This is a genomic window from Mucilaginibacter terrenus (assembly GCF_003432065.1).
Lineage (GTDB): Bacteria > Bacteroidota > Bacteroidia > Sphingobacteriales > Sphingobacteriaceae > Mucilaginibacter > Mucilaginibacter terrenus.
The window spans coordinates 57672-288357 of the sequence record NZ_QWDE01000003.1 but is presented as its reverse complement, the minus strand read 5'-3'; the positions used below and the strand labels follow the sequence as shown (position 1 = coordinate 288357).

The window sequence follows — 230686 nt, the reverse complement described above, 5'->3', positions numbered from 1 at the left end:
TATCAGGCATGTTGGAAGGAGGAAAGTAAGGAGAGATAATAAGAACGCGTTTCAATCAGTTGAGAATAGCAGCCCGTTGATGTGCCGGGCCAGTTTATGAGATGGTTTTTCTATCACCAGATAAAAAAGGTATGCGGCAACTATTGTTAGTACCACAAAGAGGATATAAGTAGCATTATCTATTATCAACCATCGTTTTAGTAACAAGAAAACCAGCGGGTGACACAAGTATAATGAGTATGAGAATTTCCCCATCCGCTCAAGAGAAGAATAAGGTGAGTGATTTTTGTAGTAAGATATTTCTGCTTCTATCCACTTGTACAGTAATAGTGCAAACAGATTCATGGAGATGATATAACTTAAATGCGCATGGAACTTAGCCACGCTGCAAAGGCAACTAACAAAGAAAACAAGAGTACGATAACCTTGCAGTCGCGAGAATTTAATTTCTTTTGCCTGATCTATATTCTCGGCTATCAACACCCCCAGCAGCCAGCAAGGCAAGCCCACTATCCAGGTAAAATAGTTTCCAAATTGCCAGTAGTAGCCATGATAACCGATACCTGTTTGCCTTACCAATGCGAAAATATCATGCTTAGCAGCTACCAGGATGAACACTGCTGCAACCAGCCAAGAAAGGATGAACTTGTTTTTCCAACTTAAGTTAATGCTCAGCAAGGCAGGGTAGATTGCATAGTAAATTAACTCACAATACAAACTCCACGTTACTGTCTTTTCCGGATGATTGAAAGCTGATCCTGCTATACAAATCAATGCTAAGGGAATAATAATTCTAACAAAACGCCGAATCCAGAAGCGACCTACATGAGCTATCCCGCCTTTGCAAGGATAATGTATAACAAAGCCCGAAATAATAAAGAAAGCTATTACCGCAGATGTGCCATCAAAGGCGTTTGCAAGAAAGGCGCCAGCCAGTTTAACAGGAAGTATAGCAGAATTCTTAAGACTTTCGGCCCATACATTATCAAAATGCGATAGCATTACAATAAAGGCCAGCACAAAGCGGATGCTGTCTACTCCGTAAAACCAATTAGTGGAGCGTTTACCTGCTAACGTCATTGAAGTTGCTTATAGTTGTTTCCACTACCTTCAAAAACTTTTTACTTTCTGTTTCCCAGTTGTAGCGGTCGGCAGCAAGGTTGGCAGAGGTAGCTTTATGAAGTTGAAGACGGCCGCTATCTTCATAATAGCGGCTTAGTATCTCCGCAAGAGATTTATAATCTCCCTTGGGGTAAACCTCGCCCAGATCAGGATTAGCTTGCATGAAGGCACGCTGCGCTTTTGTGTCACTTGCAATCACAGCGAGGCCTGCCTGCATATAAGTGAAAAGCTTGTTGCTTAATGCAATATCGTTATTAATGGTAAACGCGGGCTCTAACGCCAATCCTACATCAAACTGCTGTGAAAATTCAGTAAGTTTATCGGCTTCCATTGTTGAATGGAACTGAACGTTGATGCCGCTATCTTTAATTAAGCTTACAAATTGTTCGCTGCTGGCCGGCACATCTCCTAATAGATGTAATTCGAAGTGCTCGTTGGGCAGTGTTTTTAGTGCGTCTACAACATCATTTATTCCGCGATTATTACCAATCGTCTGTGAGAACCAGAATAGCTTTATAACACCGGATTGTTCAGGTTTAGTAATTGGATTACTCGTTTTTGGAAATACATTCAATACAATTACCGGATCCAGGTTTGGATATATTTTTTGATAAGCTTCTGCTATTTGCGGGCTGCTGGCCGTAACATAATTTACCTGTGGTAAATACCTGTCCTCAATTGAGCTTTTTAAGATTACATCTTTATCAGCAACATTGTTGCTTGTTTCATGCCGGTGAAAATCCTCGGCATCAAAGCCGCAGGGCTTGGTACGACGCTTTGCAGCTTCAACAGCTGCCGGCAACGCACCCAGGTTATGTGCTATATAAAGGTCTGCATTGTGTTTTTTAGCTTCCTCAATAAGCGCTTTAGAACTGCGGGCGATAACATATTTGGAGATGATTTTATAACCGCTTTTCTCAGCGATAAGCCTGGACGCTTTAAACAACATACGGCTTTTTAGAAAAGCTAATGGTTTGTCAACAGGATCACCGCCAACCCTTATGGCCATCCATTTTTTTTGCGTCAGCAGTTTGGTGTCGAGTTCTGTACCCCAGTTATTCCAATACGCATAAAGCACGGTAACATGGTATCCTGCATCGGTAAGGGCGTCAGCCTCTTTAACCAACCTGGGATTTAGAGAAGGTTGCCCTGATGTGATCAACAATACTTTCTTAGCCATTAACAAGTGAAAGATATTCGGAGGCTATCACTTTAACATCAAATCTGCTCTCCGCATTTTGGCGGCACCTTAACCGATCTATTTTCGCCAGTTCTGATGTCTTTTTTACCATTCCCGCTTTATCCTGTACAACAAAGCCGTTAACACCTTCCTGAACTACTTCCGGCACGGAACCGCGCTTAAAAGCAATCACAGGCGTGCCGCAGGCCATCGCTTCTATCATTACCAGGCCAAATGGTTCATCCCATTCTATAGGGAACAAAAGGGCCTTTGATTGTCGCAGGTAATTGTTCTTTTGTAGATCATTTAGTGGGCCAACATACCGTATTTGTTCACCGTCGATCTGTGGTTCTATCAGGGTTTTAAAGTACGCCAGGTTATCAGAGGTGTGTGACACGTTACCCGCAAGGATAAGGTTGTTGCCTGTTGCCTTTGCTACTTCAATAGCTGTGTGTACTCCCTTAATCTTGTCCAGCCTGCCCAGGAACATCAACGGCATATTAAAATTAAGCACATCATTTACCTCGTAGCGACTAAAGTCTATCGCATTGTAAACGGTGTTCCAGCTGCCGGCCACGTTACCGGTAGATACACAATAGTTACTGCAGGCGGTAAATAACAGATTACGGTTCGGCAGAGTTGTAAACAACTTAATCCCCTTTCGTGATACCGGCCGCCCGTAGGTCATTAGCTTTTTTAAATTGCCGTTGAGGATCGGCAACAGATAGATCAGCCTGCCAAAATTATGTACCAGATCGAAGCTTTTTTTGTTGTGATGCAGGTACTTCCAAACAGAAACGATTTCCTTGTTCTTTGTCGCATTCGAACGTTCCAGGTCATTGGTGCCAAAGGTGATTGTTGTTCCGTTGCAGTAAGAGTCTGGCCCCGCTAATAAGGTCACCTCATGCCCCAGACGGTGATACTCTTCAGCAAAAAGGTATACCAGTCGTTCGTGTCCGCCGTATAGCATTGGCGGTACAGGTATGCCCGGATCCATTATCAACAGGATTTTCATCTAGCATTCAGTTCTTTGTAAACATCCTCAGCTATCTGCAAATACTTTTTCGCGCATATCTCTAACGTTAAATTCTCCAGCACGTAATTTCTTGGCGAAAATCTATCTATGTTTTGTAGAAAGGTATTCAGCGAAGCTTCAAAGTCATTCATGTCCGTGAATCTCTCACCGCACCGTTCATCCCAATAAGGGACGGAACTTACAGGCTGATACTTCACCCTTTCGGGGTAGTATTCCGGGTCTTGCCAGTAGCCACCTCTGTCCCAGGCAAGAATAGGTGTATTTGTTGCCAATATTTGCTGGTAAGCCAATCCTTGCGTTTCGTGCTCGCATAAAAACAATACTGCTTTTGCCCGTGAGAGTTTGTCCCGTAACTCGTCGTGTGTATAGTTCCCGTATTTAATGTACTCGGTTATGAGGCCTTTGTTAGAAAGCGTTTGTTTCAAAGGTTCAATAAGTTCCTGTTCAAGCCTTTCCCGTTCCCATCTTACCTTATCATATATCAGGAAGTCAGTAGTTTTTTCGCCTGGTATTGTGGTCCAAATGTCTGTGTCTATTCCTGTTGGCCAAGCCAGTACTTTATCGCCGTAGTAAGGCGCGCACATTTCCCGCATCCACTCCCCGGGTACCAAAAATCGTTTAACGTTGGGGAACTCTGTAAAAAGGTTTGGCCTGTCAATAGGATGGGAGTAGATGCCTGCTCCTAAAATTACCGGGTTATTCCATTGTCGTTCAAATAACAAGTGTGGCTTGCCTATAATGCAGGCAATCTCCTCCGGATGTTTTTTAAGATACCTGTAATCATTAAACCGATAGGGTACGTTCATCTTGTCCAATCCCCGCATGAGGTTGAGCGCTACGGTCATCACCCCGCCGGGTCGTTGTTTTCCTCTGACTACCCTGCGAATAAATCGCCTCGGATACCGGTCAAACCTGATCCACCTGTCCGGGTCAGGTTCTGCATAAAAAATATTTAACGGCTTATCTGGCATTTAATAAGCGCCGTATGGTAAGTAACCGTTCTGTTGCTGCAAAGCCCATTAACTTGTACATGCGCGCTATACCTCTGTTCTCTCCAGGAATAAAAGCCGGACTTAATTGATATAGCCAATTATAAACCTCACGGCCTGTGTTAATATCTGTTTTAGCAATCCAATGCGCCAGGTGCCAAAGTTTGTTGCTGGCTGCACTCTTGTAACGCTGCGTGAGCCTGCCTTCCTGCTCCAGCTTTTCAAAGCATTTTTTATAGATATTCAGTTGGGCCAAATGGCTGGCGGCTTCTGTCAACCCCGAAGCATTTTGAAGCCTTTGCCGGCCGTGTGCCCGGTGAGCAAAGGTGCTTTGCTGTACGTACCCAATTTTGGGCAACTTTAGGGCAACTTCTATGATGAATTGCCGATCATCTAGCGCTGCAAATTCCTGCCGGTGGGGTATGTCTTCTATAAAGCTCTTCCTGAAAAGATAAGCACTGTAGTGCGAGGAGTCGCACTCGCCAAGTTGTTGCGCCAAAAAGTCGTCGCAAACAGTCCATTGTATTTCTTTTATTAACTGTTCGTCTTCTGTAAATACCTGATAACCCGCACAGGTTACATCAAGTTCGCCCCGCTCTGCAGCTTCAAACAGCGCCTTTGTAGAGCCGGACAGCAGCCAGTCGTCTGAGTCCAAAAAGCGAACGTATTTCCCTGTTGCAAGAGCAAACCCTTTATTAACAGCCCAGTCCTTACCCTGGTTATCCTGGCGAAGCAATGTAAGGTCCTGTTGCTGCTGTAACCACTCCCAAGTACCATCGGTACTGCCGTCGTCTATTACGATCACCTCTGTTGTTGGGCCTTGCTCGCGACAACTACTTATTGCTTTTGGCAGACTCCAAAGGCGATTATAGGTAGGTATTATAATGCTTACGTCGACCATTACTCAATTATCCTTTCAGACGGGGGAACTTGACGTGTCCCCGCTATAGTACGATAAAGCGGCCGCAGGATATTTTTTAAAGTACTCTTTAGTAAAGCTGGTGCGGTAACTTTTAAAAAGGTAAGTGACCTGGCTTTGGCTATACTATAGTTGTTGCTAAACATATATTCCAGTTGCGTTGCTTCTTTAAGGTAAGGCAACGTTTGATTGTGATGGCCAAGAAAATGAACGATAAGTGGGCGGGCAATGGTTAACGGCCAGTTAGGTTGGTAGTTTACGTGGCCGGGTGTATTGAACAAAACCGCTTTGCCAGTTAAAACATCGGACTTTATACCTGATTGATAATTTACAAATTCTGCTAATACAGTTCCATCTTCAACAACGGGCCGTTGCTGATGCAGCTCCATAGCAAGGGCCATCAGCACCTCGTCATTAGGACGGTTACGGAGTCGTTTAAACCCTATAGCATCATACTGCGGCTCCAGCTCGCGTGCAGTTTGATAAACTTTACCTGCCGTTTCGCCCTCCTCCAGGTAGTATACGCCTCCATTAAATTTCGGCAACTGCCCGATGCTAAATCTTTTGCAAACCGCAGCAATGTCACCAAACCATTCGCCGTCTTGTATAGGCGTCCCAATTACAGAAACATGGCGCTCCTTAAACCGCTCAAATACAGGCAACAAGCTGCCATATACGAGGCAATCGCTATCTATGAACAACGTGCGCCCCATCGGTGCTATTTTATCCAGATGCAGCTTAGGAGAAAATCCTTTACCAAGCTCATCAGAAGCTATCTGTATAATATTCACGTAACTTTTTACGTCCGGCGGCAGATCATCTGTCATGTCGGTAACAAGGTAAAACGTTATACCACTATCCTTATTCCACCAACGGAACGACCTTGCGAGGTTTACAGCCAGATTTATATACAGCTGTTTCCCGGTAGCTAGGGTAAGTACATTAAGCGGCTGTTGTGGCAAGAACTTTTTTTCTTTTAGTAAAAGGCGTTTCTATGTATTTGAAACTTAACCAACAAATAGCAGGTATAGCGACTATCCCGGCTGATAGTACAGGTAATTGCAGCGGCTCTGGTACAAAGCGGTGCGTTAAATAATTTTTTAATATGATTAATGGTTGATGAAGCAGGTAAAGTGAATAGCTTGACAAGCCTATAGCACTAAAAATCCGCACTGGTAAACTGGAATGCGAACGAATCCACTGCTCGTTGGATATAACCCATAAGAACGGCAATGTCCATATAAGAATGTTCAATTGATCGAACACAATGGGCAAGTTGTCTGGAATGATCCGTATTGCTGCAAAAGCCACTATCACCAGTAAATTAAAGGCTAAAAACCAAGGTTTTTGCAGGTGCAAACATAAGGGTTGATCGTTATCTGCAAGGTACGCACCCCAACACCAGGCAAACCAAAGGTTGGTAATCAAAAAGCGCGTCGGGAAAGTAAGACCATCGTGATATGAACAGATTAATATACTTGTTACGCTTACTATAAAGGTAAATATTAAAGCCTTTGTAAGCGAACCCTTTTGCCTAACCGCATAAAACAATGGATAAATTAAGTAGAAAGCGATTTCTACAGTAATAGTCCATAACACCGCATTAATGGTGTTAAAGTATGCGCTGCTAAATCCTTGAAGGGCTAACAGGTGCCATAAAAAATCACCGGTACTGGGCGACTTACCATAAGTGAAATATTGTACAGCTATGGCAAACAGTAATGCAAAGAGATACGGAGGATAAATCCGTAGAAAACGAGCTATGTAATACTCTTTTAAGGGCAGCGGTTTGTTGGCTTGAAGATATTTCAGATTTGAAAGATGAATACAGTATCCACTAAGCAAAAAGAAAAGCGGAACTGCATAAGTTGCACCAAAATTATCTGTATGCGCCAATGCCTGCCACCTGGTGTACTTAGCAAGCAAGGAGCCAACATGCTGATGATAATAGAACACCCCAAGAGCTGCTGCAGCACGTAAAAGATCGATAGTAATTAAAGAACCCTTTTTAATCATTGGGTAACAAGTCTTTCAATTCGTTTAAATCAACGATGATGTTACCCCATGCAGCGTTTTGCGGCTTTGCACCTGCCATATAATGATAGTTAAGCTTTAATATGCGTGCGAGGGTGAAATAGCAATCGGTGCGAAAGTAATCCGGAGAAAATATTTCGATCACGGTAGTACCCTCTTTGGCAAATAAGATATTTGCCAGGGCGGCGGAATGTACACCTACCACAACAGAAGCAGCTTGCGTTAGCGCGGCTTGTTCTGCAATACTCAACATATCAGGCTCAACTATCTCGAAGCCTTCCTTTTGCAGGAGAAGGATGACTTCTGCTTCGTTAAGTACTTTGCGTCCGGCATTCTCACCTCTTTTAAAGTAGACCTTTTTTTTATTGGGATCCGTTAAAGTACCATTAAGTAGAACTCCGCGTAGATAACTTACTGCCCAGCCAGGTGTTCGCCCTTCGCTCCCCGGCAACGATGCCAGGAATAAGTTATCAAAGTGCAGTTTAACATGGTTATTTACAAGTAGTATTCTTTCTTTGGATATTCCGAACAATGTTAAAATCTCCAGAAATTTTTCAGGAACTGCTGATGATATGCAGTAGCAATCAATTTGCTCATGGACCGACTTATAGAGTTTGATCCTTGGCAATACATCGAACAACCAGTGATAATAGTTATGGCTTTGTGGCGATACTAATACTGCACCTGTGCCCGTTATTTTTTTTACGTTGGTAGAGAACGTGAAAAATGGGTGCCTAATGATAAATTTTCGAAGAGAACTTATATTGAAGTTATGCGTGAACTCAGTAAACAATTCATTACGGCGGCTGAGCACTAAACCATGCTGTTTGTAAAAGTAACAGTCTTTGATGTTATATAAATAGCCCGGGGCAGTTTGATAGAACAAATTTGAGCTAAACTTTTGTTTATCGCCATCTTTCCCGTCCGGTAGAGTATGCGTGTGGTGCTCACTATGTTCAAGCTGTAGATAAGAATGGTTGCGTACACTTTTGTAAACTCCGCTTTTTGCATTTTCCCGATCTATCCATTCCTTAACTGAATTAACAAGCCGGGCAGGATAAACAAAAGGAAATTGCTTAGCAATATTTTTAAGCGAATTAAAGTTCATTCTTGTGCCCGCCGTTTTTGTAATAGCTAAGCAGCCTTACAGCTTTCCAGCCAAATAACTTTCTCAATTGTTTATGCAAGCCTTCTTGATATGGCAACCAGGTAGCCCCCCCCCTCTCTTTTATAAACTGCTCAATTTCACTACAGAGCTGAGGATGGGCTGGGTAAGCGTTACTCAGCAAATGCATAGCCTGATTAGCTAGCAACTTATCAATAGATGGATCTTTAATGTGCTGCTCCTTAAGCTGAATAGATCTGAACGCGCTATGCAAGGCGGCACTTTGTTTTTGCGCACTTAAGTTATTTTGGTGCTTGTGCCTGCGGTAGTAACATACTGAATCCTGCACGTATTTCATACCGGACGACCTCAAAACAACCCTGCAAAAAAACTCGCCATCGTCATCAACTGTCAGCATTGTATTCCATAACCCAGCATCGTCAACTACGGAACGGGGCACCAACCAGCTGTGCTGCGGGATCATCCCGCCTGCAAGCATGCTATCGTTTCCGCCATACAAATCGTATAACAGCGTTGTTCCGTTGGGATAATCAGCAGACAAATAACTTTCTGGCATATTGGTGTTCTTGTCGCTATCATCAAAAAAGTTGACGTGTTTCCCATATGCTATTATTCCTCGCAAGTGACCTATACTGTTTACCTGAAGTTCTATCTTGTTATCAGCAAGCAAATCGTCGGCATCTAAAAATTGGAGGTAATCGCCAGTGGCAACCGACAGCCCTTTGTTACGTGCAAAGCTCGCACCTGGGTTAACTTCTTTTAACAGTTGTATAGCGCTGCCGAAACTCGCAGCTACGTTATAGGTATCGTCTGCAGAATTATTGTCGACTACAATCACCTCTTTATTCAACCAAGTTTGAGCAAGTGCACTTTCAATGGTTTCGCGCAAGTATTCAGCAGCGTTATAAGCCGGGATGATGATTGATACTTTCGGCTCAGACATTGTTAAAGATTCCGGCCCATTTTTCCCGGGAGGTTTGCAAAACGTTGTTTTTCAACCACGGTTCACTCAGGTATTTTAAATAAAGTTCAGGGTTGTTATCCAGTTCTATTATGCGATCGATCACTGCAGAGAAGTCCGGTTTTCTGTATTTCTTTTCACGGGCTAACGACTTCAACTTTCTTTTAATACGGTGAACAGGACCGTTTAAGTACTGAGGGCGGATATCTTCAAAATCCATCAGGCCGAACTTCGACAACTTAGTGTTGATCCAGTGCTTGTCCATGTAATCATTCACGTTTATAAAGCTGCTTGTATCGAAAATATCGCCTACGAAAGGGTCACCGCAATAAATGGGTAAACTATCGGCGCGCATTGCATCGTAGAGTTTTTCTGTTTGGTATCCCGGATAAACGTCATTTTCGAAGGCAATGGTAAACTTGTATTCACCTAAAAACCGGCGCTTGCGCTCCCACATACTGCCGGTGTAACTCTTATCTATGCTGCCCATATTGTTCATGGATTTCCCCGGCGCATCAACTTTTTTGTATTTAGACAACTGCTTAAAGAATTCCTCCCGGTAGGGTACCCGGTGTGAATACAGGAAGTTACAGAAGCCGGTTTTTTGCGATAATATCTTTTTTGCGTTATAGTTCACTGGTTTAAGCAGGTCTTCTGGCCGGGTACCATGCCACTGAATACGAGTATATCTGCTGTTCTTCACCTCCTCTTCCCTTGGAACGCCAAACGCATACTCGCAGATAGAAAGATCGGGCTTTATGTTTTCACAATAATACCCTATGCGTTTATAGTTGCCCTTTGGAGGCAGGTCATTACCATAAGGCCCAAATATTACAAAGTCCGGATGTACTGCTTCTTCAAAATTAAATAGTTCGCTAACTCCGTTAACGTCAAACACATCACGTTTAAAATCGCTGAAGTTAAGGCCGTTTTGAAACCGAAGCTTTATTAAATGCTTCATGTTCCGGTGATAAATTCAAAGCTATCCTGCATGTTGCAATCATCTATGTACAGGTAATAACTATTGTAGATTTCTTTAAGAGTATCAGTGTTTAATGCGACTTGTTGCGATGAGATTTGTGTTTTACCGTAAAGCTTTTTGCCTGCAAAAATCTTCAGTTTAGACCAGTTGCTTATCTCCGCACCATCACCTGCGTAGTTGTACATTAGCATGCCTAATTTCCCTTGATCTTGAACTAATTGTTGGTTCTTATGAGAAGTTACCGATTGTTCATGTGCTACGCTCAACGCGTTGTAGCCTGTATAATAGATGATACTGGCTTTAAGATAACTAATGCGCAGCGAGTACTCCCAGTCCATCATAACAAAGGAGGTGTTATATAATCCTACATAGGCCAAAGCGCTTCGCCGGATCAGCATGTGCACGTCGCCAAAGGTAAAAGATGGTACGTCGCCTTGCTGCCATTTACTGAACTGCGGCAAACGGCTGTACTTTTCAATTTGCGCCGGATTGTTAAGCGAGGAGCCAAGGTCATTAGAGATCACGACATCCACTTCCGAATGTTGCAGCATATAAGCTTTGCATTGGCGAATGGCGGCGTAACAGAACACATCGTCGTCAATTATTTTCTTGATGATCTCGCCACGCGCTATCAACATTGCTTTGTTCCACCCGTGCGCTTGGTTCTTGTCCGGCTCGGATATAAACTGCTGTATACGGCCATCAGTATACAATCCTTGCAGGTATTCTTTGCTGCCATCTCTGCTATCACCGTCCACCACCACAATCTCTTCCCCGGGTTGTAGGTTTGCTATCAATCGTTCCAGTGTAATGCGCAGAAATAGCAAGCGGTTGCGGGTAGCGATAATGTAGGACAGCTCGATCAATCTATTTTAATGTAGTTCTTTTGGTAATATTTTCTTTTTGAAGCAAAGAATACATCCGAAAAGAATTGCCGTGCAGATTTTTTCAGATCCATCTTATAGATACCCAGTTTGTATTTGCTGCTTAATGCAGTCACTTGCTGCACGTCAAGCGCGTTAAGGCTGTCTGTGCCCGGGTATTGCTGTTTTATAGTTTTATCGATACTCTCCAGCCTTGCGAGGTAAGGTTTATAAACCTTTTCTATTACGTCGCCTGGTAAATCGTATCCGCCTAAAAACCATCTGCCGTCCGAAAGGTATTTAAGGTCGTGAAAATGATAAAACACTAACTTGTTACCATCTACCCCGAGGTTGTCGTTATGTTCCGAATATTTATAATTAAGTGCGTTCCATGGGGCAAGGCCGGCTTCCGCGTTGCGGCAGATGTATATGCCATTAAACATGTATGGCCAGCTGTCCAGGTATTTCTGGTCACCCATTTTCCCATCTTCGTATCGCGCATAACACCAGTTAAGGCATGCTTGCAGCCACCAGTTTAATACGATATTACCGTCAACTGTATTCTTAAACGTTACGAACTGAACGCAATATATACCTGCTGCGGCGCTCTGGTCATAAGCTGGGTGATAGTTATGAGGGGTAATCAACACAGAGCTTTCACCCATATCATGGATTAGCGTCGTCGGGTCAGAGTAAAAGTAAAGGTCAGCATCCAGGTAAGTGCAGTTATCCAGGTTGTAGTTATCTATGCAATATCTCACGGTTGCTGGTGTACAGGTCCAGCAATATTCGGCAACCGAGCGGCCCGGTTTTACAGCTAGCAGTTCCTTGTTCTCCAGTTGATCCAGGCTGATTATAGTTGCATCGGGGTACGCCAGCTCTGTTAATATCTGGTACGTTTTAGCATCAAAAGCAACAATGTATAAGTGAAAGGAAGCACATTGCTGCTGCAGCGACTCGTACAGTGCTATGCCCTTTGCAAGGTAGGCTGTGTTGAACAAAGTGCAGAAGTTAAGCTTCATTCAGTTTAAATAAAAAGCCTTTCCAATATAGCTTTGCACCATCTTCAGCTTTGGACGGGTAATCTATATGGCTGTCAAAATCTGCTATAAGTTGATAATTGTTTTTAAAGACGGCAATAAACACTTCTTCGTTAAAGAACCAGCAGGCGTATGATGCCCGGTGAATGCTCGATGGTACGTTTTGTATAGTTAAGCGCTGCTCGTTACCAGCTATAAATGATGTTCTGTCGATAAGTATGTATTTAAAGTTATAACTACTTAACGAAGCAACAAACCCGTAAGGGTTTGGCAAGTATTGCAGCACGCTGGATAGCAGCAATACGTTTGCCTTGTTGTTTTGCAGTGCCTCGTCAATGGTGTAGGCGAAATTTAATACTCCGTCTGCTACATCTGCATTGCCTGGGTCTACATAAGCGGGCTGCTCTACTACCGTCCATTGAAGTTTGGCACCAAATGGTGCTATGGCTTTAAACTGAAAATAGCTGGAACCTAAGGCACCTCCGAAATCTATTACATTTAATTTATTGTCGTTCTCTGCGGTTGCTTTTAGCAGACCGGCAATTGCCGGCCAACTGTAAGGAACTTTGTCGAACAATACCGAATCGCGCTCACCGGCCGCCTCACCGTTCTTCACCTTCAGTATGGCCGCCTTCGTTTTTTGAAGGATGGAAGCATCTTCATAACCCGATGTTTCTTTTTGCGCTTCCTCCCAGTTTTTGTAATTACCGGCCCACATTACCGAGCTTCCCTTGTGTGGGCGTGCTTTTCTGTACAAACTGCTAAGCCCCGGTGGGATGAGTTGTTTTACCTGTTCGCGAATGGCTCGTTTTGCCTTTGCTTTTTGGGACGGTAAGGTAACCTCGCGATATCCCTCTATCATTTTCCGCGTGATAGATTCATTTTCTGCAACAAGGAGTTTTTTCACCTTTACAGGCGTTTCGGCAAACTTTATCTTACCGGTATACTGGTCGTTCCCGCCGTGAGTTCCGCCGGCACCAAAGCCAATATTTTTAGTGACCGAATGTTTTGGATACAAGGTTAGTTTATTTTCCAGATAGGCCACTGCCTGCCAGCGTATGGCCCAGGAGTTGACATTGCCTTTTATTTGGTCAATCAGCATGTCTTCAAAGCGGTAAGCTCCGTGGAGGTTGAATTTACTTATAAGCCCTTGCTCCCTAAGCTGATTTAATAGTTTTTGAGGGTTAGGCTCAAATAGCTGCCATCTGTCCGCCCAGGTAGCCCAGCCCCAGCAGTCGGGTATTGGTACAAAAAACGTGTCACTTACGGCATCATCTGCGGCGAAAAAGTTGAGCGCCCCAATGCTTAATACATTTTGCTCTTCGCGGTAAGTTGTAAGTGCTTCGTTCATGAAGCGCAGGAAGTACCTGGAAGTGATCAGATCATCTTCCAAAACGATTACAGCGCCATGTTTATTTACCACCTGGGTAACACCGGAAATAACAGAACCGGCTAGTCCCTTGTTGGCTACAGACTCAGTAATGAAAACCTCCCGGCACCATTGCTTCTCCCTTATAACTTTGCGGGTTTCTTCAATATTCTTTAGTGCTTCTGCATCCGCGTCATGTTTTGCCCCATCAGCAAAAATGTACAGGGTCGAGTCATTTGCAAGTTCATTAGCTGCCAATGCAGTCAGCACCTGCCTGGTGTGTTCAGGACGACTATAAACAAAAAGAACAATAGGAGCTAAAGGCATTAAATATTAAGGCAGTTATTGTCCCGGTAAAATATGCTGGTACACTTAAGATAGGTTACACCAGGAGCCAATCCCCAAAAGTCCAGCTGCTTAAATCCGGCAGCTTTTAGGTGATCTGTACCCTGGCTATACTCTGCTCTTTCTGAATCGTCCAACACAATAATTCCGTTCTCTGTTAAGGCAGGGATGCTGTTCTTGCAGCAATTTACACGGTCGCGTCCGTCTACTATAACAACATCATATTTCTTTTCAGTTTCCAGCGCGTAACGGCTATACCTGCCGCCTGCTTTCATCTCGCAATAAAAAAGATTAACATTTACAGGCATGGTGTTCCTGATCTTTTCGTACCAATGCCGGTCGTTCTCTACGCTGTCTACCTGTGCAACTCTCTTGCTGTAGTAGAGGGTTGAGTTGCCGCTTCCAAATTCAAAAAGCGCAAAGGTTTCCTGCAGCCTTGGCGTTATAAAGTGAATGAATGGGTAAGTTACCCAGGGGAGTGGCTGGCCGGTAACATCTATAATGGCGTTGTTCGCTATAGAGTTTACCCAACCAATGTCATGCAGGTAGCCGTCCCGTTTAAAGCCGAGTAGCGCATTGTCCTCCGGTTCACTAAGCAGGAACATTAGCTTTTGGCGCCCAAAAGTAGCTGTAAGTATGCTGGCAAGCAATTTTCTCAAGAACTGCTTCATGCGGTTATCCAGTTTATAGATTGATTATAGGAGATTCCTGTAGGATACTCCTGAGCGGTATTATATCCAAGCCAGTTTTTAGGGGCATATACCACTTTGCCCGGTTTGTTGTTTAGCCAGGCGCCCCACCAACTAAATGAACTGCAGGATAGTACACAAACATCTGCATTCATTAGAAATTGTAGATCGGTAATTTCATCATGAGTGGAGATGTACTTGTTCCTTACAAATGCAAATTCCTTTTCTACATAGCCGGGATCATCGCTAATAAAGACGTACTGCATGTTATTATCGGCTATATGGCTTAAAGCTTTTTTATAGTAGCTGATTGGAAGCGCCATGTTCAAATCGGAGTAGTCGCCCCGCCTGATATGTATAACAGCTTTTGGTCCGGCAGTAAGTCCTGATAATATCCGTTCAAACTCCTGCCGGTATGAGGGTTTAATTGTTAGTAATTGTTTAAGGTCCACCTTTACTTCCTCAAAGTATCGTTCCGATTGAAAGTAACCCTTATACATTCTTTTATCTTGCAGCTTTTGTATAGCCTCAGCGGGTTCCTCGTTGTTGCCAATTACCATTTGCTGCCTGTTCAGGAAGACGGCATTCAACAAACGATAAAAACGCCTTTTAAGATGAAACCGGAAGATGTTCTTAAATCCTGCAACGGCAAACAGGCCTTCGTCAAGCGGCCTTAAGGCATCATGCTTAAGGTTAAAGTACTTAGCCGGGATAAACTCTTCCACATTTTTATCCAGGTAGAACTTAACATTAAGCCTGCGTGCTGTGGCATATATAAATGCGTATTGAAATAACTGATTGCCAAGACGTCCTTCCAGTTCCACAGCAATCATTTCTTCAGGGTCCGTTTAATTTTATTTATGCCGCGGTGCAACAATGTTGGTTTAGGATAAATACGCTTCACTATTTTCTTATGCAGCTTTTTGTAGAATGCAGCTTTTTCGTCTTTATCTACCAGCTTTAACGGTTTTTTGCTGCGGGTGTGGAACCAAGTGTATCGGCCCTTACCCAGCATATATTTTAGAAAATCTTCGTCAATCCTGTCGAAGAACGGGGTGAGGCCATACGTAGCTTTGACTGATACCGACCACAGGTTGGCCTCGGCATCGCGCATCCAATAGGAGTTCTCATAATCTAACCGGTGATAATAGAACGAATCTTTAAGCACCACGGCTTTGGCACCGCATATAGCTTGCCGCGCACCAAAGGTCCAGGTATCCAGCGCGCCGGTACCTTCTGCATACCCCCAGGCTTTTATCCAGCTTTCTTTAGTGAACAGGTAGTTGCCATGCTGGCCTGGTGTGTTTTCGCCGGCAAGGTAACCGTTTATGTCAAACACCCCTTCGGGCAGCGACCACACGTATTCCGGTTTATTAATATCATTAAGGAAAAAGTGCTGGTACTGAAACGAAGCTACATCGGCACCGGTCTCTGCCAGGTATTGCTTTAGTGCTGCAATGGAATCCGGCGCGAGTATATTATCGGCATCAAGGCAAAACAGTAGATTGTTGGCCGAGTTCTCTACAGCAGTATTGCGTGCAGCGGCACCGCCCTTGTTCCTTTTATGTTCGTAAACCTGTATGGCAGGGTATTTTTCTTGCAATGCAAGCAGCACTTCGGCAGTGTTATCCGTTGCACAGTCGTTTACAATAATCAGTTCATCGCCCTTGGCGAAGTTAGTCTCCATTATTGAACCGACCGATTCCGCTATAGTAGCAGCACAGTTAAAAGCGGGAATGAAAAATGAGATGTTAGACACCAACTGTTCTTGTTTTGTACCTGCTGATGATCTTTTGTTCAAAGTATTTATAGCTAAGGTGCGCAAGTCCCACCAATATGATCATGTACAAGATAAAAAGAAATATGTGCACCAATGGGTTTTCTGTTAGCTTGAACCACCCTCCAAAGAATGCACCACCAGTCATAAAAAATGCGATAAGCGGATTATGGAACAGGTATATGCCGTAAGATATTTTGCCCAGGTAGGCTACTGGTTTTGACTGCAGGATAGCCGGGAATAATGGTCTTTTTATAACCGCGGGTGCAACCAGGCAAACCGCCAAAATATTGACAAGGGTATACTGGTAGGCGGCACGGATGTTGATTAGGAAATGTGGCGTCTTTTCGTCAAACCAAAAGCCCGGGAAGTCATACCCAAAGCTTTTCCCCTCTACCAGAAAATACCCTGCTTTTCTTAAAAAGTATAAACAGGTAAGCCCAACACCTAACCAAATAAACGCTGCTAAAAGGAAGTTGCGATAAGGGTGTTGTAAGGTAAAAGGAAATATAGCCAGCGCTGCGCCCATAGCCAGCGCGTCGGCCTGGCATAGCGTGTTGGTGTACAGCAATTCACCAAGCCAGTATTTATCAGTTACCATGCCGACTCCATAAACAGCAGTCCACAGCCGTATAAGCGGACATAAAACAATTAAGCCTAAAACTATTTTCTTCAGCGTGGCGATGCTAGTGAAGTAAACAACAAAAGGGAAGACAAGGTAGAACTGCTCTTCCAGCGATAGCGACCATAGATGACCGAAGAACTGGTTAGATGTATCATCCCATTGGAAAAAATACCGCAGGTTAAGGCGTATATTATAGGTGTAAGTAAGGTAGCTGGGCCAGGCATTTTTAAGCGCGTTTATGCCCGAGGCAATGATCACGTTGTCGGCCAACTGCGGTATAGCATAGCGACTTACCATAAGAAGTACACTTGTAGCGGCTATGAAAAGATAATATACCGGGAATATGCGCAGGGTTCGTTTATAGAAGAAGTTGCCAATGTACTGCTTAAACGGCTTTGGCTTTTCGTTCACCAGTATGCGCGTAATAAGAAAGCCAGACAGCACAAAGAAGATGTTGACACCGATCCAGCCGAATTTCAATGAAATGGAATTATTTGGCCAATGGGTCATGATCACCAGCATGGCAGCTATAGCACGTATGCCATCCAGTCCGGGCAGGTAATCCAGCTTTTTAACCAAGGTGCTCAAGTTCTTTTATCACGTATTTGCACCATTGCTGGTAGTAGAGTTCATTCTTCCAGTACTGGTAAGCTTTGCGCCCTTTTTCCAGCGCTTCTGTTTTGTTGATGGAGGTAAGAATATTGTCCAGATCGTCAATCGTAGCTGCGTAGTAGCTTATCTCTTCCCAAGGGATAAACTTTTTAAAAGGACGTACGTCAGCATCCCCAATAAGGCAGGGCGCTGTGCCCAATTGCATTGCCTCAAAAAACCGGAACGAATTACAACTGGTTCCTCTTGGGCACAAGGCTATGTACGACGCCATGGTATTCAGGTTATAGTTCATGGCCCAAAACCAGCGTTTGTAAAACCTGGTAGGTAGGCTGCCGCCAACAATAACACCGGTGCTCCCGGCATACCGTTTTTGCATTTCTACCCGGATAGGGTGGGTATCGAATGATCCGTTGAAGCTTGCCTTAAGTGTTTTTGCCGGCATGACCGGAGGCTTGCGGTGCGGACTGCAAAGTATCGGTACATCTATACCCGCGTTGGTGGTCCGTGCAGCGGTGAACTCTGTTGCTCTACCCAGATTAACCAGTGTGCCACCATCAAACTGTGTTATGGTAAAGGTGCGCTGGTCATCTATAATGATATTGTTTACGGCTGATTGTAATTCTGCCAAGCCTTCGCCATGCGCTGCGAAATTATGGTTGATGTGCCAGCGCGTCCAATACACCGGCAGGTAGTGCCATGTAGCCTCAGCAGGATCGGGGGTGAGCAGTTCTTTTTGTTTACGCAGCCAAATCTCAAAGTCCTGTTCTATGCCATAGTCACGGTTGTGCGACGGGTATTTTAACCGTTGATGATCCGGCTTTAAAATTGACGGCGTATCAAGAATATAGAGTTTCAATAAAGTGTGGTTTCTGAAGGTTTTGGTATAGCTTTCAACCCAGAAAAGTGCGTTTCCCGCCTGTATTCGGGAGATTTATAAGGCCCTTGTTGTTAAAATCGAAGTTTTCACTCCAGGCTTCCAGTATCTCAAAAGCACTGATATCCGGAATGTAAAACCACTCCAGATTTTCAATTGTCAGGTTCTTAAAATTAGAGTTATGCCCTCCAACCGCCAGGGTATATCCACCCGGGCGCAGGAAGAAAGCCGGTATCCTGATGATAGATTCGTACTTACCAGGCTCAATGGGCCTGCCAACCTCCAAATCATGCATGGTGAGCACAGTTGTGCCCTCTTTAAACACGTTAATTGAGATTCTGAATTCTTTTAACGGCTTGGTACACTCATAATTGACTTTGATAAGTACCTCATCATGTGGCATTAACAGAGCATCAATTGGGGTCTCATTTACAGTAAGCGATGTTACTTTTATGGTGTCCTTCAATGTGCCGATGGCCTTGATGCCCGATCTGTCGGTAACGGCGCTGCTCATGTAAGTTTTAACAGTAGCCTCAGTAGGGCCTATGAACATGATTTTGCCGTTGTTGAGCAGCATGCTGGTGTTACAGAGCTGTAAGATGCTCCCCATATTGTGAGAAACAAATAGTACCGTGCGGCCCTCCCCACGGCTTACATCGCCCATTTTGCCGAGACACTTTTTTTGAAATTCGGCGTCGCCTACTGCAAGTACCTCATCAATCACCAGTATCTCTGATTCAAGGTGAGCGGCTACAGCAAATGCCAGGCGCACGTACATCCCTGATGAATAACGTTTTACAGGTGTGTCTATATAGCGCTCTACGCCTGCAAAGTCTACTATCTCGTCAAACTTCCGCTTTATTTCGGCTTTACGCATACCCAGTATAGCACCGTTGAGGTATATGTTTTCCCGGCCGCTTAATTCGGGATGAAAGCCCGTGCCTACCTCAAGTAAACTGGCTACTCTTCCTTTTACCTTTACCGTACCGGTAGTGGGAGAGGTGATGCGGCTTAATATTTTTAGCAAGGTGCTCTTACCCGCCCCGTTACGGCCAATAACACCTACAGCACCCCCCTGTTCTATATTAAAATTTAGGTCTTTAAGGCTCCAAACCATATCGCTTTGGCCTTTGGTTGTGCGATCGTTTACTTCTCCAATTTTAAGAAAGGGATCATCCTTACCTCTGATGCGTGCCCAGTAACGCTCAAGATCACGCGATATGGTGCCTGTACCAAATGTACCCAGTTGATATGCTTTAGATAAGTTTTTGACCTTTATTACCGGAGGCATTTATGAGGATAGTTAGGTTAACCAGCTAACAAAGTTTGCAGCTTTTTTCTATACACGTCTTCGCTGAAGTATTGCAGGCATTTCTGCTGCAATGCTTTTCGCTCATTTGTATTTAGCGGATGTGAAAGATATTTTGAAATTTCTAACTGCAATTCTTCAGGGTCATCGGGGTTTATGGCTATACCTAGCTCCCCATTCCGGACGGCATCTACGCTGCCATCTGCATTGCCACAAATTACAGGCAGGCCGCAGGCAAGTGCTTCTATAAACACTATTCCAAATCCTTCTTTCTTGCTGGGTAGCACGAAGAGATCTGCAAGCAGGAAATGGTCTGCCAGTTCACGCTCATCAATAAAGCCGGTAAGTATAACACTACCCATGACCCCGTGCTCTGCAATAAGTTCCTTTACCCGCAGCCCTTCTTTTTGGTCGTACTTGCCCGAAAGAACGTATCTAACATCAGGGAACTTGGCCTTTAACTTACCTATAGTTGCAATTAAAGTATCGTATCCTTTATACTTCTCGCTGGATGCCAGGCGGGTTAGCGTGAATACAACTGGTGTTTGCTTGTTAATGCGATATCGGCTAAGTAGGTTTTGGGGTTTTGAAATCTCTTTCGGGATGTTTATAAAAGAGTCGATAGCATTATTGAGAACAACACACTTCAACGGATCAACATTATGCCGTTTTATCATCTCATTTTGTGTGTACTCGCTTACGCTAACAATTTTATCACAGTATTTAAGAAATAATTTACGCTGGGCAGAAAACGGCCGCCAAACTTCAATACCATGTGCAATAAGCCAAACATCAGCTTTAGGCTTGAAAATTTTAATCAACAGGCCAATTATTGCAAAGTTTACGTGACTGAGGATAAGCGTATCACCATTGTTTACGGTTGATAAAATACTTAAAATAAAACCAAATTTATTTTTTTGAAATCCCCTGAAGTTTTCTGCCTTTATGTATTGTTGCTGCAGGTCGTAATCAGAATCATAAAGGGATAGTAGCCTTAACTTCCATCCTTTTTCTACGCAGATTTGCTGCAGGGAGTGCGCCATCGTACGTGTCATTTTTTGTATGCCACCGGTGGCGCTGAAAGTTTGCAGGCTTAATAAGATCACTTTTTTAGACATGAGCTTGTACCTGATAAAGCGCAAATGCTTGTGACCAATGAGTTGTACCTGATTTAAAACCTTCTATTGTTTTCTTAGCAAAGCTTCCTTTGTATCTCCCGGTGTTAACCACATCCGGGTTGTTTTTCATCCACTGCTGAAGCGGAAAAGTGAAGCCCATTTTGGGCCTGTTCCACACAGCTTGAGGCAAGATGTCTTTGAAACTGTCTATTAACAACTGCTTTGGCCGGCCTTTTTCAAATCGAATCGCCGGGTCAATATGGGATGTGAAAGCCTGTAAATCTTCATCTAAAAACGGGACTCTTACTTCGAGCCCGTGGCACATGCTCATTACATCGGTATCGCGTAGTAGCTGATTTTGCATGTAGATGTTTGTTTCGTACCAGGCGGCATGTAGTTTATCGTAATTTCCGGATCGTGAATGAGTATTCTGATCAAAGAGGATCTGACTTACCTCAGCCTCATGTATATTCAATATCAGCGCTATATCACTAACGGTATAAAGTCCGCGTAAGAAAAGGTAATCTGCTGCCGAATGATCATAAGCAAGGTACGAAAGCCGTTTAAAATTGCCAATGCTAAGACGACTTGTTTTTAGCAACAGTGACGCAGGAAATCGCCTTAATTGCTTAATGAAACGAATTCTTTTGAACGATGGGTACCCGCCAAAAAGTTCATCCGCTCCAATACCTGATAGTACAGCCTTTAAACCGGTGTCATGGGCATATTTGCTAATGAACCAGCTATTTATGCCATCAGTGGTAGGCATATCCATAGCGGCAAGTATATCGGGGAAATGCTTGCTGAAATCCCTTTCGGTTACCAGGTGCGTATTGGTATTACCGGCTATTTTTTTCAGTACTGCATTTTGATACTGCCGTTCGTTGTATTGTTTTTCATTAAAGAAAATGGAGATCGTTTTAAGCTGTTCACCCCCTTCTTCATTGGCCAGCAATGACAGGATAGATGAGTCTATTCCACCGCTCAGGAAAACACCGATAGGGGCGTCTGATAACATTTGTCTTTTTACCGAAGCATTAAGCAAGTGCCGTATACCATCCTCTGCGCCGTTGATAGTTAAAATCTGGTCGCCAATTACTTCGCACGTATATTTCTCAAGTTTAACGCTTCCGTTTTTGTTCCTGCACAAGTAATGTCCTTTGGGCAAGCTGTATACATCTTTCAGTGTGGTTTGTGGCTCAGGAATATGGCCGTATGCTAACAACAATACAGGCCAAACCGTATTTGGTTGTGTGGCAATGCCCGCAGCTTTAAACGCTTTGATCTCTGATGCGAATGCAAGGCGCTGCCTATTTGATGAATAATACAGTGGTTTTACGCCACTGGAATCGCGTACAAGGTAGGTCTCAAATCTCGCCGAATCGTACAGGGCAAAAGCAAAAATTCCTCGTAGTTTATTGAACCCGGATGTTCCCCATTTACAATAAACTTGTATTAGTACTTCTGTGTCTGTTTGTGTATTAAAGGTTACTCCCGACCGTTCCAGATTTGCCCTTAACTCGCGATAATTGTATATTTCGCCGTTAAATGTAATCCAAACCCTATTACGCGGGTCTGTCATAGGTTGATGGCCATTTTTGCTTAAATCAATAATAGACAGCCTTCGGTGCCCGAAAGCCAGGCCTGCGCTCTCATCTTCATATATCCCCTCATCGTCCGGACCGCCATGTTGCATAGTATTACACATAGCCGTCACAGAAGCCCTTATTTGCGACTGATTTAGCCCTTCAGCTATCAGTCCAGCTATCCTGCACATGTTTGTCGTTTCTCCATAGCTTCGCCCCGTAAGTCACATTGTGTATTTGTAACTTATTATATGTCAATTATTTATACATAATTGAATATGTCCCAAAAACAGCTATAGCCTGTTAATAAAAGCGGCTGCAACATTTACTATAATGGAGCAGCCAATACCTTCTAACCGTAATAATAACTGTTTTTGCGAACGGTAGGATATAATTTCGCCGGTTAAGCCTTTTAAAGGCCCGGCCTTTACTTTAATTTTTTCCCCAGCCTGTAAATCCTCTTCAGTTACTTCCAGGTCCAGAGAGCTTGCCATTAATAATTTAAGTTCCTCTATTTGTCTGTCGGGCATAGTTGCTACTTTGCCTGAGAAATAGATAAACCTTGCAATGCCGCGGCTCATCAAAACATCAGCCTGGTGGTTGTTGGTTATCCGCACGAAAATGTAGGATTTTAGAAGTGGCTCCTCTACCCACTTTTTTCTGTCGCTCCATTGTTTCAACTTCTTTTGCAGCGGCAGGTAAGCCTCTATCCCTTTGTCTACCAGAGCGCTGAAAGCTTTTTTCTCAGCCCTTGGATGTGTGTATACCGGGTACCATTTCAATACGCCCGCATCGGTATTTATAGCCATATAGTAAAGAAGATCTACTTAAACCAGTGTTTAAAGTCCCACCACTTCTTTTTCTCGTCATCCACATAATAGCCGGATGCCTGGTACCCGCTGCTATAGTCGGAGTAATAATAGTACCTGGTACTATAATCACCGGTAAATTTGGTTGTGTAGTATCTGGAATGCAATAAATCTTCTTCAAAAGCATTTAAAACTATTACGGTATTATCTAAGTGATACTCCTGTGCTATCCGTTGTGGTACAGTAGCAGCGTAGTATTTTGACTTACCCGAACGAATAACAAAGATGTTTATATCGCTGATTCTTATAAGCGGTATCGCGTCAGACACCAGGCCGATAGGTGCTGTGTCTACCATTATCACGTCGTACCTGGTTTTAAGCACATCGATCATGTCCCTCAGTTGTTGAGTATGCAAGAGTTCTGACGGATTTGGCGGAACCGGGCCCGACACAATGAAATCAAGATTATCCTGCTCTGAATGTAGTATGATCTCGTCCAGTGTGGTTTGATGTGAAAGGTAATTACTTAATCCCTTTTCATTGGGTACCTTAAAGGTTTTGTGCAGTTTGGAACGCCTCAAATCGGCACCTATCAATATTACCTTTTTATCGATTAATGAAAGTGTGCTTGCCAGGTTGGTTGCTACAAAAGACTTACCCTCTCCTGCAACTTCTGACGTAATACAGATTACTTTACTGGCTTTTTCCGCCGCAATGAAGTTCAAGTTGGTCCTTACTGATCGCACTGATTCAGCAAATATCGACTTTGGACGATTTATGGCTAGAACCTGAATGTTGTCTTCATCTAACGTAGACGGGAATTTTCTTATAACACCAATAATAGGTATGGTTGTAAGGCTTTCTATAGTCTCCTTGTCGTATATGTACGGATTCAACACCCGGATAAGAACAATGAGCCCTAACCCAACTGCCAATCCGAAGATGATGGCTGTGCGATGTATATCATGCTCGTTAGGCGATACCGGTGAGTAGTTCGGCTGTGCTTGTTCAATTATAGTTGCACCCGGTAAGATGCCGGAACGGCTGATCTGGGCTTCCAGCTTCTTTTCGGATAAAAAGGAGTAAACCTTTTCGTTTATTTCAAAATCCCGGCGTAGGCTTACCAAGTCGCGTTCTGCACCGGGTAGCACGGATATTTGCTGGTTTACCTGGCCCAGTTGCGCTGCTATAAAATCAAGGTTTCTTTTAACACTGTTATAAGCAGAGTTTAAGCTGTTTATAGCGGTATTCTTTACCTGCAGAATTGCTTTGTTTATATCTTGTACCGGTTGCGAATTGTAATTATAGGTCTTCAGTAGGTCGGTACGCTGGTTAAGCAAACCATCAAGCTTGCTAATTAACGTTAGCAAATTTGGATCAACCTGTCCGCTGCCGGCGTCAAAGTTCAGGTTTACATTGTTTTTCTCTTTACTGATGTTTTCTTTAGTCTCGTTTATGGCCAGTAATTGAAGCTTAAGTACAGCTTGTTGCGACTCCAGGTCTTTAGCCTTGTCCAGCGCTGCGTCAGCGGCGGCGCTTACTTCCATTAGCCTGTTCTTCTGTTTAAATGATTGAATAGATTTTTCTGAGCCTTTTACTTCACTTGACAAATATTTTAGCTGATCATCTATAAAGTTGATCATTTGCGAAGCTGACTGCGTTTTACGGTTGCGATCGTATATAAGGTACTCCTTCATTACCGCGTTCAGTACATCTGCAGCGAATTGCGGATTAGCATCAGTCATCTGTACCGAAAGGATGTTAGAGTTTTTCACCGTTTCGCTTGCACGTAACCCACCGCGAACACGGCCTACAAAATCTTCGGGCGTATTAAATTTAAACAGCAGTACCGTATTTTTATTGATGTTGTCCGGGTATTTAATGCTGAATGTGGTAGGCCCAAGTGTAACCGGCGTATTATACGCGTAATTGGCAGATGCCTCTTTACCGTTAAGCTTATAAGTTAAGTTGTAAGATGTACGATTTACGGGCTTGAAAGTTATAATCTCTCTGAAGAAATTGAGGCTGTCAAACTGTATCTTATCTATTGTAAGCGGTTTTTGGGGGTAAAGCTCGCTGGTGCGCACACGTCCTTCTACGTAGAAACTAACCGGGTAGTTCAAGTCGGTAACAGCATTCAGGATTACGTCGTGACTCTGCAATACAGATGTTTCGCTCTGTATTCTCGACTGCCCCCTATCAGATCCCGATACCACATTTGCCAGGTCGCCTATTTCAGATTTACGGTCCTCCAGTTTCATGGTGCCGGCGGTAGAATATATTTTAGGCGTATACCATAGGTACACGTAAGACCATATGGTAAAAACCGCCAAAGATCCCACCACCCAATACCAACGGCTTATAAGTATCCTGCCAATTTTAAAGTAGTCTATTTCCTGGTTAGGCAGTCGTTGCGTTATATTATTGGTCTCTTCCATTTATTGCCGGCTCAGCGAATAGATAATTAAAGCTGTACTAAGTAATAAGGTAACTGGCTGCGCGTAAGTATTAATATTTTGCAATTTATCGCTGCGTATTGCGCGTTTATTTTGTGCAATGTAAATGATATCGCCATTTTGTAATATCGCTCTTGGGTCTGATATGGAGCTTATATCGCTAAGGTCTATTTCGGTAACGCTTTTGTTTGTACCCGTTCCTCGTATAATCTTAACATTTTTCTCATTCGCGCTTTTAGTTAATCCACCCGCTTGGCCAATCATTTCCACCAAAGTGGTATTATCTTTTAATAACGGGAAGTTTCCCTGGGCCACGCTCTCACCCAAAATGGTTACCTTAAGATTAGTAATCTTAAGCTCAATAATAGGATCCTTCAGAAGTTCTTTACGATATAAGCCTTCAATTTTACGGGTAGCCTCTACGCGGGTAAGGCCACTTACTGCTATATGCCCAATTGCTGGTAGCGCAACCGTTCCGTCTTCGTCAACTTCAAACGTTTGGCCCTGGCCAGCGGTGCCGCTACCTGATACGCCCGACGAGCTTTGGGCCACATCGTCTACTATATACTTTATGTTTTGAAGGTTCCTTATTTGTAAAATGTCTCGGGGTTGTATACGATAGGTACTCTTAACAGGGAATTTGCTTGCAGCAGATGTATCGTGTAAAACAGTAGTAGCACTTTTGTTTTGAAACAAAGCCTGACTTTGCCGGTAAGAGCAGGAGATACAAAAAAATAGTACAGATAAAACGTAAAAAGAATATCTAAAACGCATAAAGCTTGCTGCTAGTTATGAGTCAGCGAATTCAAAAATACATTTTTACGGTTGAAAAATTTAATTTTAACCGTGCATCAAATAAAGATTACCGTTGTTACCGTTTGTTTTAACGCCGAAGATACTGTCGAGCGTACTATCAAGTCTGTTTTGGTTCAGCGGTATCAAAATATCGAATATATTATCATAGATGGTGCTTCTACTGATGATACCATGGCCATTGTAAACCGATACAGCGAGCATATCAGCATTGTCGTGTCCGAGCCGGATGGTGGTATATACGACGCCATGAACAAGGGGATTGCACTGGCGACCGGCGATTTTATAGGAATGCTAAATGCCGACGATGTTTTTGCTGATGAAAATGTTCTTGCAGATATAGCTCATACATTTGAAAACACTTATACAGATGCCATTTATGCTGATTTAACTTATTTGAAACTTAATGGCGAAGTTTTTCGTAAATGGAAATCCGGAGAATATGTCCAAGGGTTGTTTAACAAAGGATGGATGCCGCCGCACCCCACTTTCTATTGCAAAAGACAGCTTTATTCTACATATGGTAATTACGATCAGCGTTTTGGGTCAGCAGCGGATTATGAATTAATGCTGCGGTTTGTTCATTTAAAGCAAATAAGTATTACATATATACCAAGGGTATTTATCTATATGTTGGTAGGAGGCATTAGTAACGCTACATTACTGCAACGATTGAAAGCGTTGGTATTGGATTATAAAGCAATGAGTAGGAATAATCTGAGAAACAGGTTGTTGGCTTTAGTTCTTAAAAGAACAACAAAACTGCGGCAATTTATTTAAATCTACATTTATATAATTATATTTGCGATGAAACAGAGATATAACAAGATCCCCTAACTTTTATATTTTATGCCCGAATATTTTAATATTCATTATTTATACTATCTCTGTATAGTAGTGTTTTCAATTCTGACAACATTACTCTCCATTCCATCAATTTTACATGTTGCACGTACCCGTCACCTTTATGATGATGTTGGCCATTTTCGCAAACAGCATGACCATGGTATACCGCGTTTGGGTGGGGTGGCTATCTTTGCCAGCTTCAATCTTACACTGCTTATTTTTAGCATGGTTGATAAAAGCGTTCCGCTAACCTATATCCTTACATCTAGTATCATCCTTTTTGCAATGGGTTTAAAGGACGATTTATCCGGTGTTAATCCCAGCACCAAATTCGTCATCCAGTTTTTTGTAGGTGCCCTGTTGGTTTTGCTTGGCGATATCCGCTTAACCAGCCTTTACGGCGTGTTTGGGATATATGATCTCAGCTACTTCGAAAGCGCCGCCATATCTATATTGTTTATCATCCTTATTGTTAATGCATTCAACCTTATAGACGGCATAGACGGCCTTGCCGGCACCACCTGTGTAATAGTAAACGGAACGTTTACTATTCTGTTTGTTTACATGAAACGTTACGAACTGGCAGCCATTTCCCTTGCGATTGTTGGAGCAGTAATTGGTTTCCTCCGGTTTAATATTACGCCCGCTAAAATATTCATGGGCGATACGGGCTCATTGCTCATCGGCTTAATATCGGCTGTAATGGCGTTGCAGTTTATAGAGGCTAACAAGCTTACCGCTAACAATTCCCCTGCTATATATTCTGCTCCTGCTGTAGCCTTTGCTATTCTTATCGGGCCTATTTTTGATACTTTGAGAGTGTTTATCTTACGCATAGCTAAGGGTACATCTCCTTTCGGTGCCGATCGCAACCACATTCACCATCGTATGCTTAGGCTTGGGTTTAACCATTTGCAAACTACCTTTATTTTGGCAGGCATTAATATTATTACCATAGTAATGGTGCTGAGGTTTAGTTTCATTGGCAACTTTGCTTTAATGGGCGTAATATTTGGCATCTCGCTGTTATTCAACTGGGGCATTACCTTTTGCCTGCGTTGCCGCGAGCGGGAACGCTTTACTATCCGCTTTTTGTTCGCCTAAGCTCTATAAGCTATTCTAATCTATATTTTCTAATTTTGCATCCTGATTTTAAGTCATGAGGATAGCAATAAATGGGTTTGGCCGTATAGGGCGTATATTTTTACGAACCATCCTTACCCGCAGCAATATAGAGGTTGTAGCCATTAACGATCTTGCAGATACGCAAACCTTGGCGCACCTCTTCAAGTACGATTCGGTACACCGCGGGTTTAAGGGGGCGGTAAGCGCAGGTGAAGGCCACCTGTTCATAAACGATCTCGCCATAAGAACATACCAGGAAAAAGACCCGCAGAACTTACCCTGGAAAGAACTAGGAATTGACCTGGTGATAGAATCTACAGGTAAGTTTATTTCCGAAGAGGGCGCCGCAAAGCACCTTGCAGCTGGTGCCAGGCAGGTAATTATTTCCGCTCCGCCATCAAACAAAACTGTACCTACCGTTGTGCTGGGCGTTAATGATAATGAGGTAGACCTGCGGTCGCCCATATTGTCTAATGCATCTTGTACAACCAACAATGTTGCTGCAATGGTGAAAATCCTGGACGATAACTGGGGTATTACCGAAGGCTATATCACTACGGTACACTCCATGACGGGCGACCAGAACCTGCATGACGCGCCTCACAAAGACCTTCGGCGGGCAAGGGCTGCTTCGGCGTCTATCATCCCTACTACGACCGGTGCCGCCAAGGCTATCACTGCAATATTTCCTCATTTGGATGGGCATCTTGGTGGTGCAGGCATACGCGTGCCGGTGTTGAACGGCTCCCTTACTGACTTTACCTGCAGCTTGAAAAAGCTCCCGACAGTTGAAGAGATTAACAGAGCCTTTAAGGCAGCTGCCAATGGGCCGATGGAGAACGTTTTAGAATACACCGAAGACCCTATTGTTTCCACCGACATATTGGACAACCCGCATAGCTGCATTTTTGATGCGCATTTAACTTCAATTGTTGGCGGTTTGGTTAAGGTTGTTGGCTGGTATGATAACGAGATGGGCTACTCCAGCCGTTTGGCAGATCTGGTAGAAAAAATAAACCTGCTGCCAAGATGATAAAGTTTATAAAGCCAGATGATGTATTGCCGCTGCGCAACGAGGTTCTGCGTGAAGGGCGGCTTACACTTGACGAATGCCGGTTCGAAAATGACGATGCCGAAGGATCATTCCATCTTGGGTATTTTGTGGGTGAAGAGTTGGTTTGTGTGGCATCTTTTCACCCGGTAGGGTATAAAGGTTATGATGGGAAAGCTTACCAGCTGCGCGGTATGGCAACCGCAGCTACTCATCGTGGTAAAGGATACGGTAACATGCTGGTTAACTTTGCCATTACTTACCTCAGGGGCCAAAAAGTAAATTACTTGTGGTGTAATGCGCGTAAGGTAGCCGTGAAGTTTTATATGGGAACGGGGTTCGAGATCATCTCGCCCGAGTTTGAGGTACCGGGCATTGGGCCGCACTATGTAATGTATGTTAAAATACAATGAAATTTTAAGCCAAACACCGCTGCTTTTTGAATTTAGGGTTGGGTTTTAGAATAAATTTGTACAATTTGCCGCCCATTCATCAATTTACATTTAACAATATGAAAACCATTGATCAGATAACCTTCAACGGTAAAAAAGCGCTTATCCGGGTAGATTTTAACGTTCCATTGGATGGCGATTTTAACATTACCGATGATAACCGCATGACCGCCGCTTTGCCAACCATAAAAAAGATACTAAAGGATGGCGGTGCTGTAATATTGATGTCGCACCTGGGCAGGCCAAAAGACGGCCCTACTGATAAATATTCTTTAAAACACATTGTACCACACTTGTCTGACCTTTTAGGCCAGCAAGTAGAGTTTGCTGATGACTGCATTGGCGAACAAGCTATAGAGAAAGCAAAAGCCCTGGACAAAGGCGAAGTTTTATTGCTGGAAAACCTGCGCTTCTACAAAGAAGAGGAAAAGGGTGATAAAGACTTTGCCGAGAAACTGTCAAAGCTTGGTGATATATACGTGAATGACGCTTTTGGTACAGCACACCGCGCGCATGCATCAACTGCTATAATAGCACAGTTCTTCCCCAACGCCAAATACTTTGGTTACCTTATGGCAGCCGAACTTACCAATGCAGAGAAGATATTGAACGGCGCTGCAAAGCCATTCACCGCTATTATGGGTGGCTCAAAGGTGTCTGACAAGATCTTGCTGATTGAAAAGCTTTTGGATAAAGTTGATAACCTTATTATTGGCGGCGGCATGGCTTACACATTTGCTAAAGCTGATGGTGGCAACATAGGTACATCATTGGTAGAGGCAGATAAGCTTGATCTGGCTATAAGCCTTAAACAAAAAGCAAAAGAGAAAGGTGTGAACCTGTTATTGCCGGTAGATAATGTTATAGCCGATGATTTTAATAACAATGCCAACACAAACACCGCCAAAACAGGCCAGATACCTGTTGGCTGGATGGGCCTGGATATTGGCCCTGAAACTGTTGCTTTGTTCAGCAAGGTGGTAGAAGAATCTAAAACCATTTTATGGAACGGTCCGATGGGTGTATTTGAAATGGAAAAATTCCTGGTAGGTACTAAATCTATCGCCGAGGCTGTAGCAAAGGCTACCGACAACGGTGCCTTCTCGCTGATAGGCGGCGGCGATTCTGCCGCGGCAGTTGCTAAGTTTGACATGACCGACGAGGTAAGCTATGTATCAACCGGAGGTGGCGCACTGCTTGAATACATGGAAGGTAAAGAATTACCCGGCGTAAAAGCTATAAACGAATAACATAAGCACCAGCTTAAAAGAAAGCCCCGTACAGGGGCTTTCTTTTTTGATAACATTTTGTTTACCTAATTGCCCGATGACCATAACAATCGTTTTGACTGAGGAGGACTATTTAACTTACCTGCTGTATTCGGCATCAAAAAGTAAGCGTGCGCAAGGTACCCGGCGTAAGGCATGGTTAACTATATCGGGCTTGTTACTTGTTATGGGAGCTGCGATGCTAACTAGCAATGATGGCTTTTATAGCTATTACTTTTTTGCCGCCGGATTAATGAGCCTGGTGTTTTACCCGCTGCTGCAACGATATAGCTATAAAAAGAACTATCGTAAATTTGTCAGGGATAAAATGGCTTATAAGATCGGCAAAGAGTCAATATTAAAATTTGGCACGGAATATATAGAAACCAAGGATATTACAGGCGAAAGCAGGATAAATACCAGCGAAGTAGCAGAGATAAACGAGATTGCAAGCCACTACTTTATCAGGCTTAAAAGTGGCGACGGACTGGTTGTTCCTAAAACAAGCGTAGCCACCCCAACCTTTGTAGACGATGTTATGTCTGTAATGCAAAATCCTGATATATTGGTTACGCATGAACCTAACTGGAAATGGAAGTAAGCCCCGCAACTATACGCGAGTTTGTTGAGGCTGACCGGTTCGCGGTAAAGGCTTTGTACCTACACTGTCGTGTTAACACCTTTAGCTGGCTAAATACGCGAATGTTTAAACTGAACGATTTTGAAAAGGATACCGTTGGCGAACGGATATTTGTTGCGGAAGTTGGTGGTGTTATAGTCGGTTTTGTAGCTTTTTCAATGGCTGATACTTTTGTCCACCACCTGTACGTGCACCAGGCTTTTGCAAAGCGGGGCATTGGGAAAGCCTTGTTGAATATAGTCCTGCAAGCTTCACCAAAGCCGTTTAGTTTAAAGTGCCTCGAAATGAACCAAAACGCCTGCGACTTTTACACGGCACAAGGCTGGCAGATAAAACGGAGAAGCATAGGCGATCAGGGTCCGTACTTTTTATTTGTAAGCCGCTAGGTAGATCATACTTTATAGAGTACAGTAGCAAGCCCGGTAATAGCAGTTTCTGTAAAAAGCTTGTTGCGCTATTCCCCAACGCCAACATGCTGATTTTTTTTCACTAAAATCAGCTACTTTTAAGCACTAAAACCAACCAATGAAAAGAACATTATTCTTCACCTGCTGCATGCTTGTTTTCGCGCTTTATTCATGCGCACAGGGCGATGCCGCTTACATAAAAGATAACTACACCAAATACGAGTACCAAATACCCATGCGCGATGGCAAAAAGCTGTTCACATCGGTTTACGTCCCTAAAGATCAATCAAAGAAGTATCCTTTTATGATGGACCGTACCTGCTACAGTGTGGCGCCATACGGGCCCGATAAGTACAAGGGCAGCCTTGGCCCGTCGCCCGCGTTTCTGCGTGATGGTTACATTTTTGTTTACCAGGATGTGCGCGGCCGCTGGATGAGCGAAGGTATTTACGAGGAAATGACGCCTGAACTGGAGCAGCACAAAACCAACAAGGATGTTGATGAGGGTACCGATACTTACGACACAATTGATTGGCTGCTCAAGAACGTGCCTAACAATAATGGCAAAGTAGGTGTATGGGGTATTTCTTATCCCGGCTTTTACACCACTACAGCCTTATTAAGCCGTCACCCCGCACTAGCGGCAGCATCGCCGCAGGCACCCATAGCCGATTTGTGGCGCGATGATGCATTTCATAACGGCGCGTTCTTTTTGGTGGCAAACTTTGGCTTTTACCCGGGCTTTACCAACCGGCAGGACGATAAACCAACACAGCGCCGCGGCGGCAGATTTGATCCCGGTACAAACGATGGTTACAAATTCTTTATGGACATGGGTTCTATGAGGAATACCAACGATAAATACTTCAAAGACACCATACGTTTATGGAACGAGATGATGGATCACCCAAATTACGATCAGCATTGGAAAGACCGTAACGTGCTTACCCACCTGCACGACATTAAAACACCAACCCTGGTGACAGGCGGCTGGTATGATGCCGAAGACCTTTATGGCGCCATAAACACCTATAAAACTTTAGCTCAGAAAAATCCGAATACTCCGGTTTACTTTGCTATGGGGCCATGGGTGCACGGCGGCTGGGCACGTGGTAACGGCGACCATTTAGGAGATGTAAGTTTTGGCGGCCCGACAGGTCCGTTCTATCGCGATAAAATAGAATTCGCATTTTTTAGCCATTACCTTAAAGGTACCCCGCTGGACCTGCCGAAGGTGTCCACTTTCCAAACAGGTGAAAACCAGTGGAAAGCCTACAAGCAATGGCCGCCGATTGAGGCTAAGGAACAGAAATTGTACCTGCTGCCCGGCGGTAAGCTGTCCTTCTTTGCGCCGGCTAATACCATGGTCGACTACAAAGAATACGTGTCTGACCCGATGAACCCCGTGCCATTTATTGCGGGTACAGACTTCGATATGACGCGCGAGTACATGACTGCCGACCAGCGCTTCGCCGAAAAACGGCCTGATGTGCTTACCTACAAAACAGATGTGCTGGATAAGGATGTTACCCTTGCCGGCAACATTTGGGCAAACATTAAATTTTCTACCACCGGTACAGATGCCGACCTGGTTGTTAAAGTGCTTGATGTATACCCGGATACTGCTACCAACAACCAGTTTACTGGTAAAGAGGTGAAAATGGCTGGTTACGAGCAGATGGTACGCAGCGAACCTATACGTGGCAAGTACCGCAACAGCTTTGAAAAACCCGAGCCATTTGTGCCGGGCAAGGTAACCGCTGTGAACTGGGAATTGCAGGATGTGCTGCACACCTTTAAAAAGGGACACCGCATCATGATACAGATCCAGAGCACCTGGTTCCCGCTGATAGACCGCAACACCCAGCAATTCCAGGACATCATGAAAGCTAAGGACACCGACTTTAAAAAAGCAACGCACAGGGTATATACCTCTAAAACTACCCCAAGCTATTTAAGGGTAAAGGTGTTGTGAGTTAATTACGCTATAATAGTGCTTAAAAGCCCGTATGATCTTGTTCCTATTGTTTGCTGCCTTTATTGTAGTTGCAGTAATGTACAGGCGATTGACGTCGTATGAAACGAAAGTCATTAACATAAATAACGAAACAAAGACAATTGAATTTGTTAATAAGAATGCTTTTGGCAAAGTGATGAAGGAGCAATACCAAGCCGCTGATATTTACTTTAGCTACCGTAAACGAAACATATCAAGGTACCAGGGGCAAGGTTTTTTTCACGATAACCGTCCCAAAGTTTGTATAATAGATACTGCGCAAAAAACCGTTGGTATGTTAATGCCTGGTAAGCTCGGATGGAATGATAAAAACATAGCGCAGACTTGTAGAAATATGCAGGGTATCGGCGTTAAAAGAATAACTGAGAAGTATAGTGATGATGAGGGCGAACTTTAACAGTTCCCTTGTATTATAAACTTAAAGCAATTACGAGTTTGAGAAGCTTAGATATTAAGATCAACGCCATCCAGCACATCGGCATACCTGTGACCGACCTCAAGCGCTCGAAGACGTTTTACGAACGTCTTGGTTTTGCTAACGTGATGCAAGCGACTTTTGATGAAAAGGGCGAGCCGGGCACCTGCGTAATGATGAAGCGGGATAACATGATCATGGAACTTTATGAGTTGCCGGAAAGTGGGTTAAATGAGATTCGTTCCCGCAGCAATGGTCATATCGACCACGTAGCTTTCGATGTAGAGGATATTGAAGTTGCTTATAACTCCATTAAAGAGGCAGGCTTTAACATCATAGAACCTGAACCTGTCTTTTTACAATTTTGGGAGAGGGGCTGCAAGTACTTCAATATTACAGGTCCGGATGGTGAGCGGTTGGAGTTTAATCAAATATTATAAAGAACCTGCATAAGCATGGAATCTTTGAAGATAAATGCTTGTCGCGTGTTATTGTGGTAGCTTATTAGCGTAATCTCGTATCCAAGGCTCGTTAAGAAGTGTTTCACCAAAAGTGTTTCGGTCTAGCACTCATAAAATTGCATTCAGATATAAATAGTTGATTGTCAACGATATGTTATTTAGACGCCAATTTTTAGACTGTTTCGGGTTGTTTCGCTTTAATTTACATGTGTCTGTAGTACAGTGTTTTATCTAAATTGCTGTTTCGGGTGTTTCGCGTATGCGAAACGAAACACCCGTTGCCGATCCGGCGCATTAAATTAGTTGTGCCATGATGTTTTTTGGTGTGCATGATGTAGTTTTACCAAACCAACAAACCGTTATGAAGTATAAATACCTGTTGCCATTTCTTGCGCTGCTTGTAGCTGCTAATGCATTTGCCCAAAAAGCAGGAAAGTTATATCACGAACAATACCGTCCGCAGATCCACTTTTCACCCAAATCGGGTTGGATGAACGACCCTAACGGAATGGTGTATTATAAAGGTGTGTATCACTTGTTTTATCAGCATTATCCAGACGGCATAGTGTGGGGGCCTATGCACTGGGGCCATGCTACCAGTAAAGATATGATTCACTGGAAAGAGCAGAAAATCGCGCTTTATCCGGATAAACTCGGGTACATCTTCAGCGGCAGCGCGGTAATTGATGTAAATAACACATCTGGTTTTGGTAAAAACGGCAAGGTGCCGATGGTAGCTATATTCACCCATCATGACCCTGTAGGTGAAAAGGCCGGTAAAGATAATTTCCAAAATCAAAGTATAGCCTACAGTCTCGATGAGGGTAAAACCTGGACGAAATATGCTGGTAACCCGGTTTTAAAGAACCCCGGAATAAAAGACTTTCGAGACCCAAAGGTTTACTGGTACGAGCCTCAGCATAAGTGGATAATGACGCTGGCAACTAAAGATCGCATAACGTTTTACTCGTCACCGAATCTAAAAACATGGAAAAAAGAGAGTGAGTTTGGTGAACACCTGGGTGCCCATGGCGGTGTTTGGGAGTGCCCGGATCTTTTCCCAATGACGCTTAAAGGCAAACAGCACTGGGTGCTTATTGTCAACATTAATCCCGGCGGGCCAAACGGCGGCTCGGCTACACAATACTTTATAGGCGATTTTAATGGCAAAACGTTCACTCCAATGAACGAAAACGTAAAGTGGGCGGACTTTGGGCCTGATGAATATGCGGGCATAACCTGGAGTAATACAGGCAACAGGCGTATATTCCTGGGGTGGATGAGTAACTGGGAATACGCTAACCAGGTTCCGGCAAGTACCTGGCGCAGCACCATGACAATTCCCCGCGAACTTGGGTTAAAAGAGGTAAACGGCGAAGTATATCTTACCTCTACGCCGGCAAAGGAACTGGCAAGCATTGCAATAAAATCAATAAATGTCCCTACTGCGATACTAGCAAATGGCCGGGATGTGGCATCGTTTATCAAAATGCCTTCATATTATCGCTTAAAACTTTCTGCTGCTAAAGAAGACCTGTTTATCAATCTCTTTAACGATGCCGGGGAATCGCTTGTGATTGGTTATAACAAGAAGAGTGACCGCTATTTCATTGAAAGGGATAAGTCGGGCAAGACCGATTTCAACAAGAATTTCAGCAAACTGGCATATGTTCCCAGGTTCTCTGGTCAAGAAACATTAGATGTAGATATTGTTGTGGACGGAACTTCTGTAGAAATGTTTGCAGATGGTGGTCTAAGTAATTTAACCAGCATATTCTTTGCGGCTAAGCCATACAATCACATCAGTATTCAAACTGCGAAAGGTTCAGTAGTAAACAAGGTCAGCATCACTCCATTAAAATCCATTTGGTAGTGCTGAAACTTGCAGGGTGCTGATTATTCCAATACCACCGTTTTGTTCTTAAACACGAACACCCGGTCGTCGAATACCAGTTTCAAAGCTCTCGCCAATACGGCGGTTTCAATTTCCTGGCCGGCTTTTACCATATCTGCTACGGTGAAGGAGTGGCCAGCCGGTATAATCTGCTGGGCAATAATCGGCCCCTCATCCAACTCATTGGTAACATAATGAGCAGTTGCGCCAATCAGCTTTACGCCGCGCTCATAAGCTTGCCTGTACGGGCTGGCCCCTGCAAATGCGGGCAGAAATGAATGATGGATGTTGATGATCCTTCGGCTAAAACGTTCTACAAATCCCCCGGACAGTATCCGCATGAATTTAGCCAGGACGAGGTAATCAAATTCATAAGACTCAACAGTGTTCAGTAGCCTATTTTCGAAATCAACAGCATCTCCCTCGAACGGAACATAGTGAAATGGAATATCAAATCTGTCGCAAATATCTTTAAGGACTATATGGTTGCCAACTACGCATTGTACTGCAGCACTAAGGGTATTAAAATGGTTGCGTATCAATATGTCCGCAAGGCAATGATATTCTTTTGTAACTAATACAACAATCTTTTTTGCTGTGCCCGGGTTTATCTTAATTAAAGCACCTTTGGGAAGTATTTGCTCCAGGTCTTTATATATTGAGTGATCTACCGTTGCACCATCAACTTCAAGCCTCATAAAAAATAGCTTTTCTACATTGTCAACATGCTCCTGCATGGCTGTTATGTTCATCTTTTTTTCAGCAAGCAGCGCGGAAATGGCAGCTACAAGCCCTATTTGATCGGTACACTGTATTACAATAATCATCACTTAAAAAGGGGGTAAAATCATTGGCGGTAAAGCTATAATTATTGGCCTTAAGTCACAGGCTTTCAAGCCATAAAAGTGTTGAAAACTTTTTGGTGGTAAAAAGTGTTAGAAAGTGGGAAAAGTAATTTACTTTTACGTTACAAAAATTGTCGACCATTAAGAATGTCCTACTTAACCGGTGAATACGAGTGTAAACTAGATGCCAAGGGGCGGATGATGATCCCTGCAGGCCTCAAAAAACAGCTTCCAGAAGCTGATGCTGAGGGTCTTGTGATCAACCGCGGGCTCGAGAATTACCTTGTAATTTATACCAAAAAAGAGTGGGACAAACGTTTGGACGAACTAAGCAAACTTAACGAATACGATAGAAAAAGCATTCAGTTTGTGAGATATTTTACCGGTGGAGCAACTACCATGATCCCTGACAGTGCCGGGCGGATTAACCTGCCAAAAAACCTGATGGAACATGCGGGTATAACCGGTGATGTGGTGCTTACCTGTATGCTTAATAAAATAGAGGTTTGGGACTTGAATGCTCACAAGGTGATGATAGCGAACGAGCCTGAAAATTTTGCTGAACTGGCCGAAGAAGTAATGGGTAATAAAAGGAGGGTAAATGAGTAATTATCATACCCCTGTTATGCTGAACGAATGTATTGAGGCTTTAAACATAAAGCCCGGCGGTACTTACGTTGATGTTACTTTTGGTGGTGGTGGCCATTCGCGTGAGATACTTAAGCACCTGGGTGATGATGGCCAGTTGCTGGCATTTGACCAGGATGCCGACGCGCAGCAGAATAAAATTAACGATAGCAGATTCACCTTTATTGATCAGAATTTCAGGTACCTGAAGAACTTTAGCCGCCTGCATAATGCTATACCAGTTGATGGTATACTGGCCGATTTGGGAGTATCATCCTATCAGTTTGACCAGGCCGAGCGTGGTTTTTCTATCCGCTTTGATGCTGAGCTTGATATGCGTATGAACCAGTCATCGGAGCTTAGCGCTAAGGAGGTGGTTAATAACTATGGCGAAGCTGATCTTCACCGCATTTTTGGAATGTACGGTGAAATTCAGAATGCTAAATCACTTGCAAAAACAATAGTAACGGCCAGGTTAAACGGACCTATAAACACGGTTGCTGATCTGAAGAATGCAATCCAAAACCTTATCCCTCGCGGAAAAGAGAACAAATACCTGGCGCAGGTATTCCAGGCGCTTCGCATTGAGGTTAATCAGGAGTTGGAAGCGTTAAAAGATTTCCTGATGCAGTCAGCAGAAGTATTAGCTGTAGGTGGCAGGTTGGTGGTAATGAGTTACCACTCACTTGAAGATAGGTTGGTGAAAAATTTCATAGCAAAGGGAAAGTTCAGTGGTGAGGTGGAGAAGGACCTTTATGGTAACGATAATAAGCCGTTTGACGCGGTAAGCCGCGGCGCAATAACTGCAACTGCAGACGAGATACAAAACAATAACAGGGCACGCAGTGCAAAACTCAGAATAGCTGTAAAGAAATGAACCGTTTACGCACAGAAATTCAGGAAGAGGAAGCTGAAAAGGAGCTGGTAGTTGAGGAGAAGCCTGTAAGGGAAATTCCGGACAATTTTATCACTCAGTTTCTAAAGAACGGGGTTATTACTACAGATGATGCTACCCGTGCTTTGCCGTTTGTGCTGTTCCTGGTGTTATTGGGCATGCTTTACATAGGTAACAGGCACATGGCCGATAACACTGTGCGGGATATTGATAAAATAGGTAAAGAAGTTAAAGAATTGAGCTGGGAATACAAAAGCACCAAGGCTGAACTTGCATTTAAAAGCACTTTGACTGAGGTAGCTAAACGTGCAGATACTTTAGGTATAAGAGCATCTGAGCAGCCGCCACAAAAAATAGTAGTGAAGGAGGGCGCGCAGCAATGAGTATCAGGACTAATATATTACTTAGGGTTTATCTTGCTTTCGGCTTGATCCTGCTTTTTGCAGCGGCTGTGGTTTTTCAATTATGCCGGGTGCAGCTTGCGCAGGGCGAAAAATGGAAGAGTATGGCTCAGCAGATGTCTACCCGCTACCGCACTATTGAAGCGGCAAGAGGTAACATCTTTTCTGATGATGGAGCTTTACTTGCAACATCGGTTCCTGAATATGAATTACATATGGACATGCTTGCCGGAGGCATTGCTGATGATAAAGCATTTGACGAAAAGATAGATTCTTTGGCGATGAAAATGTCGCAGTACTTTGGCGACAGACCAGCACGCGAGTACTCCCGTATTTTCCGTGAAGCACGTAAAGAGGGATCCCGTTACCAGTTGGTGAGGCGTAAGGTTACTTACAAGCAGCTTAAGGAAATCAGGAAGTTTCCTGTTTTTAATCTGGGTAAGTACAAAGGCGGATTAATAGTGGTAGCTCAAAATAAGCGTATACTGCCTTTTCGTTCGCTTGCTGCACGTACCATAGGATACAAGAATGAAAACGTTAGAAATGCGGTTGGCCTTGAGGGGTCATTTGCAAGTTATATAAATGGCGAAAGCGGAAAACGCCTTGAGCAAAGGCTTGCAGGCGGTGTTTGGATACCGGTTAATGATGAAGAAGAGGTTGCTCCTAAAGAAGGTGCTGATATCATCTCTACCATCAATATCAACTTCCAGGACATTGCTCAAAGCGCGTTGGAGAAACAATTGATAAAGAGCAATGCCGATCATGGTACTGTTATTTTGATGGAAGTAGCTACGGGCGAGATCCGCGCAATGGCTAACTACACCAAAATGCCTGACGGAAGCTTCAAAGAAAAGTTCAACTACGCCATTGCAGGTAATCAGGATCCCGGTTCTACATTCAAAGTAGTCTCTTACATGGCTTTGTTGGAAGACAAGATGATTGATACTAACAACCTGGTAAGTACCGAAAATTACAAAATACCGGGTAACAGCCATATCATCAAAGATTCGCACGGCAGCATAGGTACAGTTACAGTAAAAAAGGCCTTCGAAGAATCGTCGAACGCGGCTGTGGCATCACTGGTAAATCGTTATTATACCAACAATCAGGCTAAGTTCACCAACCATTTGTACGATTGGCACCTGAACGAAAAGTTTGGTTTGCAAATACCGGGCGAAGCTCAACCGGTTGTGAAGAATCCGAAAAATGCAAGCTGGAACAAATACATGACCCTTCCACAGATGGCGTACGGTTATGAGATGCAGTTAACGCCGTTAAAAATGTTGTCCTTCTATAATGCTGTTGCCAACAATGGCAAATACGTATCACCAATTTTTGTGAAGGAGATCAGAAGGCTTGGTAACACAGTAGAACGCTTTCAGGCGCATGTTATCAATGACAAAATTTGTTCAGACGTAACGCTGAAGAAAATGCAGGAAATGTTAGAAGGTGTAGTGAGTGAGGGTACTGGTAAAACTAACGTAAAAAGCGAAATGTTTAAAATAGCCGGTAAAACGGGCACCGCGCAAGTCGCCGATGGCCGCAACGGCTACAAAGGGAAAAAGCAATATCAATCATCTTTCTGCGGTTATTTTCCGGCTGACAACCCCAAGTACTCACTTATTGTGGTAATAAACGACCCTAAGAACGGCTATTACGCTGCTTCTACAGCTGGGCCAGCATTTAAGGAAATATGCGAAAAGGTTTATGCAAGCAGCCTGGGTATAGAGCACCCACCAGTACGGTATGTAGGTAATACAACTTTGCCGCAGTACAAGCACGGCAATTTAAAGGCGCTTAAACAAGTTTATCAAAAACTAGGCGTAAAGCCTTTATATGCCTCTACAAACGCGGCTGCAAATGGCATTGATACCAGCAGCGGCATTGCCTTCGAAGAAAACAGGGTAAAAGCGGGTACTGTTCCTAATGTTGTTGGGATGGGGTTGAGCGATGCGCTGTACGTTTTGGGCAATGCAGGTTATAAAGTTGCTGTAAAGGGCAGCGGCAGTGTAAGTACACAGTCGGTTACCGGCGGCAGTCAAATACCACGTGGATCAAAAATAATAATAGAACTGCAATGAGATATTTAAGCGACATACTGGAAGGAGTAGCTTTTACCGAGCTGCAGGGAAGTGCGGATGTAGAGATATCTGCAGTGGTTTTTGATTCACGTAAGGTGGAGCCGGGCTGCTTGTTTGTGGCGCTTAAAGGCACCGCAGTGGACGGCCATGATTATATAGAACAAGCCGTAAAGCAAGGTGCAGTAGCAGTTATTTGTGAAGACCTTCCGGCACATACCGCGCAGGAAGCAGACTTTTTGATGGTTGCTAACTCTGCCAAAGCGCTGGGTACTATCGCTGCCAACTTTTACGAAAACCCGTCCAGTAATCTCAAGCTGGTTGGCGTAACTGGTACCAATGGCAAAACTACTGTAGCAACGCTGCTGTATAAGGTGTTCAGAGATATGGGGTATAAGTGCGGTTTATTATCTACCGTGGAGAACCAGGTTAACGGACGTATTATCCCGTCTACCCATACTACTCCTGATCCTGTAGTGCTCAATAAGCTGTTAGCAGATATGGTGGACGAGGGCTGCGACTACTGCTTTATGGAGGTTAGCTCCCATGCTGTTGCGCAACACAGGATAGAAGGTTTACGGTTTTCAGGCGGAATATTCACCAATCTTACGCACGATCATCTCGATTATCACAAAACGTTTGAAAGCTATTTGAAAGCCAAAAAGGCGTTCTTTGACGGTCTGCCTAAAAGCGCGTTCGCGTTAACTAACGGTGATGACAAGAATGGTAGCGTGATGCTGCAAAACACATCGGCACATAAAAAAAGTTATGGTCTCAAGAGCATGGCCGACTATCGTGCCCGTATTATTGAAAACCAGTTTGGCGGCCTTTTGCTGAATATTGATAACGAAGAAGTTTGGTTCAAACTGGTTGGCACTTTCAATGCATATAATCTACTGGCGGTTTACGCTGCGGCAATGCTGTTGGAGCAGGATAGATCTAAAGTGCTCATCAGCTTAAGTAAGCTGACTGGTGCAGAAGGCAGGTTTGAATATATTGTGGCACCTAATAAAGTGATTGGTATTGTTGATTATGCCCATACCCCGGATGCAGTACAAAACGTGTTGAGCACTGTTCATGATATCCGTAAAGGCAAAGAAAAAGTGATAACCGTTATCGGTTGCGGCGGTGACAGGGATAAAACCAAACGCCCTATTATGGCTAAGGTTGCAACTGAATGGAGCGACAAGGTGATCCTGACATCAGATAACCCTCGGACCGAAGACCCGGCTCAGATTATTAAAGATATGGAAGCTGGTATTGATCCGGCATTTAAAAGAAATACGCTTAGCATAGCAGATAGGAGGGAAGCAATAAGAACTGCATGTATGCTGGCGCAGCCGGGAGATATTATCCTGTTGGCAGGAAAGGGTCATGAGAAGTACCAGGAAGTTAATGGTGTAAAAAACCATTTTGACGATATGGAAGAACTGGAGGACCAGTTTAAAGACATGATTTAAGTGCGGGTGATAAGAGTAATAATAAACGAGTAACCAATTAACCAAATTTATACAGATCTGCAAGATGCGCTTGGCGCATCTGCATAGCAAATTAGCCAATGCTATATTACCTGTTTAACTACTTAAACAAAAACTACAGTATTCCGGGTGCAGGGGTATTTCAATATCTCACGTTCCGTATGGCAATGGCTGTTATTGTTTCCTTGTTGGTTACTACTGTTTATGGCAGAAGGTTGATTGACTATTTGCGCTTTAAACAGGTTGGTGAAACAGTGCGCAACCTTGGGTTGGAAGGCCAGATGCAAAAATCCGGCACACCAACAATGGGTGGTGTTATCATCCTTTTGGGCATACTGATACCAACTTTGCTTTTTGCACAGCTGGATAACATCTACATCATCATGATGCTGGTTACTACCGTCTGGCTGGGTGCAATTGGCTTTTTGGATGATTACATAAAAGTTTTTAAAAAGAACAAAGAAGGGTTAGCAGGTCGGTTTAAAATAACAGGTCAGGTTGGTCTTGCACTGTTTATCGGGTTTACAATGTATTTCAACAGCAATATCCTCATCCGCCAGGAAGTGCAGTTACCGGTGAAGTATGATGTTCCTGTTCGTTTCCATATGCGGGGCGATAAACCTGTATATACACAGGACATCAAGTCTACCAAAACAACAATGCCTTTCTATAAAAATAATGAGTTTGATTATGGAAAGGTGCTTAAGTTTTTGGGTAAGGGTTACGAGCATTATGCACTGGTAGTATTTATGTTTTTTACCATAATCATCATCACCTTTATATCTAATGGCGCTAACATTACGGACGGTATAGACGGTTTAGCGACGGGTACATCGGCTATCATCGGACTTACATTAGCCATACTTGCATACGTATCGGGTAATACACTTATAGCCGATTACCTGAACATTATGTACATACCAAACTCTGCAGAGCTTGTAATATTTGCAGGCGCGTTTGTAGGTGCGTGTGTAGGCTTCTTGTGGTACAACTCTTACCCCGCACAGGTTTTCATGGGCGACACGGGCAGTCTGGCGATAGGCGGGATAATAGCGGTTTTCGCTATTATGATACGTAAGGAGCTTTTAATACCGGTGCTTTGTGGAATTTTTGTAGTAGAGAATTTTTCGGTAATGATACAGGTTGGGTGGTTCAAGTGGACCAAAAAGCGCTTTGGTGAAGGCCGTCGTGTTTTCCTGATGGCGCCGCTGCATCACCATTATCAGAAGAAAGGCTTTCACGAGTCTAAGATCGTTACCCGCTTTTACATCATTTGTATTATGCTGGCCATAATTACCGTGATAACATTGAAATTAAGATAGATAGTCGACCGAGTGGGTAGCAAAGAATATAGCATCAGATAGAATACGAAACAATGTCTACACAACCAACCAGTTCAGCTCATCAGGATTTCGCCCAAAAAAAGGCGAACGGAGCAAGAATTGCCATTCTCGGCGCAGGCGAGAGTGGTGTTGGTGCTGCATACCTTGCTCAACAGAAAGGTTACGAAGTGTTTGTTTCTGATTTTGGTTCAATTGCAGATAATTACAAGAAACAACTGCAGGACTGGGCTATTGATTTTGAGGAGAACGGCCATACTCAAGAGTTGATATTGAATGCACTTGAAGTGGTAAAAAGCCCTGGTATACCAGACAAAGCGCCTATAGTTAAGCAGTTACTGGCACAGAATACGCCGGTGATCTCCGAGATAGAATTCGCAGGTCGCTACACAGATGCGAAGATGATTTGCATCACAGGCTCCAATGGTAAAACAACAACTACCAGCCTGGTCTACCACATTCTTAAGAACGCTGGATTGAATGTTGGTTTGGCAGGTAACATAGGAAAAAGCTTTGCTTACCAGGTAGCTACTGAAGCTTACGATCACTACGTACTGGAAATAAGCAGCTTTATGCTGGACAATATGTATAAGTTCAGGGCTAACATAGCGGTGTTGTTGAATATCACGCCCGATCACCTGGACCGTTACGACTACAAGCTGGAGAACTATGCAGCATCCAAATTCAGGATAACGCAAAACCAAACTGCCGAAGATGCTTACATCTATTGTGCAGACGATGCTGAAACAATTAAAGTAATGGAGGGGAAACAAATAGCTGCAGAGCAGTTGCCCTTCTCAATAACCAAGAAAATAGAAACGGGAGCATATCTCGAAAACGACAATATTGTCATAAATCTACATCAACAACATTTTCAAATGTCGATTACCGAACTGGCCCTGCAGGGAAAGCACAACCTTTACAACTCAATGGCTTCGGGCATTGTTGCTAAAGTACTGGAGTTGCGCAACGAGACGATTAGAGAGAGCATGGGCAATTTCCACAGCATTGAACACAGGCTGGAGTTTGTGGCTAAAATATCAGGCATCAGCTTTATCAATGATAGTAAAGCCACCAATGTAAACAGCACCTGGTACGCACTGGAAAGCATGACCACTGATGTTGTACTAATTTTGGGAGGCGTTGACAAAGGTAATGACTACGGTATGCTGCGCGACTTAGTAAAGCAAAAGGTAAAAGCCATCGTATGCCTTGGTAAAGACAATAAGCGTATTCATGATGCTTTTGAGGATGACGTAGAAGTTATTGTAAATACATCATCTGCATCTGAAGCAGCGCAGGTGGCTTATCATCTGGCAGCTAAAGGGGATACTGTTCTGCTGTCACCAGCATGCGCGAGTTTTGATTTGTTCAAAAACTACGAAGACAGGGGCAAGCAGTTTAAAGAAGCAGTTAAAGAGCTGTAATCAGATAACATTAGTCAATTAACAAAGGGATGGATCAGATATTAAAAAATGTAAAAGGCGACAGGTGGATATGGCTTATAGTCATACTGCTATCGTTAATATCTCTGCTGGCGGTGTATAGCTCAACCGGCACCATTGCTTATAAGCACAATACAGGTGCCGAGTCTTACCTCATGAAACATATGTTTATGTTGTTTGGTGGTTTGGCGCTGATGTATATTTCGCACCGATTGGATTATCGTTGGTATGCGGGGATATCCAAACTGTTAATGATCATTACCATACCACTATTACTTTATACGCTTGTATTTGGTAGCCATGTGAACGATGCAAGCCGTTGGATAGCCATACCGGGCACGGGCCTAACCTTCCAAACCTCCGATTTGGCTAAACTGGCATTGATAACTTACCTGGCGCGTACCCTGTCGCGTAAGCAGGAAAACATAAAGGATGTAAAACAATCATTCATCCCTATCATGGGGTCGGTATGCCTCGTATTTATACTTATTGCACTTGCAAATTTATCAACGGCACTCATGCTGTTTGGTGTAAGTATACTGCTGTTAATTATAGGCCGTATTAGTATCAAACAAATATCTGTAGTGTGCCTTGCGGGTATGGTGCTGCTTGCCGGGGTGATATTTTTGGGCCCAAGGCGCGCTACTTATGTGTCGCGTATTCAAGCCTTTATGCATCCCGAAAAAGCCAATCCGGATAAGTCATTCCAGAGCGATCACTCTAAAATAGCTATTGCTACCGGAGGCTTTGTTGGTAAAGGCCCGGGTAACAGTACCGAGCGTAACTACCTTCCGCACCCATATTCCGATTTTATATACGCAACCATTGTTGAGGAATATGGATTGATTGGCGGCTTTATGCTGGTGGGTATTTACCTATTTTTACTATATAGGTGTATCAAGATCGTAACAAAAGCTCCTAAGGCTTTCGGTGCATTGCTGGCGGCGGGTTTAAGTTTTAGCTTGACCATTCAGGCTTTTGCTAACATGGCTGTAGCTGTAGGTTTAGGTCCGGTAACTGGCGTGCCATTGCCATTGGTTAGTATGGGTGGTACATCCATATTGTTCACAAGTGTGGCGTTCGGCATCATCCTGTCAGTGAGCAGGGATATTGATGAACCAAGGAAAGTTGTTGTAGGAGAAATACGGGAGGCATAATGTCCCGGTTCTAAACGAATACAAATTAATTTAGAAGATACGAGTAATAGATGAAAACACAAGGCAGTAACAATAGCAATCAAAATCTCTCCACAACCGGAAGGGATGCTGCGCTGCGTGTTATCATTAGCGGTGGTGGTACCGGCGGCCATATCTTCCCGGCTATTTCTATCGCCAATGCGTTAAAAAGGATTGACCCAGCCACGGAGATATTGTTTGTAGGCGCAACCGGCCGTATGGAGATGGAAAAAGTACCGGCTGCAGGTTACAAGATCATAGGTTTAGATATACAGGGTATTCAGCGTAAATCTATACTCAAGAACATTATGTTTCCGATAAAGCTTGTTGGAAGCGTACTTAAGGCAGTAAAGATTATTAAGGAATTTAAGCCTGATGCTTGCGTAGGAGTTGGGGGGTATGCATCAGGTCCGCTGTTATATGCTGCATCAGTAATGGGAGTACCAACCCTTATCCAGGAGCAGAACTCATATGCTGGAATTACTAATAAATGGTTAGGCAAGAAAGCTAAAAAGATATGTGTTGCGTTTGACGGCATGGATAAGTTTTTCCCTGCCGAAAGAATCATTAAAACAGGTAACCCTATTCGTAAGGACTCCGTTAACATTGACGGTAAGCATACGGAGGGATTGGAGCTATATAAGCTATCAAACCTGAAAAAGACCATACTAATTACCGGCGGAAGCCTTGGTGCGCGTACCCTAAATAGTAGTGTACTAGCCGCACTGGACAAGATTGTTAATGCCGATGTGCAGGTTATTTGGCAAACGGGAAAGTTCTATTATAAAAGCATACTAGAACAATTGGGTAGAGACATCCACCCAAACATAGCTGTAGTAGAGTTTTTAAACCGTATGGACCTGGCTTATGCCGCGGCTGATGTAATTATTTCCCGTGCAGGAGCTGGTACCATTGCAGAGCTTTGTGTTATAAAAAAACCGGTGATACTGGTGCCATCGCCAAATGTGTCGGAAGACCATCAAACCAAGAACGCACTTGCATTGGTACACGAGAACGCATCCATATTTGTGGCCGACCGCGATGCCGAAGCACAACTAATTGACAAGGCAATTGAACTTTTAAACGATAAAGATTTGCAAAAGAAATTAAGCGATAACATAGGTAAGCTGGCTATGCCGGATGCTGATGATGTAATTGCGAAAGAAGTTATCCAAATAACAAACAACAATTGAATCTGGCTAACCTCCGCGGTTGCGGGGGTAGCCCTTTTTAAAAGAGCAAAATGGAATTAAAGAACATACAACGTGTGTACCTGGTAGGGATTGGCGGCATAGGCATGAGTGGCCTTGCGCGCTATTTTCATCATTTGGGTGCAGTTGTATGCGGATATGATAAAACAAGTACCCCGCTGACGGATGCGCTGCATAACGAAGGAATACGGGTGATATTTGAAGACAGGGCAGATTGGATACCAATGAGTTTCCAAAAGCCCTGCGATGGCACCCTCATAATTTTTACACCTGCTATCCCTAAGGATTCGACAATACTAAACTATTTCCGAAATAATGGTTTCGATCTTCAGAAACGTTCTCAAGTGTTGGGCATTATCAGCCGTGGGATGTTCACTATTGCGGTTGCGGGTACCCATGGTAAAACAACCACATCGGGCATGATCGCCCATATTTTGAAAGACTCCGGAAAGGATTGTTCCGCATTTCTTGGAGGTATATCATCCAACTACAATACCAATGTGCTGTACGGTAATAACGATATCGTGGTGGTTGAAGCTGATGAGTACGATAGATCGTTCCTTACGCTCAACCCCGATACTGCAGTGATCACCTCAATGGATGCCGATCACCTTGATATCTATGGAGATCATTCGCAATTGGAGGAGTCGTTCAGGTTGTTTGCTTCGCAGATTAAAGAGCGTGGCGTGCTCATCCGTAAAAAAGGCTTACCACTGGATGGCGGCTATACCTATGGCATTGAGACAAATGCTGATGCTAACGGAACCAACATCCGGATTGAGAACGGCAGCTTTTACTTTGATTTTAACAGTGCAGTCGTTTCCATCCCTAATATTAAGATGGGCATAGCCGGAATTCATAACGTAGAAAATGCCGTAGCCGCTATAGCTGCTACATTAAGGTTAGATATTTCTGCTGATGCGATCAAACTGGCTCTAGGGTCATTTAAAGGCATTAAGCGCAGGTTTGAATATATAGTTAGAACCGAAAAGCACATTTATATAGATGATTACGCACATCATCCTGAAGAGTTAAGAGCTGCTATATCTTCTGTAAAAAAGCTGTTCCCGCAAAAGAAACTTACGGTGATTTTCCAGCCACACCTGTTCAGCCGGACGCGTGATTTTGCCGATGGCTTTGCTGAGGTGCTGGATATGGCGGATGAGTTACTGTTACTTGATATTTATCCTGCAAGGGAGTTGCCCATACCAAGTGTAACCAGTGATATGTTGCTGGACAGGATGAAATTGCCGGCTAAACGGAAATGTGGAAAACAAGAAGCAGTTGATATTGTGCGGTTTGAGAAACCTGAGCTACTTTTAACCGTAGGAGCAGGCGATATAGACCAGCTTGTTCAACCGCTCAAAAACGTATTGGAAAATGTTTAAGAAACGCATTTGGAAACCACTGCTTATTGGCTTGGGCTGGACTATCAGCTTAGCCGGCTTGGTGGTGCTTATGAGTTTCATTGAGGTAAAAAAATCTGAAGTGGTGTGCAAGGCCATTAAGGTATATATACCCGGCAGTCATTACTTTATAGACAGGCAGGAGGTAGACAATATTCTGGAGATGGACAGTCATACGCTGATAGGCCGCCGTATAGAAGCAATAGATATCCATGCGTTAGAGGAAAGGCTTAAGAATAATCCTTTTGTGGAGTTTGCTAAAGTATACGTGGATATGGATGGGGTGATACAGGTAGAAGTTAGCCAGCGCCAGCCAATACTGCGCGTAATGAACCGGTTTGATCAGGATTTTTATATAGACCAACATGGGTTAAAAATGCCATTATCGCAAAGCTTTACAGCACGTGTAATTGCTGCTAACGGGTACATAGACGAGCTGTTTGCCAACAAGGTTGATTCGTTGCATACCGGTTTGGCCAAGCAGATATTTGCTACTGCAGATTTCATCAGAAAAGATTCACTTTGGGACGCACAAATAGCACAGATATACGTTAACCAGGATCACGAAATAGAATTAGTGCCAAGAGTGGGTAACCAGCGCATATTACTGGGCAATGCCGATTCGCTCGATGTTCGTTTTAATAATCTGAAAGCGTTTTACAAACAAGCGGTACCGTTGGTAGGGTGGGATGCTTATAAGCAGATCAATATTAAATATACCAACCAGGTGATTGGCGTAAAAAACCAAACCTTGCTGGACTCGTTAGCAATGGCGAAGAAAGAAGCGGCGCGTAAAGCCACTGCCGATTCTATACGCAATGTAATGGCTGGCAGTGCTGCGTCAACAGATTCGGTTACAGTGGCCCCGGTTAGTAGTAATGTTGCCAAACCAGAAGTGAAAAAGCAAGCTGCGGAAAGTAAACCTGTGGTACGCAAAGTATCAGCTACCACAACAAGCAATAGTAAACCAGTAGCTAAAGTAACTAAACCAGCGGTTGTTAAAGCCGCAGCTAAAAAGCAGCCCGAAAAAGCTAAAGCTACTAAACCGTCTGCAAAGCCGGCAGTTGCCAAAGCAGTAAAGCAAGGCGCGAAGAAGACAACAAAAAAGACATCTACTTAAAATCTTATTTATATGGACAAGAGTTCGACACAGGAAAAGAGTTCGCCAATTGTAGTTGGGCTGGATATTGGCACCACCAAGATCTGCGCAATTGTTGGCCGCCGCAGCAAAAACGGCAAAATTGAGGTATTAGGAATTGGCAAAGCCGAATCGGCAGGTGTTACACGCGGGATGGTGTCGAACATCGACAAAACCGTGCAGGGCATTACGCAGGCAGTAGATGTGGCGGGTACACAATCAAATGTAGAGGTACGTATAGTAAACGTTGGTATAGCTGGTCAGCATATTAAAAGTTTGCAGCACCGCGGCCTTATCACACGTAAGGACCTTAACACAGAGATTGGCCGTAAGGATATAGATAAGCTGGTAGAAGATATGTATAACCTGGTAATGCCTCCGGGTGAAGAGATCATCCATGTGCTGCCGCAGGAGTTTACAGTAGATAACGAACCGGGTGTTAAGGACCCTATCGGTATGGCAGGTGTACGTTTGGAAGCTAACTTCCACATTATTTCCGGCCAGGTTACCGCTATAAAAAACATAGTAAAATGTGTTAACAAAGCCGGGCTGGAAAGCCAGGAGCTTATACTGGAGCCGTTAGCCTCATCAGAGTCGGTATTAAGTGATGAAGAGAAGGAAGCCGGGGTAGTATTGGTGGATATCGGCGGTGGTACAACAGACGTTGCTATTTTTCACGAAGGTATCATTCGCCATACTGCAGTTATACCATTTGGCGGTAACAGCGTAACGGAAGATATTCGTGAGGGGTGCTCTGTAATGCGCAATATAGCTGAGCAGTTGAAGGTAAGGTTCGGTTCGGCATTGGCAGAAGAGAATAAAGAAAACGAAATTGTATGCGTACCGGGATTACGCGGCCGAGAACCAAAGGAAATATCTGTGAAGAACCTGGCGTTTGTAATACAGGCACGCATGGAAGAGATTATAGAACATGTATACTATGAGATCAAATCTTCAGGTTACGAAAAGAAGCTGATCGGCGGTATTGTGGTAACCGGCGGTGGTGCGCAGTTAAAGCACCTTACTCAATTAATTGAGTATGTAACCGGCCTCGACTGTCGCATTGGATACCCTAACGAGCACCTTGCTAAAAACGAGGTATTGCCTAAGACAATTTACGAAGAGCTGCAAAGCCCTACGTTTGCTACAGGTATAGGCTTATTAATTAAGGGCATACAAAAGATGGAGTACGATGGTGTTGTACAAACAGCACCAGTTGCCGCCAAAATAGAAAAAGCCAAGTACACCGATGACCGTAAATTTGGCCTGCTGGGTAAAATATTAGAGTCGGGAAAGAAGTTTATAAAGGATGATATCAAGGACGAAGATTTCCTGAAGTAGGACAGGTTAATATTTATTCACAATAATTAAATTATCCACATATGCACAAATGTGGATAAACCATGTGGAAAATATCCTAATATTACGATAAGAAAATCTATCAAATCATCAAACCACAAATAGCTGAAAAACAAGGATTATGCAGTTTGAGATGTTAAAGGAAAAATCGGCAATCATCAAAGTTATTGGTGTTGGCGGTGGTGGCGGGAACGCAGTAAACCACATGTACAGGCAAGGCATTAAGGGTGTCGACTTTATTATTTGTAATACCGATGCCCAGGCGCTGGAGCTTAGCCCAATACCAAACAAGGTGCAGCTGGGTGCGAGTTTAACAGAAGGTATGGGCGCTGGCTCGATACCGGAAGTGGGCAAAAATTCGGCTATAGAAAATATTGATGATATAAAGCTGATGCTGGGCTCCAACACCAAAATGCTGTTCATCACAGCAGGTATGGGTGGTGGTACCGGTACAGGCGCAAGCCCTATCATAGCAAAGGCTGCGCGCGAACTGGATATACTTACAGTAGGCATTATAACTACGCCGTTCTCCTTTGAAGGTAAACGTCGCCGTATGCAGGCCGAAGAAGGTATGGAAGAACTGCGTAAATACGTCGATTCGTTCCTGGTGATATCAAACGATCGCCTGCGCCAGATATTTGGTAACCTTACCATGAGCTCTGCGTTTGCACAAGCTGATGATATCTTGACCACTGCCGCAAAAGGCATTGCCGAGATCATTACGCTGCCAGGCTATATAAACGTTGACTTTAAGGATGTGCGCACCGTAATGAAAGATAGCGGTGTTTGTATAATGGGTAGCTGTAGCGCCGAAGGTGAGAACCGCGCGCTTAAAGCTGTAGAAGGTGCGCTTTCATCTCCGTTATTAAAAGATAACGAAATTGAAGGTGCCCGCTACATATTGCTGAACATCAGCTCTGGTGAGAAAGAAGTAACTATGGACGAAGTTACAGTAATCACCGACTATATACAGGAAGAAGCCGGTTTAGCCGCCGACCTGATATGGGGTAACTGTAAGGACGAGAACATGGGTGACCATCTTTCTGTAACTATTATTGCTACTGGTTTCCAAACTAAGGATGAGCGAGATAAAGAGCACAGCAATAAAAAAGTAGTCTCTATGCTTATACCTGAGAACGCACCGCTGGTTAAACCGGTGAACGAGTTCATCAACCCGGTAAAAGTTGAAGCAGATGCAATGGATCAACCTTTTATCAAAAAGGAGATGCCTAAGCAAACTGCGCTGTTGGACCTGTTTGCAAAAGCAGAAGAGCAGGACAAAGCTGACCAGAATGAAGTAATCAGGTTTAACCTTACGGAAGAGGAGGCACCTGTTGAAGAGGAGCCGGAAGAAAGCGGATTTACCTTTAAGGTAACCGAAACTGTAATGAACTTTGCACCTGTTGCAGAGCCAAAGCAGCCGGAACCAGAGCCAGAGCCAGAACCTGTTGTTGGTGCTGACGAAAATAAAACAGATGAATCAATAGAAGAGCAGCTTCGCAGGTCGCGTGAACGTATCATGCGTTTAAAAGATCTGAGCATGAAACTGCGTAATGGAAACATACAGGAACTGGAAAATGTGCCAGCCTACAAGCGTAAAGAAGTTGCTTTGCAGCAAACACCAGCAAGCGACGAGAGCCAGGTATCCCGTTTTTCGCTGATGCCTGATAGTGACGGCAAAACAGAAATCAAGAACAATAATTCGTTCCTGCACGATAATGTAGATTAGTCTGTTGCCATGGGCTACAATCTATAAATTATGGGGGCGCGTTTTCGTGCCCCCTTTTTTGTTATAAAGGCAATCGTGTTTGGTTATAAACTATTATAAAAAGTAATAACGTTTGAGAACGCCCGTTGTAAGGGTTATATTTGCACATTAATCATTTTTAAGGGAACATCATTTTGGATCTTTTTGAAAAAATAAACAAAACTATGGGTGGCCCAATAGGGCAGCATCAGAAATGGTCGCACGGTTACTTTTCGTTTCCGCGGCTGGAGGGAGAGATACATCCGCACATGATGTTTAATGGCAAAGAGCACCTGGTTTGGAGCTTAAATAACTATCTCGGGTTAGCCAACCATCCGGAGGTACGTGAGGCAGATGCGCAGGCTGCTGCAGACTATGGCATGGCATACCCTATGGGTGCCCGAATGATGTCTGGCAACACCAGGCACCACGAGGAACTGGAAAATGGCTTGGCTGAATTTGTGGGCAAAGACGCAGCATTTTTGTTGAATTACGGTTACCAGGGAATGGTGTCTATTATAGATGCTCTTGTTGACCGTAACGACGTTATTGTATATGATGGCGAATCTCACGCCTGCATTATTGACGGTGTAAGGTTGCACATGGGTAAACGTTTTGTTTATCAGCATAACGATATACAGAGCTGTGAAAAGCAGTTGGAGCGGGCAACTAAGTTGGTTGAACAAACCGGGGGTGCTATCCTGGTAATTACCGAAGGTGTATTTGGCATGTCCGGAGCAATGGGCAAGTTACAGGAGATCATTAAGTTAAAAGATAAATACAATTTCCGATTGCTGATTGATGACGCGCATGGTTTTGGCACTATGGGCGCAACGGGTGCAGGCACTCACGAAGCACAGGATTGTATTGAAGGTGTGGATGTGTACTTCGGCACCTTTGCAAAATCAATGGCGGGCATAGGTGCTTTTGTAGCATCTGACCAGGAGATCATCAACTATTTACGCTACAACATGCGTTCGCAAACATTTGCGAAGGCTTTGCCAATGCCCATGGTGCTTGGATTGAAGAAGCGTTTTGAGCTGTTAAAATCAAAACCCGAACTTCGAGAAAAGTTGTGGGAGATTGCGAAAGCTTTACAGAATGGACTGGTAGAACATGGCTTTGATATTGGTATAACTGATACGATGGTTACGCCGGTGTTCCTTAAGGGCGACCTCAACGAAGCTACCAGCCTAACAATGGACCTGCGTGAAAACTACAGCATATTTTGCTCTATAGTAGTTTACCCGGTAATACCTAAAGGGCTTATAGAACTGCGCCTGATACCTACAGCAATGCATACCCTGGAAGATGTAGAACGCACCCTCAGCGCTTTTAGCGAGGTTGCAGGCAAGCTTAAGGCCGGTTCTTACAGAGAAAACAAGATGGCAATTGCATAACTTGCAATTAAGTTAGTCTTAAATATTAAAAGTTTAGCCGTGCATTGTTGCACGGCTTTTTTGTTGCTTGTGCGGTAATAAAATGCTTATAAGTTTTATTTGCAACCTTAAGTAAATATATTTTCTCATGATTTAATATTTGTAAAGTCGCTTGAGGTATATTTAAGTATATAGGATTTGTATCTTAAATTGCAGTTACAATCTGAGTCTCCCAACCGCGGAAAATGTTGATAAAAACCACTTTAAAGCCACTATTTTTGTGGTCGAAAAATTTTTATTTAACAAAAAAGCCTTTAGATTAGCTTTAATTAAAACAATAAACCTCAAAATTTAAAGGAGTTTCACAATGAAAAAATTTACTGAAGTAAAAGAACTGGTTGCATCCCTAGAAGCCGATGCCGACAAATTTTATAACAAGGGAAACAGCGCTGCTGGTACACGTGTTCGTAAAGGCATGCAGGATCTTAAAAACTTAGCTCAGGCTATCCGTCTTGAAATACAAGAGTCTAAAAACCAAGCGTAATTATTCCGAAGCAACATCGTTTACTTCAATAACAAAAAACCCGGTCTAACCAAGCCGGGTTTTTTGTTTTGTTATTAGCAATTGGTATTAACCTATAAGTTCAATTTGTTTTTTGATGTTTTGAGCAGTTGTGTCGCTAACACCAACCAGGGGCAGGCGTACAGTGTCGCCGGCAATGCCAAGCGTTTTTAAAGCGGACTTTACACCTGCAGGGCTTCCTTCAGTAAACATCAGCCGGGTAAATTCAATAAGGTCGTAATGTGCAGCATGTGCAGCCTTATAGTCACCCGTTAAACAAGTACGAACCATGCTTGAAACCTTATTTGGCAAGGCATTGCCGGTTACTGATATTACACCAACAGCGCCCATCGCCATCATCTGCAGCGTGATAGGGTCATCACCGGAGATCACTAAAAAGTCTTCTGGTTTGTCCCTCATCAGTTGGTTCAGCAGATCGAAATTCCCGGATGCTTCCTTAATGGCAATAATGTTTTTAAAATCTTTCGCAAGCCTAACAGTAGTTTCGGCAGATACACTGCTCCCGGTACGGCTTGGTACATTATAAAGTATAATGGGCAGCGGAGAAACTTCCGCTAAAGCCTTGTAATGCTGATATATACCTTCTTGCGTAGGTTTGTTATAGTGCGGACTGGCAGACAAAATTGCATCATAGCCGTCAATGTTGAACGCTTTAAACTCGGCAACAGTTTCTGCTGTATTATTGCCGCCAATGCCGGCCACAAGTGCAACGCGTTTATTTACGGTTTTGGCTGTGAACTCCCACACCTGCTTCTTTTCGTCCTTGCTTAAAGTAGCGCTCTCACCTGTAGTACCCAACGATACTATGTACTCCACTCCGCCGCTAATAAGGTGTTCGATAATCCTGCCCAAGGCATCAAAATCAACTCGCCCATCAGCCTGAAAAGGGGTTACTATGGCCACCCCCGTTCCGTAAAATATGTTCATCTACCAATTATTTAAAAGGACGCTAAGATAATAATTTAGTTGATTACTAAGTGATGCCGACAGCCTGAACTAGAGCTTTTAAGCAGGAGGAATAATACGGGCTGATTTTATATAATGCCGTGTAATGCGCCACCTTTTTTACCCATTTCATCCACTAGCTTTTCGGTAGCAGGATCGCGTTCCAGCACAGGCGCATGGTGCGGCTTTATCCGTGCATCAATAATAAGCGGACCGCGACAGCCCCAGTGCTTGTGTTCGGTAAAACTGTTGATGCCGTATATATCATGTGATGGATTGCTGCGGGTGAAGGTTACCCATACCAGGTTGTTTATATTTTGAGCAGTAAATGCAGCATCATCACATAACACAATCAGCAGTAGCCCGTTTAGTTCTGCTTTGCCTAAATGTTCCTGTAAAATCTCCAGCATCAGCTCCATATCGCTGCTCCTTATATTTTTTGGAAGCTCAACAGCCAATACGCCAGGCATGGCCATTTTGTATGCTGTAAAAGGTCGTGGCAAATTAAAGGTTGTCGGCAATTCATTCCATAATTCCCGTTTTATCTCACCGGCAACGGTAATGGCTACCTTGCTACCGCTGTTAAGCCCGTCGCCGCTATAGTCGAGGGTGTCAATAGTGGTACGGGTATGGAAATGCAGGTCGCGGGTCAGGTCTATCCGCTGCAGAATATGCTTTAAAAAGCCTTCTATATCATTTACATTCAATGCAGGATCATCTTCCTTAGCTGCTATAAACAAGTATTTGGCCAGGCTTAGCTGTCCCTTGCCAAGGATATGATTAGCAATGGTTATAATCTCCTGAGGTTGCCGTCCGCTTACATAAGGAGTGTAACGTTCGCTGCCGATGGCAAACAGCAGTGGATGTACACCAGCCGCGTCAACCGCGTTAACAGCGTGCAGGCCTGGAATTTCTTTTGGTAATGCACTGCCGGTAATTTCATGTATAAGCGCGCCAAAACTGGTATCCTCCTGTGGAGGGCGGCCCACTACGGTGAACGACCATACCGCATCTTTACGGTGATAAACATTATGCACCTTCATTAGCGGGAAGGGATGTTTAAGGCTATAGTAGCCCAGGTGGTCGCCAAATGGACCTTCCGGTTTATTTTCCATCGGCATAACCGTTCCGGTGATCACAAAATCGGCGTCGGCAGATATGCAGAAGCCTTCGTTATCATAAAAGTACCTGAACCTGCGGTTACCCAAGGCTCCCGCAAACGTCATTTCCGAAAGACCTTCAGGAAGAGGCATCACGGCAGCTACCGGATGAGAAGGAGGCCCACCTACAAAAATGCTCACCTTTAATGGTTGGCCTTTTGCATTTGCCTTGGTTTGATGCACGCCGATACCCCGGTGAAGCTGATAATGGAGCCCTATTTCTTTATCCTGCACGTAATCGTTCCCGCCGAATTGTATGCGGTACATGCCAAGGTTAGCATTCATGATACCCGGCTTATCGATGTCTTCGGTATACACCTGCGGCATAGTTACGAATGGTCCGCCGTCCATAGGCCAGTTAACCACCTGTGGCAACTCGCTTATTGTTGTACGTTCGAAATTGCGGATGGTGCTGCTACTCAGTTTTAACGGCAACGCAGATATTGCTGTAAGTGCAGTATTAGCGTATTTAAATGGATTTCGGACAGCCTTTATAGGATCGTTCTTGATATCCACGAGTGTTTGTATCTTCTCGAGCGTATCCCTGAAGATAAATTTCGAGCGTTCCAAAGTGCCGAAAAGATTAGAGAGCGCCTGGAATTTACTCCCTTTTACATTTTCAAACAATATGGCAGGCCCCTCATGTTCGTACACGCGGAGGTGGATAGCGGCCATTTGCAAATGCGGGTCTACCTCTTCCTTTATGCGGATAAGGTGTCCGTGTTTTTCGAGATCGGCGATGCAGGCTTGTAAACTCTTGTAACCCATAAGCGCTTCAAAGATATTACAGTTTAACCTGTTTGAAGTCTAATCTAAAAAACTTATCTTACTTTTACGCCGTTCACCATTATACCTCCGGATGTCGGTAATTCTATTCACGCTTATCATTTTAATTGGCTCCTACGTGGCAGGTTTGTTGGGTTCGCTAACCGGGCTTGGTGGAGGGGTGGTGATCATACCGTTGCTTACTCTTCTATTGAAGGTTGATATTCACTATGCTATAGGGGCTTCGCTGGTGTCGGTAATTGCAACGTCATCAGGTTCGGCCGCGGCTTATGTTAAAGAAGGGATAACCAATATACGACTGGGCATGTTCCTGGAGATTGCCACTACCATTGGCGCCCTTGCCGGTGCTTTGCTGGCTGTTTATGTACCAACTCAATACATTGCCATTTTATTTGGTGTGATACTTACCTTTTCTGCAATCATGTCGCTCCGTAAAAAAGCGGAAAGCGTTACTGAAAAGCCAAGTTTCCTGGCGGAAAAGCTTAAGCTCTATGGCAGTTATCCCAACGGAAGCGGAACCGATGTTAAATATGGTGTTACGCGGGTAGGCGGTGGTTTTTTCATGATGTTGTTTGCCGGTGTAATCTCCGGGTTGCTCGGCATCGGGTCGGGCGCACTAAAGGTAATTGCCATGGATACCATCATGAAAATACCCTTTAAGGTATCTACTACTACCAGCAATTTCATGATAGGTGTAACTGCTGCAGCCAGTGCGGTAGTTTATTTGCAAAGAGGTTATATAGACCCTGGCTTGTCTATGCCTGTGGTTATCGGTGTACTATTGGGTGCCCTGAGCGGATCAAAAATATTGGTGCATACTAAATCATCAGGCTGGCTTCGCTGGGTATTTGCCGTTGTGGTTACTGTATTGGCTGCCCAGATGATGTACAACGGCATAACCGGTAAAATTTAATTCTACGCTGGTCTTTACCAATCTTTTTAGTGCGATTAAGTGTGGTTTTTGCTTGCAATTTCACTCATTTGGGTGCTATGCAATAGCAAAGTCGTATACTTGTTTTACATGAAACGCATCTTTGGTAATCTTACCTTTCAGGTACTTCTGGCTATTGTGCTTGGTATACTGGCCGGGTTGTTTGTACCTGATATTGGCCCTACAGCGCAACTGATCAGTAAAACCTTTATTAGCCTGATTACCATGCTGATTGCACCTATAATCTTCTTCACCATTGTGCTTGGCATAGCCGGTATGAACGATGTTAAAAAGGTGGGTCGTGTAGGTGGTAAGGCGCTGTTGTACTTTGAGTTAGTCACCACACTTGCACTGGTGATAGGGGTAACTGTTGCAAATATTATCAAACCCGGAGCAAACTTCATAAACACTCATCATACTGTAGACGCCGCAAAGTTGGCCGGCTATGAAAAAGCGGCCGCCGAGATGAAATGGGGCGAGTTTTTCGCCCACATAGTACCCGGTAATCTTTTTAAAGCCTTTGCCGAAGGTGACATCTTGCAAATACTGTTTTTTGCTATTCTGTTCGGCTTTGGTTTGAGCAAGATGGGTACTGCTGGTCAGTTAGTTATCAGTACGTTTGACAAGCTTTCCAAGGTATTCTTCAACATCATGAAGATAGTAATGCGGGTAGCACCCATTGGCGCTTTCGGCGGGATGGCGTACACCATAAGTACTTACGGATTAGCTACTTTAAAGCCCCTGGCATTACTCATGGCATCCGTTTACGTCACTATGCTGCTGTTCATTTTTGTGGTGCTGAACATCATCTGTTATCTGTACAAATTCAGCCTATGGTCTTATTTAAAGCACATTAAGGAGGAAATACTTATCGTCCTGGGCACCTCATCATCTGAGTCCGCGCTGCCGGGAATGATGGAAAAACTGGAGAAATTTGGCTGTTCAAGGTCCGTTGTGGGGTTGGTTATACCTGCCGGGTATTCTTTCAATCTGGATGGCACCACCATTTACCTTTCTATGTCGGCAATATTCCTGGCTCAGGTGTTCAGGATAGACCTCTCTCTGGCACAGCAGCTTACCATAATTGGTATACTGATGGTAACCTCAAAAGGGGCTGCTGGTGTTACCGGGAGTGGTTTTATAGTGCTGACATCAACCTTAGCAGCTATAAAAGTGATACCGGTTGAAGGCGTGGCCATACTCCTCGGGGTAGACCGTTTCATGTCCGAGGCACGGGCAATCACCAATGTCATCGGCAACGGTATTGCTACCATTGTAGTTGCAAAAAGCGAGAAAGAGTTTTGCCCACCTGAAATTGCTAAAACCTGAAAAGCCGTTAAATAACGCAGTTTTTAGCTTGTTATACAGACAAAAATCTGCAAAAACCACATTTTTTTAGGGTCTGAAGACGGGAATCCAATCAGTTATTTTTAGTAAAAATATTTTCCTGATTTTTCCTTTTGCCGGAGCGGAATTCTGCCGCGCTTTTGCGTACGTAAAGGATGAGATCATAGTCGCTTAGCTTGTCCAGCAGCGCCGATGAAGGCCGGTACCCGGAAAGGAAATTCTCAAGTGAGTCACCCTGCAGGTTGGTAATACGGGTTACCATGCTTTGGTTAAAACGCCTGTCGATATGCCTGGCCTGTTCATCTTTCAGCAATTGCTTTTGTAACCTGCTTTGCGCGTTTTTATTTTTTGTAAGCGCTCCAAATAAGCTCAGCAGATCAACCGTTGCAAAGGCGAAGGGCACATTGCTGCTTGTAGGCCTTAATACATCCGTCAACTTTGGGCCCGCGTAGCCAAATTGTTTGGCAAACTCCCTTCGCAAGCTTACCGAATCTTTAAAGTAGTTACGCTTTGCCATTATTTTTACTTCGTTCAGGCCAATAGGCTTAGGCTTAAGTTGTATTACCCTCCTGAAATTACCCCATAGCACGGCTGGTAGATTAAAACTTTCATAACCCATCGTATTTATATGTACTGTATCAGAAAAGTTACGTACTTTGACCGTGAAGTTACCGCCCTCGTCTGTGAATTCACCACCCAACGACGAGGTAACAAAAATATATTTTAGTGGTAAACGTGTTTCCTGGTCAATCAGCCGTCCTGTAAGGGTCTGGCTTTTAATATTCGTGGAAACCGTTAAACATATCAGCACCAACAGGTATTTCATACACTGTAAAATTAACTGCTGGTATGTAAACAACCATTTTGTTTAACATTGTTTAACAAGTTGATAACTTTTGATTGTTGGTAAGAAACAAATGCGGCAAATTAGCCGTTTAACATACACCAGCCCCGGTAAACCTATTTATCTGTATATATGAAACCTGTTTCTGCCTTTAAACCAAGGCCAAGATCCCGGCTTTACCGGGTAATGGCAGCACTTATATTTTTGTCGTTAGCGGGTTTGTTTATCTTACCTTTATTGTTGCTGCTGCTGGTAAACGCGCTGGCTGCGCCCATTTCAGTAGCGTTCCCTAACCTTAATGTAAATAAAGAGCACATCCCTGCTTTGAGGCTTAAAATTTAATTTGACTTTAAGGGCAATAACTTTAGCTTTGCCATACAAAAATCAAAAGCCAATGAGCGTTCTCGTAAACAAAGATTCTAAAGTAATAGTACAGGGTTTTACAGGTAACGAGGGTACCTACCACGCTACCCAAATGATAGAATATGGTACACAGCTTGTTGGCGGTGTTACCCCAGGTAAAGGCGGCCAGAAACACCTGGACAGGCCTGTTTTCAACACCGTAAAAGACGCGGTAACCGAAACTGGTGCCGATGTATCTATCATCTTCGTTCCGCCTGCATTTGCTGCAGACGCCATTATGGAAGCCGCTGAAGCCGGCATTAAAGTTATAGTTTGTATTACTGAAGGTATCCCTACAAAGGATATGATACAGGTTAAAGAATACCTTGCCGACAAGGATAGCCGCCTGATAGGCCCTAACTGCCCGGGCATTATCACTGCCGACGAAAGCAAGATTGGTATTATGCCAGGCTTTATTTTCAAAAAAGGTAACGTAGGTGTAGTTTCCAAATCTGGTACGCTTACTTACGAAGCGGTAGACCAGGTGGTGAAAGCCGGTTTGGGCATTACTACTGCTATTGGCATTGGCGGCGACCCGATCATCGGTACCCCAACCAAAGAGGCTGTTAAGCTTTTGATGGAAGATCCGGATACGCACGGTATTATCATGATAGGTGAAATTGGCGGTAACATGGAAGCTGATGCTGCACATTGGATAAAGGAAAATGGCACTAAACCTGTTGTAGGTTTCATTGCCGGCCAAACAGCGCCTCCGGGACGCCGTATGGGCCACGCTGGTGCTATTGTTGGCGGTGCCGACGATACTGCTGCCGCCAAAATGAAGATCATGCGCGAATGCGGTATCCGCGTTGTAGAATCTCCTGCCGAAATTGGCGCTGCCATGGCAGAAGAATTAGCTAAGTAACCCCCTAACCCCCTGAAGGGGGAATAGAGATAATATATCAGGATCCCGGTCAGTTTGGCCGGGATTTTTTTTATGCCACTAAAAATAACTTTGTCGTGGTGGGCCTGTCGAACCATTAGCGAGGTATATGAGGTCTTCGACAAGCTCAGACTTACAAGTGGTGAAGTGTCCGGTGAGCCTATCGAATCATTCAGAATGCTATCGTTACCAATAGCAAACAATGTACATCAAACCTCCTTTATATACAGAAAGCTAACACAACTTATGCCTTTACCGATAACAGACATTACCGACATCAACAAACGCACCGGTACCACATCTGAAAACTATCGAAACTTTCCACTTACCCATCTTAATGATCATGTGATACGCATGAGCATCATGACGGGCGATTTCTACTGGCATTATCACCCTAATTCCGACGAAACATTCATGGTAGTAGAAGGCGTCTTGCTGCTTGATCTGGAAGAAGGCACCTTAGAGCTTAATAAAGGACAAATGGCAACCGTACCCAAAAACATGCTGCACCGCACTCGGGCGGCCAACGGCAGATCAGTAAACCTTACTGTCGAACTTACTGCAATGGAAACGGTAAGGATAGATAAAGATTAATCTGCTATATACCGGGCACCAAACATCCGTTTGTTTTCAAATTTTACAAACGTTCATTACAAGTAGTAGGGCGGCTCAGTTAGTTTCTGTTACAGTTTCTTAAAGTAGTCCAATGCTGGGCCTACGCGTTCAAAACCGTGGTCTTTCCTGAACTGGTCTTGTTCTGCTTCTGTCTTGCCCTTCATAGCGCCTGCGCTAATGGCTTGAAAGCATTCTTCCATTTTACCTGCGGGTTGAAAAGTGGTGATCATTCTGCCGGTTCCTTCGCCAATCTTAGAAAAAGTATGTGGTACTCCCCGCGGGCCAAATACGCTGTCGCCTGGCTTTGCATTATAAACGGTTTCGCCAACCTTTATCATAAATTCTCCTTCCAGTATATACCACCATTCATCCTGGTTATAGTGCTTGTGCAGGTTTGGGCCGCCTTTTTTAACCCTGGCAGATTCATATACATACAAGTCGCCGTCGGTATCTTTTGAGGATACTTTGGTGAAAAATGTATCTCCCTCGAACAGGTTAATTGGATGTTCAAATTCGTCTTTGGCGGCATCTACCTTAAAATCGGTTTTTTGCCTGAACTTTTTAAGCGTACTACTAATGCTATAGAAAGGTACTGCAGCGCATGCCCCGGCAGTAACTAACGACCTGATAAATAAATTGCGTTTCATGATTTATGTTTTTATTAACGAAAACAGTTTAGTGTACAGGGTGATTATGCCTGTGTGCCCCGGGGGTGGCGCTAAGAAACACTAATATAAGAAAGAGCCTCGCCATAAACAACTTGATTCAATGTGACTACTAAAAAATAAGTCCGGCTACACCTGGTAGTCCGGACTTTATTGCAGATTTAATTACTGACCGGCGCTTAGGATAAATTAGTTCAGTTCGTCGGCAATAGGGAAGTCAATCGGTATGTCGGTATTGCTGTAAACGTAATTGGTGAACGTTCTCAAGGTAATAAGGCCTATAAGCTCTATTAACGCTGCCTCATTATAGCCGATTGCAAAAAACTGTTCAAGTACGGCGGCCTCTGCCTTTCCCTTGTTTTCGGCAATGGATTGTGCCAGCTGTATAACGGCATCAAGTTTGGCATCACTTGCATGCCCTTTCCTAATGGTGAGCGTTTCATCTTTGGTAAAGCCTCTTAACTGCGCAAGTGTAGTGTGCGCGGCCAAACAGTAATTACACAAATTTACCTGCGAAACAACCAGATTAATAGCCTCGCGTTCTTTAGCGGTGAATGCGCTCTGGTTGCTTAGGGTAGCGTCAAACTCAAGCATGGCTTTAAGTGCGTGGGCCGAGTAGCCGATAGTAGCGTACAGGTTAGGCACCTTGCCCATTTTCTTTTGTATTTGGTCAAACAACAATTGTGATTCGTCACTAACCTGCTCTCTGGCAGGAACGGTTATAGTTTTCATGATAATATTGATTTTAATTTTTAAAAGCTTAAGAATTTTTACGGCTGAGGTATAGCTGCGCGGACTGGCTCATGGTAATAATTGCGCCGCCAAGTATCACCAGGTCTTTAATAACCAGCCGGCCTTTGGCAGATAGATAAGGGAAGCCCCACTGCGCATCGGTAAGGTGAGGTACCCAGCTTTCCGGTGTGGTTATCAGGAAGGATAAGGTGCCCAGTGTCATGATAAATACCAGTATACTGCCGGCCATACTTAGTAGTGGTGCCACTTTATGCAGTGCTACCATAATACCTACGGCTATCAGGAATATGCCTAGGCCTGTTGCAAAGCCATAGGTATTGTTTTGAATATGCCACTGGTGATTTGCGGGGATAAGTTCGCCTTCCTTATTTTGATGGTGCTTGTATTCGCTGCCGTGATTATAGAAAAAGGACATGGCAGGGCTGTTGGCAACAAAGGGTACAATGCCATCGGCTTCATAAGTGAAGAACTTTAGGGAACCTATCCAAAGGAAAACGATTACTATACCAAAACGAATAACTTTTTTTCCAATGCTATCCAGCCCGGCTATAAAGGAGATGATTTGAGTTTTCATGCTGTTGTTTTTTTTTATCAAAACTACAGCAAGTGCCGCCCCTGTAACATGGACGAAAAAGGCTAATGCTTGGACAAATCCGCCACGATGGAGATGCCCGTTTGATCGCGAAACGACTGCGGAGACACCTTGGTTACTTTTTTAAAGAAACGGCTGAAGTAAAACTCATCCTGGAACTTAAGATTGTAGGCAATTTCCTTAATGCTTTGGCGGGTTAGGTGCAATTGCTTTTTCGCCTCCAGCACCAGGCGCTCCTGAATAAGCTGGCTTGGGCTTTTTTTGAAGTATTTATTGCAGCGCCTTGTAAAGTTATCTGCAGACATATTCAGCAGCGCTGCATAGTCCGACGGTTTGTGGAGGTTGAGATAATGCTGATCAAGCAGCTGCCGGAACTTTTCCATCTGTTCGTCCATTTGCGGGCGATCTGTTTGTTCGCTGATTGCTTTTAATTTTATGTTGCTTGATTTAGCCAGCAACAACTGCAGGTAAGAGCGAAGTACGATCTCTGATGGCGACGGCTGGGCGGTTTCTTCCGCTATATCGTTTAATATAGAGGCGAACTGCTCCTGTTCTTTAGCGGTAAGGCTTATAACAGGATCGAGATAGACATTGTTAAATAACAAACCATTGCACGCTACTTCTTTACGGTGATATTCTATACAGTAAAAATCGCTGTGGAACTTCAATGCCGTACATTGCGGCAGGTTGCAGTCGGCTATAAACAAGGTTTGCAGCGGTGTTGCAAATAGCAACACAGGGCCCTTGAAAGGGAATGAACCAAAGTCGGCATGAAATATTCCGCTACCTTCTTCAATAAAGAAGATGGTATACTCGGGGTACTGCACGGGTGTGCACAGTACCTCTTGCTGCATTTGGCTTATGCCGAGTAAAAACTCTCCGGTAGAAGATTGTATCCTGTTCAAATAGCTTAACTTAAGTGTTAGCTAAACTATAAAGAAATTACGATTAAGTGCAATTTTCAATAAGCGTATGCTGCTATTACAACTTGTAACTTTTTTTGGCGGGGCGGTTTTTATAAATTAGGTTTGGGTACAGCAAACCCCTAGCCGCACATGAGCCATGAACTGATATTAGAGACCATAAACATTACCAAAAATTATTTTGGGGATAAGTCTACCGGGGTAAATAATATCACCATACAGGTGCCTAAAGGCAAGATAACCGCCATTGTGGGCGAAAGCGGCAGCGGCAAAACTACTTTGCTTAAATTGCTGAGCGGCGAAACTAAACCAGATGGCGGTGAGGTATACTACAAAGGCAACCTATTGCCTTTACGCAGCCAGGGGATTAAGCCCGAGCATACCACAATTGCGATGGTGAGCCAGGACAACCGCGAAATGAACCTAAAGCACACGGTGTGGGACAGCGTTTGCGACGGACTGCACAGCGAAGACCAAAACTACCGCGTACAAAAAGCTACCCAGGCGCTAAACCTGCTGGGTATATATGACCTTAAAGAACAACCATTTGGTAAACTGAGCGGTGGCGAGAAGCAGCGCGTAACCATTGCCAGGGCGTTGATAAATAAACCTGAGGTTTTAATGCTGGATGAACCCTTTAACCAGGTAGATGCCAGCTACCGCGAGGACCTTCAGCACGATATGCGCCAGATAGTAAAGGAGTGGGGCATTACCGTTTTGCTGGTATCTCATGACCCGGCCGAAATACTCTCCATGGCGGATGAACTGATTGTTATAAAAGAAGGGGAGATAGTAGAACACGGTACGCCCGAAAAACTGTATAACACCCCGAGGCTGTTGTATACCGCAAACATACTGGTGGCCTGCACCGAACTAAGCGCTGAAGAAGCTGCCGTTTGCGGCATCAAATCCAAGCGGGCTACTGTAGTAATCTACGCGGAAGATATTGAAATTGGCGGCGTCGGCCTCCGTAAAAAATGGATGGTAAAGCAAGTGCTTTTTAAAGGTTTTTACGAAGAACTGGTGATTGAAAAAGATGAGGTTACGTTGCGCGTTTTCAGTTACGTGCGCGGTAAGTACAAAGCCGGCGACAAAGTAGCCATAAGGATAGCCAAATACCTGGAGTTTGGTAAATGGCTGTCTTAAGTTTATTGTAAGAGCGATTATATTTTAATCACCTTATTGTTGCTGCCTGCTTTGTTGCTGTCAGGCTTGGGTACATTCTTTACAATATGCACCAGCGCGGTAGCCAGCAAACCTAAAGCCTTTACCCCAAAAGTCACAAACGGCTTCATTACTTCTACTGCATTGTGGGAGGTATGATGCGCGGCTTCGGCTTTGCCGGAGCCTATCTTTTTGTTATCCATACAGATATAAGGGTTAAAAAAGATGATTGTTTGCTTTAGTTAGGCCATTCCTCTTTTCTTAAGGGTGATAACAGTTATCTCGGGCCATATACCCAGCCTGCCGCTAAAAGCCAGGAACCCGAATCCGCGGTTTACATACAAATGCCTGTTGCCTGTATTAATTAGCCCGGCCCAATCCAGGTAGCGGTTCTTAACGGGGCTCCATTTTAAACCAGCTGTTTCTATACCAAACTGTGCACCATGTGTATGTCCTGAAAGCGTAAGGTGAATGTCGGTGTCATGATAACGCACCTGCTCTTCCCAATGCGTAGGATCGTGGGAGAGGAGTATCTTAAAGGCATCCTTGTCCACACCTTGTAGGGCTTTATTAAGATCACCTACTTTAATAAAGTCGCGGCCCCAGTTCTGCACGCCAATAAGCGATATCTTTTGGCCATTCTTTTCCAGCACAACGTTTTCGTCCAGCATCAGCTTGTAACCCAGTTCGGCATGGTGCTGCTTCAATTTATCCAGGTTGGCGCGCTTCTCAGCCTCGCTGTTCCATTGTATGTAATCGCCGTAATCATGATTGCCCAAGATGGAGAATTGCCCAAATGGTGCTTTTATCTGCCCGAACCTGTCTATGTATTGTTCTATTTCCCATGCGGCGTTGTTCACCAGGTCGCCAGTAAATACAAACAAGTCCGACTTTTGCGCCTTAGCCAAGTCGATGCCTTTTTGCATGGCATTTACATTATCAAAGCTACCGGAGTGAATATCTGACAGCTGGGTAATGGTAAAGTTGTGAAAAGCCTCAGGAAGTTCGTCGTAAACTATGGTTGTGCGGTGTACCTTATAGTCGTACTTTCCGCGGAACATAGCGTATAAAAAGCCGGTGAACGGTACAGCTGCTACTAATAAAGCAATTTCGGTAATAAACTTCCGTCGCGCAGGGAAGAAGGGCTCGTTGGTGCCTTCGGGTTTATCGTGCATCACGTTATCAGTGATGCCGTAAATAAAACGTCCCAGATCCCCAAGTGAAATGATGATCAGGAAGAAAACCTTTGTGATAAAGAATGTAAGCAGCAGGCTCAGCATCCACTCGTGAAATGGTGTCATGCCCTGGGCTGTACCGTAGCTTTTAAAACCAATCATGAATACTACGGTCACTCCAATGGAAATTACAGCATATCCCCATAAAACGAGTAAGCGCAACGGACGCGACTGCCAGTCGGCTACCAGGGTGCGAAGGCCGTGTATTACGTACCAGTCCATCAGCAGCGTTATCGCTGCTATAATTAAGAATATATTCAGGAAACCGCCTTTATGCATGTTATTTAGTACTAATGTGGCAAGATATATAAGTAAACGTAATTGCGGTGTAAAAAAGCAATAAGGCTGCCAGCCTATTATATAGATGAAATTAGTAACGATGTATTTACGTTGAATTTGCCTCGACAAGTTGTACTTTTAGCCACCATTTAAAAACTCCATGAAAATTCCAGTATTAAGCATTTCGGCAGTGTTGCTAATGTGCGGCGCTGCGCTGGCACAGCAAAGCAGGCAGGACACGATTTATTTTGAAGACTTCAATAAAAGCACACTCGATCGTAACAAATGGAACGTAGAGGTGACAGGCCATACTGTTAACGACGAGCAGCAGGCGTATATAGATTCGACCGCCACTATTTACATGATAGATGGTAAAGCTATTGGCGCCACCCACGGTGCACTGGTGCTTAAACCGGTTTTCAAGCCCGGACATACCAGCAAAGAAGGTAAGAAGTACGATTTCGTTTCGGGCAGGATAAATACCCGCGATAAGATGATGTTTACGTACGGGACATTCTCTGCAAGGATGAAGATTGCCGGTGGTGAAGGTTTATGGCCCGCGTTCTGGGCGTTAGGTAAAGGCAAATGGCCTGATTGCGGCGAAATAGATATTATGGAGACTGTTGGCGATAGCACCTGGACCAGCAACGCGCTGCATGGGCCGGGTTACTTTGGTAACACACCACTGGTATATCGCAATACATTCCCTAAAGGAACAGATGTTACCCAATGGCATGTATATACTGTGGACTGGCGGGAAAACAGCCTCACTTTTAAGGTTGATGGCAAAGTAACCTATATTGTCACCAGGGCTATGGTAGAGAAGTATGGTAAATGGTCGTTTGATAATCCTAAATTCCTGATCCTGAACTATGCCATTGGAGGCGGGTACCCTGCCGGCGTAAATAAAATTAAGGAGCCATATTACGGCTTGTCGCAGTCATCTGTAGACAAGATAAAGGCCGGCAAAGCCAACGTTTATGTAGACTGGGTGCTGGTAACAAAATAAGCAAAAAGGCCTTCCGCAATCCGGAAGGCCTTTTGTTTAAGTGAGACTTTTATAAAAAGCCGCTCTATTTAGTATCTCCTAACTACTACACGTTTAGCGTAAGGGCGATTGTAAACTACATGGCGGCGGTAAGCCGGTCTTTCAACCACTACTGTGCGGCGATAAGGGCGGTGGTATACCGGGCGCACGGCAACAGCGCGGCGGTAATAAGGGCGGTGATATACCGGCCGCTCCACTACTACTGTGCGGCTGCGCACAGGTGCACCAATGCGGGCATGTACGGCTACTTGGGCTTTAGCGCCTTCTACGGCGAACAGGGTGATTATTGCAATTGCAAAAACTTTAAGATATTTCATGGTGTGTGAATTTTAAGTGTTTATAATGATGTTTGTTTAGTATCCATTGTGGTAACTATGGTCGCGGTCATAGTTATTATTGCGATCATAATTGTGGTTGCGATCCCTGTAGTGGCGGTCGTGATTATACCTGTATCCACGGTGACCCTGATTTTCTATCGAACAACCTGTTATAGCTGCGGCACCAAATACCAATAGTGCCACCAACCTTATTATTTCCTTTTTCATAAGCTTTATAATTTGTGTTGCATTATAAGTTAAACTTGTGCAGAAAGGCAAAGTTTAATGGCGAGATGTGGTGGTCACATGGTTGTTACAAAACGGCCATCAGGTAATATCGGAGCAGGGGAGCCGCTAAACAAGTGCAGGCGCAATTGTTACAAATAAAATTATGTGGTGGCAGTAGCACAATGTATCTTTAGCTGCTACAAAAACCAATTATGCTTAATTTCAATTTTAAAAGCTTACCAGCTAAACCGGTAAAGGCAATTATTACCTGCGCGCTGCTGTGCCTGCCGTTTATAACCCGTGCGCAAGCAACCTTAGATCATACCGCTTTGTGTTCGGCAGATCTTAAAACCAGTAACAAGTTCTATACTACTGTTTTGGGGTTGAAGATTATAGCTAACCCATTTAAAGATACCGTACATACCTGGTACAGCATTGGCCCTAATTTGCAGATGCACATTATACAAGGCAATTGCCCTAAGGCCGATTACCCCCGCGGCGTGCACTTGTGCTTTAAGGTGCCTTCTATTGCCACCTTTATAGATAAGCTCAACGCCATGAAGATAGAGTACAGTAACTGGAAAGGTGAAGTTGGCAAAGTAGAACGTCGTGTTGATGGCGTAAACCAGGTGTACATTCGTGATCCTGACGGCTATTTGATTGAGATCAACGACATGAAATAAATTAGTCGCTAATAATTTTTCTTTTTACTACAACCAGAGAGAGTGCCGCCTGCGTATGTACAGGTATGAAGGGGTACGTAACTATTCCAAAATCTATCTATTGCAAGAAATGCCGCGAATGCGGTGCCCGACGTATCATATCAAACGTTGGGCTGGAGGGTTACGTGGTAAAGTGCCCGAACGATGATGCTCATTATACTGCTGCGCCGGGTATTATCGATATTGAGGACTGGAATATTCATAACTCCGTTTTGTATGAAAATGATTATGATTTCCACATGATCAACAATAAATGCGGATAACCGCAAGGTCGTTTCTTTCCAGATTTGTTTTGTAAATTTACTTATAGTTAAACTATTGCTGTTTTAAGCCGTCAGAAACCTGATCACCAATAACAAATTGTTATGAGAGGTTTCTTAAATATGCCGCAGTCGCTTAATTGCAAGGTTTGCAAACATTGCGGAGCAGCGCCAATAATTTTTCTTACAGACCAGGCTTTGTACGTGGTTAAGTGCCCTAATGATGACGGCCATTACCAAACCGCACCCGGAGTAATTGATGTAGAGGACTGGAACTTTCATAATACAGATGTTATGGAGACTGGCCGGATTTAACATGTTGTTAATTCGTTTATAAAACAATTTGGCTCTGAAAGGTATTCTTGTTCAACGATTACGCATACAAATTTTAACAAACAACATTTTAGCCCATCAATCATGAACAGAACCATCGGAATAGTACTTATTATCCTCGGCATTGTAATGCTGGTTTGGACAGGTTTCACTTACACCAAAAAGGAAAAAATTGTTGATGCCGGGCCAATTCAAGTTTCAGCAGATAAACAGAAATCTGTAAACTGGCCACCATACCTTGGCGGCATACTGCTTATTGGTGGTATAGTGTTAGTTGCTACTGCAAAAAAAGACTAATCTGTGCGCGCAGCATTGTTGTATATTGTAGCGACAAACTATTCTGTATGAAAAAGCTGCTTACCTTAATAATTGTGGTACTGGTACAGTTATCCTGCTTCGCAGGTGTCACTATACCGGGCAAGCCTGTGCAGGAACCTGCTTTTATCTTGAAAAACTACGACAACTTTTTTCAGTATGTAAGCAACCACATGAAGCTGTCGCAGGACATTGTTACGTATAACGCAGCCATGAAGCCTATGAGCAAGGGCGACTTTCTTAAAGCGCTCACCACCGGATCGTACCTTCCCGTAAGATTGGTTGCTGATGGCAAACAATGGCAGTATAACCTTTACAAAATGAACGCCGGCCAAGCCAAAGAGATGGGGCAGTACATACAAGGCTGGAGCGTAGTTTTGTATGATCATTACCGGCGGGAGGGCAAGCAGTTTCCGAAGTACAACTTTACAGACATACAGGGTAATAAATACAACGCAGCCACACTTAAAGGCAAAACGCTGGTGATCAACTGCTGGTTTATTGGGTGTGTCACTTGTGAAAAGGAAATGCCGGCGCTGAATGAACTAGTGGCTAAGTACAAAAACCGAAAGGATATAGTTTTTGTAGCACTTGCTCCCGACAGCAAAGCTAAACTGCAGGCATTTTTAAAAAGAAAACCTTTTAACTACGCGATAGTGGCAGATCAGCACACCTATATCAGTAAAAAGCTAAATATTGATGCTTATCCCACTCACTTTATCATCAACAAGCAGGGTAGAATAGTGAGCGTGGTAGATACGCCTGAAGAAGTGATCTACGCGCTGGAAAAACTATAGGCCAGCCCCCTAAACCCCTGAAGGGGGAACTTTGAACTGAATTAGGTGCGGTTAACACAACATCTCCATACTTTGGTTTCTAATAGTCAAAATTCATTCTGAAAATTCCTAAATTCGGTAAATTCGAGTTCTGATAAACTTATCCCATGCGCAAACTTCTCTACCTTCTTCTCTTAACGGCATCCACAACCTATGCACAATACAAGCCTGCAACGTTTACAGATGCGGACAGGCTAAAAAAGATTGAGGCAACTTACCCGGTAATAGACCAGCTATATAAAGATTACGCGGACAAGAACCATTGGCCTGGGCTGGCGTATGGCATTGTGGTCGACGGCAAACTGGTGCACAGCGGTGGCATTGGTTATATCAATATAGATAAGAAGATAAAGGCAGATGCCTCTTCTGATTTCCGCATAGCATCTATGACCAAGAGCCTTACCGCAATGGCCATCCTCAAGCTGCGCGACGCCGGAAAGCTAAAACTTGATGATCTGGCTTACCTGTACATTCCGGAGATGAAAGGGACTAAATACCTTACTAAAGATGCTACCGCTATTACCATCCGTCAATTACTTACCCATACTGCAGGCTTCCCGGAAGATAACCCCTGGGGCGACCGCCGGCTTGCCGATACCGATGAGGAGCTTTTGGCTATTTATCGGAAGGGAGTTGCTTTTTCTACAAATCCGGGCACAAGTTACGAGTACAGCAATCTGGGCTTTGCCACACTGGGTTACATCATAAAAAAGGTAAGCGGAAAAACGTATCAGCAATTTATCACAGATAATATTCTAAAGCCTTTAGGCATGACGCATACCTATTGGGAATATACCGCCGTACCTGCCAGTAAGTTGGCACACGGCTACCGCTGGTTGGATGATAAATGGATAGAGCAGCCGCTGCTGCACGATGGTTCTTATGGCGCTATGGGTGGGCTAATTACAACCATTGAAGATTTTAGTAAATACATGGCTGTGCACTTAAATGCATGGCCTGCGCGTGATGATGTCGAAAGTGGCCCGGTTAAGCGTAGTTCCGTACGTGAAATGCAGTACCCCTGGGATGTTAATTATTTAACAGCCAACGCCAAAACTCCTACTGGCAGGCCTTGCCCCAATGTTACCGCATACGCGTATGGGTTAAGGTGGATGAAAGACTGCGACAACCGTATTTATGTAGGGCACACCGGCGGTTTACCCGGCTTTGGCAGCCAATGGAACGTAATGCCCGATTACGGTGTGGGCGTGGTTGTATTTGCCAACTTAACCTACGCCCGCGCTGCCGTGATAAACAACGCCGTGCTGGACACTATGCTGGTACTATCCAACATCCGTCCGCGCACTCTGCCAGCATCAGATATACTGAACCAGCGTAAAGCCGATCTTCTTAAAGTTATTACCGACTGGAACACTGCCAAAGCAAGCGGCATTTTTGCTGATAACTTTTTTATGGATTACTTTCCGGAGAAGCTGAAGATCGCTGCGGATGAAGCGTTTAGTAAAGCAGGTAAGATCATTAGCATCGGCGATGTTGCGGCCGAGAACCAGCTGCGTGGATATTTTATTATAAAAGGGGAGAAGGCCAATATTAAAGTAAGCTTTACGCTTACACCAGAGAACCCGCCGTTAATACAGGAGTATCATTTGGACCCCCTAACCCCCTGAAGGGGGAATGATGGATAATACAAACTTGCAATGTATTGAATATACAAAACAGGGTGAATTCTGTTCCCCCTTCAGGGGGCTAGGGGGCTCACCCCATTCACTTGCAAATCCATAACGGTGTTGGTCACCAGGTTTATCTTGATGTTGAAGAAACAGGGGCCGCCGTCTAGCACCATTACAATGCCCTTTTGCCAGTACCGTTTTTCGTGAGGGGTACAAAAGCAGTTTACCCAAACGGTTTTCTCGCCTTTGGAGTTAATTACACAAATAATCTGTTTATAGTATTTGTCTGGCTTATAAATAAGGCCGGCTTTTGTTGCTTTACTCCCCGTGTTTTTCAGGAGACGTTCGTTATACTCTGCAACGGTCACCTTAATTATCTTTTCAATTTTTTTGATGTCGTCCTCGGTAGTGTTCGCGGCAGTATACGTGCTGTCGAACAGGAAGCTGTCGCGGCCTTTATGGAATTTCAGGATAGCGTACCTGGAGGTATCTATGCTGGCCGTCTTGGTAGCAGCAGTTAGTTTACCGGCCTCCGCAGTTGGGGCGCCACACAGCATAAAAAACGTAAGAACAGAAAGCAGATACATTAAAACAGCGGTTTATTAACAAATAGCAATTTAGCTATAAAGTTTTAAATCTTGCTTGGTCAAACCCGTGTAAACATCCCTGTACAAACAAAAAAACCGTGCAATTTGTCGTATATTTATGTGAAAAGGATAGTTAATCAGGTCGCAGTTTAAAGACAAAAGGCCAAGTTGGCAATCGATAGAATCATCAACATCATCTAATCAAAAAAATAAACAATGAACTATAATCAGTTAACTCCCGACGAAGAAAGGGTGATACTATACAAAGGTACCGAGCGGCCATTCACCGGCGAACTGTTAAACAATAAAGCGCAGGGTTTATATGTATGCAAGCGCTGTGATGCTCCGCTATACCGCAGCGAAGATAAGTTTGAATCGTTTTGCGGCTGGCCGAGTTTTGACGATGAGATAGAAGGCGCAGTACGTTGGGAAACTGATGCAGACGGCCGCCGTACCGAGATACTTTGTGCCAATTGCGGTGCGCACCTGGGCCATGTTTTCCAGGGCGAGTACATGACACCCAAGAACACCCGCCATTGTGTAAACTCCATTTCGATGAAGTTTGTGCCGGTTGCGGACGCCCAATAATTATTGGTGATAAATAGAAATTCCGGTCTTGAAAAAAGATCGGAATTTTTGTTTTCCACAATCTTTCTGCACACCGTTTAAAGCTCCGAAAACCCATTTAAAATCGGGTCTGTTTTTGGCCCAAAACCAGTGTTTACAAGCCGTTCTACAGGTGGTTTTTGTCTGTGAAAAGTAAAGTAAACATCACCTGTATATTAGGTAAATGTTACCCCGCCTCGTTTGTGTTAACACAACTCTATTAATAGTTAAATAGCTGGTGTTCATGCCATTGAAACAGCAACACCTTCAACGCTAACTTCCAAATTTATTTTGGTTTGTTTATAACTTACAGGTGATGTTAAAAACTTCAACTAACGTCCTATAAACTCATGCCCTATCTTTGAAGCATAAGTTCTTTCAACGCTATCCGTTTGGCGGCTCTATCTTCGTCAAACAACAAGGAAAACACCATGCTGAGCATGGGCTGTGTGTATTAAAATAAAGTTTAATAGCAGGGGATTAGTGAGGATGCTTTTTGGGGCGGGTAATAACGGCTTCGGCCATTTAAAAAACTCGTGAGGCACACTCGTCTGCAAACTTGTGGTACACCAGACAGCTATAAGCGAAGAGAGAACGGGATAATAAAGCATAAACGACAATAAAATTAAAGAGGACGATGCAAGAGGAAACTGAATTACTGCTTAAAGAGAACAAAGACCGCTTTGTTATCCTGCCTATTAAATATCCCGCTATTTGGGAGATGTACAAAAAAGCGGAAGCCAGCTTCTGGACCGCAGAAGAAATAGACCTGTCTGACGACATTAAGCATTGGGAAAGCCTTAACGCTGGTGAAAAGCATTTTATCTCGCACATCCTGGCGTTTTTTGCCGCGAGTGATGGTATTGTGAATGAGAACCTGGCGATAAACTTCATGAGCGAGGTGCAACTGCCGGAAGCGCGTTGTTTTTACGGTTTCCAAATCATGATGGAGAACATCCACTCGGAAACCTACGCGCTGTTAATTGATACTTACATTAAAGATCCGGCTGAAAAAGACCGCTTGTTCCATGCTATAGATACCGTACCTTGTGTAGGTAAAAAAGCGGAGTGGGCACTGCGCTGGATAAATAACGGCACTTTTGCTGAGCGTTTAGTGGCATTTGCCGCGGTAGAAGGTATCTTCTTCTCAGGTAGTTTCTGCTCAATATTCTGGCTTAAAAAACGCGGCTTGATGCCGGGCCTTACCTTCAGTAACGAGCTGATCTCCCGCGACGAAGGCTCACACTGCGAATTTGCCTGCCTGCTATACAAAATGCTGGATAACAAACTAAGCAAAGAAGCGGCTACCAAAATTATAACCGATGCGGTAGAAATAGAAAAAGAATTTGTTAGCGACGCCCTGCCGGTTAGTTTAATAGGCATGAATGCTAAGCTGATGAGCCAATATATTGAGTTTGTTGCAGACAGGTGGCTGGGCGAACTGGGCTATGATAAAGTATATAACGCTACAAATCCGTTCGACTTTATGGAGATGATAAGCCTGCAGGGTAAAACCAACTTCTTTGAAAAACGCGTTGGCGATTACCAGAAAAGTGGTGTAATGAATTCACCTGAAACTAAAGCCTTCTCGCTTGACGAGGATTTCTAAACCGATCAAAAGCACCCTAACTATATAACCCTAATTAATTTAATACTGTTGGTTAAAGCTTCCCCACACTTTACACTAACTACTTAACTACCAACAAAAAATGTACGTAATAAAAAGAGACGGCAGAAAAGAAACGGTAAAATTCGACAAGATCACCGCGCGAATTGAAAAACTGTGTTATGGCTTTAACCTGGTGGACCCTATTGATGTGGCCAAAAAGGTTATTGAGGGTTTATTTGATGGTGTAACCACATCAGAGCTGGATAACCTTGCGGCAGAAACAGCGGCATCGTTAACTACCAAGCACCCTGACTATGCTTTGCTGGCATCGCGTATAGCGGTGAGCAACCTGCATAAGAACACCACAAAGTCGTTCTCAGAAACAATGAAACGTATGTACGAATACGTTGACAAAAAAACAGGCAAGAATGCAGCGTTATTAGCTGATGATGTTTACGAGATCATCCGCGAGAATGCAGATATACTGGATAGCAGCATTATTTACGACCGTGATTTTGGTTTCGATTACTTCGGTTTTAAAACCCTCGAAAAATCATACCTGCTAAAGATAGACGGTAAAATTGCTGAGCGCCCTCAGCACCTGTTCATGCGTGTATCGGTTGGTATCCACAAGCATGATATAGAAAGCGCTATTAAAACCTACAACCTGATGAGCGAGCGCTGGTTTACACACGCTACCCCTACGCTGTTCAACGCAGGTACACCAAAACCACAAATGTCATCCTGCTTCCTTTTAACCATGAAGGACGACAGCATTGAAGGCATCTACGATACACTTAAGCAAACTGCCAAGATCTCTCAAAGCGCCGGCGGTATCGGCCTCAGCATCCACAATGTGCGTGCAACAGGTTCATACATCAGCGGTACAAACGGCACCAGCAACGGTATTATCCCAATGCTGAAGGTGTTTAACGACACTGCCCGTTATGTAGACCAGGGCGGCGGCAAACGTAAAGGCGCTTTTGCTATTTACCTGGAGCCATGGCATGCAGATATTTTTGAGTTCCTTGATCTGCGCAAGAACCACGGTAAAGAAGAAATGCGCGCGCGCGATTTGTTCTATGCACTTTGGGTAAGCGACCTGTTCATGAAACGTGTTGAAGCTAATGAGGACTGGAGCTTGTTCTGCCCGCATGAAGCACCCGGACTGGCCGATTGCCACAGCGACGAATTTGAAGCTTTATACACCAAATACGAGCGTGAAGGCCGTGCTCGTAAAACCATTAAGGCACAGGAACTTTGGTTTGCAGTACTGGATAGCCAGGTAGAAACCGGTACACCATACCTGTTGTACAAGGACGCTGCCAACGCTAAGTCTAACCAGCAGAACCTGGGTACTATAAAAAGCTCAAACCTTTGCACCGAGATCATTGAGTACACTTCAGATAAAGAAGTTGCGGTTTGTAATCTGGCATCGCTTGCCTTGCCACGCTACGTGATCAACGGCGAGTTTGACCACCAGAAATTGTACGAAGTAACCTACCAGGCTACCCTGAACCTGAACAAGATCATCGATCATAACTATTACCCGGTAGAAGAGGCACGTTACAGCAACCTGCGCCACCGCCCAATAGGCTTAGGTGTACAAGGCTTGGCCGACGCGTTCATCCTGCTGCGTATGCCATTTGAGAGCGAAGAAGCTAAACAGCTGAACAAAGACATCTTCGAGACCATTTACTTTGCTGCCATGACAGCTTCTAAAGATCTGGCTATAAAAGATGGCGCTTACGAAACCTTTAAAGGATCACCACTATCAAAAGGACAGTTCCAGTTCGATCTGTGGAACGTTAAGCCGGAAAGCGGCCGTTGGGATTGGGAAAACCTGCGCCTTGATGTAATGAACCATGGTGTGCGCAACTCCCTGCTGGTAGCGCCTATGCCTACTGCATCAACCTCGCAGATATTGGGTAACAACGAATGCTTTGAACCATATACCTCAAACATATACACCCGCCGTGTATTGAGCGGAGAGTTTGTGATTGTGAACAAGCACCTGCTGCGCGACCTGGTTAACCGCAACCTGTGGACACCTGCCATGAAAGACAGGATCATTTCTGCTAACGGTTCAATCCAGGACATTGCCGAGATTCCTGCCGACATCAAAGAACTGTACAAAACTGTTTGGGAGATCAAGATGCGTAACATTATTGATATGGCTGCAGACAGGGGCGCGTACATTTGCCAGTCGCAATCACTTAACCTGTTCATCAACTCGCCAAACGCAAGCAAGCTTACCTCAATGCACTTCTACGCATGGAAGAAAGGCCTTAAAACAGGCATGTATTACCTGCGTACACAAGCAGCATCGCAAGCGGTTAAGTTTACTGTTGAGAATCAGGGTGGTAAAAACATGGAAGCCGTTATCCCGGAAGTTGTTGCCGATAACAGCACCGAGGACGTACCTGCCGGCCCAACCTGCTCAATGGAAGAAGGTTGCGTAACCTGCTCGGCATAAGTTTTTAGGTTAATAAACCGCCAGCCCATGAACGATAACTAAAAGGTTACAGTTCATGGGCTTTTATATTGCATAAAATACCTACCTTTAATAAAAGATGATTTTGTAAGACCAAAGCATCTTTTATTACGTATATACATTAAACAATTAAATACCAATATTATGGGCTTAGGAGCACCGGAGATCATACTGATCATACTAGCGATAGTACTACTATTTGGCGGGAAAAAGATCCCGGAACTGATGAAAGGCCTTGGTAAAGGCATGAAAGAATTTAAAGATTCGCAAAACGGCGAGCCGGAAAAACCGGTTGCTGCGAAAACTGAAGTATAACTTACCACAAGACAATAAAAGGCCGGAGAACTACAAGTTCCCCGGCCTTTTACGTTTGTATGATAACGCTTGCCGTTTTGTTTAAGACCTTTGTACTTGTCAGAGTTGGCTGGTAGCTGATCCGTAATCCGGGCTTACTGACTTTTCCGACTTGCGGACTACTAACAAATGATAAAACACGAGATCATACGCTGCGACCGCTGTAATGACAGTTTTGAATGTAAGGCCAACTCTTACACCAAATGCCAGTGCAGCAAAGTGCAGTTAACCATTAACCAAGTGCAGTACGTAAGCGAACTGTACGAAGGCTGCCTGTGTGCAAAATGCCTGTTGGAGCTGCAGAAGGAGTATCAGGAGAGCTTGTGAATATCACATGATAATTTGTTATATTTGAAATATGACCACGATGACAATAAAAGTTCCCGGGAAAGTGAAGGCTAAGCTGTCTGCTTTAGTGGAAGAGCTTGGAGGCGAAGTATTGTCGGTTACAACTGATAAAAGAACGTCAAAAAAAGCCAAATTGCTGGCTGAAATTAAGGCTGGTTTAAGTGATGTTAAAGATATCCGCTCGGGAAAGGCAACTGCATTTAACATGTCCGATCTTCTGAATGGAGAATAAAATCCATTTAACACCTTTCTTTCTGAGAAAAGCAAAACGACTTCTTAAAAAGTACGTTACCTTACGACAAAGTTTACAGCAACTAGAACAAAGCTTAATTGCAAATCCTTATCTGGGCGATAGCTACGGCTCCGGCATCTATAAAGTTCGGCTTGCTGATGTTTCTAAAGGTAAGGTCAAAAGCGGCGGCTTCAGGGTGATTACTTACGTGATAGAAGAAACACCTACAAGTGTTGACATCTATCTGGTTACTATTTTCGACAAATCCGAAGAGGCATCTATAAGCAAGCAAGACATCAAAGAAATCATTGATTTATCAGGGTTATCTTAATATAAATGTTTACCACCAATGCGTGAAGAATTTCAGTTAGCTGCGGATACAACAGCAATAAAGCTGCTATATAGCAATGAAACCTCAGTATTAATCTTCCTTCAAACCCTCTTTAACCAGGAAGCTAGCGCTAATTACTCCACCCTCACCCGTGCACTGGAAGCTTACCATAACAAAGACGGCGGCTCTCCTGTAGTAACCCAGCTGGAGTTGATAGACGCAAAGTTCGATCCTCTAAAGAAGTTCGGCTCTTTTCGCGCGCGGTTTAGCCTGCATTTTCACTACACCTGTTCAGATGTGCATAACGATGCCAAGGACACCATTAGCTGGGATTTTAAGGTAGACGAGCAGACAGGCACTATACACTTCACCGGCGAAGAGCCCTGGGTAAGGGATGTTTAATTCTGTCGGTCTAAGCATGGCGAAGATCTATACGTCCTGGTACTGTCGACTAAGAACATCTTACTTAAGACTAAAACACAAAATTTTATCGGATAATGAAATTATATTATCTTAGTAACGTTAAACTATTCCTTATCAACCCAATGCACCCTAATTCTCCCAAAAGGCTGGCATTCGCCACCATATTTACGCTGTTTATTTTAGTTGTTTTTACCTGGTCGCCCGCCAACGCGCAGCGCCGCCATACACCCGGTGTAGGTGCCGATGGTGATATGCTGGGCGGCAGCAACCACAACAGCGGCGGTGTAGAACGAAGCGATGGCTGGGGAATATCACTCAATGCAGGTTACGAAACCCCCCGGGGCGATGTTGGGGATTTTTACAAGGCAGCCCCAACTTTTGGTGCTACAGTTACCCGCCGCATGGGCAATGTGGTTTACTCCGGAACCATAGATTACCGGTCTTATAAACCAAAACAAGCCGAGTTTACAGAATCTGAAGAAGGCTTTGAAGATGTAGTAACTAAATACAGCAATTACCAGGGCACAGGCTTTTATTTAGGCATTGCCTATGAAGTGCCGCTAACCGGCCTTGTTGATGTGTATGCAGGTGTAAACGGCGGGTTCGTAATTACAAAATTTGATCTGTCCGCATCAGATGGTTCGGGCAGTTACGTATCAGTTTCCGGGAATACCAGTGTGAGTTATTTTGGCCCGAAACTGGGTTTTAATTGCGCGGTGGGCAGCAACATGAGCATTGGTGCCGAAGGCCGTTACGGATTGGGGATAACCGGTGCAAGCTATAACTCGCGTGAAGGCGGGTCTACCGTGCAGGGTTTTAGTGCTATATCAGGCAACTTGTTCCTTACTTTTCATTTTTAACGGCAAGGGCACAGCGTAGTATACAGAGTTTTTCCGTCTTTCCCACTTAATCGTTACCTTCACGGCGTCCAAAAAACATAGCTTAGATTATGAAATTATTAGAAGGAAAAACAGCGCTGATTACCGGCGCATCTAAAGGAATAGGCCGCAAAATAGCGGAGAAATTCGCCGAGCATGGCGCAAACGTAGCGTTTACTTACCTGTCTTCGGTAGAAAAAGGGCAGGCGCTGGAGCAGGAGTTGCAGGCACATGGTACCACAATTAAAGGCTACCGCAGCGACGCTTCTAAATTTGACGAAGCCGAAAAATTGATAAACGACATCGTAGCCGATTTTGGCAAGCTGGACATTGTAGTTAACAATGCCGGCATAACTAAAGACGGACTGCTGATGCGCATGACGGAAGACCAATGGGATGAAGTATTGGACGTAAACCTGAAATCGATATTCAACGTAACCAAGGCAGCTTCCAAGATCATGATGAAAGCACGCCAGGGTGTGTTCATCAACATGAGTTCGGTTGTGGGTGTGCAGGGTAATGCAGGCCAGGCCAACTATGCGGCGTCAAAAGCAGGTATCATCGGGTTCTCTAAATCAGTAGCAAAAGAGTTAGGCTCACGTAACATCCGCACCAACGTGGTTGCACCTGGGTTTATCCGTACAGAGATGACCGAAGTACTGGATCCTAAAGTAGTAGAAGGATGGGCAGCAGCTATCCCGCTGAAACGTGCCGGCGAAACTGAAGATGTAGCAAATGCCTGCGTTTTCCTGGCATCAGACATGGCAGCTTACATCACCGGACAGGTAATTCCTGTAGACGGCGGAATGTTGTAATTTAAGCTGAAAGCATAAAGCTGAAAGCCAAGAGTTCTGAGAAGGGCTTTTGGCTTTTTTGTTTTTGGCGAAGACCTGTAGCGACTAACAGAACAAATTATATGTTATGCGGCCTTGGCAGGTTGCGGTTAGCAGGGCATTGCAGCAGTAGAAACTTTAAAGCAAGCTGGCACCGCCGCGAGTTTTCTTTTTGGTACTTTTTCTTTTGCGGAAAAAGAAAAAGTACATCACTGGCGTTCATCATCATTGGAAGGTATTGTTATACACTGAAAAGAATAACTTGGAGCATGTGCACTCATTATAGCATTAGGCTGGGGTACTGAAACAAGACCAGTACGATGGCGGTTGTTCATGGTAGTAAACAAGTTTAATTGAACATCTCTCAAACTATCCTCACCAAAGCCACTGAACGTGGCCCGAACAAAAGCACCTGCCCGTCAGAGATAGCTCGGCAAATGTTCCCTGCTGACTGGAGAAATCACATGCAGGAAGTAAGGGACGCTGCCATTGAACTGCAAAAGGAGGGCAAAGTGATTATCACCCAAAAGGGGGAGCCGGTAGATGTAGATCATATAAAAGGGCCGGTTCGCATCAGCATTGTTAAGCTATAAATGTGATACCGTCTGGTACAGTACGGCTTGGTCATTGCTAAAAGTGTTTCGCTGCAGGTGTTTCGCATGGATGCTTCAAAATAGCATATTCTTTTCCATGTAGCTAATTTTCAGTAGTTTGCCTGTTGTCGCTAAAGTATGGCGACTGTTTCGGGTTGTTATACAACATATTGTTAAACAAGCATATAGATATTTTAGCTGTTTCGTGTGTTTCGGTTTTGCAAAGCGAAACACTTGTACACCCTGTGGCAGAAAATTATGTTCGTGCGCTCACAATAAATTCGCAAATTGCGGGTAAGGTTTAATAATGGGCTTTACGCACAATCCGGCTTACGTCTGTCAGTTGTTATTTTCTGTTACCTGGGGTGCTGCTTCGGGCTGGTGGGTACCCGCCTGCGTGTTGCTCGGCCTGGCATACGCGTGGTTAATGTACCGTCAGCCGGTAACGCTTACACGTGGCGCACGATATGCGTTGTTTGCACTAAGGACAGTAGTGGTTGCCTGCTTGGGGTTGCTGCTGGTATCGCCGCTCATCCGCTCGGTAAGTTACAAGCCACAAAAGCCGGTAATACTGGTTGTGCAGGATAGGTCAGAATCCATAAAGCTCTTTGGTAAAGCCTCATCGTTACCTGTGTCCGCATTAAGTTCCCTTAAAAAGCAACTTGGCGACGATTACGAGGTACATGAGTTTAGCTTCGACAAGAACCTGCACGATAACCTTTCCAATACCTACAACGGTAAACATACGGATATTTCCAGCGCGCTGCACCAGTTGAATGATCAGTTCGCGAACCAGAATGTGGGCGCGATGGTACTGGCTACAGATGGGCTTTATAATCTTGGGGCCGATCCGCAGTACGAAGCCCGCAACATTAAAAGCAGTATATACGCCATAGCCCTGGGCGACACCATACCCCGCCGCGACTTGCTTATTGGTAATGTTACTTACAACAAAACGGCTTTCCTCGGCAACGACTTTGAGGTGGAGATACTTGCCGAAGCCTACCAAAGTAACGGGGAACAAATGCGCTTATCAGTTGCTGAAGACGGCCGGCAGATAGCATCACAAACTATTGCCGTAACGTCTGCTGCATTTAGGAAGATCATTCCAATAAAACTAAATGCCGATAAAAAAGGCATCGGAAAGTTTGCGGTAAGTATCGCACCGGTAAAGAATGAACTATCCGTACAAAACAATACGGAGACCTTTTACGTGGAGGTGCTGGATGCCCGGCAAAAAGTGTTGCTGGTGTATGAAGGCCCTCATCCAGACGTAAGCTCTATAAAACAATCCATAGAGGCAAACAAAAACTTCGAGGTAAAAGCGGTGCTTGCTGATGAACTGGGCAACGTAAATGTGGCGGACCAAAACCTGGCTATTCTTTACCAGTTATCCGCAGCGGGTTACAGTAAAGCACAAAAGCTGCTGTCTGCCAGAATGCCATTGTGGTTTATAGCAGGTGCACAGGGCGACGTTGGGGCGTTTAATAACGCGCAGAAGATCATTCGTATTAAAGTCTCCCGTGGCGACGAGCAGGAGGTGTTTGCACAGCTGGTACCTTCATTTACAGCATTTACATTATCAGATTCCAGCCAAAACAAGCTAGCCAAATTACCGCCGCTATTAACAGCATACGGAAGCTATGAAACTATAGGTAACGCAAATGTATTGCTTAAGCAAAAGATAGGCAACGTTGCTGCCGGATACCCGTTGCTGGCTTTTAGCGACGAAGGCGGTAAACGCACCGCAGCCCTGGCAGGTGAAGGCCTATGGCGCTGGCAGCTGGCAGAGTACCGCGAGTATGGTAATCACCACGCAATGGAAGAGTTATTTGGGCAGGCGGTGCAATACCTTACTGCAAATGCTAACCGGGAACGTTTCAGAGTGTACCCGGCCAAAAACGTGTTTGATGAAGGTGAGAATGTTTTGTTAAATGCTGAGCTTTATAACGATGCGCTTGAACTGGTGAACACACCTGATGTGAGTATTAATTTGAAGAGCGGCACGGGCAAGAGTTATAGCTTTTTGTTCACTCGTAGTGGCCAAAGCTATCAACTGAATGCAGGTGCCTTGCCGGTTGGCGAGTACAGCTACACGGCTACGGCTAAAAATGGAAAGCAACAGTTTATCGCGCGCGGGCAGATCAATATCAGACCACTGAACTTGGAGGCCCGGCAAAGTGCTGCTAACCACCAGCTGTTGCGCACCATATCGATGCGTTCGGGTGGGCAGATGCTTTATCCATCAGAAATAAGCAAGCTTGCTGATCTCATCCGCAAAAACGAAAACATCAAAACGGTTGTTTATGAGGACAAGCGCTACAGCGACATGATTGACCTGAAGTGGATATTTGGCCTGTTACTAATATTCCTGAGTACCGAATGGTTTGTACGGAAAAGGGAAGGCGAAGTTTAAACGCGACATGCTTCGTTTAAATAATACACTTATAACCTATGAAATTCAAAATAGCCTTTTTTGCATTGCTTATAGCTGCCGGAACCGTTTTCGGGCAATCGCGTCAACTAAATATCGGCACTTACAACCTTCGTTACTCCAACGCAGGCGACTCTACTGCCGGCAATGGTTGGGGGCAGCGTTTTCCCTGGGCAGCAAAGTTAATTCAGTTTCAGGATCTGGACGTTTTTGGTACCCAGGAGCTCAAGTATCATCAGTTAAACGAACTTACCGATAGTTTGCCGGGTTACAAATGGATAGGTGCAGGTCGTGATGATGGCAAGCACGGCGGCGAACACTCGGCCATATTTTATAAATCAGACCGATTTAAAGTTCTGAAGAGCGGCAATTTCTGGCTATCAACCACAACTGATAAACCCAACAAGGGCTGGGACGCCGCGTTACCACGAATATGTACCTGGGTGCAGTTCAAAGAAATAAAATCTGGTTTTACCTTTTACATGTTCAACCTGCATATGGATCACGTTGGCGTGGTAGCAAGAAGCGAAAGTTCTAAACTGATCCTGCAAAAGATAAAGGAAATGCCGGCCAACATGCCGGTAATACTTACCGGCGATTTCAATGTAGATCAAACATCAGACAGCTACGCGGTAATCAACAACTCCGGTGTGCTAAAGGACTCCTATGTGCTATCCCCGGTAAGGCTGGCGCCCAGCAATACTTTCAACTCCTTTGATGCAACTACAGCAGGCGATAAGCGGATTGATCACATTTTTGTGACTAAGCAGTTTAAGGTACTGCGCTATGGAATCCTGACAAATACCTACCATGGTCGCGTACCTTCAGATCATTACCCCGTAGTAGTAAGTGTAAAGTATTGATTTAGCCATTATCACTTTTGTTATTTGTAAAACACGGGTAATGTAGTATTCAGGCAAAAAAATTATCTTCGCTACCATGTCGCCTATCGAAGCCAAAGAGAAGATACAGTCGCTAACCGCCGAACTTAAACAGCACAATTATAACTACTATGTGCTGGCTATGCCTACCATCGCCGATTTTGATTTCGATCAAAAATTAAAGCAGCTAAGCGAGCTCGAGAAGCAATTTCCAGATTTCGCCGACCCCGATTCACCTACCCAAAAGGTAGGTGGCGATATTACCAAAGAGTTTGTTACGGTAAAGCACCGCTGGCCCATGCTTTCGTTAGGGAATACCTATAACGAGCAGGAGCTGATTGATTTTGATCAGCGGATCCGCAAGGCTATAGGAGACAATTTTGAATACGTATGCGAACTTAAGTTCGACGGCCTGTCAATGAGCCTCACCTATGAAAACGGTGCATTAGCTCGGGCAGTTACCCGCGGTGATGGCACCCAGGGCGACGAGGTGACCACCAATGTACGTACCATCCACAGCATTCCAAAGAAACTTGCAAAGGGCAACTACCCGGACCTTTTCGAGATCCGGGGTGAGGTTTTCATGCACCTGAAAGCGTTTGAGAGGCTGAACAAAGAGCGTGTAGACAATGGCGAGGTGCCTTATGCTAATCCGCGCAACTTTGCATCGGGCACTATGAAGTTACAGGACTCTGCTGAGGTGGCCCGCCGTCCGCTGGACTGTTTTCTATATGGCTTATACACCGAAAAATTGCTCTTTAAAACACATTGGGAAAGCCTCGAAGCAGTAAGGGAGTGGGGCTTCCATGTAGATGACCATAGCCGGTTAGTAAAAGACATTAGCGGTGTACTGGAGTTCATTAAATACTGGGACACAGAACGGCATAATCTCAGCTATGATATCGACGGCATTGTTATCAAAGTAAATAACTACTCTCAGCAGCAGGAGCTGGGCTTTACTTCTAAATCGCCTCGTTGGGCTATATCTTATAAATTCAAAGCAGAAAGAGTAGAAACAGAGCTGTTAGCTGTCACTTACCAGGTGGGGCGTACAGGTGCGGTGGTTCCTGTAGCTAACCTTAAACCGGTGCTGCTTGCAGGCACTACCGTAAAACGCGCTACACTGCATAATGCTGATGAGATAACTATACGCTTGCAGTTGCATGAGCACGACACGGTTTATGTTGAAAAGGGCGGGGAAATAATTCCCAAGATCATCAGCGTAAACCTGGATAAACGAAAGCCGGATGCAAAGCCCGTCTATTATATAACTAATTGCCCGGCATGTAATACAGAATTGCTGCGACAGGAAGGAGAAGCAGCATATTATTGTCCTAATGATGAAGGTTGCCCGCCGCAGATTGTAGGTAAAATGCAGCACTTTATTGGCCGTAAGGCGATGAATATTGATGGCCTCGGCGATGAGACCATTGACATGCTTTATACAAAAGGCTTCATCAGGCACATCAGTGATCTATATACGCTTAAAGATAAGCGTGACGGCCTTAAAGGCCTGGAGCGTTTCGGCGAAAAGTCGATAAACAACATGCTTGACGGTATCGAGCGCTCTAAACAACAACCCTTTGAAAAAGTACTGTTCGGCATGGGGATTCGCTTTGTGGGAGAAACTGTTGCCAAAAAGCTGGTAGCACATTTTAAAACAATAGATAAGTTAATGTCCGCTTCGGTTGAGGAGCTTACCGCCGCCGAAGAGATAGGCGGCCGGATTGCGGAAAGCCTATTTAATTACCTGGCGGATGAAACTCATCGTGAGGAGATAGAAAAGCTTCGGAGGGCGGGATTGCAGCTTATTGCAGAGGATAAAGAAGTAACGTTGGCAAGCGAGAAGCTTTCCGGACAGAACTTTATTATTTCCGGCACCTTTGAAAAGTACTCGCGCGACGAGCTCAAAGATATTATTGAGCAGAACGGCGGCAAGATACTCAGCAGCATTTCGGCAAAACTCAGCTTTCTGGTAGCGGGCGACAACATGGGTCCGTCTAAACTGGAAAAAGCAACAAAACTAAACATCCCGATCATCAGCGATGAAGAGTTGCTGGCCATGATCAGTTAATACAACAAAATGAGTGCAATTAAGTGGGGTATTATCGGCTGTGGCGACGTTACTGAACGTAAAAGCGGCCAGGCTTACAACAAAATAGCAGATAGCGGCCTGGTAGCTGTAATGCGCCGCGATGCCGAAAAGGCGGCTGACTACGCCCGCAGGCACAACGTGCCGAGGTGGTACAGCGATGCCGAACAGTTACTTACAGATGCTGAGGTGAACGCTGTATCTATAGCTACACCACCATCATCGCACCTGGAGTATGCGGAGCGTGCTATTGCAAAAGGGTTGAATGTCTACGTTGAAAAACCTGTTACCCGCAATGCTGCTGAGGCGGAAACGATGGCAAAGGTTGTGCATGAAAGCGGTGCAAAGCTGACTGTTGCGCATTATCGCCGTGCCCTGCCTATGTTTTTGCATGTAAAGCAATTATTGGAGAACAATATTGTGGGCAAGGTACGTACCGTGCAAATACGTATGTGGCAGAACCGCGAGCCTAAGGTACCAACATACCCGGGAACCAACTGGCGGCTTGACCCGGAGATTTCCGGCGGTGGGTACTTTCATGATCTGGCACCACACCAGCTGGACCTGATGCTGTACTTCTTTGGCGAACCTGTACACTATACGGGGTACAGCCTTAACCAGGCAAACATGAGCCCGGCGGATGATAATGTAAGCGGCACAATTGTGTTTAAAAGCGGTATTGTAGTTAACGGCAACTGGGCTTTTAACGTTGCCGAAAGTGAAATGGCAGATACCTGCGAAATTGTGGGTAATAAGGGCAAAATAACTTTCCCGTTTTTTGGTACTTGGGTAAGTGTCAAAACTGATGCGGGTGAAGAGACCATGAACTTTACGCATCCTGAACATATACAGCAGCCAATGATCGAGAAGATAATTGCGTTTTTTAAGGACGAGGGGCCAAATCCTTGTACAATTGATGAAGCTGTGGTGCTGATGAAAATTATAGATTCTTTCACCATCAAATAGCAATCAATGAGTATCTTAGCGTTAAAACCATTGCATGTATAAGGTAACCGGCTTTTTGTTTTTTCTGATGTTTGCATCGGCAAGGGCCTTTGCCCAAAGCTATGAGGTGCCCAAAAATTATGTGCTTAAAACAGATGCTGATTACGAGCGGTACGAACCCGAGGTAATTAAAACCGCAGACTGGCTGCAGCAAACGCCATGGTCGTCTTCGCCGCAGAAAATGGATGCGGCCACGCAGTTCCTACTGAAATGGGCAAAGGGCTCACCTGCTGTTACTATCAAACTTACAGAGGCTGTTATGAGCCTGTCTGACCGAAACCCGCAATTGGGTTTTATATACATGGCGCAGTTCTCTAAATACTCCTTACAGCACAAGCATGATTTTGACTTAAATGCTGCTAATGTAACTGCCCTGAAAGCACTTATTGATAAATACAATAGTGAGCCAAAAAAGCGAAAGGATGACGACGTGGAGAATTTAATTCAGCTTGAGAAAAAAGGAGAACTTAACGACTGGATAGCCGCTGCCTTTTATACAGAATAGTTTTACCGCAAACGGTTTAGGCACCATCTGCGGTAAATTGTAGTGTTCTTTATTAATCTTTCTTTTTAGGCACTTTAGCCCCTTCTTTACGGGCCTCCGACAAACCAATTGCTACTGCCTGTTTTTTGCTCGTTACCTTTTTACCGCTTCCGCTTTTCAGTTTGCCTTCTTTCATTTCGTGCATGGTTTCTTCCACTTTCTCGCTTGCTTTTTTTGAATACTTTGCCATGGTAGTATGTATTAGTTAATGTTAACCATGCAAACTGCCTGCCAGTTTAGCTTGCGGCTTTCTCCAGCGCGTCAATATCACCAGAGTTAATAAGCAGCAGGTTTGCTGTTATCTTTTCTGCACTCCAATTCCACCATGCAATTTTCTCCAGCCGGGCTATATGCTCATCATCAAAGCGTTTACGTACAACTTGCGCAGGGTTGCCGCCAACAATGGCATACGCAGGTACATCTTTGGTAACAACCGCTTTAGAGGCTATAATCGCACCATTGCCAATCTTTACACCCGGCATAATGGTAGCATTGTAACCTATCCATACATCGTTGCCAATAGTTGTGTCACCTTTAATTGGGTATTTATCAGCTATATCAACCCCTTCGCTGATTTTCTCCCAACCGTTCCTGAATATAGCGAAGGGAAAAGTTGATATCGGCGAGGTTTCATGATTGGCACCATTCATAACAAACTTCACGTCGGAGGCAATGGCGCAAAATTTTCCAATGATCAGTTTATCACCAACAAAGTCGAAATGATAGAGCACATTCTTTTCAAAGTTGGCGGGATTATCAAAATCGTCATAGTAGGTATAATCGCCCACTACAATATTGGGGCGGGTAATAAAATTCTTCAGGAACACCAGGTTCTGGTAGGGCTGTAAAGGATAACGGGTGTCAGGATTTGGTCCGGTCATATTGTAAGATGTTTTGCTGCCAAAAAGCTGCAATTTTAAGCGCGCCAGTGTGCTCTTGCTCTTAAGTCGAAAATCAATTAAGAATAGTTACAACCTATTTACCGTTTTACGGTTAGTATAGCGCGTTGCGTATTTGTTAATATACTTACCACAAAATGCGTATTATGTGCTAAGTTAAACGTTCATATATTTTTTACCCCTGCTTATGCCCGTTAAAAAAATTATTGCCCCCTTTTACCAACGTCTGGCACTTGTGCTTATAGGTTTCTGTATAATGGGTTACCTGGTTATTATAGCGAAAGAGCTACTCGACCCATTGTTGTTCGGTTTTCTATTTGCCGTTTTGCTGCTGCCTATATCTAACTTTTTGGAACGTAAGCTCAGACTGCCGCGCAGCGCGTCATCCTTCATTGCCATTATCCTTTTTGTAAGCTTTATAGCCGGTATATTGTACCTGGTTGGGGCGCAGGTATCTAACCTGGCGAGCGATTGGCCAATGCTGAAGAAGCAGGTAGATCAGTCCTTGTATGACCTGCAGGAGTGGGTTCAGCAGGCTTTCCATATCAACACCACAAAGCAGTTGGATTATATCCATACCGGCACCCAAAAGATATTAGCTTCCGGTGGTGCTGTGCTTGGTACTACCTTTGGTGCAGTATCGTCGCTGGTGTTGTTCTATGTTTTCATCATGATCTTCACCTTCTTTATACTGTTTTACAGGCGCTTGCTTTTTAGATTCGTAATTGCAGTTTTCGAGGATGATGATTCGCACGTGGTGGTAGATATAGTAGAAAATGTGCAAAAGATACTGCGCCAGTACATCACGGGGTTGCTGCTGGAGATGATAATAGTTTCTGCAGTTGCCGTAACTGCCTTCTGGATCATCGGGATAAAATATGCTGCCTTGCTGGGGCTCATAGTTGGCCTGTTCAACATTATCCCTTACCTGGGCATATTTTCCGCCTTGCTGTTAAGCTGCCTTATTACTTTCGCAACCGGTACATTGGGTAATACACTTGCTGTTGGCATTAGTGTAGTAGGGATACATGCTGTAGATGCTAATTTTCTTCTCCCCGCGATAGTAGGCTCTAAAGTGCGGTTAAACGCACTGATCACTTTTATGGGCATCATTCTTGGCGAGATGCTTTGGGGGCTGTCGGGTATGTTTCTTTCTATCCCGGTAATCGCAATATTCAAGATCATATTTGACCGTGTAGACATCCTTAAACCATGGGGTTACCTGATGGGGGGCGATTACGAGTACAAGAAGTCCGCCGAGAAGAAAATGAAAACAGAGTAACCTTACACAAGCAACTTTTGTACTGCAAAAAATAGTGTGCCCAGGTATACCAACAACACTACAGTGTTTACCACCAACAGCCAGTTCAGGTCGGGCTTGGTGTACTTTTTAACGGAGCACAGCACCAACAGCGTAATAAAACCGATAATAAGTAATAGCGGAGCCACCAGCGTATACAGGTGTTTTGGCGCCAGGTAAATGTGCTGTAATTTGGTGCGGTCGCCATTAATGAACATAACCAACGCCAGTAATATTAGGGCGAAAAATACACGTACCACAGCTTTAGCGGCAATTTGACTGGCTTTCATAACAGCAAAGTAAATACAAATGTGCGGTTCTGTAAAATTGATCGTTATTTTTGGACACTTACATTAATGCTCATGAACTCACGCAGGTTTATTATACCACTACTTATATTATTGTTGCCCTTGTTTGCAAATGCGCAGCATCGTAAAAAGAAAACGCGCAGCAGGACGGTTACTCAAGAAGTTTCATCTGGAACATCATTCAGGGTGGTGCCGCTTGGTGTTTTGGGCGGGATAGATGAACGCAATCTGTCCGCGTATATGGTAGCGCCGGCAGGATCAGACAAGTACATTTGCCTGGATGCCGGTACCTTGCACGCGGGGATAGAAGAGGCTGTTAAGAACAAAGCTTTTGATGTACGCGGCGAAAAGGTACTTAAAGATTACATACAGGGGTACTTTATTTCCCACGGCCACCTTGATCATCTCGCCGGCATGATCATCAACTCGCCTGAGGATAGCTCAAAAAACATTTATGGACTTGCCAGCACGCTGGAAACAATTAAAAAGCACTATTTCAGTTGGGAAAGCTGGGCAAACTTTGCTGATGACGGCGATAAACCACAGCTTAAAAAATATCACTATGTGCCAATGGAACCAGGTGCAGAACTACCTGCTGCCAACACTACTATGCAGGTAAAAGCATTTCCGCTGGCACACTCCAATTTAACAAGTACTGCTTTTTTGGTGCGCAGCAATGATGATTACCTGCTTTACTTGGGGGACACCGGTGCTGATGAAATTGAAAAAAGCCAAAACCTGCAGCATTTGTGGGAAGCTGTAGCGCCACTGGTAAAAGCCGGAAAACTTAAAGCTATAATGATAGAGGTAAGCTTCCCTAACGAGCAGCCGGATAAAACGCTTTTTGGGCATTTAACGCCGCGTTTGCTGATGAACGAACTGGATGAGTTAGCCCGTATATCCGGTACGTCGCTTAAAGGATTAAACGTGGTGATTACGCACCTTAAACCTCCATACAAAACCATCACCAAAATTAAAACTCAGCTCAACTATGCTAACGAGGAAAGGCAGATGAACCTGATCTACCCAAGGCGGGGTAAAGTGCTCAACTTTTAACTATTTATCATCCAGCAGATCAATGCAGTTTTTAGATAGTGCAGCAAGGCGTATGTTTAAACCGGCTGCACCCTGGGTATCGTTAATGTTTTTGTAGAAAACCTTTATACGCTTTAGTGTATCCTCATCCGGGTCGCAGGCCTGCGCTTTCTCCAGGCAGGGCAGGGCTTTTTTTACCGCCGTGGTGTATAAAGCAGTAAGCCGTTTATTCTCTGCGGCATTGTTTTTAGCAGCGTTCAGCTGGTCGGCAATGTCTTCCGCTTTTTTTGCGTAAATGTAACCAAGCGCCCTTTGTACAACGTAATAATTAGGCACGGCAGCTGCTACCTTCTCATAATAAGCCTGCGCCTTTACAGATTGGCTGTCGTCCTCGTACAACTTACCAATAGAGTAGTAGAAGTTGATGCGCGCCTTATCCGTTAGTTTGGCAGCATCCGGTACAATCTTCTCTCCCAGATCCATGGCCTTTACCGTTTCACCCTGCAAGCGGGCCAGGTTAAAGTCGAGGTATTCGTTATAAACATCGTCGGCGGTTTGCGCTTTGGCAGTTGCAAGCACACTTAAAGCAAATAACAGGGTGAGGATTTTTTTCATTGTTGCTGATACAAAGATATACAAGTAACGCTGTAACTAATGTTAACATTGTGTGCCGGTGCGCCGCCAAGCGTGGTACGCTGCACGCAGGCAGTGCCCGCAAGGCCTGTAGCCGTTTGCAACAGCTTCCAATTCATCTTTAAAGAATACCCGGTTCTCGGCTTTCATTCGTTTACCGGAGGCGCAACTTAGTGTGCCATAGATCTTCAGTTTGCGGTTACCCGCCAGTTCTATCTGTTTTGAACCTAGCAATTGCCTGATACATTTTGCTCTTATGAACCTGGTGTCTCCAAGATCAGTGTGCGTTATCATGATGCATCGTGAAAAATGATGCCCAGCGTGTGCCGTTCGCCGGAGGTAAGTTCACTTACGCCATGTTTCATGTTTACACGGTAATAACCACGGGTACCTTTAACCGGGCGAAAATTGGTTGTGAACAGCAGTATATCGCCCTTGTTGGGGTTGAGGACTATGGCTTTCGACTGCATTCTAGGCCGTTGTTCTACCAGTACAAACTCGCCTCCGGTGTAATCTTCACCTGGCTGATTAAGGCATACTACCATCTGCATCGGAAAAAACACCTCGCCGTATAAGTCTTGGTGTAAGGCATTATACCCACCAACACCGTACTTCAGTATCAAAGGGGTAGGTCGGTTTTGATCATGTTCATTGCAGAGCGCTGTTAGTTCTGCTAATGTAGGTGGAAAGTTTTTCTCAATACCCAGTACCTCCATCCATTTGTTTGCAACAGGGGCTATGTGCGGGTAAACGTGTTCCCTTAGCTGCTGCACCACTGCCGGTAGCGGGTAGCTGTAGTATTTATACTGCCCAAGGCCGTAGCCATGATGCTCCATCTGGATGGTTTTACGGTAAATACCCTCTTCCGGGTACTGGTTCACCAAATTGTCGCATTCCGCCTCATCTAAAATACCGGGTACTATAGCGTAGCCTTTGTCGTGCATGCTGTCGGTTACTACCTGCCAGTTTGTTTGCTGTACTTTTTGAGGGATATCCATATTATACAGTAGTTAATTGATCGGTCTTCGCTGCTTCCCAACCTATAATGGCCGATTTTCTCCCTGCGCCCCAATGGTATTGGCCCGATTCTCCTGTAGAGCGAATAACCCGGTGGCAGGGTATCAGGAACGCAACAGGGTTGGCGCCAATAGCACTGCCTACCGCCCTGCTTGCTGTTGGTAATGCCACCTGGTGTGCAATAGAACCATAGGTGCCAAGGCCGCCCATTGGAATTTTAAGCAAGGCCTCCCATACTTTGAGCTGGAAACTGGTACCTTTCAGATGTAGCTTGATTGATGCTAGTTGCGACCAGTCCCTGGTGAAGATATACAAGGCATTCTGCTGCGACATATCTACAACCTGGTGGTAACTCGCATTCGGAAATTGGTTGTACAGCTGATCAAATGCTTCATCCTTATCGTCGGCAAAAGCCATGTAGCAAATGCCTTTTGGAGTTGATGCGACAATGATGTTGCCGAAGGGGCTTTCGGCATAGCTGAAGTTTATAGATAAGGCTTTGCCGCCGTTCTTGTATTCGGCCGGGGTCATGCCTTCAATGTTAATAAAGAGGTCGTGCAGGCGGCCCGTGCCAGACAAGCCGGTTTCAAACGCTGCATCAAACAGCGTAGCCTGCTGCTCTTTGAGAACGTTCTTGGCGTGATCGATACTGAGGTATTGCAGGAACTTTTTAGGACTAACGCCTGCCCATTCTGTAAACATGCGCTGAAAATGAAACGGGCTAAGGTTTACCTTTTCCGCCACCTCGTCCAGCGAGGGCTGCGTTTTAAAGTTAAGTTTGATATAGTTGATCGCCTCTGCAATGCGGTCGAAGTTAATGTTGCTTTGTGTTTCCATGATCGTGATTTATAACACAAAAGTAGGTTTGCCTCAATGACGTTAAAACCCGAAAGTTGCGGAGTTGATCCTGGTGTTCATGCTTGTTTCTTACTGTAACATCACCTGAAAAGTACCTAAAAACTGTAACACGGTTGCCAAAACTGTAACATGTTTAAACATCTAAATTTTGTAATATTCTGTATATTAGTATGTTGTCAACAAATGAACGTTTTTAGGTGTAACAGGTGTAACACCGTCTCCTGTTACAGTACGCACACTTATCGCTCCTGTTCCCCTTTCAGGGGGGTAGGGGGTCTTCAAGGACTCAGGGGGCCTTCAGTACATCCAGCACCCGGAACATCTTCTCCCTTATACCGCTGCCTGTGCCGTTGTAATTGTTTACCATGATAGAGAAACACAACTGGCGACCGTTATTAGCCTGGAAGCCCGCGTAAGCCTGTACAGCGCTGATGCTGCCGCTCTTCATCTTCATATCATTGTATACTGGCAGGCTTTCGTAAAAGTCGGTAAACCATTTTTCCTGGTGCGCCACCTGTAAAATATGTGCCATGGTACTGGTGGTGATCCTGTCCTGAGGGGAAAGGCCGCTTCCATCGTAAATGTTCATGCTACGGTGGTCTATTCCTTTTGCCTCCCAAAAGTTCTGCATGGCATCTACGCCATCGCTGGTCGCCGGGCTCTTGCCCAACTTTGCAGAAATGGTTGCTAATAGCTGTTCTGCATACAGGTTTACACTTTTTTGATTTAGCCAGTAAACTATCTTGCTTAGCTCAGGTGAGTTAATGGTGGTCAAAGCAGTAGCCGATGCAGGTACAGCCAGGTTTTTTTCTCTCAACTGTGTTGATGACGCTGGTTCGTTGGTTACACTAATGCCAATGCTTTTCAAGGTATCATTCAACCTCAGCGCCGCATCATAAGCAGGATCAGGAATAGCAGCGGAGATACGCTTCTTGGTTTGATCGGTTGCGTAGGTACCACGCAGGTACATTACCTTGCTGCCAAAGCCCGGCTGGTAAGGATAAGCCTGGTCGCCTGTTTTAGCAGCGCCGGTGGTTAGTTCGCTTTTATACTGCAGGTAATTAGTCGCGGGGATGGTACCTGCAACACCTACAGGGCTGCCCACACTTCCGGTACGAAGTGCGATGTCAAACTGGTTTTCGCGCCAGCAAAGGCCAGCAATGCCTGCACCATAGTAAGTGCCAAGGTCCTGCCAAATCCACCCATCAGGTATCGACTGGTGGGTGAAAGCGCCATCATCACCGATGATCTTCCCGTTTACTTTCTTTATTCCAGCTTTCTTTATGGCTTCTACCATAGTATTCAGCACATAGCCTTCTTTGGTTGTAGCATAACGCCAGCTGCCCAGGGTAGGGTCGCCGCCGCCTTTTATAATAATGTCGCCGTTCAGGGTACCATCCGCTGCCAGCGTGCCGGTATAACCCAGTTGCGTTTGGAACTGAAAGTCTTTACCCAACACATAAAAAGCAGTAATGCTGGTTACCGTTTTAAGCGTAGAACCTGGTGCAAGGCCCATGTCGGGATTAGCGGCAAACACCTGCTCGCCCGTTTTTGCATCCAGCACAGTAAGTGACACTGAAGCATACTTACACTGGCTATCCTGTTGCAGCCTGTTAAAGGCCGTTTGCAATTTTTGCTGCAGCGACTGCGCATGCAACTGGCCGGAAAATGCCAGCAAGCCAGTTATCAGTACTTGTTTGATTATGTTTTGTGTTTTCAAACTTGGTATGTATTAACATGCAAAAACGCCTTACACAGCTATATGCCGGTGTATAGGCGTCTTTACAGGAGAGTAATGTTGTTACGATATTAAACAACAGGATCGTGGTCTGGTTTAACGTTTCGCTGCGATATATAATAAATTGGAATACCAATTAGTACAATTATCAACCCGTAAATAGGGTAAGGCTGTTGGTATATCAGCAGCAATACACAAAATGCAATACCCATAATAATATATATGGCCGGCAGTACCGGATAGCCGAATGCTTTGTAAGGTCGTTCGATGTCCGGGCGTTTTGACCTGAGTATATAGATGCCGATAATGGTAAGCACATAAAAGATAACCACAACAAATGATATCATATCTAACAAGTTACCGTACTGTCCACTTAAGCAAAGTAAAGATGCCACAGCAGCCTGTATCCACAACCCGAACTCCGGCACGCCAAATTTATTAAGGGTGCCGGTTTTCTTAAAGAAAACGCCATTCTTAGCCATTGAATAGTAAACACGTGCGCCAGCCAGGATTAATCCGTTGTTACAGCCGAAAGTCGAGATCATGATCATAACGGCGATAACCAATGCACCTTTTGCACCAAATATCACGAATGATGCTGATACAGCAACGCGGTCCTTTTCAGCATTAACGATGTCGTGAAGGGACAATACACCGGTATAAACAACATTAGCTGATACATAGATTATGGTAACGATTAGAGTACCGAAGAAAAGGCTCAATGCCACATCGCGTTTAGGGTTACGCATTTCGCCTGCGATAAACGTGACATTGTTCCAGGCATCGCTGCTAAAAATAGATCCAACCATTGAAATGGCAATTGCTCCCAGAGCCGCGCTCATGGTATAGTTGCTGGTGGTGCCGTCTTTGGCAAGCTTGTGCAGATCCCAGGCGTTAGTCCAGTTCGCGTTCCATATGTCGCTTTTAAAAGCAAGAAAACCAAACAGGATCAGGCCAAAGAGACTAAGCAATTTGGTCAGGGTAAAAGTGGTTTGTATTAGCTTGCCGCCCTTAACGCCACGGGTATTTATAAACGTTAGAAAGAATATGAGAACTATAGAAACCAGTTGCGCTGCGCTGACCTTGACAAAACCTTGCTGAAATAAGATTTTGTCTTCACTTAGCGGTTTGTACAAATAAGCGGCGAATTTGGAAAATGCGACACCCACCGCTGCAATTGTACCCGTTTGTATAACTGCAAAAAAGCTCCAGCCAAACAGGAACGCAACCAGTTTATTGTAGCTTTCTTTGAGGTACACATACTGGCCGCCTGCTTTTGGAAACATGGCGCTCAGTTCGCCATAGCTTAAGGCTGCTGTTAGCGTCATGAAGCCGGTAATAAGCCAAACGGCGATGAGCCATCCTGCCGAACCTACCTGCCGGGTGATGTCGGCACTTACAATGAATATGCCGGAGCCGATCATTGATCCGGCTACCAGCATGGTACCATCCAACAGGGTCAGTTCATGTTTTAACTTGGTATTTGAGGTGTCGTTTGCCATCAACAGTTTAGTTTAAGTTCACTAAACTATTCAAAAACTTTATAATTGACAGGCTATTGTAAAGAAATAAATTTTACTATTTTGCACGAACCAATTGTATTTACGGCCACCAGAGGGCCTTTTTTGCTAGCTCACTAATAAACCAACTAAATTATATGGATCTCTTGAACAATTACTTAATTTACCTTATTCCCGTTTTTGGCCTTGTGGGAATCCTTGTGATGGCAATTAAAGCCAGCTGGGTTACCAAGCAGGATGCGGGCGACGGCGAAATGACCTTGCTTTCGGGCTATATTGCCGATGGGGCAATGGCTTTCCTGCGCGCCGAGTGGAAGATACTCAGCTACTTTGTGGTTGTTGCGGGCCTGCTGCTGGCATGGTCTGGCACAACGGTAACAAACTCCAGTTGGATAATTGCTATATCGTTCCTCATAGGCGCGTTTCTTTCCGCATTTGCAGGCTACATTGGTATGCGTATAGCTACCAAGGCAAACGTTCGTACCACCCAGGCGGCGCGCACCAGTCTTGCGCAAGCGCTTAAGGTGTCGTTTACAGGCGGTACTGTAATGGGCTTAGGTGTGGCGGGTTTAGCTATAATTGGCCTTGGATCGTTGTTCATTGTATTTTATACAATGTTTGTTAAAAATGTGACAGGCTCCTCTGTAAATGGCGACGAAATGGCTAAAGCACTTGAGGTGTTGGCGGGCTTTTCGCTCGGTGCCGAATCAATTGCCTTGTTTGCCCGTGTTGGCGGCGGTATATATACCAAGGCTGCCGACGTAGGTGCCGACCTGGTTGGTAAGGTGGAGGCAGGCATCCCTGAGGACGACGTACGTAACCCCGCAACTATTGCAGATAACGTAGGGGATAACGTTGGCGACGTTGCAGGTATGGGTGCCGACCTTTTTGGCTCTTATGTAGCCACAATGCTGGCTACCATGGTGCTGGGCCGCGAGATAGTTTCTCATGACAACTTTGGCGGTATAGCCCCGGTATTGTTACCAATGGTAATTGCTGGCTTAGGGCTCATCTTCTCCATTGTAGGTGCCGCTTTCGTTAGGATCAAGAAAGAAACAGATAGCGTACAAAGCGCACTTAATATTGGCAATTGGGCATCTATTGTGCTTACTGCTATTGCAACATATTTCTTAGTACAGTGGATGTTGCCTGCAGACAGCTTCCATATGCTGCGTGATGAGGACGCAAACCACGCCGTAAAAGCGGGTTCGCTGGTTTTCACTAAGAATGGTGTTTTTGGGTCTATACTGGTAGGCCTCGTTGTAGGTACGCTAATGTCTATCATTACGGAGTATTATACTGCTATGGGCAAACGCCCGGTGATGAGTATTATCAGGCAGTCTGCTACAGGCCATGCAACTAACATCATAGGAGGTTTAGCCATAGGTATGGAATCTACCGTGCTGCCGATCCTCGTATTGGCTGCCGGTATTTACGGGTCTTACTTTTTCGCAGGTTTGTATGGTGTGGCAATTGCCGCCGCCGGCATGATGGCTACTACTGCCATGCAACTAGCTATAGATGCCTTTGGCCCGATTGCAGATAACGCAGGTGGTATTGCCGAAATGAGCCGTTTACCTGAAGAGGTTCGTCACCGTACAGATAATCTGGATGCCGTGGGTAACACTACCGCTGCTACAGGTAAAGGTTTTGCTATTGCTTCTGCTGCACTAACATCACTTGCGCTTTTTGCTGCATTCGTGGGTGTCGCAGGTATAGAGCATATCGATATCTATAAAGCTAACGTGCTTGCCGGCTTGTTTGTAGGTGGTATGATACCGTTTATCTTTTCGGCACTGTGTATCTCTGCAGTAGGCCGTGCTGCTATGGCCATGGTTGAAGAAGTTCGCCGCCAGTTTCGCGAGATACCAGGTATTATGGAGTACAAAGCAAAACCTGAGTACGAAAAGTGCGTGGCTATATCTACAAAAGCATCCATCCGCGAGATGGTAGCGCCAGGTTTAATTGCTTTGATCACGCCGATAGTTATTGGTTTCCTTTTCGGACCTGAAGTTTTGGGCGGCTTGCTGGCAGGTGTGACCGTTTCTGGTGTGTTAATGGGAATATTCCAGAGCAACGCAGGCGGTGCATGGGATAACGCCAAGAAATCCTTTGAAAAAGGTGTGGAAATTAATGGTGAGATCTACTACAAAAAGTCTGAACCGCACAAAGCATCAGTAACAGGTGATACCGTCGGCGATCCTTTTAAAGATACTTCCGGCCCGTCTATGAACATCCTTATTAAGCTGATGTCCATTGTGTCGCTGGTAATCGCGCCGCACCTGAACAATTTTGATAACACCAACTCACGTGTGCAAAAACAAGAGAAAGTGCAATCAATGAATGTGCATGTGATCAAAACAGATAAGAAAGTTTAATTGTAGTTTTTCGTTTATGAGCCTCCCGGGTAACCGGGAGGTTTTTTTGTTTAAGACCTGTGTACGTAGCGGGAAAGTTACAGTACAAGCAGCTAACCAAATAACATTCTGCTCTTTATCTTTTCAATAAATTTAAGTACGTTTGGCACTACTGATTTAACTATTACTGATCTTATAAAAATTAAAATGAAGTTATTCGTAAAGAAGTCTATTGAACAACTAACCAATACGGCTGACGGTGAAGGGAGCTTGAAACGTACGCTTGGGGCGAGCAGCCTTATTGCGTTGGGTATTGGAGCAATCATTGGTGCAGGTTTGTTTGTAAGAACTGCTGCTGCTGCGGGTGAGCACGCTGGTTCTGCTGTAACACTGTCATTTATAGTAGCAGCAATTGGTTGCGCGTTTGCAGGCCTTTGCTACGCTGAATTTGCCTCTATCATCCCTATTGCCGGTAGTGCTTACACTTACGCGTATGCAACAATGGGCGAAATAGTTGCATGGATTATTGGCTGGGCATTGATATTGGAGTATGCACTCGGTGCAGCAACAGTAGCCATCAGCTGGAGTGAATATGCCAACAAGCTTCTCGGCGGGGGAATACCTTACGAATGGTGTCACTCCCCAATGGAATCTATTATGGTGAATGGACAAAGCGTACATGGTATTGCTAACCTTCCTGCCTTGTTAATACTAGTGATTCTATCCCTTTTACTTATAAAAGGAACGCAGGAGTCTGCAACAGTTAACGGTATCATCGTATTTATCAAAGTTGCTATCGTACTGGTGTTTATCGCTATAGGCTGGCAGTATATTAACCCGGCTAACCACACACCATACCTGATTCCTGCTAATGCGCCGGATATCATACAACAGGATGGAAAAGCTTACTCATACGCTCCATTCTTTAATCATGGCTGGGGTGGTATCATCAGCGGGGCCGGAGTTGTATTTTTTGCATTTATTGGTTTCGATGCGGTATCAACTGCAGCCCAGGAAGCAAAAAACCCTAAACGTGATATGCCAATAGGTATATTAGGTTCGTTAGTGGTTTGTACTATACTGTATATATTATTTTCATGGGTATTAACAGGTGTTGCACCGTACACAGATTTCATGAAATCTGGTAAAGAGGCTTCTGTAGCTTATGCAATCAGTCACTACATGCACGGGTATGGATGGCTATCTACATTAGTAACTGTAGCTATTTTGGCCGGTTTTTCTTCAGTTATCCTGGTAATGCTTATGGGGCAATCAAGGGTGTTTTACACCATGTCAACTGACGGCTTGCTTCCAAAAATATTTTCAGACCTTCACCCTAAATTCAAAACGCCTTACAAGAGCAACATGATCCTCTTCATATTTGTTGGCGCGTTTGCTGCGTTTGTTCCGGGTAGCGTTGCCGGGGATTTAACTTCGATAGGTACATTATTTGCGTTCATATTAGTTTGTGTTGGGGTTATTTTACTCCGTAAAACTGACCCTAATCTGCCAAGGCCGTTCAAAACACCACTTGTTCCACTAGTGCCAATCCTGGGTGTGATCGTATGCGCGGGGATGATTGTAGGTCTGCCACGCGAGACTCAATTAAGCGCTTTAGTTTGGATGGTTTTAGGTTTGCTTATTTATTTCGGTTATAGCAAGAAGAACAGTAAACTAGGTTCTGCCGCAGATATCCTGCCTACTGCGTCTGATTTCGAAAAACGGTAATTATTTAATTACAATAGTAAAAAGGTTCTGCAAACGCAGAACCTTTTTTGTTTTAAACCCTTTTGTTTGGGATGAACCCCAAGCGCACCCTGTGGATACTCGTATTTATATCCGTTATCAACTCAATGGGGTTCGGTATTATCGTGCCGTTACTTTATACCTACGGTAAAAAGTTTGGCGTAACGGAGCAATCCATCGGTTTACTAACGGCTGCATTCTCCATTGCCCAGTTTTTTGCTACGCCTGTGCTGGGTACGTTGTCAGATAAATGGGGACGTAAACCTATCCTGGCCATAAGCCTTGTGGGCACCTGTGCTTCGTTTATCTTGTTTGGCTTTGCAAACAGCATTATAATGCTGTTTGTAGCACGCATTCTGGACGGTATAACAGGAGGCAACATATCCGTGGCACAGGCAATGATATCTGATATATCAACTCCCGAAGAACGGGCCAAGAACTTCGGTATATTAAGTTCGGCTTTCGGCTTTGGGTTTGTGATAGGTCCTGCAGTTGGTGGCTTATTAAGTAAATTGGGTCCTACGGTTCCATTCTTTTTCGCGGCTGCAATTGCACTCATAGGTGCGCTCCTAAGTATCTTTTTGCTCAGTGAGACCAACGATAAAAAAGGCGAAGGTACATCGGGCAAATTCAATTTTAAATCACTTATAACAGTGCTGAAGAAGCCGGTGGTCGGCACTGCCATATTTGTTGGTTTTTTGCTGACAATGGCTCAATTCACCATGATCATCGGCTTTCAAACTTTTACCGTTGATGTACTAAAGATTAGCCCTACACAGATCGGACTATTTTATGCCGGATTTGGTATTACCGGTATCCTGATGCAGCTTGCAGTGCCGCTGATTAAGAGAATAATTCCGTCACATGCCCTTATTCTGGTGCTATCTACAGCTATTTGTTTAGGTATGATGATACTGACCGGATTTGCAAAAGGATTGGTGTTGTTTGCTGTAGGAATAGGTATTTATGGCTTGTTTAACGGATTAAGAAACCCTATGCTGAATGCCATTATAGCTGACCACAATGATGATAGTGAAAGGGGCGAGGTTATGGGGATCAATCAGTCTTATGCGTCGATAGGGCAGACGATTGGGCCAATAAGTGCAGGCTTGGTGACTGCCCTCTCTGTACATAGTATTTTCTTTTTAGCATCATTATATATTTTAATTGCATTTTTGTTCAGTATTCGCCTGAAAGCGAAGGAATAAAATTGCTAGCCTATGCCACACTTCATTTTTAAAGAGATTTTATCGGTTACGATGATCCTCTTCGCTATTATTGATATACTTGGTGCGATACCTGTAATTATTCAACTACGCCAGCGGGCTGGTCACATCGAATCGGAGAAAGCAAGTATTGCCGTTCTGGTGCTTATGGTCTCCTTTCTGTTTTTAGGGGATGAACTGCTTTCCATCATTGGGCTGGATATATCTTCGTTTGCTATTGCAGGCTCCATCGTAATCTTTATTATAGCACTTGAAATGGTGTTGGGGGTGAACTTTTTTAAAGAAGAAGCTCCGGAATCAGTATCTATAGTTCCGCTGGCATTTCCGCTGATAGCTGGCGCCGGTACCATGACCACCTTGCTGTCCCTTAAGTCTCAATATCAAACGCAGAACATTATTGTAGGTATTATACTCAATACTATGTTTGTGTACCTGGTGCTAAAAAATGTGCAATGGCTGGAACGCCTCTTCGGCAAAACCGGGTTGCACATCCTCCGCAAAGCATTTGGGGTTATACTATTAGCAATTGCAATAAAGCTGTTTAGGAGTAATAGCGGGTTGTAGTTATGAGTGACGAACCGCTTTTAATTAAAATTAGACAGGGCATGTCAGCTGTTTACTCCAGCACTTCGTCAGCATAAGACGGCGGTACGGCTGCCGTTAACCTTGCTACAAACATGGTATCTGCTTTACGTTCATACCCTTTTAACACCTGCATTTCCTCCAGCTGTAATCCCAATTCTTTGGTCATGAAGTTTACAGCATCCTCGTTTTCAGCTTTGAATGCTGAACAAGTAATATAGATAATAGGTTTGCCAGGCTTGAGATGCTTTACCACGTTGCGAATAATGCTTTGCTGCAAGCGCTTGAAAAACTCAGCGCGTTGGTAGTCGAACTGACTGATCATCTCCGGCGTACGGCCCCAGGTGCCGCTACCACTGCAAGGTGCATCTAGTATGATGCCGTCAAACTCGTAATTGTATAGTACCTGCTCATTGTTTTGAGTAAGATCTATAAGTTTCTTTTGATATTTTCTTAGTCCAGCCTGCTGAAAACGCTCATCAAGATTAGCAAGAATAGATTCCCGTATGTCTGATACAACTAACTTTATATCCGGCTGCAGGCTGTGCAGCAATAACGATTTCCCACCGGAAGCTGCGCATGCATCCCACCAGCTATCCCATTTTTCAGGTTTAAAGTAATTAGCCGTTTGCTGGGAAGAATAGTCCTGCACCTCAAACCAGTGTTGCTTCGGGAAAATAGCATCCAGCCTGGTTCCATTAGGCATGGACAGGCAGTTGTTCCCTTCATCCTTAAACGGTATCTCGGCTTTGGTAAGTTCCGCTTTCACCTGTGCCTCAAAGCCTTTTTGCACCCGGATATAAAGATCCGGCTGAACAAAAAAAGACTTCAAAAAGGCTTCGCGATCAACGTCTGTAGATAACTGTGAAGACCATGGGAAAACATCTTCGAGTTTAAAGTCGGGGTACTGGCTTTTTACAAGCGTTATCTTCTCCTCAATGCTGAACCCAATGCATGCAGCCCAATCAGGTTTAAAATGTTGTAAAAATGAGTTTGTCTGCGTATTGCAAAGGAACTCGGCAACCATCAACCTATCTTCAGCATTTAAGTTTGGAAGTGCTTTTCCAAGCCGGAAGTAGTTATAGATAAGCCGTCCTGCCACTCTTCTGTCAGTGGAGCCCATTTGCTTGTTCTGCCTATAAAAGCCGGGTAAAAATTTGCCTAAAGGTGTTTCAGCCGGATACTCACCCAAAATGCGCTGAAACGTTTTAAGCTGGTTTACCGCTTTCATTGTACAAGCTTTAGATCAAAATTTTGGTAACGCAGTATATCTACGTGGGTGTTTATCCAGCCAAGTCCCGGTCTTTTCTCAAGAACAAAGCTATTATGGAGCCCTTTATACAGGTTTTGTTCCGGCCGGCGAAAGCTATCATCTTCGCGGGCAAGCAATTGCCCGAAGTAAAAACCCTCGTCAAACCCTTTAATTGCAAAATCAGTAGGCTCGGTGTGGTAAGCTCGCCGATAATTACGAATAAACGTATTGGTTTCGGCCGATTTATAATCTACTTTATCAGAACTGGTGATGTGTGTATTGAGGCGCTGCAACAAGCCGGCCTTTAGAAAGGCAAACTTCTCCCAATTGGGATGGCCAAACAGCGTAACGGGATACTTCCTCGATAAGGTATCCAAAGAGCGTAACGTTACCATCAGGAAAGCCTGTTTTGTAGAAGGAACTAAAAAGATATTTTGTTCTTGCGATGATAATTTAGCTACCAATGGGGTAAGGTTCCCTCTGACTACGGTAAATGGCACCACTTGTATCTTGTGCTTGCTTAGGCTATCTATTGTACGCTTAAAGGGCGATGTGTACAGCTTTTCGTCACTAAACCCTGAATTAAGTATAAACACCTTTTTTGGCTTCAGTTTGGCTGTAATATAGGTTGCAGCTCCTTTTGCATGATACTCCAGCGGGGGCGTAATAGTGACGAGGTTTTGATTGTTGAACAGCGCAGGCGACGCGGGCGAAAGTGGTGATACAATTGGCTTACGTGAGTAGTTGAACGTTGCTAAGAATGGACGCAGGTCCTCAGGAAATACCGGGCCAAAAATAAGATCGCTCCCCTTTAATTGCGGGTTAGCAACAAGGCTGTGTATAGCAGCCCCATCTTTACCGTCGTAAACCTGTAGTTTGAAATTTGCACCCTGGTTGGCCAATGAATCTAAAGCAAGCTTAAAACCCTGATAATATTCTACCGACATGTTTGCCTTCTTGAGGTCTGCCGAAGAATAACCGTTGCGTACGTTGTCCAGCATTAAAGGCAATATGAGCGACACAACAGTGGTTTTGGCCTCTATAGGCTTTAGCACTGGTTTATCTGCTGCCTTTGGTTTGTCTGCAGGCTTTTCTACGGGTTTCTTAACAACAGGTACAGTCCGCACTTTGGGCGAGCAAGCCGCACTTAAAAGTATCGCGAAAAGAAAAAACCACTTATTCCCACTCAATGGTGGCCGGTGGTTTCGAACTGATGTCATATACTACCCTGTTAATTCCTTTTACGTTGTTGATGATCTCGTTAGAGATCTTGGCAAGCAGATCATATGGCAGGTGGCACCAATCTGCCGTCATACCGTCTAGTGATTCCACGGCGCGAAGGCAAATAACGTTCTCGTAAGTACGTTCATCGCCCATAACACCTACCGATTGTACCGGCAAATAAATAGCGCCGGCCTGCCAAACTTTATCGTAAACACCGGCAGAGCGCAAATTGTTGATGTAAATCGCATCGGCCTGCTGTAAAATATCAACTTTCTCAGGTGTAATGTCTCCTAATATCCTGATAGCTAAGCCAGGACCAGGGAAGGGGTGACGCCCTAATATATTTGGATCGATGCCTAGCGCGGCACCTACCTTACGAACTTCATCTTTAAATAACGTGTTCAGCGGTTCAACAACCTTCAGTTTCATAAAGTCTGGCAAACCACCAACATTGTGGTGAGACTTTATAGTAGCCGATGGTCCTTTAACAGAAACCGACTCGATAACGTCAGGATAGATGGTGCCCTGGCCCAGCCAGCTTACGCCCTGTACCTCGTGTGCTGCATCGTCAAAAACCTCAATAAATACACGGCCAATGGCCTTACGTTTCTTCTCCGGATCGGTAAGCCCGGCAAGAGCATCGTAAAAGCGCTGTTTAGCATCAATGCCTTTTATGTTCAAGCCCATGTGCTTGTATGAGTCGAGTACAGACTTAAACTCATCCTTACGTAACAGGCCATTATCAACGAATATACAGTGCAGGTTGGCGCCAATAGCATGGTGCAGCAATACTGCAGCAACTGATGAATCCACACCGCCTGATAGGCCTAATACAACTTTATCGTCGCCCAGCTTTGCTTTCAGCTCGGCAATAGTAGTTTCAATAAAAGAGTCTGGTGTCCAGTCCTGGGCGCACCTGCAGATATCTACCAAAAAGTTTTGTAGTAGTTGCTTACCATCGGTACTATGGGTAACCTCCGGATGGAATTGTATGCCGTAGGTTTTTGTTCCGGTGATCTGGAATGCCGCAACCTTCACGTTATCAGTGCTGGCTATGATCTCAAAATCGTCAGCTATGCGGGCTATGGTGTCGGCATGCGACATCCACACCTGCGATCCCTGCGGTATACCCTTGAAAAGCTCATTTTCCTGCTTAATATAGTCAAGGTTGGCACGGCCATATTCACGCGTGCTGGACGCCATTACTTCGCCGCCATTAAAGTGTGCAATGCTCTGCGCACCGTAACAAACACCCAAAATAGGCAGCTGCTGGTGGTAGCGGGCAAACTCAAAAAACGGCGCATCCTCCTGGCGAACTGAGTACGGACTACCCGAAAGGATAATACCCTTTACACTTGCGTCAACCTCAGGAAACTTGTTAAATGGATGTATCTCGCAGTAAATATTTAATTCTCTGACGCGGCGGGCGATAAGTTGTGTGAATTGTGAGCCGAAGTCAAGAATGAGGATCTTTTCTTGCATGGGCAAAGATAGCATTCAAACGGCAGATGTCATGAAGGAGATTTCAGATTTTTGATCAAAAGCTCAGTCCTATTCTTAGTGCGTTATTTACCTTATTGCCATTGTTGAAAGACATTCCATACATTACCCTTATACCAGTATTGGTCTGTACGCCAAAACCAAGTTCGGTGTAGTGCTTAAGAGTAGGCGTGTACAGGTAATTTACATCAAATATCTCCTGTAATTTCAACTTGCGCAACAATGGTATTTTGTTGGTAATAAAGCCGGAAAAATTATGCTCCAGGTGACCCTCGAGGTATTTGTCTCCGGTGCTATAGCGGTAATAATTTAGCAGCAGGAAACTGTTTATGCCGGTATTATAAACCAAAACCTGGTTGCCGTTGAACTGCTTAAAATCAGTATAGAACAGGCTGTTCGCATTAATAAATTTGCCGGCACCAATGTAAAACGATGTTTTTCCATAAAAACCTAACGGGATATTTGACTTAGAGATATCAGCGGATAACAAGGTGTAATCAACATCAGAACCTAGCACATCTTTTATTCCTTTCACCAGGTTCAAGCCAATGGTGGGATATTTCGACGGCAGGTAGCGTTTGCCCGATGGGTAAGTCTCATACTTGTTGCTGAAATCGTAACTGGTGCGGAAGCCGATCTTGAACGATTGGTTCTGCTCGAACAGCGGTAAGTCCTGTGCGGGGTTTAAAGGGTTATTAGAGGTGAATTCGTGATCTTTAGGATGAAACAAGCTATAGTCAGCAGTATTCGGCAGCCATTTGCGGTCGGCCCACTCGGCCCAAGCATTCGCTCTCCATCCGCCGAATACGCGGGTTGACAAACTCACTTGCGCAAATTGCTTACGGTAAAACTTCTCGAGATTCTCCCGGTTCAGCAGCGTATAAGCGGTATTTACAAGGTTACTTACCGGATGAAGGTTGTTCAGGTCCGTCACCTCGGAACCTCCAGTTACATTTAGCATAAACTTGCCTACCGGCAGCGCGACACCTACAGAGCCGTAAGCCAGCTTATTTGAAAAGCCATATCCGGCTTTACCATAAACAGAAAAGTACTTGTTGTTGGCACTATCAATCTGTTTAGTGTATGATGCGCTATAATCAAGTGCAAGGCCTTGTACAGTATTATAAGATGTGCCAAATAGCGGACTGCTTACTCTAAACGACTCATGCTTATAGCGGTTGTTGTGGTAATATCCGCTGAGGAGGAAACCACCAAGATCGAACTTGTTGTGCTCCCTGTCAAGAGAATCAAGGTATTCCTTTGACTCTCGCTTTTTTGCCAGTATGGCTTTCTTTTGGTAGTCGGTTACTTCTTCACTAGTAAGCGGGATGGGGCGTTCCTGGTCCCAATAAGCAGAATCTTTTTTGTTGACCTCTTTGGTGATACGTAGCACTTCTTTAAACTGCTTTTTATCTATTACCGGGTTTACATCATAATTCTTGTATACGGATATAAAGTACCCACCAATACGAAAGCCGAACAACCCGCCCGTAAATTCAAACTTTATGGTAGATGGCATCCAAACTTTACTATTCACCGGGAAGAAGGTTTGATCTACCGACAACGTATCTACAAAGTTGATATTGGCTTTCTTGGTAATGGACAGAGACAACGCCTGCAGCCTCCAGCTATCTTCAATAATGTAAATGTATCCACTAAAGCAAGGGTCGTAGCCGCGGCGGGGGGTTACCTGTATCTTGTTGATGGTCTCGCCGTTCTCTATAGCTATCCCCATCCATTTGTACTTGTAATAGAACAGCGCGTTATCAGCAATAGGGGAGATGAGCGGCCGGTTGCTTAAACCTTCCCAAACCTGCATGTTATCGTAAAAATTCACCCGCAAGTCGCTGGCCCGGTTGAAGCTGAATGCCTGGTTGCTGCCCGATACTTTTGAAGATATCATCTCCTCGTGATAGTTGTCCGGCTGCATAAAGCTCAGTTTAGATTGAGACTCCGACAAATAAACGATGCCCCTGCGGTTGCTATCCAATCCGTTCTCTCTCGCTGCGCGCTGTACATCAAAGCCCAGGAATTTCTTAGGTGCGGCCAGCATCTTTTGTAAGCCTTTTACATACACATCAGCTGTATAGGCGTTTACTTCGTTTAAATACCCTTTGCGCTTCTTAATGGCTTTTCTGATAATGGCGTACGCCGGGTCTTCGGCACCGGCGTGTATGGCTACTTCTTTAAGCTGAAAATCTTCAGCTCTCAGCGTTACATTAATTGTTTGGTTTGTTTTTGCATCAACATGGCGCGTTTCCTGCCCATAACCAAGCGCTTTATAAATTAGGTCATAGCTACCGGGTTTTATGTTGATGGTATACCCACCCTCGCTATTTGCCGAGGTGCCTTTAGTACTATTCTTAACGTACACGGTGGCGAAGGGGATAGGCTTACCGTCTTCGCTGCTGATCTTACCGCTTATGGTAATATCCTGGGCGAATAACCCGCAGGTGAACACTAGAAAAAGACTAAGGAGTAGGGTGTGCTTCATTAATTGTGCTGTTTGCGCTAAGTTGGGGCTTATTCCCCAAAACTGTTAGATGCCGGATGTTAATTATTGTTAAAGTGCAACGTAACTTATTTGCGTGTAAAGTGTTTCGTTTCGCAAAAGCGAAACACCCGAAACAGTTGTTTTGGTTAACTAACTATAATACAAATACTTATAAATTAAAGCGAAACAACCCGAAACAGTATGCTAATTTGAGTTAAACTCTTTGTAGCTTGATTTTCAATAAGTTATATTTTAAAGATGGTGTCAGCTGAAAAGCGGAACACTGTAACCGAAACAGTGACTACAAAAAAAGCCTGCTTGTTCAAGCAGGCTTTTTTTAGGGTGCAATAATGCACTACTTTAGTATGTCTTCAATCTTGTTTAACTCATCTGACGAGAAGCCGGTGTTGTCCAGCGCTTTTAGTGAATCTGCAAGTTGGGCTGGTTTGCTGGCGCCGATGAGCACCGATGTTACCCGCTCGTCTTTTAACAGCCAGGCTATAGCCATTTGTGCAAGTGTTTGGCCGCGCTGTTCTGCAAGTACATTCAATTTTTTCACTTTTTCTATCGCTTCCGGCGTTACCTGGTCTGTTTGCAGGAAACCGGTAGACTTAGCCGCACGCGAATCCTCCGGAATGCCATGCAAATATTTGTTGGTAAGCAGGCCCTGCGCTAAAGGTGAGAAAGGGATACAGCCCACGCCGTCTCTTCCAAGTACATCCAGCAGGCCCTCTTCAGGGTCGCGCACAAACATCGAGTACTTTGGCTGATGGATGAGGCAAGGAGTACCTAGCTTTTTCAATATAGCAATGGCCTTGTCCGCTTCTTCGGCGTTGTAATTAGATATACCCGCGTACAAAGCTTTTCCCTGTCTCACAATAAGGTCGAGCGCGCTCATGGTTTCTTCAAGCGGGGTATCAGGGTCAGGACGGTGGTGGTAAAATATGTCAACATAATCAAGCCCCATGCGGTTAAGGCTTTGGTCAAGGCTGGAGACCAGATATTTTTTTGAACCCCACTCACCATAAGGGCCTTCCCACATGTGGTACCCCGCTTTGGTAGAAATGATCATTTCATCGCGATAGCCGGTAAAGTCCTCCTTTAGGATCTTACCGAAATTAGTTTCGGCAGAGCCTGGAGGCGGTCCATAATTGTTTGCCAGATCAAAGTGGGTGATGCCACTGTCAAAGGCAAGGTGCAAAATCTTGCGGAAGTTCTCCATTACATCCACATGGCCGAAGTTGTGCCAAAGACCAAGTGATATTTCGGGTAATTTTATACCGCTTTTGCCGCAGCGGCGGTAACGCATTTTGTTATATCTATCGGCAGATGGTTGGTAGGGCATTTTAAATTGGTTTTAGGTAAAAATAGATTTTATCCTCCAATAACATATAACTAATTGTAATAACTAAGCAGGACTAATCCTTTAAAGGCCAGGGTCTGTAGTAGCTAATAACTTTATAGCTTCCGTTTACCTTTCCAAAAACAAACCCGAAAGAGGTTTCCTGGCCATTGTCCTGGGTGTACTGCTTATTCAACTCAAATAAGGTGCTGTTTTCGTCAGCAACCTTCATTAGCTGCTTGTAATAGTTTTCGTCAGTCAATTTATCAATTTTCAACAAGTCACTTTCGTCGCTTACGGGTATGAGCCGGAGAACGTCTGCGGTAAAAATGTCGTTAAAGAAGGAAAGAAATTCTGATTCCGTCAGTAAGCCTGTTTTTGGGTTTACATTTGAATTTAGCACTTCATCATTTGTCCATTGCGGACTTGTTTGCAGTGGAAAATTAAAGAGAAGCTTCAACTCTTGTTTATTATGTGTTTTAACAGCTTGTTTAAACCGGCGCAGAGATACCCTGAACATTTTCTCGTTGTTCATTGCGGGTTCTTTAGCTCCGTTAGAGACAGCTTTCGTTTGCAATAGCTTTTCTTCAGGCCTGGGGTGGGGCCGGCAGCTGTAACTGACCTGACAAAGCAACATTACCAACACTATAATGATGTGTTTCTTTAAAGCCATAAGTCACGAATCGATATATGAAAGTTGATAATGGTGCGGCAAATTAACTGTAAACACTTTAACAAATTACACAACCTCAGCTACTACAAAGGTGCTGCCACCGATAAAAACGAGGTCGTTGTTATCTGCAGCTACCTTTGCTGCTGCTACGGCTTCTTTCACCGAAGCATAAACGGTTCCGTTTAAGCCTATTGCGTTTGCCTGCTGCTTTAGGCTTTCCGCTTCCAGTCCGCGGGGAATATCGGGCCTGCAAAAATAATAGGTGGCATTTGCGGGTAACATATTCAGCACTTTTCTAATGTCTTTATCGTTTACCATACCTATAACAAAATGCAGTTTGCTGTACTTTACCGAGGCGATATTCTTTAAAACTTCCTGTATCCCTTCGGGATTGTGTCCAGTATCGCATATAGTAAGCGGCGAGGTGTTTAATACCTCCCAACGGCCATGCAACCCGGTTAGAGTTTTTACTTGTTTAAGGGCTGTTGCAATATGCTCGTCTGTTATATTATAGCCTTGTTCGCGCAATTCCTCAACAGCAGATAATACTGTCTTCAAATTTTTTGCCTGGTAGCTGCCGGGAAGGTCCAATTGTAAGTGCAATACCGGGTCTTCAGAAAATGCAAAGGTAGGCAGTACCTGCTTCTGTACTTCTACCCTTAAAGTTTTGGTATCGCTGCTTTGGCTAACTATCTCCCAGTCTTCGGAGGCAAATTCTATCCGGCTGCCTTCCTGCTCGGCTTTGTGCATAAACACACCGGCCACATCAGGTTGGTATTCGCCCACTACAACTGGTACTCCCGGTTTTATGATGCCGGCCTTTTCTCCGGCAATCAGTTGTAGGGTATCGCCCAGCATGTTCATATGGTCCCAACCAATGTTGGTGATTACCGAAAGTAATGGGGTAATTACATTAGTAGAGTCTAACCTGCCGCCCAGCCCCACTTCAACAACGGCGATGTCCACTTTTTCCTTTGCAAATACATCAAAAGCCAGCGCAACCGTCATCTCAAAAAACGATGGTTCTATTTCCTCAAAGTCGTGTTTATGATCCGCTACAAAGTCAATCACGGTTTGCTCGCTTATCATTTTCCCGTTCACACGGATGCGTTCGCGAAAGTCTTTCAGGTGAGGAGAGGTATAAAGTCCTGTTTTGTACCCGGCGCTTTGCAAGATAGCCGCCAGCATGTGCGAAGTAGAACCCTTGCCGTTGGTACCACCTACATGTATACTTTTAAACTTGTGCTGCGGATTATCTAGCCTGTTACATAGCGCAAGTGTGTTGGTTAAATCCTTTTTAAAAGCGGATGCACCAACCCGTGTAAACATCGGCAGCTGGGTATAAAGAAAATCGAGGGTAGCTTTGTAGTCCATGGGTTAGACAGTAAGCAGTATTCAGTTTGCTTTAAGTTTGACATAAACGCAAAATGAACTCTGTATCCAATGTTACAAAGATGCAAACTGCCTGCAGAAAACTGCAAACAAAATTAGTTCACCTTAAATACGAATGTCATTTGGCCAGATTGCGCCTCTGGGGCGGTTTCCGAAGCCGTGAACCTGGAGTTTAACAAGGCTGCTTCACATTTTTGTAGCAGGTCCGGGTCGGTAATGGTTGTGCCACGAGCACCTGCATTGGCATATATTACCACGCCATTTTTGTCGACACGAATGTCCACTACTACTTTACCACTCTGGCGTTTTGGGTCGGTCACTTTTGGGTACGATACAAAGCTGCGCTGGGTAAGGTTAAGGTTACCGCCATTGCCGCTGCCTGTACCGTTATAGTTGTTGGTGAGTGTGGTCCCGGTTGTTTTACCCTGGTTGCCCGGAGTGGAGCCTGTACCGTCACCTTCGCCGGTGCCATTGTTAGTTTTACCCTTATAAAGCGCGTTCTGGTTAACAGTAGGCGCAGTTACCGGCTTAGTTGCCTGCGTGGCTACGGTTTTGCTGGGTGCCTTGGAGTTGGCTGCTACTTCAGGAGCATCCTCGGTATTTTGGGTCACCACATCCTTGTCGCTGCTTTCTACTTCCTGCTTTTGCTCGGTAGGAGGGGCATCTGTTACTTTGTCGGGCTTGGTTTGATTGGCATTTTCCGCTACAGATGGTTCTTCAATGCTCATGTAATCGTTGCCCATACCTTCGTCAACCGTACCGTAGTTTACCAATATGCCGCCGGTGCCGTCCTCTTGTTTCTCTGGTGTATGTATAACAATAAAATAGCACAGGGCAAACACCAGCGCCAATACTAAGCCTGTTGCAGCAAACGCTTTTGGATAATTATTTTCTTCCCTGTACATCAGTTTCTCAGTTCTCGGTATGCAGTTCCTGGTTTTTAAGTTTGCTAACTGCAAACTGTCTGCCGCTCACTGCAACTATTAGTTACTTCCCTTTAGGCTGGGTGGCCAGCACCATCTTTATATTTAAATCTTTAGCTATGTCCATTACCTGTACAACGTTTTCTATAGCTACCGTATGTTCTACAAACAGCACTATAGTAAGTTCGTTTGCCATACTCTTATAACCTTCTAAAGCGCCCCGTAGCTGATCTAACGGAACGGGCTTTTTGTTCACCTGGTAATTCAGGTTCTGGTCTATAGAAACGTTAATGGTTTTCTTAGATACTGCCTGTCCGCTGGACGATTTTGGCAGCATCAGCTTTACCACGTTAGGGTTGGTTACCGTAGAGGCGATAAGAAAGAACAGCAGCAAAAAGAACATAATATCGTTCATGGCCGATGTATGTACTTCTGCCGATGCGCCCCGTTGTCTTTTTCTCAGGTTCATTTGCTTGGCTCCTCTAACAGGTCAATAAATTCGATAGCGTCGGTTTCCAGTTTCAGGATCACTTTATCTACCATCATGTTCAGCACGTGGTAACACACGTAAGCAATAATACCTACAAAAAGGCCCGCTGCTGAGGTTACCATCTTTACGTATAAACCGCCAGAGATAACGCCCATGCTGATGTTATCTGTTTTTGATATATCATAAAATATCTTAATAACGCCGGCGATAGTACCAAGGAACCCGAACATGGGTGCAATACCGGCTACGATGCCTAATATACCAATGTTCTTTTCCAATTTTGATACCTCCAGTTTGCCCACGTTTTCAATAGCGCCTTCTATGTCTTTAATCGGTCGGCCAATGCGCAATAAACCTTTTTGCAGCATACGGCCTAAAGGAGAGTTGCTGTTACGGCAAACTGCTACAGCCGACTCGAGATTGCCCGACATAATGCTTGAGCGTACCTGCACCATCAACTGGCTTTCGTCTTTAGAAGCTTTGCGTATTGTAAAATAACGCTCGAAAAATATCACCAGTCCTAATACAGCCAGTATACCAATCGGGATCATCACCCAGCCACCTTTAATAAGCAGGTCGCCAAAATGCAGGTCGTCTGCCGGGGCAGTAGCAAGCTGAGTGGTGGTTTGTTTTGCGGTATCTATTAGTTTAGTTGCGGTATCTGTAACCTGGGCTAAGAATAAAGTCATTTGCTGTTTGTTTCTGAATTATTGTTAGTTGAGCGACTTAGCGCTTTATTGTAGTCTCTTTTGGGTTTATTGGCATTACATAAGTATCGGCCGGTACCTTTTTAGACGAGATGAGTTGCCTTTTATTGTCCTCGGCCTGCCCACGGGTAACAAATGTACCTACTGATACCTTAATGCGTTTACCCGGTGCTTCGGGTACTATCTTGGCATCAAGGCCGGCCTTCTTAAATTGCAATATGGCGCCTGCAGCTTCCTTTAGATCTCTAAACGACCCGGCGATTACTTCATAACGGGCAATAGTAGAAATATCTTTAACGGTAGTGAGGCTATTTTCTACTGGTGCAGGGGTTGCTGTCGCCGGTGTTGTGGTTGGTTTTGCTACTGTGTCAGTTTTTTTAGCTGTAGTATCCGGTAGTTTAGCTGCGGTGGTGTCTGGCGCCTTAGGCTTAGCGGCAGTGCTATCTAAATTTTGCATTACCACTGCAGGTTGTTTGGCTTCAGACTTTTTATTAGGTAATGAGGAGAAATTGAACGATGAGGGGTCGTACCGGTTTACAAGGAATGCAATTAAAACCGCTAACAATAATGCAAGCACTACAAATACCCATGTGGTTTTGCGGCGGCGTTTATTTGTAAGTTCTACCAGGTAGCTCTCTTCACTTTCTGCAGATTGGTACTGCTCATTCTCCAGTGCAGGCGGATAATATGGCTGCGGCTGGTATTCCGGATCTGGTGTTGCTTCTTCAATAGGAGGCGGTTGAGTTCCGGTATCTGCAGCTGTGGTATCGGCATCTCCTAATTTTGGAAGCGATATAACCGGATAACCAAAAAACTCGGCACTGTTACCGGTACCTACGTTTGGCCGGAAAGATAGTTGGTACCTGTTTGATGATAACCAGCCCAAACTGCCAAGGGCAACTTCGCCTTGTACGGCTTGCTGTTTTATAGAAGCAACAAACTTTTCTATAAAGTATTTTGCCGATGCCAGGGAGATGTTCTTCTTTTCGGCTATGTACAGCGCAAGCGTATTGTCATCATCTAACGACTGCGGATCAAATTGTACGCTGTAGCCCGGAGGGTAAAACTTACTTTCTTTATCGTCGTAATAGCCGTTTACACGGGTGTGCGCAAAATAACCAAGCCCGGGCACGCTTACGTCGCCATGCAAACCGAGTAGCTCGCTTATGAAGTTGCTTACATCCATGCGCTAAAAGTACGGATTATTGTAAAACATCAAAAATCGCATTAGAAAGCAAACGCAACACCGCCAAATACATTAAGACCATAACTTGGATAATTAAGCCAGATCTGGTTGGACGAATTAAGAATATTGTTCACTTGTACAAACGCCGATATCTTTTTGTTCACCTTGTAAGCCGCGCCGCCGCTCAGGTCGGCAAAAGATGGCAAGGTACGGTAAGCCGGTGAAGCAGGCGTAGCGCCGTTTACCAGCAGCCAGTCTGTAGTTGATCCTCTGAAAAGCAGGGCACCATTAATGTCAACTTTATCCGTAATGTGAATGGTTGTTCCTGCGGTAAGCATGAACTTAGGCAAGTTCCACGGCCTTGCTTCGGTAGCCATTTTGTAGTCCTTGAACTCGGCACGGCCAAAAAGATCGAAATCTTCGGACGCTTTAAAGTCCAGTTCGCCGTTAAAGCCGGTTACACGTGTTTTCCCGCCATCATACACCACCAGGAACTTGTTACCCGGAGCAGTGGAGTTGCTTACGAACATAGCCATGTTTTTGATGCTATTGCGGAAGAATGTTGCCTTAAAGCTCAGGCCGGGTGCCAGTGTGCCTTTTAAACCCGCAGCAATATCCAGTTGGTCTACCGAGTTCTGCAGGTTGATGCTCTGATCTATAAATGGATTAACGTCAGCATATTCTTTTATAGATGCGCGGTTTACATCCCCCTTCGCTTCTGCAAACAGACGAACATACTTCGGTACTACCTGGAACTCAATTTTAGCCGCCGGGAATATGAAGAACCTGGATAATAAACCAAACTCTTTTACGATGTTGATACCACCATCTATCTTGTAATTCTCGCCCTGAAACTTGATGTAAGGATTAGCGCGAACTATGTTGTTAGAGTAGTCGTAGTTAAGGTCTTTTTGTGTGTTAAGATCCAGAGACGCGCTTACACCTGCGTAAAATTGTTTTACTGTCTGGTTTAAGAAACCTGATAAAACAAGGTTGTTCTCGCGTGCCTTAAAAGCATTGCTGAAGATGTACCCTTTAATTTTAGCAGCGTAAGTAAAATCGTTCTCAACGTCTTTGTAGTTCTTGGCCAATTCGGCTTCGCCGCTTATGGTGTTAAACGTTTGTTTCTCGGGAGCAAAAGCTGACGGTATCGGCTGATCCTGATCGAACCCGTAGAAATACGTCCCACGGCGTTTGTAATTGATGCGCCCGGTTATAGTGTTCTCCGTATTGATACTCTTACCAAACACACCAATTTCGTCGTTTATTTCGCTTTGTTTATCAAGGCTACCTGCTTGTGCAAAATGCTTTACAAAACCACCTGCCTGCAATGCCTGGTCGCGTCCGGTTGCAAAGTAAGCTTCGGCGTAGGTGGTTTTCTTGCTGCCCGCGCCAACCTTTACATAGTTGTTGAGCAGTACGGAGTCCTGCTCGGCCGGGCGTTTCATAGCTTCAAGCTGCCGAATGTTGTTATCCTGCTGCAACTTTTTGTCCAGAGGAGCGTAAGCCAAAGGTGCTTTAAACGGCGATACTTCTTCCAGGTCGGGGTTACGACGGATTTTTACAGCTTCAGCCAATACGGGCTTGTAGGCAGTAGTTACTACAATTTCTTCGGCAAGTCCGCTGTTTCCCGGTGAACCAGGGTCTGTTTTGCCGCCCCTTTTTGTAGTATCAGCAGCTACGGTAGATGCCGCGTCACCAAGGTTCTTGGCTGATGCTTTCTGTTGGGTAGTTGTTTTTGCCGGCTTTTTAGCAACGGTTTTCTTCGCCGGTTTAGCTGCGGGTTTCTGCGTAGTTTTTGTCGCCGGTTTCTTTGTTTGCGCGCTTGCAGGAGCAAAGTAACCTACCATTAACAAGGTGAGCAGTATGTATATATATTTCGTGTTCATTGCTTGTCTCTCTATTGTTCTTTGTTAACTCCTGTTGTATCAGCAGCGGCAGGTTTGTCGGCTGCCGGCGTTAAGTTTGATGCTTTTTGCGGCATCATTGCGGCTAGTTTCTGTTTGGCAGTAGGCAATATGTCGTCGTTGCCCTTATAATTCTCAATTATACTCTGCAGCGTGGCTTTTGCCTGGTACGTATCTTTAAGAGCAGCGTAATTATCTGCAAGCAAGATGTAGGTTTTTGCTACCCAGTAGTCATAGTTTGGCATTTCCTTGGTAAGCTCGAAGCAGGTTTTTTGTGATGCCTTGTATTTGCCGCGCTGGTACTCAATATTAGCCAGGTTGTATTTGGCTTCGGCTGCTGCTACGCTCTTGGTGTTTTTTAAAGTAAAGTTGAACTCGGTAATGGCTGATGCAGTATCCGCTTTCATCAGGTAGGCACGACCGGCGTAGACACCTGTTTTTGCCACATCTTCCTGCGCCGATTTCTCGTTGTCACGGATGAGATTTGCATACTTGAGCATATCGTCAGGCATGTTTATCTGACCATAAGCGTATAACAGGTTATTTATAGCAAAAGAGTAATCTGCCTTGTACTCGGAGTTGGTCTCTAACCTTTTCAGGAACACAATAGCGTCATTATACTTTTTCTGGCCCATGTAAAGCTTTGCCATCGCAATAAGCGATTTCTCGCTGTAAGCGCTTGTCCAGTCGTTCAGGATCACGTTATAGTCTACAATAGCTTCGTCATTACGGCCAAGGCTGGCAAGTGACTGCGCGCGAATGTAGCGTGACTCTTTCTCGTAGATCTGTTTGTTCGGGAACTTATCAAAGTAAGCATTTACCGCGTTTACAGTAGCCTGCCACTCGCCGCGCTGGTACAGGTTATTTGCCGCTGCATACATGATGTTCTCCTGATCGGCAGTGGAATAGTTGCCAATGGCGGTGCTGCCTGCGTAATTGATAAACGTTGCGGCGTCGCCTTTATCTGTGTAAATCTTTTCTACCTGTTTAAGTGCTTGCTTAGCTTCGTCGCTTGAAGAATAATCTGCAACTACCTTTTTAAAGGAGTTTACAGCCTCGTCGTCCCGTCCCGCATTATAATCAATCAAGCCAATAGTAGTAAGCGCACGCGGTACATAACTGCTGCGCGGATACTTTTGAACCATTGCTTGTAAGTCTGCCTTTGCACGGTCGCCGTTGTTCTTTAGGAAATAAGTGTAAGCTATCTCAAAGCTGGCATCATCTGCATAGTCCGAATTCGGAAAGCGGCTCAGCACATCATTTAAGGTGCTGATCTTGGCATCAAGCGACCCCTGCAACCCTTGTATGATACCGCGCTGGAACAAAGCGTAGTCCTGACCCTGGCTTTGGCGGGCTATAATCCTGTCATAAGCATTTAGCGCGTTGCCGTAGCTTTTCAGTACAAAATAGCTGTCACCCAGGCGGCTGATCGCGTCGTTCTCTGTGTTTTTATCCCTTGGTTCGCCCTGTAAAAAGCGTTCGAAGTATTTGGCTGCTGTGCCGTATTGTTCGTCACCAAAGGCAGCGTACGCCAGGGCGTAATTGGCAAAGTTAGCTACGTCGGTCTGTTTAGACTCCGGCATCTCCAAAAACTTCTGGAAGTTATCTACTGATTCACCATATTTACGTACTTCGTACATAGCCTCAGCCATCCAGTAGTGGGTAAGCGCTTTAATCTTGCTATCTACCGGGTAGTTTAGTGAGCGTAAGAAAATTCCGATGGCATTCTCAAAAGCACGTTCATTGTAAAATTCCAGGCCACGATAGTAAGCTACCTTTTGATAAGCTTCCTGCGCACTTGCAGATTTGTTTGGTATAGGCTCCAGTATTTCTACGGCTTCTTTATAGTTACGCGAGTTCAGCAAAGCCTCGCCCAATAATGTCTTCACCTCGTCGATACGGCCGGATCGTGGATAGTTCTTTAGATACGTACGGGTGGCGGTCAGCGCTTCGTTATTAAAGTCAAGCTCGTAAGAAAGTTTTGCATATTCATACAGTGCATCTTCCTGTAACTGTTTGTCATACGTTAACCTTGATGCAGCAAAGAATGCGTTGCGGGCACTTTGCTTGTTGTTCATCTTCAGGAAAACATCGCCAAGGGTGTAGTTACCGCTTTGACTATAGTTGTCATTCTGTGCAACCAGTTTTTCCAGTTCGGCAGCCGCTTTACCGTAGTTGCCTACTTTGTAGTATGCATAGCCAATTTGGTAGCTGTCTTGTGTATTCTGTGTTTTATTTTGATCCTGATCCTGAAAGCGGCTGTAATATTCTACCGACTTGTCGAAATTTCCTTTCGCAAAGTAGGTAGCACCTATTATGCGCAGCATCTCTGTTTCATGCTGCTGCTTAGTGGTTTGCAGGATAGGTACAGCATAGTTTAGTACATCGTCGTACCTTTTATCAAGAAAATAAACCGCTGTGATGTAGTAAGGATAGCTGTTTTCGTACTTTTTGGAATTCTTAAGTTTTTCGAAGTTTACCAGCGCTACATTGTAATCCTTGTTGAGGTATGCAATGTAAGCGTAGTAGTAAGTGGCATCGTCCAGGAAAGGGGAGCGTTTGTTTTTTACCTCGCCAAATAGTGCCTGGGCGTTCCTATAATCATTAAGCATGAAGTAAGCATAGCCCTTACGGAACTTGTACTCAGTGTTTTGTGCGCCGTTGAGATCACCCGCATCCACTTTATTAAACCAGTTTAGCGCCTCCTGGTATTTCTCCTGTTTTGAGTAAGAACGGCCTATCTGGAAGAACGCCAATTTGGTAAGCGGATTTTCGGGATGCTCCTTTATAAAGCGTAAAAACATGCTTTCGGCATCATCATTTCCCAATTCTAACGCGCATAATGCTTCGTAATATTGCGCATTCTCTTTAAGTAAAGAGAGTTCTGTTTCAAACTTTGCCTGTGATGATGTTTTTAAGCGCGACCGCTCCACCAGGCGGAACTGCTCTGCGGCTGAAGCGTATTTTTGCTTGCTAAGCAATTCATTAGCAGAGTTATAAACCTCGTTGATGTGGAAAGATGGGTTCTGCTGCGCCTGCGCTGAAAGGGCAAGAAACACCGGTGCAACCAGGGTGAAGTATTTCAGTTTTATCATAGAGTACGTACTAACGACGGTGCGAAAATAGCTTAACCGCAAAAATGCAATCCACATTAGTAATTAACAAATGTGAATAAGAACTATTTTTAAACGGAGAAGGTAGCTGGGTGGTATTCCCGTGGAAAACTAAAATTAGCAACTATAGTTTTGCTTTGCCGGCGGTTGTTGGTAAATACATGGGCATGTGTATAAGTACAAGCGAAAACCTGCAGAAATCACATTTTTTAAGTGCTGTTTTTTGCAACTTTATAGCAACGTTAATATAAGCTGATGAAAATAGCACTTGCCACCCCGCCATTCCCTAAATCCATACAAGATGGCTTAGGCCTGGTTAAAGATTTTTCGAACGAAGCTGCGAATAAGGGGGCAGGTATTGTTTGCTTCCCTGAGTCGTTTATACCCGGATACCCTATGCCAGGGTATAGTGTAGAGAAGAGCTCACCCAAGAACATGCAGGACGCACTGGACACTGTGTGCAAGATAGCTGCTGAAAGCAAAATAGCCATCATCATCCCGATGGATTGGTTTAGCGTTGGTGATAGGTTAAATGTTGCATATGTAGTATCCGGTACGGGCGAGATACTGGGGTATCAGGCCAAAAATCAACTTGACCCATCTGAAGATGTTATCTGGACAGCCGGCACACAGCGACAGCTTTTCGAGATAGACGGATTGACCTTTGGTATAACCATTTGCCATGAAGGCTTCCGGTATCCTGAGTCGGTCAGGTGGGCAGCTTCGCGCGGGGCCCAGGTAGTTTTTCACCCGCACTTTACAGGCAGCAATATGGATGGTATACAGCTTAGTGAATGGGGCGCGAAAACAAACCCTTATTATGAAAAAGCCATGATGATGCGGGCCATGGAAAACACAATTTATTTCGCGAGCGTAGGTTACGCAATGAAGTATCAGGAATCTGCCAGTTCTATAGTAGCGCCTGATGGTACCTGCGCAGCTTACCAGCCTTACGGAGAAGCAGGCGTAATAGTAGCAGAAGTAAATCCTTCGTTGGCGACCGGGCTTTTGGCCAAACGTTTTAAGCCGGGACTGGTGCTTTGAAACATCTTCAAAATATAATGGTCATAAGGATGTAAATACGATGATGTTCAACAAAATAAGCACGCATTTAACACGTTTTTACAACGAATGACGCTGAATAGATTCCCCTTACTTAAAACTATTTTTTGCCTGGTTTTGGTAGCCATTACAATTACCACTATAACGGGCCTTAAACCTGCGCCACAGCCCGGGGCTTACCTGCAGTTACAAGACCAACATATCGCTTTATCTTCTAAAGAATTTTACATAGCCTCGGTTATCGACGAGCGCTCTAACCCGGGTATTATTGGTAAACTGGTACAGGCAGGTGGCATGCCGGCTAAAGCACCAGAGGTTGTAAGTGCCAGCATTAAAGGCGGGAGTGCTGCTCTTAAGAATTACCTTATTCGCGGTTTGCCTTCAAATAAAAACCTTCGTGCTGTAACCCTCCGGATAAAGGCAATTGATCTCGCTGAAAAGCCGGTAGCAAATGGAATGGCGCAGGGAAGTATACGTGTCGCTCTTGATTTTGGGCTGATATACGATGACGAATTTACCCGGCTGGATAGCTATGAAGCGGAGAGCACCTATCAGCGCAAGGCGGGTGGTGCACAACAAGCAGAGCCACTGTTGCGGACTGCACTGGACAACAGCCTTATTTACATTAACAAATGGATAGACAGCCAGGCTAACAACAATATAGCACTTGCCAAAGCAGTTAAAATTTCTTTTAGTAATTACACAGAGAACACCGAAGGTGATACCATCTACTACAACATAGATCGTCCGTTAAAATGGGCAGATTTCAAGGACAGGCCACGAAATAATAAATACGGTGCCGAAGTATTTGCCAGCCTTGGCTACAACGAGGATGTTAAACTAGTAAAAGGGATTTTCCAGATAAAGATTGACCTAAAAATTTACGCAGCTAAAAGCGCCTGCTGGGCAAAGCCGGAAGCGATGGACGATTACGGGCTTAATCACGAGCAGCGGCATTTTGATATCGTAAAAATAGTTGCCGAACATTTCAGGCAAAATCTACTGAACATCAAATACGATCCACGTAATTACGACGGACCTATAAATGTTGCTTACCTGGACGCGTTAAGGGAGATCGATTCACTGCAAAAACAGTATGATGGAGAAACTGCACACAGCCGTAACACCTGGCAGCAAGAGCAATGGAACAACCGAATTGATAAGGAATTACAGCAATTAGGTATAAAGCCGGTAACGGCTCAGGCAGCTTTTAAATGAGTTTTTATTTTATTGAGCAGGTGATTGATGTCAAACGGTTTTGCAATAAAATCATTTGGAGCACCATCCTGGTTTAAAGGAGCGGCAATATTGTGGCTAGCAGATATCAGGATAACAGGTATATCATTCATCTCAATGCTTTGCTTAAGTGTTTTGCATAACTCACGACCATCCATGTTACCAAGCATTATGTCGAGCAAAATGAGATCAGGGTGTTTTTCCCTAATAACATCCATTAATTTTCGGCCATCACTAAGCGTTTCCACCTCGTAGCCCGAGTCTTCAAGTATAAATTGTAGAACCTCTAATATATCGTTATCGTCATCTACCGCTAATATCCGTCGCATTTTCTTGTTGTTAAGTATCTGCTATTGTGTTGTCTTTAACACATTCTACCCACATTTAGCAATACTTATACCAAACATCATAGAAGAGGTATATTAATCCTTTTTGAGAATGTAAACACCCTTTTTGCAATTAGCGCAGAAATACTTTTGATAGGGCATAAACCAAAGCAGGTTTTTCACCACCCAGCTGCGGTGTAATTTATGATGAAAATGTTTGCCGCATTTTGGGCATCGGGAGTGAATCGGTTGTACAGTAGCAGTTTCCACGGCAGAGATATAGGTTGTAGGGGCTGAAGTGACGAATATAAAGGAAAAATTAAATTAATAAAAACGGTTTGTTAACAGATGTTTACGCAGTTAAACAAAAAAAAGGCTGGTTGCAAAACCAGCCCTTTTTTGTAAGGTTAATAACCAAATATGGTTTTAAGGTCGGGCTTAGATACCGAGCCGTATTTTTTAAGGTCTTCTTCGCTAACTCTTTTCTCAGAAGCAACTATGCAATAAGTGTATGGTTTATCCTTCAGTTCTGTATCGTGAAAAGCTTTAACATCGGCAAGGCTGAGTTTACTGCTTGCCGCAAAAGTATTTTTCCTAATATCGTAGTTTAATCCTTTTTGTTTCGCATCCAGGTAATTAAACAGGATATCGTCCTGGGTAACGCGTTCGGTCTCTATAGATTTACGAACGTTATCACGCGCAGCGAGCAATCCTTTCTCAGACTCAGGCATGTTGTTCAACAACTCGTTCATTGCCTTTATAGCATCGTTCATCTTGTCGGCTTGGGTACCCACATAGGCCACAAACGTATCATTTTGCCCCATCTTTGATGCCTGGCTATAATATGCATAGGTAGAGTAAGCCAGCGCCTTTGATTCGCGGATATTCTGGAATACAATTGAACTAATTCCCCCGCCGAAATAGTTATTCAGCAGGTCGGCTGTAGCAGTCTTTTCTGCATCGTACAGTTCTTCGTTGCGTATCCAGTTGATCTCGGCCTGTACCATGTCGTAATTGGCGAAAAGAACCTGGTTTTCTGCAGGTTTCACACGTGTAAATTTCTTTGCCACCGGATAGGCGGTAAATGTTGCAGGCACTTTGTGCAGTTTAGCCAGCGCGGCGCCTGTTTGTACGGCTGTTTGAGGGCCATAGTAAAGGGCAATGTGCTTGTAATTGGCCAGGCTATGTAAAATATCAACAAGGTCCTGTGCTTTTATGTTGTCAAGTTCTTCGTCGGTAAGTACATTATTGAAAGGGTTATTGATGCCGTATTGCGCATAATTAACTAGGCCCTGCATAATGGCACTCTTATTTAACTTGGCGTTCTCTCTTGACTTTTTCAGGCGGGCTTTGTAGCTGGCAAGTGCTTGTTCGTCTGCCTTACAGTTAGCCAGCAGGTTTTCAAATAGTGTTACAGTAGCGTTAAAGTTTTCCTGAAGACCGCCTATGTTAACAGTGGTGTACTCGTTGCTGGTGCTGATGTTAAAGGTGGACGCAAGCTTGTAAAATGCCTTGCTGATATCTTCTGAACTCATTTTATCAGTACCTAAAAACTGAAGGTAGGAGGCAGCGTAAGGCAGCAGCTTATTGTTCCAGCTCCCCATATCAAAACGGTAGTAAAGGCGAAAAATACTATTGTCTTTATTTTGTACCGATAGCAGATCAACCGGACCAGCCTTTGCACGTTGGATGTCCTTATCGTAATCCAAAAACAAAGGTTTAATAGGGTTAGATGGTAAAGCGTTTATCGTTTTTACAAATGCCGATTGCTCACCTGCGTTCACTTCCACAGGTGTGATAGGCGGTTTCTCTACTTTTACCACGTTCTTGTCCTCGCCCTGGCGTTTGTACACAATCACGTAATTGTTATCGTTGAGGTACTTGTTAGCAAAGGCCACAACCTGAGCTTTAGTAACTTTGCTCAGCTCGCTTATTCCGGCCACATCCACCCGCCAGTCTATACCCGACGTAAAGTCATTCATGAGGTTGCCCGCGCGCTGACCGTAACTTTCGTTTTGTTCTATAATTCCCTTTTTCTGGTTGTTTACTATGGATTGTACCAGATCATCAGAGAACTGGCCTTTTTTCAGCTTATCAATCTCGGCCAGCATAAGTGCTTTCACATCATCAAGAGACTGCCCTTTAACCGGGTTGCCGCGCAGCATCAGCGCGCTATAATCTTTTAATATATACGGGAATGCAGATGCACTCAGCAGCTTTTGTTTTTTGGTAAGGTCAAGGTCGAACAAGCCTGCTTTGCCATTGGTAAGGATAGAGCCAACCAGGCTTAGCATACGTGCATCCCTCGTGCTTGCGCCAGGGAAGCGGTAAGCGATAGTAAGGTTCTCCGGATTCGGACCGAAAACTTCGCGCTGTACCGGGCTGGTGATAGGAGCCTCAGGCGCGAAGGTGTAAGCAGGCACTGTTTTAGGCTTCATGTAGCCAAAGTGCTCGGCCACCTTCTTGATCATCACATCAGGGTTAAAGTCGCCGGCCAGGATCACGCCCATGTTGTTGGGGACGTAGTAATCGTAATAATACTTGCGGATGGCTTTAAGTGATGGGTTCTTCAGGTGCTGAATAGTACCAATGGTAGTTTGCTTACCATAGTTGTTGTTAGGGAACAATGCTTCGAACATCGCTTCCTGCGCTTTGCGGCCGTCATTATCCAATCCGCGGTTTTTCTCCTCGTACACGGCTTCCAGTTCTGTGTGGAAAATGCGTAGTACAGGCTGGCGGAACCTTTCTGCCTGCAGCGTCAGGAACTTATCTACTGCAGAACTTGGTATATCTTCGGTGTAAACGGTTTGCTCAAAAGATGTGAACGCGTTACTGCCCTGTCCGCCCATAGCAGCCATCATTTTATCATATTCGTTGGCAATAGCAAATTTCGCAGCCTCCCCAGAGGTTTTGTCTATCTCTTTGTATATCTCTTTACGTTTAGCCTCGTCTGTAGTAGAATTATATTGTTCATACAAGTCGTCTATTTTATCCAGCAAGGGTTTTTCTTTAGCCCAGTTAAGGGAGCCGAATTTGTCGGTCCCTTTAAACATCATGTGTTCCAGATAATGTGCAAGGCCGGTATGGTCGGCAGGATCTGTCTTGCTGCCTGCTTTTACGGCAATGTAGGCCTGTATACGCGGTTGCTTGTTAGTAGGGCTCAGGATAACGGTAAGCCCGTTCTTAAGCGTGTAAAATCGGGAGTGAGTTGGGTCGCCCGTTACGTACTTGTAAGTGTACCCGCCGGAAGTAGCCGTTTTCCAGGCGTATTGGGTTTGTGCTGCCAGCCGGGCCGAGTAGGCGCTGACAAGCAAAAGGATAAGGGTTAGTTTGATTTTCATAATAGTTACTAAAGCAATAAATATATCAAATATGAAGGTATTATTGCTGGTGAAACTAAAATATTAGTGAATAAATCTTTGCTGTTAATGGCAGCATTATACTTAAACAAGAAAGGCCACAAAGCTGAGCTTCATGGCCTTTTAATTATGGTTTATCCTGATCTTTTAGGAAGCCGTTTGTGTTACGCCCACAAATTAGCAGGGTAAGTACCGTTAGCTACAAGTTCAGAAATATTTTTTTGAACGATAGGCTTATCTTCTTTATAAGTTACGCCAAACCATTTAGCACCTGTAGGGATAACCTTGAAAGATGCTGTACCGGATTTGATCAGTTCATCAGCCACCAGCGGGATAAAGAATTCCGCTTTAGGATTGCTCTTGTTCTTTTCTACAAACGCTTTGAACATTGGCTCGCTTTGTTTGAAAACCGCAGGTGTAAAACCCCAGAAGTTCATTGATACACGGGTATCACTTGACAACGGGAATTCCTGCCCGCCTTCTTCGTAAACTACTGATCTGTCTTCTTTGAAATAAACATTGAGGCGTTCATTTATTGCTACCATGTTGCCATCTTCTACCTGGCACACGCCGCGCGATACTGATCCGTGGTCGCTAAGGGTACGGTCTACCTGGTAGCCGATAAGTGAGTACTTGTCATCAGCAGCTTCAGTGGTCAGGAACTCCGCCATCTTTTGGAAAGCTTCAAAGCCGTAGAAGTCGTCGGCGTTAATTACGCAGAAAGGCTCATTTACCTGGTTGCGCGCAGCTAATACGGCATGAGCGGTTCCCCATGGTTTAGCGCGTTCAATTTCTTCGGTAATGCCAAACTGGGTAAGGTCGTAACTTTGGAAAACGTAATCAGTTTCAACTTTACCAGCAAGCTTTGGCTCGAATATGCCTTTAAAGTTATCAAGAAATTCTTCGCGGATGATGAAAGATATTTTTCCAAAACCTGCTTTTATAGCATCGTAAATAGAATAATCAATAATGGTTTCGCCATTTGGACCGAAGCCGTCAACCTGCTTCATGCTGCCATAACGGCTGGCCATACCTGCGGCCAGGATTAATAATGTTGGTTTCATAGTTTTAGTAGACTTTTGTTGTTAAAGTAGGGGTCGGTATTAAATGTTTGTTTTATTATTTTATATATCTGAAATCTTGTCCTGCCTGTATCGATAGCAGTGACTCATAGATCAATCGTATCACATTATCCACATCTTCTTTGTGGATCATTTCTACAGTGGTGTGCATGTAACGCAGCGGCAATGATATCAATGCCGATGGCACGCCGTCGTTTGAGTAAGCAAATGCATCAGTATCTGTACCGGTGCTGCGTGATGATGCCTGGCGCTGGAACGGAATACCAGCTTTTTGCGCCGACTCAATCAGGAGCTTGTTCAGGTTGTTCTGTACTGCAGGTGCATAAGAAATTACCGGGCCTTTACCGCAGCTGAGGTCACCCTGAGTGATCTTGTTGATCATCGGCGTATTGGTGTCATGCGTAACGTCGGTTACTATCGCCACGTTTGGCTTTATGCGGTGCGCAATCATTTCGGCACCACGAAGACCAATTTCCTCTTGTACAGCATTAACAACGTACAATCCAAACGGTAACTTGATGTTGTTCTCTTTAAGTAAGCGTGCCACCTCGGCTATCATGAAACCTCCTGCGCGGTTATCCAGCGCACGGCCAACGTAATAACGATCGTTCAGGACCATAAACTCGTCCTCGTAAGTAATTACACAACCTACGTGAATGCCAAGCTTTTCTACCTCTTCTTTACTGGTGCAGCCGCAATCCAGGAAAATATTTTTCAGTGTCGGAGCTTCCTCTTTTTCACCGCCCAAACGGGTGTGAATTGCCGGCCATCCAAAAACGGCTTTTACAACGCCGGTCTCAGTGTATATATTAACACGTTTTGACGGTGCGATCTGATGGTCAGATCCTCCATTGCGGATAACATAGATCAGGCCGTCATTAGTGATATAGTTTACAAACCATGATATCTCATCGGCATGTGCCTCTATCACTACCTTGTACTCGGCAGTAGGGTTTATCACGCCTACAGCAGTGCCGTAGTTATCTACATAATAATCATCTATATAAGGTTTTATATAATCCAGCCACATTTGCTGGCCCTTCCATTCAAAGCCGGTAGGCGAAGGGTTATTGATATATCTTTCGAAAAACGCGAGAGAGTTCTCTGTAACAATCGCAGGTTTCTGCGCAACTTCAGTTTTCTTTTTAGCCATCTGTATATGTATGTGGCCAGGGTGGCCAAGCACAAATATAGTAAAGCAGTTTAAATAGGCATAACAAGGTTATTAACGTTGTTGAAATTTAGCACAATATTTAATAATACCTTAACACTGCAAAGCTCAACTTTGCCCCGTTAATTAATAAGATCAGTTAAGTTAAAGAAAGGGTCGACGGCGCAAGGCAGTCGACCTTTTTATTTAGGAGAGCATCTTCTCCATTACAATGTAGTCTATACCCTTCTTATTAAATACAGCTCCGGTCTGAGTAAACCCAAAGTGTTCATAAAACCCTGTGGCCGACAAGCGGGCATTGCACCATAGCTTGGTACCGTGTTCCTGCACCACAAAATCCGTAATATATTTTAATAATTGTGTGCCTACGCCGCTCTTCTGCATCTCGGCACTTACCGCAAATTTGCGTAACTGCCAATCCCCGGCATGTTTAAACAATGATACCACAGCCACCAGCTTATTATCTGTAAAGGCACCGAAGTGGTATCCGTGGTTATCCTCCTCCATCTCCATGTCATGCTTGTACTCCCCCGGGTAAAGCACATCCCGGCGCAATTGCCAGGTGAGGTGTGGAGTTATTTGTTCAATAGATAACATGAAACTCTATTCTGATGTCATAAGCTTACCTGGAAATCACAACGGAATATTCCCATGCTTTTTCCTGGGATTATTCACCACTTTATTTTCAAGCATCTTAAACGCATGAATTAGTTTTATGCGTGTATCTGCGGGGGCAATTACTTCGTCAATAAAGCCGCGTTCGGCTGCACGGTAAGGGTTGGCAAATATTTCGGCATACTGCTGTTCCTTTTCACGCCATTTTGCTTCCGGGTCTTCTGCCGATGTTATCTCGCGTTTAAATATGATCTCGGCTGCCCCTTTGGCACCCATAACAGCTATCTCTGCACTTGGCCAGGCGTAATTCATGTCGGCACCAATGTGTTTGGAGTTCATTACATCGTAAGCACCGCCGTATGCTTTGCGGGTAATTACCGTTATACGTGGCACGGTAGCCTCGCAGAAGGCATAAAGCAGTTTGGCACCATTGGTAATAATAGCGTTCCATTCCTGATCAGTTCCCGGCAAAAATCCCGGTACATCTTCAAAAACAAGCAGAGGGATATTGAAACTATCGCAGAAACGTACAAAACGCGCACCCTTTGTGGATGAGTTAATATCCAGCACGCCAGCTAAAAATGCCGGCTGATTAGCGACTATACCTATACTACGACCGGCAAGGCGAGCAAAGCCCACCACAATGTTCTCAGCAAAGTCTTTATGTACTTCCATGAATGATCCCGCATCTATTACCTCATTGATAATCTCGCGGATATCGTACGGCTGCGAAACATTCTCCGGCAATATGTTAGTAAGTGATGCACGAACTTCACTTTGCGGTTGGTAGGGCAGGGAAGGTGCCCGGTCCTCACAATTTTGAGGCATGTAGCTTAGTAACTGTTTTATGTGCTTTATGGTCTCTATTTCGTTAGCGCAGGCAAAATGCGTTACCCCGCTTTTAGTAGCATGAGTATGTGCGCCACCAAGTTCTTCGGAAGTTACTACTTCATGCGTAACGGTTTTAACCACGTTAGGGCCGGTGACAAACATATAGCTGGTATGCTCTACCATTAATATAAAGTCGGTTATAGCAGGAGAGTACACTGCACCTCCTGCGCATGGGCCCATAATGGCTGAGATTTGTGGCACTACGCCGCTGGCCATTGTGTTGCGATAGAATATATCCGCATAACCGCCGAGCGATACCACACCCTCTTGTATACGCGCTCCTCCGGAGTCATTTAAACCTATAAGGGGAGCCCCGTTTTGAATAGCAAGGTCCATTATACGGCATATCTTTTCAGCATGGGTTTCTGACAATGATCCACCAAATACGGTGAAATCCTGAGAGAACACGTAAACGGTGCGGCCGCTAATTGTACCATAGCCTGTTACTACACCATCGCCGGGATATTGCTCTTTTTCCATCCCGAAATAAGTAGAGCGGTGCGACACCAGCATGCCTATTTCCTGAAACGATCCTTCATCCAGCAGAAAATGGAGCCGTTCGCGGGCGGTTAATTTTCCTTTTTTATGCTGACTTTCTATACGGGCGTTGCCGCCGCCCTCCAGCGCTTTTTGGCGCTTCTGTTCAAGTATTTCTAGTTTTTTGTTCACTGTAGCGGTTTATTGAGGAGCGTTAAAATTAGTAATTTAATTGTAAGAACACTTTTTAGCATTTTTTACTTTAACCTATGTTACTATATTTGCAGCGGATGAAAAGTAAAGGTTTGAAACTTTCTGTCGTGGTATTGTTTATGAGCATCTTCATCGCGAAGATGGTCATCTCCATCGCACCAGCTTTTTTAAGCCTCGACAACAAAACAGTAAGTGCTGTTATCATGCAGCTGGAGAACGAGACCAAATCTGAGAAGGAAGATCCCAGTAAGGATACCTTTAAAGAAAAGAAGTCATTCGACGAAACCTGCCTGCACTTTACCATCTTTCGGCCTTTTATAGTCGAAGTTAACATCCTGCACAATCAGGAAAACTCTCTTTACACACAGGTATTTCATCCTGTTGTACCCACTCCGCCACCCAACGCTTAATTACTTGTTTCCGGTTTGCTTTAGCATACCGGTAGCTTAGCTGTACCTGTAGGGGCATGGTATACCATGTGCTTTTTGGTGCCCTTTCAGGCTTTCACAGCCCATCTTCAATTTTAAATTTATTTTATCTATATGCAACTTAACAAGGGCGCGATCTCTTCGGAAGATCTCAACTTAAAAAAGTATTTCTTATCTAAAAACCTCAAAAAGGACCTGCCGTCCAGCGTGGTGGTCTTTTTGGTAGCATTACCATTGTGCCTTGGCATTGCGCTGGCATCAGGCGCGCCATTATTCTCGGGGCTGCTTGCCGGTATCATTGGCGGTATTGTTATTGGCACTCTAAGTGGTTCGCAACTAAGTGTAGCCGGACCTGCCGCGGGGCTCACTGTTATTGTATTGAACGGTATAACCAAGCTGGGCTCTTTTGAAGTATTCCTGCTGGCGCTTGTTATAGCAGGCGTGTTGCAAATGCTGCTTGGCCTTATAAAAGCAGGTACCATTGCTAATTATTTCCCGTCGCCTGTGATTGAAGGCATGCTTGCCGCAATTGGCATTATCCTCATCATGAAGCAGTTTCCGCATGCTGTTGGCTATGATGCTGACTTTGAGGGTGACGAGGGCTTCGAGCAAACCGATACCCACAATACCTTTTCCGGCGTACTTGGCGCGCTGAACAAGATAAATTATGGTGCAGTGATCATCAGCCTGGTGAGCCTTGCATTCATGATCTACTGGCCTAAGGTTAAGAAGTTAGCCCTGGTACCGGCACCTCTGCTGGTAGTAATTGCAGGAGTGATTCTATCTGCCGTGTTCGCCGGAACAAGCCTGGCATTGCAGGAAAAGCAGATGGTTAGTATACCTGTAATTGGCGGTGCCAGCGAGTTTTTTGGTTTGTTTAAAGGCCCTGATTTTAGCGCTATTGGCCGCAAAGAAGTTTGGATAGTGGCAGGCACCATTGCCGTTGTTGCGAGTTTGGAAACTTTGTTAAGCCTTGAAGCTGTAGATAAAATTGACCCTATAAAAAGAATATCACCTACGAACCGCGAACTGCTTGCTCAGGGGGCTGGCAATGTAGTGAGCGGTTTGCTTGGTGGTTTACCTATGACAGCAGTTATCGTACGTTCGTCGGCAAATGTTAACTCCGGCGCCCGTACAAAGGTAAGCGCAATTGTACATGGCATATTGCTGCTGCTGTCGTTGCTGTTTATACCGCGGTTGATCAACCACATCCCGCTTTCATGTCTTGCTGCTATCCTGTTGGTAACCGGTTATAAACTGGCACGGATCAGTCTCTTCCAGCACATGTGGCATAAAGGGTTAAACCAATTTATTCCCTTTGTAGTAACACTGGTAGCCGTAGTTCTTACCGACCTTTTAATAGGGGTAGGTATAGGAATGCTTGTAGGTGTATTTTATATACTTCGTACAAACCTTCGTAATCCATATTTCTACCGCATTACATCTCATGGCGATAAGAAGACCATCAGCATACGGCTTGCAGAAGAAGTATCGTTCCTGAACAAGGCTGCGATACAGGTAACACTTACCAGTTTACCGGCAGGTACCGACGTTATTATAGACGGATCAGCCTCCCGCTACATTGATCCGGACGTGCTGGAGATCATTCATAATTTTAAGCACAATGCCTATACAAAAGGCATAATAGTGCAACTATTAGACATTAAGGAACGGTATGACATACCTCCTTTTAAAGAACTAAAGTATCAACACGATCAACCCGTAGCAGTATGATTACTGATCATGAAAGATAATAATCATGGCCTGGATACTTTTAGTTGTGTTCTGTGATTGATAGCCCGGCCTGCGGCCATGTAGCCGGGTTTTTTAGAAGTCCTGTTTAGCAGGATTTTACAACTAATGTTAAATTCGCAGCTGTTTGTAAGCTAAATTAGTCGAAAAGCAGTTAATTAGATAATCCTTAAAAAAACATATTATGTGTGCTCAAAATTTAATTCACGACACTAGTCACATTACTTACGAAACTTTACTGGATGGCAACCGCCAGTTTGTGGAAAACGCACTTAAGGAAGACCCTGAGTACTTTACCACTCTTGCCAACGGTCAAAAGCCACCTGTACTTTGGATAGGCTGTGCCGACAGCCGCGTACCGGCTAATCAGATAACCAACACCAAACCGGGCGAGATATTCGTGCACCGTAACATTGCCAATATGGTGATACACACCGACATGAACATGTTAAGCGTGCTCGACTATGCGGTTAACGTATTAAAGGTAAGGCATGTTATTGTTACAGGGCATTATGGCTGCGGTGGTGTACTAGCCAGCATGACCAACAAGCAATTTGGCCTGATTGACAACTGGCTGCGCCACATTAAAGATGTTTACCGTGTACATGCTGCCGAACTGGACGCTATAGAGGACGAAGGAGAGCGCGGCGACCGCTTGGTAGAACTGAATGTTATAGAGAACGTTAACAACCTTTGCAAGACCTCTATTGTACAAAACGCATGGCAAAACGGTCAGGAGCTTCATGTACATGGTTGGGTATATAGCCTTGCAACCGGTATTATTAACGACATGAAAGTAAGCACCAGCAATAACGCCAATATGGACGAAGTGTTCAGGTTTAGCGCTGTGCGATAAATAGCCGAAACGTTCAAAAGTGTTCAGGTTTTTTTGTACCCGGCACTTTTGAACAGTTTTGGAACGCTTGATATAATTTGCTAAAAAGCTTTGAAAAAAGCATTGTTAAGGTTGTTTTTTGATCAGTTTCTATTCAGTAACCTGCAAAAACCGCAGCAAAAAAACAGGCAATTACAACATAAATTTGCATTCTCGTTTTTTATTACAGGTGTAAATGACATAGCAGAAAAGGCTTCCTTATGGAAGCCTTTTCTGCTATGTTAAAGTTCCCCCTTTAGGGGGCGGAGGGGGGTTACCGCTCCGGTGTCAAAAATGGGTACCTGTAATCCTTCGGCGAATCAAAGGTTTCTTTTATTGTTCTCGGGGATACCCAACGCAACAGGTTGATCATGGAGCCTGCCTTATCATTGGTGCCGCTGCCGCGGGCGCCGCCAAATGGCTGCTGACCTACAACTGCGCCGGTAGGCTTATCGTTAATGTAGAAGTTACCCGCAGCGTTGCGCAGCTTGTAGGTAGCATCAGCGATAGCGTAGCGGTCCTGTGATAGTATAGCACCGGTGAGCGCGTATATAGATGTTTTGTCAATAGTCTGCAGTATTTCGTCCCATTGCTGGTCCTCGTAAACGTAAACCGTTAGCACGGGGCCAAACAGTTCTTCGCACATGGTTACGTAGTAGGGGTCCTGCACCTGCAGTATGGTCGGCTCAACAAACCAGCCCTGGCTCTTGTCGTAATTACCGCCGGCAATTACTTCAACACCCTCGTCGGCTTTGGCTGCATCAATGTATTTAGCCAACTTATCGAAAGATACTTCGCTGATAACCGCGTTGATGAAGTTCTCAAAATCTTCAACTGGGCCCATCTTAAATGTAGCCATCTCGCGCTGTACATGTTCTTTCACGGCAGGCCAAAGCGACGCCGGGATGTACGCCCTTGAAGCCGCAGAGCATTTTTGTCCCTGGTACTCAAACGCGCCGCGAAGCAGGGCTACTGCAACCGCATCGGCATTGGCGCTTGGGTGGGCAAGCACAAAGTCTTTACCACCGGTTTCGCCTACAATGCGCGGGTAGGTTTTGTATTTATGTATATTGGTACCAATGGTTTGCCAAATGTGCTGGAAAACCTTGGTAGAACCTGTAAAGTGTATACCTGCAAAATCAGGGTGGTTAAATACCACATCGCCTACTTCCGGGCCGTCTGCATAGATCAGGTTGATCACCCCATCAGGTACACCGGCTTCTTTAAAAATCTCCATTATAACCGCAGCGGCATACACCTGGGTATCGGCCGGTTTCCAAACCACAACGTTGCCCATCATGGCGGCACTTGCAGGCAGGTTGCCGGCAATTGCGGTGAAGTTGAACGGTGTAAGCGCGAATACAAAACCTTCCAGCGGACGCTGTTCTACCCGGTTCCAAACCCCTTTGCCAGAAACAGGTGGCTGCTGCTGATAAATCTCGGTCATGTACTGCACGTTAAAGCGCAGGAAATCTATAAACTCACAAGCCGAATCAATTTCGGCCTGGTAGGCGTTCTTACTTTGGCCCAGCATAGTGGCCGCATTTAGCTTGTAACGGTACGGACCGGCTACCAGCTCGGCAGCCTTCAGGAATATGGCTGCGCGTTGTTCCCATGGCAGGTTTTCCCAGTCGGCCTTTGCTGCAAGTGCAGCATCAATGGCAGCAGTAACATGGGTTTTATCGCCGTAATGGAAAGTACCCAGCAGGTGCTTGTGGTCATGCGGCGGGCGAAGCTCCATCAACTTGCCGGTGCGTACTTCCTGGCCGCCAATGTACATGGGTATATCTATCTGCTTAGCGCGTGCTTCGTCCAAAGCTGCCTTAAGCGCTGCACGTTCCACACTGCGCGGGCCGTAGTTTAAAACGGTCTCGTTAACAGCAGGCGGTACATTAAAAAATCCTTTTAGCATAAGGTAATTATTTGAGAGTGCAAAGATAGGGCTTTTGCTTTGGATGTGCGAATGAGGGATAGATGAGCGGTGTATTTGTGACGAAAGGGTTGCAGTTTAGCAGCGGTTAGTTGGCATTATGCCGAACTTGTTCGTTGATACATTACACTGCTTTCAGGTATGTTTTTGACACTTACAGGGCTAGTGCGGTTATGTGTTGTAGTCTGCTCATTGCCGCAGTGGCTTAGTTACTTTTTCTTGATAAAAAGTAACCAAAAATCAAGACGAAAAAAACCTTCAGCCCACTGGCGTTTACCCCGGCCCGGTTTTTCGTCAACCCTACGCTCTTAGAATAGTTATTTTATTGTAATTGGTGACAAAACCAACTACGGCTTCCATCGAAATTTTTCGCCCATTGTTGGTGTTGTCACCAACAACTAACTAGCAATAACGCTTACTTATACAGCTTCTTATTTGTGGCCGTTGTTGGTGTTGTCACCAACAACTAACCGACAATATAGTTTTACCTATGCAGCTATGTTATCACAAACAAGTAATCGATAACACACCGTTACCTATGCAGCTTTGCCGCCGCCCGTTGTTGGTGTTGACACCAACAACTAATCTACATGTATGATGCGACCTTGTAAATTACAGATGAATGTTGAAATTAGCGCCATGGCCACCATTAACTTCGACTATCATCCTCAGTTTTTTACAGCAATGATATTGAATTGGATGCCGCTATTGAAAGACGATGCCTTTAAAGATATTATCATAAAAAGTCTGCGGTTCCTAACAACCGAAGGTAGTATTGTGGTTTACGGGTTTGTAGTAATGCCAAATCATATCCATCTAATCTGGCAAGTTCAGGACGGGTTTAACAAGGCTGCTGTTCAGCTTAGATTTATGAAGTTTACAGCGCAGCAAATGAAGTTTCGATTGCTGGACAGTGATGATACACTACTTAGCGCCTTTTTAGTTGATGCAAGAGATAGGAGATATCAGTTTTGGGAAAGAAATCCTTTAAGTGTGGACCTTTGGACGCCTAATGTGTTCTATCAAAAGTTAGACTATATTCACAACAATCCACTGCAAGAAAAATGGCGATTGGCTACACTTCCCGAAGAGTATATATATTCTTCAGCAAGATTTTACAGAACGGGTATTGATGATTTTGGCTTTCTTACTCATCATGACGGACAGGATTTACGGCCGATTGTTAGTCGCTGAAGATGAGGAATATATCTTGTGCTCAGTTGTTGGTGACAACACCAACAACGGCTCGAAAAAGCACTTATCTTGCGCTCAGTTGTTGGTGACAACACCAACAACGGCTCATGACGGACAAGATTTACGGCCGATTGTTAGACGCTGAAGATGAGGAATATATCTTGTGCTCAGTTGTTGGTGACAACACCAACAACGGCTCAAACAACGGCTCGAAAGATTTACGACTGGTTGATAGTCGCTGAAGAGGAGGAACTTATCTTGCGCTCAAAGGGTTGCAGTTTTAGTATGCGGTTAGTTTTGGCATTATGCCGAACTTGTACCCCGGCCCGGTTTTTCGTCAACCCCGCGCTCTTAGGATAGTTATTTTATCGTAATTGGTGACAAAACCAACTGCGGCTTCCATCGAAATTTTTCGCCCTTTGTTGGTGTTGTCACCAACAACTAACTGGCAATATACGATCAATTATACAGCTTCTTATTTACTATCCTATCTGCGTAATCTTGTATAAAGGCTTTGCAATCCATCATTCCTTTTTCCATTTCAGGGGTGGGGGTGCCTCCGGTCATCAGGTTTTTGGTGAGGCCTTTATCATCAGCGGCAAAAATGCCGGTAATAGCTTTCCCATCAAAAATGTAGTTATAGTTGCCTTCCATAAAGTGGTATAAGTTACCCTGCGAGTTTATTACCCGTGGTGTTTCGGTGGGCAGGGTGCTCACCAGGCTCCTTCCCCAGGAGCGAATGGGTTTGTTGTAGCCTATGAGGTCGGTTAGTGTTGGGTAAATGTCTATTTGCGAAGCAAGATCGGTACGCACGCCCTGTAATTGGAAAGCTTTGTTAGCGCTGTAGAAAAGTATAGGTATGGCAAAGCGGTTTACTGGTTTGCTGTATTCGGGGTAGTAGGTGGCATTGGTATGGTCTGCCGTAATTACAAAAACGGTGTTGTTGAACCAGGGCTGTGTTTTGGCGTAATTAAAGAACCGGCGTAAGGAGTTATCTGTATACTGTACGCATTTGTCAATGGTTAACGGACCGCCTTTAAAGCGGTTTTTATACTTATCAGGGATGCGATCTGGCTCGTGCGAGGAGAGCGTGAACACGGTAGACATGAACGGCTGTTTTTGCGTGCCCATGGTTTTACTTACGTATTGCAGAAAGGGTTCGTCCCATATACCCCAGGTACCATCAAAATCCTTTTCGTTGTTGTATTCTGTACGGCCATAATATTTTTGAAAGCCCAATATGTTGGCGAATCCCTGGAACCCCATTGACCCATTAGCAGCCCCGTGGAAGAACGATGTTTGGTATCCCATACTGTCGCATACCGATACAATAGATTGTATGCGCTGCTTGGCGTATGGCGAGGAAGTAAACGCTGTCTGAAACGAAGGTATACCGGCCAAAATAGATGACATAGCATGTATAGACTGCCTGCCGTTGGCGTAGCCATTATTGAAAATGAGGCTGTGGTTCGAAAGCGAATCTAAAAAAGGCGTGTAAGAAATAAACCCGGGGATGCCTGCATCCCGGTTCATGCTGCCCCAAAACTCGCGGGCCATGCTTTCCAGTATAATAACCACCACATTGGGTTTAACCGGTCGAACGGTATTGTACTCCTTTATAGGTTTAATGATGGAGTCGATATAGGCTTCGTCCGTCCAGTGCTGTACCTTAAAGTTATTAGCGGTAAGCGTACGGATGATAGCAAATGGCGTGTTTAATACTATGTCGCCCTGGTTTGGCGCGGTAACATGCCTGTAAGCATCAACCATATTAATGGGCCTTGTGCTGTGCTTAAAATCGCCCCTTATGCCACCTACTGCAAGCGCTATGATAATTAACAACATGGCTGCCGAAAACGAGAAGTATGCCATCCTTGGCCCCGTAGCAGCCGGTTTTACTTTCACCCGGTAATACAGCCAATACCATAAGGTGCAGCAAAGGATGTATATAAGTATGATGTACCAGTATTCGGTTATAAAGCTTACCAATAAGAGTGTTTTGTTGCTCTCGTTGGTAAGTACATCAAGCGATGCCCGGGTAGATCTTACCTGGCTAAAGCGGTAATAAATAATATCTACAAAGTTGGTTGCGTAAAAGATGAAGTTGGTTACGAAATATAATATCGCCAGCCCTTTTTGGTAGCCTTTGCCGGTGTTTACCGTAAGCGGTAAAATACTTAGTACTATAAACAGGATGTTGATGTATAGCAGCGCCGTAGTGTCGAAAGCTAAGCCATAGTAACAAAGTTTAAAAAGTGTAGCGGCGCTTTCTACAGCAAACAGGTTGGTATTAAATGCAAAGAATAGTATGCGGCATATAAAGTAGAAAATATAGCCAAGCAGGAGGCGATAGGCCAGCGCCTTTAATTCTGTAGTCCGGAAGTTAAATCTCATAGTTTATTAGGGGGCTAACCAATCCCTGCAAACTCAAAACAGGGGCCTTGCGGCCGGTGTAATGCGCTTTAAAACAGGATGGGATTACAGAGCGAATCTAACCAAAAAAACAATTATAGTTAAGGCTTTGTAAAACACATTTAACCGCGTTGTAGCAACGGACCTAACACCGACCAAACGGTCTCAACTACAACCTTATAGCCGGCAGCAGACGGGTGTACCCTGTCCCATAAATTTAAGTGTTGCTGCCCCATAACACCGGTTAATAGAAAGGGAACCAATGCCATGTCATTAGCTTCCGCAAGGCGGCGGTAAATAGCGTTGAATTGTACAGCAACCGGGCCGAATAGAATAGGAGGGATCTCCATTCCCAGCATTACCAGCTTTGCCTTGGGGTATTTTGCTTTTACTTTATTGATGATGGCCTGCAGGTTTTTTTCAATGGTGGGTGGCGGGATGCCGCGGCGTATGTCATTTATACCAAGTTCCAATACAAAAACATCTACGGGACTGCCCAGCCAGTAATCCAGACGCGCCAGTCCGCCGGTGGTAGTGTCGCCGCTTACGCCCGCGTTGGTAATGCAGTATTGCAGGCCGGCAGCTTTCAGCTTATCATTTATAAGTGCCGGGAAAGATTCTTCTGAAGCGTTGCCTAGTCCGTAGCCAGCGGTTAAGCTATCGCCATAAAATAAAATGTGCTTCATTTGGGTAGTGAGTGGTGAATAGTGATTGGTGAGTGGAGAATAGTGAGTAGTGAGTGGGGCATTTAAATATTAGCAACTGCACCTGCTGGTTGCGACTGCAACTGCCACCGCAACGTGCCACTCCAACTCAACCCCCTGAACTTTATCCTGCTAGATCTGCCACATTCCGGGATGGTCGCGATAGTGAGAGATGTTTTCTATTATTTCCTGAACCTCTTCAGAGTCGAGCTCTTCTGATCCATCCGCTGTGTAAGTAAACAGTTTACCGGGATCCTCAAAAGTGATGTAGCCCATATAGTTTGGGTTCTTCTTTTTGTCGAGCATAAGTTCTTTTTCTTTCAGCTGTATCATGGCAGCATCCTCAAACCCATAATCGCGGTAGATATTGTAAGTATAGGTAAGCACAGCATGCCCGTCCAGGTGTGCGTCCGTATTAGGGATGATCATGATGGGTAACTCAGCCCCTACAGTAAAAAAGATTGGTGCCATGGTTCAATAACAGCTTTAGTTAATTACAATGGGTGTAGCTAAAGGTTTTCTTTTTAAACGTTAATTACAGCAGAACATTCATCGGCTGGCAAGGTGAGTAATTGAAGAGTGACTAGGAAGCTTTTTTGTAAAGGGCGTTCAACTTAATACGCGTTAAATACACCCCTAACAAAATAACAAACAAGCAACCCACCTGGCCAATGGTAATTGTTTCGCCGTAATACCAGCCCCACAGGAAAGCTACAAAAGGCACGCCGTAGCTTGATGTTGAGGTGAAAAGCACGCTGGTGCGCTGTATAAGAATGTAGTACAGCATCCAGGCTATTGCAGTACCTAAAATGCCCAGGGTGCAAACCGCCGCGCAAGCTCTTATGTACCTGCGCTCATGTAACGGCAAGTTGAAAAAGCCTGTTTGCCATAAGATTACCAAAGAAGGGACACTAACCACCACAAGCGAGAACGCGGTAATTACCAGGGGACTAACACTGCTGAGGTAGTGCTTCACCACAACTACATTAATGCCGTAAAGCAAAGTAGCCAGTATAACAAGGCTTGCATAGCTCACCTGACCGGCATCGGCATGTTTTTGAACAAAGTAAAGCAGCACAATACCACCAAAGCCAATGGTAATGCCAACAACCTGGCTAACCGGGATTTTATTACCGAAGAATAGAAAGCCTAAAAGGATTGCAAAGATAGGAGTGAGGGAGTTTAGTGTGCCGGCCAGCGAGCTGTCTATCCTGGTCTCGGCAATACAGAATAAGAATGCCGGGAAAAAGCTCCCAAAAAAGCCTGACAACACCATCCAGCCCGATAATTTACGCGGAACCTTCTTATAGTGCCTGATGAGCACCGGGGTAAGCACCAGTCCGGCAGTTATAATGCGTATGGCTGCCACCTGCGATGCCGTGAGTAATGGGTGTTTGTTTTCATCATACAGCCCAAGTTTCATCAGGATAAATGAACTGCCCCATATTAAGCAGATGGCAGCAAAAATGAGGTAGTTTATAACTCCTGCAGACAGAATGGATCTTCGGGGTGGCATGATGGCAAAATAAGAAATTAAACTAAGGCTTGCCCGTTAGACAGCTCTTTGCTGCAAGCCATGTTCTTTAAGTTCCTGCATCTCCAGTTCGTAAGCGCGCATGCGGGCGTGCAGAATGTCCACCTCGGTACGCAGCATTTGTATTTCGGTGATTAGTTTGGCGGAGTCGGGTTTGTGGATCATCTTGTCGCCGGTGCCCAATATCAGCCACTCCGGTGAGTATTTAAGCTGAAAACACAGTTTGCTAATAAGATAGTAGCTGATGTCCTGCTTCTTGTTAATAACCTTGCTAATGAAACCCTGGTCTACGCCGATTGCATTGGCAAGGGCCAGCTGGCCGCCATGCTCTTTAACAATAACTTTTATCCTTTTTAAAACCGCGTCGTCAGACATGGTGCAAGTATAGCAAATAGTTAATATTACCAAACAAAAAAGTCCATGATGACTAACCATGGACTTTTTATGAAGAGTACAATTCGATTACTGCGTTTGTGTAAAGTCTTTTATACTTTCGCTCAGATCATACACCGGTACATTCTTTATTGCTGCTGATACAATACCTGTCGCTGCTGCAGAACGATAACCCGCCGCGCAATGCACCACTATGGGTTTATCTGCAGGTATCTCGTTAACGCGTTCCCTTAGTTCGGGCAGTGGTATGGTAAGCGCATTGGTAAATATCTTTCCTGAATTTATCTCAGCCCAGTTGCGCACATCAACAATGGTGTAGTTTTCTTCGTTGCCGTGTAATGCCTCGGGATTGAAAGTTGCAGTAACTGTTTTTTCGTCGCCGGAAAAAAGCAATGCAGCTTTAATGTTTTTCTCGTAGCCGATCTTTGCAGCCTTGCGGATAACGGCATCACGCTCTTCATCAGTTGCTGATATCAGGTAGAATACTTCATCAGGACCAACAACAGAGCCCAGCCAGGTCTCAAATTTCTCACCATTCTGCAGGTTAATGCTGCCCGCTGCATGGCCGTTCTTGTAAAGTTCGTTTGGCCGGGTATCAATTACCAGGATGCCTTTTTCCAGTGTTACCGTATCTGCCTTTAGTACCTTGTTAATACTTTCTGCAAACTTTGGTGCGCCTGTTTTATTCAGTTCAACATCATAGCCAAAGTATTTGGGCATAAATGGCTGATCGGCAAGTAGGGTATTAACAAACTGTAGTTCATCCATCAGTTGCAGGGCATAATTCTCCCTTAACTCTTTGCCTATAGTGGTTTGCAGGTCGGGGCTCATGCTTTTGCCGCATAACGAACCTGGCCCATGTGCCGGGAAAACGGTGATGTCTTTAGGTAGTTTCATCAGCTTTTCGCGGGTGCTGTGGTACATTTGCCTGGCAAGCTCTTCCTTTTTAGCCGTGATGTTGCCGGCAGATTCCCTAAGGTCCGGTCGGCCAACGTCACCCGCAAAAAGGGTGTCACCCGTAAAAATGGTGGTGTCTTTTCCGGTTTCATCCTCAACCAATATGCAAATAGAATCCGGTGAGTGCCCGGGAGTGTTAATGGCTTTTAACTTTATGTCATCCAGTTGCACAACATCGCCATCATCAAAAGTTTCGTGGGGGTAAGTACCGCCTGCAAGTTTGCTGGCATATATAACGGCGCCTGTAGTTTCATGTATTTCCAGGTGCGAACTTATAAAATCGGCGTGCGGGTGGGTTTCTACTACACCTAAAATAGTGGCGTTGTGTGTGTCGGCAAAGTCGTAGTAAGGTTGTGGATCGCGTGCAGGATCAATCACTATCATTCGGCCGTTGCGTACCACGGCGTAGGAGGCATGTGCCAGGCCCTTATCATAAAACTGGTGAACTATCATAGCTATCGCGGGCAAAGATAGCGGTTTGTTACAAAGGTTTTTGTGAGTGAATGTCTGCAGGCGGTAAATATCCCGGGAATGCCCTCAGAGCCTATTTATTAAACCACCTCAGCACCACGGAGAGGCGTGATAGCTTTAGCATTGCTGCAAGAAAACGATTTACTGGTATTGTTTTCATAATTCCGGTGCTGCAGATATAATAGTATAAACTTGCTTAGCTCAGTATTATTGCGTTAAAGTGTAATCTAAAATGGTTCTTAATTGACTGTGTACATGCTATTAACGCGATGTGTAATTAACTCCGAGCATTTTGGCGCAAATACTTATTTTTGCCCGCTATGAGCATTGCTAAGACATATTCGCCCAAAGAAGCTGAAGAGAAATGGTATAGTTACTGGTTAGAACAAGATTTCTTCCGTTCTGTGCCTGACGAACGCGAGCCTTATACCATTGTTATCCCTCCGCCAAACGTTACCGGTGTGCTGCACATGGGCCATATGCTTAATAATACCATACAGGATGTGCTAATCCGCCGTGCCCGTATGACAGGTAAAAACGCCTGCTGGGTGCCTGGTACAGATCACGCCAGCATTGCTACTGAAGCAAAAGTGGTGGCCATGCTAAAAGAGCGCGGCATCAACAAAAAAGACCTCACCCGCGAAGAATTCTTAAAGTATGCCTGGGAATGGAAAGAGAAATACGGTGGCATAATCCTGGATCAGCTAAGAACGCTGGGCGCCTCATGCGATTGGGAACGCACCAAGTTCACGATGGATGAGGACATGAGCGAAGCCGTTACCGACATTTTCATTCGACTGTTTAAAAAAGGCCTGATCTATCGCGGCGTACGCATGGTAAACTGGGATCCGCAGGGAAATACCGCCGTTAGCGATGAAGAGGTTATTCGTAAAGAAGTAAACCAAAAGCTTTACTACATTAAGTACGAGGTTGTGAACCCCGATACACCGGCAGCACAGCACCTTATAGTAGCGACCACAAGGCCGGAGACCATTATGGCTGATGCAGCTATCTGCGTTAACCCTAATGACGAGCGTTACACGTACCTGCATGGTAAAACAGTGCATATCCCGCTTATTAACCGGGAAATACCGGTCATTTTGGACGAGTATGTAACCATGGACTTTGGTACCGGCTGTTTAAAGGTGACCCCGGCGCACGACCTTAATGATTATGAACTTGGCCAGCGCCACAACTTGCCGGTTTTAGATATACTGAACGACAATGGCACACTGAATGAACAGGCGCAGATATTAGTTGGTGAAGACCGCTTTGCCGCCCGTAAGAAGATTGCCGTGTTGTTAGAGGAAGCCGGATCGCTGGAGAAAACGGAAGACTATACTTCGCAGATAGGATTTTCTGAACGCACCAACGCCGTCATAGAGCCAAAGCTTAGCATGCAATGGTTCCTGAAAATGAAGGAAATGGCCCAGCCAGCATTGGACTACGTGCTGAACGGTGAAGTTAAACTTATACCAGAGAAGTTTATTAATACCTACCGCCACTGGATGGAGAACGTGCGCGACTGGAACATCAGTCGCCAATTATGGTGGGGGCAGCAAATACCCGCCTACTATTTACCTAACGGGCAAATTGTGGTTGGCAAAACTAAAGAGGAAGCGTTGGAGGAGGCTAAAGCCCTGACCCAAAATCCGCAACTAACTCTTGATGACCTTCGCCAGGACGAAGATGTGGTAGATACCTGGTTTTCATCATGGTTGTGGCCAATATCTGTTTTTGACGGCGTGCGTAACCCGGATAACGCTGAGATCAACTATTACTACCCAACTAATGATCTGGTAACTGCTCCCGAGATATTGTTCTTCTGGGTAGCTAGGATGATCATGGCAGGGCATGAGCTGCGCGGACAGGAGCCATTCAAAAATGTTTATCTTACTGGTATTGTTAGAGATAAGCAGGGGCGCAAAATGTCCAAGTCGTTAGGTAATTCGCCAGACCCTCTTGATTTAATTAAAAAGTATAGTGCAGATGGTGTACGCGTTGGTATGCTGCTATGCTCGCCTGCAGGTAACGACCTCATGTTCGACGAGAGCTATTGCGAGCAGGGGCGCAACTTTGCCAACAAAATATGGAATGCCTTTAAACTGGTAAAAGGCTGGCAGCCGGATGAGAACTTGCCTAACACCAATCAGGTAGCAGTGGAATGGTTCAGAAGCAGGTTTAGCCAGGCATTAACCGAAATAGAAGATAACTTCAAACAGTATCGCCTATCAGAGGCTCTGATGGCTACTTATAAACTTGTATGGGATGATTTCTGCGCATGGTACCTGGAAATGGTTAAGCCAATTTTTAAACAGGGTGTAGAAAAGCAAAGCATCGACCAAGCTACTTACGAAGCTACCATTGGCTTTTTTGTTGATATATTGAAAGTGTTGCATCCGTATATGCCGTTCCTTACAGAAGAACTATGGCATGACGAGCTATTTGGTACCCGGGATAAAATGGATTGCTGTATTGTTGCGCAAATGCCAAGCATCGGGCAAATAAATACCCAACTCACCTCAGATATCATAACAGTTCAGCAGATTATTGCGCAGGTTAGAAATATTCGTAACATCAAACAGTTGTCGCCTAAAGAAGCTCTGCCACTTGCTATTAAAGCTAGTTCGGGAATTGATTACAAGAAGTACGAGGCTGTCATCTGCCATTTGGGTAACATCAACAGCTTCAGCATTGTAACTGATGCGCCTGCAGGTGCGGTTAACTTTATTGCAGGCAGAGATGAATTTTTTGTTGAGCTTAATTTAAAGGTGGATGTAGCGGCAGAGAAAGAGCGCCTGGAGGCAGAGAAAGCCTATTTGGAAGGTTTTCTTAAGTCGGTAAGTGCAAAATTGGGCAACGAGCGCTTTATGGCAAATGCAAAGCCCGAGGTAATTGAGAACGAAATGAAAAAGAAAGCCGACGCAGAGGCAAAGCTGAAGATCATAGAAGATAACCTGCGCGCGTTGGCAGGCTAATTGCATCTGCTTAAGTTGTTTATAACCTATATGTAATTTATTGTGTACTTTAACCAACCAATATTTTATTCTAGATAAAAAAACTTAATAGCACATCAATTAGGCCTGTTAAACTGAAAGTGGACTTTTTTAATTTTTCTATTCATAAAATTCTGACGAAGGAATTGTCAATCCTCGATCAGGCTCGCATTCGTCTGCTTTATTACGGTTTCCTGCTCATTTTTGTAGCACTGGGAACTGTGTTCCTGAGCGTTTATTTACAAGGGTTGCCGCTGCTTACAACTACCTCTGGTGTGCTGATGGTGGCTGTAGCAGCTTTATTTAAATACCTTACCTACAAGCCTGACTGGCGTACAATTTCGCATGTATTGCTTGTGTTGGCGAGCATTGTAAATCTTTCTACGGTATTCGTTATCATTCAGGATGTGAATATCATGATCATCCAGGTGATTATACTGGTTGTGGTATTCAGCTTTTATATGCTGGGTGTTAATTGGGGCATGTTTTACTCACTGCTAAATTTGCTGCCTGTACTGTTGTTCCTGGTGATGGTTTACGATCATAATTATTACATTGATTTTAAACCTGAAAAAATTGATCAGGCTACCATCATCATCGGCGTCTTCGCAAATTTTATTCTCATCATATTCATTCAAAGCCACTTTTATACGGCCTTTCTTAAAAATATCAAACAGCTTAAAGATACTGGTGAAGAACAGGCTGCACTAAATATCAAGTTCGAAAAAGCGATTGAAAAGGCTGAAAAGTCTTCTCAGGTGCAATCAGAGTTTTTAAGCACCATGTCGCATGAGATACGTACTCCGCTTAACGCAGTAATAGGCATGTCTAACTTGCTTATGATGAATAATCCGCGGAACGACCAGGCTGAGAATTTAGAAATCTTAAAGTTCTCTGCAAATAACCTGCTCGCGATAGTAAATGATGTGCTCGACTTTAACAAAATAGAATCGGGTAAGATTGTATTTGAACAAACCAAGTTCAACCTGGTTGAACTGATGCATAACATCTGCGGGGGACAAATAATAAAGGCTGAAGAAAAAGGCCTTTTATTTAAGCTGGATATTGATAGTGCTTTAAAACGAAAGATCATCTTTGGCGATCCCACCCGGTTAACGCAGATAATTTTTAACCTCGTGAGCAATGCTATTAAATTTACCGCTCAAGGAAGTGTAGGTGTACGTGCTACGTGCCTGGAAGACCGCCATAACATGATCACGGTAGGGTTCTCGGTAAAAGACACCGGCATTGGTATAAAGAAAGATAATCTCGAAAATATATTTGAGCCATTTACGCAGGAGTCTATTACTACAACACGTCAGTATGGCGGCACCGGTTTGGGGCTTGCCATTGTAAAACGATTACTTGAACTGCAGGGCTTGCAAATGCATGTACACAGCGTAGTAGGCAAAGGTTCAGAGTTTTCCTTCAATATGGAGTTTCCTGTTTCAACGGAAGCAATTGCCGCACCAGCGCAAAAAGTTAAACAGGGTGGGCAGAGTGAGTTGGTTGCTGCCGATAATCATATTAGTGATGTTGCCAGCCTGCGGGTATTGATTGCTGAGGATAACCCGGTGAATGTAATGCTCATGAAAAAGCTATTTTCTAAATGGAAAATAGTGCCTACCATTGCCGAAAATGGTGAACGCGCAGTAGAGATAGTTCAGTACGGTAATTTCGACATCATTCTAATGGACCTGCAAATGCCGGTGATGAACGGGTTTGATGCTACCATTGAAATTCGTAAAATGCCTGATCCGGCTAAAGCCAATATTCCAATCATCGCGTTAACGGCGTCTGCATTGTTTGATATCAGAGAACAGGTAACTACCGCAGGTATGAACGACTATGTAGCCAAGCCGTTTAAACCCGATGAATTAATGGAGAAAATCCAAACGCTGGTTGCTAAAACCGTTTAACTACTATAAGCCGTTATAAAAAGGCAACTCCTCTAAAAAGGTGTAAGACTTATTTTCATGGTCTATGCGGCAATAGTAATGCTGTAAGCCATTACTCACCGCAAGCAGCTTAACCTTGTGCACCATGTTATACCGTGCCGCCTGATCAAAGGTGGCCTGGCTAATGTTAATCGCCGGCGCTTTGCACTCCACCAGTAATATTTTTTCACCTGAGGAGTTGTGCACTACAATGTCAGTACGTTTAGCCATTCCATGCAACTTCAAGCCCCCCTCCAGCTTAATCAATGACTTAGGGTAAAGTTTTTCCTTTATAAGAAATTGAACGAAGTGCTGGCGCACCCATTCCTCCGGGGTAAGAACAATTTTCCTTTTTCTTAACTCATCAAACAAGGTTAGCTGTCCGTTTGCTTCGGTAAGTTTAAAAGGATAAGGCGGTAAGTTAAGCGGTTGCAGCAATTCCATTTGGTTCATCAAAAGTAGGAACTAAAAAAGGGAAATAGCAGCATTAGCGGGATGCAATATCAACAGACTTTCCACATTAATGTGGTTTTAACTTCTAACTCGTTATTTTTGACGTACTACATGACTGCGCCAGAAATACTTAAAGATCTGAAGAACCGAAAGTTCAAACCTATTTACCTGCTCCATGGCGAGGAGCCTTACTTTATTGATGTTATAGGTAATTACATTGAACATAACCTGCTTACAGATGCCGAGAAAGGGTTTAATCAAACTGTACTATACGGTAAGGATACCGATATCATGACGGTATTAAACGCTGCCAAGCGTTACCCCATGATGAGCGACTACCAGGTAATAATGGTTAAAGAAGCCCAGGACATGAAATGGGGTAAAGATGATGATGATAAAAAAGGCATAAACCCTGTATTGAGTTACCTTGAAAATCCCTTGCCCAGCACCATACTGGTATTTTGTTATAAATACGGTAAGTTTGATAAGCGAAAAAAAACTTACAAGGCTATAGACAAGAATGGCCTGGTGTTCGAGTCGGCAGCTTTATACGACAGTAAAATACCCGGCTGGATAGAAGACTATGTTAAAGCAAAGCAGTACAAAGTAAACCAACAGGCATCGGCCATGCTTTCAGAATATCTGGGTAATGATCTGTCTAAGATTGCCAATGAGCTGGACAAGTTGATGCTGAATATTCCTAAAGGCGAAGAGATCAACCTAAAGCACATACAAGACAACATTGGCATAAGTAAAGAGTATAATGTTTTTGAGCTTCAATCTGCCCTTACCAGAAAAGATGCTTACAAGGTAAACCAGATAGTAAACTATTTTGAGGCTAACCCCAAAGCAAACCCGATAGTACTGGTGCTTGGTAATCTCAACAACTTTTTCAGCAAGGTACTTGCTTATCATTACGTTAAAGACAAGACGCCACAAAACCTCACACGGGAACTTGGTGTAAGCCCGTATTTTTTGAAAGATTACGAGCAGGCAGCAAGAGGCTATAGTTTAGGCAAGGTGTTCCAGGTAATAAGCTACCTGCGGGAGTATGACCTTAAAAGCAAAGGGGTAGAAGCTAACCTTAGCGCGGGAGAGCTAATGCGCGAGCTGATGTTTAAGATATTGCATTAACATCAAAATTGCACCACGGGTATCAATCATTCTATTTCTTGTTCTATTCGCTTTTTCTCATTTTTACGCTCATAATTTCAGATCATGAACCATTGGCTCGTAAAATCGGAACCGTTTAAATATAGTTGGGAAAAGTTTAACCAGGAGGGCCGCACCTTTTGGGACGGAGTGCGCAACTACCAGGCACGTAACAACCTTCGGGAAATGAAAGAAGGCGACCTTGTGATGTACTATCACAGTAACGAGGGTAAAGCCGTGGTAGGTATTGCTAAAGTGGTTAAAGAGGCCTACCAGGATCCCACTACAGATGACACCAACTGGGTTGTTGTTGACATTGTTCCCGTAGAAACCCTAAAACGGCCTGTAACGCTTGAGGAGATCAAAGCGGATAGCCGCCTTAAAGAGATCGGGCTGGTGCGCCAGGGCCGCTTGTCTGTGATGGCTTTAAAACGCGAGGAATTTGATCGCGTGCTGGAACTTGCTAACGAGCTGCGCTAAAACTTTCCGAAGAAGCCACTTATATCGAAGTATACGTCCATTTCTTTACCCTCTGCCGTTAGGATATGAATTATGTCATAAGATCGCTTATCCTTGCTGGCGAGTGATTGACTTTGCGTTTTATAACCAGGGTAATGGCTTTTAAGCCAAGCGTATTCGGCATGTATACCAGTTGTTTCGTCTTTTTCCTGCAACACAATGGCAGTCGCATAAGACATGCCGTCTTGCTTATTTCCAGATGCAACTATAATGTTTTTTTTGCTGGCACATGCAGAAAGCAACGAGAACAAAATAAGGAAAACAAAAAGATGATATTTCATGATCCGAGGTGTAAGGTTTATCTAAGTTAGCGATTGACTTGATATACCGGTCAAAAAATAGAACATTACTCAAGGCGATATAAAGTCGAACGCTTACTTTTTCTGCGCAGCAAAAAACAACGCTTTTAATTCTGTAGCGTCGTCTGGTTTCATTTTACCGCCCAGGATAAGCCTTAGCTGCCGGCGGCGGAGTGCGCCCTCAAACAGTTCAATCTCGTCTGCAGTTTGCGGTTCAAGAGGCGGAACAGGGATGGTGCGACCATTCTGGTCAAGTGCCACAAAGGTATAGTAAGCCTCATTGCTTTTTACTTTAGTGCCTGATGGTATGTTTTCTGCAAACACATCCATACGTACTTCCACAGAAGTATTAAAAGCTCGCGTTACTTTAGCTTCTATGGTTATTACATCGCCAAGCTTAATAGGGTGATGAAAAGAAACATTGTCAACCGACGCTGTCACCACTATCCGGTTACAGTGTTTTTGTGCAGATATAGCTGCTGCAATATCCATCCAGTGCAGCAAGCGCCCACCCATTAAATTATTTAGGGTATTGGTATCATTAGGTAATACCAGCTCATTCATAATGGTGTACGACTCCTGAGGCGCTTTTCCTTTCATGGCGCAAATATAGCTTTTAAGCAGCTTATTAGGGCCTTACAGTAGCTATTTGGGCGAAGCCGGCCAATTCTTCCCATCTCGCGCCGGCGGGGCGGTAGTATACTAGCAATTGGTACTCGTTCTCGGTTTCAAAGTAGTTTCCTTCTAAACTGGTATCGTCCGGCTGTTTGGTGGCATTTGGTACCCAAACATAGGCATAATCATATACACCTTGCTTAAGGAATAAGTTGGTGTACCAGCGGCCTATGTCGTCGTATTGCAGGCGGCTGGTTTCATCCAAACGGTAGTCGTTAAACTGGCCGACGATGTAAGGTGTTCCCTCCGTCGGCGTTTTATTGGCGCCTAAATTGAAATACATGTTGGCATAGTCTGCATCTATCCGGGAGTCGCGCCCGTCCTGATTTATAATGTAGTATTTACCGTCGTTATCATACAGCAAAGTATAGTCGGGCAGGTTGCGGTTCGGGTCGCCTAATAGTACAACCGTATTGGCAGTGTCGCGGTATATCTTAGAAATGCGCTCTGAATTTAATTTAAGCGATCGGGTATCAAAGTGCCTGAACTCATTGCGCCCGGGCAGATCATTTATATTTACATCATTATAAATTAGCTGATTACCGCGAACATAGGTTGGTACATTGTTCATCCTGCCGGTCTCCGGTCGTGCGTTTTGCATCACAAACACCCTAATGTCGCTGTTAGGGTTTTGTACATTCAGTCCACCATAGCTAACTGTAAAATTAACCTTTTGATTGGTACGCCTGGTTGCAACATTGCTTGACGATATAATCGTGCCTGCCACAGAAACACGTTGAGCAACCACATATAAACGGCGCGTCAGCACCAGTTTAGCTTGGTCGCCATCTTCGTAGACCTTTAGTATATAATTGCCGGGCAACTTGGGAGCAATATTCTGGTTGGGTAGCTTAAGTTCGTAGTGGGTATACTTTTGAAACGTTGCGGACGAATACCGGTAGTCAAGTATCCGATCGTCCATGAAGCTTTGGAGGTACTCCGCTGGAGAGAGGCGCGACGAATTCCAGTTGGCATCGCAATGTTCTATAGTGTAATATAAGTTGCGGCTGCCACCTGCCAGGTCATCAAAACCTAAAAGAACCTGCTCATCGCTGCCAAGGGTAATTACAGGAAAAGAAGCGACCTTTTTAGTGTTGTAAAACTCTACGCTTTTGATGCTTCCGCGAAATACAGTATTTGTAAACGATTGCGCGTAGCTTAAACTTGGCAAAAAGGCAATAAGCATGAGTAACGCCATTGCCAATCTTAACCTTAACGGGTTGAAGACGTGAACGCCACGTATGGTTCGCCGCCGTTTTAGCGAGTCTGCCATGATTGGTGTATTTTTGTAGCGCTCATCGTTTTAACTGCTTAACTCAGTTAGCTTAGCTTTCCAATTCCATTATCTGGTCGGCTAGTACTTCCCATTTCTGTTGTAAAGCGCCTAGGTCCATTTTTTTAAGCTGGTAAGCGTTGTTTATCTGCTTAAGCTTCTCTGTTTGGTTAAATATGGTATTATCGGCTAGTTGCGCTTCCATTTCCTTCACCTCTTTCTCTGCTGAGGCAATGTTTTCCTCGAGCTTGGTAAGGTCCTGGTTTAGCTTTTTAAGCTGCTGCGCCTTGTTCTCAGATTGAGGCAATTTAACAGGCTCCGGTTTTTTCTCTTCCTTTTTAGGAGCGGGCAGAGGAGCTGCTTTAGGATCTAGCTTGCGTTTAGAGTACCATTCATCAAACTCCTGGTAAGTGCCCGGGTATTGGTTAATCTTTTTGTCTTCGATAAACCAAATTTTATTGGCTACATTATCAAGGAAGTACCTGTCGTGCGATACTACTATAAGCGTACCTTCATATTGTTGTAGCGCTTGTATAAGGATGTTAACGGATTGCATGTCCAGGTGATTGGTTGGCTCATCCAGCACCAGGAAGTTTGCATCGGCGGTTAGTGCTTTAGCCAGTGCAACACGCGATTTTTCACCACCCGATAGTACCTTTATCTTCTTAAACACGTCATCACCCGTGAACAGGAATGAACCTAAGATGGTGCGTAGTTCGGTATCGGTATGTTTAGGGGCAAAAGCCTGTAATTCTTGTATGATCTGGTTTTCCAGGTGAAGCGACTCCAACTGGTGCTGGGCAAAAAACGTGGTGGTCACGTTATGACCTGTGGTCATGGTGCCGGTGTATTCTTTGTCGGCATTAGCTATAATGCGCAACGCTGTAGATTTACCTTTACCGTTAGCACCTATCAACGCTATTTTGTCACCCTTTTCTATCAGCGCATCAGTATTATCGAGAATTTCAAGATTTGGATATTTTTTGGAAACGTGTTCCAGCGTTACCACGTGCCTGCCGGATTGTTTAGAAAAGCGGAAGCTGAAGTTAACAGTTGGGTTATCGTCATCTACATCGTCAACACGCTCCATCTTATCGAGCATCTTAATGCGAGATTGTGCCATTTTTGCTTTTGAAGCTTTGGCACGGAACCGCTCTATCAAGCGTTCTTCTTGCTTGATCTTAGATTGCTGATTTTTAAACTCGCCGCGCTGGATTTCTTCACGTTGTGCCTTTTCTTCCAGGTAGAAACTGTAGTTACCCGCATACACGGTTAACTTGCCCTTACGTGTTTCAACAGTGCGATTAATCACTTTGTCTAAGAACCACCTATCGTGAGATACGATGATGATGGCACCGGTGAAAGCCTTTAAGTAATCTTCCAGCCATTGGATAGAAGGAAGGTCTAAGTGGTTGGTGGGCTCATCCAGCAGCAGAATATCCGGTGCTTGCAAAAGTATTTTCGCCAGCATCACACGCATACGCCAGCCACCGCTAAAAGTGTTTAGCTTGCGTTTTTGCTCCTCGTCACTAAAGCCAAGGCCCGCTAATATTTCATGTGCCTTATATTCGATGTTATAGCCATCCAAAAGTTCAAACTCATGCTGCTTATCGCTAAGCTTGTTCAGTAAGTCTTCGCTATAATCAGTTTCCAGTTTGTTCAACAAAGTTTCTATTTCATCATGCAGCTGGTTTTGGCGTGCAAACGCTTCCATAGCAACGTGCACGATGTTCTTGTCAGACGAGTAGGAGAGCAAATCCTGGTTAAGGTAACCCATGGTAAGGTCCTTAGCCATTGAAATAGTGCCCGAGGTTGGTGTATACTCACCCACTATCATTTTTAGTAGGGTGGTTTTACCGGTGCCATTGGCACCTATCAGGCCTATTTTTTCACCTGGTTTAATATGCCAGTTAGCTTCATCATATAAGGCCCTTGCACCTAGCTCGAACGTAAGATTATTTATAGCGATCATTTGGGCGCAAAGATACCATTTTGAAGCGAGGCCTCAAATTAGAGATTATACCTTGTTATACTTGTAAATTGCCATGACAGAAGCTTAATAATCCTACGGCTCAATTGTCTTAATTAATTCCCCAGCACTTCTTCTAGTTTTTTATCCAGCGCTGCAGCATCTTCAACGCCGCGGTATCTGCCAATTATTATTCCTTCGGGATTAATAAGCACCTTAGTCGGTAAAACCTGAACGCCATACTTGTCGCTAATTGAATTGGTTACATCCATTCCTTTTTTGGTAACTACCATGCCGCGCAGTACATTGTGCCATACAAAAGTGCCATCAGCGGCTACGGCTTTCTTCCAGGCACCACGAGTGCGGTCATCATCAGCAATAGCAATCACCTCCATACCTTTGCTATGGTATTTTTTATAAGTTTCTAAAAGATGTGGCGTGCTTTCACGGCAGGGAACACACCAGCTAGCCCAAAAGTCAAGCAATACATATTTGTTCTTAAAGTCTGCTAGTGCAATTGATTTTCCGTTAATGTCAACTGTTGCAAATGCAAATGCTGGTTTCCCTATTGTCGAAGCTTCGGCAGCATCAATATTTTTTCTTATTTCTTTGCCATAAGTGCTGTTCTTTATTTGAGATGTGAAGTGCCCGTAGTAGTTTTTAATGGTATCAATAGGTAATCTTGATGAATAAACGAGAAGCTGAAAAGCGCTTACATAAGAATTAGGGTGGCTTTTGATGAAACTGATACCATTCTTGGTAAATTCATTACTAAACTGCTCAAACTGATTTTCAACAAAATGCATTTGGCTTTGCAGCGAGTCCTGAAGCTTTTTCTGTGTACTATCTTTTTTCGCAAGTGTATAAGCTTCATTCAATTTGCGGTACACAGCTAAAGCAGGTTGGGCTCGGGTTTGAATGGCTTTGTAACGGGCGTCCAACAACTCAAATTCTTTTTGAGAGTGCGAGCCGTTTACTGTTAATCCTTTCAAGTTTCTAAAATCGCCATCTACCACAACTTTTCCCGGGTCGACAAAAATGTTAACTACATTAGGCTGGTCATCTCCAGCCATTTCAAACTTGCCGGTGTAAGTTGTCATGTAGATCATTTGGGTGCCTGAAAAGATTCCTGAAAAATTGAAGTCTCCATTGTTCAACATGCATGAATCAACCTTACGGTTACCATTTGGTAAGGTATAAGCTATGGCAACATTCGCGTTTGCAGGAACGTTTACAAAATTACCCGATAACGAAAAGTGTTCCTGCGCAACAGCACCGCAAGTGACGCAAACTAATGATAGTAGCAAAAAGACCTTTTTCATTTATTTCAAACTAAATTATAGCATTACAATCCCGTGTACCGGGTTCACCTTGCTATAGTGAGTATTTACTTTACAGCTTCAAGCCAACCCTGAGCCATTAGCCTGCTGCCTGCAACGCTGGGGTGCACACCATCTATGCTCCAGTAAGATGCCGGTGCGCTTTGCAGTGCCTTATCTATAATGGCTTGCTGAGGAACAAATGCTGCATTATACTGATCGGCAATATCTTTGGCGGCTTTGCGGAAAAGGTCGAATGTTGGGTACCATTTATCGTCAACAAACTTTGTCCCTCTTATGGCAAATGGTTCACCTATAATGAATTTTACACCCGGTAAAGCTTTTTGTGTACGGTCAAGCAAGGCCTTATAGTCGGTAACATAAGTATCAATGGTGCCTTTGTAACCGCTGGTAAGTGTGTGCCAAAAATCGTTCACCCCAATGTGAATGCTCACAATATTTGGCTTAAAGTTGAGTGCTTCGACATCCCAGCGCTCCGCCATTTGGAACACTTTGTTGCCACTTACGCCGCGGTTGTAAAATTTAAGGTTTTTTTGAGGATGCTTCAGTAACAACTCGCCGGCAGCATGCAGTGCATAACTTGTACCCAGCATTCCGGTGGTATTTGGTTCTGTTGCATTATGGTCCCGGCCCCAATCGGTAATGGAATCTCCCTGGAAGAGAATAACATCATTATCGTTAATCTTGATTTTATTCATCGACGCGGCGGCGGTAGCAGCACTTACAATCTGCGGAATAGTAAGCGTGGCTATGGTGCCTAACGTGGCGTTCTTTAAAAATTTCCGGCGGGAGTTCTCTATAAAGTTTTTCATTTGGGTTAAGATGTATTGGTAGCCCAAAATACAATATTCTTTTAGCGATGTAAAGCTTTAAATTAAAACGGTAATTTCGCGGCATGTACCAGTTGCTAAAGCCATTATTGTTTCAGTTTGATCCGGAGAACATTCATTATTTTGTTACCCGAAATTTAAAGCGCTTTAACAAAATGCCCGGCGGCACAGCGCTTAGCAAAGGCATTTGGGGCGTTGAAGATGCATGGTTGGAGCGTGAGGTTTTTGGCGTAAAGTTTAAAAATCCCGTGGGACTGGCTGCAGGCTTTGATAAAAATGCGGAGATGATTGCCGAAATGGGTGCGCTAGGTTTTGGCTTTATAGAGGTTGGTACCGTAACACCCCTGCCTCAGCCCGGCAACCCTAAACCACGTATGTTTCGCCTGCCTGCTGATGCAGCTTTGATAAACAGGATGGGTTTTAATAACCTTGGGGTAGATGTAGCGGCACAACGTATAGCAGCTTATCGCAATAGCCTTAAACCGAATGACAAAGCTTTAATTATCGGAGGTAACATTGGCAAGAACAAAGTCACGCCAAATGAAGACGCGGTAAGCGATTATATTAAATGCTTTGACCGGCTTTTTGATGTTGTAGATTACTTTGTAGTGAACGTAAGCTCGCCTAATACCCCAGGCTTGCGCGAATTGCAAGAAAAAGAGCCGCTGATGAATATCCTAAACACCCTTCAGCAGAAAAATAACAAAAATGGCATAAGCCGGCCTATTCTCCTGAAAATAGCTCCCGACCTTACCAATTCTCAACTGGACGATATTGCAGACATAGTAAAACAAACCGGCATAGCTGGTATTATTGCCACCAACACCACCATAAGCAGGGAAGGGTTGACTTCTCTCCACAAAGATGAAACCGGCGGCCTCAGCGGTAAGCCGCTCACCAAACGGTCCATGGAAGTAATTGCGTACCTGCACAAAGTTTCAGGCGGGGCGTTTCCAATTATTGGAGTAGGGGGCATTCACTCACCCGAGGATGCAATCCAGAAATTAAATGCAGGGGCATCGTTGGTGCAATTGTACACCGGTTTTATTTATGAAGGGCCGGGATTGATTAAACGCATATTGAAAGCATTGCTGAAAGCCAAATAGTCCTAAAACTATTATTTGAACACCCAAACCAGGCTGTAAAGGTAGTCAGCCCATATTGTGTACATTGGGGTTGTACAAATCAGATCAAACAAAAAAAAGGCGTCCCGCTTAGCGGAACACCTTCGTTGAAAATATTGTAAACGGATATTAGTTGTTAGCTGCAGCAGCTTTAGCTAAAGCTTCGTTATTTTTGGCAATCTGGTTGCCTTTTTTCTCAGCAGAACGGCTGCCCAACTCTATGTTGGTAGCTAATTTCAAAAACTGAACTTCTAAACGTGAGAAAGTTTTATTCCTTCTATCTTTTCTTTTTAAACGAGTAACGCCCATTGTCTTTTATATTAAAATTTTAACCCTGAGGTCGAAAGCGGATTCGAACCGCTGTAGGAGGTTTTGCAGACCTCTGCCTAGCCACTCGGCCATTCGACCATTTTTTTGGAATGCAAAAATAGTAATTATTATTTGCTAATCAATTTTTTATTTCGATAGTTTTCCTGCTGCTTCCGAACAGAATATTGCGGTGGCTATCGCCACGTTAAGCGATTCGGCACCACCCAACTTTGGTATTGTCACCGCTTTGGTGATCAGTTTTTCAATCTCCGGGCGTATGCCATTGCCTTCGTTGCCCATTACAATCAATCCCTCGCTGCCAAAATCTGTGTGGTAGATATTTTGTCCGTTTAATAATGCGCCATAGACTTGTAATGAGCTATTGGTCAATACTGTGCTTAGATCAGTATAGTTAACCGTCATCCTGGCAAGCGAACCCATAGTAGCTTGTACCACCTTAGGGTTATAAACATCTACCGTATCTTCACTGCAAATTAGTCTACTTATTCCAAACCAATCTGCCGTGCGAATAATGGTGCCCATATTGCCGGGATCCTGTACGCCATCAAGTACAAGCGTGAATTTGTTTTTTAAATCAGCCTGAAGTAAATCTGTATCTTGCGGCATATAAACTGTAGCAAGTGCATCTGCAGGAGTTTTCAGTGCACTTATTTTTTGCAGCTCGTTTATTGAAATTTCCTGAAAGTTTATATTTCGGGATAAATTGAGCAATTTTGGACCAACATCGGGCGTATGGTAAATAGTGTGGATTTGGTAAGGTGAGCCGGCAAATTCAATTATTGATTTGTAGCCCTCCACCAGAAACAATCCCTGCTCCCTGCGAAACTTTTTATGTTGTAACGACGTTACTAAACTGATCTGAGATTTTGAAAGCATATTTATCATCCATAAGCTGTCGCGTTGCAATATTAAGTATTCTTGTGGGTATAATCTCAAGTTGTAGCGTTACCCGTGGCATTAAACCTGATCAATCTATCGTTAGGAAGGTTACGTTGAAAGGTATAGACGACCAATTTAAAGAGGAAGCGTTTAACTACGTAGACAAAGAACAGCAACCCAATAACTGGCTTAACCTCCAATTCTACTACACTTTTAGCAAGAAAGGTAAGCGCAACATTGGAGAGGCACCCGCTATCTTAGATAGTAACCTGGTTGAGTTTTCGCGAGTGCAGATGCAACGTTTTTTGCAGAACAAGGGATATTTACAGGCAAAAGTTGCCGACTCCATAATTATTAAAAAGCAAAAAGCCGAACTGGTATTTACGGCTACCGAGGGGCCGCTGTTTCACATCCGTAATTATAGAGACAGTATAGCAGATCCGAAGGTTCGTGAGCTATACCGGAACACAAAAGGTGCTTATTCGCATGTGAAAGCCGGAAGCAGGTTTGACACTGATAGTCTGGCGTATGACCGTGACCAGTTCTTCCAGGTGATGAAGCGTAATGGATACTTTGATTTTTATCGGCAGTATATTAACTACACGCCTGACTCAAGTTTCCGGAAGAGCATTGTAGACCTGGTAATGATTATTGACAACCCGGAAGGTAAGGTCTCGCACCCTACTTACACTATAAACAACACACTTATCACAATTGCCCGCAGCAACGGGCGCACAAATGGGAAGGCTGATACCATACAGGTAGACTCTCAGTTTAGGTTTGTAGACTACTCCGGGAGGTTTAAGCCTAAAACAGTTACCGATTACATATTTCAGCTTAAGGGCAAGTTGTTTGATATTGACATGCAAACACTTACCACAACAAGGCTGTCGGAACTTAATGTTTTCAGGAATGTGCCTAGTCCTACTTACGAAAAACTACCTGACAGCACCAATCGCCTGGACACCAGGCTGAACATTGTACCGCTAAAAAAGATGAGCGATCGGGTAGAAGCGGAGTTTCTGTTCAGTGGTGGTAGATATGGCTATAACCTTGGGAATACCTTTACCAACCGTAACTTATTTAGGCAAGCAGCTGCTTTGCAAGTAAAACTTAACTGGAGCGTATTATTTGACAGCGGCAGAAGTGCGGGCGATAACCAGGGCATACAAAACCAGGAGTTTAAAGCGGGTGTTAGCCTGAGCTACCCCCGAATTGTGTCTCCATTTGAGTTCCCGAACCTGGCCAAATTTGGCGTACCCCATACTACGTTCTCTACTAACTATTCCTTGTTCTATCAAAAGGGCTTGGTGAAGCGTAACAGCTGGATAAATTCGATTACTTACGACTTTTTTGATACTCCAAAAAAGCAGCATTCTATTACTCCAATTAATATTGAATTCTCCAGCGGTAGTATAGACCCTGTTGCAAAGTCTGAGTTGTTGAGGCAAAATAGATACTCATACGTTTATCTTATTGGTCGCACTACCTTTACATCCGGTAGCCAGTATACTTATCAGTATAACACAATCAAGCTTAACAGCTATGAGAACTTCTTGTATTTCCGTGGAAGTTTAGACTTGGGTGGCGGCACGCTCAATTTGCTTAGCAAAATTTTAAATACACCTCGGGACACTCTGGGCCAGCGTACCATGTTTGGCTATGCGTTTTCGCAATACATCAAAACAGAAATTGATCTTCGCATCTACAAAAGCTTGGGCGGAGAACGCCAGTTTGTGTTTAGGTTAAACCCTGGGATAGGTGTACCATACGGTAATAGTAACCAGCTAATCTTTGAAAAGAACTTTTATACAGGCGGAGCTAACGACATTAGGGCGTGGTTGCCGCGCACACTCGGCCCGGGGCAGTTTAACCGCGCCAGCTATGGGGTAGGCGGAGCCGCTGATACAACCCGCACGCGACTAAAATACCTTGACCAGTTTGGGGAGATAAAGATTATTGCTAATGCCGAATACCGCTACAAATTGCTGGATAACTTTTTTGGAACAAAGCTAAAAGGAGCTTTATTTATGGATGCCGGAAACGTTTGGAGGCTGCATAAAGAAGAAGAAAACCCCAATGGCGAGTTTAGATTCAACAACATTTTCCAATCAACCGCAATTGGTATAGGTACAGGATTAAGGTTCGATCTTAGCTTCTTTATATTCCGGTTGGATGCTGCTTTTAAATTCAAGGACCCGCAGTTCCGTGGATCTGATCAATGGGTGCTAATTAAGCATGCTAATGAGCTATTTAAGGCTGGCGACTTCAAGAAAACGTATCAGCAAACTAACGGCGAGGGCTACAATTTCATGCAGCTTAATTTTGGTATAGGGCTTCCGTTTTAGTTTGACAACCCGCCAATTAACTGCTAAACATTCCTTTTAAACCGTCAATAATGCTTTGGAAGTATGTTCCAAGTTGGAGGCTATTGTGATAGTTAAAGTACAGGAAGATCAGGAATATGATTACAGCGATAATAATAAACCGCTTAAACAAATAACCAATCAGCACCAAGCCCACCGGTATGGCTACCAATAACAACCAGCTTATTTTTACCGGAGTAAGCTTGCTGTCGTGGCGGTAAACATAGTAGAGCATGGAGTGGGTGCCGTTGTCGTTTTGATGGCGGGCGTAAATAAAGCTTGATTTCTCCAGCTTGTGACGATAAAAAGCAGTGCCTTTATCAAACCTAAGCTGCTCAACAAAGCCGTTGATGGTAAAGCTGAAAACCCCATTAACATTTTCCTGAATATTTGTAGCCGTATCTACTGCAACAAAGGCAATCTCGTCTTTTGCAAAGGGGTTTTCTTTTACTACAAAGTGGTTGATGGCAATGGTATCTGCCAGCAAAGCAGATATGCTGAGTAAACAAAAGCAGCAGGTAAGTATCAGTTTTTTCATATTACAAGAACGTGCAATAAAAGTAATATTTTTAAATCACTTGTTAAGTGTAAGTATGCTGGCGTTTAACAAGGTTGCATAGCTTACCCATAAAAGGTAGGGTACGAGCAGCCATGCTGCTATTTTACTGATTTTGGCAAAGTATGCTATGTTTAATATGATGGCTATTAGCAACAAACCGATGATTACCAACCCACCTACTATCTCGTGCATGCCAAAGAACACTATCGACCAGGAAAAGTTAAGTGCCAGCTGTACGGTATATATTACAGCTGCGGTACGGTAAGTACTTGATGCATCGCGCCTTTTCCATACCAGGTAAGCGGCGGTTGCAATAAGTATGTACAGTATTGTCCAGGCTACGGGGAATAGCCAATTAGGTGGTGTAAAGCCCGGTTTTCCCAGCGTTACATACCAACCCTTGATCTCCGGCCTGGTGAATAGGGACGCTACTATGCCTATGCCAAGCGTTATTGCAAGGCTCACCAAGTATGGGAGAAGCTGAAATCTGTTATTAGCTTTGTTGCTCATATTACCTCACAACAGTTGCATAGTAAAAGTGTTTACAAGGCGTTCAAGTGTTCAAAAGTGTTCAGCTTTTTCTGACATGAACGTTATTGAACACCCTGGCACCTAAACCCGCCAATAGGTTAAAAACCTGTGCTATTCACATTAAAAAGGCTGTTTTTGACAGAAAATCTGTTCAGCAATCTTCAAAAACCACACTAAAAAAACAACAAAATAAAAAATTTTTTGGAAGTAATGAAAATAGTTGTTTGGCTAAATATGCGAAAAGAAACAGGCTGTCCTTTGGGGAGCAGCCTGTTCAAATTGTCCGGGTTTAACAGACGAGTGCTTAGAGATTTCCCCTCATCTCCTGCTCTCTTTCTATCGCCTCGAACAAGGCCTTAAAGTTGCCTGCTCCAAATGAACGGGCGCCCTTACGTTGTATAATTTCGACGAAAAGTGTTGGCCTGTCTTCTACGGGTTTGGTGAATATCTGTAGCAGGTAGCCCTCTTCGTCGCGGTCTACCAGTATGCCTAGTTTCTTTAGCGGCTCCAGGTCCTCATCTATGTGGCCCACGCGGTCCAGCAGGTCGTCGTAATAAGTAGTAGGTACGGTCAGGAACTCAACGCCGCGGCTTTGCAGATCGGTAACGGTTTTAACAATGTCGTGCGTGGCCAGCGCCAGGTGCTGTACTCCCTCACCTTCGTAAAACTCCAGGTATTCCTCTATCTGCGATTTCTTTTTGCCCTCCGCAGGCTCGTTTATCGGGAACTTTACATACCCATTGCCATTGCTCATTACCTTGCTCATCAGGGCAGAGTACTCTGTAGAGATGGTCTTATCATCAAACGTAAGGATGTTACGGAAACCCATAATGTCCTCGTAGAAGTTTACCCACTGGTTCATTTTGTGCCAACCCACGTTACCCACGCAATGGTCTACATATAACAGGCCGGTATCTGTTGGGTGATAGCTCGTTTTTAGCTCCTTGTAGCCCGGTAAAAATGCTCCGCTGTAGTTCTTACGTTCGATGAACAGGTGCACCGTTTCGCCGTAAAGTTTTATACCGCTAGTGCGTACTTCGCCATACTCATCATGTATTATCTGCGGGTGCTGGTAAGGTTCGGCACCGCGCGAGGTGGTCTGATGAAAGGCGTCGAACGCGTCGTCGACCCACAGTGCAAGTACTTTTACACCATCGCCATGTTTTTTAATGTGGTCGGCTATCGGGTGGTCCGAGTGGAGCGGGGTGGTAAGCACCAGGCGTATCTTACCCTGCTGCAGCACGTATGATGCACGGTCGCGTACGCCCGTCTCCGGTCCTGCGTAAGCAAGGTCCTGGTAGCCAAACGCGGTTTTGTAATAATGTGCCGCCTGCTTGGCGTTGCCTACGTAAAACTCTACGTAATCTGTACCGTTGAGCGGCAGAAAATCGCTTGTTATTTCTTTTTTATCTAATGTTAGTGTTTCCATTTTATTTGGGTTATATGCTTCAATATGTGATGCTGAGCTTGTTAAAGCATTGAGTTAGTAAGCGAGTTTTTCAAGTCTTCGACAAGCTCAGACTGACATGTTTGTCTTGATAGCACGCTTCTAAAGTCTTCGACAAGCTCAGACTGACATGCTCGTCTTGATTCCTGGGTCTTGTTCTCCTGACTCTTGACTCTTTACTCTTTACTCTTTACTCTTTACTCTTGTTCTCTTGATTCCTGACTCTTAATTCTTGACTCTCTCCTTCTAAACCACCCAGCTTTTGTAATAATTTTCGTCCTCTATGTTTATCGCGTCTTCCGTTAGCATTAGCGGCCGAAAGGGATCTATCATCACGGCAAGTTCATCGGTGAACTCCTTGCCTATAGATTTCTCTACTGAACCCGGCGCCGGCCCGTGCGGTATGCCGCCCGGGTGCAGTGTTATCTGGCCTTTAACCACGCTTTTGCGGCTCATGAAGTCACCGTCCACGTAATACAAAACTTCGTCACTGTCTACGTTACTATGGTTGTAGGGCGCGGGTATAGATAAGGGATGATAATCGAACTTGCGCGGCACAAAGGAGCAGATCACAAAGTTGTTGCCTTCAAATGTTTGGTGCACCGGTGGCGGTTGGTGAACTCGGCCGGTTATCGGCTCAAAATCATGTATGGAAAAAGCCCATGGGTAATGGAAGCCGTCCCAGCCAATAAAGTCGAACGGATGAGTGCCGTATACGTAAGGGTAAATAAGCCCCTGCTTTTTTATCAGGATCTTAAAATCCCCTTTTTCGTCATGGGTTTCCAGGTCGGTTGGCCGTTTTATATCGCGTTCGCAGTAAGGCGAGTGTTCCATTAGCTGCCCATACTGGTTACGGTAGCGCTTTGGCGACCGTATAGGGCTAAAGCTTTCTACTATGAACAGGCGGTTATCCGGCGTGTCAAACTCCAGTTGGTAGATGGTACCGCGCGGCACTACCAGGTAGTCGCCATACGCAAACTTGATCTTGCCGAACCCGGTCTTTAACGTGCCCGATCCCACATGGACGAATATTACCTCATCTGCCTGGCTGTTCTTGTAGAAGTAGTCCGTCATGCTTTGGCGTGGCGCTGCAAGGGATATATGCAGATCGCTGTTTACCAAAACAGGTTTGCGGCTTTGCAGGTAATCGTCTGCCGGGGCAATATCAAAGCCTATAAGGCTGGTATGTTTAAGGTGTTTTTCTCGTGCAATTTTTGGCTCTACCGAGTATGGCTCGCCCAGCGCCTTTACAATAGTAGGCGGATAGGCGTGGTACACCAGCGAGTACAGGCTGGAGAAACCTTCGGTAGATACCAGTTCCTCGGCGTACAGCGTGCCATCGGGCTTACGAAACTGGGTATGCCGCTTATGCGGAATAGTACCTAAGCTGTGGTAAATAGGCATAGCTCTTGTATTTTAAATAAAAGACTTTAATGTTTGCTGCATTATCTGCTGCAGCCAGGCAAAACAATCAGGGGAATAGCGTTAGGCGCATCGCCTTAGCAACGCTTTAAGGTGCGCAGCTTAATACTGTGCCAGCACTATTTTGGCAAGCACCGCATTGCGGAACGATGAAGCATTACTCATTGACGTAAGGCCAAGCGAGAAATAGAATTCTTTACGGATGCTCATAATTGGTTTAACAAATCTATGCCGAATAAAAATAGTATGCAAGCATAATATTTACCTGAACAAGCGTAAAATGTTTATGTTTGATTTACACGCAAGCAACTTAAATAATTCATCTATGAAACTGGTATCCTACAAAACTGAAGACCGAGAGCATTTAGGTGTGTACATCAACGGGCACATCTATAATCTTAACTCCTGCGATAAACTGATTCCGGATAGTATGAGTGAGTTTTTGTGGGGTGGCGACGAATTGATGGAGCATGCCAAACGGGTGGATGAGGCTATACGGTCTGGTAAGATGCAGGCCAAAGAGGAGCTTTTTTACGAGTTGCTGGCACCTGTGCCGCACCCAACCTCCTGCAGGGATGCTTATGCTTTTCGCCAGCATGTGGAAACTGCCCGTCGAAACCGCGGCGTGGAGATGGCACCGGAGTTTGATCAGTTCCCCGTGTTTTACTTCACCAACCATAACAGTATACAAGGGCCGGGCGAGGTAGAGTGCATGCCCGACCATTTTGAGCAGCTTGATTTTGAACTGGAAGTTGCTGTAGTGCTGAACAAAAAAGGCCGTAACATAAAGGCCGCAGATGCCGACAGCTACATTGCCGGGTTTATGATCATGAATGATATGAGCGCGCGTACCTTGCAAATGGACGAGATGAAACTGAACCTCGGCCCCGCCAAAGGCAAAGACTTCGGCACGGTAACTGGCCCATGGTTGGTGACGCCCGACGAGTTGGAGCCCTATAAGGTTGCTGCGCCCGAAGGCCATATAGGTAACGCCTACAACTTGCAAATGCTTTGCCATGTAAACGGTAAAGAAGTAAGCCGCGGCAATATGGCCGATATGAACTGGACCTTTGCCGAAATAATTGAACGTTGCGCTTACGGGTGCGATGTGTTGCCCGGCGATGTAATAGGATCCGGCACGGTTGGCTCCGGCTGCTTTTTGGAACTGAACGGGACAGGCCTGTTGAATGATCCGAACTACCAGCCGCAGTGGCTGCAACCCGGCGACCTGGTAGAGATGGAGGTCACGGGACTGGGCGTATTAGGTAATATCATAAAAAAGAGCACTAGCGATCACTCCATACTCGCATTGCGGAAATAAGCTGTAATTTTCCCTTAACTAATTAAATTGTTGGTGAAAACACCAACAATGGCGAAAATTGCATCCTAGCATTATTAATCATCGCTAATACCTACAAATATGTCTAAATACGATATAACAGAAGAGATAAGCCATTATGTAGATGCTATCTTACATACCTTTTCTTTCCCTAATAGAGTAAATGACATTTGGGGCCAAATAGAAAAGGTTGTTAGGTCTGAAGGCGGTGATACATCTAAAGAAAATTTGCAGCGTTTAACATCTTCAGTTAAGAAATTCCTTTCTGAGAATGAATTTGGGCACGATGAAGATTATATTTATATAATTGATAAGAAGGGTAAAAATTTAAAAGAATGTGGGAGTTTGTCGGCTTTTGAAAAAAAGTTTAACAGCTGATTCCTGCCGTTGTTGTCACCAACAAACCAGCGACAGGTAATAAGCTCTCTCTAATTCTTAAAGGCATATTCTTTGTTTACCACATCAAAATCCGGCGGGATATGGTTCTTTTCGAATATTTCACAGCAGAGTTTTATCGTCTTCCAGAAAGGTATGTTAGTGCTTTGTTGGTGTTGTCACCAACAAACCGGCGGTAGGTAGAAAGGCAGTAATCTGGTAGCATTACAAGATATGTTATCCGGCATTGATGCAGGGGGTGTCAATACCATAACAAAATCGTTGGTGACAACACCAACAATGGCAAGAATTGAAGTTGAAATAGTGTTGCAATTTGAGGATGTTATAAGAAGAACAACGTGGTTGGTGTATAAAGAATTTTCTTTATTATATGAATAGTTTCCCCGGCCCATAAAATTACGGGTTAAGAACTCAGGAAAGATTAGTCAGCAGAGCTTAAACTTACTGATGTACCGTTTCCCGGCATGAGTATCATTGATCATGCTGTATTTAAAAAATTGACATCATTGACCAAGAAAAACAAAGTGTGGAAATAAAAGGACTCGAACCTTTAACCGACACCGTACAAGGGTGCTGCTCTCATCATCAAGCTATATGTCCTTTATAATCAGTAGGGTAGCCCGGACTCGAACCGGGAGCCTCCACATCCCAAATGTGGTAATCTGACCAATTGATATACTACCCTGAAAATGCTCTGTAAACAAAAAATCCCCTTAAGAAGCCTAAGAGGATTTTAATGTATTTATTATACTACTCAATACATAGCTATCCCCTCCGATACTTCGGGTGCGGTATAAAGCTTTGTATTGTTGTTGTTTTCACGATGCAATTATAAGCAATGTTTCTGATGAATCAAGAAATTTCTTAATTTTTTTACGCGCTTTACGAAATTATATTCCCAACACCTGCTTCAGCTTAACGTAACCCGTTTTACTAACGGGGATCTTAGCGCCCGATTTAAGGATAGCCAGATGGCTGTCTTTCTCGTAAGGGTCTAAACGGGTGATTTGTTGTATGGCGATTATGTAGGAGCGGTGTACGCGAACAAATTGACGCGGGTCCAGCGTCTTTTCGAAGAACGCCATGGTCTTATTTTTAAGAAACGCCCCTTCGGCTGTTATTACGCTTACGTAGTCGTCATCGGCCTGCAGGTACTCTACGTCCTGCACGGCTATAATTTTTACTTTAGTGCCGGTTTTTACAACAATGCGCTCGTTTTGCGCGGGAGATTGGCCCGCTTCTTCCAGCAGGCTTGCTGTAGGTTTTACAACGCCTGGCGTAGCGGCAGCCTGAGCTAAGAACTTCTCTATTGCTTTGTTAAAACGTTCCTTGCTGAAAGGTTTTAACAGGTAGTCTACCGCATGTGCTTCAAAAGCTTTAATGGCGTATTCATCAAAAGCTGTGGCAAATATTACTGCCGGAGGATTCTCTACCAGCTCCAGCATTTCAAAACCATTTATTTTGGGCATCTGCACGTCCAGGAAGATGAGATCAGGCTGTAGCTGCTGTATAGCTTTAAGGCCTTCAAAGCCGTCGCCGCATTCCTGTAATACTTCTATCTTATCTTTAAAGTCCTGCAGGTATTCCAGTACAACCATCCGGGCCAGAGGCTCATCATCTATGATCAAAACGCGTGTCATTGCTGCGGTATTTTTATTATGGTTGTAAATATATCATCATTCGCGTGTGTTTCCATCAAATCGTTACGCGCAAATATCAAATATAATCGCCTCTGCACCCCGCTAAGGCCAAATCCGGTGCCTTTGCGCGGCCTTGATGTTTTGGCATCATAAGGGTTTTGTATCATAATAACCAGGTATTGTTCATCCATTTCGGCCCGCAGACTGATGGTTACTTCCCCGGTTGTGTCATACAAGCCAAACTTAATAGCGTTCTCTACCAAAGGCTGAAGCAATAATGACGGCAGTAACGCGGTTTCGCAGTTGCCGTCGCAGCTTATCTCGGTTTGCAGGCGGTGGCCAAACCTTACTTTTTCAATATCGAGGTATAAGTTAAGGTGCGCGAGTTCGTCGCTCAAAGGCACCAGCAGGTTATCATCTTTTTTAAGCGTGCCGCGAAGGAAATCCGACAGTTGCTGCACCATTTTACGGGCAAGTTCGGGCTTAAAGCCGATAAGCGCGTTGATAGAGTTGAGGCTGTTAAATAAAAAGTGGGGTTGCAGTTGCTGGCGCAGATTATACAATTCGGCATCGCGGGCAAGTTTTTCTGCCTCGGTTTTGCGCTGCTCGGTTCTTTTCTGGTCAAGCTGCGAGTAAAACAGCGCGCTGATCATGGCCATCCAGCCAATTGCCAGGAAGTCTGTAAATACGCGTATAACCAAAGATTGCTTCAAAAAATTATCATAAACGCCGCCAAAGTTAAATAGCGGTAAAATGTAGCGGCAGCCTGTAGCACAACCAAACGCTAGAGCACCGCACCAAACCAACAGATAAATGTAGCTGCCTTTATCCGGCTGGTAGTAGCGCAGATTATTGTTGATGAGCCAGCACGCTACCGACAGCAGTACAGCGCTAAGACCGGCATCTGCAGCCGACACCACCCAGAAAAAGCCGAAACTATGCAAAATGTAGGCTTGCAGGGCTGCCCAAACAATTCCGCTGATGGCGAACGCTCCGAATAGTTTTCCTGGTGATAGCTGTGTAGATGCCAAAACGTATTTACTAAATTATTAATTTTTTACGCCCAGCAAAGCCGACTTATGATGTGCCCAGGCAATGTACAGTTCCGGGTCAGGTGTTTCGTGTATGTTGTAGTACAGTTCGGCACCGTCGGTTGGTGTGCCAATGGCATTAAGCTCAGCAACATCAATAAACTGCCATTTAACGGTTTGTTTTTGCGCGTTCAGGAAGCTGTCCTCGTTGGCATGGCCAATGTTGCTGGCCTTTTCAAATGCCTGGTATTCGGTGTCTGCGTTTATCAGGCGGAGCTGCTCATCAAACTGTGCATTGTGATCGCCGTTGCCACTTATCACCCTGAAAACCAATTTTGCTACGTACCAATTCATAATAGCGAGAGTTTTATGTGACTGATAGTTTATGCTTATTAATAACTGCGTATTTCTACACCTGCAAATAGCGATACACCCTTTAAAACCAACACCTTATCGGCATTGATAGGGCGCATGCTCTTGATGCGTTTGTCGTCTGTGCCGGCGAAGATGGCCGAGATGTCTGACACTACCTGCCAGTTAGCCGGAACGATGATCTTGGTACCACCGAATACCTGTGTAATGTCTATATACACCATGCCGTTTATGTCAGCATGAGTAAAGTCCAGTTCGCTGCCGCCAAATATGTTGGTGATATCGCCTCCGCGGAAGTTCTTAGAGAATATGGTTTTGTTCACCCCGCCGAAAATGGCTGTGGCATCTAATACGTCGTCGTATGATGGTGGAGGTACACTGCCGCCTGTTACAGGCTCTACAGGCGGAACATCTGTCGCGGGGCCTTCTGCAGTTGAAGCGTCGCCGAAATCGGCAAGCGGTTTTTCAGCATAAGGACCGGTGCGGTACTTGCGATCCCAGTAATCTGCATCTTTAACAATGGTGTGATCATGCTTTTTCCTCATGATGATCCATATACCCAGGCCGATGAAAGCTAAAGGCCAAACAACACCGCTGGAGTTGTGCAGGTTCTCGGTTAACAGGAAGATAGTGCCCAAGCCAGTTAATACCAGCCATGATGTTTTTTGCCAGTTGTTACGGGCGCCAATAACCAGGCCCCAGAAAATAAGCCAAAGTGGCCAAAGGTCTAATGAATCGGGCAGGAAGAACAGGCCTAATTGTTTAAGCAGAAGGAAGCCGCCTACGAGGAGCAGTATTGCTCCGAACATAACTTTGCCATTGGCTTTGTTAGGTTTGATATCTATATTGTTGGACATGATATTTGTAAATTTTATTGTTAACCAAATCTATTGTAAGTTAACGCATCCTCAAACGGATTACTGGCAATGTAATTAAAGAAGTCGGTAAGGGGGGAGAAAACGTCGGTGAAAAAATAAGGCGGCTATTGCATTTACAACAGCCGCCATTTATAAGGGGAATTTGCAATGGGGTTACACCGCCGGTTCCTGCTGGCTCAGGCAGTGAAAGCTCCCCAAACCCCAAATAATATCTGTTGAGTCGATGCCCACAACTTTCCTGTCCGGAAAGCAGCTTTGGATAATGTCCAGCGCTTTGTCGTCATTTTTAGAACGGTAGGTAGGAACTACTACCGCGGCATTACCAATGTAGAAGTTGGCGTATGATGCCGGTAACCGCTGGTCATCGTATATAACAGGATCAGGCATTGGCAGCTCGATAATGTTTAGCTGTTTGCCGTTAAGCAAGCGCATTGTCTTTAGCGTTTGCAGGTTTTCCTGTAGGATGTGGTAGTTTTCGTCGTTTTTATTCTCTTCAACGGCGGTTACCACTGTGTCTTGGTTAACAAAACGGGTTATATCGTCTATGTGGCCGTCGGTATCGTCACCTATGATGCCTTCGCCGAGCCAAAGTACTTGCTCCACACCGTAATAGTTACGCAGGTAGCCTTCTATTTGCTCCTGATTAAGGTGCGGGTTGCGGTTAGGGTTAAGCAGGCAAGCCGTTGTAGTAAGCACAGTTTCAGCTCCGTTGAAGTCGACGGATCCACCCTCCATAACAATACCCGGGTTGTAAACGGGTAGGTTAAAGTGGTGCGCTATACGGGTAGGGATCACATCATCCAGGTCATACGGAGGGTACTTGTTGCCCCAGGCATTGTATCCCCAGTCAACTATTGCTTTTTCCTTAGTTTCGTAATTTACCAGGAAAGCAGGCCCGTGATCGCGGCACCAGGCGTCATTGGTAGGGAACTCAAAGAATTCCACCTTGCATAGGTCCGCACCAACAACCTGCAGTTGCTGTTTTGCAAATGCAGCCATTTGCTCATCAACCACGTTGATTCGCACGATCTCGCCTTCTGTAAGCACTTTGATAAATTCAGCATACTTACCGTAGATCATACCCAGTTTGCCCGGCCATGATGCTTCTTTATGCGGCCAGCTAAGCCAGGTAGCGGTATGGGGCGCCCACTCGGCAGGGAAATGGAAACCGGCGGAAACCGGCATGCTTATGTTTGATGAAATGTTAGTCATGAGCTGTGTAAAGTGCGTCATTGCGAGGTACGAAGCAATCTCAAGATCACGCTCTTTAGTTACTCTAAAGGGAGATTGCTTCGTACCTCGCAATGACGTGTAGGGTAATTAGTCGTTGTCGAGCAGTCGCTTTGTGATCGGCTGATAGCTGTCTATTCTTCTATCGCGAAGGAACGGCCAGTGGCTGCGGTAGTAATCGCTTTTATCAGTATCCAGTTCTAATACCTTTATGTCTTCTTCATGATGTGGTGCCTGGTACATTACCGTACCGAACGGGTTGGAAACGAACGATCCACCCCAGAAGTGCAGCCCTGCTTCTTCACCTGAACGGTTCACACTTACGACGTGTACACCGTTGGCAATCGCGTGCGAACGTTGGATGGTTTGCCACGCGTTATATTGCTCGGTGTTGGTAATATCGTCCTGGCTGGAAGCCCAGCCGATGGCTGTAGGGTAAAATAATATTTCAGCACCCATTAACGCGGTAATACGCGCAGCTTCCGGGTACCATTGGTCCCAGCAGATTAGTACACCTATAGTGGCAAATTTGGTTTTAAACACCTTGTAACCAAGGTCGCCGGGAGTAAAGTAGAATTTTTCGTAAAAGCCAGGATCGTCCGGGATATGCATCTTGCGGTACTTGCCAAGGTAGGTACCGTCAGCATCAAGCACAGCGGTAGTGTTATGATATACACCCTGAGCACGTTTTTCAAATAAAGAACCAATGATCACCACACCCAATTCCGCAGCAACGGCAGACAGGGCATCGGTCGACGGGCCAGGAATAGGCTCAGCCAGCTTAAAGTTATCATAATCTTCTACATCGCAAAAGTATAACGACGTAAAAAGCTCCTGCAGGCAAACTATCTGCGCGCCTTGTGCAGCAGCTTCACGCACCTTTGCAATAGCCTTGTCCAGGTTCTCCTGCTTGTTTGCTGTGCAGCTCATCTGCACTAATCCTACTTTTACCTTTCCCATAGTTTAAGAAATTTGCCGCAAAAATACCGTTATTTTCAGAGATTAGGGGCACTCATTTAAGATATGTTATTTAGATGAACAAAGGCATGTTTGCCCGGCTAAAAACTTTGTATAATTACAGCAGACATGCTTTTTAACTCACAAGCCTTTGCGGCGTTTTTTATTATTGTTTTTACGCTCTATTGGTTTGTATTTAAAGCAAGCGGCCGCTTGCAGAATGTTGTGTTGTTAACGGCCAGCTACGCGTTCTATTGTTATTGGGACTGGCGGTTACTGTGGCTGCTAATATTTTCTACGGCGTTGCATTATACACTTGGCTATTACGTCGGCAACACAGAAGATCCAAAAAAGCGACGATTGTTTGTTAATTTGGGCATTATTACCTCCATAGGCTTGCTGGCGTATTTTAAGTATGCTAACTTCTTTGTTAGCTCGTTTCTTAGTTTATTTTCTGGTTTTAACAGTAAGTGGAGTACGCATACGCTTAATATCATCCTTCCACTGGGTATAAGCTTTTACACCTTCAGGTTATTGAGTTACCTTTTTGATGTAAATAAGCGTAAGATACAGCCTACTACAGATTGGCTTTCATTTTTCACATTCGCGGCTTTTTTCCCTAGCCTGGTGTCCGGCCCGATAGATAAAGCCGGGTTTTTATTGCCTCAATTACAAAAGAAGCGTGTGTTTGAAGAAGGAATGGCAACAGATGGCTTGCGGCAGATATTATGGGGATTGTTTAAGAAGACCGTAGTGGCTGATAATTGCGCGCTGATTACCGACAGCGTTTTCGCAAAGTACCATACGCTACCTGCAAGTTCTATAATCATCAGTTTATTCCTGTATACCATCCAAATATATGCTGATTTCTCGGGCTATTCAGATATGGCTATGGGATTGGCTAAACTACTCGGTATAAACATTACCCGTAATTTTGATTACCCTTTCTTTTCGCAGAACATTGGTGAATTTTGGAGGAAGTGGCACATCTCCCTCACTACCTGGCTTACCGAATATGTTTTTACACCATTGAACATCTGGCTGCGCGATTATGATAAAGCCGGAATTATATTGGCCATACTCATCAACTTTACATTAATAGGTATTTGGCATGGCCCAAACTGGACTTTTGTACTGTTCGGGTTTTTACACGGGTGCTTTTACATCCCGCTTATCTTAAAGGGCAGCTTTAACAAAAAGAAAAAGCTTACAAAAGGGAGGCTGCTGCCAACGTTTAAAGAGTTTGTTTCGATGTTAGGAACCTTTATCCTGGTGATGCTCAGCTTTGTGCTTTTTCGTAGTGAGTCGGTAGCGCAGGCAGGAGACATTTACCGGTCGTTATTCTCAGCAAGTTTATTTACGTCGCCTGTATTTGATAAGATGAACCTGGTTCAGCATACTTTTATATTCATCGGCTACCTGCTTGTATTGGAATGGTTAGGTAAAGATGGTGAACATGCGCTTTCTAAACTGGTGCCCAGGTGGCCGGCACCGGTGCGATGGGCTTTTTATTACGGGTCGTTGGTGCTTATCTTTCTGTTTGCCGGCTTAGCGCAGAACTTTATCTATTTTCAATTCTAATGAAGAGGTTTATATTAAAGTTTCTGTTGTTTATAGCTCCCATTGTTTTGCTGTGTTACGCTGTAGATAGCTATTTATCTACCAACTTACGCAAACTAAAAAGAGGAGAAAGCCAGGTATGGCAGGAGATATATGCGGGTAAGATTAATGCTAAAGTTTGGATATATGGTGCATCACGCGCGTTCGTACATATTGATCCCGAAATTCTTTCTGATTCATTGCACCAATCGGCATACAATTTTGGCTTAAATGCTTACCCCATTGATATTCAATATTTGCGACACCACCTTCTGCTTAAATATAATAAAAAGCCAAAAGTGATCATCCACTCGCTCGACTTTATGACCTTTCAAAAACGAGACGATCTATTTGATCCGGATCAGTTTCTGCCTTTTATGTTATGGGACACCCTGGTTGCTAAGCACACAATGAATTACGCGGGCTATACCAAGGCTGATTATTATTTGCCGCTTGCACGCTACTACGGTAAAACAGCTCCTATTCACCTGGCTTTTTCTTTATCAACGGGTAAGTACCCAAATAAAGCCGACCGCGTTAACGGCTACCAGGGAATAGAAGCAGAATATGTTGATGCCTTTGCCGAGGGGGGCTCAATAAAAGGCACTTACAATATTAAGTTTGATAAACAAGCCATAAATCTGTTTGACAGGTACCTGCAGGAATGTAAACGGAATGGCACCAAGGTTATATTTGTTTATACTCCCGAATACATTAGCGGACAGCGCTATCTGGCTAACAGGCCGGAGTTGTTTAAGTTAATAAAGCGTTTTAGCGCTAAATATGATATACCGTTATACGATTACTCGGCTGATGAAATTAGTTTTGATAAGCGATATTTTTACAATGCCGAACACCTGAATTTGCGCGGTTCACAGCTTTTTTCAAAAAAGTTTGCGCACGATCTTAAGCAAGATAGCTTTATGAAAAGCATACATTAAACAGCACATTGCGGTAGATGCCGTTAATGATTACCTTTGCGCCGCATGAAAGATCTAGCTGAAACAGAGGTTGAGGAAACAGAGAAAGCGCTGCAACCAAAAACCTGGAAAGACACTGCCTGGAGCGTAACCAAAGTGGTGCTTAAATTTGCTGTTACTTCCGTATTGTTGTATTATGTGTTCAGTAAGGTTCCGCTGAAGCAAGTAAAATATCGCCTGTTCCATGCCAATTATTGGTGGATGCTTGCTGCCTTGGTAAGCTTTTTTGTATCCATGGTAATCTCTTCGTGGCGTCTTTCCAGCTACTTTAAATCTATAAAGCTCAACCTTGATCCCCGGTTTAATTTCAGGCTTTATCTGTTGGGATTGTTTTACAACTTCCTGCTGCCCGGCGGCATCGGCGGCGACGGCTACAAAATATACTTGCTCAACAAAACTTATAAATTGCCTGCGAAGAAAGTTTTTTGGGCTATAATGTTTGATAGGTTAAGCGGCTTATGGGCAATAGGGCTTATTACTGTAGCACTTATTTTTTTAATACCGCAGATAGACATCCATATAGGCATACCGCTAGGGATTTTTGTTGCAGCTTCTGCTATATATTATTTTGTTGCTTATAAATTTTTCAGGGAGTACACGCACTACTTTTTTGAGGGCCATCTGAAAGCGATAGGTGTACAATCGCTACAGGTTATTGCAATTATATGTATCCTTTTTGGCCAGGGTTTTACCGGTAAGTTTTCGCCTTATTTATTGTCTTTCCTTATCTCAGCGCTTGCTACTATCATTCCTATAAGTGTGGGCGGAGCAGGAATACGGGAGACAGTTTTCGCGCAGCTTAGCCATGTTTTCCCAATGAATATGGACCTGGCAGTGTTCCTTCCTATGGCATTTTACCTAATTTCCATTATTGTTGCTGTTTTTGGTGTCTATTATGTTATCAGGCCAAGCCGGCTTGAGGAGGGTTTACCAAAATCGAAATTTAATTCTGTTAACAAATAAGAAAGTAGAATAATATTCTAAAAGTTTATTCTATCAAATCATAATCGGTTATTTGTTGTTTTTCTGTTAAACACCAATTAATACCTCTTTTATGAGCCGGTTTAATGATTTTGGTAATCCGCAGGTAGCAGCGCTTCCGGCGCATTTAAAGCAGTTTATTGTAGATCAGCATTACGAGCATTATACGCCTGTAGACCACGCCGTATGGCGTTATGTAATGCGTCAGAACTATAGTTATCTAAAAGATGTTGCTTATTACCCATACATCCCCGGTTTGCAGAAAGCCGGGCTGACCATAGAAAAGATACCGGATCTGCAGGAAATGAACAACGCCTTAAGCAAAATAGGTTGGGGCGCAGTAACGGTAGATGGTTTTATACCACCTGCCGCGTTTATGGAGTACCAGGCTTACCGGGTGTTGGTTATAGCAGCAGATATAAGGCAGCTTCACCACATAGAGTATACGCCAGCGCCGGACATCATTCATGAGTCTGCAGGCCATGCGCCAATTATTGCCGATAAAGATTACCATGAGTACCTGAGCTATTTTGGATCGATAGGGGCAAAAGCAATGTTCAGCGCGCAGGATTTTGAGCTTTACGAGGCTATACGTGCACTGTCGATATTAAAAGAGATGCCGGATGCTGATGCTGAAGAACTTAAAAGGGCGGAAGAGCGGGTTGCCTGGCAGCAGGAAAACATGGGCCAGCCATCTGAAATGGCGCTGCTGAGCCGGTTGCACTGGTGGACGGTGGAGTACGGCTTAATAGGTATTCTGAATGATCCTAAGATATACGGGGCAGGGTTACTGTCATCCATAGGGGAGAGTGCCAGCTGCATGATGGCCGAAGTGAAAAAGATCCCTTATACTATCGACGCGGTAAAATACGCTTACGACATCACCAAACCTCAGCCACAGCTTTTTGTAACACCAACCTTCCAGAACCTGATAGATGTGCTGGAAACCTTTGCCGATACCATGTCGTTTCGTCGCGGTGGTGCATACGGGCTTTCCAAAGCGGTTGAAAGCAAGAACACCTGTACGGCAGTGTACAGCTCTAGCCTGCAGGTTTCAGGAACTTTCCAGGAGTATAAAGAGGATGGGAGCGGAGATGTGTTTTTTGTAAAAACGGCTGGTCCTTCGGCATTGTCAGTAAACAATAAACAACTAAAAGGCCATGGAAAAAGCTATCATAAGGATGGCTTTAGTTCTCCTGTAGGCAAGCTAAAGGGTTATGAAAAGCCTTTAGAAGATTTAAGTGCGGAAGAACTTCAAAAGCTTGGGCTAATTAAAGGCGAATCAACGCAATTGTTATTTGAAAGCGGTATTATGGTAACTGGCAACGTAAAAGATATATTGTCAGAAGAACAAAAAAACCTGCTGATTAGCTTTACCGATTGTACGGTGAAAGACAGTGACGGCAATGTGCTATTTGATCCATCCTGGGGAACATATGATATGGCTATTGGTCAAAAAATAACTTCAGTGTTTTGCGGCGCTGCCGATAAAGATGCTTTCCTGGAAGTGGTTTACAAATCAGCCACCAGCACGCACCATCCAACATATGACCAACGGACTATTGAGTTGCACAACCTTTATCAGCAGGTGCGTAACCGCAGGCAAAAGGGCGGCGATCTGGGTTACCTGGGTAATGTTTGGCGCATGCTGCAAAAGAACCATCACGACGACTGGCTGTGCGCTTTGGAAATACTGGAACTTTTAGATCATGAGGATGTTGAACCTGCACTGGCGGCAGAAATCCGGCAGTTTCTTGAAAATAAGGCAGCCAACGAACCGGAATATAAAAAGCTGATCACCGATGGGTTGTACCTTATTAAACATCCGGTGGAAGAGAAGTTGGTGGTTTGATTGACAAATGATATTTTCGTTTTGAACTAAGTCTGATGAACATTATTATAACAGGTGCCAGCAGTGGTGTTGGTTTTGAAGCAGTGCTGGAGCTTATACTCTCCGGAAAACACAAGGTTATAGCGCTTGCCCGTTCGCAGGACAAGCTGGAGCGCTTGCTGGAGATTGCAAAAGGCCTAAACCCCGACTGTGAATTATATGCAATAGCGTTTGATATTGTGCATGACGATTACGCGGGACTTACGCAGTTCATCGCATCTAACTTAGATGGGCGTGTTGATGCGCTTATCAACAATGCCGGAGTACTCATCAATAAACCTTTCGCCGAGTTGCTCGAAATGGACTTTGTAGAAATGCTGCAAAGCAATTATCTGGGCCACGTGCGCATTATACAAAGCTTACTGCCGCAGATGGTAAATGGGTCGCACATTGTGAACATAGGCAGCATGGGCGGTTTCCAGGGAAGTGCAAAGTTCGCCGGGCTCGCTGCTTACTCGGCCAGTAAAGCAGCGTTGCATACGTTAACCGAATGTTTGGCACTTGAGTTAGCAGACCAGGGCATTAAGGTGAACTGCCTGGCGCTCGGTTCAGCTCAAACGGAAATGCTCGAGCAGGCTTTCCCGGGTTACGAGTCGCCGGTAATGGCTTTTGAAATGGGTAAATACATTGCCGATTTCGCGCTTACAGGCCATCGCTTTTTCAATGGGAAAATACTGCCTGTCGCTTTAGGTACGCCGTGATAGTACAAAACCCCGTTAATTAAACGTCGTGAAATTCCTGTGTATTTGGTGGCCGACTGGTGCCAAGCAGCCCCAGGCTCATGATAACACTGGTGCCAAGTATCACCACGAATAATAACCCAGTGCCAATCTCAGGTAGTTTAAGGTCTACAGGAATATTATAAAACAGCAACACGCTTATTAAACCCCGTGGGATGAGTACCAGCTCTGGGATCAAGCTTGTTTTTAAAACCAGTTTGATGTATAGGAACCTCACCAGGTAAATGGATAGTAGTACAATGCCTCCGTTGATCAGTACCGTCCAGTTCTGTAATTGAATGATATCCATGGTATAGCCGAATATGATAAAGAAGAAGGTGCGGATGAGAAAAGCACTTTCTGCAGACAACTGGAATAACTGTTTGATATCATGCCCAAGGGTAGGATAGATAAAAAACTTCCGGAACCAGCTAAAGTTTATCTGACGCGCATTATTAAGGAACAAGCCCAGCGCCAGCACTATGATGAGTGAAGACAGGTGAAATGACTGCCCGATACTGTAAACCATTATCAGTATTGAGATAACCAGGAACGATTTGATATGGTGGCTCAACCTGCCAATCAAATAAAGCAAAAGCAGACACGAGCCCGCAGCGACAAACAATATCAGCGTAAGTTCTACCCCCAGCTTAGCAAATGATCCAAAATTAATGTGGGTATTGCTGATCATGAAATTAAATAACACTACCGTAAGGATATCTGAAAAGGAGGACTCGTAGATGATAAACTCCTTTTTGTCTTTATCCAACCCTGAAGCCGATGGAATTGCAATGGCAGAGCTGACCACGCAAAATGGTATAGCGTTAATAAAACATTTGTATATACTCTCTCCGGTGATGTAGTAAAATGCCGCGGTTATTAGCAATGCCGTAAATAACAGTATGCTTAACGCTGATATAAAAGATCGTTTGATGACAGCATTTTTATCTTTGGTGTACTTAAGCTCCAGCGCCCCTTCAAATACGATAAGTATAAGCCCCAGTGTACCTAAAGCGGGTAGCAGCGGTGTAAAATTGAACTTTAACAATTGGAAATAATCTACCACCAGCCGAATGCCAATGCCCAGGAATAGCAGCAATATCACCGACGGTATCTTGGTTTTTCCTGCGATCAGGTCAAACAGGTAGCTGAAGATTACCAGTCCGCTGAGTATAATGAGTGTAGTGTAAGTAGTCAAATTATTGGGTTGTCAGGGGTGAACACAAGAATTAACTGCGTTGGCAAGGTAACGTAAATTACCCATAAATGTTCATTTACGCGGCAATCTGCTGCACAGGCCTATTTTACAAAACCGTGAGACTGCTGTGGTTGTTACTTCTCATATTTGCAAAAAAACAATCTGACATGCCGCATCTTTTTTCTCCCTTAAAAATCAAAAGTATTGAATTGCGTAACCGGATAGTAGTGTCGCCAATGTGCCAGTACTCCAGCACTGATGGATTTGCTAATAATTGGCACCTGGTACATCTGGGCAGCCGCGCAATTGGGGGAGCCGGATTAATTATTACTGAAGCTACAGCGGTATCTCCTGAGGGGCGTATTTCTTATGCTGATCTTGGAATATGGAAAGACGAACATATTGCAAAGTTAAAGGAGATTACTAATTTTATTGAGAAACAAGGTGCAGTAGCAGGCATTCAACTTGCTCACGCAGGCCGTAAAGCCAGCCACTCGCAACCCTGGACAGGCGGAGCACAAATACCTGCCGAGCACGAAAATGGCTGGCAAACACTTGGCCCAAGCCCGGTGGCTTTTTCTGCATCGGAGCAGCCGCCGGTTGAACTCGACAAGCGTGAAATAGCAAGGATAATTGACGATTTTAAATCAGCAACAGTGCGTGCGCTTGCAGCCGGGTTTAAGGTGATTGAACTACATGGTGCACATGGCTATTTGTTAAACGCCTTCTTGTCGCCACTAAGCAACCTTCGTACAGATGAATATGGTGGCTCATTTGAGAACAGGATACGCTTTGTGTTGGAAACCGTTGAAGCTGTGCAGGAAGTTTGGCCGGAGGAATATCCGCTGTTTGTGCGTATATCTGCAAGCGAGTGGACCGAAGGCGGCTGGACAATAGATGATTCTGTAGCGCTGGCGAAAATATTAAAGGAAAAAGGCGTAGATTTTATCGATTGCTCCAGCGGTGGTAATGTATCCGGGGTTCGTATCCCTTTAAAGCCAGGTTACCAGGTGGAGTTTGCACAGGCTGTTAAAGAGCAGGCAGGTATCCCAACAGGTGCTGTGGGGCTTATTACAACACCAGAACAGGCTGATGCTATTATCACAACCGGCCAGGCCGATCTGGTATTTTTAGCACGCGAACTGCTTCGCGATCCGCATTTTCCTCTACGTGCTGCGCATCAATTGGGTCAGGAAATTAAATGGCCGTTGCAATACGAGCGGGCTAAATGGTAATCACATCGTCAGCTTATATGCAGCACTGCATCTGAATGTAAACTTCAGATTAAATATCAGCTTACCTGTTTAATTATTTAAGCGGATAACTAACTTAGCATAAACTCATAAAAAATTATACCATGAAACGTACAGCAAATGCACATTGGAACGGCACCCTGCAAGAAGGCAAGGGCGAGATAACCACTCAAAGCACTATCCTTAACAAAACACAATATTCTTTTAAAACCCGCTTTGCCGATGGCATTGGCACCAACCCTGAAGAACTAATAGCTGCAGCTCATGCAGGATGCTTTACAATGGCAGTTGGTGCTGCGCTTACACAGCAAGGCATTACACCAGGCGACCTTACTACTGATGCTATCCTTGATCTGGATATGCAAGCGCTGGAAATTAAAGGCATTCACCTGGAGCTTAAAGCATCAGTAATAGACGGTGTTGACGAAGCTAAATTTAAAGAAGTAGCTGAAGGCGCAAAGGCAGGCTGTATAGTGTCTAAAGCTTTAAGCGTGCCAATTACTTTAAACGTTACATACGCGTAAGTTCAAATAAGTTCTGAAGAAGAACAAAGCTACAATATAGCGGTAAACAGCAATGGTACAAACCATTGCTGTTTTTGGTTGTAGCTATATTACACCCATCAACATGCTAAAACGTCCCGTTCACGCATTTCGCTTACTTTGCTGGTAGCCCTTGTGATTACCGGCTTCCTGGTGTTCCTGTTTTTCTACATCAAACATCAGTTTACCACAACAAGGACAGAAGTGAGCGAAGACGTTATGGTATCCCGCATAGTATCAATGGGGAAACTTGAACTTGTAAAATATGCAATGAAAGATGTAGTTGAAAAAAAGGAGCTACATATTATACTCCCTGATTCGAGAGTGTTGTTTGTTGCTGTAGGCGAGGTTACCGCATGTATAGATCTTACAAAAGTTAAAAAGGCCGACATTGTACAGCACGGCCAGGACAGTGTTTCTGTTACACTGCCAAAACCGGAAATTTGCTATGTAAAACTTGATCATCAGAAATCAAGGGTGTATGATGTTTCGGGTGTTTGGTTCCCCAATAAAGCTAAAACTATGGTAGAGGATGTATATAAAATTGCCGAGAAAAAGATGCTTACAACTGCCGGGCAGATGAACCTGCTCGGTCGGGCTCAAAAAAACGCTTCGCTTATTTTCCAGCCCTTCCTGGAAAACGTGTCCAACAAAAAAGTGGTCATACAATTCAAATAACAACTATAATCATCGTTTTGGAATATTTCTGATTATATTTATGGTGAAAACCAAACCATAGATATGATGGCCAAACTTATCAAATTATTAACCGCTGGCGCAGTCGGAATCCTATGTTCCGTGTGTGCTGTCGCCCAGCCGAAGCTCCCCCAGGGATATTTCTGGAAAAAATTGCCGAACGGACTTGAAGTTGTCGTGATCGAGAACAGCAAAGTGCCACTGGCTACCATTGAGATCGCCGTAAAGAACGGCGCTTACACAGAAGGGCCCGAATATAGCGGTCTCTCTCACCTTTTTGAGCACATGTTCTTTAAAGCCAACAAGGATTATCCCGACCAGGAGAAGTTCCTGAAGCGTACGCAGGAACTTGGCGCCATTTGGAACGGCACTACCGATGTAGAGCGGGTAAACTACTTTTTTACTTTCGACAAAGACAGCCTGAACGCAGGCCTTAAGTTTATGAATGCCGCTATACGTTTTCCTATATACCGGGAAGAAGATATGAAAAAGGAGCGGCCCGTAGTCGACGGTGAGTTTCAGCGCGCAGAGAGCAGCCCGTATTTTCAGTTATACTATGAAGTAAGCAAAGGCCTTTGGGGGGACCTGATCACCCGTAAGATGCCGATTGGTGTACACGAGATTATCAACACAGCTACGCCTGAAAAGATGATGATCATCAAAGATAAGTACTACTTCCCCAATAATAGCTTGCTTACCATCTGCGGGGACGTAAAGCACGAGGACGCATTTAAGAAAGCGGAGGATATTTTTGGCAACTGGGCCAGCAGTGGCTTTAACCCTCATGAGAAGTACCCAATACCGCCCTTTAAACCACTTGATAAAAGCCAGTGGATAGTAAAGGAAACCACAATAGCTCAAACACCCTACATGGAAGTTGCCTGGCAAGGGCCAGCTTACGTTATCGATTCGGCATCAACTGTAGCTGCGGATGTATTCTCGACCATTTTAGGGCTAAACTCATCAAAATTGCAGCAAGCCCTTGTTGATAAAGGCTTAGCTTCCAGCGCTAGTGTAAGCTATACCACCAGCCACTATACAGGCGCTATAACCTTATTTGTGGTGCCTAACCCGAATAAGCTAAAAGAATGTTATACCGAAGTTACGAACCAGGTGAGCCAGTGGAATAAACCCGATTACTATACCGATGAACAGTTAACCGACGCAAAAGCCATATTGCTGCGTAACCATAGCCGCGAAATGGAAAAGCCATCAAGCCTGCCAAGTCAGTTAAGCTTTATGTGGTGCAGTACTTCCCTTGATTATGGTACCAACCTAACTGATAATTACCAGAAGGTTACCCGTGCTGACATAGCTAAGTATGTTAACGGATATATAACCAACAAGCCTTTTGTAGCAGGCATGGTTATCAACCCCGAAATGGCAAAAGCCAGCAATGTAAATGCCTATTTTAAAGCTAAATAACCTGTAACAGTACACACGACATGAAAAAGATAAAATTATTAGGGCTGCTTGCAATAGCAGCTATAATTGGCGCCGGTACTGCTAAGGCGCAAAATAAGCCTTATGAAACTATAGTTAGCGGTGTAAAGGTTATTGTACAGCCAAGCGGTAACGATATTGTGGTCGTACAAACTGCTATAAAGGGCGGTGTGCAAAACTATCCTGCCGAAAAGATGGGTATTGAATCTATGGCGATTAATGCACTTACCGAATGCGGAACACTAAAACATGATAAAAATACATTTAAGAATGCGCTTGATAAAGTAAGCGCACAGGTATATGGTTATGATACTAAAGATTATGCTTTGATTAGTATGAACTGTATCAAAAGCGATTTTAATACAGTTTGGCCGCTTTATGCCGAAGCTATTACGCAGCCAGCCTTTAACCCCAAAGAGTTTGAGCGGATAAAACAGGACGCCATAAACAACCTGAAATCTAACGATGCGCAGCCCGATGCAGCTATAGATAAATACGCCGATAAAGTGGCATTTAAAGGACGTGACTATGCTAAAGACCCGGATGGTACCGTGGCTATCTTACAGGCGCTTACCGCTGCTGAAACAAAGGCATACTACAATAAAATACTTACCAGGTCAAGAATGGTGATCGTTGTTGTGGCCGACCTGCCAAGGGCAGATATAGAGGCTAAAATAGCTGCAATGCTGGCCGGTGTTAAACAAGGCACTCCTTTTACACCTAAGAAGGAGTTTTTCCGTGTTTATAAAAACACATTTTCGTCTGAAAAACGCGATCTGGCAACAAATTATGTAGAAGGAATTACCAGCGGCCCGGCACCCGGTACCCCGGATTATAACGCCTTTAATGTGGCAATGCGCATTTTTGCTGATAAACATTTTTTGGATATACGCACCAACAATGGCCTGTCTTATGCTCCTCAGGCCTGGTTCAGTACCGGCACCACCGCTACAGCTAGATTTTCCGTATCAACTACGCAGCCCGACAAATACATAGCCGTATTTGATAAACTGGTAGACGGCATAAAATCAAAAGGCTTTGCTAATGATGAAGTAGCAAATATGAAAGTCACTTACCTCACAGGTTTTTATTATAAGAACGAAACCAACGAAGCACAGGCTGCATCACTTATTTCTAACGAGGTGCTGCACAACAACTGGATGCGTTCGATAACGCTTGTTGATGAAGTAAAAAAACTCACCACGGCACAGGTGAGTGACGCATTCCGCAAGTACATAGGTAATATTGTTTGGGTATACCAGGGAGATACCAAAAAGGTGAACCCTTTATTGTTTACCAACGGTACGCTAAACAAAGGAGACAATCCTGTCAGTCACTAATCACTATTATCATCAAAAAAAGGCCCATAATGTCATGGGTCTTTTTTTGATCTTTGTTTAAGGCTGCTGGTTTTGAGGCAATACTGCCTTTCTTTTTAACCTGTTTCGAAGCATTTCTCCCATGTGCCGAGTGGGAATGTTATCACCGAGAAGTTTACCCCACGGTTTCAGTTCCTCTATACGGTCGAAAATGATCTTTAGTACTGCTACAAAAGGAATAGACAGGAACATACCCGACAGGCCCCATAGCTGATTGCCCAGCAGTACCACAACTATTGACATTAAGGCGTTTATCTGAACCTTGGACGATACGATTCTTGGTACTAATATATTGTTATCTATAAACTGGATAACTATATACGCACCTATCACACCCAGCTGTGTTGAAAAGCCATCCTTGGTAACGGTTGCCATTAACACCGGTAAAGCGATAGCTATAATACCTCCCAGATAGGGGATCAGGTTAAGTATAGCACCAATGCATCCTATCAGAATACCATACTTTACACCTAATAGTACCAGTGCCAGCGAGTTCATGGCAGCTACAATTATCATTTCTATCAACAAGCCAACTATATAGCTTTGGATGGCACCTTTTGTCTCTTTAAGTACCTCACTTACCTTGGTAGAGTTTTCTTCGGCAAAAACTTCGTACAGGAAATTCAGGATCAATGTCTTGTAAAGCAGCATGAAGAATATGTAAACCGGCAACAGGAATACAATAGCAAGTGTTCCCAGCAAGCCACCCAAAGTTTTGCCTAACATAGCCTGGCTGTTGTTTAGTGCTTCCTTTACCATTTGGTCCTGTTTGGTTATAGGAACGCCAAAGGTGGTATTTATCCATTGCTTTACAGTAATGGTGACCTCGCCAAGCTTTTGCTTAAGCATAGGAAGTGAATCTCCAAACTGGATGATCTGGGTAGACAGGAAATAGAATACTAAAGCTACAGTAATAAACGCTACAGACAATGCCAGTACAATTGAAAGTACCCTTGGTACCCCCCATTTCTGCATACGGTTTGCAAGTGGGTTAAGCAGTATCGCCAGGAATGCGGCAAATGCAAGTGGTATAAGTATCTCGCTGAGTGTTGCTAACGCGTAAACAACTAATACGAGCCCGAATAGCACGGCTGTGCTTTGTATGTAAAAAGGTTGATCCTTTATTTTAATTCCCATTTTGAGTAGCCTGGTAGCTTAACACACAAGGCTATAAGGGCTAAAATTGTTTTGGTATGAATGCAAGTTTACAAAAGGTTAACTTACACCAGTTTAGGTGAATTCTCTACCACCGATGACGCGGAAGCGAGCGCGAAACCCAACTCGGTGCCGGCATTAAGATCGCTTTTGGCCCATATCCTGCCGTTATACTTCTCAACAAGGTCCTTACAAAAGATTAAGCCCATGCCCGTACCACGCTCATTTTTTGTACCTGGTTGACTTTCCACTTTGCGCTTAAACAGTTTACCTAATTGATCGGTACTCATTCCAATGCCATGGTCTTTCACCATAAATAGTACTTCGCCGTTTATAACTTGAGCCTTGATTTCTATTAAGCTGTTCTCATGCGAGAACTTGATAGAATTAGTAAGAAAGTTGTGTACCACTATCCTTATCGAATTGGGGTCTGCCATAACCACGTGCCCGGTTGTTACAGAGTTGATGGCGGTTATGTTTTTTTGCTTTAACTGATCTTGTAAAGTCTCCAATTCAACTTTCACTACATCACTTAAACAGAAGTTTTTGGTCGTATCCGTAATGTTATCCACCTGGCTGTTTATCCAAAAGAGGAGGGTGTCCAGGAAATCGGAGGTATGTTCCAGTTTGCCAGATACTAAAGGGACCATCTCGGCAAATTCCTCCGGCGTAATATCATGTTGGGTTAGCAGCGTAAACATTCCCCTTAACGTACTAAGCGGTGCACGCAGGTCATGTGCCAGTATGCTAATGAGCCTGTCTTTAAGCGTATTTAGTCCGTTAAGTTCTTCTGCTTGCTCAAGCACTTCCCTATTTTTTTCGGCAAGCATGGCATTTGCTTTTAGCTGTTTACGTTTAGCATTGTAATAGATGATCATCATAATGGTAATAATCACAATTACTATTGCGTAGATGGTGTTTGCAACCCGTTGCTGCTCTATTTTCTTTACCAGTTGAGCCTCTTTAACTACGGCTTTCCTTTGACTGTTCTCAAAGTCTATCGCCATGTTGTAAGAAGCGAATTTTTGCAGCGTTTCGTCGTTTTTTAAGCTATCACGCAGGCTTGTATAAAGGCGATGCTGCTCGTAAGCTTTATCAAATTGCTTTAAACCAGCCAATGCGTTGCTTACCTGCAGTGTAGCATCGGCTTGTGTATTCAGGCTTTGTAGTTTGCCGGCAAGTTTCTGAGCCGAAAGCGCGTGAGCGTATGCTTCGGAATATCTCTTTTCCAGATTGTAAACAAGTGCCAAACCTTCGTAGGCATAGGCCATGTTATACTGAATGTTGTTTGCAGTTGCCGACTCGAGTGACTTCTTGAGATAAAATATAGCTGAATCAGTTTTTTGCAGATGATAATTTACTATACCGAGATCATAATACACCAGGCTTATGCCGTCCTGGTCGCCCAGGATCAGGTAATCTTTAAGTGCCTTTTGAAAGTAAGTATTTGCCTCATTAAACTTCTTTTGCGACATCAGCACCTCGCCAATGTTCTGGCTGATGGTACTTATACCCTGCTTATCGTCCAAGCGCAGCCACAAAGCATTTGCTTTGTTGAAGTAATCCATCGCTTTGTCCCAAAGCTCCAGATGCTGCATTACCACACCGATATTGCAATAATTGTCCGCAGCTGCAAGATGGTTATTAAGCTTTAGATCAATATTCAACGACTTGAAATAGTTGTCGAGCGCTTTTGTGAACTGCCCCTTATTATCATAAGTAATACCTATAATAGCATAACTATTAGCCACTTCCTGTTGATTGCCCAACTGCTTGCGTATTGCAAGAGCCTTTTCGTAGTAATTTAGCGCTACGGTGTAGTTGCCAAGATAATCCTGAATGCTGCCCAGGCCCATGAACGCTTTACTTACACCAAGTTGGTCTTTATTCGAGCGATACAGTTGCAGTGCTTTATTGTAATTTACCGTACCTGCAGCATATTGGCCTCGGAAGTTATTAACGGATGCTAGCTGCACGTACGCGTCTGCTTTACCACGGGTATAGTTGAGCTTGTTTGCAATTGCAAATGCGTTTTCTGCATAATGCACTGTACTATCAGGTGCGCTTTCGTAAAACTCTTCAGCAATGGTATTAAGGATGTTTACAGCAGCGGTATCAGTTTGCTTCCCTTTCGCAAGTAATTTGGCCTTAAGTTTATTAACAGATTGAGCCGGTTGATAGGCAAGCGCATGCGTGCTAATTATGTTTATGATAACAACTAATATCAGTGCCGGCTTCAATATCAAACAAATTATTAAACTTGAGGGATAAAGATATATTCTTAAAGATTAATATACCTAATATTTTGCTTTTTATAATGAGTTTGAATAATTGCTGATGAATAATGTAGCGTCCGGAATATAATAATAAAGCCCGCATCGCTGCAGGCCTTATTTTATATTTAGTAAGCAGAAATGACTATAAAACGTTCTTCCAGCTTACCAGATCGCCAATAATCTTATCCAGCTGGTCGGCAGGAACACGTTCCTGTGCCATGGTATCGCGGTGGCGGATGGTAACGGTGTTATCTTCTAATGTTTGATGGTCAACCGTAATACAGAAAGGCGTGCCGATTGCATCCTGGCGGCGGTAACGCTTGCCGATAGCATCCTTTTCTTCGTATTGCAGGTTGAAATCGAGTTTAAGGCTATCCATTATCTCGCGGGCTTTTTCCGGCAGGCCATCTTTCTTGGTTAGCGGGAATATAGCTGCCTTAACTGGTGCCAGGCAAGGGTGCAGGCGCAGCACGGTACGGCTGTCCTGTCTTTCTTCAGTGCTCAGGTCTTCTTCTTCGTAAGCGTTGATCAGCGTAAGCAGGAACATACGGTCAAGCCCTATCGAAGTCTCTATTACGTATGGCACGTAATTACCGTAAGGTTTGCCTGTTTCCGGGTCAACTTCCGGGTCGAAGTATTGCATTTTCTTGCGTGAGAACTTCTCGTGTTGGCTCAAATCAAAGTCAGTACGGCTGTGTATGCCTTCAACCTCTTTAAAGCCGAACGGAAAGTTAAACTCTATGTCGTACGCGGCATCAGCATAATGTGCCAGCTTGGTATGTTCGTGGTAGCGGTACTTTTCAGGAGCTGTGCCAAGGGCAAGGTGCCATTTCAGGCGGGTTTCTTTCCACTTGTCAAACCACTCGCGCTGTGTGCCCGGGCGAACAAAGAACTGCATCTCCATTTGCTCAAACTCACGCATGCGGATGATGAACTGGCGGGCGATCACCTCGTTGCGGAATGCCTTACCAATTTGGGCAATACCAAAAGGGATCTTCATCCTGCCGGATTTTTGAACGTTAAGGTAATTAACAAAAATACCCTGTGCAGTTTCCGGGCGCAGGTAAATGGTGTCCGATTCATCAGCAATGGCGCCTACCTGGGTGCTGAACATCAGGTTAAACTGGCGTACATCTGTCCAGTTGGCAGTGCCGCTAACCGGGCATTTAATATTCTGCTCAATTATGAGTTCGCGTAAACGGGGCAGGTTCTCGGCTTTTAAAGCGTTGTCCATTTCCAACTGTAACTCTTCAGCTTCGCTGGTTTTGCCTTCTTCGTCTAAGCTGGCTATACGGTCCTCCAGTAATTGGTCTGCCCGGTAACGTTTTTTGCTGTCTTTATTATCAATCATCGGGTCGCTGAAGCCGTCTACGTGACCGCTTGCTTTCCAGATGGTTGGGTGCATAAATATGGCGGAGTCTATACCAACAATATTATCGTTCATCTGCACCATGGCCTTCCACCAGTAGGTTTTCAGGTTGTTCTTTAATTCCGAACCATTTTGGCCGTAGTCGTAAACGGCGCTGAGGCCATCATAGATCTCGCTGGACGGAAAAACAAAGCCATACTCCTTGGCATGTGCAATAACATTCTTAAAAATGTCTTCGGTGGTATTACTCATAGTGCGGCAAAGATAGTTTTTAGTATTAAAGTTAAAAAGTCGTGGAGTCGGAAAGTCCGAAGTCCAAAAGTTAACGAAGTTCAGGGAGAAAAGTCGGACAGTGCTGCTTTTCAGACTTGACTTTTTGCTTCTCCGACTTGCTGACTTCGGTACTTTCCGACTATTTATCTAACTTTGAAGTTATGAGCATTAAGGTAGATACACTCACCAAAATTTATGGCCACCAGAAAGCTGTTGATGGCATATCTTTTTCTGCCGATACAGGTGTGCTTGGTTTTTTAGGGCCGAATGGCGCAGGGAAATCTACCACCATGAAAATGCTTACCTGCTTTATACCGCCCACAAGTGGCGCTGCATCTGTATGCGGGTTTGACATTGGCCAACAGCCTTTAGAGGTTAAGAGGAATATTGGTTACCTGCCCGAGAGTAACCCGCTATACACCGAGATGTATGTTAAGGAAGCGCTTGGATTTACCGCAGGCATACATCAGCTGCACAATCCTCAAAAGCGCATTGCTGAAGTTATAGAGCTTACCGGGCTTGGGCCGGAGCAGCACAAGAAAATAGCACAGCTATCAAAAGGTTACCGGCAGCGTGTAGGGCTGGCACAGGCTATACTGCACGACCCAAAGGTGCTTATACTAGACGAGCCAACCTCCGGCCTTGATCCTAACCAGCTTATTGGCATCCGCCAGTTGATAACCGACTTGGGTAAAACCAAAACAGTAGTACTATCTACCCATATTATGCAGGAGGTAGAGGCAGTTTGCAACCGCGTTATAATTATCAACAAAGGGGAAATTGTAGCTAATGATAGTTTAAGTAACATCAGGTTAGCGAATAATAATAAGTCGCTGGAGGGTATTTTCATCGAACTTACCAACCAAATTGTAGCGAAATAAATCGGCTTACAACCAATTAGTTAATCTTCTATTTTAAGTTTTTTCATCCCACGCTGTAACATCAGGGTATGGTTGGGCGTCATTTTGTCCGAAACAAGCTGGCAGCGGTACCCTGCCGGGAGAGGTTATCGTTCAAAAAAACAAATTGACCGATAACACTGTTTCAGAACAAATATTTATAATTCAAAAAACCATTGTCATGAAAAAAATTCTATTTGCTATCCTGTTTGTAGTAGGCGCAGCAAGCACATGTTTTGCACAATCAAGCAGCGAAACCGGTAAATTTAGCTTAGGCTTAAACGCGGGTTTACCTGTTGGCAGCGCTCACGATGTATCCTCATTCGCAGGCGGCCTTGATCTAAAGTACGATCTGCCAATTGCTACTGGTACTTTCTTTACCATCTCTGGCGGCTATACAAGGTTCTTTTATAATGATTTCGGAAAAGCTGTATCAGGCGAGAAAGGCGCTGGTTTTGTTCCATTGAAGGCTGGTATTAAACATTACTTCGATCAAGGCTTTTATGGCGAAGGTCAATTAGGCGCTGTGTTCAGTACACAAAGTGGCGGCGGGACAGGCTTTGCCTACGCACCCGGCCTAGGTTACACTTTCGATGGCGGCTTTGACGTTGGCGTTCGTTACGAAGGTTGGTCAAAGAACGGTACAACCAGCCAGGTTGCGCTTCGTTTAGGTATCAGCTTCTAAGTTAAGCCAATTACAATATAAACAGGCCGCTCTCAAAGGGCGGCCTGTTTGTTTTACTTCAATTTATATTTAAGATGTATCGGCAAAGTATTACTTTGGCTCATTATCTTTTGTAAGCTATGAAGTACTGTCTACCCTTAATATTAATTTTCTTTTCCGTCACCGCATTTGGGCAAAAGGTTACATCTAATGCGTTTGGGATAGGCCTGGACCTCGGTTTCCCCACAAACAGTATTTACAACATTGGTTTTGGTGGCTCCGGTAAGGCCGAAGTGCCTATTAGCCAATCCATAAGCCTTACTGTTACTGCTGGTTACACCAGCTTTTACTACAAAAGTGCACTCATAGGCAGCACCAGATCGCAGGATCCTTCCGGCTATATACCATTAAAAGCGGGCGCAAAATATTACCTGTCCGAAGGTTTTTATTTAGAAGGTGAGGCAGGCACCGCGATAGAGACCAATTACAACAAGGATAAGCTCTTTGCCTTTTCTGTTGGTCCTGGTTTTCTGTTCTCTACCGGTAAGCATACGGGGTTTGATGTTGGCCTTAAATACGAGAACTGGGGTAGCGGCCGGCTTAAACAAACTGCCCTGAGGGTAGCCTACCGACTGGCCTGGTGACGTTTTTTTTGATTATCACAAAAGCAATGCAATCATTTTCGTAAGTTTACGTCCAAATCAACGCTTTGTTGTTAATATGAAAAAAATCCTAGCCCTACTTTTTACATGTTTTTGTTTTTGCTCTTCGTTGCAAGCGCAAAACTATACGTATCAACAGGACAACAATAAAGCTTTTAGTATTGGCCTGGACATGCCTGTAGCTATCCGGAACGAGTTTTTCACTGTTGGTGCAGGTGCCTCTATCAAAGGAGAATACCCCATCGGCGAAAACCTGAGTGTAACTGCAGCCGGGGGATACCAAATACTTCGTGTTAAAGATGCTTATCGTACCGAGGAAGGCCCTAATAAAGCTGGTGCTTTTATACCTGTAAAGGCCGGGGTAAAATACTTCCTTGGAGATGGCTTATACTTTGAAGGTGAAGGTGGTATATCTATAGAAACCAATTACGCTAAACGCAAATATGCAGTTATTGCGCTTGGGCCTGGTTTAATGGTGCCTATGAAAAATCGCAGCAGTATAGATTTTTCGCTGCGTTACGAAGACTGGGGCAGCTCACGTATAAAGGTACTGGGCATAAGGGCTGCTTATCGTTTTGACTGGTTGTAATTTCTGCTTCTTTTCGCCAGTAAACACCACACCGTAAATAAAAAAGCCTGCCGTTAATAAGCTGCAACTGCTTAACTTTACGGCTTGCTATTATAAACAACGTGTTCCCAATATTTAAAAAAGAGCTCACAACTTATTTAAGCTCGCTGGTAGCCTATGTTACCATTGGTGTTTTCCTGCTCGTTCTCGGGCTTTTACTTTGGGTTTTTCCGGATACCAGCATCCTTGCCTATGGTTATGCAGGCTTAGATAGCCTGTTTAGCACTGCCCCTTATCTTTTTATGTTCCTGGTTCCCGCAATTACCATGCGTTCGCTTGCCGAGGAGCGCAGAGAAGGCACATTTGAGCTGTTACTTACCCGCCCGCTTACCGCTGTACAAATTGTACTTGGTAAATACCTTGCCGGTGTTGCCATAATTTTGTTTGCGCTATTGCCAACGCTTACGTATTACTTCAGCGTTTCAACATTAGGTGCACCACAGGGGAATATAGATACAGGCGCAGTTATTGGATCTTATATCGGCTTGTTCCTGCTTGGGGCATGTTTTACAGCAATAGGATTATTCGCATCTTCTGTAACCCGTAACCAGGTTATCGCCTTTACTATAGCTGTTTTCCTCTGCTTTTTCTTTTACAGTGGTTTCGATTCCCTTAGCGGACTGTTGTCTTTGCAGAACCTGGGAATACAAGCCTTAGGTATAACGCAGCATTATGAGTCGGTAAGTCGTGGCGTATTGGATACCCGCGACCTGATTTATTTCCTGGTGCTGTCTGGCTTTTTCCTGCTGCTTACGCTTGTTGCATTGCACAGGCAACAGCAAAAGAGGCTTACGAATACTTTGTTTATCAGTTCGTTTGGTATCCTGTTCGCACTGGCACTTTCATCCGGAAAGTTGTTTACACGATTTGATTTCACTAAAGAAAAGCGCTTCACCATATCACCCATCAGCCGCAAGGTGCTGGATAGTTTACCAGCTAATGTCAACGTGACTGTTTACTTACAGGGAGATAATTTCCCAGGCGGCATCAGGCGGCTCCAAACATCTGTAAGGGACATGCTGAGCGACCTCCAAGCTTACAGTCACGACCGGCTCCAATTTGCCTTCGTCGACCCTATGAAAGGGCAATCGCAGGAGCAGCAAAAGCAAACTTACGAGGACCTTGAGGCAAAAGGCATAGAGGCACAAAACCTGAGTGTGAAAACTGATGATGGGATACAGCAGAAAATAATGTTCCCGTTTGCATTGGTGAATTACAACGGCAAAAGCCTGCCGGTTAAGCTACTCGAGTCGCAGGCGAACATGAATCTTTCGCCAGACGAGATACTGAATAACTCTATCCAGAATTTAGAATACGCCTTTACATCAGCCATAAAAAAGATAACATTCGGAGGCAAGCAGCGGATAGGTTTTACCGAAGGCCATAGTGAGTTGAACGACCTTCAGCTGAACGACGCTATGCGTTCCCTGTCTGACGGGTATTTGGTTGGCCGCGTAAACCTGACTACTATACCGTTTGACAGCCTGCGTAAACTGGGCATGCTGGTGATTGCCAAACCCGACAAAGCTTTTACCGAACTGGAGAAGTTTAAGGTAGACCAGTATATTATGCATGGCGGTAAAGTGATTTGGGCCATAGACCAGGTAAGTGCAGAACTGGATAGCCTGAGGGGAAAAGGCGGGGAACAATTAGCCTTTAATAAACAGCTTAATCTTGATGATCAGCTGTTTAGTTACGGTATCCGGATCAACTATGACCTGATAGCCGATATAAACTCATCGCAAATACCGGTTACAACAGGCAACGCAGGCGGACAGCCGCAAATACAGTTATTGAATTGGTTGTTTAATCCGGTGTATCTGCCGCTAAGCAAGCATCCTATAGTGAAAAACCTGGACGGCATCACCAGCCAGTTTGCAAGCACCATTGATGTTTTAGATATAAAAGACGTTAACAAGACGGTATTACTCAACACGTCGCCGTATAATAAAAAAATTAGCACGCCGCACATGCTGTCGCTGCGTGCGCTGGAGCAGGAGCCCGACCCTAAAGAATTCCAGAGCCCACAGAAAATTACAGGTGTACTTTTAGAAGGTGAGTTTAAATCTGACTTTTTAAACCGCCCGGTGCCGGCGGGAATTACCGAAAAGATACAGGTGCTTGATAAAAGCAAGCCTACAAAAATGATTGTGCTAAGCGATGGCGATATTTTGCGCAACCAGGTAGGGGCAGACGGATCGCCATACCCGCTGGGTTATGACCATTATACCCGGCAAACCTACGGCAATAAAAACCTGCTGCTGAATATGGCAGATTTTATGGCCGACGACTCGGGCCTGATATCGTTACGGAACAAAGAGATACAAATAAGATTGCTTGACAGGGCACGGATCAGGAGTGAGAAACTGCAGTGGCAGCTCATCAATAATATTGTTCCTATAGCCCTGGTGTTGATATTCGCTATTTTTCAACATTATATCCGCAGGCGAAAGTATGCCCATTGATGGTTGTTCTCTAGCCGCTTATCGGGTCGGCGTAATTTTTAATTATTTCAAAACATTTATCAATTACTTCTGCCTTAAAACGGATCGTTATTCTATCAAGTTGCTCATCTTGAAGTTTTAAAAACTCAGGGTTATAGTGAAGGCGTTCTGAACCTAACGGAAGGTTGCCAGTTTCTGACATATATTCTTTAAATACCGTCAAATTGATATTCCCTATGGGTTCAATATGAGCAATCCAGCTAATTATCATGTTCATTTTTTTCACGCCGAGAGGAAGTGCAATTTGATTAGATATAATAGCTCTTGAATTTGATACAAGTTTTTTTATAAGATTATTTCTTTTAAACTCAGCGTGCTGATTCAATGTCATATAATTAAGGTTGAATTGCTTTCCTGCCAATTTACCCATTTATGCTTCAATTAATACAGATGCTTTGGCTATTGTTGATATTGGAGTCTATTTTTCAACATTACTAAGAGAGGCGAAAGTATGCCCATTAAATTTTATACTTTTGGTTGAATAAACTAGACAACCATTATGAGATTTATAGTTTCCACCACAACATTACTAAAGCAATTGCAGTCGGTTAGCGGCGCTTTAAGCAATAGCACAGTATTGCCTATACTGGAAAACTTTCTATTCGAGATAAAGGACGGTAACTTAACCATTTCTGCCACCGACCTGCAAACCAGTATGACCACATCATTACAGGTGGAAGCTAAGGAGAATGGCCGCATTGCCATACCATCCCGTATATTACTGGATACCTTGAAATCGTTACCTGAACAACCTGTAGCGTTTTCGGTAGACGATAAAACGTTTGCAATAGAAATAAGCGCGGGAGACGGTAAATACAAGCTGAGTGGTGAGAACGGTGAGGATTTCCCTAAAATACCTGTGGTAGAAAATGCATCATCTGTTAACCTGCCTGCATCTGTTTTAGGCGAAGCCATCAACAAAACCATATTCGCGGTTAGCAACGATGAGTTGCGTCCTGCAATGACAGGTGTTTACTGCCAGCTGAGCAGCCAGCACCTTACTTTTGTAGCTACAGACGCGCACAAATTGGTTCGCTACCGTCGTAAAGACGCTAAGGCTGAAAGCACAACCTCTTTCATCCTGCCAAAAAAGGCGTTGACCTTGCTGAAGTCGGCATTGCCTGCTGATGATGTGAATGTATCTGTTGAATACAACAACACCAGCGCGTTTTTTAAATTTGGCAACATTAACCTGGTTTGCCGTCTGATAGACGAGCGTTACCCGGATTATGAAGCGGTTATCCCTAAAGAGAACCCGAACAAGCTGAGCATCGACCGTTTGGCATTCCTTGGATCGCTAAACCGCGTAGCTATCTATGCAAATAAAACCACTCACCAGGTACGCCTGAAAATAAGCGGCAGTGAACTGAATATATCATCAGAAGACATTGACTTTGCAAACGAAGCTCATGAGCGCTTAAGCTGCCAGTATGAAGGTGATGATCTGGAGATCGGCTTTAACGCCCGTTTCCTGATAGAGATGCTTAAGAACCTGAGCGGAGAAGAGGTGTCGCTGGAAATGTCTACACCAAACCGTGCCGGGCTGTTATTGCCGCAGGGTGGAGACGAAAATGAAGATGTGCTGATGCTGGTGATGCCGGTAATGCTGAATAGCTACGCGTAAAGATATTCAATAAATTATATGGACCGCCGGCCTCAAAGCCGGCGGTTTTTTGTTGGGGGATAGTGGCACCTGATCATAAAATATCTGCTCCTATAACAAACGTCGTAAAAAGCAGTTATTATTGCATCTGTTTATTCTATGAATTTTAAAGCGCCTGTTTTTTTAGTGTGGTTTTTGATGGTTTTTGTCATTGCATCCTGCAAGAAGAACGATGACGCGCCATCCCAGGAATCATCACTGACGACCAGTGTAAATGTGATAAATGCCTCGGCTGACACGTTGAACCTGTACTCTAACGGCAGCCGTATAAATACCACATCATCTATTTACCCTTTGGGTTCAGCCGGGTACCTAACGGTGAAGTTTGGCGAGCGGGAGTACCAGTTTAAAAAGTACGGAAAATCTGAAGTGCTATTTACCCAAACCTTAACGCTGGATACCTCAAAGGTTTATTCGTTATTTATTACAAATCAAGTAGATAAGCCAATATTTACTACCTTGGATACCCTGGTGGCAGATACGTCCGGAAGGGCGAAAATCAGGTTTGTTAATGCATCTCCTGACGCTGGAAACCTTGATGTACTTATTGGCGATACGGTAAATTTTAAGGTTAGGGCGTATCAATCAGCATCGGTATTTTTGCCCGTAAGTACAGGTTTAAAGCGCATCAGGGTATTTAAAAGCGGTTCTACAATACCGTTGTCGGATACCACCCGAACACTTGTTGGCAGCAGGTTATATACTTTATTTTCAAAGGGTTTGTTAACAGGCACAGGTGGTAATAGATTTGGAACCGGGCTGATAGTGAACAGATAATAAGCAAACATGGCAAGTAAGAGTAGTAGCATTTTTAAGTATCTGTGTATAGCATTGTGTGCTTTACTGGCAGTGCCGCAATTAATGTCTTGCGGGAAGGATAATACTACGTCTGTCGGTACTGCAAACGCCTATTTGAATATTGTTAACGTAAGCCCTAATATTAATCCTGTGTACTTATATGCAGAATTCATTAGGCAGGGTAACACTACTTACAGGTATCCTTCAGCTTCAAATTACTTTCTGATGAATATTGCAGATACGCCTTTGCAAATCCGCCCTGCTGTAAGTAATAATACCATACAAAGCAATTTGCTAACATTAGCAGAGCGCATGAACCGAAACGTGCGCTATACGTGGTTTTTAACAGGCCTGCGTAACGATAGCTCACTCACTTACATTTTTACGGTAGATTCAGGTGCGATACCTGCGGTTGGTCGCAGTAAAATAAGGTTAGTAAATGCTTCACCAGGCAGTGCCGGGCTAACTTTAACAGCTAACGATACACTCGCTTTTAAAAACATCGCTTATAAGAAGGTGTCGGATTATAAGGAAATTACCGCGGGTTCATACAACTTCAAAATAACCGCTACATCAACACCGGGGACTGTACTTACAACGTTGAGAAACACAACAGTTTTGGATGGCAAGCTTTACACTATTTATGCTTACGGCTTGCCCAACAGAACAGATACTGCAGCCTTTAATGCGGGTATAATCCTGAACACTATCCCCGACAAAAATCAGTAGGCAGCTGTAAATATGCTTTATTTGGCTATTTTTGAGGCAAAAACACACAAGCCTTGGAACTGATACACAGCCTCATCGACTTTATACTGCACATTGATAAGCACCTGGTAGAAATAACCAGCCAATACCAAAGCTGGACTTACCTCATCTTGTTCTTCATCATTTTTGCCGAGACAGGGTTTGTGGTTACACCATTTTTGCCTGGTGATTCGTTGCTTTTTGCAGCAGGTGCGCTTATAGCAGGCGGGCAGTCTGGTTTAGACATCCACCTGCTTGCATTATTGTTAATTGTTGCTGCCGTTGCCGGTAATAGCGTAAATTACGCACTTGGTAATTACCTCGGGCCAAAGGTGTTCAAAGAAGAAAACAAAATACTTAAGCTTAGCTACTATCTGCAAACCAAAGCTTTCTTTGATAAGCATGGGGGTAAGGCGGTAATCTTTAGCCGTTTTATGCCGATTATCCGTACCATAGCACCTTTTGTTGCTGGTATAGGTAAAATGCCGTTTGGCAGGTATACAGTTTACAATGTAATAGGCGGGCTTTCCTGGATAGTACTTTTCCTTTATGGTGGTTACCTTTTCGGCAATGTGCCCTTTTTTAAGAAGAACTTCTCGTTGGTGGCTATCGGCATTGTGGTAGTATCATTATTACCACCGATAGTGGCTTTTATCAAAAGTAAGGTCTCGAAAAAATCAGCAAAGACGCAATTGTAACTATTTGCTTAAGGCAACAACTTTGCCTTTACGGTACAGCGCATCCTCTTCATTCAGCTTTCTCCTTTGTTCTAGCGAAAGAGGCGTTGCTATAAGTTTGTTTAGGTCTGGTTGTCCGGCGTCTACCCAGGCTGAAAACCAGAAGCTGCCTGTGCTGGCTATAGACGCGCGCATCTTGCGTTGCACCATACCCTTTAACAGCTTGTGATAGGCCCTGCTGTAAGCTAACGAGTATACCTTTACCATCCGGGTGCCACGTTGTTCCATTGCGTATTTTGTTGCATCTTTAAACTGCTTGTTTAGCATCCGCTCCATCCTCAATACGGTATCTGCGCTGGCGAATGAGCTCCTGCAAATGCGAAATGCTTCTGAAAGTGGATTGTTGATGTACTTAGCCTTACCCACGTTGTAATTGTAGCCATCACTGAATAGTTCGGGCAAGCGGCTCTCCCATAACCCGTGTACACCGGTTTGACCGGTAAGTTGCCCGTCGTAGTTTTCGGTTAGGTGCAGTGGCGTGTAGGCGTCAGATACATAATGGCCGAGGTTAGCAGATAGCGTGAGTATAGCTGTTGTGTCGTGCCGTTTAAAAGCCTTTACCAGCCAATAGTAGTTAGATGCTATGGCCCACGGTAGTGTACCGTATTTAATTAACGTATCTGTCGAATACTTTGCAGCGGCATCTATCCAATGCTGGGGGACGTAACCAAACGGGCGTTTACCATAATGGTCGGCATCAAAAAAGTGGTGAGGCGCTTCGGTGCTGTCTACATATCGTTTTTTGTCAGCGCTGATGGCATGTTCGGTTATGTAGTTGATGTTGGCCCGGTAAAATGCTGCCATACCCTTAGGAAGCGTGAAAACTGCAGTGCGGTGGATGCGTTTGTGGGCATAGAACCCCCACGAACTGCAAAGTACAATTATACCAATGCCGAAGAAAAAGGACGGAAGAAAGCGGCGCATCGTTCAGGTCAGTGTTAAGGGAGAAAGTTACAGTGCTAAATTAATACAATATTTGCAGCAGGTGCTTGTATCTGGTGTTCAGGGCGTTTTATAATGTTTTAAGTGTTGTTAAAAGTTTCATAAACTATTGCATAATAAAATAAACAACACTATATTTGCAACCTCAAAAATACAAGAAAAAGAATAACAAGCTGTAACGATGGCAAATCATAAATCATCAATTAAAAGGATTAGGGCAAACGCTGCGAAGCGTCTGCGCAACAGGTACCAGGCTAAAACCACCAGGAACGCAATAAAAAAATTAAGAGGCACAACTACTAAGGCTGACGCGACTCCGCTATTGTCTAAGGTGATCTCTATGCTGGATCGTTTAGCTAAAAAGAACGTTATTCACAAAAACAAAGCTTCTAACAACAAGAGCAAGCTTACTAAATTTGTAAACGGCTTAAGCTAATAGCCTACACACGATATTTAAAAGGGATAATGCAGCGCATTATCCCTTTTTTGTTTAACTTTTTAATGGCTACGTTTTCTTAAAAGTGTTTCACCTGTGATAACTTCAGGGTGCTTCAATACAAAATCAACCTGCACTCATTTATCGTAAACGGTTAAATATTAGATAGTTGTATTAAACTAGAGCTGTTTCGGGTTGTTTCGCCTTTAGTAGCTAATTACCTAATTTACAACTACTTAATCATTTTTGCTGTTTCGGAGTGTTTCGCTTTAACCGAAACAGTTTGTTCCTGCCAGATGATCATCAATTTATGTTACTTCTTTATTGATAATTGCTAATTTGGCGAACCAAACGCTTTATCATTGGAAGACTACACTCAAAAAATAAGCATCAAGTCCTGGGCCGAAGAAGACCGCCCCCGCGAGAAGCTAAGCGGGCAAGGACGGCGTGCGCTTACTGATGCAGAACTAATTGCTATACTGATAGGCAGCGGCAGCCGTGATGAAACTGCTGTTGAGCTAAGTAAACGCATACTGCATCATTACGACAACGACCTCAACAAACTTGGTAAGGCATCTATAGCCGAACTCTGCAAGTTTAAAGGAGTGGGGGAGGCAAAAGCTATCTCCATTATTGCAGCCCTCGAAATAGGGCGGCGACGTGGCGAGACGGAAATAAAAGTAACAGACCAGGTTACTTGCAGTCGTGATGGTTACAATATCATGCGTCGCCACTTAATGGACCTCAACCACGAAGAGTTTTGGATAATGCTGCTTAGCCGTTCTGCAAAGGTTATTGCAAAGGAGCTGATTAGTAAAGGCGGATTAAGCGGTACTGTGGCCGATCCGAGGGTGATATACCACATTGCTATTCAACACCAGGCAAGCAGCTTGATACTTATTCATAACCATCCGTCAGGAAATCTTAAGCCAAGCAGGGAAGATATCATCCTGACAAAGAAAATAGCTGATGCCGGTAAGCTGCTGGATATTAACGTGCTTGATCATTTGATCATAAGCGACAACGGGTATTTTAGCTTTGGTGATGAAGGAATGATTTGATTTTAGATACATCAAATCAAACAACCGCTTGTGCACAGCGTTCTATTATCACAAACATAAAACCATATTCCCATGGCAACTCCAGACGAACAAGACGATAACCTGTTACAACAGGACGATCAAATAAGCCAGAATGACGAACAGTCAAGTCAGCAGGACATTCATAGCAATGGCTTCGATGAAACTAACGACGAAATTGGCGAAATAGATGAAACTTCACAGGCCAGTCAGGCTTATGACGCTGCCGAGCCATCTTACACCCTTAATTTGGGCGAAGATGGTAACAATGGCGACGACGAATAATATCGCCAGGATTAGTTAAGCAACGCAGTATTCAGGCCCCAGTAGGGGCCTTTATCATTACATTAAGATTTTAGAGCGGGTATTCTGTCATTCTAAAATCCTGTAAATTCTTTTTCAGGGAAAGTGTTTAAGCTTTCCGCTCTATGCTTTCACCTTTTTGCTTTCCACCCAAACGTAGCCTGTTTGCCCTTTCACCTCTCACTGGCAAATCCTATCTTTGCCGGATAATGAAGATATCATACCACTGGCTAAAAGAATTTATTGATACCGATAAAACGCCTGAAGAAATATCGCAGATACTTACAGGTACCGGTCTTGAGGTAGAAAGCCTGGAGAAAGTTCAGGCTGTACCGGGCGGCTTAGAGGGTCTTGTAATTGGCTATGTGCTGGAGTGTACCGACCATCCTAATAGCGATCACCTGCACCTTACCAAAGTTGATGTAGGGGGAGTAGAACCCCTTAGCATAGTATGCGGTGCCACTAACGTGGCCGCCGGGCAAAAAGTAGTAGTAGCTACCGTGGGTACCACAGTATACCCTACTGTAGGCGAGCCGTTCAAAATAAACAAAAGCAAAATACGCGGTGAAGTATCTGAAGGCATGATATGCGCCGAGGATGAGATAGGCTTAGGTACCGATCATGCTGGCATTATGGTGCTGCATGCTGATGCACCGGTAGGTACTGCTGCCAAAGAATACTTTAAGCTGAATGATGATTACATGTACGAGATAGGTTTGACGCCTAACCGTGCGGATGCTGCATCTCATCTGGGCACCGCCCGTGATATAGCGGCTTTCCTTAGACTGCCCGTGATAAAGCCTGATGTGTCGGCATTTAAGGTAGACAACACCAATAATTCAATTCAGGTGATTGTAGAAAACGAGCAGGCAAGTCCCCGCTATGCCGGCTTGGTGTTAAGTGGTTTGCAGGTAGCAGAATCGCCGCAATGGTTAAAAGAGCGCCTGGCTGTTATTGGTGTGCGCAGCATAAACAACGTGGTGGATGTTACCAACTATGTACTGCACGAACTCGGCCAGCCACTACACGCGTTTGATGCAGCTGCTATAGCCGGTAATAAGGTGGTAGTAAAGAACGTAGCCGAAGGCACAGTATTTAAAACACTGGATGATGTTGACCGTAAACTGAGCGCGGACGACCTGATGATATGCAATACAGAAGAAGCAATGTGTATAGCAGGTGTTTTTGGCGGAGCCAAAAGCGGTGTTACGTCATCAACCACAAGCATTTTTTTAGAAAGCGCGTACTTTAACGCGGTGTCGGTACGTAAAACAGCTAAAAGGCATGGCTTGAAAACTGATGCATCTTTCCGTTTTGAGCGAGGTACCGACCCGGATATGCCTGTGTTTGCACTTAAACGTGCCGCTTTGCTTATACAGCAGGTTGCAGGCGGTGTGGTATCGTCTAACATTTTTGATCATTACCCCAATCCGGTCTTGCCGTTCGATATAGAAGTTAGTTACAAGAACATTGACAGGCTCATTGGTAAAGCTATCGGGAATGATACCATCAAAAGTATCCTTACCGGTCTGGATATTAAAATATTGAGCGAAACCGAAGAAGGTTTGTCGTTGCAGGTACCGCCATACCGTGTAGATGTTACCCGTGAGGTTGATATTGTAGAAGAAGTTCTGCGCCTATACGGTTATAACAACATCGAGATACCTACGCAAATCCGCGCGTCCCTAAACAATTCGATAAGACCTGAAAAGGACACTGTTCAAAACCACATATCTGATATTTTAAGTGCCAATGGCTTTAACGAGATACTAAATAACTCGCTTACGAAACTAAGCTATTCCGATGATCCTGACAATGCAGTAAAGATTGTTAACCCGCTAAGCAGTGACCTGGACGCGATGCGACAAACCATGCTATTCTCTGGACTGGAAGCTATAGCTTATAATCAGAACCGACGCAACGCGGATCTAAAACTTTACGAATTCGGTAAAATTTACAGCTACGCTGAAGAGAAGTATACGGAGGCGCAACGCTTTTCGGTTTTCTTAACCGGGGCGTCTAAGCCCGAGCAGTGGAACCAGAAAACAACAGCTGCAACATTTTATAATCTTAAGGCGATTGTTGATGGTTTGCTGAAGAAGTTAAAAATTACAGACTACACTGTAGAAGATACAAGCGGTAATTTTGCTTATGGCCTGCAGTACAGCAAAGGTAACAAAGTACTGGTAAGTTTTGGTTCGGTAGCACAACCGGCCCTTAAAAAGGCAGATGTAAATAACGATGTTTTTTATGCTGAGTTCAATTTTGATCTGGTACTTAACCTCGTTCGGAAGAACAACATAGTGTACCAGGAAGTTTCAAAGTTCCCGGCCGTACGCCGTGACTTAAGCATGCTGGTGGATACTGCTGTGACCTTCGGCCAGTTGAAACAGATTGCCGGGCGGACAGACAAAAAGCTGATAAAAGAAGTAAATGTGTTTGACGTGTACCAGGGTGACAAACTACCTGCTGGTAAGAAGTCGTACGCACTTAGCTTTATATTACAGGATACCGAAAAAACGTTAACCGATAAAGCTATAGACTCAACAATGCAAAAATTAATATTTAATTTAGGCAAAGAAGCAGGAGCGGAGATAAGAAAGTAGTTGGTTTAGATACACTAACTTACTAATTCATAAATTAAATAAAACATGCCTTCAACAGCAGAACAATTAAGTAAAGTTGTATATAAAACCGAGAGGTTAATTGAGCTTTGTGCTGCGCTGCAGGAGGAAAATGACCTGCTTAAGCTTGAGAGTGAGGCTCTTACTACAGCGCTTAACGTAAGTACAAACAAAACAAAAGAACTGGAAGAGAAGCTTCGTGTATTGAAGCTGGCAAAGTCGTTTTCAGAAACAAATGAAAAAAGTGTTGACATTAAGCAAAAAATTAACGACTTTGTGCAGGAAATAGATAAGTGTATTGTATTGCTGAAGAAGTAATACAAAAAGTGAAAAGCTCAAATGGGAGAAATCTCAATAAAAATAAATATTGCTGACAGAGTTTACCCCTTAAAGGTAAACATGGAAGAGGAAGAGATTATAAGACGGGCAGCAAAGCTGATTAACGACCGCATAAAGGAGTATCAGGAGAACTATGCGGTTCGTGATAAACAAGATCTGCTATCGATGTGTGTGTTGCATTATGCAACATCATCGTTAAAGGCAGATCGCAAAGTCACTACAGAAGATACTGAAGTGGCAGAGAAGGTTTATCAGTTAGATCATATGCTGGACGATTTTTTTTCTAAACAATAACGTTCTTTAAAACAAAGCTTAAAGCAGAAAGCTTAAAGCAAAAGCTCTTAAATAAGCTTTTCGCTTTGATCTGTCGCTATAAGCTCATAACAGAGCCATTAAGATTTAACCGCAGTTAAATTTTAAGTTTTCACTATTAAAAACTTAACGCTTCAATATCTTAGGATCAAAGAGGCATGCGTTGATCGTGTATTTACGGTAACCTGTGATCCCGACAATCCTACCAGAAGTTTTAACAATACATGAACACTTAGAAGTTTAGTTGCGGTTTTTTTTATTATATAACCTAAAGGAATGAATAACATATTGTACATTATTATTGGGCTGCTGGTCGGTGTCCCTACCGGGATAGTCATTGGGCGGTTCCTGCTACGGAAGCTTTTTAAAGACCAGGAGATAAACGCTCAGAACAAGGTAAAAAAGATACTAAAGGACGCTGAAAATAACGCCGAAATACTAAAAAAGAATCGTTTACTGGAGGCTAAAGAAAAGTTTCTGCAGTTGAAAGCAGAGCATGAGCAGGAAGTTAATTCAAAAAACAATACCCTTAACCAACGCGAGAACGGTATTAAACAAAAAGAGCAGTCTTATAACCAGAAGCTCGAGAACATGAACCGCAAGGAAAATGAGCTGGAGAATGCGCGTAAGAAACTGGAGGCACAAACAGATATACTGATTAAAAAGCAGGAAGAAGTTGAGCACCTGAAAAACCAGCACGTGCACGAGCTGGAAACTATTGCAGGTTTATCTGCTGAGGAGGCAAAAAATCAGCTTATTGATAATTTGCGCGAAGAGGCACGAAGCAAAGCCATGGCGCAGATAAAAGATATTGTAGATGAGGCCAAGCTTACTGCTACTAAAGAAGCTAAGAAGATAGTAATTCAAACTATTCAGCGCACCGCTACTGAGGCGGCTATAGAGAACACGGTATCTATCTTTAACATCGAGAATGACGAGATTAAAGGGCGTATTATAGGTCGTGAAGGCCGTAACATCCGTGCGCTGGAAGCAGCCACAGGTATTGAAATCATTGTGGATGATACCCCGGAGGCTATTATCCTTTCCGGATTCGATCCGGTTCGGCGTGAGATTGCCCGTTTAGCTATGCACCGTTTGGTAACCGACGGCCGTATTCACCCGGCGCGTATTGAAGAGGTAGTTGCCAAAACTAAAAAGCAGATAGAAGAAGAGATTGTTGAGATAGGTGAGCGTACGGTTATTGATCTTGGTATCAATGGCCTTCACCCGGAACTAATCCGTATGGTGGGCCGTATGCGTTACCGGTCATCTTACGGACAAAACCTGCTGCAGCACTCTCGCGAGGTTGCAAACTTTTGCGCTACTATGGCTGCAGAACTTGGCCTTAACGTAAAACTGGCTAAACGCGCAGGCTTACTGCATGATATTGGTAAAGTACCTGATGATAATCCGGAACTTCCACACGCTATATTGGGAATGCAACTTGCAGAAAAATATAAAGAACACCCTGAGGTTTGCAACGCCATAGGTGCTCACCACGACGAGGTGGAGATGACCTCTATGCTGTCGCCAATTATACAGGTTTGTGACGCTATATCAGGCGCAAGGCCGGGTGCACGCCGCGAAGTGGTAGAAAGTTACATCAAGCGCTTAAAAGAGCTTGAGGAGCTTGCATTATCGTACCCAGGCGTTGAGAAAACCTTTGCTATCCAGGCCGGTCGTGAACTGCGCGTGGTAGTAGAAAGCGAAAAGATAAGCGATGCACAAAGCGAAGTGCTTGCTGCAGACATATCTAATCGTATACAAACAGAAATGACCTACCCGGGTCAGATAAAGGTTACCGTTATAAGGGAAACTCGCTCTGTTGCATTTGCTAAATAACTAAACTAACTATACAGGCCCTCTTCTTAATCAGGAGGGGGCTTTTTTGTTTCTATGGGAAAACAACACGATAAGCAACAAGCGTTTATTAACAAAAATGCTGATGAACGCTCATTAACAACATACTTTGGCCAGTTTGATGTTACACACAAGCAGAGAACCAACCGCTTACTTCATTTTATTTGCGTGCCGTTAATGGTGTTTGGCATACTAACGCTTACCTGGGCGTTCCCCTTCCCGCAGATTGGTTTCCTAAAGGCTTACAACGGTTATTTCAACTGGGCATCTTTTGTTATCGCCTTTTGGGTTTACTATGTGCTAAAGCAATCTCCGCTGCTGTCGTATATCATGCTGTTTATTATGTTCGCATTTAGCTACCTTGTTATGCAGCTGCAAAACTGGGATAAAAGTGGGGGCTTACCGCTAATTTGGACAGGAACAATAATAATAGCCCTAGCAGCGCTCGGCCAATATCTGGGGAGTATAAAAGAGGGTCGGGCTTCATGGCAAGTAGACAAAAAGCTATTCCTTATAGCGCCGCTCTGGGTACTACACCAGTTATTGTCACGCTTGGGGGTAAACAAGTACTAACAGTTATCCCAAAAGCTTAAAGGTTTTTACCTAGCTTTTCTAACATATCCTGCGGAACCTTTTCAAGATCCAGTACAAGAAAGCCATCTAAGCAATCGGCAAACTTCGGGTCGATATTAAAGCTGATGATCTTAGCGTTGAGTTGCATATACTGACGCAGCAATACAGGAACTTTCATATTTCGCGTCTCTACCTCTGATATCAGGTTGTCCAGCCCTTTAAAGCTATCGCCGCCTGCAAGTAGCACATCGGTATCAATATTCTCAAAATTGACCTTAAACTTTTTTCTTGGCTTTACATATTGAGCCATTTCATGATCAAAGTGGTTACGGTTGATGTAATCTACTATCAGCGACTTAGAGAAATTAGAGAAGGTGTTGCTGATACTAACCGGACCTATTAAATAACGGTATCTCGGGTTATCAATAACGTACTTCAGGATGGCCTTCCACAATAGAAACAATGGCAGTGGCTTAAGCTGATACTCCTTGCGTATCCACGAACGGCCAAGCTCCAGGCTTTTTTTCAGCACAGGCGTAAACTGTTCTTTTAACTTGAACAACTCATTTACATAGAACCCTTTTTTGCCAACGCTATAGAAGATCTCATCTCCCAGGCCAATTCTATAAGCCCCCACTATCATCTTTGCTTCGGTATCCCAAATAAAGAGGTGGTGATAGTAGATATCGTATTCGTCCAGGTCCGTTTCTTTGTTAGTCCCTTCACCTACTTCACGGAAGGTGATCTCTCTTAGCCGTCCAATTTCGCGAATAATGCAAGGGATTTGGGAAGTCGGTGTAATAAAAACTTCATAGTTTTTTTCTACCCAAACACGGTAGTTTTCCCGTAACGGCTCTACTTCTTTTTCCAGTTTCTCAGCTGCCGTTTCGGGTACTATCTCTTGCGGCTGCTTTTTAATCTTAAAAATATTGCGCGGGTTAAATAGCCGTTTTTCTTCATCAAGGCCGGCGCCTAATGCGTAAGTTTTTGCACGCAGGTAATTGAGCACCTTAGCGCTGTTGTTATTGTCAGGGATATCCTCAACCTTAATTGGCTTACCTATGCGCAGCTTAATGGTGTGCCCTTGCTTATTAAATAACTCCGACGGTAATTTTGCAGTACGTAACGCCGGATGTATTAGGCTAAGTAAATTGAACAACAACCCATTATTGCCGTGAAAGTAAATAGGAACTACCGGTACTTTAGATTTGGTGATGATCTTGCCCACGACAGGATGCCAAAGGCGATCTGTAACCTCCTTTTTCTCTAACTTAAATGTAGAAACTTCGCCGGCCGGGAAAATGCCTATAGGTGTTCCGTTTGCAAGCAACTCTAAAGTGTTTTTTAGGCCACTAATGCTTGATGAATGTTCAACGTTTTCAAATGGATTTACAGCAATAAAGTAGTCGGCCAGATTGGGAATCTTTTTTAGAAGAAAATTGGCCATCAGCTTGGCATCTGGTCGGGCCATAGTAAGAATCTTTAGGAGTACCATTCCTTCTATTCCGCCGTAAGGGTGGTTAGCTATTGCAATAAAGCTCCCTTCTTTGGGTATATGTTTCAATTCACTTTGGTCAAAGTCAATTTCAATACCGCAGCCTTCTAAAATTGCATCTACAAATTCGGGACCTTGTTTAGGCTGAGCTTGAGCAAAAAGATCATTAACCTGGTTAATTTTCATCAACTCCATCAGCAGTGCTGCTAAACCAGGCATCTTCAGCTTATCTAGCTTAGTTGCTTTTGCAAATTCTTCGGTAGTTATTATTTTCATCCTGTTTTTAACGGATTAAATGTTATCAAAATTATTACCTTAACGGTGATTAACCAAAGATGAAAGCCCAGGTAAAAGATCAGTTGTCACTTACCAAAAAAGAATGGAACGGAATGATAGTACTAATTGTACTAATCATACTGGTGTTAGCCGCTCCGTACGCTTATCAGTGGTTTCACAAAGATAGCACAATAAACCCTAATGAATTTAAAGCAGCACTTGCGGCATTAGAGAATAGCAATGCAAACAATTTTGATGCAACCAAAACCACGTATAGTGCCGGTACACTTTTTAAGTTTAACCCAAATCACCTTTCTGCGGAAAAATGGCGGGCGTTGGGGTTGAGCGAAAAGCAGGTAAATACCATAACTAACTATGAAGCAAAGGGTGGCAGGTTTTACAAGACCGAAGACTTCAAGACGATCTACGGTTTGAGCGACTCAGACTTTAAACGTTTATCCCCTTACATAGATCTTCCTTCCTATAAATCTGCCAGAGTGAAAGTTCTTGAACTGAATTCAGCAGATTCCGCACATCTTACATCCGTAAGTGGCATTGGGCCTGCATTTGCAAGGAGGATCGTTTATTATCGTGAGCGTTTAGGTGGATTCGTTGATAAGGATCAGCTAAAGGAAGTGACAGGCATAGACGATTTAAAGTACATGGAGATTAAAGATCAACTTACTGTGAACGCTGCGCGGATTCGTAAAATAAACATCAACACAATAGCTTTTGATAAGCTTAGGCTGATGCCATATCTGAATTACAAGCAAGTAAATGCGATAATAGAGTACCGCAATCAGCATGGAGCTTATGCATCTATTAACGACCTCAAAGACATACCTATCCTCACTGAAGAAATTTTGCGTAAAATTGAGCCTTATTTAAGTTATTGATGATAGAGCAGCAAATTAAATCCGCAATTCGCGATATACCAGATTTCCCCAAGCCGGGCATTATCTTCAAAGATATTACCCCAATTTTAAAGGATCCCGGCTTGTGCGGTGATATAGTTGACGCATTTGTTAGGGAAGTTAAAGGCATTCGCATTGATGCTGTAGCTGGTGTTGAAAGCCGTGGATTTTTGTTCGGCCTTAACCTGGCTCAAAAATTAGGTGTGCCCTTTGTGCCGGTACGTAAGGCTGGTAAACTACCTCATACAGTTAAGCAAAAGGTGTATGAGTTGGAATATGGCACTGCCACTATCGAATTGCATACGGATGCTTTTAAAGCCGGCGATCATATATTAATACACGATGATTTGCTTGCTACCGGTGGTACTGTTGCTGCCACAAGCGAGTTGATTCAAGAAATGGGCGGAAAGGTTGCAGGTTTTACGTTTGTAGTAGGGCTTGGTTTTTTAAACGGGCACGAAAGAATAGAGCCAATAAACAACAAGGTTATTGTGCTCGCCAAATATTAGCTCTTTTCTCAGTTGTATAAATAAATGAGCAAGCTATATTTTTCATTAGAATAGGATAGAAAAAACGCCCAAAACAGCTTGTTTTGTGCGTTTTTAGTTTATAAAAAATATTCATAATCTTAGATTTCTTTCAGGAGCAAAGTATGTGTTATACTTTCATTGCTTTAATGTGTCTCATCTAATCAACTGCTTTTATAAACAATTATTTACCATAAATGAAGATATCTCTACGTTGCCTTTACCTGGTGTTATGCTTTTCTATATCAACGCAACTTACCTTTTCTCAAAATCCGGTAAAGAAAATTGGAAAAATTACAGGCGTTACCATAAACAATCAGGAGCTTGACATAAGAACAGAGAATGCTTCTGTTAAAGTTACAGCTTACAGTCCCGGTATCATTAGAGTACGTGTAGACAAACAGCAACTTGCAGAGGATTTCTCCTACGCTGTGATCAGCAAGCCGCAGGTTACTAAAGTATCAATAACACAAAATGATGCGGAAATAAACATGATAACCGATTCTCTTAAGGTGAACATCAGGAAGAACCCTTGGCAAATAACTTTTTTGACTCCAGCCGGCGAAGTCATCAACCAGGACGAGCCTGGTTTAACAACGTCATGGGTGAGTGAAAGTGTTACCACTTACAAGAAAATGCAGGATGGAGAGCACTTTATAGGCTTGGGTGAAAAAACCGGGGGCTTGGATCGAAAAGGTAATGCCTATACCAATTGGAACAGCGATGTATTTGGTTATTCAGCTGGACAAGACCCGTTGTACTCCACCATTCCGTTTTATATAGGCGTTCACCACAATGTACAGTATGGGTTGTTTTTTGATAACACTTATCAAAGCGACTTTAACTTCGGTGCCAGCAATAATCGTTTTTCATCTTTTGGCGCCAAAGGTGGTGAGATGAACTACTATTTCATCTATAACTCCCATTTACGTGACATTATAACTTCATACACGTGGCTTACAGGCCGTATTAAAATGCCGCCACTTTGGAGCTTGGGTTATCAGCAAAACCGTTATAGCTACTATCCTGATACAGAGGTTTACAGAATTGCCAATACCTTACGCGAAAAAAAGATACCAGCCGATGGCATAACACTCGACATCCATTATATGGATAAATATAAGGTATTTACATGGGATAAAAGCCGCTTTCCTGATCCTCCCGCCATGACCAAAAAGTTAAAGGACATGGGCTTTAAAGTGACGCTAATTGTTGATCCTGGTGTTAAAGAGGAAAAGGGTTATGGTGTTTACGACCGCGGGGTTAAGGAAGATATTTTTGCCAAATATCCTGATAGTACTTACTACACAGGTCAGGTTTGGCCGGGATGGTGCCACTTTCCCGACTTTACCAGTGCAAAGGGGCGCAATTGGTGGGCCAATGAGATGAAGGTTTATGCCGGAGATGGCGTTAGCGGGATTTGGAACGATATGAATGAGTTCTCTACCTGGGGACAAAAAGCTCCGGATAACATCTTGTTTAATTATGAAGGTAAAGGTGCATCGCACATGCAAATACATAATGTTTACGGCCTGGAGATGATTCGTAGCAGTTACGAAGGTTATCGCGCCGCTCTGGGCGGCAACAAACGGCCATTTGTGCTTACACGGTCTGGTTATGCTGGTCTACAACGTTATGCTGCATTATGGACGGGTGACAATCGCGCGGAAGACAGCCATATGTTGGCAGGTATAAGGCTGATGAATAGCCTGGGTTTAAGCGGAGTGCCCTATACAGGAATGGATGTAGGTGGTTTCACGGGAGGTGCCTCACCTTATCTTTATGCCCGCTGGATGCAAATAGGAGCATTTAATCCATATATGCGCAACCATACTCAAATTAACACTAAGTCATCCGAGCCCTGGGCTTACGGCGAGGAGGTACTGGAGATAACCCGCAACTACATTAACTTGCGTTATAAGTTGCTTCCATACCTGTATTCTACTTTTTATGAAGCAAAGGAGAGTGGACAGCCCGTTATGCGTTCCTTAGCTATAGATTACACGCATGATGAAAATGTATACAATGGCACTTACGAGAACGAGTACATGTTTGGGCATGCTTTTCTGGTGTTTCCATTTGATAGCCAAACGCAGATAGAACGCATGTACTTTCCGGCAGGTAAGTGGTATGATTTGTACAATGGCACCATTCAGCAAGGCAACGCTCACGTAAAAACGGAGCTGGGCATGAGCAAATTACCTGTATTTGTAAGGGAGAGCAGTATAATACCTATGCAGTCGCTGGTACAAACTACTGCGGAGCGCCCGACTGATACCTTGACAATTCATGTTTATCAAGGTGCTGTAAACAATAAGTTTGTTTACTACGAAGATGATGGTGAGAGTTACAATTATGAAAAGGGCGATTTTTATAAACGCAACATCACCTACAACGCCGCAAAAAAAGAAATTGCTTTCGGTAAAGTTGAGGGTACTGCTAACTCTAAGTTTAGCAATATCAAGCTGGTACTGCATGGCTTTAGCGGTTCTACCTTCAAGTTTAATGGTAAGAATAGCAAGGTTAGAGATGATCTTTCGGCACTTATGGTTCCGATATCACGCTTCGATCCAACAGGTTTATCCAATCCGGTAGAAGGCGAGAAGGTTAAGATTATGTCAATTAAAAACTCAACTGAACTTTTTACAGTCGCCTATTAAACATTAAATTATGAACACAAAAAGGCCTGCAAGTTACTGCAGGCCTTTTTGTGCTTGCATACAAATGAACTTTTAATTATCAATTTTGAATTAATGGTTAATGCCATTTTACTACTCTTTGAATAAAAAGTGCTTGGTAGCATCACTTTGATAAAAACGATCAAACACCGTTTACTCTATTTATTCATCAGGATTTACTTCTTAACTTTAATCGCCGTCATAGCCATTTATGAAGTTACTTTTACTATCAATCTTTTTAGTATGCTTTACCCTGCCTGTATTCTCGGCAGACAATGCAAGCTTGCTTGAGGAGCTCAAATCAGAAATAAGCAAAAAAGATGTTTATGATGGTGCAAAACGCCAGCGTATACAGCAGCTAAAGCAATTACGTGTTGCCACTGCCTCTACTAATTACACCCGTCAGTACGATCTTTGCCTTAAGCTTTATGATGAGTACAAGTCTTACCAGTACGACTCTGCTTACGTGTATGTAAACAAGCTGAAGAACTTGAGCGTGCAAATGAATGACATGGCCCGCGCTTATTACAGCGAGATTAAACTTGGATTTATTTTGCTTTCGTCCGGAATGTTCAAGGAAACTTTCGACTGCATGAGTAAAGTAAATCCAAAACTGTTAAGTGATAGCGCCAAAATGGAGTACTATTTTATTATGTATCGGTGTAATAGTGATCTGGCTAAGTATAACAACGATAAATATTTTATGCAAGGGTATATGAAGGCCAGTAACGCCTTTATCGACTCAGCTATAATGCTCACTAAAAAAGGCAGTGTAGATTGGTACCACTTTTCGGGGCTTAAAAGTGCGCAATCCGGCGCACCGCTAACGCACGACAACGAATTGAAACTTTTGCTGAGTTCCGGTAAACCTATATCAATGCACTTGAGGGCAATGGTAAATTGCTCGTTAGCGATATCTTACCTAAATATCAACCGGCGAGATGAAGCAATTAGTTTGCTGATACGCTCTGCTATTGCTGATATAAAGTCGTCTACTAAAGAGACAGTAGCCTTGTTTACGCTTGCCGAACAACTTTACAAAGTAGGTAATACCAAAGACGCGTATGCTTTTGTAAAACTTGCTAAAGCAGATGCAGACTTCTATGGTGCCCGGCAACGAAAGATACAGATAGGTGCAATTTTGCCGCTGGTAGCTGCTGAAGAGTTGGATCATTCGGAACATGAAAAGCAGAGAATATTAATGTTGTTATTGGCTATAACCGCATTAGCATCGTTGGTTATACTTTTCCTGATAATGATTTACAAGCAACTAGCCAAGCTTAAACATAAAGAAAAAATAATCGAAGATAAGAATGTGCAGTTGAAGCAGGTAAATTACCAGCTAACAGAAGATGCACACATCAAAGAAGAATATATAGGACAGTTCTTCAAAATTATTTCAGGGTATATTTTGAAGTTAGAAAAGCTAAAAATGTCGGTAGATACTAAGTTATCTATAAAAAAGTACGAAGATATCAGAACCATAATCAACAATATTAACATCAAGAATGAACGTCAGGTGTTATATCATAGCTTTGACCATATCTTCCTAAAAATATTCCCGAATTTTGTGTCGGTGTTTAATTCTCAATTTGCTGAAAAAGATCAGATTTGGCCGCAGGAAAATGAAGTGCTTAATACTGATCTTAGAATTTTTGCACTTATCCGCATGGGGATTAACGATAACGAAACCATAGCCAAAATACTTGAGTACTCTGTAAATACTATATACGTGTACAAAATGCGTATTAAAGCAAAGTCTAAAAATCCTGAGCAATTTGAACAACACATAATGGATATCAAGGCTGTGGATATGGTTGAGTAATTAACAGGTTGAAATTTAAGTGATCTATTTAAGTTATTAGAGGTTTGGTAGCCTAATTGAAGTCTAAAAACGATTATATTTTTTACATGTATTTAATAATTAAGCTTCTGATTTAAAGTAATTTAAACTTTATATACTCTATATTTTTTTTAAAATGATGTAATTGAGTAGGGATTAACAATTAGTACACACATATTTGTATAGGTGTAAAGGTAGTTCAGCAAATGAGAGGTGTTGATGTACATTACACAAATGGCATTTTAGCCGTATAAACCAATTTTTAAACAACGTTCAGGATTTGTTTTATTGTACATTTAGTAGTGCACTATATGATATGCATTGCATTTGACAGTAAAAAGATTCTGCATAAAAGCTTATATAACCAATCTAATTAAACCACACAGTATGCAATTTAAACACTTACTCACACTATGTTTTTTTGCTTTCACCTGCCTCTTTTTTGAGCCTGCGTTTGCTCAAAATAAGGTGGTAACAGGTAAAGTAACCGACAAAAAGGACGGGTCGCCTTTGATAGGGGTATCTGTAGGCGCTGCCGGCGGCAGCGGCACCTTAACCAGTGTAGATGGTACTTTCCGATTATCAGTACCGGCAAGCACTACATCATTAACTTTTTCTTACATCGGCTACAAGCAAGCAACCGTTAGTATTGATGGTCAAACATCAATAGCTGTAAGCCTTGAATCTACAAGTACTTCCCTTAATGAGGTTGTAGTAATAGGTTACGGTACACAGCGCGTTAAGGATGCAACCGGATCTGTTGCAACATTAAGTCCTAAGGATTTTAACAAGGGCGTTATCGCTACTCCAGACCAATTATTACAGGGCCGTATAGCAGGTGTACAAGTAACTCCATCAAGCGGTGAGCCAGGTGCAGGTGCTACAATCAACATAAGGGGTGCGGGTTCTATTCGTGCTAACGATAACCCATTGTACGTAGTTGATGGAATTCCGTTGGATAACGGCGGTACAAGCGGCGGTTATGGCGTTGGTGCTGGTAACTCATCTGCACGTAACCCACTTGCATTCATCAATCCTTCGGATATTGAGAACATTTCGGTATTGAAAGATGCGTCTTCAGCAGCTATTTACGGTGCTCGTGGTGCAAATGGTGTAATTTTAATTACAACTCGTAAAGGTCGTAAAGGTCAGGGCATTCAATTTTCAGCCACTACAAGCGTTGCTTCAACAGCTAAGCGTTATGATGTGCTAAACCGCGATGAGTTTCTTGCAGCAGTTGCTAGTGTAGGTGCTAACGCAGGTACAGTTGCCGCTGGTGGTGTAGATTACGGCGGTAACACTGATTGGCAAGATCAAATATTCCGTAGCGCGGTATCACAGAACTATAACCTTGGCTTTGGTGGTGCAAGCAATACAGGCAACTATCGTGCGTCGTTAGGTTATGATAACCAACAAGGAACTGTTAAGAATTCTGCTTTAAAGCGTTTAAATGCTCGTATTAACGCTTCACAGTCTTTCTTTCATGAGCGTTTAAAATTCGATCTGCAATCAACTTACTCTAATGTGAAAGACCAGTTTGCGCCTATCACAAACAACGCAGGCTTTAACGGTAGCTTGATTGGTGCAGCTATCCAACTTAACCCAACTGCGCCTGTATTTGATGATCAGGGCCGTTATTTTAACCTTAATGGTTACAATGCTGATGGTTATCCAAATGGCAACAGCTTCCGTAACCCGGTATCGTTATTAGACCAAATTGATGACAGAGACAATATCAACAGGTACTTAAATAACCTTACACTTACATTAAGATTATTTGAAGGCCTATCTTACAAAGGCAACTTTGGAGCTGATATATCAAGGGGTTTACGTAAAACTTTCTATGATCCAAAAGTGGTAGGCTATACTGATGCAATAGGTATCAGGGAACAAAACTTCCCATCTCCAACAGGCAATGGTACAGCTATCTATCAGTACAATGAGTTAACTAACTATACAACAGAGCATACCCTTAACTATGATAAAAAATGGAAAGACAACAGCTCGTTAACTGCGTTGGTAGGTTACTCTTACCAAACATTCAAAAACTTTAACCGCAACGAATTTGGTTTTGGTACATCTCAACCAGGTGTATTAGTTAAAGATTATGATGATTTTAAAACTCACCTGGCTTACCCGGTAGGTGATAGCTCAAGCTACAGGCTGCAATCATACTTTGCACGTGTTAACTACTCTTATAAAGATCGTTACATCTTGACAGGTACTATCCGTCGTGACGGTTCAACCCGCTTTGGTCCTAACCACAAGTATGGTAACTTCCCGGCCTTAGCTGCTAAATGGCGCATCAGTAACGAGTCATTCATGCCTAAAGGTGGTTTCTTTGATGACCTGAGCCTTAGGTTAAACTATGGTAAAACTGGTAACCAGGAGATTCCATCTTATGCATCACTTGCAATCAGGCAGATTAATTACAACGGTAACTCTAATCCGCAACAATATTTGCCAAACCCTGACTTGAAATGGCAGGCAAATACAAGCTACGGCGCCGGTATTGATTTTGCTATCCTTAAAGGTCGCTTAAACGGATCTGTTGATTATTTCCACAAATCTGTATCTGATTTGTTGTTCTTCCAGGATATTGCACAACCTGCTCTTTCTTCAAGAATTTACAGAAACCTTGATGGTAACGTAATCAACGAAGGTGTCGAAGTTGGCTTGAACTATTCTGCTATCCAGGGTAAAGACTTTACCTGGGATATATCTTACAACATGACCTTCATTAAAAACACGCTTGAAAATTTCAAGAACTATATCGTAACAGGTAATATTGATGGTCAGGGTCTTTCAGGTGCTTATGCACAGCTAATCACCAATGGTGTTCCACTTTACACCTTTAACGTTCCTAATTACGCTGGACTTGATGCAAACGGCTTCGGTATATACCCGCAGGGATTAGACGTTTCTTCATTACAGGGAAGCCCTAACCCTAAATTCACCGCAGGTTTAACAAACAACTTTGCTTACAAGAACTGGACACTGAGCTTCTTCCTGAATGCTGCAACCGGTTTCTATGTATACAACAACACAGCAAATGCATTCTTCTACAAAGGCAACCTTGTTAGCGGTCGTAACGTAACCAGAGATGTAGCTGCAACTAACGAGAATCCGTTAAACTCAGGTGAGGTTTCAACTCGCTTCCTGGAAAAAGGTGATTTCTTGAGGTTAAGCAACGCAAGTGTTGGTTATACTTTCCCGCTGAAAGAAAGCAAGATCAAAACCCTTCGTGTATCAGTAACTGGCCAAAACCTATTCCTGATTACCAACTACAGCGGTTTGGATCCTGAAATTAACACAGATAAACAAAGGAACGACGTAGCATCAAGAGGAATTGATTATACATCATACCCTAAAGCGCGCATATTCACATTAGGCTTAAACGCAAGTTTCTAACATTATGAAAACTAAAAATATTATCTCAAAGGCAGCTATTTGCGGTTTGGTTTGTTTAGCCGCCGCGGGTTGCGCAAAACTGGACGAGAAGCTATATGGCTCGAAGTCTTTAGTACCAGATGGTGCTGCCGGATCAACAGATCTGGGTGGTGTTTATTCACAATTATACGGACAGACTGACCAGGCAAATACTTACGCACTGCAAGAGCATCCAACAGACGAAATGATGGGACCAACCCGCGGTACGGACTGGGGTGACTTTGGTACCTGGCGTAAACTGCACACCCATACATGGACACCTACACACAACCAGGTGAACGATACGTGGGATCAGTTAAATATTGGTGTATTTCGTGCAACACAGGTTGTAGACAAAGCTACAGATCCGAACATAAAAGGTCAGGCAAGTTTTCTTCGCGCTTACTTTATGTTCCAGGTAGTAGACTTGTATGGCCAACAGCCATTCCGCGACCCTAATGCGCCAACATCAGATATCCCTAAAGTAATGAACCGTGCAGAAGCAACCGCGTTCATTATTAAGGATCTGGAGTTTGCTGAAGCTAATTTACCTGCTACATCTGCCAATATTGGCGTTGCTAACAAGGCGGCAGCTCAGGCATTACTCGCCAAAGTTTATCTAAACAAGGCTGTGTATACTTCATCTACAGTAGGTGGGCCGTTCACATTTGCTAAGGCAGATATGGATAAGGTTATTGAGTATGCTAATAAAGTTACAGCAGCGGGTTATACGCTTGAGCCTGCCGGTAAGTATTTTCAGGATTTTGCCTGGGATAACACTGAGCAATCTCACGGCAACATCTTTGGGTTTAACAACACCACAACATCAGCACCTGCTTCAGCAAAGAACCGTTGGAGAATGGGCTTGCATTACAACCAAACACCAGATGGCTGGAATGGGTTTACAACGCTTGCTGATTTCTACAATTCGTTTGAAGCAACTGACGAGCGCCGTGGTGTTGCATATCCGGGCTTAACAGACAAAATTGGTTTGCGTGCAGGTTTTGCCGTAGGTCAGCAATTTGGCCCAGGTGGAAAGGCGTTGACACAACGCAGCGGTAAACCACTTGTTTTTACACCGGAGGTTAATCTTAACTTCTCTACAGAAGCACAGGGTATCCGTGTATTTAAATACTTCCCGCAGCCATCTGCAAACAACACAGTTAACGATGATAACTCAGCAAATGACTATGTGATTTTACGTTATGCTGATGTATTACTTGAGAAAGCAGAAGCGATCCTGCGCGGCGGAACTGATCCAAATGGTCAAACTGCTTTAACTATTGTAAATGCTATACGTACTCCTCGTGGTGCTACACCTTTGGCAAATGTAGATCTTACTGCAATGCTAGCAGAACGCGGCCGTGAGTTGTACTGGGAAGGTTGGAGAAGGAACGACCTTATCCGTTTCGAGAAATTTAACGATCCGGTAGATCAGCGCCCTAACGCAACCGATAAGACACGTACTTTGTACCCAATACCACAGCGTGCTGTTGATACTAACCCTAACCTGAAACAAAACCCAGGTTACTAATAACTAAAACAGTTTCCAATTAGTTATATTTGATTTTGAACGTAGCGAAGTAAAATTCGCTACGTTTGTTTTTTCTGAACGTGTGATGTTTAAGAGAATACCCCTGATTGTAGCTTTTTTTTGCACCTTTGTTATCCTTTCATGCCACAAAAATGGCGTTGATAGTCCCTTGTTTACCTTACAAGATAATAGTTCGCTGGGCGTAAACTTTATTAATCAACTCAATGAGCAGGACAAGACCAACGTGTTTACCTTCCGTAACTATTACAATGGAGGCGGTGTAGCTATTGGCGATATTAACAATGACGGTTTAAACGACGTATACCTCACATCCAATCAGGGCGGCAACCAACTTTATCTTAACAAAGGCAACTGGAAGTTTGAAGATATCACTAACAAAGCTGGTGTAAAAGGAACAAAGTACTGGAGCACAGGTGTAACCATGGTAGACATTAACGGCGACGGTTGGCTGGATATTTATGTTTGCCACAGCGGTAACATTATAGATAGAAAGGGAAACGAGCTTTTTATAAATCAACACAACGGCACATTCAAAGAAGAGGCTGAAAAGTATGGCTTAGTTGATAACGGGTTGTCTACCCAGGCGATATTTTTTGATTATGATAACGACGGCGATCTCGACTGTTTTGTATTAAACAATTCTTTCAGGCCGATAGAATCTTTTGACTTCAGTAAAAATTTACGGGCCGTTGTTGACCCGCTTGGTGGTGCCCATTTGTACCGGAATGATAATAGCCACTTCACCAATGTTACCAAAGATGCAGGTATATTTTCTAGTGATATAGGGTTTGGCTTAGGAGTTTCTGTAGCTGATGTAAACAACGATGGTTACCCTGATATATACGTATCTAACGACTTTTTTGAGAGAGATTATTTATACATCAACCAAAAGAACGGTACTTACAAGGAAGATATACAGAACGAAACCGGGCATTTAAGCCTCGCCTCTATGGGCTCGGACATTGCTGATATAAATAACGATGGTAACCTGGATATTTTCACAACCGAAATGTTGCCGGAGGGTGACAAGCGGCTTAAGCAGATGACCTCGTTTGAGTCTTTCGACGTGATTAAACTTAAGCAACATGATGGCTACTTTAACCAGTACATGCAAAATTGCTTGCAACTGAACAATGGTGATGGTACATTTTCCGAAATTGCTTTTAATGCCGCGGTAGCAGCTACCGACTGGAGTTGGGGTGCGTTGTTCTTCGATATGGACAATGATGGCTGGAAGGACATTTTTGTCTCTAATGGCATTTACAAAGACCTTACCGACCAGGATTACATTGAGTTTTTGGGCAATCGGGAGAACATGGATAAAATAGCCGAGAAAAAGAAGTTCGACTACAAAGATTTCACCAACAAAATGATATCAACTCCTCTGGAGAACTACGCTTTCAGCAACAACCATAACCTAACATTTGCCAACAAAACGGCCGCATTCGGCCTTGACAAACCGTCTTTTAGTAATGGCGCAGCTTACGGCGATCTGGATGGCGATGGCGATAATGATTTAATTGTTAATAATGTAAACTCCCCACTTTATATCTATAAAAACAACGCCGAACGTTTAAAAAACAACTTCATACAATTAAAGTTGCAAGGCCACCAATTTAACCGGTTTGGAGTTGGCGCGACAGTAAAAGTATTTGCAAAAGACCAGTCGATAGTTTATTACCAGCAGCCTACCCGCGGGTTTCAGAGCAGCACTTCGCCCAATTTGATTACCATAGGGCTCGGTAAAGTGCGGAAAATCGATTCAGTGCAAGTAATTTGGCCTGGAGGTAAATATCAGGTGGATAAAAATGTAGCAGTTAATAGAGTACTTACATACAATATTAAGAACGCTGCTTTACAGTACAACTATTCAAAAAAGCCGGTTAAAACCTTAATGGTGGCCGACGAGAAAGCACTCTTCGATTCGGTACCTAAACATACGGAAAATGGATTTATCGATTTCGACAACGAACGTTTGATGCTCCAGATGCTGTCGACCGAAAACCCCTACATGGCCAAAGGTGATATAAATAACGACGGCCTGGAGGATTTTTATTTTGGTTCTTCAAAGGATAGTCCGGCAGCAATTTACGTGCAGCAGCCTACAGGCAAATTCAAACAGTATATACCCGATGACCTTGGCAGGCAAAGCTACCTGGAAAATGCTGGTGCCGCCTTTGGAGATTTTGACGGCGACGGAGATCAGGACCTGATTATAGGGGTAGGAGGGAATGAGGATGAGGCCGGCACACCTGTCTACTTTCCCCGGTTCTACGAAAATAACGGTAAAGGTAATCTGCGTCTAAACCGGCAAAAGATGATACCGGCCGCGGTAAACGCGTCGGTTATAATGGCCTGCGATTATGATAAAGACGGCCACCCTGATCTATTTGTTGGCGGCAGGAGTGTACCCGGAACATACGGTGCTCATCCAAAATCATATGTTTTCCATAACGATGGTACTGGGCGCTTTACGGATGTTTCATCAAAGGTATTAGGTGCCGACACCAAATTGGGGATGGTAACGGCTGCACAGTGGGCAGATATAGATGGTAATGGGTACCCTGATCTGGTGGTTGCGGGCAACTGGATGGGTATAAAGATATTTAAGAACAACAAAGGTAGCTTTACTGCGGATAAACAACTTGACAGATACAAAGGCTGGTGGAGCAGTTTGCAGGTTGCCGATGTAAATGGCGATGGCAAGCCCGACATTGTTGCAGGTAACATTGGCCTTAACATAAAATTCAAAGCCTCGATAGAGGAACCTATGAAGGTGTACGTAAAGGACTTTGATAACAACGGTACCAAAGAGTGCATCACCTCAGTTTACAAAAGCGATCACGTAAACTATGTGTTCCATATGAAGCCTGACCTGGTTGGGCAAATGCCGTTACTGAAAAAGAAGTACTTGAAGTACACCGATTATGCCGGTAAGCCATTTAATGAGATTTTTACAGATGAAGACCTGCAAGGTGCCGAAGTTCATGAAATGAATTACCTGGCATCTACAGTATTCTTTAACGATGGCAAAAAATTTACAGCTACACCTTTGCCTTATAACGCCCAGCTTTCTAGTGTGAACACCATTCTTTGTGATGATATTGACAAGAGCGGTATACCTGCTATCATACTGGGCGGAAACTTTTATGGCTTTAAGCCTGAAGTAGGCCGTTTAGATGCCAGCCACGGACAAATTTATAAGTACAGTAAAAGCGGATTTACGTATATTTCGCCATCGCAAAGTGGGATGGATCTTTCCGGTCAGGTGCGGTCATCAATCATGATAAAGAACAGCAGGGGCGAGAAGAATTTCCTTTTTGGTTTAAACGATGATAAGCTTAAAGCCTATAAATTACGTTAAGCTGCCATGCCTAGGACTACTACTTACAAAAGCTTCACCCTGATTTTTCTGGCTGTTCTGGTTGGGATAGCCTTATTTAATTCATGCGAGAAGAAAAAGCCGGGCGACGGGATATTTCGGCTGGTACCTACAGAAGACAGCCATGTTGATTTTGTAAATCGCAACATTGCTACCGATTCTGTAAACATACTGGACTACCTCTACTTTTATAATGGTGCCGGAGTAGCTTCGGCTGATTTTAATAATGACGGACTCCCCGACCTTTACTTTTCTTCTAACCAGGAAAATAACAAACTATATCTTAATAAAGGCAATTTAAAATTTGAAGATATTACAAATAGAGCCGGCTTGCAAGGTAAAGGCAACTGGAAGACCGGCGTTACCGTTGTAGATATCAACGGTGACGGCTGGAAAGATATTTACGTTTGCGTTGTATCAAACTACAAAGGATTTAAAGGTAAGAACCAGCTATACATCAATAATCACGATCTTACTTTTACGGAATCTGCTGCGAAGTACGGGTTAGACTTTTCAGGATTTAGCACCCAGGCAAGCTTTTTAGATTATGATAAAGATGGCGACCTGGATATGTTCCTGCTTACTTCATCGGTACACAGCAACGATACTTACGGCGACTCTACACTCAGAGTTAAAACCAATCACGATGCCGGCGATCACCTGTTCAGGAACGACAATGGGAGGTTCACAGATGTTACGGACGGGTCAGGTATCTATTCGGCACCGATAGGTTATGGCCTTGGCTTAAGCGTTGGCGATCTGAACAACGATGGCTGGGACGACATATACGTAAGTAACGACTTTTTTGAACAAGACTATTACTACGTAAATCAAAAGAACG

212 protein-coding genes and 3 tRNA genes (2 of these 215 only partly in view) are annotated in these 230686 nt (G+C 44.1%); 112 read left to right on the top strand and 103 right to left on the bottom strand.

What is annotated here, in order from left to right; translation table 11 throughout:
• The 25 genes from DYU05_RS16650 to DYU05_RS16530 form a co-directional block, all read right to left on the bottom strand.
• Positions 1-55: the 5' end (the start) of a glycosyltransferase gene (locus DYU05_RS16650; RefSeq protein WP_235854043.1), read on the bottom strand. 1226 nt of this gene lie to the left of the window's left edge; 55 of the gene's 1281 nt are visible here — the first part of the coding sequence; its start codon is at positions 53-55; its stop codon lies off the left edge, out of view.
• On the bottom strand, positions 52-1080 hold the full coding sequence (locus DYU05_RS16645) for an acyltransferase family protein (RefSeq protein ID WP_117384268.1): 1029 nt from the start codon (positions 1078-1080) through the stop codon (positions 52-54). Before DYU05_RS16645 ends, DYU05_RS16650 begins: the two co-directional genes overlap by 4 nt.
• Complete coding sequence (locus DYU05_RS16640) at positions 1064-2302, bottom strand: glycosyltransferase (RefSeq protein WP_117384267.1); 1239 nt, start codon at positions 2300-2302, stop codon at positions 1064-1066. Before DYU05_RS16640 ends, DYU05_RS16645 begins: the two co-directional genes overlap by 17 nt.
• Entirely contained in the window at positions 2295-3317 is a 1023-nt protein-coding gene (locus DYU05_RS16635) for a glycosyltransferase (RefSeq protein WP_117384266.1), read from the bottom strand. The genes DYU05_RS16640 and DYU05_RS16635 overlap by 8 nt, the downstream gene beginning before the upstream one ends.
• Positions 3314-4309 (bottom strand): glycosyltransferase, encoded by a 996-nt coding sequence (locus tag DYU05_RS16630; protein ID WP_117384265.1) that lies wholly within the window; start codon positions 4307-4309, stop codon positions 3314-3316. The genes DYU05_RS16635 and DYU05_RS16630 overlap by 4 nt, the downstream gene beginning before the upstream one ends.
• Positions 4299-5228 (bottom strand): glycosyltransferase family 2 protein, encoded by a 930-nt coding sequence (locus DYU05_RS16625; protein ID WP_117384264.1) that lies wholly within the window; start codon positions 5226-5228, stop codon positions 4299-4301. Before DYU05_RS16625 ends, DYU05_RS16630 begins: the two co-directional genes overlap by 11 nt.
• Positions 5228-6208, bottom strand: a complete 981-nt coding sequence (locus DYU05_RS16620; protein WP_117384263.1) for a hypothetical protein — start codon at positions 6206-6208, stop codon at positions 5228-5230. The genes DYU05_RS16625 and DYU05_RS16620 overlap by 1 nt, the downstream gene beginning before the upstream one ends.
• Complete coding sequence (locus tag DYU05_RS16615) at positions 6189-7262, bottom strand: acyltransferase family protein (protein WP_117384262.1); 1074 nt, start codon at positions 7260-7262, stop codon at positions 6189-6191. The genes DYU05_RS16620 and DYU05_RS16615 overlap by 20 nt, the downstream gene beginning before the upstream one ends.
• Positions 7255-8388: a glycosyltransferase family 61 protein gene (locus tag DYU05_RS16610; RefSeq protein ID WP_117384261.1), complete on the bottom strand. Its 1134-nt coding sequence runs from the start codon at positions 8386-8388 to the stop codon at positions 7255-7257. Before DYU05_RS16610 ends, DYU05_RS16615 begins: the two co-directional genes overlap by 8 nt.
• On the bottom strand, positions 8378-9349 hold the full coding sequence (locus DYU05_RS16605; protein WP_117384260.1) for a glycosyltransferase family 2 protein: 972 nt from the start codon (positions 9347-9349) through the stop codon (positions 8378-8380). Before DYU05_RS16605 ends, DYU05_RS16610 begins: the two co-directional genes overlap by 11 nt.
• Positions 9342-10328 carry a glycosyltransferase family 10 domain-containing protein gene (locus DYU05_RS16600; protein ID WP_117384259.1) on the bottom strand — a complete coding sequence of 329 codons (987 nt, stop codon included), beginning with the start codon at positions 10326-10328 and terminating at the stop codon, positions 9342-9344. The genes DYU05_RS16605 and DYU05_RS16600 overlap by 8 nt, the downstream gene beginning before the upstream one ends.
• On the bottom strand, positions 10325-11215 hold the full coding sequence (locus tag DYU05_RS16595; protein ID WP_117384258.1) for a glycosyltransferase: 891 nt from the start codon (positions 11213-11215) through the stop codon (positions 10325-10327). The genes DYU05_RS16600 and DYU05_RS16595 overlap by 4 nt, the downstream gene beginning before the upstream one ends.
• A complete protein-coding gene (locus DYU05_RS16590) occupies positions 11212-12234 on the bottom strand; it encodes a glycosyl transferase (RefSeq protein ID WP_205771921.1) in 1023 nt (340 codons plus the stop codon). Before DYU05_RS16590 ends, DYU05_RS16595 begins: the two co-directional genes overlap by 4 nt.
• Positions 12224-13948 carry a methyltransferase, TIGR04325 family gene (locus tag DYU05_RS16585; protein WP_117384257.1) on the bottom strand — a complete coding sequence of 575 codons (1725 nt, stop codon included), beginning with the start codon at positions 13946-13948 and terminating at the stop codon, positions 12224-12226. Before DYU05_RS16585 ends, DYU05_RS16590 begins: the two co-directional genes overlap by 11 nt.
• Positions 13948-14637, bottom strand: a complete 690-nt coding sequence (locus tag DYU05_RS16580) for an FkbM family methyltransferase (RefSeq protein ID WP_117384256.1) — start codon at positions 14635-14637, stop codon at positions 13948-13950. Before DYU05_RS16580 ends, DYU05_RS16585 begins: the two co-directional genes overlap by 1 nt.
• Positions 14634-15488 (bottom strand): alpha-1,2-fucosyltransferase, encoded by an 855-nt coding sequence (locus DYU05_RS16575; protein WP_117384255.1) that lies wholly within the window; start codon positions 15486-15488, stop codon positions 14634-14636. Before DYU05_RS16575 ends, DYU05_RS16580 begins: the two co-directional genes overlap by 4 nt.
• A complete protein-coding gene (locus tag DYU05_RS16570) occupies positions 15485-16414 on the bottom strand; it encodes a glycosyltransferase family 2 protein (protein WP_235854047.1) in 930 nt (309 codons plus the stop codon). Before DYU05_RS16570 ends, DYU05_RS16575 begins: the two co-directional genes overlap by 4 nt.
• Positions 16407-17645 (bottom strand): acyltransferase family protein, encoded by a 1239-nt coding sequence (locus DYU05_RS16565; protein WP_133300253.1) that lies wholly within the window; start codon positions 17643-17645, stop codon positions 16407-16409. The genes DYU05_RS16570 and DYU05_RS16565 overlap by 8 nt, the downstream gene beginning before the upstream one ends.
• On the bottom strand, positions 17629-18525 hold the full coding sequence (locus tag DYU05_RS16560; RefSeq protein ID WP_165852098.1) for an exostosin domain-containing protein: 897 nt from the start codon (positions 18523-18525) through the stop codon (positions 17629-17631). The genes DYU05_RS16565 and DYU05_RS16560 overlap by 17 nt, the downstream gene beginning before the upstream one ends.
• A 34-nt stretch (positions 18526-18559) precedes the next feature.
• Positions 18560-19834, bottom strand: coding sequence for an ABC transporter ATP-binding protein (locus DYU05_RS21345; RefSeq protein ID WP_235854042.1), 1275 nt, complete (start codon positions 19832-19834; stop codon positions 18560-18562).
• A 17-nt stretch (positions 19835-19851) separates the two neighbouring features.
• On the bottom strand, positions 19852-20970 hold the full coding sequence (locus DYU05_RS16550; protein WP_117384252.1) for a glycosyltransferase family 4 protein: 1119 nt from the start codon (positions 20968-20970) through the stop codon (positions 19852-19854).
• Positions 20963-22747, bottom strand: coding sequence for an asparagine synthase (glutamine-hydrolyzing) (gene asnB / locus DYU05_RS16545; protein ID WP_117384251.1), 1785 nt, complete (start codon positions 22745-22747; stop codon positions 20963-20965). Before asnB ends, DYU05_RS16550 begins: the two co-directional genes overlap by 8 nt.
• 102 nt (positions 22748-22849) lie before the next feature.
• Positions 22850-23365 carry a UpxY family transcription antiterminator gene (locus DYU05_RS16540; RefSeq protein ID WP_117384250.1) on the bottom strand — a complete coding sequence of 172 codons (516 nt, stop codon included), beginning with the start codon at positions 23363-23365 and terminating at the stop codon, positions 22850-22852.
• 14 nt (positions 23366-23379) lie between these two features.
• Entirely contained in the window at positions 23380-25803 is a 2424-nt protein-coding gene (locus DYU05_RS16535; protein ID WP_117384249.1) for a GumC family protein, read from the bottom strand.
• Positions 25804-26517, bottom strand: coding sequence for a polysaccharide biosynthesis/export family protein (locus tag DYU05_RS16530; protein ID WP_165852097.1), 714 nt, complete (start codon positions 26515-26517; stop codon positions 25804-25806).
• 129 nt (positions 26518-26646) lie between these two features.
• On the opposite strand from DYU05_RS16530, the gene DYU05_RS16525 reads away from it, so the two are divergent.
• From DYU05_RS16525 to DYU05_RS16475, 11 genes are all read left to right on the top strand, one after another.
• A complete protein-coding gene (locus tag DYU05_RS16525; RefSeq protein WP_117384247.1) occupies positions 26647-27414 on the top strand; it encodes a glycosyltransferase family 2 protein in 768 nt (255 codons plus the stop codon).
• A 117-nt stretch (positions 27415-27531) separates the two neighbouring features.
• Positions 27532-28584, top strand: coding sequence for an MraY family glycosyltransferase (locus tag DYU05_RS16520; RefSeq protein ID WP_235854041.1), 1053 nt, complete (start codon positions 27532-27534; stop codon positions 28582-28584).
• 55 nt (positions 28585-28639) lie between these two features.
• Positions 28640-29638: a type I glyceraldehyde-3-phosphate dehydrogenase gene (gene gap, locus DYU05_RS16515; RefSeq protein WP_117384245.1), complete on the top strand. Its 999-nt coding sequence runs from the start codon at positions 28640-28642 to the stop codon at positions 29636-29638.
• Positions 29635-30069: a GNAT family N-acetyltransferase gene (locus DYU05_RS16510; protein ID WP_117384244.1), complete on the top strand. Its 435-nt coding sequence runs from the start codon at positions 29635-29637 to the stop codon at positions 30067-30069. Before gap ends, DYU05_RS16510 begins: the two co-directional genes overlap by 4 nt.
• A gap of 98 nt (positions 30070-30167) precedes the next feature.
• Positions 30168-31358, top strand: a complete 1191-nt coding sequence (locus DYU05_RS16505; RefSeq protein ID WP_117384243.1) for a phosphoglycerate kinase — start codon at positions 30168-30170, stop codon at positions 31356-31358.
• Positions 31359-31434: 76 nt separating this feature from the next.
• The gene (locus DYU05_RS16500) at positions 31435-31977 is read left to right on the top strand and encodes a YcxB family protein (RefSeq protein WP_117384242.1); all 543 of its coding nucleotides are present in this window, start codon (positions 31435-31437) and stop codon (positions 31975-31977) included.
• Positions 31968-32402, top strand: coding sequence for a GNAT family N-acetyltransferase (locus DYU05_RS16495; RefSeq protein WP_117384241.1), 435 nt, complete (start codon positions 31968-31970; stop codon positions 32400-32402). The genes DYU05_RS16500 and DYU05_RS16495 overlap by 10 nt, the downstream gene beginning before the upstream one ends.
• A gap of 139 nt (positions 32403-32541) precedes the next feature.
• Positions 32542-34398, top strand: a complete 1857-nt coding sequence (locus tag DYU05_RS16490) for a CocE/NonD family hydrolase (protein WP_117384240.1) — start codon at positions 32542-32544, stop codon at positions 34396-34398.
• A gap of 34 nt (positions 34399-34432) precedes the next feature.
• Positions 34433-34837 carry a hypothetical protein gene (locus tag DYU05_RS16485; RefSeq protein ID WP_117384239.1) on the top strand — a complete coding sequence of 135 codons (405 nt, stop codon included), beginning with the start codon at positions 34433-34435 and terminating at the stop codon, positions 34835-34837.
• 38 nt (positions 34838-34875) lie between these two features.
• Entirely contained in the window at positions 34876-35295 is a 420-nt protein-coding gene (locus DYU05_RS16480) for a VOC family protein (protein WP_165852096.1), read from the top strand.
• A 382-nt stretch (positions 35296-35677) separates the two neighbouring features.
• Positions 35678-37189 (top strand): glycoside hydrolase family 32 protein, encoded by a 1512-nt coding sequence (locus DYU05_RS16475; protein WP_117384406.1) that lies wholly within the window; start codon positions 35678-35680, stop codon positions 37187-37189.
• Positions 37190-37212: 23 nt separating this feature from the next.
• Here DYU05_RS16475 and purU read toward each other — a convergent pair whose 3' ends face one another.
• On the bottom strand, positions 37213-38037 hold the full coding sequence (purU, locus tag DYU05_RS16470) for a formyltetrahydrofolate deformylase (protein WP_117384237.1): 825 nt from the start codon (positions 38035-38037) through the stop codon (positions 37213-37215).
• A 165-nt stretch (positions 38038-38202) separates the two neighbouring features.
• Here purU and mraZ point away from each other — a divergent pair, with 165 nt between their 5' ends.
• From mraZ to DYU05_RS16395, 15 genes are all read left to right on the top strand, one after another.
• Entirely contained in the window at positions 38203-38664 is a 462-nt protein-coding gene (gene mraZ / locus DYU05_RS16465) for a division/cell wall cluster transcriptional repressor MraZ (protein ID WP_117384236.1), read from the top strand.
• Positions 38657-39559 (top strand): 16S rRNA (cytosine(1402)-N(4))-methyltransferase RsmH, encoded by a 903-nt coding sequence (rsmH, locus tag DYU05_RS16460; protein ID WP_117384235.1) that lies wholly within the window; start codon positions 38657-38659, stop codon positions 39557-39559. Before mraZ ends, rsmH begins: the two co-directional genes overlap by 8 nt.
• Positions 39556-39960, top strand: a complete 405-nt coding sequence (locus DYU05_RS16455) for an FtsL-like putative cell division protein (RefSeq protein WP_117384234.1) — start codon at positions 39556-39558, stop codon at positions 39958-39960. The genes rsmH and DYU05_RS16455 overlap by 4 nt, the downstream gene beginning before the upstream one ends.
• Complete coding sequence (locus tag DYU05_RS16450) at positions 39957-42059, top strand: penicillin-binding protein (protein WP_117384233.1); 2103 nt, start codon at positions 39957-39959, stop codon at positions 42057-42059. Before DYU05_RS16455 ends, DYU05_RS16450 begins: the two co-directional genes overlap by 4 nt.
• On the top strand, positions 42056-43516 hold the full coding sequence (locus DYU05_RS16445) for a UDP-N-acetylmuramoyl-L-alanyl-D-glutamate--2,6-diaminopimelate ligase (protein WP_117384232.1): 1461 nt from the start codon (positions 42056-42058) through the stop codon (positions 43514-43516). The genes DYU05_RS16450 and DYU05_RS16445 overlap by 4 nt, the downstream gene beginning before the upstream one ends.
• A 98-nt stretch (positions 43517-43614) precedes the next feature.
• The gene (mraY, locus tag DYU05_RS16440; protein ID WP_117384231.1) at positions 43615-44856 is read left to right on the top strand and encodes a phospho-N-acetylmuramoyl-pentapeptide-transferase; all 1242 of its coding nucleotides are present in this window, start codon (positions 43615-43617) and stop codon (positions 44854-44856) included.
• A gap of 53 nt (positions 44857-44909) precedes the next feature.
• The gene (gene murD, locus DYU05_RS16435; RefSeq protein WP_117384230.1) at positions 44910-46301 is read left to right on the top strand and encodes a UDP-N-acetylmuramoyl-L-alanine--D-glutamate ligase; all 1392 of its coding nucleotides are present in this window, start codon (positions 44910-44912) and stop codon (positions 46299-46301) included.
• A gap of 29 nt (positions 46302-46330) precedes the next feature.
• Positions 46331-47476 (top strand): FtsW/RodA/SpoVE family cell cycle protein, encoded by a 1146-nt coding sequence (locus DYU05_RS16430; RefSeq protein WP_117384229.1) that lies wholly within the window; start codon positions 46331-46333, stop codon positions 47474-47476.
• A 50-nt stretch (positions 47477-47526) separates the two neighbouring features.
• On the top strand, positions 47527-48687 hold the full coding sequence (gene murG / locus DYU05_RS16425; protein ID WP_117384228.1) for an undecaprenyldiphospho-muramoylpentapeptide beta-N-acetylglucosaminyltransferase: 1161 nt from the start codon (positions 47527-47529) through the stop codon (positions 48685-48687).
• Between the two features lie 50 nt (positions 48688-48737).
• Entirely contained in the window at positions 48738-50093 is a 1356-nt protein-coding gene (gene murC / locus DYU05_RS16420; protein WP_117384227.1) for a UDP-N-acetylmuramate--L-alanine ligase, read from the top strand.
• Entirely contained in the window at positions 50086-51231 is a 1146-nt protein-coding gene (locus tag DYU05_RS16415; protein ID WP_205771919.1) for a cell division protein FtsQ, read from the top strand. The genes murC and DYU05_RS16415 overlap by 8 nt, the downstream gene beginning before the upstream one ends.
• 12 nt (positions 51232-51243) lie before the next feature.
• Positions 51244-52590 (top strand): cell division protein FtsA, encoded by a 1347-nt coding sequence (ftsA, locus tag DYU05_RS16410; RefSeq protein ID WP_205771917.1) that lies wholly within the window; start codon positions 51244-51246, stop codon positions 52588-52590.
• Between the two features lie 139 nt (positions 52591-52729).
• Entirely contained in the window at positions 52730-54337 is a 1608-nt protein-coding gene (gene ftsZ, locus DYU05_RS16405) for a cell division protein FtsZ (protein WP_117384225.1), read from the top strand.
• A gap of 173 nt (positions 54338-54510) precedes the next feature.
• Positions 54511-55755, top strand: coding sequence for an aminotransferase class I/II-fold pyridoxal phosphate-dependent enzyme (locus DYU05_RS16400; RefSeq protein ID WP_117384224.1), 1245 nt, complete (start codon positions 54511-54513; stop codon positions 55753-55755).
• Between the two features lie 346 nt (positions 55756-56101).
• Entirely contained in the window at positions 56102-56278 is a 177-nt protein-coding gene (locus DYU05_RS16395; RefSeq protein WP_117384223.1) for a histone H1, read from the top strand.
• Between the two features lie 87 nt (positions 56279-56365).
• On the opposite strand, the gene dapA is transcribed toward DYU05_RS16395, so the two are convergent.
• Positions 56366-57244 carry a 4-hydroxy-tetrahydrodipicolinate synthase gene (gene dapA / locus DYU05_RS16390; RefSeq protein ID WP_117384222.1) on the bottom strand — a complete coding sequence of 293 codons (879 nt, stop codon included), beginning with the start codon at positions 57242-57244 and terminating at the stop codon, positions 56366-56368.
• 107 nt (positions 57245-57351) lie between these two features.
• On the bottom strand, positions 57352-59190 hold the full coding sequence (locus DYU05_RS16385) for a UbiD family decarboxylase (RefSeq protein WP_117384221.1): 1839 nt from the start codon (positions 59188-59190) through the stop codon (positions 57352-57354).
• 91 nt (positions 59191-59281) lie between these two features.
• Between DYU05_RS16385 and DYU05_RS16380 the strand changes: the two genes are divergently transcribed.
• Together DYU05_RS16380 and dctA are read left to right on the top strand one after the other, a co-directional pair.
• Positions 59282-60121, top strand: coding sequence for a sulfite exporter TauE/SafE family protein (locus tag DYU05_RS16380; protein ID WP_117384220.1), 840 nt, complete (start codon positions 59282-59284; stop codon positions 60119-60121).
• 108 nt (positions 60122-60229) lie between these two features.
• Entirely contained in the window at positions 60230-61468 is a 1239-nt protein-coding gene (gene dctA / locus DYU05_RS16375; RefSeq protein WP_117384219.1) for a C4-dicarboxylate transporter DctA, read from the top strand.
• Between the two features lie 91 nt (positions 61469-61559).
• Here dctA and DYU05_RS16370 read toward each other — a convergent pair whose 3' ends face one another.
• Positions 61560-62312, bottom strand: coding sequence for a peptidase associated/transthyretin-like domain-containing protein (locus DYU05_RS16370; RefSeq protein WP_117384218.1), 753 nt, complete (start codon positions 62310-62312; stop codon positions 61560-61562).
• A 150-nt stretch (positions 62313-62462) separates the two neighbouring features.
• Between DYU05_RS16370 and DYU05_RS20940 the strand changes: the two genes are divergently transcribed.
• The 3 genes from DYU05_RS20940 (at position 62463) to DYU05_RS16360 (ending at position 64209) form a co-directional block, all read left to right on the top strand.
• Positions 62463-62672 (top strand): hypothetical protein, encoded by a 210-nt coding sequence (locus DYU05_RS20940; RefSeq protein WP_133300252.1) that lies wholly within the window; start codon positions 62463-62465, stop codon positions 62670-62672.
• Positions 62673-62724: 52 nt separating this feature from the next.
• Positions 62725-63597, top strand: coding sequence for a succinate--CoA ligase subunit alpha (gene sucD, locus DYU05_RS16365; RefSeq protein WP_117384217.1), 873 nt, complete (start codon positions 62725-62727; stop codon positions 63595-63597).
• 264 nt (positions 63598-63861) lie between these two features.
• The gene (locus tag DYU05_RS16360) at positions 63862-64209 is read left to right on the top strand and encodes a cupin domain-containing protein (RefSeq protein WP_117384216.1); all 348 of its coding nucleotides are present in this window, start codon (positions 63862-63864) and stop codon (positions 64207-64209) included.
• Between the two features lie 89 nt (positions 64210-64298).
• Here DYU05_RS16360 and DYU05_RS16355 read toward each other — a convergent pair whose 3' ends face one another.
• The 4 genes from DYU05_RS16355 to DYU05_RS16340 all read right to left on the bottom strand — a co-directional run bounded on the left by DYU05_RS16355 (position 64299) and on the right by DYU05_RS16340 (position 67145).
• The gene (locus DYU05_RS16355) at positions 64299-64877 is read right to left on the bottom strand and encodes a cupin domain-containing protein (RefSeq protein ID WP_117384215.1); all 579 of its coding nucleotides are present in this window, start codon (positions 64875-64877) and stop codon (positions 64299-64301) included.
• A gap of 207 nt (positions 64878-65084) precedes the next feature.
• Positions 65085-65627, bottom strand: a complete 543-nt coding sequence (locus tag DYU05_RS16350) for a carboxymuconolactone decarboxylase family protein (protein ID WP_117384214.1) — start codon at positions 65625-65627, stop codon at positions 65085-65087.
• Between the two features lie 28 nt (positions 65628-65655).
• The gene (locus tag DYU05_RS16345) at positions 65656-66222 is read right to left on the bottom strand and encodes a DUF417 family protein (protein ID WP_117384213.1); all 567 of its coding nucleotides are present in this window, start codon (positions 66220-66222) and stop codon (positions 65656-65658) included.
• Positions 66223-66284: 62 nt separating this feature from the next.
• Positions 66285-67145 carry a helix-turn-helix domain-containing protein gene (locus DYU05_RS16340; RefSeq protein WP_205771915.1) on the bottom strand — a complete coding sequence of 287 codons (861 nt, stop codon included), beginning with the start codon at positions 67143-67145 and terminating at the stop codon, positions 66285-66287.
• 150 nt (positions 67146-67295) lie between these two features.
• Between DYU05_RS16340 and DYU05_RS16335 the strand changes: the two genes are divergently transcribed.
• Complete coding sequence (locus DYU05_RS16335; RefSeq protein ID WP_117384211.1) at positions 67296-68309, top strand: ABC transporter ATP-binding protein; 1014 nt, start codon at positions 67296-67298, stop codon at positions 68307-68309.
• Between the two features lie 17 nt (positions 68310-68326).
• On the opposite strand, the gene DYU05_RS16330 is transcribed toward DYU05_RS16335, so the two are convergent.
• Entirely contained in the window at positions 68327-68530 is a 204-nt protein-coding gene (locus DYU05_RS16330; protein WP_117384210.1) for a hypothetical protein, read from the bottom strand.
• A gap of 39 nt (positions 68531-68569) precedes the next feature.
• Positions 68570-69841 (bottom strand): metallophosphoesterase, encoded by a 1272-nt coding sequence (locus tag DYU05_RS16325; protein WP_205771913.1) that lies wholly within the window; start codon positions 69839-69841, stop codon positions 68570-68572.
• A gap of 160 nt (positions 69842-70001) precedes the next feature.
• On the opposite strand from DYU05_RS16325, the gene DYU05_RS16320 reads away from it, so the two are divergent.
• Positions 70002-70850 carry a glycoside hydrolase family 16 protein gene (locus DYU05_RS16320; RefSeq protein ID WP_117384209.1) on the top strand — a complete coding sequence of 283 codons (849 nt, stop codon included), beginning with the start codon at positions 70002-70004 and terminating at the stop codon, positions 70848-70850.
• 68 nt (positions 70851-70918) lie between these two features.
• Here DYU05_RS16320 and DYU05_RS16315 read toward each other — a convergent pair whose 3' ends face one another.
• Both DYU05_RS16315 and DYU05_RS16310 read right to left on the bottom strand, forming a co-directional pair.
• Positions 70919-71206 (bottom strand): hypothetical protein, encoded by a 288-nt coding sequence (locus DYU05_RS16315; RefSeq protein WP_117384208.1) that lies wholly within the window; start codon positions 71204-71206, stop codon positions 70919-70921.
• 36 nt (positions 71207-71242) lie between these two features.
• On the bottom strand, positions 71243-71434 hold the full coding sequence (locus DYU05_RS16310) for a hypothetical protein (RefSeq protein ID WP_117384207.1): 192 nt from the start codon (positions 71432-71434) through the stop codon (positions 71243-71245).
• 212 nt (positions 71435-71646) lie between these two features.
• On the opposite strand from DYU05_RS16310, the gene DYU05_RS16305 reads away from it, so the two are divergent.
• From DYU05_RS16305 to DYU05_RS16285, 6 genes are all read left to right on the top strand, one after another.
• Positions 71647-72117, top strand: a complete 471-nt coding sequence (locus DYU05_RS16305; RefSeq protein WP_117384206.1) for a VOC family protein — start codon at positions 71647-71649, stop codon at positions 72115-72117.
• A gap of 65 nt (positions 72118-72182) precedes the next feature.
• Positions 72183-72419 (top strand): hypothetical protein, encoded by a 237-nt coding sequence (locus tag DYU05_RS20935; RefSeq protein WP_133300251.1) that lies wholly within the window; start codon positions 72183-72185, stop codon positions 72417-72419.
• Positions 72420-72521: 102 nt separating this feature from the next.
• Positions 72522-72731, top strand: a complete 210-nt coding sequence (locus DYU05_RS16300; RefSeq protein ID WP_117384205.1) for a hypothetical protein — start codon at positions 72522-72524, stop codon at positions 72729-72731.
• 102 nt (positions 72732-72833) lie between these two features.
• Positions 72834-73046 (top strand): hypothetical protein, encoded by a 213-nt coding sequence (locus tag DYU05_RS16295; RefSeq protein ID WP_117384204.1) that lies wholly within the window; start codon positions 72834-72836, stop codon positions 73044-73046.
• 47 nt (positions 73047-73093) lie between these two features.
• Positions 73094-73861, top strand: coding sequence for a TlpA family protein disulfide reductase (locus DYU05_RS16290; protein WP_117384203.1), 768 nt, complete (start codon positions 73094-73096; stop codon positions 73859-73861).
• A gap of 146 nt (positions 73862-74007) precedes the next feature.
• On the top strand, positions 74008-75528 hold the full coding sequence (locus DYU05_RS16285) for a serine hydrolase domain-containing protein (RefSeq protein WP_117384202.1): 1521 nt from the start codon (positions 74008-74010) through the stop codon (positions 75526-75528).
• A gap of 71 nt (positions 75529-75599) precedes the next feature.
• On the opposite strand, the gene DYU05_RS16280 is transcribed toward DYU05_RS16285, so the two are convergent.
• Positions 75600-76118, bottom strand: coding sequence for a hypothetical protein (locus DYU05_RS16280; RefSeq protein WP_117384201.1), 519 nt, complete (start codon positions 76116-76118; stop codon positions 75600-75602).
• A gap of 216 nt (positions 76119-76334) precedes the next feature.
• Here DYU05_RS16280 and DYU05_RS16275 point away from each other — a divergent pair, with 216 nt between their 5' ends.
• From DYU05_RS16275 to fabG, 10 genes are all read left to right on the top strand, one after another.
• Positions 76335-76706 carry a methionine-R-sulfoxide reductase gene (locus DYU05_RS16275; RefSeq protein ID WP_117384200.1) on the top strand — a complete coding sequence of 124 codons (372 nt, stop codon included), beginning with the start codon at positions 76335-76337 and terminating at the stop codon, positions 76704-76706.
• Positions 76707-77361: 655 nt separating this feature from the next.
• Positions 77362-78333 (top strand): ribonucleoside-diphosphate reductase small subunit, encoded by a 972-nt coding sequence (locus DYU05_RS16270; protein WP_117384199.1) that lies wholly within the window; start codon positions 77362-77364, stop codon positions 78331-78333.
• A gap of 100 nt (positions 78334-78433) precedes the next feature.
• Positions 78434-80809, top strand: coding sequence for a ribonucleoside-diphosphate reductase subunit alpha (locus DYU05_RS16265; protein WP_117384198.1), 2376 nt, complete (start codon positions 78434-78436; stop codon positions 80807-80809).
• Between the two features lie 162 nt (positions 80810-80971).
• On the top strand, positions 80972-81142 hold the full coding sequence (gene tatA, locus DYU05_RS16260; RefSeq protein ID WP_117384197.1) for a twin-arginine translocase TatA/TatE family subunit: 171 nt from the start codon (positions 80972-80974) through the stop codon (positions 81140-81142).
• 168 nt (positions 81143-81310) lie between these two features.
• The gene (locus DYU05_RS16255) at positions 81311-81508 is read left to right on the top strand and encodes a cysteine-rich CWC family protein (RefSeq protein ID WP_117384196.1); all 198 of its coding nucleotides are present in this window, start codon (positions 81311-81313) and stop codon (positions 81506-81508) included.
• Positions 81509-81548: 40 nt separating this feature from the next.
• Positions 81549-81761: a hypothetical protein gene (locus DYU05_RS16250; RefSeq protein ID WP_117384195.1), complete on the top strand. Its 213-nt coding sequence runs from the start codon at positions 81549-81551 to the stop codon at positions 81759-81761.
• Complete coding sequence (locus DYU05_RS16245) at positions 81751-82092, top strand: type II toxin-antitoxin system RelE/ParE family toxin (protein WP_117384194.1); 342 nt, start codon at positions 81751-81753, stop codon at positions 82090-82092. The genes DYU05_RS16250 and DYU05_RS16245 overlap by 11 nt, the downstream gene beginning before the upstream one ends.
• 18 nt (positions 82093-82110) lie before the next feature.
• A complete protein-coding gene (locus DYU05_RS16240) occupies positions 82111-82494 on the top strand; it encodes a hypothetical protein (protein ID WP_117384193.1) in 384 nt (127 codons plus the stop codon).
• A gap of 95 nt (positions 82495-82589) precedes the next feature.
• Entirely contained in the window at positions 82590-83375 is a 786-nt protein-coding gene (locus DYU05_RS16235) for a hypothetical protein (RefSeq protein WP_117384192.1), read from the top strand.
• Between the two features lie 89 nt (positions 83376-83464).
• The gene (fabG, locus tag DYU05_RS16230; protein ID WP_117384191.1) at positions 83465-84208 is read left to right on the top strand and encodes a 3-oxoacyl-[acyl-carrier-protein] reductase; all 744 of its coding nucleotides are present in this window, start codon (positions 83465-83467) and stop codon (positions 84206-84208) included.
• Between the two features lie 97 nt (positions 84209-84305).
• Here the strand turns inward: fabG and DYU05_RS21175 are convergent, their stop codons facing one another.
• Positions 84306-84455: a hypothetical protein gene (locus DYU05_RS21175; protein ID WP_165852095.1), complete on the bottom strand. Its 150-nt coding sequence runs from the start codon at positions 84453-84455 to the stop codon at positions 84306-84308.
• A 124-nt stretch (positions 84456-84579) separates the two neighbouring features.
• On the opposite strand from DYU05_RS21175, the gene DYU05_RS16225 reads away from it, so the two are divergent.
• From DYU05_RS16225 to DYU05_RS16195, 6 genes are all read left to right on the top strand, one after another.
• Positions 84580-84819, top strand: a complete 240-nt coding sequence (locus DYU05_RS16225) for a DUF3253 domain-containing protein (RefSeq protein ID WP_205771911.1) — start codon at positions 84580-84582, stop codon at positions 84817-84819.
• Between the two features lie 307 nt (positions 84820-85126).
• The gene (locus tag DYU05_RS16215; protein ID WP_117384189.1) at positions 85127-87235 is read left to right on the top strand and encodes a glycosyltransferase family 87 protein; all 2109 of its coding nucleotides are present in this window, start codon (positions 85127-85129) and stop codon (positions 87233-87235) included.
• 38 nt (positions 87236-87273) lie between these two features.
• Positions 87274-88116, top strand: coding sequence for an endonuclease/exonuclease/phosphatase family protein (locus DYU05_RS16210; RefSeq protein WP_117384188.1), 843 nt, complete (start codon positions 87274-87276; stop codon positions 88114-88116).
• A 76-nt stretch (positions 88117-88192) separates the two neighbouring features.
• Positions 88193-90208 (top strand): NAD-dependent DNA ligase LigA, encoded by a 2016-nt coding sequence (gene ligA / locus DYU05_RS16205; protein WP_117384187.1) that lies wholly within the window; start codon positions 88193-88195, stop codon positions 90206-90208.
• Between the two features lie 9 nt (positions 90209-90217).
• Positions 90218-91192 carry a Gfo/Idh/MocA family protein gene (locus DYU05_RS16200; protein WP_117384186.1) on the top strand — a complete coding sequence of 325 codons (975 nt, stop codon included), beginning with the start codon at positions 90218-90220 and terminating at the stop codon, positions 91190-91192.
• Between the two features lie 34 nt (positions 91193-91226).
• Positions 91227-91736 (top strand): hypothetical protein, encoded by a 510-nt coding sequence (locus DYU05_RS16195; RefSeq protein WP_117384185.1) that lies wholly within the window; start codon positions 91227-91229, stop codon positions 91734-91736.
• 52 nt (positions 91737-91788) lie between these two features.
• Here DYU05_RS16195 and DYU05_RS21170 read toward each other — a convergent pair whose 3' ends face one another.
• Entirely contained in the window at positions 91789-91965 is a 177-nt protein-coding gene (locus DYU05_RS21170) for a DUF6496 domain-containing protein (protein ID WP_165852094.1), read from the bottom strand.
• 46 nt (positions 91966-92011) lie between these two features.
• A complete protein-coding gene (locus DYU05_RS21470) occupies positions 92012-92656 on the bottom strand; it encodes a CatB-related O-acetyltransferase (RefSeq protein WP_117384184.1) in 645 nt (214 codons plus the stop codon).
• 205 nt (positions 92657-92861) lie between these two features.
• Between DYU05_RS21470 and DYU05_RS16185 the strand changes: the two genes are divergently transcribed.
• The gene (locus DYU05_RS16185; RefSeq protein ID WP_117384183.1) at positions 92862-93956 is read left to right on the top strand and encodes an AI-2E family transporter; all 1095 of its coding nucleotides are present in this window, start codon (positions 92862-92864) and stop codon (positions 93954-93956) included.
• Positions 93957-93958: 2 nt separating this feature from the next.
• On the opposite strand, the gene DYU05_RS16180 is transcribed toward DYU05_RS16185, so the two are convergent.
• Entirely contained in the window at positions 93959-94264 is a 306-nt protein-coding gene (locus DYU05_RS16180; protein ID WP_117384182.1) for a hypothetical protein, read from the bottom strand.
• A 72-nt stretch (positions 94265-94336) separates the two neighbouring features.
• On the opposite strand from DYU05_RS16180, the gene DYU05_RS16175 reads away from it, so the two are divergent.
• On the top strand, positions 94337-95338 hold the full coding sequence (locus DYU05_RS16175) for an MBL fold metallo-hydrolase (RefSeq protein ID WP_117384181.1): 1002 nt from the start codon (positions 94337-94339) through the stop codon (positions 95336-95338).
• Here the strand turns inward: DYU05_RS16175 and DYU05_RS16170 are convergent, their stop codons facing one another.
• The 6 genes from DYU05_RS16170 to DYU05_RS16145 all read right to left on the bottom strand — a co-directional run bounded on the left by DYU05_RS16170 (position 95339) and on the right by DYU05_RS16145 (position 101065).
• A complete protein-coding gene (locus tag DYU05_RS16170; protein WP_117384180.1) occupies positions 95339-95932 on the bottom strand; it encodes a hypothetical protein in 594 nt (197 codons plus the stop codon).
• A gap of 42 nt (positions 95933-95974) precedes the next feature.
• The gene (locus DYU05_RS16165) at positions 95975-96244 is read right to left on the bottom strand and encodes an Ada metal-binding domain-containing protein (RefSeq protein ID WP_117384179.1); all 270 of its coding nucleotides are present in this window, start codon (positions 96242-96244) and stop codon (positions 95975-95977) included.
• Complete coding sequence (locus DYU05_RS16160) at positions 96241-96948, bottom strand: 2OG-Fe(II) oxygenase (RefSeq protein ID WP_117384178.1); 708 nt, start codon at positions 96946-96948, stop codon at positions 96241-96243. The genes DYU05_RS16165 and DYU05_RS16160 overlap by 4 nt, the downstream gene beginning before the upstream one ends.
• 1 nt (position 96949) lies before the next feature.
• On the bottom strand, positions 96950-97804 hold the full coding sequence (locus DYU05_RS16155) for a bifunctional helix-turn-helix domain-containing protein/methylated-DNA--[protein]-cysteine S-methyltransferase (RefSeq protein ID WP_117384177.1): 855 nt from the start codon (positions 97802-97804) through the stop codon (positions 96950-96952).
• Between the two features lie 307 nt (positions 97805-98111).
• Entirely contained in the window at positions 98112-99545 is a 1434-nt protein-coding gene (gene dacB, locus DYU05_RS16150) for a D-alanyl-D-alanine carboxypeptidase/D-alanyl-D-alanine endopeptidase (RefSeq protein WP_235854040.1), read from the bottom strand.
• An 89-nt stretch (positions 99546-99634) separates the two neighbouring features.
• The gene (locus DYU05_RS16145) at positions 99635-101065 is read right to left on the bottom strand and encodes an APC family permease (RefSeq protein ID WP_117384176.1); all 1431 of its coding nucleotides are present in this window, start codon (positions 101063-101065) and stop codon (positions 99635-99637) included.
• A gap of 155 nt (positions 101066-101220) precedes the next feature.
• On the opposite strand from DYU05_RS16145, the gene DYU05_RS16140 reads away from it, so the two are divergent.
• The 4 genes from DYU05_RS16140 to DYU05_RS16125 all read left to right on the top strand — a co-directional run bounded on the left by DYU05_RS16140 (position 101221) and on the right by DYU05_RS16125 (position 106976).
• Positions 101221-103461 (top strand): sodium-translocating pyrophosphatase, encoded by a 2241-nt coding sequence (locus DYU05_RS16140; protein ID WP_117384175.1) that lies wholly within the window; start codon positions 101221-101223, stop codon positions 103459-103461.
• A 186-nt stretch (positions 103462-103647) separates the two neighbouring features.
• The gene (locus DYU05_RS16135; protein ID WP_117384174.1) at positions 103648-105168 is read left to right on the top strand and encodes an amino acid permease; all 1521 of its coding nucleotides are present in this window, start codon (positions 103648-103650) and stop codon (positions 105166-105168) included.
• Positions 105169-105239: 71 nt separating this feature from the next.
• Entirely contained in the window at positions 105240-106394 is a 1155-nt protein-coding gene (locus tag DYU05_RS16130; RefSeq protein ID WP_117384173.1) for an MFS transporter, read from the top strand.
• Positions 106395-106406: 12 nt separating this feature from the next.
• Positions 106407-106976 carry a MarC family protein gene (locus DYU05_RS16125; protein WP_117384172.1) on the top strand — a complete coding sequence of 190 codons (570 nt, stop codon included), beginning with the start codon at positions 106407-106409 and terminating at the stop codon, positions 106974-106976.
• Positions 106977-107028: 52 nt separating this feature from the next.
• Here the strand turns inward: DYU05_RS16125 and DYU05_RS16120 are convergent, their stop codons facing one another.
• The 13 genes from DYU05_RS16120 to DYU05_RS16060 form a co-directional block, all read right to left on the bottom strand.
• Positions 107029-108225 (bottom strand): RsmB/NOP family class I SAM-dependent RNA methyltransferase, encoded by a 1197-nt coding sequence (locus tag DYU05_RS16120; RefSeq protein ID WP_117384171.1) that lies wholly within the window; start codon positions 108223-108225, stop codon positions 107029-107031.
• Positions 108222-109466: an ABC transporter substrate-binding protein gene (locus DYU05_RS16115; RefSeq protein WP_117384170.1), complete on the bottom strand. Its 1245-nt coding sequence runs from the start codon at positions 109464-109466 to the stop codon at positions 108222-108224. The genes DYU05_RS16120 and DYU05_RS16115 overlap by 4 nt, the downstream gene beginning before the upstream one ends.
• The gene (guaA, locus tag DYU05_RS16110; protein WP_117384169.1) at positions 109423-110952 is read right to left on the bottom strand and encodes a glutamine-hydrolyzing GMP synthase; all 1530 of its coding nucleotides are present in this window, start codon (positions 110950-110952) and stop codon (positions 109423-109425) included. Before guaA ends, DYU05_RS16115 begins: the two co-directional genes overlap by 44 nt.
• A gap of 55 nt (positions 110953-111007) precedes the next feature.
• Complete coding sequence (locus DYU05_RS16105) at positions 111008-113464, bottom strand: DUF5686 and carboxypeptidase regulatory-like domain-containing protein (protein ID WP_117384168.1); 2457 nt, start codon at positions 113462-113464, stop codon at positions 111008-111010.
• 355 nt (positions 113465-113819) lie between these two features.
• Entirely contained in the window at positions 113820-114809 is a 990-nt protein-coding gene (gene mgrA / locus DYU05_RS16100) for an L-glyceraldehyde 3-phosphate reductase (protein ID WP_117384167.1), read from the bottom strand.
• Positions 114810-114882: 73 nt separating this feature from the next.
• Complete coding sequence (locus tag DYU05_RS16095; RefSeq protein WP_117384166.1) at positions 114883-115479, bottom strand: hypothetical protein; 597 nt, start codon at positions 115477-115479, stop codon at positions 114883-114885.
• Between the two features lie 66 nt (positions 115480-115545).
• The gene (locus DYU05_RS16090; protein WP_117384165.1) at positions 115546-116853 is read right to left on the bottom strand and encodes a bifunctional folylpolyglutamate synthase/dihydrofolate synthase; all 1308 of its coding nucleotides are present in this window, start codon (positions 116851-116853) and stop codon (positions 115546-115548) included.
• A 113-nt stretch (positions 116854-116966) separates the two neighbouring features.
• Positions 116967-117776: an energy transducer TonB gene (locus DYU05_RS16085; protein WP_117384402.1), complete on the bottom strand. Its 810-nt coding sequence runs from the start codon at positions 117774-117776 to the stop codon at positions 116967-116969.
• An 82-nt stretch (positions 117777-117858) separates the two neighbouring features.
• Positions 117859-118263 (bottom strand): ExbD/TolR family protein, encoded by a 405-nt coding sequence (locus tag DYU05_RS16080; protein WP_117384164.1) that lies wholly within the window; start codon positions 118261-118263, stop codon positions 117859-117861.
• Positions 118260-118973: a MotA/TolQ/ExbB proton channel family protein gene (locus tag DYU05_RS16075; RefSeq protein ID WP_117384163.1), complete on the bottom strand. Its 714-nt coding sequence runs from the start codon at positions 118971-118973 to the stop codon at positions 118260-118262. The genes DYU05_RS16080 and DYU05_RS16075 overlap by 4 nt, the downstream gene beginning before the upstream one ends.
• A gap of 37 nt (positions 118974-119010) precedes the next feature.
• Entirely contained in the window at positions 119011-120177 is a 1167-nt protein-coding gene (locus DYU05_RS16070; RefSeq protein WP_117384162.1) for an HU domain-containing protein, read from the bottom strand.
• A 41-nt stretch (positions 120178-120218) separates the two neighbouring features.
• Entirely contained in the window at positions 120219-122066 is a 1848-nt protein-coding gene (locus DYU05_RS16065) for a TonB-dependent receptor domain-containing protein (RefSeq protein WP_117384161.1), read from the bottom strand.
• 11 nt (positions 122067-122077) lie between these two features.
• The gene (locus DYU05_RS16060; protein WP_117384160.1) at positions 122078-125179 is read right to left on the bottom strand and encodes a tetratricopeptide repeat protein; all 3102 of its coding nucleotides are present in this window, start codon (positions 125177-125179) and stop codon (positions 122078-122080) included.
• Positions 125180-125452: 273 nt separating this feature from the next.
• Here DYU05_RS16060 and DYU05_RS16055 point away from each other — a divergent pair, with 273 nt between their 5' ends.
• Positions 125453-126241 carry a carbon-nitrogen hydrolase family protein gene (locus DYU05_RS16055; RefSeq protein ID WP_117384159.1) on the top strand — a complete coding sequence of 263 codons (789 nt, stop codon included), beginning with the start codon at positions 125453-125455 and terminating at the stop codon, positions 126239-126241.
• A gap of 87 nt (positions 126242-126328) precedes the next feature.
• Positions 126329-127477 (top strand): hypothetical protein, encoded by a 1149-nt coding sequence (locus DYU05_RS16050; RefSeq protein WP_117384158.1) that lies wholly within the window; start codon positions 126329-126331, stop codon positions 127475-127477.
• Here DYU05_RS16050 and DYU05_RS16045 read toward each other — a convergent pair.
• The 6 genes from DYU05_RS16045 to DYU05_RS16020 form a co-directional block, all read right to left on the bottom strand.
• On the bottom strand, positions 127459-127824 hold the full coding sequence (locus tag DYU05_RS16045) for a response regulator (RefSeq protein WP_117384157.1): 366 nt from the start codon (positions 127822-127824) through the stop codon (positions 127459-127461). The genes DYU05_RS16050 and DYU05_RS16045 overlap by 19 nt on opposite strands.
• 404 nt (positions 127825-128228) lie before the next feature.
• Entirely contained in the window at positions 128229-131162 is a 2934-nt protein-coding gene (locus DYU05_RS16040; protein WP_117384156.1) for a M16 family metallopeptidase, read from the bottom strand.
• Positions 131163-131344: 182 nt separating this feature from the next.
• Positions 131345-132244 carry a nucleotidyltransferase family protein gene (locus DYU05_RS16035; RefSeq protein ID WP_117384155.1) on the bottom strand — a complete coding sequence of 300 codons (900 nt, stop codon included), beginning with the start codon at positions 132242-132244 and terminating at the stop codon, positions 131345-131347.
• 55 nt (positions 132245-132299) lie between these two features.
• Entirely contained in the window at positions 132300-133415 is a 1116-nt protein-coding gene (locus DYU05_RS16030) for a M42 family metallopeptidase (RefSeq protein WP_117384154.1), read from the bottom strand.
• Positions 133416-133619: 204 nt separating this feature from the next.
• Complete coding sequence (locus DYU05_RS16025; RefSeq protein ID WP_117384153.1) at positions 133620-134030, bottom strand: GNAT family N-acetyltransferase; 411 nt, start codon at positions 134028-134030, stop codon at positions 133620-133622.
• A gap of 36 nt (positions 134031-134066) precedes the next feature.
• Positions 134067-135608: an acyl-CoA carboxylase subunit beta gene (locus DYU05_RS16020; protein ID WP_117384152.1), complete on the bottom strand. Its 1542-nt coding sequence runs from the start codon at positions 135606-135608 to the stop codon at positions 134067-134069.
• Positions 135609-135706: 98 nt separating this feature from the next.
• On the opposite strand from DYU05_RS16020, the gene DYU05_RS16015 reads away from it, so the two are divergent.
• The 3 genes from DYU05_RS16015 (at position 135707) to can (ending at position 138665) form a co-directional block, all read left to right on the top strand.
• A complete protein-coding gene (locus DYU05_RS16015; RefSeq protein WP_117384151.1) occupies positions 135707-136039 on the top strand; it encodes a hypothetical protein in 333 nt (110 codons plus the stop codon).
• A gap of 132 nt (positions 136040-136171) precedes the next feature.
• Complete coding sequence (locus DYU05_RS16010) at positions 136172-137791, top strand: SulP family inorganic anion transporter (protein WP_117384150.1); 1620 nt, start codon at positions 136172-136174, stop codon at positions 137789-137791.
• A gap of 202 nt (positions 137792-137993) precedes the next feature.
• Positions 137994-138665 (top strand): carbonate dehydratase, encoded by a 672-nt coding sequence (gene can, locus DYU05_RS16005; RefSeq protein ID WP_117384149.1) that lies wholly within the window; start codon positions 137994-137996, stop codon positions 138663-138665.
• Between the two features lie 292 nt (positions 138666-138957).
• Here the strand turns inward: can and pruA are convergent, their stop codons facing one another.
• A complete protein-coding gene (gene pruA, locus DYU05_RS16000) occupies positions 138958-140595 on the bottom strand; it encodes an L-glutamate gamma-semialdehyde dehydrogenase (RefSeq protein ID WP_117384148.1) in 1638 nt (545 codons plus the stop codon).
• Positions 140596-141207: 612 nt separating this feature from the next.
• On the opposite strand from pruA, the gene DYU05_RS15995 reads away from it, so the two are divergent.
• Positions 141208-141807 carry a transposase gene (locus tag DYU05_RS15995; protein WP_205771909.1) on the top strand — a complete coding sequence of 200 codons (600 nt, stop codon included), beginning with the start codon at positions 141208-141210 and terminating at the stop codon, positions 141805-141807.
• Between the two features lie 107 nt (positions 141808-141914).
• Positions 141915-142049, top strand: a complete 135-nt coding sequence (locus tag DYU05_RS21445) for a hypothetical protein (RefSeq protein WP_262511263.1) — start codon at positions 141915-141917, stop codon at positions 142047-142049.
• Between the two features lie 217 nt (positions 142050-142266).
• Here the strand turns inward: DYU05_RS21445 and DYU05_RS15990 are convergent, their stop codons facing one another.
• The 6 genes from DYU05_RS15990 to DYU05_RS15965 form a co-directional block, all read right to left on the bottom strand.
• Positions 142267-144201, bottom strand: coding sequence for an LTA synthase family protein (locus DYU05_RS15990; protein WP_117384147.1), 1935 nt, complete (start codon positions 144199-144201; stop codon positions 142267-142269).
• A 140-nt stretch (positions 144202-144341) separates the two neighbouring features.
• Positions 144342-144905, bottom strand: coding sequence for an arylesterase (locus DYU05_RS15985; RefSeq protein WP_117384146.1), 564 nt, complete (start codon positions 144903-144905; stop codon positions 144342-144344).
• Positions 144906-145055: 150 nt separating this feature from the next.
• Positions 145056-145394 carry a hypothetical protein gene (locus DYU05_RS15980; protein WP_117384145.1) on the bottom strand — a complete coding sequence of 113 codons (339 nt, stop codon included), beginning with the start codon at positions 145392-145394 and terminating at the stop codon, positions 145056-145058.
• A gap of 112 nt (positions 145395-145506) precedes the next feature.
• Entirely contained in the window at positions 145507-146439 is a 933-nt protein-coding gene (locus DYU05_RS15975; protein WP_117384144.1) for a DMT family transporter, read from the bottom strand.
• Between the two features lie 36 nt (positions 146440-146475).
• On the bottom strand, positions 146476-146832 hold the full coding sequence (locus DYU05_RS15970) for a helix-turn-helix domain-containing protein (protein ID WP_117384143.1): 357 nt from the start codon (positions 146830-146832) through the stop codon (positions 146476-146478).
• An 87-nt stretch (positions 146833-146919) separates the two neighbouring features.
• Entirely contained in the window at positions 146920-148260 is a 1341-nt protein-coding gene (locus DYU05_RS15965) for an MBL fold metallo-hydrolase (protein WP_117384142.1), read from the bottom strand.
• 338 nt (positions 148261-148598) lie between these two features.
• On the opposite strand from DYU05_RS15965, the gene DYU05_RS15960 reads away from it, so the two are divergent.
• Together DYU05_RS15960 and DYU05_RS15955 are read left to right on the top strand one after the other, a co-directional pair.
• On the top strand, positions 148599-151256 hold the full coding sequence (locus tag DYU05_RS15960; RefSeq protein WP_117384141.1) for a valine--tRNA ligase: 2658 nt from the start codon (positions 148599-148601) through the stop codon (positions 151254-151256).
• Between the two features lie 164 nt (positions 151257-151420).
• Complete coding sequence (locus DYU05_RS15955; protein ID WP_117384140.1) at positions 151421-153193, top strand: ATP-binding protein; 1773 nt, start codon at positions 151421-151423, stop codon at positions 153191-153193.
• A gap of 3 nt (positions 153194-153196) precedes the next feature.
• Here DYU05_RS15955 and DYU05_RS15950 read toward each other — a convergent pair whose 3' ends face one another.
• Positions 153197-153655, bottom strand: coding sequence for a type I restriction enzyme HsdR N-terminal domain-containing protein (locus DYU05_RS15950; RefSeq protein WP_117384400.1), 459 nt, complete (start codon positions 153653-153655; stop codon positions 153197-153199).
• Between the two features lie 120 nt (positions 153656-153775).
• On the opposite strand from DYU05_RS15950, the gene holA reads away from it, so the two are divergent.
• Together holA and DYU05_RS15940 are read left to right on the top strand one after the other, a co-directional pair.
• Entirely contained in the window at positions 153776-154798 is a 1023-nt protein-coding gene (gene holA / locus DYU05_RS15945) for a DNA polymerase III subunit delta (RefSeq protein ID WP_117384139.1), read from the top strand.
• Between the two features lie 84 nt (positions 154799-154882).
• Positions 154883-155296 (top strand): EVE domain-containing protein, encoded by a 414-nt coding sequence (locus DYU05_RS15940; RefSeq protein WP_117384138.1) that lies wholly within the window; start codon positions 154883-154885, stop codon positions 155294-155296.
• Here the strand turns inward: DYU05_RS15940 and DYU05_RS15935 are convergent.
• From DYU05_RS15935 to DYU05_RS15910, 6 genes are all read right to left on the bottom strand, one after another.
• The gene (locus DYU05_RS15935; RefSeq protein ID WP_117384137.1) at positions 155293-155616 is read right to left on the bottom strand and encodes a putative periplasmic lipoprotein; all 324 of its coding nucleotides are present in this window, start codon (positions 155614-155616) and stop codon (positions 155293-155295) included. The two genes, DYU05_RS15940 and DYU05_RS15935, sit on opposite strands and share 4 nt — an antisense overlap.
• A 93-nt stretch (positions 155617-155709) precedes the next feature.
• A complete protein-coding gene (locus tag DYU05_RS15930) occupies positions 155710-156234 on the bottom strand; it encodes an acyl-CoA thioesterase (protein ID WP_117384136.1) in 525 nt (174 codons plus the stop codon).
• 28 nt (positions 156235-156262) lie between these two features.
• Positions 156263-157582 carry a type IX secretion system plug protein gene (locus DYU05_RS15925; RefSeq protein WP_117384135.1) on the bottom strand — a complete coding sequence of 440 codons (1320 nt, stop codon included), beginning with the start codon at positions 157580-157582 and terminating at the stop codon, positions 156263-156265.
• A gap of 52 nt (positions 157583-157634) precedes the next feature.
• The gene (gene abc-f, locus DYU05_RS15920) at positions 157635-159554 is read right to left on the bottom strand and encodes a ribosomal protection-like ABC-F family protein (protein ID WP_117384134.1); all 1920 of its coding nucleotides are present in this window, start codon (positions 159552-159554) and stop codon (positions 157635-157637) included.
• 113 nt (positions 159555-159667) lie between these two features.
• Positions 159668-160873 (bottom strand): AhpC/TSA family protein, encoded by a 1206-nt coding sequence (locus DYU05_RS15915; RefSeq protein WP_117384133.1) that lies wholly within the window; start codon positions 160871-160873, stop codon positions 159668-159670.
• A gap of 65 nt (positions 160874-160938) precedes the next feature.
• Positions 160939-161703 carry an SGNH/GDSL hydrolase family protein gene (locus DYU05_RS15910; RefSeq protein WP_117384399.1) on the bottom strand — a complete coding sequence of 255 codons (765 nt, stop codon included), beginning with the start codon at positions 161701-161703 and terminating at the stop codon, positions 160939-160941.
• 83 nt (positions 161704-161786) lie between these two features.
• Between DYU05_RS15910 and DYU05_RS15905 the strand changes: the two genes are divergently transcribed.
• Positions 161787-162827 (top strand): quinone-dependent dihydroorotate dehydrogenase, encoded by a 1041-nt coding sequence (locus DYU05_RS15905; protein ID WP_117384132.1) that lies wholly within the window; start codon positions 161787-161789, stop codon positions 162825-162827.
• Positions 162828-162974: 147 nt separating this feature from the next.
• Here DYU05_RS15905 and DYU05_RS15900 read toward each other — a convergent pair whose 3' ends face one another.
• The 3 genes from DYU05_RS15900 to DYU05_RS15890 all read right to left on the bottom strand — a co-directional run bounded on the left by DYU05_RS15900 (position 162975) and on the right by DYU05_RS15890 (position 164051).
• A complete protein-coding gene (locus DYU05_RS15900) occupies positions 162975-163154 on the bottom strand; it encodes a spore protein (protein ID WP_117384131.1) in 180 nt (59 codons plus the stop codon).
• Between the two features lie 28 nt (positions 163155-163182).
• Positions 163183-163253, bottom strand: a tRNA-Cys gene (locus tag DYU05_RS15895).
• A gap of 48 nt (positions 163254-163301) precedes the next feature.
• The gene (locus DYU05_RS15890; protein ID WP_117384398.1) at positions 163302-164051 is read right to left on the bottom strand and encodes a TrmH family RNA methyltransferase; all 750 of its coding nucleotides are present in this window, start codon (positions 164049-164051) and stop codon (positions 163302-163304) included.
• Between the two features lie 44 nt (positions 164052-164095).
• Here DYU05_RS15890 and tamL point away from each other — a divergent pair, with 44 nt between their 5' ends.
• Positions 164096-166402, top strand: coding sequence for a translocation and assembly module lipoprotein TamL (tamL, locus tag DYU05_RS15885; RefSeq protein ID WP_117384130.1), 2307 nt, complete (start codon positions 164096-164098; stop codon positions 166400-166402).
• A 16-nt stretch (positions 166403-166418) separates the two neighbouring features.
• Here tamL and DYU05_RS15880 read toward each other — a convergent pair whose 3' ends face one another.
• Together DYU05_RS15880 and DYU05_RS15875 are read right to left on the bottom strand one after the other, a co-directional pair.
• Entirely contained in the window at positions 166419-166958 is a 540-nt protein-coding gene (locus DYU05_RS15880) for a hypothetical protein (RefSeq protein WP_117384129.1), read from the bottom strand.
• Between the two features lie 36 nt (positions 166959-166994).
• The gene (locus tag DYU05_RS15875; RefSeq protein ID WP_117384128.1) at positions 166995-167489 is read right to left on the bottom strand and encodes a TspO/MBR family protein; all 495 of its coding nucleotides are present in this window, start codon (positions 167487-167489) and stop codon (positions 166995-166997) included.
• An 86-nt stretch (positions 167490-167575) separates the two neighbouring features.
• Between DYU05_RS15875 and DYU05_RS20930 the strand changes: the two genes are divergently transcribed.
• Positions 167576-167803 carry a hypothetical protein gene (locus DYU05_RS20930; protein WP_133300250.1) on the top strand — a complete coding sequence of 76 codons (228 nt, stop codon included), beginning with the start codon at positions 167576-167578 and terminating at the stop codon, positions 167801-167803.
• Between the two features lie 11 nt (positions 167804-167814).
• On the opposite strand, the gene hppD is transcribed toward DYU05_RS20930, so the two are convergent.
• Both hppD and DYU05_RS15865 read right to left on the bottom strand, forming a co-directional pair.
• Positions 167815-168939 carry a 4-hydroxyphenylpyruvate dioxygenase gene (hppD, locus tag DYU05_RS15870; RefSeq protein ID WP_117384127.1) on the bottom strand — a complete coding sequence of 375 codons (1125 nt, stop codon included), beginning with the start codon at positions 168937-168939 and terminating at the stop codon, positions 167815-167817.
• A gap of 264 nt (positions 168940-169203) precedes the next feature.
• Positions 169204-170361, bottom strand: coding sequence for a homogentisate 1,2-dioxygenase (locus tag DYU05_RS15865; protein WP_117384126.1), 1158 nt, complete (start codon positions 170359-170361; stop codon positions 169204-169206).
• A 343-nt stretch (positions 170362-170704) separates the two neighbouring features.
• On the opposite strand from DYU05_RS15865, the gene DYU05_RS15860 reads away from it, so the two are divergent.
• Both DYU05_RS15860 and DYU05_RS15855 read left to right on the top strand, forming a co-directional pair.
• Positions 170705-171700 carry a fumarylacetoacetate hydrolase family protein gene (locus DYU05_RS15860; protein WP_117384397.1) on the top strand — a complete coding sequence of 332 codons (996 nt, stop codon included), beginning with the start codon at positions 170705-170707 and terminating at the stop codon, positions 171698-171700.
• 99 nt (positions 171701-171799) lie between these two features.
• Positions 171800-172096: a hypothetical protein gene (locus tag DYU05_RS15855; RefSeq protein WP_117384125.1), complete on the top strand. Its 297-nt coding sequence runs from the start codon at positions 171800-171802 to the stop codon at positions 172094-172096.
• A gap of 545 nt (positions 172097-172641) precedes the next feature.
• On the opposite strand, the gene DYU05_RS15850 is transcribed toward DYU05_RS15855, so the two are convergent.
• From DYU05_RS15850 to DYU05_RS15815, 8 genes are all read right to left on the bottom strand, one after another.
• Positions 172642-172714 (bottom strand) — tRNA-Thr (locus DYU05_RS15850).
• A gap of 11 nt (positions 172715-172725) precedes the next feature.
• A tRNA-Pro gene (locus tag DYU05_RS15845) sits at positions 172726-172799 on the bottom strand.
• 205 nt (positions 172800-173004) lie between these two features.
• Complete coding sequence (locus DYU05_RS15840; RefSeq protein WP_117384124.1) at positions 173005-173754, bottom strand: LytR/AlgR family response regulator transcription factor; 750 nt, start codon at positions 173752-173754, stop codon at positions 173005-173007.
• Positions 173751-174785 (bottom strand): sensor histidine kinase, encoded by a 1035-nt coding sequence (locus DYU05_RS15835; RefSeq protein ID WP_235854039.1) that lies wholly within the window; start codon positions 174783-174785, stop codon positions 173751-173753. The genes DYU05_RS15840 and DYU05_RS15835 overlap by 4 nt, the downstream gene beginning before the upstream one ends.
• Before the next feature lie 18 nt (positions 174786-174803).
• On the bottom strand, positions 174804-175139 hold the full coding sequence (locus DYU05_RS15830; RefSeq protein ID WP_117384123.1) for a DUF4288 domain-containing protein: 336 nt from the start codon (positions 175137-175139) through the stop codon (positions 174804-174806).
• A 38-nt stretch (positions 175140-175177) separates the two neighbouring features.
• Positions 175178-176014, bottom strand: a complete 837-nt coding sequence (locus DYU05_RS15825; RefSeq protein ID WP_117384122.1) for a LiaF transmembrane domain-containing protein — start codon at positions 176012-176014, stop codon at positions 175178-175180.
• 174 nt (positions 176015-176188) lie between these two features.
• On the bottom strand, positions 176189-177247 hold the full coding sequence (locus DYU05_RS15820) for an agmatine deiminase family protein (RefSeq protein ID WP_117384121.1): 1059 nt from the start codon (positions 177245-177247) through the stop codon (positions 176189-176191).
• Between the two features lie 108 nt (positions 177248-177355).
• Positions 177356-178225: a carbon-nitrogen hydrolase gene (locus DYU05_RS15815; protein WP_117384120.1), complete on the bottom strand. Its 870-nt coding sequence runs from the start codon at positions 178223-178225 to the stop codon at positions 177356-177358.
• A 126-nt stretch (positions 178226-178351) separates the two neighbouring features.
• Here DYU05_RS15815 and DYU05_RS15810 point away from each other — a divergent pair, with 126 nt between their 5' ends.
• From DYU05_RS15810 to DYU05_RS15790, 5 genes are all read left to right on the top strand, one after another.
• On the top strand, positions 178352-179803 hold the full coding sequence (locus DYU05_RS15810) for an MBOAT family O-acyltransferase (RefSeq protein ID WP_117384119.1): 1452 nt from the start codon (positions 178352-178354) through the stop codon (positions 179801-179803).
• Positions 179803-180762: a hypothetical protein gene (locus tag DYU05_RS15805; protein ID WP_117384118.1), complete on the top strand. Its 960-nt coding sequence runs from the start codon at positions 179803-179805 to the stop codon at positions 180760-180762. The genes DYU05_RS15810 and DYU05_RS15805 overlap by 1 nt, the downstream gene beginning before the upstream one ends.
• 45 nt (positions 180763-180807) lie before the next feature.
• Complete coding sequence (locus DYU05_RS15800; protein WP_117384117.1) at positions 180808-181764, top strand: lysylphosphatidylglycerol synthase transmembrane domain-containing protein; 957 nt, start codon at positions 180808-180810, stop codon at positions 181762-181764.
• A gap of 91 nt (positions 181765-181855) precedes the next feature.
• A complete protein-coding gene (locus tag DYU05_RS15795; protein WP_117384116.1) occupies positions 181856-183634 on the top strand; it encodes an aromatic amino acid hydroxylase in 1779 nt (592 codons plus the stop codon).
• A gap of 35 nt (positions 183635-183669) precedes the next feature.
• Positions 183670-184374, top strand: coding sequence for an SDR family NAD(P)-dependent oxidoreductase (locus tag DYU05_RS15790; RefSeq protein ID WP_117384115.1), 705 nt, complete (start codon positions 183670-183672; stop codon positions 184372-184374).
• A 19-nt stretch (positions 184375-184393) separates the two neighbouring features.
• Here the strand turns inward: DYU05_RS15790 and DYU05_RS15785 are convergent, their stop codons facing one another.
• On the bottom strand, positions 184394-185590 hold the full coding sequence (locus DYU05_RS15785) for a cation:proton antiporter domain-containing protein (protein WP_117384114.1): 1197 nt from the start codon (positions 185588-185590) through the stop codon (positions 184394-184396).
• Between the two features lie 167 nt (positions 185591-185757).
• Here DYU05_RS15785 and namA point away from each other — a divergent pair, with 167 nt between their 5' ends.
• The 5 genes from namA (at position 185758) to DYU05_RS15760 (ending at position 190864) form a co-directional block, all read left to right on the top strand.
• Positions 185758-186825: an NADPH dehydrogenase NamA gene (gene namA / locus DYU05_RS15780; RefSeq protein ID WP_117384395.1), complete on the top strand. Its 1068-nt coding sequence runs from the start codon at positions 185758-185760 to the stop codon at positions 186823-186825.
• Between the two features lie 122 nt (positions 186826-186947).
• Entirely contained in the window at positions 186948-187367 is a 420-nt protein-coding gene (locus DYU05_RS15775) for an OsmC family protein (protein WP_117384113.1), read from the top strand.
• A 138-nt stretch (positions 187368-187505) separates the two neighbouring features.
• Positions 187506-188063, top strand: coding sequence for a DUF4230 domain-containing protein (locus DYU05_RS15770; protein ID WP_235854038.1), 558 nt, complete (start codon positions 187506-187508; stop codon positions 188061-188063).
• A gap of 63 nt (positions 188064-188126) precedes the next feature.
• Positions 188127-189506 carry a M16 family metallopeptidase gene (locus DYU05_RS15765; RefSeq protein WP_235854037.1) on the top strand — a complete coding sequence of 460 codons (1380 nt, stop codon included), beginning with the start codon at positions 188127-188129 and terminating at the stop codon, positions 189504-189506.
• Positions 189507-189526: 20 nt separating this feature from the next.
• Entirely contained in the window at positions 189527-190864 is a 1338-nt protein-coding gene (locus DYU05_RS15760; protein WP_117384111.1) for a M16 family metallopeptidase, read from the top strand.
• A gap of 57 nt (positions 190865-190921) precedes the next feature.
• On the opposite strand, the gene DYU05_RS15755 is transcribed toward DYU05_RS15760, so the two are convergent.
• The 3 genes from DYU05_RS15755 to DYU05_RS15745 all read right to left on the bottom strand — a co-directional run bounded on the left by DYU05_RS15755 (position 190922) and on the right by DYU05_RS15745 (position 195955).
• A complete protein-coding gene (locus DYU05_RS15755) occupies positions 190922-192040 on the bottom strand; it encodes an AI-2E family transporter (RefSeq protein ID WP_235854036.1) in 1119 nt (372 codons plus the stop codon).
• A gap of 83 nt (positions 192041-192123) precedes the next feature.
• Positions 192124-194298 (bottom strand): tetratricopeptide repeat-containing sensor histidine kinase, encoded by a 2175-nt coding sequence (locus DYU05_RS15750; protein WP_133300249.1) that lies wholly within the window; start codon positions 194296-194298, stop codon positions 192124-192126.
• A gap of 178 nt (positions 194299-194476) precedes the next feature.
• On the bottom strand, positions 194477-195955 hold the full coding sequence (locus DYU05_RS15745; RefSeq protein WP_117384109.1) for a glycine--tRNA ligase: 1479 nt from the start codon (positions 195953-195955) through the stop codon (positions 194477-194479).
• Positions 195956-196137: 182 nt separating this feature from the next.
• On the opposite strand from DYU05_RS15745, the gene DYU05_RS15740 reads away from it, so the two are divergent.
• The 5 genes from DYU05_RS15740 (at position 196138) to gldG (ending at position 201294) form a co-directional block, all read left to right on the top strand.
• On the top strand, positions 196138-196857 hold the full coding sequence (locus DYU05_RS15740; protein WP_117384108.1) for an ATP-binding cassette domain-containing protein: 720 nt from the start codon (positions 196138-196140) through the stop codon (positions 196855-196857).
• 199 nt (positions 196858-197056) lie between these two features.
• Positions 197057-197560 (top strand): hypothetical protein, encoded by a 504-nt coding sequence (locus DYU05_RS15735; RefSeq protein WP_117384107.1) that lies wholly within the window; start codon positions 197057-197059, stop codon positions 197558-197560.
• A 119-nt stretch (positions 197561-197679) separates the two neighbouring features.
• Entirely contained in the window at positions 197680-198183 is a 504-nt protein-coding gene (locus DYU05_RS15730) for a hypothetical protein (RefSeq protein WP_117384106.1), read from the top strand.
• Between the two features lie 76 nt (positions 198184-198259).
• Positions 198260-198790, top strand: coding sequence for a transporter (locus DYU05_RS15725; RefSeq protein WP_133300248.1), 531 nt, complete (start codon positions 198260-198262; stop codon positions 198788-198790).
• Positions 198791-198891: 101 nt separating this feature from the next.
• A complete protein-coding gene (gene gldG / locus DYU05_RS15720; protein ID WP_117384104.1) occupies positions 198892-201294 on the top strand; it encodes a gliding motility-associated ABC transporter substrate-binding protein GldG in 2403 nt (800 codons plus the stop codon).
• A gap of 10 nt (positions 201295-201304) precedes the next feature.
• Here the strand turns inward: gldG and DYU05_RS15715 are convergent, their stop codons facing one another.
• The gene (locus DYU05_RS15715; protein WP_117384103.1) at positions 201305-201703 is read right to left on the bottom strand and encodes a hypothetical protein; all 399 of its coding nucleotides are present in this window, start codon (positions 201701-201703) and stop codon (positions 201305-201307) included.
• A gap of 129 nt (positions 201704-201832) precedes the next feature.
• On the opposite strand from DYU05_RS15715, the gene dnaN reads away from it, so the two are divergent.
• From dnaN to DYU05_RS15695, 4 genes are all read left to right on the top strand, one after another.
• Positions 201833-202957, top strand: coding sequence for a DNA polymerase III subunit beta (dnaN, locus tag DYU05_RS15710; RefSeq protein ID WP_117384102.1), 1125 nt, complete (start codon positions 201833-201835; stop codon positions 202955-202957).
• 177 nt (positions 202958-203134) lie between these two features.
• Positions 203135-203773, top strand: a complete 639-nt coding sequence (locus tag DYU05_RS15705; RefSeq protein ID WP_165852093.1) for a DUF4397 domain-containing protein — start codon at positions 203135-203137, stop codon at positions 203771-203773.
• Positions 203774-203782: 9 nt separating this feature from the next.
• The gene (locus tag DYU05_RS15700) at positions 203783-204523 is read left to right on the top strand and encodes a DUF4397 domain-containing protein (protein WP_117384100.1); all 741 of its coding nucleotides are present in this window, start codon (positions 203783-203785) and stop codon (positions 204521-204523) included.
• Between the two features lie 53 nt (positions 204524-204576).
• Positions 204577-205239 (top strand): DedA family protein, encoded by a 663-nt coding sequence (locus DYU05_RS15695; protein WP_117384099.1) that lies wholly within the window; start codon positions 204577-204579, stop codon positions 205237-205239.
• On the opposite strand, the gene DYU05_RS15690 is transcribed toward DYU05_RS15695, so the two are convergent.
• Positions 205240-206202 (bottom strand): zinc dependent phospholipase C family protein, encoded by a 963-nt coding sequence (locus tag DYU05_RS15690; RefSeq protein ID WP_117384098.1) that lies wholly within the window; start codon positions 206200-206202, stop codon positions 205240-205242.
• A 199-nt stretch (positions 206203-206401) separates the two neighbouring features.
• Between DYU05_RS15690 and rpsT the strand changes: the two genes are divergently transcribed.
• The 8 genes from rpsT to DYU05_RS15650 all read left to right on the top strand — a co-directional run bounded on the left by rpsT (position 206402) and on the right by DYU05_RS15650 (position 213746).
• On the top strand, positions 206402-206656 hold the full coding sequence (rpsT, locus tag DYU05_RS15685) for a 30S ribosomal protein S20 (RefSeq protein ID WP_117384097.1): 255 nt from the start codon (positions 206402-206404) through the stop codon (positions 206654-206656).
• A 362-nt stretch (positions 206657-207018) separates the two neighbouring features.
• Entirely contained in the window at positions 207019-207717 is a 699-nt protein-coding gene (gene radC, locus DYU05_RS15680) for a RadC family protein (protein WP_117384096.1), read from the top strand.
• A gap of 72 nt (positions 207718-207789) precedes the next feature.
• Positions 207790-208020, top strand: a complete 231-nt coding sequence (locus DYU05_RS15675; protein ID WP_117384095.1) for a hypothetical protein — start codon at positions 207790-207792, stop codon at positions 208018-208020.
• Between the two features lie 227 nt (positions 208021-208247).
• Positions 208248-210644 (top strand): phenylalanine--tRNA ligase subunit beta, encoded by a 2397-nt coding sequence (gene pheT / locus DYU05_RS15670; protein ID WP_117384094.1) that lies wholly within the window; start codon positions 208248-208250, stop codon positions 210642-210644.
• Positions 210645-210689: 45 nt separating this feature from the next.
• A complete protein-coding gene (locus DYU05_RS15665) occupies positions 210690-210980 on the top strand; it encodes a hypothetical protein (protein WP_117384093.1) in 291 nt (96 codons plus the stop codon).
• A gap of 21 nt (positions 210981-211001) precedes the next feature.
• The gene (locus tag DYU05_RS15660) at positions 211002-211295 is read left to right on the top strand and encodes a cell division protein ZapA (RefSeq protein ID WP_117384092.1); all 294 of its coding nucleotides are present in this window, start codon (positions 211002-211004) and stop codon (positions 211293-211295) included.
• Between the two features lie 294 nt (positions 211296-211589).
• Positions 211590-213155 carry a ribonuclease Y gene (rny, locus tag DYU05_RS15655; protein ID WP_117384091.1) on the top strand — a complete coding sequence of 522 codons (1566 nt, stop codon included), beginning with the start codon at positions 211590-211592 and terminating at the stop codon, positions 213153-213155.
• Positions 213156-213209: 54 nt separating this feature from the next.
• The gene (locus DYU05_RS15650; RefSeq protein ID WP_117384090.1) at positions 213210-213746 is read left to right on the top strand and encodes an Mpo1-like protein; all 537 of its coding nucleotides are present in this window, start codon (positions 213210-213212) and stop codon (positions 213744-213746) included.
• Positions 213747-213762: 16 nt separating this feature from the next.
• Here DYU05_RS15650 and DYU05_RS15645 read toward each other — a convergent pair whose 3' ends face one another.
• Positions 213763-215517, bottom strand: a complete 1755-nt coding sequence (locus DYU05_RS15645) for a lysophospholipid acyltransferase family protein (protein ID WP_117384089.1) — start codon at positions 215515-215517, stop codon at positions 213763-213765.
• A gap of 59 nt (positions 215518-215576) precedes the next feature.
• On the opposite strand from DYU05_RS15645, the gene DYU05_RS15640 reads away from it, so the two are divergent.
• From DYU05_RS15640 to DYU05_RS15605, 8 genes are all read left to right on the top strand, one after another.
• Positions 215577-216413 carry a ComEA family DNA-binding protein gene (locus tag DYU05_RS15640; RefSeq protein WP_117384088.1) on the top strand — a complete coding sequence of 279 codons (837 nt, stop codon included), beginning with the start codon at positions 215577-215579 and terminating at the stop codon, positions 216411-216413.
• Entirely contained in the window at positions 216413-216940 is a 528-nt protein-coding gene (locus DYU05_RS15635; protein ID WP_117384087.1) for an adenine phosphoribosyltransferase, read from the top strand. The genes DYU05_RS15640 and DYU05_RS15635 overlap by 1 nt, the downstream gene beginning before the upstream one ends.
• A gap of 215 nt (positions 216941-217155) precedes the next feature.
• Entirely contained in the window at positions 217156-219618 is a 2463-nt protein-coding gene (locus tag DYU05_RS15630) for a glycoside hydrolase family 31 protein (RefSeq protein ID WP_117384086.1), read from the top strand.
• Positions 219619-219847: 229 nt separating this feature from the next.
• The gene (locus DYU05_RS15625) at positions 219848-221461 is read left to right on the top strand and encodes a DUF6377 domain-containing protein (RefSeq protein WP_117384085.1); all 1614 of its coding nucleotides are present in this window, start codon (positions 219848-219850) and stop codon (positions 221459-221461) included.
• Positions 221462-221866: 405 nt separating this feature from the next.
• On the top strand, positions 221867-224890 hold the full coding sequence (locus DYU05_RS15620; RefSeq protein ID WP_117384084.1) for a SusC/RagA family TonB-linked outer membrane protein: 3024 nt from the start codon (positions 221867-221869) through the stop codon (positions 224888-224890).
• Positions 224891-224894: 4 nt separating this feature from the next.
• Positions 224895-226442, top strand: a complete 1548-nt coding sequence (locus DYU05_RS15615) for a RagB/SusD family nutrient uptake outer membrane protein (protein ID WP_117384083.1) — start codon at positions 224895-224897, stop codon at positions 226440-226442.
• Positions 226443-226611: 169 nt separating this feature from the next.
• The gene (locus DYU05_RS15610) at positions 226612-229827 is read left to right on the top strand and encodes a VCBS repeat-containing protein (protein WP_165852092.1); all 3216 of its coding nucleotides are present in this window, start codon (positions 226612-226614) and stop codon (positions 229825-229827) included.
• 6 nt (positions 229828-229833) lie between these two features.
• A protein-coding gene (locus DYU05_RS15605; protein ID WP_117384081.1) for an FG-GAP repeat domain-containing protein crosses the window boundary here: on the top strand, positions 229834-230686 show its 5' end (the start). 2477 nt of this gene lie beyond the right edge of the window; only the first 853 of its 3330 coding nucleotides appear in the window; the start codon lies at positions 229834-229836; its stop codon lies off the right edge, out of view.

What these genes read in the sequence shown, in the direction of transcription:
- DYU05_RS16645 (WP_117384268.1), bottom strand. Translation starts at nt 1,080, where the DNA reads ATGACGTTAGCAGGTAAACGCTCCACTAATTGGTTTTACGGAGTAGAC.
- DYU05_RS16640 (WP_117384267.1), bottom strand. Translation starts at nt 2,302, where the DNA reads ATGGCTAAGAAAGTATTGTTGATCACATCAGGGCAACCTTCTCTAAAT.
- DYU05_RS16635 (WP_117384266.1), bottom strand. Translation starts at nt 3,317, where the DNA reads ATGAAAATCCTGTTGATAATGGATCCGGGCATACCTGTACCGCCAATG.
- DYU05_RS16630 (WP_117384265.1), bottom strand. Translation starts at nt 4,309, where the DNA reads ATGCCAGATAAGCCGTTAAATATTTTTTATGCAGAACCTGACCCGGAC.
- DYU05_RS16625 (WP_117384264.1), bottom strand. Translation starts at nt 5,228, where the DNA reads ATGGTCGACGTAAGCATTATAATACCTACCTATAATCGCCTTTGGAGT.
- DYU05_RS16615 (WP_117384262.1), bottom strand. Translation starts at nt 7,262, where the DNA reads ATGATTAAAAAGGGTTCTTTAATTACTATCGATCTTTTACGTGCTGCA.
- DYU05_RS16610 (WP_117384261.1), bottom strand. Translation starts at nt 8,388, where the DNA reads ATGAACTTTAATTCGCTTAAAAATATTGCTAAGCAATTTCCTTTTGTT.
- DYU05_RS16605 (WP_117384260.1), bottom strand. Translation starts at nt 9,349, where the DNA reads ATGTCTGAGCCGAAAGTATCAATCATCATCCCGGCTTATAACGCTGCT.
- DYU05_RS16600 (WP_117384259.1), bottom strand. Translation starts at nt 10,328, where the DNA reads ATGAAGCATTTAATAAAGCTTCGGTTTCAAAACGGCCTTAACTTCAGC.
- DYU05_RS16590 (WP_205771921.1), bottom strand. Translation starts at nt 12,234, where the DNA reads ATGAAGCTTAACTTCTGCACTTTGTTCAACACAGCCTACCTTGCAAAG.
- DYU05_RS16585 (WP_117384257.1), bottom strand. Translation starts at nt 13,948, where the DNA reads ATGCCTTTAGCTCCTATTGTTCTTTTTGTTTATAGTCGTCCTGAACAC.
- DYU05_RS16580 (WP_117384256.1), bottom strand. Translation starts at nt 14,637, where the DNA reads ATGAAGCAGTTCTTGAGAAAATTGCTTGCCAGCATACTTACAGCTACT.
- DYU05_RS16575 (WP_117384255.1), bottom strand. Translation starts at nt 15,488, where the DNA reads ATGATTGCTGTGGAACTGGAAGGACGTCTTGGCAATCAGTTATTTCAA.
- DYU05_RS21345 (WP_235854042.1), bottom strand. Translation starts at nt 19,834, where the DNA reads ATGCCTCCGGTAATAAAGGTCAAAAACTTATCTAAAGCATATCAACTG.
- DYU05_RS16550 (WP_117384252.1), bottom strand. Translation starts at nt 20,970, where the DNA reads ATGTCTAAAAAAGTGATCTTATTAAGCCTGCAAACTTTCAGCGCCACC.
- asnB (WP_117384251.1), bottom strand. Translation starts at nt 22,747, where the DNA reads ATGTGCAGGATAGCTGGACTGATAGCTGAAGGGCTAAATCAGTCGCAA.
- DYU05_RS16540 (WP_117384250.1), bottom strand. Translation starts at nt 23,365, where the DNA reads ATGGCTATAAATACCGATGCGGGCGTATTGAAATGGTACCCGGTATAC.
- DYU05_RS16535 (WP_117384249.1), bottom strand. Translation starts at nt 25,803, where the DNA reads ATGGAAGAGACCAATAATATAACGCAACGACTGCCTAACCAGGAAATA.
- gap (WP_117384245.1), top strand. Translation starts at nt 28,640, where the DNA reads ATGAGGATAGCAATAAATGGGTTTGGCCGTATAGGGCGTATATTTTTA.
- DYU05_RS16510 (WP_117384244.1), top strand. Translation starts at nt 29,635, where the DNA reads ATGATAAAGTTTATAAAGCCAGATGATGTATTGCCGCTGCGCAACGAG.
- DYU05_RS16505 (WP_117384243.1), top strand. Translation starts at nt 30,168, where the DNA reads ATGAAAACCATTGATCAGATAACCTTCAACGGTAAAAAAGCGCTTATC.
- DYU05_RS16500 (WP_117384242.1), top strand. Translation starts at nt 31,435, where the DNA reads ATGACCATAACAATCGTTTTGACTGAGGAGGACTATTTAACTTACCTG.
- DYU05_RS16495 (WP_117384241.1), top strand. Translation starts at nt 31,968, where the DNA reads ATGGAAGTAAGCCCCGCAACTATACGCGAGTTTGTTGAGGCTGACCGG.
- DYU05_RS16490 (WP_117384240.1), top strand. Translation starts at nt 32,542, where the DNA reads ATGAAAAGAACATTATTCTTCACCTGCTGCATGCTTGTTTTCGCGCTT.
- DYU05_RS16485 (WP_117384239.1), top strand. Translation starts at nt 34,433, where the DNA reads ATGATCTTGTTCCTATTGTTTGCTGCCTTTATTGTAGTTGCAGTAATG.
- DYU05_RS16475 (WP_117384406.1), top strand. Translation starts at nt 35,678, where the DNA reads ATGAAGTATAAATACCTGTTGCCATTTCTTGCGCTGCTTGTAGCTGCT.
- purU (WP_117384237.1), bottom strand. Translation starts at nt 38,037, where the DNA reads ATGATTATTGTAATACAGTGTACCGATCAAATAGGGCTTGTAGCTGCC.
- mraZ (WP_117384236.1), top strand. Translation starts at nt 38,203, where the DNA reads ATGTCCTACTTAACCGGTGAATACGAGTGTAAACTAGATGCCAAGGGG.
- rsmH (WP_117384235.1), top strand. Translation starts at nt 38,657, where the DNA reads ATGAGTAATTATCATACCCCTGTTATGCTGAACGAATGTATTGAGGCT.
- DYU05_RS16455 (WP_117384234.1), top strand. Translation starts at nt 39,556, where the DNA reads ATGAACCGTTTACGCACAGAAATTCAGGAAGAGGAAGCTGAAAAGGAG.
- DYU05_RS16450 (WP_117384233.1), top strand. Translation starts at nt 39,957, where the DNA reads ATGAGTATCAGGACTAATATATTACTTAGGGTTTATCTTGCTTTCGGC.
- DYU05_RS16445 (WP_117384232.1), top strand. Translation starts at nt 42,056, where the DNA reads ATGAGATATTTAAGCGACATACTGGAAGGAGTAGCTTTTACCGAGCTG.
- mraY (WP_117384231.1), top strand. Translation starts at nt 43,615, where the DNA reads ATGCTATATTACCTGTTTAACTACTTAAACAAAAACTACAGTATTCCG.
- murD (WP_117384230.1), top strand. Translation starts at nt 44,910, where the DNA reads ATGTCTACACAACCAACCAGTTCAGCTCATCAGGATTTCGCCCAAAAA.
- DYU05_RS16430 (WP_117384229.1), top strand. Translation starts at nt 46,331, where the DNA reads ATGGATCAGATATTAAAAAATGTAAAAGGCGACAGGTGGATATGGCTT.
- murG (WP_117384228.1), top strand. Translation starts at nt 47,527, where the DNA reads ATGAAAACACAAGGCAGTAACAATAGCAATCAAAATCTCTCCACAACC.
- murC (WP_117384227.1), top strand. Translation starts at nt 48,738, where the DNA reads ATGGAATTAAAGAACATACAACGTGTGTACCTGGTAGGGATTGGCGGC.
- DYU05_RS16415 (WP_205771919.1), top strand. Translation starts at nt 50,086, where the DNA reads ATGTTTAAGAAACGCATTTGGAAACCACTGCTTATTGGCTTGGGCTGG.
- ftsA (WP_205771917.1), top strand. Translation starts at nt 51,244, where the DNA reads ATGGACAAGAGTTCGACACAGGAAAAGAGTTCGCCAATTGTAGTTGGG.
- ftsZ (WP_117384225.1), top strand. Translation starts at nt 52,730, where the DNA reads ATGCAGTTTGAGATGTTAAAGGAAAAATCGGCAATCATCAAAGTTATT.
- DYU05_RS16395 (WP_117384223.1), top strand. Translation starts at nt 56,102, where the DNA reads ATGAAAAAATTTACTGAAGTAAAAGAACTGGTTGCATCCCTAGAAGCC.
- dapA (WP_117384222.1), bottom strand. Translation starts at nt 57,244, where the DNA reads ATGAACATATTTTACGGAACGGGGGTGGCCATAGTAACCCCTTTTCAG.
- DYU05_RS16385 (WP_117384221.1), bottom strand. Translation starts at nt 59,190, where the DNA reads ATGGGTTACAAGAGTTTACAAGCCTGCATCGCCGATCTCGAAAAACAC.
- DYU05_RS16380 (WP_117384220.1), top strand. Translation starts at nt 59,282, where the DNA reads ATGTCGGTAATTCTATTCACGCTTATCATTTTAATTGGCTCCTACGTG.
- dctA (WP_117384219.1), top strand. Translation starts at nt 60,230, where the DNA reads ATGAAACGCATCTTTGGTAATCTTACCTTTCAGGTACTTCTGGCTATT.
- DYU05_RS16370 (WP_117384218.1), bottom strand. Translation starts at nt 62,312, where the DNA reads ATGAAATACCTGTTGGTGCTGATATGTTTAACGGTTTCCACGAATATT.
- DYU05_RS20940 (WP_133300252.1), top strand. Translation starts at nt 62,463, where the DNA reads ATGAAACCTGTTTCTGCCTTTAAACCAAGGCCAAGATCCCGGCTTTAC.
- sucD (WP_117384217.1), top strand. Translation starts at nt 62,725, where the DNA reads ATGAGCGTTCTCGTAAACAAAGATTCTAAAGTAATAGTACAGGGTTTT.
- DYU05_RS16360 (WP_117384216.1), top strand. Translation starts at nt 63,862, where the DNA reads ATGCCTTTACCGATAACAGACATTACCGACATCAACAAACGCACCGGT.
- DYU05_RS16355 (WP_117384215.1), bottom strand. Translation starts at nt 64,877, where the DNA reads ATGAAACGCAATTTATTTATCAGGTCGTTAGTTACTGCCGGGGCATGC.
- DYU05_RS16350 (WP_117384214.1), bottom strand. Translation starts at nt 65,627, where the DNA reads ATGAAAACTATAACCGTTCCTGCCAGAGAGCAGGTTAGTGACGAATCA.
- DYU05_RS16345 (WP_117384213.1), bottom strand. Translation starts at nt 66,222, where the DNA reads ATGAAAACTCAAATCATCTCCTTTATAGCCGGGCTGGATAGCATTGGA.
- DYU05_RS16335 (WP_117384211.1), top strand. Translation starts at nt 67,296, where the DNA reads ATGAGCCATGAACTGATATTAGAGACCATAAACATTACCAAAAATTAT.
- DYU05_RS16330 (WP_117384210.1), bottom strand. Translation starts at nt 68,530, where the DNA reads ATGGATAACAAAAAGATAGGCTCCGGCAAAGCCGAAGCCGCGCATCAT.
- DYU05_RS16325 (WP_205771913.1), bottom strand. Translation starts at nt 69,841, where the DNA reads ATGCATAAAGGCGGTTTCCTGAATATATTCTTAATTATAGCAGCGATA.
- DYU05_RS16320 (WP_117384209.1), top strand. Translation starts at nt 70,002, where the DNA reads ATGAAAATTCCAGTATTAAGCATTTCGGCAGTGTTGCTAATGTGCGGC.
- DYU05_RS16315 (WP_117384208.1), bottom strand. Translation starts at nt 71,206, where the DNA reads ATGAAATATCTTAAAGTTTTTGCAATTGCAATAATCACCCTGTTCGCC.
- DYU05_RS16310 (WP_117384207.1), bottom strand. Translation starts at nt 71,434, where the DNA reads ATGAAAAAGGAAATAATAAGGTTGGTGGCACTATTGGTATTTGGTGCC.
- DYU05_RS16305 (WP_117384206.1), top strand. Translation starts at nt 71,647, where the DNA reads ATGCTTAATTTCAATTTTAAAAGCTTACCAGCTAAACCGGTAAAGGCA.
- DYU05_RS20935 (WP_133300251.1), top strand. Translation starts at nt 72,183, where the DNA reads ATGAAGGGGTACGTAACTATTCCAAAATCTATCTATTGCAAGAAATGC.
- DYU05_RS16300 (WP_117384205.1), top strand. Translation starts at nt 72,522, where the DNA reads ATGAGAGGTTTCTTAAATATGCCGCAGTCGCTTAATTGCAAGGTTTGC.
- DYU05_RS16295 (WP_117384204.1), top strand. Translation starts at nt 72,834, where the DNA reads ATGAACAGAACCATCGGAATAGTACTTATTATCCTCGGCATTGTAATG.
- DYU05_RS16290 (WP_117384203.1), top strand. Translation starts at nt 73,094, where the DNA reads ATGAAAAAGCTGCTTACCTTAATAATTGTGGTACTGGTACAGTTATCC.
- DYU05_RS16285 (WP_117384202.1), top strand. Translation starts at nt 74,008, where the DNA reads ATGCGCAAACTTCTCTACCTTCTTCTCTTAACGGCATCCACAACCTAT.
- DYU05_RS16280 (WP_117384201.1), bottom strand. Translation starts at nt 76,118, where the DNA reads ATGTATCTGCTTTCTGTTCTTACGTTTTTTATGCTGTGTGGCGCCCCA.
- DYU05_RS16275 (WP_117384200.1), top strand. Translation starts at nt 76,335, where the DNA reads ATGAACTATAATCAGTTAACTCCCGACGAAGAAAGGGTGATACTATAC.
- DYU05_RS16270 (WP_117384199.1), top strand. Translation starts at nt 77,362, where the DNA reads ATGCAAGAGGAAACTGAATTACTGCTTAAAGAGAACAAAGACCGCTTT.
- DYU05_RS16265 (WP_117384198.1), top strand. Translation starts at nt 78,434, where the DNA reads ATGTACGTAATAAAAAGAGACGGCAGAAAAGAAACGGTAAAATTCGAC.
- tatA (WP_117384197.1), top strand. Translation starts at nt 80,972, where the DNA reads ATGGGCTTAGGAGCACCGGAGATCATACTGATCATACTAGCGATAGTA.
- DYU05_RS16255 (WP_117384196.1), top strand. Translation starts at nt 81,311, where the DNA reads ATGATAAAACACGAGATCATACGCTGCGACCGCTGTAATGACAGTTTT.
- DYU05_RS16250 (WP_117384195.1), top strand. Translation starts at nt 81,549, where the DNA reads ATGACAATAAAAGTTCCCGGGAAAGTGAAGGCTAAGCTGTCTGCTTTA.
- DYU05_RS16245 (WP_117384194.1), top strand. Translation starts at nt 81,751, where the DNA reads ATGGAGAATAAAATCCATTTAACACCTTTCTTTCTGAGAAAAGCAAAA.
- DYU05_RS16240 (WP_117384193.1), top strand. Translation starts at nt 82,111, where the DNA reads ATGCGTGAAGAATTTCAGTTAGCTGCGGATACAACAGCAATAAAGCTG.
- DYU05_RS16235 (WP_117384192.1), top strand. Translation starts at nt 82,590, where the DNA reads ATGAAATTATATTATCTTAGTAACGTTAAACTATTCCTTATCAACCCA.
- fabG (WP_117384191.1), top strand. Translation starts at nt 83,465, where the DNA reads ATGAAATTATTAGAAGGAAAAACAGCGCTGATTACCGGCGCATCTAAA.
- DYU05_RS21175 (WP_165852095.1), bottom strand. Translation starts at nt 84,455, where the DNA reads ATGATGATGAACGCCAGTGATGTACTTTTTCTTTTTCCGCAAAAGAAA.
- DYU05_RS16215 (WP_117384189.1), top strand. Translation starts at nt 85,127, where the DNA reads ATGGGCTTTACGCACAATCCGGCTTACGTCTGTCAGTTGTTATTTTCT.
- DYU05_RS16210 (WP_117384188.1), top strand. Translation starts at nt 87,274, where the DNA reads ATGAAATTCAAAATAGCCTTTTTTGCATTGCTTATAGCTGCCGGAACC.
- ligA (WP_117384187.1), top strand. Translation starts at nt 88,193, where the DNA reads ATGTCGCCTATCGAAGCCAAAGAGAAGATACAGTCGCTAACCGCCGAA.
- DYU05_RS16200 (WP_117384186.1), top strand. Translation starts at nt 90,218, where the DNA reads ATGAGTGCAATTAAGTGGGGTATTATCGGCTGTGGCGACGTTACTGAA.
- DYU05_RS16195 (WP_117384185.1), top strand. Translation starts at nt 91,227, where the DNA reads ATGTATAAGGTAACCGGCTTTTTGTTTTTTCTGATGTTTGCATCGGCA.
- DYU05_RS21170 (WP_165852094.1), bottom strand. Translation starts at nt 91,965, where the DNA reads ATGGCAAAGTATTCAAAAAAAGCAAGCGAGAAAGTGGAAGAAACCATG.
- DYU05_RS21470 (WP_117384184.1), bottom strand. Translation starts at nt 92,656, where the DNA reads ATGACCGGACCAAATCCTGACACCCGTTATCCTTTACAGCCCTACCAG.
- DYU05_RS16185 (WP_117384183.1), top strand. Translation starts at nt 92,862, where the DNA reads ATGCCCGTTAAAAAAATTATTGCCCCCTTTTACCAACGTCTGGCACTT.
- DYU05_RS16180 (WP_117384182.1), bottom strand. Translation starts at nt 94,264, where the DNA reads ATGAAAGCCAGTCAAATTGCCGCTAAAGCTGTGGTACGTGTATTTTTC.
- DYU05_RS16175 (WP_117384181.1), top strand. Translation starts at nt 94,337, where the DNA reads ATGAACTCACGCAGGTTTATTATACCACTACTTATATTATTGTTGCCC.
- DYU05_RS16170 (WP_117384180.1), bottom strand. Translation starts at nt 95,932, where the DNA reads ATGAAAAAAATCCTCACCCTGTTATTTGCTTTAAGTGTGCTTGCAACT.
- DYU05_RS16165 (WP_117384179.1), bottom strand. Translation starts at nt 96,244, where the DNA reads ATGATAACGCACACTGATCTTGGAGACACCAGGTTCATAAGAGCAAAA.
- DYU05_RS16160 (WP_117384178.1), bottom strand. Translation starts at nt 96,948, where the DNA reads ATGGATATCCCTCAAAAAGTACAGCAAACAAACTGGCAGGTAGTAACC.
- DYU05_RS16155 (WP_117384177.1), bottom strand. Translation starts at nt 97,804, where the DNA reads ATGGAAACACAAAGCAACATTAACTTCGACCGCATTGCAGAGGCGATC.
- DYU05_RS16145 (WP_117384176.1), bottom strand. Translation starts at nt 101,065, where the DNA reads ATGGCAAACGACACCTCAAATACCAAGTTAAAACATGAACTGACCCTG.
- DYU05_RS16140 (WP_117384175.1), top strand. Translation starts at nt 101,221, where the DNA reads ATGGATCTCTTGAACAATTACTTAATTTACCTTATTCCCGTTTTTGGC.
- DYU05_RS16135 (WP_117384174.1), top strand. Translation starts at nt 103,648, where the DNA reads ATGAAGTTATTCGTAAAGAAGTCTATTGAACAACTAACCAATACGGCT.
- DYU05_RS16130 (WP_117384173.1), top strand. Translation starts at nt 105,240, where the DNA reads ATGAACCCCAAGCGCACCCTGTGGATACTCGTATTTATATCCGTTATC.
- DYU05_RS16125 (WP_117384172.1), top strand. Translation starts at nt 106,407, where the DNA reads ATGCCACACTTCATTTTTAAAGAGATTTTATCGGTTACGATGATCCTC.
- DYU05_RS16120 (WP_117384171.1), bottom strand. Translation starts at nt 108,225, where the DNA reads ATGAAAGCGGTAAACCAGCTTAAAACGTTTCAGCGCATTTTGGGTGAG.
- DYU05_RS16115 (WP_117384170.1), bottom strand. Translation starts at nt 109,466, where the DNA reads ATGACATCAGTTCGAAACCACCGGCCACCATTGAGTGGGAATAAGTGG.
- guaA (WP_117384169.1), bottom strand. Translation starts at nt 110,952, where the DNA reads ATGCAAGAAAAGATCCTCATTCTTGACTTCGGCTCACAATTCACACAA.
- DYU05_RS16105 (WP_117384168.1), bottom strand. Translation starts at nt 113,464, where the DNA reads ATGAAGCACACCCTACTCCTTAGTCTTTTTCTAGTGTTCACCTGCGGG.
- mgrA (WP_117384167.1), bottom strand. Translation starts at nt 114,809, where the DNA reads ATGCCCTACCAACCATCTGCCGATAGATATAACAAAATGCGTTACCGC.
- DYU05_RS16095 (WP_117384166.1), bottom strand. Translation starts at nt 115,479, where the DNA reads ATGGCTTTAAAGAAACACATCATTATAGTGTTGGTAATGTTGCTTTGT.
- DYU05_RS16090 (WP_117384165.1), bottom strand. Translation starts at nt 116,853, where the DNA reads ATGGACTACAAAGCTACCCTCGATTTTCTTTATACCCAGCTGCCGATG.
- DYU05_RS16085 (WP_117384402.1), bottom strand. Translation starts at nt 117,776, where the DNA reads ATGTACAGGGAAGAAAATAATTATCCAAAAGCGTTTGCTGCAACAGGC.
- DYU05_RS16080 (WP_117384164.1), bottom strand. Translation starts at nt 118,263, where the DNA reads ATGAACCTGAGAAAAAGACAACGGGGCGCATCGGCAGAAGTACATACA.
- DYU05_RS16075 (WP_117384163.1), bottom strand. Translation starts at nt 118,973, where the DNA reads ATGACTTTATTCTTAGCCCAGGTTACAGATACCGCAACTAAACTAATA.
- DYU05_RS16070 (WP_117384162.1), bottom strand. Translation starts at nt 120,177, where the DNA reads ATGGATGTAAGCAACTTCATAAGCGAGCTACTCGGTTTGCATGGCGAC.
- DYU05_RS16065 (WP_117384161.1), bottom strand. Translation starts at nt 122,066, where the DNA reads ATGAACACGAAATATATATACATACTGCTCACCTTGTTAATGGTAGGT.
- DYU05_RS16060 (WP_117384160.1), bottom strand. Translation starts at nt 125,179, where the DNA reads ATGATAAAACTGAAATACTTCACCCTGGTTGCACCGGTGTTTCTTGCC.
- DYU05_RS16055 (WP_117384159.1), top strand. Translation starts at nt 125,453, where the DNA reads ATGAAAATAGCACTTGCCACCCCGCCATTCCCTAAATCCATACAAGAT.
- DYU05_RS16050 (WP_117384158.1), top strand. Translation starts at nt 126,329, where the DNA reads ATGACGCTGAATAGATTCCCCTTACTTAAAACTATTTTTTGCCTGGTT.
- DYU05_RS16045 (WP_117384157.1), bottom strand. Translation starts at nt 127,824, where the DNA reads ATGCGACGGATATTAGCGGTAGATGACGATAACGATATATTAGAGGTT.
- DYU05_RS16040 (WP_117384156.1), bottom strand. Translation starts at nt 131,162, where the DNA reads ATGAAAATCAAACTAACCCTTATCCTTTTGCTTGTCAGCGCCTACTCG.
- DYU05_RS16035 (WP_117384155.1), bottom strand. Translation starts at nt 132,244, where the DNA reads ATGAAACCAACATTATTAATCCTGGCCGCAGGTATGGCCAGCCGTTAT.
- DYU05_RS16030 (WP_117384154.1), bottom strand. Translation starts at nt 133,415, where the DNA reads ATGGCTAAAAAGAAAACTGAAGTTGCGCAGAAACCTGCGATTGTTACA.
- DYU05_RS16025 (WP_117384153.1), bottom strand. Translation starts at nt 134,030, where the DNA reads ATGTTATCTATTGAACAAATAACTCCACACCTCACCTGGCAATTGCGC.
- DYU05_RS16015 (WP_117384151.1), top strand. Translation starts at nt 135,707, where the DNA reads ATGAAAAGTAAAGGTTTGAAACTTTCTGTCGTGGTATTGTTTATGAGC.
- DYU05_RS16010 (WP_117384150.1), top strand. Translation starts at nt 136,172, where the DNA reads ATGCAACTTAACAAGGGCGCGATCTCTTCGGAAGATCTCAACTTAAAA.
- can (WP_117384149.1), top strand. Translation starts at nt 137,994, where the DNA reads ATGTGTGCTCAAAATTTAATTCACGACACTAGTCACATTACTTACGAA.
- pruA (WP_117384148.1), bottom strand. Translation starts at nt 140,595, where the DNA reads ATGCTAAAAGGATTTTTTAATGTACCGCCTGCTGTTAACGAGACCGTT.
- DYU05_RS15995 (WP_205771909.1), top strand. Translation starts at nt 141,208, where the DNA reads ATGATGCGACCTTGTAAATTACAGATGAATGTTGAAATTAGCGCCATG.
- DYU05_RS21445 (WP_262511263.1), top strand. Translation starts at nt 141,915, where the DNA reads ATGACGGACAAGATTTACGGCCGATTGTTAGACGCTGAAGATGAGGAA.
- DYU05_RS15990 (WP_117384147.1), bottom strand. Translation starts at nt 144,201, where the DNA reads ATGAGATTTAACTTCCGGACTACAGAATTAAAGGCGCTGGCCTATCGC.
- DYU05_RS15985 (WP_117384146.1), bottom strand. Translation starts at nt 144,905, where the DNA reads ATGAAGCACATTTTATTTTATGGCGATAGCTTAACCGCTGGCTACGGA.
- DYU05_RS15980 (WP_117384145.1), bottom strand. Translation starts at nt 145,394, where the DNA reads ATGGCACCAATCTTTTTTACTGTAGGGGCTGAGTTACCCATCATGATC.
- DYU05_RS15975 (WP_117384144.1), bottom strand. Translation starts at nt 146,439, where the DNA reads ATGCCACCCCGAAGATCCATTCTGTCTGCAGGAGTTATAAACTACCTC.
- DYU05_RS15970 (WP_117384143.1), bottom strand. Translation starts at nt 146,832, where the DNA reads ATGTCTGACGACGCGGTTTTAAAAAGGATAAAAGTTATTGTTAAAGAG.
- DYU05_RS15965 (WP_117384142.1), bottom strand. Translation starts at nt 148,260, where the DNA reads ATGATAGTTCACCAGTTTTATGATAAGGGCCTGGCACATGCCTCCTAC.
- DYU05_RS15960 (WP_117384141.1), top strand. Translation starts at nt 148,599, where the DNA reads ATGAGCATTGCTAAGACATATTCGCCCAAAGAAGCTGAAGAGAAATGG.
- DYU05_RS15950 (WP_117384400.1), bottom strand. Translation starts at nt 153,655, where the DNA reads ATGGAATTGCTGCAACCGCTTAACTTACCGCCTTATCCTTTTAAACTT.
- holA (WP_117384139.1), top strand. Translation starts at nt 153,776, where the DNA reads ATGACTGCGCCAGAAATACTTAAAGATCTGAAGAACCGAAAGTTCAAA.
- DYU05_RS15940 (WP_117384138.1), top strand. Translation starts at nt 154,883, where the DNA reads ATGAACCATTGGCTCGTAAAATCGGAACCGTTTAAATATAGTTGGGAA.
- DYU05_RS15935 (WP_117384137.1), bottom strand. Translation starts at nt 155,616, where the DNA reads ATGAAATATCATCTTTTTGTTTTCCTTATTTTGTTCTCGTTGCTTTCT.
- DYU05_RS15930 (WP_117384136.1), bottom strand. Translation starts at nt 156,234, where the DNA reads ATGAAAGGAAAAGCGCCTCAGGAGTCGTACACCATTATGAATGAGCTG.
- DYU05_RS15925 (WP_117384135.1), bottom strand. Translation starts at nt 157,582, where the DNA reads ATGGCAGACTCGCTAAAACGGCGGCGAACCATACGTGGCGTTCACGTC.
- abc-f (WP_117384134.1), bottom strand. Translation starts at nt 159,554, where the DNA reads ATGATCGCTATAAATAATCTTACGTTCGAGCTAGGTGCAAGGGCCTTA.
- DYU05_RS15915 (WP_117384133.1), bottom strand. Translation starts at nt 160,873, where the DNA reads ATGAAAAAGGTCTTTTTGCTACTATCATTAGTTTGCGTCACTTGCGGT.
- DYU05_RS15910 (WP_117384399.1), bottom strand. Translation starts at nt 161,703, where the DNA reads ATGAAAAACTTTATAGAGAACTCCCGCCGGAAATTTTTAAAGAACGCC.
- DYU05_RS15905 (WP_117384132.1), top strand. Translation starts at nt 161,787, where the DNA reads ATGTACCAGTTGCTAAAGCCATTATTGTTTCAGTTTGATCCGGAGAAC.
- DYU05_RS15900 (WP_117384131.1), bottom strand. Translation starts at nt 163,154, where the DNA reads ATGGGCGTTACTCGTTTAAAAAGAAAAGATAGAAGGAATAAAACTTTC.
- DYU05_RS15890 (WP_117384398.1), bottom strand. Translation starts at nt 164,051, where the DNA reads ATGCTTTCAAAATCTCAGATCAGTTTAGTAACGTCGTTACAACATAAA.
- DYU05_RS15880 (WP_117384129.1), bottom strand. Translation starts at nt 166,958, where the DNA reads ATGAAAAAACTGATACTTACCTGCTGCTTTTGTTTACTCAGCATATCT.
- DYU05_RS15875 (WP_117384128.1), bottom strand. Translation starts at nt 167,489, where the DNA reads ATGAGCAACAAAGCTAATAACAGATTTCAGCTTCTCCCATACTTGGTG.
- hppD (WP_117384127.1), bottom strand. Translation starts at nt 168,939, where the DNA reads ATGGAAACACTAACATTAGATAAAAAAGAAATAACAAGCGATTTTCTG.
- DYU05_RS15865 (WP_117384126.1), bottom strand. Translation starts at nt 170,361, where the DNA reads ATGCCTATTTACCACAGCTTAGGTACTATTCCGCATAAGCGGCATACC.
- DYU05_RS15860 (WP_117384397.1), top strand. Translation starts at nt 170,705, where the DNA reads ATGAAACTGGTATCCTACAAAACTGAAGACCGAGAGCATTTAGGTGTG.
- DYU05_RS15855 (WP_117384125.1), top strand. Translation starts at nt 171,800, where the DNA reads ATGTCTAAATACGATATAACAGAAGAGATAAGCCATTATGTAGATGCT.
- DYU05_RS15840 (WP_117384124.1), bottom strand. Translation starts at nt 173,754, where the DNA reads ATGACACGCGTTTTGATCATAGATGATGAGCCTCTGGCCCGGATGGTT.
- DYU05_RS15830 (WP_117384123.1), bottom strand. Translation starts at nt 175,139, where the DNA reads ATGAATTGGTACGTAGCAAAATTGGTTTTCAGGGTGATAAGTGGCAAC.
- DYU05_RS15825 (WP_117384122.1), bottom strand. Translation starts at nt 176,014, where the DNA reads ATGTCCAACAATATAGATATCAAACCTAACAAAGCCAATGGCAAAGTT.
- DYU05_RS15820 (WP_117384121.1), bottom strand. Translation starts at nt 177,247, where the DNA reads ATGACTAACATTTCATCAAACATAAGCATGCCGGTTTCCGCCGGTTTC.
- DYU05_RS15815 (WP_117384120.1), bottom strand. Translation starts at nt 178,225, where the DNA reads ATGGGAAAGGTAAAAGTAGGATTAGTGCAGATGAGCTGCACAGCAAAC.
- DYU05_RS15810 (WP_117384119.1), top strand. Translation starts at nt 178,352, where the DNA reads ATGCTTTTTAACTCACAAGCCTTTGCGGCGTTTTTTATTATTGTTTTT.
- DYU05_RS15805 (WP_117384118.1), top strand. Translation starts at nt 179,803, where the DNA reads ATGAAGAGGTTTATATTAAAGTTTCTGTTGTTTATAGCTCCCATTGTT.
- DYU05_RS15800 (WP_117384117.1), top strand. Translation starts at nt 180,808, where the DNA reads ATGAAAGATCTAGCTGAAACAGAGGTTGAGGAAACAGAGAAAGCGCTG.
- DYU05_RS15795 (WP_117384116.1), top strand. Translation starts at nt 181,856, where the DNA reads ATGAGCCGGTTTAATGATTTTGGTAATCCGCAGGTAGCAGCGCTTCCG.
- DYU05_RS15790 (WP_117384115.1), top strand. Translation starts at nt 183,670, where the DNA reads ATGAACATTATTATAACAGGTGCCAGCAGTGGTGTTGGTTTTGAAGCA.
- namA (WP_117384395.1), top strand. Translation starts at nt 185,758, where the DNA reads ATGCCGCATCTTTTTTCTCCCTTAAAAATCAAAAGTATTGAATTGCGT.
- DYU05_RS15775 (WP_117384113.1), top strand. Translation starts at nt 186,948, where the DNA reads ATGAAACGTACAGCAAATGCACATTGGAACGGCACCCTGCAAGAAGGC.
- DYU05_RS15765 (WP_235854037.1), top strand. Translation starts at nt 188,127, where the DNA reads ATGATGGCCAAACTTATCAAATTATTAACCGCTGGCGCAGTCGGAATC.
- DYU05_RS15760 (WP_117384111.1), top strand. Translation starts at nt 189,527, where the DNA reads ATGAAAAAGATAAAATTATTAGGGCTGCTTGCAATAGCAGCTATAATT.
- DYU05_RS15755 (WP_235854036.1), bottom strand. Translation starts at nt 192,040, where the DNA reads ATGGGAATTAAAATAAAGGATCAACCTTTTTACATACAAAGCACAGCC.
- DYU05_RS15745 (WP_117384109.1), bottom strand. Translation starts at nt 195,955, where the DNA reads ATGAGTAATACCACCGAAGACATTTTTAAGAATGTTATTGCACATGCC.
- DYU05_RS15740 (WP_117384108.1), top strand. Translation starts at nt 196,138, where the DNA reads ATGAGCATTAAGGTAGATACACTCACCAAAATTTATGGCCACCAGAAA.
- DYU05_RS15735 (WP_117384107.1), top strand. Translation starts at nt 197,057, where the DNA reads ATGAAAAAAATTCTATTTGCTATCCTGTTTGTAGTAGGCGCAGCAAGC.
- DYU05_RS15730 (WP_117384106.1), top strand. Translation starts at nt 197,680, where the DNA reads ATGAAGTACTGTCTACCCTTAATATTAATTTTCTTTTCCGTCACCGCA.
- DYU05_RS15725 (WP_133300248.1), top strand. Translation starts at nt 198,260, where the DNA reads ATGAAAAAAATCCTAGCCCTACTTTTTACATGTTTTTGTTTTTGCTCT.
- DYU05_RS15715 (WP_117384103.1), bottom strand. Translation starts at nt 201,703, where the DNA reads ATGGGTAAATTGGCAGGAAAGCAATTCAACCTTAATTATATGACATTG.
- dnaN (WP_117384102.1), top strand. Translation starts at nt 201,833, where the DNA reads ATGAGATTTATAGTTTCCACCACAACATTACTAAAGCAATTGCAGTCG.
- DYU05_RS15705 (WP_165852093.1), top strand. Translation starts at nt 203,135, where the DNA reads ATGGTTTTTGTCATTGCATCCTGCAAGAAGAACGATGACGCGCCATCC.
- DYU05_RS15700 (WP_117384100.1), top strand. Translation starts at nt 203,783, where the DNA reads ATGGCAAGTAAGAGTAGTAGCATTTTTAAGTATCTGTGTATAGCATTG.
- DYU05_RS15690 (WP_117384098.1), bottom strand. Translation starts at nt 206,202, where the DNA reads ATGCGCCGCTTTCTTCCGTCCTTTTTCTTCGGCATTGGTATAATTGTA.
- rpsT (WP_117384097.1), top strand. Translation starts at nt 206,402, where the DNA reads ATGGCAAATCATAAATCATCAATTAAAAGGATTAGGGCAAACGCTGCG.
- DYU05_RS15675 (WP_117384095.1), top strand. Translation starts at nt 207,790, where the DNA reads ATGGCAACTCCAGACGAACAAGACGATAACCTGTTACAACAGGACGAT.
- pheT (WP_117384094.1), top strand. Translation starts at nt 208,248, where the DNA reads ATGAAGATATCATACCACTGGCTAAAAGAATTTATTGATACCGATAAA.
- DYU05_RS15665 (WP_117384093.1), top strand. Translation starts at nt 210,690, where the DNA reads ATGCCTTCAACAGCAGAACAATTAAGTAAAGTTGTATATAAAACCGAG.
- DYU05_RS15660 (WP_117384092.1), top strand. Translation starts at nt 211,002, where the DNA reads ATGGGAGAAATCTCAATAAAAATAAATATTGCTGACAGAGTTTACCCC.
- rny (WP_117384091.1), top strand. Translation starts at nt 211,590, where the DNA reads ATGAATAACATATTGTACATTATTATTGGGCTGCTGGTCGGTGTCCCT.
- DYU05_RS15650 (WP_117384090.1), top strand. Translation starts at nt 213,210, where the DNA reads ATGGGAAAACAACACGATAAGCAACAAGCGTTTATTAACAAAAATGCT.
- DYU05_RS15645 (WP_117384089.1), bottom strand. Translation starts at nt 215,517, where the DNA reads ATGAAAATAATAACTACCGAAGAATTTGCAAAAGCAACTAAGCTAGAT.
- DYU05_RS15640 (WP_117384088.1), top strand. Translation starts at nt 215,577, where the DNA reads ATGAAAGCCCAGGTAAAAGATCAGTTGTCACTTACCAAAAAAGAATGG.
- DYU05_RS15635 (WP_117384087.1), top strand. Translation starts at nt 216,413, where the DNA reads ATGATAGAGCAGCAAATTAAATCCGCAATTCGCGATATACCAGATTTC.
- DYU05_RS15630 (WP_117384086.1), top strand. Translation starts at nt 217,156, where the DNA reads ATGAAGATATCTCTACGTTGCCTTTACCTGGTGTTATGCTTTTCTATA.
- DYU05_RS15625 (WP_117384085.1), top strand. Translation starts at nt 219,848, where the DNA reads ATGAAGTTACTTTTACTATCAATCTTTTTAGTATGCTTTACCCTGCCT.
- DYU05_RS15620 (WP_117384084.1), top strand. Translation starts at nt 221,867, where the DNA reads ATGCAATTTAAACACTTACTCACACTATGTTTTTTTGCTTTCACCTGC.
- DYU05_RS15615 (WP_117384083.1), top strand. Translation starts at nt 224,895, where the DNA reads ATGAAAACTAAAAATATTATCTCAAAGGCAGCTATTTGCGGTTTGGTT.